Annotated in this window: 201 protein-coding genes and 2 pseudogenes (2 of these 203 running past the window's edge); 81 read left to right on the top strand and 122 right to left on the bottom strand. The window is 62.6% G+C overall.

Annotated elements, in window-relative coordinates; genetic code table 11:
• A protein-coding gene (locus ACP7DE_RS06360; protein ID WP_426071288.1) for a phytase crosses the window boundary here: on the bottom strand, window positions 1-1,826 show its 5' portion. Its footprint begins 34 nt before the window's first position; 1,826 of the gene's 1,860 nt are visible here — the first part of the coding sequence; it begins with the start codon at window positions 1,824-1,826; the stop codon falls past the left edge of the window.
• Between the two features lie 17 nt (window positions 1,827-1,843).
• Complete coding sequence (locus ACP7DE_RS06355) at window positions 1,844-4,372, bottom strand: TonB-dependent receptor (RefSeq protein ID WP_426071287.1); 2,529 nt, start codon at window positions 4,370-4,372, stop codon at window positions 1,844-1,846.
• 316 nt (window positions 4,373-4,688) lie between these two features.
• Here ACP7DE_RS06355 and ACP7DE_RS06350 point away from each other — a divergent pair, with 316 nt between their 5' ends.
• The 6 genes from ACP7DE_RS06350 (at window position 4,689) to ACP7DE_RS06325 (ending at window position 11,728) form a co-directional block, all read left to right on the top strand.
• Complete coding sequence (locus tag ACP7DE_RS06350) at window positions 4,689-5,597, top strand: GGDEF domain-containing protein (protein ID WP_426071286.1); 909 nt, start codon at window positions 4,689-4,691, stop codon at window positions 5,595-5,597.
• Window positions 5,597-6,622, top strand: a complete 1,026-nt coding sequence (locus ACP7DE_RS06345) for an AraC family transcriptional regulator (RefSeq protein WP_426071285.1) — start codon at window positions 5,597-5,599, stop codon at window positions 6,620-6,622. Before ACP7DE_RS06350 ends, ACP7DE_RS06345 begins: the two co-directional genes overlap by 1 nt.
• 263 nt (window positions 6,623-6,885) lie before the next feature.
• Window positions 6,886-8,280, top strand: coding sequence for a class I SAM-dependent methyltransferase (locus ACP7DE_RS06340; protein WP_426071284.1), 1,395 nt, complete (start codon window positions 6,886-6,888; stop codon window positions 8,278-8,280).
• Window positions 8,280-9,623, top strand: a complete 1,344-nt coding sequence (locus tag ACP7DE_RS06335) for a sensor histidine kinase (protein WP_426071283.1) — start codon at window positions 8,280-8,282, stop codon at window positions 9,621-9,623. The genes ACP7DE_RS06340 and ACP7DE_RS06335 overlap by 1 nt, the downstream gene beginning before the upstream one ends.
• Window position 9,624: 1 nt before the next feature.
• Complete coding sequence (locus ACP7DE_RS06330; protein WP_426071282.1) at window positions 9,625-10,722, top strand: hybrid sensor histidine kinase/response regulator; 1,098 nt, start codon at window positions 9,625-9,627, stop codon at window positions 10,720-10,722.
• The gene (locus tag ACP7DE_RS06325; RefSeq protein WP_426071281.1) at window positions 10,715-11,728 is read left to right on the top strand and encodes a response regulator; all 1,014 of its coding nucleotides are present in this window, start codon (window positions 10,715-10,717) and stop codon (window positions 11,726-11,728) included. Before ACP7DE_RS06330 ends, ACP7DE_RS06325 begins: the two co-directional genes overlap by 8 nt.
• Before the next feature lie 58 nt (window positions 11,729-11,786).
• On the opposite strand, the gene ACP7DE_RS06320 is transcribed toward ACP7DE_RS06325, so the two are convergent.
• On the bottom strand, window positions 11,787-12,314 hold the full coding sequence (locus ACP7DE_RS06320) for an SRPBCC family protein (RefSeq protein WP_426071280.1): 528 nt from the start codon (window positions 12,312-12,314) through the stop codon (window positions 11,787-11,789).
• A 237-nt stretch (window positions 12,315-12,551) separates the two neighbouring features.
• Here ACP7DE_RS06320 and ACP7DE_RS06315 point away from each other — a divergent pair, with 237 nt between their 5' ends.
• Both ACP7DE_RS06315 and ACP7DE_RS06310 read left to right on the top strand, forming a co-directional pair.
• Window positions 12,552-13,337 carry a DNA/RNA non-specific endonuclease gene (locus tag ACP7DE_RS06315; RefSeq protein ID WP_426071279.1) on the top strand — a complete coding sequence of 262 codons (786 nt, stop codon included), beginning with the start codon at window positions 12,552-12,554 and terminating at the stop codon, window positions 13,335-13,337.
• Between the two features lie 21 nt (window positions 13,338-13,358).
• The gene (locus ACP7DE_RS06310) at window positions 13,359-13,613 is read left to right on the top strand and encodes a hypothetical protein (protein WP_426071278.1); all 255 of its coding nucleotides are present in this window, start codon (window positions 13,359-13,361) and stop codon (window positions 13,611-13,613) included.
• Between the two features lie 31 nt (window positions 13,614-13,644).
• On the opposite strand, the gene ACP7DE_RS06305 is transcribed toward ACP7DE_RS06310, so the two are convergent.
• The 9 genes from ACP7DE_RS06305 to ACP7DE_RS06265 all read right to left on the bottom strand — a co-directional run bounded on the left by ACP7DE_RS06305 (window position 13,645) and on the right by ACP7DE_RS06265 (window position 20,740).
• On the bottom strand, window positions 13,645-14,043 hold the full coding sequence (locus ACP7DE_RS06305) for a hypothetical protein (RefSeq protein ID WP_426071277.1): 399 nt from the start codon (window positions 14,041-14,043) through the stop codon (window positions 13,645-13,647).
• An 81-nt stretch (window positions 14,044-14,124) separates the two neighbouring features.
• Entirely contained in the window at window positions 14,125-14,364 is a 240-nt protein-coding gene (locus ACP7DE_RS06300; protein ID WP_426071276.1) for a hypothetical protein, read from the bottom strand.
• Between the two features lie 11 nt (window positions 14,365-14,375).
• Window positions 14,376-14,786, bottom strand: a complete 411-nt coding sequence (locus tag ACP7DE_RS06295) for a hypothetical protein (protein ID WP_426071275.1) — start codon at window positions 14,784-14,786, stop codon at window positions 14,376-14,378.
• Between the two features lie 277 nt (window positions 14,787-15,063).
• Window positions 15,064-16,047, bottom strand: a complete 984-nt coding sequence (locus ACP7DE_RS06290) for a M16 family metallopeptidase (protein WP_426071274.1) — start codon at window positions 16,045-16,047, stop codon at window positions 15,064-15,066.
• A gap of 67 nt (window positions 16,048-16,114) precedes the next feature.
• Window positions 16,115-17,935: an insulinase family protein gene (locus ACP7DE_RS06285; RefSeq protein ID WP_426071273.1), complete on the bottom strand. Its 1,821-nt coding sequence runs from the start codon at window positions 17,933-17,935 to the stop codon at window positions 16,115-16,117.
• Between the two features lie 121 nt (window positions 17,936-18,056).
• On the bottom strand, window positions 18,057-18,389 hold the full coding sequence (locus ACP7DE_RS06280; RefSeq protein ID WP_426071272.1) for a type II toxin-antitoxin system RelE/ParE family toxin: 333 nt from the start codon (window positions 18,387-18,389) through the stop codon (window positions 18,057-18,059).
• Window position 18,390: 1 nt separating this feature from the next.
• Window positions 18,391-18,678, bottom strand: a complete 288-nt coding sequence (locus ACP7DE_RS06275) for a type II toxin-antitoxin system Phd/YefM family antitoxin (RefSeq protein WP_426071271.1) — start codon at window positions 18,676-18,678, stop codon at window positions 18,391-18,393.
• An 83-nt stretch (window positions 18,679-18,761) separates the two neighbouring features.
• A complete protein-coding gene (locus ACP7DE_RS06270; protein ID WP_426071270.1) occupies window positions 18,762-19,748 on the bottom strand; it encodes a sensor domain-containing diguanylate cyclase in 987 nt (328 codons plus the stop codon).
• Window positions 19,749-19,837: 89 nt separating this feature from the next.
• Entirely contained in the window at window positions 19,838-20,740 is a 903-nt protein-coding gene (locus ACP7DE_RS06265; protein ID WP_426071269.1) for a sensor histidine kinase, read from the bottom strand.
• Between the two features lie 289 nt (window positions 20,741-21,029).
• Between ACP7DE_RS06265 and queE the strand changes: the two genes are divergently transcribed.
• From queE to ACP7DE_RS06225, 8 genes are all read left to right on the top strand, one after another.
• Window positions 21,030-21,665, top strand: coding sequence for a 7-carboxy-7-deazaguanine synthase (gene queE, locus ACP7DE_RS06260; RefSeq protein ID WP_426071268.1), 636 nt, complete (start codon window positions 21,030-21,032; stop codon window positions 21,663-21,665).
• Between the two features lie 9 nt (window positions 21,666-21,674).
• Entirely contained in the window at window positions 21,675-22,121 is a 447-nt protein-coding gene (gene queD, locus ACP7DE_RS06255) for a 6-carboxytetrahydropterin synthase QueD (RefSeq protein WP_035819191.1), read from the top strand.
• A complete protein-coding gene (gene tadA / locus ACP7DE_RS06250; protein ID WP_426071267.1) occupies window positions 22,114-22,623 on the top strand; it encodes a tRNA adenosine(34) deaminase TadA in 510 nt (169 codons plus the stop codon). The genes queD and tadA overlap by 8 nt, the downstream gene beginning before the upstream one ends.
• A gap of 253 nt (window positions 22,624-22,876) precedes the next feature.
• Window positions 22,877-25,222: a TonB-dependent hemoglobin/transferrin/lactoferrin family receptor gene (locus ACP7DE_RS06245; RefSeq protein ID WP_426071266.1), complete on the top strand. Its 2,346-nt coding sequence runs from the start codon at window positions 22,877-22,879 to the stop codon at window positions 25,220-25,222.
• 61 nt (window positions 25,223-25,283) lie between these two features.
• Window positions 25,284-26,441, top strand: coding sequence for a hemin-degrading factor (locus ACP7DE_RS06240; RefSeq protein WP_426071265.1), 1,158 nt, complete (start codon window positions 25,284-25,286; stop codon window positions 26,439-26,441).
• A 153-nt stretch (window positions 26,442-26,594) separates the two neighbouring features.
• On the top strand, window positions 26,595-27,512 hold the full coding sequence (locus ACP7DE_RS06235) for an alpha/beta fold hydrolase (RefSeq protein WP_426071264.1): 918 nt from the start codon (window positions 26,595-26,597) through the stop codon (window positions 27,510-27,512).
• Between the two features lie 32 nt (window positions 27,513-27,544).
• A complete protein-coding gene (ldcA, locus tag ACP7DE_RS06230; protein ID WP_426071263.1) occupies window positions 27,545-28,462 on the top strand; it encodes a muramoyltetrapeptide carboxypeptidase in 918 nt (305 codons plus the stop codon).
• An 18-nt stretch (window positions 28,463-28,480) separates the two neighbouring features.
• Window positions 28,481-29,659 (top strand): DUF418 domain-containing protein, encoded by a 1,179-nt coding sequence (locus tag ACP7DE_RS06225; protein WP_426071262.1) that lies wholly within the window; start codon window positions 28,481-28,483, stop codon window positions 29,657-29,659.
• On the opposite strand, the gene ACP7DE_RS06220 is transcribed toward ACP7DE_RS06225, so the two are convergent.
• Window positions 29,656-30,372, bottom strand: a complete 717-nt coding sequence (locus ACP7DE_RS06220; RefSeq protein ID WP_426071261.1) for an SOS response-associated peptidase — start codon at window positions 30,370-30,372, stop codon at window positions 29,656-29,658. The two genes, ACP7DE_RS06225 and ACP7DE_RS06220, sit on opposite strands and share 4 nt — an antisense overlap.
• Window positions 30,373-30,517: 145 nt before the next feature.
• On the opposite strand from ACP7DE_RS06220, the gene ACP7DE_RS06215 reads away from it, so the two are divergent.
• Window positions 30,518-30,739, top strand: coding sequence for a hypothetical protein (locus tag ACP7DE_RS06215; RefSeq protein WP_426071260.1), 222 nt, complete (start codon window positions 30,518-30,520; stop codon window positions 30,737-30,739).
• Between the two features lie 20 nt (window positions 30,740-30,759).
• Here ACP7DE_RS06215 and ACP7DE_RS06210 read toward each other — a convergent pair whose 3' ends face one another.
• The 11 genes from ACP7DE_RS06210 to ACP7DE_RS06160 form a co-directional block, all read right to left on the bottom strand.
• On the bottom strand, window positions 30,760-31,005 hold the full coding sequence (locus ACP7DE_RS06210; protein ID WP_426071259.1) for a hypothetical protein: 246 nt from the start codon (window positions 31,003-31,005) through the stop codon (window positions 30,760-30,762).
• A gap of 184 nt (window positions 31,006-31,189) precedes the next feature.
• Complete coding sequence (locus ACP7DE_RS06205; protein ID WP_426071258.1) at window positions 31,190-31,390, bottom strand: hypothetical protein; 201 nt, start codon at window positions 31,388-31,390, stop codon at window positions 31,190-31,192.
• 165 nt (window positions 31,391-31,555) lie between these two features.
• Window positions 31,556-31,762, bottom strand: coding sequence for a hypothetical protein (locus tag ACP7DE_RS06200; RefSeq protein ID WP_426071257.1), 207 nt, complete (start codon window positions 31,760-31,762; stop codon window positions 31,556-31,558).
• Window positions 31,763-31,954: 192 nt separating this feature from the next.
• On the bottom strand, window positions 31,955-32,524 hold the full coding sequence (gene mntP / locus ACP7DE_RS06195; protein WP_426071256.1) for a manganese efflux pump MntP: 570 nt from the start codon (window positions 32,522-32,524) through the stop codon (window positions 31,955-31,957).
• Between the two features lie 57 nt (window positions 32,525-32,581).
• A complete protein-coding gene (locus ACP7DE_RS06190; RefSeq protein WP_426071255.1) occupies window positions 32,582-33,436 on the bottom strand; it encodes an undecaprenyl-diphosphate phosphatase in 855 nt (284 codons plus the stop codon).
• Window positions 33,437-33,531: 95 nt separating this feature from the next.
• Window positions 33,532-34,392: an alpha/beta hydrolase gene (locus ACP7DE_RS06185; RefSeq protein WP_426071254.1), complete on the bottom strand. Its 861-nt coding sequence runs from the start codon at window positions 34,390-34,392 to the stop codon at window positions 33,532-33,534.
• Window positions 34,393-34,495: 103 nt separating this feature from the next.
• Entirely contained in the window at window positions 34,496-35,137 is a 642-nt protein-coding gene (locus tag ACP7DE_RS06180) for a hypothetical protein (RefSeq protein ID WP_426071253.1), read from the bottom strand.
• 96 nt (window positions 35,138-35,233) lie between these two features.
• Window positions 35,234-35,560, bottom strand: a complete 327-nt coding sequence (locus tag ACP7DE_RS06175) for a hypothetical protein (protein WP_426071252.1) — start codon at window positions 35,558-35,560, stop codon at window positions 35,234-35,236.
• A 25-nt stretch (window positions 35,561-35,585) separates the two neighbouring features.
• Window positions 35,586-36,275 carry a hypothetical protein gene (locus tag ACP7DE_RS06170; RefSeq protein ID WP_426071251.1) on the bottom strand — a complete coding sequence of 230 codons (690 nt, stop codon included), beginning with the start codon at window positions 36,273-36,275 and terminating at the stop codon, window positions 35,586-35,588.
• A gap of 110 nt (window positions 36,276-36,385) precedes the next feature.
• Window positions 36,386-38,056: a DUF6138 family protein gene (locus tag ACP7DE_RS06165; RefSeq protein WP_426071250.1), complete on the bottom strand. Its 1,671-nt coding sequence runs from the start codon at window positions 38,054-38,056 to the stop codon at window positions 36,386-36,388.
• 112 nt (window positions 38,057-38,168) lie between these two features.
• The gene (locus ACP7DE_RS06160; protein ID WP_426071249.1) at window positions 38,169-38,486 is read right to left on the bottom strand and encodes a hypothetical protein; all 318 of its coding nucleotides are present in this window, start codon (window positions 38,484-38,486) and stop codon (window positions 38,169-38,171) included.
• A gap of 256 nt (window positions 38,487-38,742) precedes the next feature.
• Between ACP7DE_RS06160 and ACP7DE_RS06155 the strand changes: the two genes are divergently transcribed.
• The 3 genes from ACP7DE_RS06155 to ACP7DE_RS06145 all read left to right on the top strand — a co-directional run bounded on the left by ACP7DE_RS06155 (window position 38,743) and on the right by ACP7DE_RS06145 (window position 41,078).
• A complete protein-coding gene (locus ACP7DE_RS06155) occupies window positions 38,743-39,813 on the top strand; it encodes a sensor histidine kinase (protein ID WP_426071248.1) in 1,071 nt (356 codons plus the stop codon).
• A gap of 15 nt (window positions 39,814-39,828) precedes the next feature.
• Complete coding sequence (locus ACP7DE_RS06150) at window positions 39,829-40,086, top strand: DUF1488 family protein (RefSeq protein WP_426071247.1); 258 nt, start codon at window positions 39,829-39,831, stop codon at window positions 40,084-40,086.
• 305 nt (window positions 40,087-40,391) lie between these two features.
• Entirely contained in the window at window positions 40,392-41,078 is a 687-nt protein-coding gene (locus tag ACP7DE_RS06145; protein WP_426071246.1) for a DUF3334 family protein, read from the top strand.
• Window positions 41,079-41,269: 191 nt separating this feature from the next.
• Here the strand turns inward: ACP7DE_RS06145 and ACP7DE_RS06140 are convergent, their stop codons facing one another.
• Window positions 41,270-41,872, bottom strand: a complete 603-nt coding sequence (locus tag ACP7DE_RS06140; protein WP_426071245.1) for a hypothetical protein — start codon at window positions 41,870-41,872, stop codon at window positions 41,270-41,272.
• A 454-nt stretch (window positions 41,873-42,326) separates the two neighbouring features.
• Window positions 42,327-42,875 carry a DUF2939 domain-containing protein gene (locus tag ACP7DE_RS06135; protein WP_426071244.1) on the bottom strand — a complete coding sequence of 183 codons (549 nt, stop codon included), beginning with the start codon at window positions 42,873-42,875 and terminating at the stop codon, window positions 42,327-42,329.
• Window positions 42,876-43,085: 210 nt separating this feature from the next.
• Between ACP7DE_RS06135 and ACP7DE_RS06130 the strand changes: the two genes are divergently transcribed.
• The 4 genes from ACP7DE_RS06130 to ACP7DE_RS06115 all read left to right on the top strand — a co-directional run bounded on the left by ACP7DE_RS06130 (window position 43,086) and on the right by ACP7DE_RS06115 (window position 47,682).
• Window positions 43,086-44,684 (top strand): ABC-F family ATPase, encoded by a 1,599-nt coding sequence (locus tag ACP7DE_RS06130; RefSeq protein ID WP_426071243.1) that lies wholly within the window; start codon window positions 43,086-43,088, stop codon window positions 44,682-44,684.
• 237 nt (window positions 44,685-44,921) lie between these two features.
• Entirely contained in the window at window positions 44,922-46,055 is a 1,134-nt protein-coding gene (gene nadA / locus ACP7DE_RS06125; protein ID WP_426071242.1) for a quinolinate synthase NadA, read from the top strand.
• A complete protein-coding gene (nadC, locus tag ACP7DE_RS06120) occupies window positions 46,052-46,918 on the top strand; it encodes a carboxylating nicotinate-nucleotide diphosphorylase (RefSeq protein WP_426071241.1) in 867 nt (288 codons plus the stop codon). The genes nadA and nadC overlap by 4 nt, the downstream gene beginning before the upstream one ends.
• Window positions 46,918-47,682, top strand: a complete 765-nt coding sequence (locus tag ACP7DE_RS06115; RefSeq protein WP_426071240.1) for a substrate-binding periplasmic protein — start codon at window positions 46,918-46,920, stop codon at window positions 47,680-47,682. Before nadC ends, ACP7DE_RS06115 begins: the two co-directional genes overlap by 1 nt.
• A 42-nt stretch (window positions 47,683-47,724) precedes the next feature.
• Here the strand turns inward: ACP7DE_RS06115 and ypfJ are convergent, their stop codons facing one another.
• A complete protein-coding gene (ypfJ, locus tag ACP7DE_RS06110) occupies window positions 47,725-48,618 on the bottom strand; it encodes a KPN_02809 family neutral zinc metallopeptidase (protein WP_426071239.1) in 894 nt (297 codons plus the stop codon).
• A 177-nt stretch (window positions 48,619-48,795) separates the two neighbouring features.
• On the opposite strand from ypfJ, the gene ACP7DE_RS06105 reads away from it, so the two are divergent.
• Window positions 48,796-49,689, top strand: coding sequence for a GNAT family N-acetyltransferase (locus ACP7DE_RS06105; RefSeq protein WP_426071238.1), 894 nt, complete (start codon window positions 48,796-48,798; stop codon window positions 49,687-49,689).
• 9 nt (window positions 49,690-49,698) lie between these two features.
• Here the strand turns inward: ACP7DE_RS06105 and ACP7DE_RS06100 are convergent, their stop codons facing one another.
• Window positions 49,699-50,397, bottom strand: coding sequence for a DAPG hydrolase family protein (locus ACP7DE_RS06100; protein WP_426071237.1), 699 nt, complete (start codon window positions 50,395-50,397; stop codon window positions 49,699-49,701).
• Window positions 50,398-50,504: 107 nt separating this feature from the next.
• On the opposite strand from ACP7DE_RS06100, the gene ACP7DE_RS06095 reads away from it, so the two are divergent.
• On the top strand, window positions 50,505-51,188 hold the full coding sequence (locus ACP7DE_RS06095) for a TetR/AcrR family transcriptional regulator (RefSeq protein ID WP_426071236.1): 684 nt from the start codon (window positions 50,505-50,507) through the stop codon (window positions 51,186-51,188).
• Here ACP7DE_RS06095 and ACP7DE_RS06090 read toward each other — a convergent pair.
• The 7 genes from ACP7DE_RS06090 to ACP7DE_RS06060 form a co-directional block, all read right to left on the bottom strand.
• Window positions 51,151-51,831 carry a DNA alkylation repair protein gene (locus tag ACP7DE_RS06090; protein ID WP_426071235.1) on the bottom strand — a complete coding sequence of 227 codons (681 nt, stop codon included), beginning with the start codon at window positions 51,829-51,831 and terminating at the stop codon, window positions 51,151-51,153. The two genes, ACP7DE_RS06095 and ACP7DE_RS06090, sit on opposite strands and share 38 nt — an antisense overlap.
• A gap of 66 nt (window positions 51,832-51,897) precedes the next feature.
• On the bottom strand, window positions 51,898-52,674 hold the full coding sequence (locus tag ACP7DE_RS06085; protein WP_426071234.1) for a peptidylprolyl isomerase: 777 nt from the start codon (window positions 52,672-52,674) through the stop codon (window positions 51,898-51,900).
• 117 nt (window positions 52,675-52,791) lie between these two features.
• The gene (locus ACP7DE_RS06080; protein WP_426071233.1) at window positions 52,792-53,571 is read right to left on the bottom strand and encodes a peptidylprolyl isomerase; all 780 of its coding nucleotides are present in this window, start codon (window positions 53,569-53,571) and stop codon (window positions 52,792-52,794) included.
• A 112-nt stretch (window positions 53,572-53,683) separates the two neighbouring features.
• Window positions 53,684-53,986, bottom strand: a complete 303-nt coding sequence (locus ACP7DE_RS06075) for a BolA family protein (RefSeq protein ID WP_289947242.1) — start codon at window positions 53,984-53,986, stop codon at window positions 53,684-53,686.
• Window positions 53,983-54,612 (bottom strand): septation protein A, encoded by a 630-nt coding sequence (locus ACP7DE_RS06070; protein WP_046682773.1) that lies wholly within the window; start codon window positions 54,610-54,612, stop codon window positions 53,983-53,985. Before ACP7DE_RS06070 ends, ACP7DE_RS06075 begins: the two co-directional genes overlap by 4 nt.
• A gap of 83 nt (window positions 54,613-54,695) precedes the next feature.
• Window positions 54,696-55,097: a peptide-methionine (R)-S-oxide reductase MsrB gene (msrB, locus tag ACP7DE_RS06065; RefSeq protein ID WP_426071232.1), complete on the bottom strand. Its 402-nt coding sequence runs from the start codon at window positions 55,095-55,097 to the stop codon at window positions 54,696-54,698.
• 9 nt (window positions 55,098-55,106) lie between these two features.
• On the bottom strand, window positions 55,107-56,585 hold the full coding sequence (locus ACP7DE_RS06060; RefSeq protein ID WP_426071231.1) for a protein adenylyltransferase SelO: 1,479 nt from the start codon (window positions 56,583-56,585) through the stop codon (window positions 55,107-55,109).
• A gap of 213 nt (window positions 56,586-56,798) precedes the next feature.
• Between ACP7DE_RS06060 and ACP7DE_RS06055 the strand changes: the two genes are divergently transcribed.
• A complete protein-coding gene (locus ACP7DE_RS06055) occupies window positions 56,799-58,451 on the top strand; it encodes a 3-(methylthio)propionyl-CoA ligase (protein WP_426071230.1) in 1,653 nt (550 codons plus the stop codon).
• Window positions 58,452-58,464: 13 nt separating this feature from the next.
• On the opposite strand, the gene ACP7DE_RS06050 is transcribed toward ACP7DE_RS06055, so the two are convergent.
• Genes ACP7DE_RS06050 through ACP7DE_RS06035 form a run of 4 tightly spaced genes read right to left on the bottom strand, consistent with a single transcriptional unit; the run spans window position 58,465 to window position 63,423 of the window.
• Window positions 58,465-59,988: a chemotaxis protein CheW gene (locus tag ACP7DE_RS06050; protein WP_426071229.1), complete on the bottom strand. Its 1,524-nt coding sequence runs from the start codon at window positions 59,986-59,988 to the stop codon at window positions 58,465-58,467.
• The gene (locus ACP7DE_RS06045; RefSeq protein WP_426071228.1) at window positions 59,975-60,535 is read right to left on the bottom strand and encodes a chemotaxis protein CheD; all 561 of its coding nucleotides are present in this window, start codon (window positions 60,533-60,535) and stop codon (window positions 59,975-59,977) included. The genes ACP7DE_RS06050 and ACP7DE_RS06045 overlap by 14 nt, the downstream gene beginning before the upstream one ends.
• On the bottom strand, window positions 60,532-61,356 hold the full coding sequence (locus ACP7DE_RS06040) for a CheR family methyltransferase (protein WP_426071227.1): 825 nt from the start codon (window positions 61,354-61,356) through the stop codon (window positions 60,532-60,534). Before ACP7DE_RS06040 ends, ACP7DE_RS06045 begins: the two co-directional genes overlap by 4 nt.
• Before the next feature lie 3 nt (window positions 61,357-61,359).
• Window positions 61,360-63,423: a methyl-accepting chemotaxis protein gene (locus tag ACP7DE_RS06035; RefSeq protein ID WP_426071226.1), complete on the bottom strand. Its 2,064-nt coding sequence runs from the start codon at window positions 63,421-63,423 to the stop codon at window positions 61,360-61,362.
• Between the two features lie 505 nt (window positions 63,424-63,928).
• Here ACP7DE_RS06035 and ACP7DE_RS06030 point away from each other — a divergent pair.
• Window positions 63,929-66,016, top strand: a complete 2,088-nt coding sequence (locus ACP7DE_RS06030; protein WP_426071225.1) for a 3-hydroxyacyl-CoA dehydrogenase NAD-binding domain-containing protein — start codon at window positions 63,929-63,931, stop codon at window positions 66,014-66,016.
• A gap of 45 nt (window positions 66,017-66,061) precedes the next feature.
• Here ACP7DE_RS06030 and ACP7DE_RS06025 read toward each other — a convergent pair whose 3' ends face one another.
• The 3 genes from ACP7DE_RS06025 to ACP7DE_RS06015 all read right to left on the bottom strand — a co-directional run bounded on the left by ACP7DE_RS06025 (window position 66,062) and on the right by ACP7DE_RS06015 (window position 67,757).
• Window positions 66,062-66,910 (bottom strand): alpha/beta fold hydrolase, encoded by an 849-nt coding sequence (locus ACP7DE_RS06025; protein ID WP_426071224.1) that lies wholly within the window; start codon window positions 66,908-66,910, stop codon window positions 66,062-66,064.
• 107 nt (window positions 66,911-67,017) lie between these two features.
• Window positions 67,018-67,422 carry a VOC family protein gene (locus ACP7DE_RS06020; RefSeq protein ID WP_426071223.1) on the bottom strand — a complete coding sequence of 135 codons (405 nt, stop codon included), beginning with the start codon at window positions 67,420-67,422 and terminating at the stop codon, window positions 67,018-67,020.
• A 95-nt stretch (window positions 67,423-67,517) separates the two neighbouring features.
• Window positions 67,518-67,757, bottom strand: a complete 240-nt coding sequence (locus ACP7DE_RS06015) for a DUF2798 domain-containing protein (protein WP_426071222.1) — start codon at window positions 67,755-67,757, stop codon at window positions 67,518-67,520.
• A 153-nt stretch (window positions 67,758-67,910) separates the two neighbouring features.
• On the opposite strand from ACP7DE_RS06015, the gene ACP7DE_RS06010 reads away from it, so the two are divergent.
• Window positions 67,911-68,816, top strand: coding sequence for a LysR family transcriptional regulator (locus tag ACP7DE_RS06010; protein ID WP_426071221.1), 906 nt, complete (start codon window positions 67,911-67,913; stop codon window positions 68,814-68,816).
• On the opposite strand, the gene ACP7DE_RS06005 is transcribed toward ACP7DE_RS06010, so the two are convergent.
• Window positions 68,726-69,562 (bottom strand): nucleotidyltransferase domain-containing protein, encoded by an 837-nt coding sequence (locus ACP7DE_RS06005; protein ID WP_426071220.1) that lies wholly within the window; start codon window positions 69,560-69,562, stop codon window positions 68,726-68,728. The genes ACP7DE_RS06010 and ACP7DE_RS06005 overlap by 91 nt on opposite strands.
• 196 nt (window positions 69,563-69,758) lie before the next feature.
• Between ACP7DE_RS06005 and ACP7DE_RS06000 the strand changes: the two genes are divergently transcribed.
• On the top strand, window positions 69,759-69,962 hold the full coding sequence (locus tag ACP7DE_RS06000; RefSeq protein WP_426071219.1) for a hypothetical protein: 204 nt from the start codon (window positions 69,759-69,761) through the stop codon (window positions 69,960-69,962).
• Between the two features lie 108 nt (window positions 69,963-70,070).
• Here ACP7DE_RS06000 and ACP7DE_RS05995 read toward each other — a convergent pair whose 3' ends face one another.
• On the bottom strand, window positions 70,071-71,771 hold the full coding sequence (locus ACP7DE_RS05995; RefSeq protein WP_426071218.1) for an MFS transporter: 1,701 nt from the start codon (window positions 71,769-71,771) through the stop codon (window positions 70,071-70,073).
• 242 nt (window positions 71,772-72,013) lie between these two features.
• Here ACP7DE_RS05995 and ACP7DE_RS05990 point away from each other — a divergent pair, with 242 nt between their 5' ends.
• The 4 genes from ACP7DE_RS05990 to ACP7DE_RS05975 all read left to right on the top strand — a co-directional run bounded on the left by ACP7DE_RS05990 (window position 72,014) and on the right by ACP7DE_RS05975 (window position 75,178).
• On the top strand, window positions 72,014-73,192 hold the full coding sequence (locus tag ACP7DE_RS05990; protein WP_426071217.1) for an acetyl-CoA C-acyltransferase: 1,179 nt from the start codon (window positions 72,014-72,016) through the stop codon (window positions 73,190-73,192).
• A gap of 126 nt (window positions 73,193-73,318) precedes the next feature.
• Window positions 73,319-73,621, top strand: a complete 303-nt coding sequence (locus tag ACP7DE_RS05985) for a Dabb family protein (RefSeq protein ID WP_426071216.1) — start codon at window positions 73,319-73,321, stop codon at window positions 73,619-73,621.
• A 62-nt stretch (window positions 73,622-73,683) separates the two neighbouring features.
• Window positions 73,684-74,679 (top strand): NADP-dependent oxidoreductase, encoded by a 996-nt coding sequence (locus ACP7DE_RS05980; protein WP_426071215.1) that lies wholly within the window; start codon window positions 73,684-73,686, stop codon window positions 74,677-74,679.
• Between the two features lie 73 nt (window positions 74,680-74,752).
• Window positions 74,753-75,178, top strand: coding sequence for a GNAT family N-acetyltransferase (locus ACP7DE_RS05975; RefSeq protein WP_426071214.1), 426 nt, complete (start codon window positions 74,753-74,755; stop codon window positions 75,176-75,178).
• Between the two features lie 59 nt (window positions 75,179-75,237).
• Here the strand turns inward: ACP7DE_RS05975 and ACP7DE_RS05970 are convergent, their stop codons facing one another.
• From ACP7DE_RS05970 to ACP7DE_RS05930, 9 genes are all read right to left on the bottom strand, one after another.
• Window positions 75,238-76,248 carry an ABC transporter permease subunit gene (locus ACP7DE_RS05970; RefSeq protein WP_426071213.1) on the bottom strand — a complete coding sequence of 337 codons (1,011 nt, stop codon included), beginning with the start codon at window positions 76,246-76,248 and terminating at the stop codon, window positions 75,238-75,240.
• A gap of 36 nt (window positions 76,249-76,284) precedes the next feature.
• The gene (locus ACP7DE_RS05965; RefSeq protein WP_426071212.1) at window positions 76,285-77,784 is read right to left on the bottom strand and encodes a sugar ABC transporter ATP-binding protein; all 1,500 of its coding nucleotides are present in this window, start codon (window positions 77,782-77,784) and stop codon (window positions 76,285-76,287) included.
• A gap of 77 nt (window positions 77,785-77,861) precedes the next feature.
• Entirely contained in the window at window positions 77,862-78,797 is a 936-nt protein-coding gene (locus ACP7DE_RS05960) for an ABC transporter substrate-binding protein (RefSeq protein ID WP_083708248.1), read from the bottom strand.
• Between the two features lie 56 nt (window positions 78,798-78,853).
• Entirely contained in the window at window positions 78,854-79,813 is a 960-nt protein-coding gene (gene tal, locus ACP7DE_RS05955; protein WP_426071211.1) for a transaldolase, read from the bottom strand.
• Between the two features lie 6 nt (window positions 79,814-79,819).
• Window positions 79,820-81,301, bottom strand: a complete 1,482-nt coding sequence (xylB, locus tag ACP7DE_RS05950) for a xylulokinase (protein ID WP_426071372.1) — start codon at window positions 81,299-81,301, stop codon at window positions 79,820-79,822.
• 30 nt (window positions 81,302-81,331) lie between these two features.
• Window positions 81,332-82,339, bottom strand: a complete 1,008-nt coding sequence (locus ACP7DE_RS05945) for a LacI family DNA-binding transcriptional regulator (RefSeq protein WP_426071210.1) — start codon at window positions 82,337-82,339, stop codon at window positions 81,332-81,334.
• Window positions 82,340-82,549: 210 nt separating this feature from the next.
• Window positions 82,550-83,287: an NRDE family protein gene (locus ACP7DE_RS05940; protein WP_426071209.1), complete on the bottom strand. Its 738-nt coding sequence runs from the start codon at window positions 83,285-83,287 to the stop codon at window positions 82,550-82,552.
• Window positions 83,278-83,568 carry a DUF4936 family protein gene (locus ACP7DE_RS05935; protein ID WP_426071208.1) on the bottom strand — a complete coding sequence of 97 codons (291 nt, stop codon included), beginning with the start codon at window positions 83,566-83,568 and terminating at the stop codon, window positions 83,278-83,280. Before ACP7DE_RS05935 ends, ACP7DE_RS05940 begins: the two co-directional genes overlap by 10 nt.
• Window positions 83,569-83,575: 7 nt before the next feature.
• Window positions 83,576-84,691, bottom strand: a complete 1,116-nt coding sequence (locus ACP7DE_RS05930; protein WP_426071207.1) for a YgfZ/GcvT domain-containing protein — start codon at window positions 84,689-84,691, stop codon at window positions 83,576-83,578.
• A gap of 176 nt (window positions 84,692-84,867) precedes the next feature.
• On the opposite strand from ACP7DE_RS05930, the gene mltG reads away from it, so the two are divergent.
• From mltG to ACP7DE_RS05915, 3 genes are all read left to right on the top strand, one after another.
• Window positions 84,868-85,854: an endolytic transglycosylase MltG gene (gene mltG, locus ACP7DE_RS05925; protein ID WP_426071206.1), complete on the top strand. Its 987-nt coding sequence runs from the start codon at window positions 84,868-84,870 to the stop codon at window positions 85,852-85,854.
• Between the two features lie 71 nt (window positions 85,855-85,925).
• Window positions 85,926-86,567, top strand: a complete 642-nt coding sequence (gene tmk, locus ACP7DE_RS05920; RefSeq protein WP_426071205.1) for a dTMP kinase — start codon at window positions 85,926-85,928, stop codon at window positions 86,565-86,567.
• Window positions 86,568-86,582: 15 nt separating this feature from the next.
• The gene (locus ACP7DE_RS05915) at window positions 86,583-87,611 is read left to right on the top strand and encodes a DNA polymerase III subunit delta' (protein WP_426071204.1); all 1,029 of its coding nucleotides are present in this window, start codon (window positions 86,583-86,585) and stop codon (window positions 87,609-87,611) included.
• A 67-nt stretch (window positions 87,612-87,678) separates the two neighbouring features.
• Here the strand turns inward: ACP7DE_RS05915 and ACP7DE_RS05910 are convergent, their stop codons facing one another.
• Window positions 87,679-88,050, bottom strand: a complete 372-nt coding sequence (locus ACP7DE_RS05910; RefSeq protein ID WP_426071203.1) for a hypothetical protein — start codon at window positions 88,048-88,050, stop codon at window positions 87,679-87,681.
• Between the two features lie 317 nt (window positions 88,051-88,367).
• Here ACP7DE_RS05910 and ACP7DE_RS05905 point away from each other — a divergent pair, with 317 nt between their 5' ends.
• From ACP7DE_RS05905 to ACP7DE_RS05880, 6 genes are all read left to right on the top strand, one after another.
• Window positions 88,368-89,000, top strand: a complete 633-nt coding sequence (locus ACP7DE_RS05905; RefSeq protein WP_426071202.1) for a carbonic anhydrase — start codon at window positions 88,368-88,370, stop codon at window positions 88,998-89,000.
• An 88-nt stretch (window positions 89,001-89,088) separates the two neighbouring features.
• Entirely contained in the window at window positions 89,089-89,868 is a 780-nt protein-coding gene (locus ACP7DE_RS05900) for a TatD family hydrolase (RefSeq protein WP_426071201.1), read from the top strand.
• 16 nt (window positions 89,869-89,884) lie between these two features.
• Window positions 89,885-90,535 carry an ankyrin repeat domain-containing protein gene (locus tag ACP7DE_RS05895; protein WP_426071200.1) on the top strand — a complete coding sequence of 217 codons (651 nt, stop codon included), beginning with the start codon at window positions 89,885-89,887 and terminating at the stop codon, window positions 90,533-90,535.
• Window positions 90,536-90,804: 269 nt separating this feature from the next.
• A complete protein-coding gene (locus tag ACP7DE_RS05890; protein WP_426071199.1) occupies window positions 90,805-91,728 on the top strand; it encodes a methyltransferase domain-containing protein in 924 nt (307 codons plus the stop codon).
• A 111-nt stretch (window positions 91,729-91,839) separates the two neighbouring features.
• A complete protein-coding gene (locus tag ACP7DE_RS05885) occupies window positions 91,840-92,088 on the top strand; it encodes a hypothetical protein (protein ID WP_426071198.1) in 249 nt (82 codons plus the stop codon).
• A gap of 181 nt (window positions 92,089-92,269) precedes the next feature.
• On the top strand, window positions 92,270-92,467 hold the full coding sequence (locus ACP7DE_RS05880) for a hypothetical protein (RefSeq protein WP_096235523.1): 198 nt from the start codon (window positions 92,270-92,272) through the stop codon (window positions 92,465-92,467).
• A gap of 65 nt (window positions 92,468-92,532) precedes the next feature.
• On the opposite strand, the gene ACP7DE_RS05875 is transcribed toward ACP7DE_RS05880, so the two are convergent.
• Window positions 92,533-93,651 carry a phospholipase A gene (locus ACP7DE_RS05875; protein ID WP_426071197.1) on the bottom strand — a complete coding sequence of 373 codons (1,119 nt, stop codon included), beginning with the start codon at window positions 93,649-93,651 and terminating at the stop codon, window positions 92,533-92,535.
• Between the two features lie 274 nt (window positions 93,652-93,925).
• On the opposite strand from ACP7DE_RS05875, the gene fusA reads away from it, so the two are divergent.
• Together fusA and ACP7DE_RS05865 are read left to right on the top strand one after the other, a co-directional pair.
• Window positions 93,926-96,031, top strand: coding sequence for an elongation factor G (fusA, locus tag ACP7DE_RS05870; RefSeq protein WP_426071196.1), 2,106 nt, complete (start codon window positions 93,926-93,928; stop codon window positions 96,029-96,031).
• Window positions 96,032-96,135: 104 nt separating this feature from the next.
• Complete coding sequence (locus tag ACP7DE_RS05865) at window positions 96,136-96,666, top strand: SRPBCC family protein (protein ID WP_426071195.1); 531 nt, start codon at window positions 96,136-96,138, stop codon at window positions 96,664-96,666.
• Window positions 96,667-96,966: 300 nt separating this feature from the next.
• Here ACP7DE_RS05865 and ACP7DE_RS05860 read toward each other — a convergent pair whose 3' ends face one another.
• Entirely contained in the window at window positions 96,967-97,869 is a 903-nt protein-coding gene (locus ACP7DE_RS05860; protein ID WP_426071194.1) for an alpha/beta hydrolase, read from the bottom strand.
• A 139-nt stretch (window positions 97,870-98,008) separates the two neighbouring features.
• Here ACP7DE_RS05860 and ACP7DE_RS05855 point away from each other — a divergent pair, with 139 nt between their 5' ends.
• Window positions 98,009-101,209: a PAS domain-containing protein gene (locus ACP7DE_RS05855; protein ID WP_426071193.1), complete on the top strand. Its 3,201-nt coding sequence runs from the start codon at window positions 98,009-98,011 to the stop codon at window positions 101,207-101,209.
• Here ACP7DE_RS05855 and ACP7DE_RS05850 read toward each other — a convergent pair.
• The 5 genes from ACP7DE_RS05850 to ACP7DE_RS05830 all read right to left on the bottom strand — a co-directional run bounded on the left by ACP7DE_RS05850 (window position 101,206) and on the right by ACP7DE_RS05830 (window position 111,343).
• The gene (locus ACP7DE_RS05850; protein WP_426071192.1) at window positions 101,206-104,103 is read right to left on the bottom strand and encodes a response regulator; all 2,898 of its coding nucleotides are present in this window, start codon (window positions 104,101-104,103) and stop codon (window positions 101,206-101,208) included. The genes ACP7DE_RS05855 and ACP7DE_RS05850 overlap by 4 nt on opposite strands.
• 7 nt (window positions 104,104-104,110) lie before the next feature.
• The gene (locus ACP7DE_RS05845) at window positions 104,111-105,301 is read right to left on the bottom strand and encodes a hybrid sensor histidine kinase/response regulator (RefSeq protein WP_426071191.1); all 1,191 of its coding nucleotides are present in this window, start codon (window positions 105,299-105,301) and stop codon (window positions 104,111-104,113) included.
• The gene (locus ACP7DE_RS05840; protein WP_426071190.1) at window positions 105,291-106,172 is read right to left on the bottom strand and encodes a CheR family methyltransferase; all 882 of its coding nucleotides are present in this window, start codon (window positions 106,170-106,172) and stop codon (window positions 105,291-105,293) included. The genes ACP7DE_RS05845 and ACP7DE_RS05840 overlap by 11 nt, the downstream gene beginning before the upstream one ends.
• Entirely contained in the window at window positions 106,172-109,645 is a 3,474-nt protein-coding gene (locus ACP7DE_RS05835; RefSeq protein WP_426071371.1) for a response regulator, read from the bottom strand. Before ACP7DE_RS05835 ends, ACP7DE_RS05840 begins: the two co-directional genes overlap by 1 nt.
• Window positions 109,646-109,996: 351 nt before the next feature.
• Entirely contained in the window at window positions 109,997-111,343 is a 1,347-nt protein-coding gene (locus ACP7DE_RS05830; RefSeq protein WP_426071189.1) for an MFS transporter, read from the bottom strand.
• 217 nt (window positions 111,344-111,560) lie between these two features.
• Here ACP7DE_RS05830 and cyoA point away from each other — a divergent pair, with 217 nt between their 5' ends.
• From cyoA to ACP7DE_RS05795, 7 genes are all read left to right on the top strand, one after another.
• On the top strand, window positions 111,561-112,544 hold the full coding sequence (gene cyoA / locus ACP7DE_RS05825) for a ubiquinol oxidase subunit II (protein ID WP_426071188.1): 984 nt from the start codon (window positions 111,561-111,563) through the stop codon (window positions 112,542-112,544).
• Window positions 112,545-112,628: 84 nt separating this feature from the next.
• Window positions 112,629-114,632 carry a cytochrome o ubiquinol oxidase subunit I gene (gene cyoB, locus ACP7DE_RS05820; protein WP_426071187.1) on the top strand — a complete coding sequence of 668 codons (2,004 nt, stop codon included), beginning with the start codon at window positions 112,629-112,631 and terminating at the stop codon, window positions 114,630-114,632.
• Window positions 114,625-115,263 (top strand): cytochrome o ubiquinol oxidase subunit III, encoded by a 639-nt coding sequence (gene cyoC, locus ACP7DE_RS05815; protein WP_071077269.1) that lies wholly within the window; start codon window positions 114,625-114,627, stop codon window positions 115,261-115,263. Before cyoB ends, cyoC begins: the two co-directional genes overlap by 8 nt.
• On the top strand, window positions 115,260-115,646 hold the full coding sequence (gene cyoD / locus ACP7DE_RS05810) for a cytochrome o ubiquinol oxidase subunit IV (protein ID WP_219134397.1): 387 nt from the start codon (window positions 115,260-115,262) through the stop codon (window positions 115,644-115,646). Before cyoC ends, cyoD begins: the two co-directional genes overlap by 4 nt.
• A complete protein-coding gene (locus tag ACP7DE_RS05805; RefSeq protein WP_426071186.1) occupies window positions 115,643-116,476 on the top strand; it encodes an SURF1 family protein in 834 nt (277 codons plus the stop codon). Before cyoD ends, ACP7DE_RS05805 begins: the two co-directional genes overlap by 4 nt.
• Entirely contained in the window at window positions 116,460-117,809 is a 1,350-nt protein-coding gene (locus tag ACP7DE_RS05800) for an ATP-binding protein (protein WP_426071185.1), read from the top strand. Before ACP7DE_RS05805 ends, ACP7DE_RS05800 begins: the two co-directional genes overlap by 17 nt.
• Window positions 117,799-118,335 carry a response regulator transcription factor gene (locus ACP7DE_RS05795; RefSeq protein WP_426071184.1) on the top strand — a complete coding sequence of 179 codons (537 nt, stop codon included), beginning with the start codon at window positions 117,799-117,801 and terminating at the stop codon, window positions 118,333-118,335. The genes ACP7DE_RS05800 and ACP7DE_RS05795 overlap by 11 nt, the downstream gene beginning before the upstream one ends.
• 24 nt (window positions 118,336-118,359) lie before the next feature.
• Here the strand turns inward: ACP7DE_RS05795 and ACP7DE_RS05790 are convergent, their stop codons facing one another.
• Window positions 118,360-118,980: a hypothetical protein gene (locus ACP7DE_RS05790; protein ID WP_426071183.1), complete on the bottom strand. Its 621-nt coding sequence runs from the start codon at window positions 118,978-118,980 to the stop codon at window positions 118,360-118,362.
• Window positions 118,981-119,300: 320 nt separating this feature from the next.
• On the opposite strand from ACP7DE_RS05790, the gene ACP7DE_RS05785 reads away from it, so the two are divergent.
• Entirely contained in the window at window positions 119,301-119,603 is a 303-nt protein-coding gene (locus ACP7DE_RS05785; protein ID WP_426071182.1) for a hypothetical protein, read from the top strand.
• A gap of 226 nt (window positions 119,604-119,829) precedes the next feature.
• Here the strand turns inward: ACP7DE_RS05785 and ACP7DE_RS05780 are convergent, their stop codons facing one another.
• From ACP7DE_RS05780 to ACP7DE_RS05770, 3 genes are all read right to left on the bottom strand, one after another.
• The gene (locus tag ACP7DE_RS05780) at window positions 119,830-120,324 is read right to left on the bottom strand and encodes a GNAT family N-acetyltransferase (protein ID WP_426071181.1); all 495 of its coding nucleotides are present in this window, start codon (window positions 120,322-120,324) and stop codon (window positions 119,830-119,832) included.
• A 14-nt stretch (window positions 120,325-120,338) separates the two neighbouring features.
• On the bottom strand, window positions 120,339-120,689 hold the full coding sequence (locus ACP7DE_RS05775) for a hypothetical protein (RefSeq protein ID WP_426071180.1): 351 nt from the start codon (window positions 120,687-120,689) through the stop codon (window positions 120,339-120,341).
• A 160-nt stretch (window positions 120,690-120,849) separates the two neighbouring features.
• Window positions 120,850-121,566: an L-2-amino-thiazoline-4-carboxylic acid hydrolase gene (locus ACP7DE_RS05770; RefSeq protein ID WP_426071179.1), complete on the bottom strand. Its 717-nt coding sequence runs from the start codon at window positions 121,564-121,566 to the stop codon at window positions 120,850-120,852.
• Between ACP7DE_RS05770 and ACP7DE_RS05765 the strand changes: the two genes are divergently transcribed.
• The 3 genes from ACP7DE_RS05765 to ACP7DE_RS05755 all read left to right on the top strand — a co-directional run bounded on the left by ACP7DE_RS05765 (window position 121,565) and on the right by ACP7DE_RS05755 (window position 130,499).
• The gene (locus ACP7DE_RS05765; RefSeq protein ID WP_426071178.1) at window positions 121,565-121,837 is read left to right on the top strand and encodes a hypothetical protein; all 273 of its coding nucleotides are present in this window, start codon (window positions 121,565-121,567) and stop codon (window positions 121,835-121,837) included. The two genes, ACP7DE_RS05770 and ACP7DE_RS05765, sit on opposite strands and share 2 nt — an antisense overlap.
• A gap of 721 nt (window positions 121,838-122,558) precedes the next feature.
• Complete coding sequence (locus tag ACP7DE_RS05760; protein WP_426071177.1) at window positions 122,559-124,253, top strand: ShlB/FhaC/HecB family hemolysin secretion/activation protein; 1,695 nt, start codon at window positions 122,559-122,561, stop codon at window positions 124,251-124,253.
• Between the two features lie 54 nt (window positions 124,254-124,307).
• Entirely contained in the window at window positions 124,308-130,499 is a 6,192-nt protein-coding gene (locus tag ACP7DE_RS05755) for a YDG domain-containing protein (protein ID WP_426071176.1), read from the top strand.
• Between the two features lie 35 nt (window positions 130,500-130,534).
• Here ACP7DE_RS05755 and ACP7DE_RS05750 read toward each other — a convergent pair whose 3' ends face one another.
• The 9 genes from ACP7DE_RS05750 to ACP7DE_RS05710 form a co-directional block, all read right to left on the bottom strand.
• Window positions 130,535-130,900, bottom strand: a complete 366-nt coding sequence (locus tag ACP7DE_RS05750; RefSeq protein ID WP_426071175.1) for a hypothetical protein — start codon at window positions 130,898-130,900, stop codon at window positions 130,535-130,537.
• Window positions 130,901-130,930: 30 nt separating this feature from the next.
• Complete coding sequence (gene phnE / locus ACP7DE_RS05745; RefSeq protein WP_426071174.1) at window positions 130,931-131,731, bottom strand: phosphonate ABC transporter, permease protein PhnE; 801 nt, start codon at window positions 131,729-131,731, stop codon at window positions 130,931-130,933.
• Complete coding sequence (locus tag ACP7DE_RS05740) at window positions 131,728-132,540, bottom strand: PhnE/PtxC family ABC transporter permease (RefSeq protein WP_426071370.1); 813 nt, start codon at window positions 132,538-132,540, stop codon at window positions 131,728-131,730. The genes phnE and ACP7DE_RS05740 overlap by 4 nt, the downstream gene beginning before the upstream one ends.
• Before the next feature lie 17 nt (window positions 132,541-132,557).
• On the bottom strand, window positions 132,558-133,370 hold the full coding sequence (locus ACP7DE_RS05735) for a phosphonate ABC transporter ATP-binding protein (protein ID WP_426071173.1): 813 nt from the start codon (window positions 133,368-133,370) through the stop codon (window positions 132,558-132,560).
• A 55-nt stretch (window positions 133,371-133,425) separates the two neighbouring features.
• Window positions 133,426-134,304, bottom strand: coding sequence for a putative selenate ABC transporter substrate-binding protein (locus ACP7DE_RS05730; RefSeq protein WP_426071172.1), 879 nt, complete (start codon window positions 134,302-134,304; stop codon window positions 133,426-133,428).
• A gap of 26 nt (window positions 134,305-134,330) precedes the next feature.
• On the bottom strand, window positions 134,331-135,386 hold the full coding sequence (selD, locus tag ACP7DE_RS05725; RefSeq protein WP_426071171.1) for a selenide, water dikinase SelD: 1,056 nt from the start codon (window positions 135,384-135,386) through the stop codon (window positions 134,331-134,333).
• Between the two features lie 45 nt (window positions 135,387-135,431).
• Window positions 135,432-136,523 (bottom strand): tRNA 2-selenouridine(34) synthase MnmH, encoded by a 1,092-nt coding sequence (mnmH, locus tag ACP7DE_RS05720; RefSeq protein WP_426071170.1) that lies wholly within the window; start codon window positions 136,521-136,523, stop codon window positions 135,432-135,434.
• A gap of 64 nt (window positions 136,524-136,587) precedes the next feature.
• Complete coding sequence (locus ACP7DE_RS05715; protein ID WP_426071169.1) at window positions 136,588-137,277, bottom strand: LrgB family protein; 690 nt, start codon at window positions 137,275-137,277, stop codon at window positions 136,588-136,590.
• Window positions 137,274-137,747 (bottom strand): CidA/LrgA family protein, encoded by a 474-nt coding sequence (locus ACP7DE_RS05710; protein ID WP_426071168.1) that lies wholly within the window; start codon window positions 137,745-137,747, stop codon window positions 137,274-137,276. Before ACP7DE_RS05710 ends, ACP7DE_RS05715 begins: the two co-directional genes overlap by 4 nt.
• 104 nt (window positions 137,748-137,851) lie before the next feature.
• Between ACP7DE_RS05710 and ACP7DE_RS05705 the strand changes: the two genes are divergently transcribed.
• The 4 genes from ACP7DE_RS05705 (at window position 137,852) to ACP7DE_RS05690 (ending at window position 141,227) form a co-directional block, all read left to right on the top strand.
• A complete protein-coding gene (locus tag ACP7DE_RS05705; RefSeq protein WP_426071167.1) occupies window positions 137,852-138,760 on the top strand; it encodes a LysR substrate-binding domain-containing protein in 909 nt (302 codons plus the stop codon).
• A 26-nt stretch (window positions 138,761-138,786) separates the two neighbouring features.
• Window positions 138,787-139,623 (top strand): glutaminyl-peptide cyclotransferase, encoded by an 837-nt coding sequence (locus tag ACP7DE_RS05700; RefSeq protein WP_426071166.1) that lies wholly within the window; start codon window positions 138,787-138,789, stop codon window positions 139,621-139,623.
• A gap of 81 nt (window positions 139,624-139,704) precedes the next feature.
• Window positions 139,705-140,565, top strand: a complete 861-nt coding sequence (locus ACP7DE_RS05695) for a hypothetical protein (RefSeq protein ID WP_426071165.1) — start codon at window positions 139,705-139,707, stop codon at window positions 140,563-140,565.
• Entirely contained in the window at window positions 140,562-141,227 is a 666-nt protein-coding gene (locus ACP7DE_RS05690) for a hypothetical protein (RefSeq protein WP_426071164.1), read from the top strand. The genes ACP7DE_RS05695 and ACP7DE_RS05690 overlap by 4 nt, the downstream gene beginning before the upstream one ends.
• Window positions 141,228-141,306: 79 nt before the next feature.
• Here ACP7DE_RS05690 and ACP7DE_RS05685 read toward each other — a convergent pair whose 3' ends face one another.
• The 3 genes from ACP7DE_RS05685 to ACP7DE_RS05675 form a co-directional block, all read right to left on the bottom strand.
• Entirely contained in the window at window positions 141,307-141,555 is a 249-nt protein-coding gene (locus ACP7DE_RS05685) for a DUF3297 family protein (protein ID WP_010398340.1), read from the bottom strand.
• A gap of 181 nt (window positions 141,556-141,736) precedes the next feature.
• Window positions 141,737-142,063 carry a hypothetical protein gene (locus tag ACP7DE_RS05680; protein WP_426071163.1) on the bottom strand — a complete coding sequence of 109 codons (327 nt, stop codon included), beginning with the start codon at window positions 142,061-142,063 and terminating at the stop codon, window positions 141,737-141,739.
• A gap of 208 nt (window positions 142,064-142,271) precedes the next feature.
• Entirely contained in the window at window positions 142,272-142,673 is a 402-nt protein-coding gene (locus ACP7DE_RS05675; protein WP_426071162.1) for a GFA family protein, read from the bottom strand.
• Between the two features lie 133 nt (window positions 142,674-142,806).
• On the opposite strand from ACP7DE_RS05675, the gene ACP7DE_RS05670 reads away from it, so the two are divergent.
• From ACP7DE_RS05670 to ACP7DE_RS05660, 3 genes are all read left to right on the top strand, one after another.
• Complete coding sequence (locus ACP7DE_RS05670; RefSeq protein WP_426071161.1) at window positions 142,807-143,175, top strand: hypothetical protein; 369 nt, start codon at window positions 142,807-142,809, stop codon at window positions 143,173-143,175.
• Between the two features lie 7 nt (window positions 143,176-143,182).
• Window positions 143,183-143,512, top strand: a complete 330-nt coding sequence (locus ACP7DE_RS05665) for an immunity protein Imm33 domain-containing protein (RefSeq protein ID WP_426071160.1) — start codon at window positions 143,183-143,185, stop codon at window positions 143,510-143,512.
• Between the two features lie 85 nt (window positions 143,513-143,597).
• Complete coding sequence (locus ACP7DE_RS05660; RefSeq protein ID WP_426071159.1) at window positions 143,598-145,076, top strand: serine hydrolase; 1,479 nt, start codon at window positions 143,598-143,600, stop codon at window positions 145,074-145,076.
• Here ACP7DE_RS05660 and ACP7DE_RS05655 read toward each other — a convergent pair.
• Window positions 145,073-145,672: a type 1 glutamine amidotransferase family protein gene (locus tag ACP7DE_RS05655; protein ID WP_426071158.1), complete on the bottom strand. Its 600-nt coding sequence runs from the start codon at window positions 145,670-145,672 to the stop codon at window positions 145,073-145,075. The two genes, ACP7DE_RS05660 and ACP7DE_RS05655, sit on opposite strands and share 4 nt — an antisense overlap.
• A 200-nt stretch (window positions 145,673-145,872) precedes the next feature.
• Between ACP7DE_RS05655 and ACP7DE_RS05650 the strand changes: the two genes are divergently transcribed.
• Window positions 145,873-147,531 (top strand): phosphoethanolamine transferase, encoded by a 1,659-nt coding sequence (locus tag ACP7DE_RS05650; RefSeq protein WP_426071157.1) that lies wholly within the window; start codon window positions 145,873-145,875, stop codon window positions 147,529-147,531.
• Window positions 147,532-147,604: 73 nt separating this feature from the next.
• Here ACP7DE_RS05650 and ACP7DE_RS05645 read toward each other — a convergent pair whose 3' ends face one another.
• Window positions 147,605-148,378, bottom strand: a complete 774-nt coding sequence (locus tag ACP7DE_RS05645; RefSeq protein WP_426071156.1) for a ferredoxin--NADP reductase — start codon at window positions 148,376-148,378, stop codon at window positions 147,605-147,607.
• A 233-nt stretch (window positions 148,379-148,611) separates the two neighbouring features.
• Window positions 148,612-149,760: pseudogene (locus tag ACP7DE_RS05640) on the bottom strand (acyltransferase family protein).
• Between the two features lie 260 nt (window positions 149,761-150,020).
• Here ACP7DE_RS05640 and ACP7DE_RS05635 point away from each other — a divergent pair.
• Window positions 150,021-151,526, top strand: coding sequence for an anion permease (locus tag ACP7DE_RS05635; protein ID WP_426071155.1), 1,506 nt, complete (start codon window positions 150,021-150,023; stop codon window positions 151,524-151,526).
• A 19-nt stretch (window positions 151,527-151,545) separates the two neighbouring features.
• Here ACP7DE_RS05635 and ACP7DE_RS05630 read toward each other — a convergent pair whose 3' ends face one another.
• The gene (locus ACP7DE_RS05630) at window positions 151,546-152,385 is read right to left on the bottom strand and encodes a DUF2306 domain-containing protein (RefSeq protein ID WP_426071154.1); all 840 of its coding nucleotides are present in this window, start codon (window positions 152,383-152,385) and stop codon (window positions 151,546-151,548) included.
• Window positions 152,386-152,523: 138 nt separating this feature from the next.
• Here ACP7DE_RS05630 and ACP7DE_RS05625 point away from each other — a divergent pair, with 138 nt between their 5' ends.
• Window positions 152,524-153,597: a sensor histidine kinase gene (locus tag ACP7DE_RS05625; protein ID WP_426071153.1), complete on the top strand. Its 1,074-nt coding sequence runs from the start codon at window positions 152,524-152,526 to the stop codon at window positions 153,595-153,597.
• A 2-nt stretch (window positions 153,598-153,599) separates the two neighbouring features.
• Window positions 153,600-154,364 (top strand): LytR/AlgR family response regulator transcription factor, encoded by a 765-nt coding sequence (locus tag ACP7DE_RS05620; RefSeq protein ID WP_426071152.1) that lies wholly within the window; start codon window positions 153,600-153,602, stop codon window positions 154,362-154,364.
• 1 nt (window position 154,365) lies between these two features.
• On the opposite strand, the gene ACP7DE_RS05615 is transcribed toward ACP7DE_RS05620, so the two are convergent.
• The 3 genes and pseudogenes from ACP7DE_RS05615 to ACP7DE_RS05605 all read right to left on the bottom strand — a co-directional run bounded on the left by ACP7DE_RS05615 (window position 154,366) and on the right by ACP7DE_RS05605 (window position 156,630).
• The gene (locus ACP7DE_RS05615) at window positions 154,366-155,373 is read right to left on the bottom strand and encodes an NADP-dependent oxidoreductase (RefSeq protein WP_426071151.1); all 1,008 of its coding nucleotides are present in this window, start codon (window positions 155,371-155,373) and stop codon (window positions 154,366-154,368) included.
• Between the two features lie 128 nt (window positions 155,374-155,501).
• A pseudogene (locus tag ACP7DE_RS05610) lies at window positions 155,502-155,921 on the bottom strand (SDR family NAD(P)-dependent oxidoreductase); the annotation flags it as partial.
• A gap of 103 nt (window positions 155,922-156,024) precedes the next feature.
• Entirely contained in the window at window positions 156,025-156,630 is a 606-nt protein-coding gene (locus ACP7DE_RS05605) for a TetR/AcrR family transcriptional regulator (protein ID WP_426071150.1), read from the bottom strand.
• Between the two features lie 194 nt (window positions 156,631-156,824).
• Between ACP7DE_RS05605 and ACP7DE_RS05600 the strand changes: the two genes are divergently transcribed.
• Entirely contained in the window at window positions 156,825-157,196 is a 372-nt protein-coding gene (locus ACP7DE_RS05600) for a gamma-glutamylcyclotransferase family protein (protein ID WP_426071149.1), read from the top strand.
• A 39-nt stretch (window positions 157,197-157,235) separates the two neighbouring features.
• On the opposite strand, the gene ACP7DE_RS05595 is transcribed toward ACP7DE_RS05600, so the two are convergent.
• The 4 genes from ACP7DE_RS05595 to ACP7DE_RS05580 form a co-directional block, all read right to left on the bottom strand.
• A complete protein-coding gene (locus tag ACP7DE_RS05595; RefSeq protein WP_426071148.1) occupies window positions 157,236-157,640 on the bottom strand; it encodes a ribonuclease domain-containing protein in 405 nt (134 codons plus the stop codon).
• Window positions 157,641-158,271: 631 nt separating this feature from the next.
• The gene (locus ACP7DE_RS05590; RefSeq protein ID WP_426071147.1) at window positions 158,272-160,221 is read right to left on the bottom strand and encodes an FTR1 family protein; all 1,950 of its coding nucleotides are present in this window, start codon (window positions 160,219-160,221) and stop codon (window positions 158,272-158,274) included.
• A 158-nt stretch (window positions 160,222-160,379) separates the two neighbouring features.
• Window positions 160,380-161,108, bottom strand: a complete 729-nt coding sequence (locus ACP7DE_RS05585; protein ID WP_426071146.1) for a hypothetical protein — start codon at window positions 161,106-161,108, stop codon at window positions 160,380-160,382.
• Window positions 161,109-161,190: 82 nt separating this feature from the next.
• Window positions 161,191-162,228, bottom strand: coding sequence for a zinc-dependent alcohol dehydrogenase (locus tag ACP7DE_RS05580; protein ID WP_426071145.1), 1,038 nt, complete (start codon window positions 162,226-162,228; stop codon window positions 161,191-161,193).
• A gap of 541 nt (window positions 162,229-162,769) precedes the next feature.
• Here ACP7DE_RS05580 and ACP7DE_RS05575 point away from each other — a divergent pair.
• Window positions 162,770-163,159, top strand: a complete 390-nt coding sequence (locus tag ACP7DE_RS05575) for a hypothetical protein (protein ID WP_426071144.1) — start codon at window positions 162,770-162,772, stop codon at window positions 163,157-163,159.
• 39 nt (window positions 163,160-163,198) lie between these two features.
• Here ACP7DE_RS05575 and ACP7DE_RS05570 read toward each other — a convergent pair whose 3' ends face one another.
• The 12 genes from ACP7DE_RS05570 to ACP7DE_RS05515 are packed head-to-tail and all read right to left on the bottom strand — an operon-like array spanning window position 163,199 to window position 179,987.
• On the bottom strand, window positions 163,199-165,643 hold the full coding sequence (locus tag ACP7DE_RS05570; protein ID WP_426071143.1) for a glycosyltransferase: 2,445 nt from the start codon (window positions 165,641-165,643) through the stop codon (window positions 163,199-163,201).
• The gene (locus tag ACP7DE_RS05565; RefSeq protein WP_426071142.1) at window positions 165,640-166,863 is read right to left on the bottom strand and encodes a TIGR04063 family PEP-CTERM/XrtA system glycosyltransferase; all 1,224 of its coding nucleotides are present in this window, start codon (window positions 166,861-166,863) and stop codon (window positions 165,640-165,642) included. The genes ACP7DE_RS05570 and ACP7DE_RS05565 overlap by 4 nt, the downstream gene beginning before the upstream one ends.
• Before the next feature lie 4 nt (window positions 166,864-166,867).
• Window positions 166,868-168,820: an XrtA/PEP-CTERM system amidotransferase gene (locus ACP7DE_RS05560; RefSeq protein WP_426071141.1), complete on the bottom strand. Its 1,953-nt coding sequence runs from the start codon at window positions 168,818-168,820 to the stop codon at window positions 166,868-166,870.
• Window positions 168,821-168,830: 10 nt separating this feature from the next.
• Window positions 168,831-170,033, bottom strand: coding sequence for a TIGR03088 family PEP-CTERM/XrtA system glycosyltransferase (locus tag ACP7DE_RS05555; protein WP_426071140.1), 1,203 nt, complete (start codon window positions 170,031-170,033; stop codon window positions 168,831-168,833).
• A complete protein-coding gene (gene xrtA, locus ACP7DE_RS05550) occupies window positions 170,023-171,606 on the bottom strand; it encodes an exosortase A (protein ID WP_426071139.1) in 1,584 nt (527 codons plus the stop codon). The genes ACP7DE_RS05555 and xrtA overlap by 11 nt, the downstream gene beginning before the upstream one ends.
• Window positions 171,603-172,898, bottom strand: coding sequence for a TIGR03087 family PEP-CTERM/XrtA system glycosyltransferase (locus ACP7DE_RS05545; protein ID WP_426071138.1), 1,296 nt, complete (start codon window positions 172,896-172,898; stop codon window positions 171,603-171,605). The genes xrtA and ACP7DE_RS05545 overlap by 4 nt, the downstream gene beginning before the upstream one ends.
• 2 nt (window positions 172,899-172,900) lie before the next feature.
• Entirely contained in the window at window positions 172,901-174,016 is a 1,116-nt protein-coding gene (locus tag ACP7DE_RS05540) for a FemAB family XrtA/PEP-CTERM system-associated protein (RefSeq protein ID WP_426071369.1), read from the bottom strand.
• Window positions 174,016-174,867 (bottom strand): XrtA system polysaccharide deacetylase, encoded by an 852-nt coding sequence (locus ACP7DE_RS05535; protein ID WP_426071137.1) that lies wholly within the window; start codon window positions 174,865-174,867, stop codon window positions 174,016-174,018. The genes ACP7DE_RS05540 and ACP7DE_RS05535 overlap by 1 nt, the downstream gene beginning before the upstream one ends.
• Window positions 174,864-176,033: a non-hydrolyzing UDP-N-acetylglucosamine 2-epimerase gene (wecB, locus tag ACP7DE_RS05530; protein ID WP_426071136.1), complete on the bottom strand. Its 1,170-nt coding sequence runs from the start codon at window positions 176,031-176,033 to the stop codon at window positions 174,864-174,866. Before wecB ends, ACP7DE_RS05535 begins: the two co-directional genes overlap by 4 nt.
• 12 nt (window positions 176,034-176,045) lie before the next feature.
• Window positions 176,046-177,587, bottom strand: coding sequence for a TIGR03016 family PEP-CTERM system-associated outer membrane protein (locus ACP7DE_RS05525; RefSeq protein ID WP_426071135.1), 1,542 nt, complete (start codon window positions 177,585-177,587; stop codon window positions 176,046-176,048).
• On the bottom strand, window positions 177,571-178,437 hold the full coding sequence (locus tag ACP7DE_RS05520; protein WP_426071134.1) for an XrtA-associated tyrosine autokinase: 867 nt from the start codon (window positions 178,435-178,437) through the stop codon (window positions 177,571-177,573). The genes ACP7DE_RS05525 and ACP7DE_RS05520 overlap by 17 nt, the downstream gene beginning before the upstream one ends.
• A 20-nt stretch (window positions 178,438-178,457) precedes the next feature.
• Complete coding sequence (locus tag ACP7DE_RS05515) at window positions 178,458-179,987, bottom strand: XrtA system polysaccharide chain length determinant (protein ID WP_426071133.1); 1,530 nt, start codon at window positions 179,985-179,987, stop codon at window positions 178,458-178,460.
• A gap of 252 nt (window positions 179,988-180,239) precedes the next feature.
• Here ACP7DE_RS05515 and ACP7DE_RS05510 point away from each other — a divergent pair, with 252 nt between their 5' ends.
• Together ACP7DE_RS05510 and ACP7DE_RS05505 are read left to right on the top strand one after the other, a co-directional pair.
• On the top strand, window positions 180,240-180,863 hold the full coding sequence (locus ACP7DE_RS05510; protein ID WP_426071132.1) for an XrtA/PEP-CTERM system exopolysaccharide export protein: 624 nt from the start codon (window positions 180,240-180,242) through the stop codon (window positions 180,861-180,863).
• 200 nt (window positions 180,864-181,063) lie between these two features.
• The gene (locus ACP7DE_RS05505) at window positions 181,064-181,810 is read left to right on the top strand and encodes an N-acyl amino acid synthase FeeM domain-containing protein (protein ID WP_426071131.1); all 747 of its coding nucleotides are present in this window, start codon (window positions 181,064-181,066) and stop codon (window positions 181,808-181,810) included.
• On the opposite strand, the gene ACP7DE_RS05500 is transcribed toward ACP7DE_RS05505, so the two are convergent.
• Genes ACP7DE_RS05500 through prsT form a run of 3 tightly spaced genes read right to left on the bottom strand, consistent with a single transcriptional unit; the run spans window position 181,779 to window position 187,903 of the window.
• Window positions 181,779-182,594 (bottom strand): S1 family peptidase, encoded by an 816-nt coding sequence (locus ACP7DE_RS05500; RefSeq protein WP_426071130.1) that lies wholly within the window; start codon window positions 182,592-182,594, stop codon window positions 181,779-181,781. The two genes, ACP7DE_RS05505 and ACP7DE_RS05500, sit on opposite strands and share 32 nt — an antisense overlap.
• Entirely contained in the window at window positions 182,591-185,104 is a 2,514-nt protein-coding gene (locus tag ACP7DE_RS05495; RefSeq protein ID WP_426071129.1) for a hypothetical protein, read from the bottom strand. Before ACP7DE_RS05495 ends, ACP7DE_RS05500 begins: the two co-directional genes overlap by 4 nt.
• 3 nt (window positions 185,105-185,107) lie before the next feature.
• Window positions 185,108-187,903, bottom strand: a complete 2,796-nt coding sequence (gene prsT / locus ACP7DE_RS05490; RefSeq protein ID WP_426071128.1) for an XrtA/PEP-CTERM system TPR-repeat protein PrsT — start codon at window positions 187,901-187,903, stop codon at window positions 185,108-185,110.
• A 218-nt stretch (window positions 187,904-188,121) separates the two neighbouring features.
• Here prsT and ACP7DE_RS05485 point away from each other — a divergent pair, with 218 nt between their 5' ends.
• Both ACP7DE_RS05485 and ACP7DE_RS05480 read left to right on the top strand, forming a co-directional pair.
• Window positions 188,122-189,426, top strand: a complete 1,305-nt coding sequence (locus ACP7DE_RS05485) for a nucleotide sugar dehydrogenase (protein WP_426071127.1) — start codon at window positions 188,122-188,124, stop codon at window positions 189,424-189,426.
• Window positions 189,426-190,613, top strand: a complete 1,188-nt coding sequence (locus ACP7DE_RS05480) for an SDR family oxidoreductase (protein WP_426071126.1) — start codon at window positions 189,426-189,428, stop codon at window positions 190,611-190,613. Before ACP7DE_RS05485 ends, ACP7DE_RS05480 begins: the two co-directional genes overlap by 1 nt.
• Before the next feature lie 125 nt (window positions 190,614-190,738).
• Here the strand turns inward: ACP7DE_RS05480 and ACP7DE_RS05475 are convergent, their stop codons facing one another.
• Genes ACP7DE_RS05475 through ACP7DE_RS05465 form a run of 3 tightly spaced genes read right to left on the bottom strand, consistent with a single transcriptional unit; the run spans window position 190,739 to window position 195,449 of the window.
• Window positions 190,739-192,259, bottom strand: coding sequence for a SpoVR family protein (locus ACP7DE_RS05475; RefSeq protein ID WP_426071125.1), 1,521 nt, complete (start codon window positions 192,257-192,259; stop codon window positions 190,739-190,741).
• Window positions 192,256-193,440: a DUF444 family protein gene (locus ACP7DE_RS05470; RefSeq protein WP_426071124.1), complete on the bottom strand. Its 1,185-nt coding sequence runs from the start codon at window positions 193,438-193,440 to the stop codon at window positions 192,256-192,258. Before ACP7DE_RS05470 ends, ACP7DE_RS05475 begins: the two co-directional genes overlap by 4 nt.
• 2 nt (window positions 193,441-193,442) lie before the next feature.
• The gene (locus ACP7DE_RS05465; protein ID WP_426071123.1) at window positions 193,443-195,449 is read right to left on the bottom strand and encodes a serine protein kinase; all 2,007 of its coding nucleotides are present in this window, start codon (window positions 195,447-195,449) and stop codon (window positions 193,443-193,445) included.
• Window positions 195,450-195,724: 275 nt separating this feature from the next.
• Here ACP7DE_RS05465 and ACP7DE_RS05460 point away from each other — a divergent pair, with 275 nt between their 5' ends.
• Window positions 195,725-196,906 carry a hypothetical protein gene (locus ACP7DE_RS05460; RefSeq protein WP_426071122.1) on the top strand — a complete coding sequence of 394 codons (1,182 nt, stop codon included), beginning with the start codon at window positions 195,725-195,727 and terminating at the stop codon, window positions 196,904-196,906.
• Between the two features lie 183 nt (window positions 196,907-197,089).
• A complete protein-coding gene (locus tag ACP7DE_RS05455; protein ID WP_426071121.1) occupies window positions 197,090-197,407 on the top strand; it encodes a hypothetical protein in 318 nt (105 codons plus the stop codon).
• Between the two features lie 155 nt (window positions 197,408-197,562).
• On the opposite strand, the gene ACP7DE_RS05450 is transcribed toward ACP7DE_RS05455, so the two are convergent.
• From ACP7DE_RS05450 to ACP7DE_RS05435, 4 genes are all read right to left on the bottom strand, one after another.
• Complete coding sequence (locus ACP7DE_RS05450) at window positions 197,563-198,999, bottom strand: catalase (RefSeq protein ID WP_426071120.1); 1,437 nt, start codon at window positions 198,997-198,999, stop codon at window positions 197,563-197,565.
• 296 nt (window positions 199,000-199,295) lie between these two features.
• Window positions 199,296-199,988, bottom strand: a complete 693-nt coding sequence (locus ACP7DE_RS05445) for a tetratricopeptide repeat protein (RefSeq protein WP_426071119.1) — start codon at window positions 199,986-199,988, stop codon at window positions 199,296-199,298.
• A gap of 56 nt (window positions 199,989-200,044) precedes the next feature.
• Complete coding sequence (locus tag ACP7DE_RS05440; RefSeq protein WP_426071118.1) at window positions 200,045-202,141, bottom strand: bifunctional 2',3'-cyclic-nucleotide 2'-phosphodiesterase/3'-nucleotidase; 2,097 nt, start codon at window positions 202,139-202,141, stop codon at window positions 200,045-200,047.
• Between the two features lie 114 nt (window positions 202,142-202,255).
• Complete coding sequence (locus ACP7DE_RS05435; RefSeq protein ID WP_426071117.1) at window positions 202,256-203,302, bottom strand: hypothetical protein; 1,047 nt, start codon at window positions 203,300-203,302, stop codon at window positions 202,256-202,258.
• A gap of 292 nt (window positions 203,303-203,594) precedes the next feature.
• On the opposite strand from ACP7DE_RS05435, the gene zigA reads away from it, so the two are divergent.
• Genes zigA through ACP7DE_RS05420 form a run of 3 tightly spaced genes read left to right on the top strand, consistent with a single transcriptional unit; the run spans window position 203,595 to window position 206,708 of the window.
• Window positions 203,595-204,821, top strand: a complete 1,227-nt coding sequence (zigA, locus tag ACP7DE_RS05430; protein WP_426071116.1) for a zinc metallochaperone GTPase ZigA — start codon at window positions 203,595-203,597, stop codon at window positions 204,819-204,821.
• A gap of 19 nt (window positions 204,822-204,840) precedes the next feature.
• A complete protein-coding gene (locus ACP7DE_RS05425; RefSeq protein ID WP_426071115.1) occupies window positions 204,841-205,863 on the top strand; it encodes a CobW family GTP-binding protein in 1,023 nt (340 codons plus the stop codon).
• Window positions 205,860-206,708: a hypothetical protein gene (locus ACP7DE_RS05420; protein WP_426071114.1), complete on the top strand. Its 849-nt coding sequence runs from the start codon at window positions 205,860-205,862 to the stop codon at window positions 206,706-206,708. Before ACP7DE_RS05425 ends, ACP7DE_RS05420 begins: the two co-directional genes overlap by 4 nt.
• Before the next feature lie 87 nt (window positions 206,709-206,795).
• On the opposite strand, the gene ACP7DE_RS05415 is transcribed toward ACP7DE_RS05420, so the two are convergent.
• The 11 genes from ACP7DE_RS05415 to ACP7DE_RS05365 all read right to left on the bottom strand — a co-directional run bounded on the left by ACP7DE_RS05415 (window position 206,796) and on the right by ACP7DE_RS05365 (window position 219,131).
• The gene (locus tag ACP7DE_RS05415) at window positions 206,796-207,221 is read right to left on the bottom strand and encodes a Fur family transcriptional regulator (RefSeq protein WP_426071113.1); all 426 of its coding nucleotides are present in this window, start codon (window positions 207,219-207,221) and stop codon (window positions 206,796-206,798) included.
• A gap of 103 nt (window positions 207,222-207,324) precedes the next feature.
• Complete coding sequence (locus ACP7DE_RS05410) at window positions 207,325-208,665, bottom strand: alpha/beta hydrolase (RefSeq protein WP_426071112.1); 1,341 nt, start codon at window positions 208,663-208,665, stop codon at window positions 207,325-207,327.
• A gap of 108 nt (window positions 208,666-208,773) precedes the next feature.
• Window positions 208,774-209,652, bottom strand: a complete 879-nt coding sequence (locus ACP7DE_RS05405) for a peptidase (RefSeq protein WP_426071111.1) — start codon at window positions 209,650-209,652, stop codon at window positions 208,774-208,776.
• Between the two features lie 91 nt (window positions 209,653-209,743).
• The gene (locus ACP7DE_RS05400; RefSeq protein WP_426071110.1) at window positions 209,744-210,553 is read right to left on the bottom strand and encodes a transglutaminase family protein; all 810 of its coding nucleotides are present in this window, start codon (window positions 210,551-210,553) and stop codon (window positions 209,744-209,746) included.
• Window positions 210,553-211,506: an alpha-E domain-containing protein gene (locus ACP7DE_RS05395; protein WP_426071109.1), complete on the bottom strand. Its 954-nt coding sequence runs from the start codon at window positions 211,504-211,506 to the stop codon at window positions 210,553-210,555. Before ACP7DE_RS05395 ends, ACP7DE_RS05400 begins: the two co-directional genes overlap by 1 nt.
• Window positions 211,500-212,954 carry a circularly permuted type 2 ATP-grasp protein gene (locus tag ACP7DE_RS05390; RefSeq protein ID WP_426071108.1) on the bottom strand — a complete coding sequence of 485 codons (1,455 nt, stop codon included), beginning with the start codon at window positions 212,952-212,954 and terminating at the stop codon, window positions 211,500-211,502. The genes ACP7DE_RS05395 and ACP7DE_RS05390 overlap by 7 nt, the downstream gene beginning before the upstream one ends.
• A gap of 237 nt (window positions 212,955-213,191) precedes the next feature.
• Entirely contained in the window at window positions 213,192-214,343 is a 1,152-nt protein-coding gene (locus ACP7DE_RS05385; protein WP_426071107.1) for a sensor histidine kinase, read from the bottom strand.
• A 343-nt stretch (window positions 214,344-214,686) separates the two neighbouring features.
• On the bottom strand, window positions 214,687-215,196 hold the full coding sequence (locus ACP7DE_RS05380; protein ID WP_426071106.1) for a hemerythrin domain-containing protein: 510 nt from the start codon (window positions 215,194-215,196) through the stop codon (window positions 214,687-214,689).
• 53 nt (window positions 215,197-215,249) lie between these two features.
• Window positions 215,250-215,714, bottom strand: a complete 465-nt coding sequence (locus ACP7DE_RS05375) for a KGG domain-containing protein (protein WP_426071105.1) — start codon at window positions 215,712-215,714, stop codon at window positions 215,250-215,252.
• Between the two features lie 234 nt (window positions 215,715-215,948).
• A complete protein-coding gene (locus tag ACP7DE_RS05370) occupies window positions 215,949-216,821 on the bottom strand; it encodes a hypothetical protein (RefSeq protein ID WP_426071104.1) in 873 nt (290 codons plus the stop codon).
• 102 nt (window positions 216,822-216,923) lie between these two features.
• On the bottom strand, window positions 216,924-219,131 hold the full coding sequence (locus ACP7DE_RS05365; RefSeq protein ID WP_426071103.1) for a TonB-dependent receptor: 2,208 nt from the start codon (window positions 219,129-219,131) through the stop codon (window positions 216,924-216,926).
• 233 nt (window positions 219,132-219,364) lie between these two features.
• Between ACP7DE_RS05365 and ACP7DE_RS05360 the strand changes: the two genes are divergently transcribed.
• Complete coding sequence (locus tag ACP7DE_RS05360; RefSeq protein ID WP_426071102.1) at window positions 219,365-220,057, top strand: hypothetical protein; 693 nt, start codon at window positions 219,365-219,367, stop codon at window positions 220,055-220,057.
• A gap of 126 nt (window positions 220,058-220,183) precedes the next feature.
• Window positions 220,184-221,134 carry a 2-hydroxyacid dehydrogenase gene (locus ACP7DE_RS05355; protein ID WP_426071101.1) on the top strand — a complete coding sequence of 317 codons (951 nt, stop codon included), beginning with the start codon at window positions 220,184-220,186 and terminating at the stop codon, window positions 221,132-221,134.
• Window positions 221,135-221,149: 15 nt separating this feature from the next.
• On the opposite strand, the gene ACP7DE_RS05350 is transcribed toward ACP7DE_RS05355, so the two are convergent.
• Window positions 221,150-226,635, bottom strand: partial view of a LysM peptidoglycan-binding domain-containing protein gene (locus ACP7DE_RS05350; protein WP_426071100.1) — the 3' portion only. It continues 5,050 nt past the right edge of the window; 5,486 of the gene's 10,536 nt are visible here — the last part of the coding sequence; its start codon lies off the right edge, out of view; the stop codon is at window positions 221,150-221,152.

The raw sequence follows: 226,635 nt of genomic DNA, 5'->3' as shown, positions 1-226,635 counted from the left end.
CACGCCACATACTTGAAGTTCTGTGGCCCATCGGGCAGGCGTTTGTAGCCGTCCTGGATCACCAGCATGCCTTGCGCATACGCGCCGCCCAGGTTGGCGGAGGTGACGTCGAGGCCATCCGTTTCCGAGCTGCCGTCTATGCCGGCGGGTAAGTTGAAGCCCACCTTGAAGCGGCCGCGCACCTTGTACGGCGCTTGCGCGTCGAGCACCACGTAGCTGCTGTCACCCTGGCTGGAAACGATCAGGTAGCCGGTGTCGGGTACGCCGCCCGGCTTGCGGTAGATGGCCATGCCTTCCACGTCGGCCGTCAGGTTCGCTCCCACGGGCAAGACCACGGCGAGGGCATCCGGTTTGGAGGCGTCGGCCGAGGTGGTCCAGATGCCGCGCGTTTCCTCGCCAAGGAACAAGCGGGCGTTGGCGTCGTCGGTCACGCAGCCTTCCGGTTGTGTGGCGACCTTGAAGCTGCGCAAGAGGGTGGCGCTGAACATGTTTGCGCTCAAACCGATGCTGTACTGCTGGAAGGTGCCGTCCTTGTCGTTGATGAACGCTTCCACGCCGCCGCTGGCTGGCTGGTACAAGCACATGCCGTAGATGCTTTTCAGCCCGGTCGGAAAATGGCCCGCTTCCGCCACTTCGCCGCTGGCATTGATGGTGAACAACATCATGCTGTTGTCGTCGCGCCGGGTGGCCACGGCCAGGTCGACCTTGCTGCCGCCCAACTGGATGTTCTGCCGCACGTCGACATTGTTCAGGCGGCCCACTTCCAGCAGCTGCGTCTGCTTGCCTTGCAGATCGTAGACGAGCAGTCCTTGCTTCTTGTTGGTGCCGAGGATGCGCGCCTCGGCAGGGTTGCTGGACAGCCAGATGGCCGGATCATCTGCCGCGTCACCCTGGCGCGCCATCGGCGCCGTCTGTGCCTGCGGGGCGATGATGGCTACCGCAGGCGATGTTTCCGCCTTGCCACTCAATTTCAAGGGCCGCGCTTGCCAACCGTTCTTGCCGCGCAACATCAACGAATTTCCGTCGAGCGCCAGCTGGCTATCGCCCTTGCGCACGTTCAAGGCCACGGCTTGCGGCGGCAGGGCCGCCCACTGTCCGCCCTGATGGGCGAACAGATGCAGCTTGTCCGCTTTGCCGTCGAGCACGGCCACGCCGCCCGGCAGCACCGCCAGCGCGCTGGCGCCGCCGTCCAGTTGCCCGTACGGCTTGCGCAGGGCGACCACTTCGCGCTTGCCCATGCCTTCGGAGTCGGCGTCATAGGCCCACACACCCATGTTCGACTCGCTCACCAGCAGGCGCTGGGCACCATCATCGACGCGGCAATGTTTCGCGTGCGGCGGCAAAGCCAGTTTACGTACCAGCTGGCGCTGTTCGCCCTGCATCACCCATTGTTCCGCTTGCCCATCTTTGCCGATCAAGAACAAATGATCGAGCTGCTGGGCGTCGCGGTACAGGCAGGACGCTTCCACGGAGAAAGTGGGGACAGGGAAGGGCGCCAGTGTGCGTAGTTTCCCCGCCTGCACATCGACCGTCACGGGCAGCGGACGCTGCGTATCCGCTTCCAGGAACACGGCCAGCACGCGAGTACCATCGATGCGCGTGTCGAGCTGCTTGGCGCGCACGGCGATGCGGTCCTGTTCCTGGCCGCTTGCATTGAACAGGCGCAAGCCGTGCTTGTCCAGGGTCAGCCAACCGCCGCCGGGCAGGCGCGTCAGTTCTTCGGCCTCTTGCGTGAAGGATGGTAAAGCGTTGGCGGGGACCGCCAGCGCCGGGCTGCTGAAAGCAAAGGCGGCCAGCAAAGCGTTGCAAAGGACGGTTTTTTTCATGTTAGTTGACATCATCATCAGAAGGCGCTGGCTTTCAGGCTCACTTTAAAAGTGCGGCCATATTGTTCGTTTTGCACGTTGAACTGCTTCGTGCCTTGATACACATAGTATTTTTCGTTGTTCAGGTTGGCCGCCTCGAACATCAGCTGGAAGTGCTTGCTGATCTGGTACGACAGCGAGAAATCGAGCTGCTTCTGGCTGGCGACGATATGGTCCTGGCTTTGGTCGAGGATGTCGCCGCCCATTTCCAGCAGGTAGGGCGACTTGTAGTTGAGGGCCAGGCGGGCGCTCACAGGCCCTGTTTCATAGCCCAGCATCAAGTTCATCACCTGGTTTGACTGGCCCGGCAGGCGGATGTCGCGCTTGAGCTGCTTGTTCGTCGCCTTGTCGAAGCGGCCGATGTGCGCGCTCGAGGTGCTCAGGGTGCCATTCACGCCGACGAGGAACTTGTTGAACGGCGCCGGCAGCATGCGCAGCGGCTGCATGTAAGCCAGTTCGATGCCTTTTACTTTGGCCGCGTCGCCGTTCGCATACGAGGTGGCCGTCGTGTAGCCAGTCCATTGACCCGTGCCAGCCAGGTTGGTCGTGTACGTAAAATTCTTGATGTCCTTGTAGAATCCATACGCGGACATCACGCCGTCATTGCCCAGCACGCGCTCGATGCCCAGGTCGAGGTTGTTCGCCTTCAGCGGTTTCAAGTCCGGGTTGCCGATCACGGCTTCCGTATTGCTGGCCAGGCTGATGCCTGGTGCCAGCTGGCTGAAGTTGGCGCGCACCACGGCTTGCGTCCAGGCGGCCCGCACGCTGGTTTTTTGATCCAGGTCATAACGGGTTTGCAAGTTCGGCAGCCAGTTGGTGTACGAGCGTTCGCGCGTCAAGGGCGTGGCCAACCCTGCGCTGTCCACCTGCGAGCCGGCCGCTTCAAAGCTCGTGCGTTCGGCGCGCACACCGCCGAGGATGTGCCAGGCGCCGAAGTCATAGCTGTTCTGCACATACATGGCGTTGATGTCTTCATGCATGCGGTAGTCGTTGATGATGGACTCGGTGGCCAGGCGCGCCTTGGCGCGGTCCAGGCCCGCCACGCGGGCGCGGACCAGGGCCGGGTCCAGCGCCACGCCGATGTTGCCCAGGTCGTAGTCGAGGGTGTGACCTTGCACGAAGTTGCTCATCGACGTGGAACCGGCGCCCCAGTAATTGCCGCTCGACGCCTTGCTGCTGTTGTACGCCCATTGATCCGTGTCATTGGTTTTTTCGCGGCGGCTGACTTTTGCGCCGAATTTCAGGGTGGCGATGTCGAACTTGCGCGCCAGGTCGATGCGCGCGTGGTGTTCATTATCCTTCGAGTAACGCTTTTGCAGGGTGATGGCGTTGAGCGCGTAATTGGCCGGGTCGTACAGTGAGGCGGGGCCGCTCAATTTCGGCTCCTGCGTGTCCGTGAAACTGATGCCGGCGAAATTGCTGGTGCCACGGAAACGGCCATCGTTCAGCGATTCCGGCGTGTCCTCCGTGGCGCGGCTCATGCCGCCTTTCACGTCCAGGGTCCAGTCACCCGATTTCTGCTGCGTGCCCAGCACGAGCGAGCGTATTTGCTGCGTGTACTTGCGCTGGCGTATGCGGCGCTCGGCACGCGCGCTGGCCGTTGCTCCTTCGGCCAGGCTGCCGCCCGCGATATTGCTGATGGTCAGGCGGTCGCGTACTTCATTGTCGGAAAATTCGCTGACGAACGAACGCAAAAACCAGCTGTTGCCAGCTTCCGGGCGGTAATCGAGGTTGACGGCCAGGGCGCCGCGCTTGCGCACGGGCAGGTAGTCGCGCAATTCCAGGCCCGATAATTTGCCTTTGCTCCAGGCGCCGCCCGTTTCCACGTCATCGGAGCCGAACGAGCGCTTTTCCGCGCTCAGGCCGGCAGCCACGCCCAGCTTGCCGTCGAGGAAGCGCTGGGCCCACAGGGCGCCGCCGCTGGGGCTGGTCTTGCCCGTCTTTTCATCATGGCTGGCGCCCACGTTAGCCGACAGCAGCTTGCCCGGCAAGTCGAAGGCGGACAGCGATTTGACTTCGATGGTGGCGCCCAGCGAGTTGGCGTCCATTTCCGGAAGTAAAGTCTTCGACACTTCCAGCGTGCGGATCAGGCCCGCAGGCAGGATGTCCAGCGCTACAGCGCGGCGGCCCGCTTCCGGTGACGGCACCAGCGCGCCGTTGATGGTGACGGCGTTCAGGTCCGGGCCCAGGCCGCGCACCGTGATGTAGCGGCCTTCGCCCTGGTCGCGCTGCACGGACACGCCCGGCAAGCGGGCCAGCGCCTCGGCCGCGTTCTTGTCCGGCAAGCCGCCGATATCGTCGCTGCTGATGACGCTGATGATGTTGTCGGCTTTCTCTTGCGCGGCGATGGCGTTGCGCAGGCTGGCGCGCTGGCCGCTGACGATGACGGTGGCGGCCGGCTGGCCGTCCGCATCTTGCGCTTGCGCATGGCTTTGACCGCTGAAGACGGCCATGATGGCCAGGGCCAGCGCTGTCGGGCGCAGCGGGGAGGGGAAGGAAGTGTGCATGGTTTTCATGAAGAGCTCGGTTAGGGAGGAGGGAACCGGGCGGATTCTAGGCAGCAAATATGACGGTTGCGTGACAGGCAAGGGCTTGCCACCTTGAAAACAACGGCATGCGAACGCTTTCCGGCCAGAAATGAAGCGTGGTGAGCTGAAATGACCTGTCATCGCAGGGCGCATCGGGCACGGCATGCCGTATTTGCAGGATGGTCATTAGTAATGCTGAGCCGTTTGCACCTGCCGCAAGGGCGTGGGGCATGTCATCGTGGCGTCATGGGCGGGCGCTATCGTGGCGACAGCACCACTTTTAAAGGTTTCCCACATGCTGCCGTTGCACCGTAACAGCCTGATTGCCGCCGCGCTGGCTTTGCCCCTGTTCTTTTTCCTGTACGCCACACTGGGGCACGTTAAACCGTTCGCCATCTGGAAGTGGATGGATATCGTCTGCGAAGGCGGCACGGCCGTCATGGCGGGCATCTGGTTCTTGTTTACCCTTAGCAGCCGTCCGCGCGGACGGGTGACGAGTCTGATCGCCGGCGGTCTGTGCGCCATCATGCTGGGTTCCTGGGCAGATTGCCTCGATGAATTCTTTGCCATCGATAAAAGTGCTGTGTGGGATAACTGGCTGGAAGCCTTGATTCCATTTGGCATGCTGGTATTGACGATCGGCATGTATTACTGGCGCCAGGAACAGTTTCGGCTGAACGAGCACCTGCAAAAGCGCGAACGCCTGTTCCGCGACCACCGCGCCTTCGACCGCATCACGCAGCTGGCCGACGCCAGCTATCTGCGCACGCAGATGCGTCTGGAACAGGAACGCCGGCCCGGCCTCGACTGTGCGCTGGTCTTGCTCGACATCGACAGCTTTCACCTGATTAACCGCGAATACGGCCACCGCGAAGGCGACCGCGTGCTGCAAGCCGTGGGCCACATGCTGCTGTTGAACTTGCGCAATGACGATTTGCTGTGCCGCTATGCGGGCGACCGCTTCGCCGTGCTGATGCCGGGCGTGTCGCGCGAGAATGCGGCCGTGAAGGCGCGCCATCTGTGCACCATGGTGGGGCAGATGCGCCACCACGCCAACGACAACCGCGAAATCCGCCTGAGCCTGCGGCATGCCTGCTCGCTCACCGATGGCGTGCCGGAAGTGGTGCTGGCCGAGCTGAGCCGGGCCGTGGAGACACCGGGCCGGAGTGCCGGTCCCAGGGCCGGCACCGCCGCGCCTGCCTGATGCCATTGAACCAGCAAGGCGACCCCAGCATCGCGGCCCATCACCAGCCGGCGCTGGTGCTCGACTACGCGCGCAGCCGCGAGCTGGCTGTGGCGCCGCTGCTTAAGGGCACGGGCCTCGATGGCGGCGCGCTGCCATCCGCGGAAAGCCAGGTCAGCGCCGCGCAATACCTGCAATTGCTGGCCAATGTGGCGCGCGGCCTGGACAGCGCCGACACCAGCTTCATGCTGGGCCAGCAAATGTTGCCCGGCCATTACGGCGCCGCCAGCCATGCCTTGCTGCAGGCGCAGAATTTGCGCCAGGCCTTGACCATCCTGTGCGATTTTCATACCTTGCTGTGTCCGCTGTTGCAACCGCGTTTGCGCGAGGCGGGCGACATGTACGTGCTGTACTGGACGGACGCGTTCGGCGCGCCGAGCCAGCTGCCTTTTCTGGTGGAAATGCACATGACGGCGCTGGCCGCCATGTGTCGCTGGCTGGCCGGCGAAGCGCTGCCGTGGCGCTTCTGCTTCAACCGCGCGCGGCCCCGTCATGTCGAGCAGCATGAAGTGCACCTGGGCCAGGCGCTGCGTTTCGATTGCCAGGTCGACGCCATGCTCATCGATTCCAGCTGGCTCGACAAGCCCTGGCCGCGCGGCAATGCCACGGCGGCCGCGCTGGCCTTGCGGGCGGCGGCCCTGGCGCCCGTGCCCGCCGCCAGCCTGCTCGGTGCGCTGTACGACTATTTGCTGGCGAATATCCGCTGCGCCCCGACCCTGGAACGCACGGCGCAGGAGTTTGGCGTCAGTCCCGCCACGTTCAAGCGCCACCTGGCGCGCCATGGCACGCATTTCCAGGCCGAGCTGGACCAGGTGCGCGCGCACAAGGCCATCTACCTGTTCCAGGCGCATGGCTACGACAACGATGCCGTGGCCGCCTACCTCGGCTTTCATGATGCCACCAACTTTCGCCGCTCGTTCAAGCGCTGGACGGGGCAAACGCCGCAGCTGTTGCGTCACGCGTTGGCCCTGTTCGTGGCTGGATGAACGGCGGCGTTGCGCGCCAGCGCCACAGACAGTCGTTCCAGAGGGAACAATTGCCCGTTCTGCTACATCCATAGTACACTCGTCCAGAGAGCGAACAGATGCGCTTTGAGGCGCTCCGGCACGGCGTCGCGCGACGCCGCAATACCGCCATATCGATGGCGGGCCGGCGGCAGATGACTGGTATGCCGTGCCTTAACCCAGCCTGGAAACTGGCGTGCCCAGTGTGGTGCGCCGGAAACCGGGCAACTTGATAATGCTCAATCGTGTATTCACAATCGCAGATCGATCCAGTCGTCAGTTTCCGTAACACCCAAGGTGAGGCGGTGCGCGGCACGATTTTCAACTTGCAGCGCAATTCGCTGGTCATGGAAATCTACAATCCCTACTCGATTGTGCAGGTCAGCGAGGTGCTCAATGACTTGACGGTGCGCATGGGAACGAAGAACGCCTATGTGGGCAAGGCCGTCGTCATCAGCAGCGTCAACACGGGCCTGACCGCCATCGTTTCCGTGACCCTGATCGACGAGTGGCGCGAGCTGAGCGACGTGGTAGTGGTCAAGGGCGCCGTGGCGAAAGAGTCCAGCGCCTTTGTGGCCGGCTGGGGCGAGCGCTTCCGCATCCGCCGCGACTATCAGATTGTCGTCAACGAAATGCGCGCTTTTTTGTCGGAAGTGGCGCGCTGGGTCGAGCAGGTCGACTTGTCCGATTCGCTGCCCAAGGAAAACGGCCGCCTGCGCGCCGATATTTTCGACGAGCTGGCCTTGCCGCTGATGGAGCAAACCCAGCTGTACTTGCGCCAGCTCGAGGTGGAAGCGTCTCTTGTCGAGGAAGAGCGGGCGCCGGCCCACCGCGCATTTGCCCAGGCGGCGCTGCACCCGCTGATCCTGCGCGCGCCGTTCGTCTTCCGCACGTTTACCAAGCCGCTCGGCTATGCGGGCGATTACCAGATGGTCAACCAGTTGCTGGACGATCCGCGCCAGGGGCCGAGCACCTACTTTCAAATCGTCAATGCGGCTTTTTTGCAGGCGGCCGTGGCCACGGCGCACCGCAACCGTATCGATATCCTGACGGAATTCCTGGCGCAAAAGGCGGCCGCGGCGCGGGTTGCCGGGCGCGTCTTCAAGGTGCTCAATGTGGGCTGCGGCCCGGCCATCGAGGTGCAGCGTTTTCTCGAGACCTGCCTTGACGCGCAATGGCTGGCCTTCGAGCTGGTCGACTTCAGCGCCGAGACGCTGGACTGGACGCGCGCACGCCTGACCACCATCATGCAGCGCACGGGACGCGTGGTGGAAATCGATTATGTGCACGACTCCGTGCACAACCTGCTCAAGCGCCGCCACGGCTCTGGCACCGCGGGCTTGCCCGGCAGTTTTGACGCCGTGTATTGCGCCGGCCTGTTCGATTACCTGTCCGACAAGGTCTGCGCGCGCCTGTTGATGCACTTTGCCTCGCGCGTGGGGCCGGGCGGACGTTTGCTCGTCACCAATGTGCACGCCAACAATCCGGGCAAGTTCGGCATGGAGCATTTGCTGGAGTGGCATTTGATCTATCGCAATGAAGAGGGCTTGTCGGCCTTGCTGCCCGAGCACGCAATGGATCCCTTGATCTATGTCGACGCCACGGGCGTGAATGTGTTTGCGGAAGTGAGCATTCCTTGATGGATACTCCAGGCTTGCACGCCGGCTACTCGGCCGTTTTGCGCGACTTCCGCCTGGAATTCAGCCGCGGCGGTGCCTACACGGGCATCGTGCTGATCCTGCTGGGCATGGGTCTCGATTCGGCCCTGTATCCGGACAAGCAGTCGGCGTTTACCAGTGTGCGTATCCTTGTGTCGGCGCTGATCTTTTGCGTCGTGCTGGCCATGCGCACGCGCTGGGCGCAAGATCGCATCCAGGGCCTGACCTTTGTGTGGCTGATCCTGCCGCAAATCATGATCGCCTGGATGATCGCCGTCACGGAAGGCGCCACCTCGATCTATTATGTGGGCATGACCCTGGCCATCTACTCGTCGGGCATCGTGCTGGCCTTCGGCTTGTGGCAAAACATGGTCTTCGGCGCCATCTCCTGCCTGCTGTACGTGGCTGCCTGCGCCTGGCATGCGGGCGGCTTCGACTTGTCGGGCACGTTCGTCGTCAACTGCCTGTTCCTCATCATGTCGGCCAGCATCAGCGCCGTATTTACCTATTTCAACGAGCGCGCCCGCTTCATGCTGTTCCAGCTGAAGGCGGAAGTGGCGCAAAAGAACACGCAGCTGGAAGAAACCAACAAGAGCCTGGCCGATATCAAGGGGCAGATGCTGCAGCAAGAGAAAATGGCCGCCATCGGCACCCTGGCCGCCGGCATGCTGCATGAAGTGAACAATCCCGTGAATTTTTGCATGATGGCCATCGAGGTGGCCATCGAAGACCCGGCCGCCCAGCAAAGTGCGCTGGTGAGTGAATGCCTGGCCGACGCCAAGCAGGGCATGCTGCGGGTACAGCACATCGTGTCCGACTTGAAGACCTTTGCCTACCGCAAGAGCGGCAACCAGCTGGAAACGGGGCATTTCCAGTTCCGCAGCGCGCTCGATGCGGCCATCCGCCTGGTGGGGCATGAAACGAAGAATGTCAGCATCAGCCACGACTTGCCGGTCGACACCCTGGTGCGCGGCGACGAGGCGGCCATCGTGGGCGTGCTGATCAACTTGCTGGGCAATGCCGTGCTGTCCATGCGCAAGGCTAATGCGCCGCCGTTCGAGATCCGCATCACGGCCCGCTGGGATGAAAACCGCCTGCGCATCAGTGTGCGCGACAATGGCCCCGGCATCGCCCCGGAAAACCTGGCGCGCGTGTTCGAGCCGTTCTTCACCACGCGTGAAGTGGGGCAGGGGCTGGGCTTGGGCCTGAGTATCAGCTATGGCGTGATCGAGCGCCACGGCGGCACCCTGAGCGCGGAAAGCGAGCTGGGCGTGTGGGCCAGCATGAATTTCGACTTGCAGCGCTCCGACTGGGAGGGCCGTTAACATGGATAACGATAGCCGCGCCAGCGTGCTGTACGTGGATGACGAAGCGCTGGCCTGCAAGTATTTCGAGCGCGCCCTCGGCCAGCGCTACCGGGTGCTGACGGCGCAGAGCGTCGATGCGGCGCTCGCTGTGCTGGCAGACAATGGCGCCCAGGTCGACGTGCTCGTTACCGATTACCGCATGCCGGACCGCCTGGGCAGCGAGCTGCTGCAGGAAGTGGCGCAGCGCTATCCGCACATCGTCTGCATGCTGGTCACCGCGTATGCGGACAAGGACGTGCTGCTGGAACTGATCAACGGCGGTTCGCTGTTCCGTCTGCTGGAAAAGCCGCTCGACTTGCCCGCCATGCAAACGGCGCTGCAGCTGGCCGTGCAAACGGGACGCGAGCGCGCCGCGCGCCGCCAGGGCCTGGTGGCGATGGAAGAATCGCTGGCCTTCCTCGCGCATGAATTGAACACGCCGCTGGCGGCCATCGCCAATTTTGCGCGCGGCATCGCGCGGCGCGCGCAGGCGGACGCCGCAGCACAGGCCGAGATCGGCGAAGCGGCCACCTTGATGCACGACAATGCGCGTTATTGTTTGTCCGTGCTGGCCAGCTTTGTCGACACGGTGCGTCTGGCCAGTGCCGGGCCGGGCATGCAGCGCGGACGCAGCGCCGGCAGCGCGCGCCAATTGCTGGCCGCCTTGCTCGACAGCTACCCCTTGAGCACGGCACAGCGCGCCGCCATCACGCTCGAACAGGGCGAAGATTTCGCCATTGCCGAGTCGCCCAACTGTGTCGCGCTGATTTTGTCGTCCGTGCTGGCGAATGCCTTGCGCTCGGCCGGCGAGCAAGCCCATCCGGCGATCGGCATCCGCATCGATGCCGGCCGCATCACGGTGCGCGACAACGGCGCCGGCATCGCCCCCGAGATAGTCGAACAGTTGTTGATCGACCCCGTCAGTGCCAGCGGCAACGAAGGCAATGGCTGGGGCATGGTGTTTTGCCACCGCATGATGCAATCGTTTGGCGGCAACCTCGATATCGCCACCGAGTTTGGCAGTTCCACCACGGTAACCCTGAATTTTCCAGTACATATAAGGAACGAGCATGATTGACGCCAATCTGCGTTTGCCGGCTCAGCGTGAGCCGGCCCAAGGCTTGCCGACGATACTCTATGTCGATGACGAGGCCAACGCCCTCAAATATTTCCAGCGCGCCATCGCGCCGCTGGCCGACGTACTGACGGCTACCTCGGTCGAGGAGGGCAAGCGCATCCTCGACGAGCAGTCCGACCGCATCGCCGTGCTGGTGTCGGACCAGCGCATGCCCGGCGCCTACGGCAATGAGTTGCTGTCTTACGCCTGGGACCGCTATCCACACATCGTGCGCATCCTGACCACGGCGTATTCCGAACTGGAGCACACGGTGGAAGCCGTCAACCAGGGGCAGATTCATCGCTACATCCAGAAGCCGTGGGATATCGCGGCGCTGCGCATGGAATTGAAACAGGCACTGGAACTGGCGCGGCTGCGCAATGAACACGCCCAGTTGCTGCGCGAAAAGCTGATGGTGCGCCAGCGGCAAGCCGTCGCCAACCGCATCGGCACCCTGTACGCCTTGTGCGCCAGCCTGGCCGGTCCGGAACAGCAGTTGCCCGTGGAAGCGTATTTGTCGGCGGCCTTGACGGCCGGCGTCACGCCGCCCGAGCCGGACTGGCTGTTGATGGATTATGCCGACCTGGTCAGTTCGGAAGCCTTCCGCGGCACGGCCTTTGCGGCCGCCGTGCGCCAGCAACTCGACACGCTCGAGCGCGAACATCCGGGGCGTGGCGTGGAGCAAGCCATCGACATGCTGTTGCCCGTGTTTGGCGCGGCACTGCAAAACCAGGGCGGCACGGCGCTGTTCCTCGATGGCCGCCTGCTGACGGAATTCCTGGAAACGCCGACCACCACGCCTGTTTCCGCCATCCATTCGTTCTGGCTGGCCAGCCTGCTGTGGCTGGCGCGGCGCGGCTGGTCCTTGCAGCTGAGTAAGACAGAAATGGGCTTGCAGGGCAAGGTGGTGCAGGCTGAACCGGCGCTCACGCCGGACCACTTGGCCGCCTGGATCGAGCAGTTTTGACGGGGCACTCACTGAAACAGGGCCGCGCTGACCCTGTATGTGGTGGCGGTGAGCGGGCTTAGCGCTCCGCCGCCGCCTTCAGGTTGTTCAAGCCTTTTTCAAAATCCTTGCCGATCATCCTGTCCATGCTGACGAAGACCGTCATGACCTTGCTGACGTAAGGGCTGGGACCGGTCATGGTCCAGTTCACCTTGGTGCTGTCGCCTTCGGGAGTCATGCTGAAGGTGGTGGTGTTATGGCTTTCGAACGGTTTGAGGAAGTCCAGCTTGATGACGGTGCGCTCGGGCTGAGCCGCTTCCGTGATTTCCATGCGGCCGGCGCCCACCTTGTCATTGCCTTGCCACGCATACTGCGCGCCCAGGCCATGGTCCGGGCCCGCAAAGGTGCGGCGCATGGCCGGATCGAGCTTTTCCCACGGCGACCAGGCGGCCCAGTAATGGAAGTCGGTGATCAGGGCGGCGATTTTTTCGGGCGGCGCCTTGATGGTGATTTCGCGCTGGACACTGAAGGTGTCGGGCTTGGTGGTGGCATAGCCGAGGATGGCGGCGACGACGACAACGATCAGCAGCAGGGTTTTTTTGATCATATGCTCTCCAAATCTTGAATGGTCGATGCGAACAAATCAAGGCAATCTTAGCAGATATGAATGGCTGTGCGCAGCCTGTTGGCCTTTATTTGCGCCAGCTCTGCGCAGGGCCGCCTGCACGCCCGCCTGCACGCCAGTTCGCCATCGCGCACTGGCGCGCACGCCAGGTTTGTGCAGGTTTGTGGTGAGGGCCGGCGTCCGCTAGAATGCTGGCCTGCAAAGATTTCAGAGGGAAATATGATTCAACGATCGATCGCCAGGCTGACCCTGGCGTGCGGCCTGCTGGCTTCCGTCTTGGCCGCCAACCTGGCGCATGCCGATGCCTGTCCTGCCCATTACGTCGATGGCCGCAAGCCAGAAATCACCAACCCCAAGCTGGACGTGGCGACCAAAGAGCTGTGCTACAACGTTTTTGGCGTGATGCATTCGGGTATTACGCGTACGCCACTGTGGTCGGCGGAACATTTGACGGCGAACAACCTGGAAGCGGCGCAGGACTTGTCGCGCGAAAACTCCTTCCATGCCGAACGCAAGCTGCCCACCGCCCAGCGCGCCGAGCTGGCCGATTATGCGCGCAGCGGCTTCGACCGTGGCCATATGGCGCCCAACGGCGACATGCCGGACCGCCAGAGCCAGCGCGACAGCTTTACCCTGGCCAACATGGTGCCGCAGGATGCGCGCAACAACCGCTATGTGTGGGCCGGTATCGAAGGCGCCGTGCGCAAGATGGCCAAGAAAGAGGGCGACCTGTACGTGATCACGGGGCCGGCTTTCATAGGCGGCAACTTGCGCAAAGTGGGTCGGGTGATCGTGCCCAGCCACCTGTACAAGGCCGTGTACAGCCCGCGCCAGCGCGCCGGCGCCGCCTACTTCATTGAAAACGTCGATACCAAGACGTATGAAGTGCTGAGCATTGCGCAACTGGAAGACAGGATCGGCATCGATCTGTTACCGTCGCTGACGCGCCAGCAAAAACTGCGCATGCTGAGTTTGCCCAAGGTGAAGAGCAAGTCCAAGAAATAAGACCGTCAAAAAGGAAATCCCATGTGCGCAAAGAAATTCGTCCCGTATGCCAATGAAAGCGATGTGCTGGACATTGGCAATCTGAGCATCGAAAACAGGATCGACCGCATCAGCATCAGCGGCGACATCGACCTGACCCTGGACAAGCCGGGCCTGGCTCTGGCGAAACAGCTGCAAAAACTGCTGGGCGACGTGGTGGCGCAGTTGGAAAAGCAGGAACTGCCCGATCAGTTGCCGCCGCCCGAGGTGACGTCGGTGGCCAATCCCTTCGAGTGACGTTGGCCATGGCCTGGCCGCTTCAATATCGTCAGGCCAGGCCGGGGAGCCGCTTGAGTTCGGCCAGCAGCAAATCCCAATGCCAGATCTGCTCGGCAATGTACGATGCGCCGCCCGGCCCCGGGCGCAGCATGACTTCGGTTGCCACGCCTTTTGCCATGAGCTCGCGTTGCGCCCACTGCATTACGCGGCGCTGTCCCGTCAGCCGGCTGCGACGTTCAGGCGACAGCAGTGCCAGGGCGTGGGGCAAGCGACAAGCCAGAATTTGCCACAGCCGGATGACCGCTGCTTTGTCTGTCCGCTCAAAGGCGGGTTCAAGCACGTAGGCCTGGCCGGCCGCGTCGCGGATGTCATATTTATCCTGCAGATAGTTACTGACACGGTTTCCGCTCACAACGGTCTCGATCTTGCCCGACAGGACGTCAAGCAAGCATGCATTGACGCCGACGTAGCAATACTCGCTGCGGCCAGAACCGTCATATCATTGCTTGTGCAGTGTCAGCGCTGATCATCATTTTCGCTGGCCCCGTGACCATTGCAGATAATGTAGCGCAATCGCGATGCCGCTCATGCCGATGGCCCAGTTCCGCAGTTGCCGCAGCGACGGCCCCATTTGAACGGCGTACGGTGACATGTATTTATAGAAAAACATCTGCACCAGGTACAGGGCGAATGCGGTGGCCAGGATGCTGGCCCTGGCCAGGCGTCCCGGCGTCTTGCCCAGCCACTCCGCCATAAAAATGATCGGCAAGGCAATAGAGATCAGCTTGTTGCCGGATAGATCTCGGTAATGCCCAATACAATCGCATTCAGGCACCAGTAGGCATAGATGGCAGCGATGATGTACAGGTACGCGCCGATGCGCCGCCGGCCGCCAGGGCTGGGGCGGGGCAGTTTCGCTGATGCAAAGTAAAGCCGGGCATCCTCGCGGTACAGCAGGTAGACGATGGCTGCGAATGCCAGTACGGCAAACAGCAGTTGCTGGGCGTGGCTTCCCTGTGTCTGTGATTCGACGGCGATCATGTAGCCCATGCTTAGCGTGCCGACAATGACGTAGGCCAGGCGCGCCCAGCGCTGCGCGCAGAGCAGGCCTGCGGCAATGAAAAAGTCGGCATATCCGCCAGCTTCAAGCAGTTGCCATTGCACGCTTCCTGACAGGAAGGTGCCGGACAACGGGGCCTCGGCATGCGGCCAGACAGCAGGAGGTAAGTGATCGTGTTGCCCATGTTCATGAGCAGCATATAGGCGATCACGGTCACGCTTGCGGGACGCCGGCGCCGCATATTATTGTCCGCGGGCAAGATTGGCGGGAGTGTCTGCGGTCGTGGGGAGTTGAGTACTTCGGATGTCATGCGGATGGACTCGTTAAGAATCTGCTGCGGCAGGGCGCGCGCGTGGCGCGGAATCCCATCCGACCACCGGCATCGGATGGGGCTGATACAGCGCCGGCTTACTTGGCGAACGCCTGCGTCGCTGGCGTCACGGTGACGGCTTCCGGCTTGATGTGCAACTTCATCGCGCCGATGACCTTGTCTTCATCGAGCAGCGCCTGTGGCTTGTTGCCGTCGTACTTGATGGGCGAAAAGGCATCGCTGACGAGCTTATCCTTCAAGCCGGTCGCATCCTTGGCAACGATCACCACGGACAGATTCTTCGCCGACAAATGCTGTTTGATGGCACGGTTGACGTCGGCTACCGTCAGCTTGGCCAAGCCGTCGCGCATCAGCTTGGTGAACTCGGGTGTGCCATACCATTGCGAATCGAGCGCATAGCCCAGTTGCTGGTCTTGCGTCGAGGTCATGACGAAGACGTTTTTCATCAGATAGTCGCGCGTGGTGGCGAAATCGTCTTGCGTCAAGCCGTTGTCGATGAGCTTGCCCAATTCCGTCAGGGCCACGCGCAGGGCGAAGTGGGCGTTGTCCGGCGCCACGGGGCGTATCCAGATTTCGAACAGCTGCGCCTTGCGGCCCAGGTTCGGGTTCGGGAAGAACTGAACCATGCCGCGCGGGAAGGCTTCGATGTACGCGTAATCGCCATAGTTCATGCCGCGGATTTCACGGATGCGCTGGTACAGATAGGAATTCGAGGCGCGGTGCTCGCCCAGCCAGGTTTTCGCCAGCCACAGGGCGGGGAAGTCCGGATGCGTGCGCGTCACGTCGAGCGGCAGGCCGAAGGAAATCGCCGTGGCGCGCGTGTTTTTCTCAAGGATTTCCACTTCCAGTCCCTGCGCCTTGCGGCCCAAGGGTTTCACGGTGGCCGGCAAGCCGGGGCCGGCCGGCAAGCTTGCCAGCGCTTGCGTCAGCGAGACCGTCATGGCGTCGGACACATCGCCGGAAATGCCCACCTTGACGGCGCCTTGCGCATACGCGTTCTGCCAGAACTGTTTCACGTCATCCAGGGTGATGGCGTCGATGCCGGCCACCGTGCCCAGCACCGGGTGGCCGTACGACGTGCCCGCGTAGACATTGGTTTGCAGGCGTTCCTTGGCGAACTCTTCTTCGTTATTTCAGGTCCAGCAGCAGCGCGTTCTTTTGCGCATCCTTCAAGCGGCGGAAGTCGTCCTCGCGGAAGCCGGGCGAGAGCAGCAGGGGCAGGGCGATGGCGTTGAACTGGGTCCAGTTATCCCTGTGGATGGAAGCCGTAAACGTCGTCATTTCCTTGTCCGTCTGCTGGGAAAAGCTGCCGGCCAGCGGGAACAGTGCCTGGTTGACCTCGTCGATCTTGCGCTCGGACGAACCGCCCGAGGCCACCATGGCCGCCGTCAGTGCGGCCAGGCCTTCCTTGCCTTTGGGGTCGTGCGCGGAACCGGCCGTCAACAGCAGCTTGTAGCGGATTTGCGGCAGCGCGGATTTTTGCACCAGCACGTCGAACTTGGCGTTCGAAGCGGCCGGCAGCAGGCTGGCCAGCTTCGGCGTGGTGGCGATGGCGGCTGCCATCGGCTGGTGTGACAGGGTGGTCACCACCAGGCCGTCGTCCGTCAGATATTTGCGCGCGGCCGCCTGCAGGTCGGCCGGCGTGAGCGTATCGATCAGGCGGTAGTACTGGTTGATGGTGGCATACGAGCGGTCGAAATGCACGAAGGACGCCAGGGTGCCGGCGATCTGCTCTGTGTTATCCAGCGAGCGGATCAGGCCGTATTTTTCGGCCGATTTGGCGTCCGCCAAGTCTTTTTCGCTAACTAGCCTGTCGCGCAGCTGCGCCACGGTGGCCAGGATGGCGTCGCGCACGTAGACGGCATCATCGATGTTTTTCACGCGCGCGCCGAGCACGGCCAGGGTCGGGTCGACGCGGTCCGGCGTCATCTCGAACAATTGATCGACCTTTTGCTCGCTCTGCACCAAACGCTTGTACAGCGCCGAAGTGCGGCCGAACGACAGCGACAGCAAGGTCGCCAGCGCGGCTTGGTCTTTGTCTTTCACGGAAAACGCGGGCGCGTGGAAGCCCACGGCCACCCACGGCAGGGTCGGCGTAGGCCAGGCCACATGCTTGTAGACGGGGCCGCGCGGCGCGGGTTCCATGGGCACGGCCGCCTGCTGCTTGCCGCGCTGCCATTGACTCCAGTATTTTTCCACCAGCGCGATGGCTTGCTGCGGCTCCACGTCGCCGGCGATGATGATGGTGGTGCGCTCGGGACGGTACCAGCGGTCGAAGAAGATCTTCGAGTATGCGTACTGGTTCGGCATGTCTTCGATGTCCTGGATGAAACCCATCGTCGTGTGCTTGTAGGTATGCGTGGTGTAGGCGCTGTCGCGCATCACTTCGAACAGTTTCGAGACGGGATTGGCGCTGTTCTTGTTGTATTCACCCAGCACGGCCCGCGATTCCGTCTTGAACGCATCTTCCGCGTAATCGAGGTGCTGGAAGCGGTCCGCCTCCACTTTCAGCACGGTTTCCAGGTCTTGTTTGGCAAACGTGGTGTGGTAATTGGTCAAATCGTCGCTGGTATAGGCATTCTGGCGCGCGCCGGCCCGGGTGATGACTTCCTGGTATTTCTCGGGCGGATAGGTCTTGGTGCCACGAAACATCATGTGCTCGAAAAAGTGCGCGAAACCGGATTTGCCCGGCTCGACTTCATTGCGCGAGCCTGTCTGCACGGGAATTTGCAGCGAGACCAGGTTGGGGAAGCCGGTCGGCACGATGATGATTTTCAGACCGTTGGCCAGGGTCTTTTCCGTGGCCTTGAACGGCAGCAAATCGGCCTCGTTAGCGACGGCGCTGTGGGCGGCTAGCGGTTTGACGGGCGCGGCGGCCAGGTTCGACGACGCCATGGCCGACAGGGCGAGGGCGAGAGCGGGGATGAATGTGGGTAGTAATGCGGGCATGACTCTTGACACGAAGGCTCCTTCTTTTTTGGATGTTATGAAAGTGCAACGCCGCAGCATAGAATATTCGTGCCGCCCTGCATAGGGGCAGGAGGCTTTCGGGCAGGTGCTGCGGGGTGGATCAAAAGTCGGGCCGCAGGATGCGTGCCGTCAGGTGGGTCAGGAAGTCGCGCCGGGTGGGCAGGAACATGCGGATATACACGATGTCGTGCGCCCGCTCATGGTGGTAGACGATGCGGATCTCTTCACACAGGCGTTGCCGCACATCCATGCCGACTTCGCGGGCGGCCTCGACGGGCGTACCGCTGTCGGGGAAAGCTTTGAGAGCCGTCAATAGCTGCCGGAAAGCCGAGAGGAACTGCGCATGGGCGGCGGCCGTATGGTGCGCCTTGAAGTTGCTGCGTAATTCCTCGAAATCGGCTTGCGCGCTTTTCAGTACGATGATGCGCGCCATCTCAATCCTGGTCGAGGCTGGCCAGGAAATCTTCTTCGGACACCACGTCGCCGCGCGCGATTTCCTGGTTGCCCATGGCGATCAGCTTCATGAACGCATGCTGTTCCTGCATCTGCCGCGCTTGCTGCTTGCCTTCCTGATACGCGTGCATGGACAGCACCACCATCTTCGCTTCGCCATTTTGCGTGATGATGATGGGCTCGTCCTGGCCCGCGTCAAAGCTGTTGACGATCTCCGTCGTATTGGCCTTGAGATAGGAAATCGGCTTGATGCGTTCCTTGAGGTTCATGGCGGCTCCGAATGCGAAAAAACTGTGATAGGACTAAATATACACCAAATTTGGTCGTGTCGCGTGTAGCTGGCACTTGTTCATTACGTGAGCGTGGTTTCCGGCAGGCTGATGCGGTTGCGGCCCAGGTGCTTGGCGCGGTACAGGGCGCAGTCGGCCGTGTGGATCAGCTGCCCCGGTTCCGTGCCGGGGCCGGGCAGGGCCGTGGCGGCGCCGATGCTGACGGTGACGCAGGCACCGTCCGGGCGCTTGCGCGGCAATTGCAGCCGCTCTACGCGCTGGCGGATGCGTTCGGCCACGATGGCCGCGCCCTTGAGCGACTGGTTCGGCAAGATGACGGCAAACTCTTCGCCGCCATAGCGGGCCACCATGTCGTTCGCGCGCATTTCGCTGGCCACGGCGCCGGCCACCTTGCGCAGGCACAGGTCGCCGCCCTGGTGGCCGTGGCTGTCGTTGTATTCCTTGAAATTGTCGACATCGACCATCAGCAGCGACAGGGGCTGGCCCTGCCGCTGGGCGCGCTGCCACTCGGCCAGGAGGGTGTCGTCGAAGCAGCGCCGGTTCGCCAGGCCCGTCAGGCCATCGCGCGTGGCCAGGCGTTGCAGTTCCACTTGCGCACGCTTTTCATCGGTCATGTCGCGCAGGGTTTCGACCACGGCGATCAGTTCTTCGCCATTGCCGTAGATGGGACTGGCATCGACGGCCAGGTAGCGCCGCCGCCCAGTGCGCGGCATGTCGCACCAGTTTTCCGCGCACAGATTGCTGCCCGTGCTGCTACGGTATTGCTGCTGTGCATGCAAGGCGCGCATATCGCCGTCGCGTCCGGCCAGCAGCAGGTCGGCCAGGGTGGGGCGCTCGTCGTTGTAAAAGCAGCGGCCCGGCACCTGCGTGCCCAGTACTTCGGCCGCCGGCACGCCCGTCAGTTGCTCACAGGCGCGGTTCCAGATCATGACCCGGCCATGCACATCGAGGACAAAGGTGGGCACCACCAGCAACTCCATCATCTTGACGGCGAAGCCCTGGGCTGCATCGCAGGGCGATACGCTGGCATGTGCATGGCTATCCGGCATGTATGCATCCTTCTTGGGCGTGAATGGGGGCTGGCTCGTTGGTCATGATGCAGCGTGGAGTAGCGATGGTGTTGATATTGGGCAATATTTCAGCGATGGACCATCGCCTCCTCGCGGCAGCCTGGCAGGGGCAGCGACAGGTGCAAGGTGGTGCCGGCGCCGCTGTGGCTGTCGACGTGCAGGCTGCCGCCGGCGCCAGCCACGCGCTCGTGCATGCCGGACAGGCCGCAACCGAGACGTGGTGGCGAACCCGACAGCCCGACGCCGTCGTCGCTGATACGGCAAGTCAGGGTGGCGCCCACTTGCTGCAGGCACAGCTGGACATGCGTGGCGCGCGCATGGCGGGCGATATTGGCCAGCGCTTCCTGCAGCGCGTGGTACAGCAGAGAGCCGTGCGCTTGGCCGGCGGCGGCGTCGAGCCGGTAATCGCAGCGGCAGTCGATGCCCGTGCTGCGCTGGAAGTCCGCCAGCAAGCCGTCGCACGCCGCTTGCAGGCCGGCATCGAGGGCGGGTGGGCGCAGGTCGTGGATGACGCGGCGCAGCGCCGCGATGCTGAGGTCGACATTGCGCGTCATCACGGCCAGTTGCCGCGCCAGTTGGGGTGTCGCTCCAGGCGTGCTGGCCTGCAGCATGGACAGGTCGATTTTCAGGGTCAGCAAATGCTGGCCCAGGTCGTCGTGGATGTCGCGCCCGATGCGCAAGCGTTCCTGCTCGCGCGCCTTGCGCTGGCCGCTGGCCAGGCGCGTCTGCTCGGCGTCCACGCGCAGTTGATCCAGCGCCTGCAGGCGCGGCGCCAGCCGGTGCCGACGCCACATCAGCAGCAGCGCCAGCGCGCCCGGCAGGAGGGCGCAGGCCGTCATCAGGGACCAGGGCAGGCTGGCTTGCGCCAGTGGTCCGGCGGCATGAGCTGCATATAGGGTGGCGAGTGCGCCGGCTGCCAGGCAGGCCGGAATGCTCAGGCGGTACGGCAGGCGTATCCAGCGTTGCAGCATATCCTTGCTCCCTAAATGTTTTCCAACGGGCAATGTTCTTACAGAAAATATATTAACTTTGGCTTATTTATATTGTCTCAACGCAAAAGCTACGCAGTTATGTCTGCCGCTGTGGCTTTCTTGCCTGTTGACGCTGCGGCGCCAGGTGGCGGCCACGGCATTTGCACGGAAAGTGTCGCGGCGGCATATAATAGAGGGTTGTCAATCGGCTTTTGCGGTGCCGGCGCTGTGCGCCGGCACCGCTGCGTACGCCCTGCGCGAGGACGCCAGCCAGCTCTTAGGAAACACAGTGACTTATAGCATCAAAGAGATTTTTTACACCCTGCAGGGCGAAGGTGCGCACGCGGGCCGTCCGGCCGTGTTTTGCCGCTTTTCAGGCTGCAACCTGTGGACGGGCCGTGAAAGCGACCGCGCCACGGCCGTGTGCCAGTTCTGCGACACGGACTTCGTCGGCACGGACGGCGAACTGGGCGGCAAGTTCAAGACGCCCCAGGAACTGGCCGCGCTGATCGACAGCCTGTGGCCAGCCAGTTACGCACCCAGCAAATACGTGGTATTTACGGGTGGCGAGCCCTTGCTGCAACTGGACACGGCCTTGATAGCCGCCATGCATGCGGTGGGCTTTACCATCGCCATTGAAACCAACGGCACCTTGCCCGTGCCAGCCGGCGTGGACTGGATCTGCGTCAGCCCGAAGATGGGTTCCACGTTGGTCGTGCACAAAGGCAATGAAATCAAGGTCGTCATCCCCCAGTTCCAGCAAGACCTGGCCGCCTACGAAGGGCTCGATTTCGAGAACTTTTTCGTGCAGGCGATGGATGGCCCCCTGGCCGCACACAACATGCAGCTGGCTATCGAAACGTGCAAAAGCAACCCGAAGTGGAAGCTGAGCCTGCAAACCCATAAACTCTTGCAAATACCTTAATAAAATAATATGCTGACTATCACACGCAAGCTCGAATTCGACGCGGGCCACCGCATTCCCGACCATAAAAGCCAGTGCCGCAACTTGCACGGCCACCGCTACACGGTGGAAATTACCTTGGTCGGCAAGGTCATCGAAGCCGAAGGCAATTCCGACAATGGCATGATCATGGACTTTTCCGACGTGAAAACCCTGGCCAAGCAGCATCTGGTCGATGTGTGGGACCACGCCTTCCTCGTGTATGAAAAGGATACGGCCGTGCGCGACTTCCTGGCCAGTCTGCCCGACCATAAAACCGTGGTAATCGACCGCATCCCGACCGTGGAAAACCTGGCGCGCATCGCCTTCGAGATCTTGAAAGCGGCGTTTACCGACCATTTCGGCACCGGCTTGCACCTGCATAAGCTGGTGTTACATGAAACGCCGAATTGCTGGGCAGAAGTGACCGATGACTGAAGTGCACGATAGCGCGCGCGACGCGCGCTACATGCAACTGGCCCTGGAGCAGGCCCAGCACGCCTGGGACCTGGGCGAAGTGCCCGTCGGCGCCGTCGTCGTCAAGGATGGCGAAGTCATCGCCGTGGGCTACAACCAGCCCATCGGCCGCCGCGACCCCACGGCGCACGCGGAAGTGATGGCCTTGCGCGCGGCCGCCGAAAAGCTGGGCAACTACCGCTTGCCCGGCTGTGAGCTGTACGTGACGCTGGAACCGTGCGTGATGTGCTCGGGCGCCATGCTGCATGCGCGCCTGGCGCGCGTGGTGTACGGCGCGGGCGACCCGAAGACGGGCGCCTGCGGTTCCGTGCTGAATCTGTTCGAACAGCCGGCGCTGAACCACCAGACGGCGATCGCAGGGGGGGTGCTGGCCGACGAATGCGGCGCTTTCCTCAAGCGTTTCTTTGCCGAGCGACGCCGCGCGCAGGCGGAAACGCGCAAGCTGGCCAATCCGCAAGGTTGACACCAGTCCTGACACCAGTCCTGACAGAGAAGGGCCGCCATGGCCTTGCCCTGCATGCCAGCCATGCCATCCCTGCCAGCCATTCCGGCTGGCATTTTTGCAACTGTTGCGAAATAACATCTGTCTAGACTACTTTACATTCTCAAATGAGAATGATTCGTGTTACAGTATTGTTTTTCGCCAGCAATCTTCCCTGACGCATCGTCGTTGATCCGGGTTCAAGAGCCAGCCTTCACTCTTCCACCGGATCATCATGACTACAGTGCCTACGCAGCGCCTCGCTGCACCCGTCGTATCCCCGCGCCGTCATAACCTGGTGCTGCGCGCCGCTTTGCTGGGCCTGTTTGCCGCGCCGCTGTTGCCGCTGCATGCGCAAACCACCGCCATCAACGCGGGCATGGCCGCTCAGGAACCTGCCAAGCTGCCCGTCTTCCCTGAAATCGTCGTCAATGCCAAGCAGGATTACGAGCGCCGCGCCGGCACCAAGACCGTCATCGGCAGCGACGACCTGGAGCGCCGCAACGTGACGGACATGGGCGGCATCGTGCGCTACCAGAGCCTGATCAGCGCGCCGATGGCGGCCTCGGGCAGCGGCGGCGTGTGGGACGGCGCAGGCAATACGGGTTACAACATCCGTGGCCTGGAAGGCAACAGGGTCAGCCTGGAACTCGACGGCATTTCCCTGCCGGATGCGGCGCCGAAGCCGGATGGCACGACCCTCAATGCCTTCGGCACGGGCCGCGATTATTTCGATCCTGAAACTTTCCGCGAAGTGCGCATCGATTCGGGCACGACCTCCGTCAGCGGCGCCAATCCCGGCCTGGGCGGCGGCGTGGCCTTCATCACCAAGTCGCCCGAGGATTACCTGGGTGAAGGGCAGGACCATTACGTGGCCTATAAATACGGCCGCGCCACGGCCGACCGCAGCAATGCGCACACCCTGACAGGGGCCGCCAAGATCGGCGCCAGTCTGCAAGGGCTGGCCGTGTACGTGCACCGCGACGGCGAACAGACGGATACGCGCGGCAGCACCGCCGCCAATCCCGACGACTGGCATTCGAACGCCTTGCTGTCGAAGCTGGTATGGGCCTTGCCGGGCGAACAAAAGCTGGACTTGACGGTCGACATGTTCGAGCGCAAGAACAAGCGCGACCTCAACAATAAAGTCAACGCCATGTACCCGGACGGCGTGCAGCAGGATTCCACCACCAAGCGCACGCGCGTCAGCCTGGGCCATGATGTGGTGCTGAAGGATTTCGCCCTGTTCGACCGCCTGACCTCGAAAGTTTATCTGCAGAATGCAAAGACCGGGGACAAGACGAATGGCCGCTATGTGTATCGCGGCACTTTCTTGCGCGCCATCGATACCAGCTTTCAGAACGATAGCATCGGCCTGACGTCGGAAGCCTCCAAGCAGTTCAACGCGGATAACGCGCTGCTGTATGGCGTGCAGCTGGAACAGGGGAAATCGCGCCGTCCTTGGGTGGAGGACCGCATGGCGGTCGCCACGGGCGCGCACCAGATCACGCGCAAGAACCGCATGGCCGACATGGACAGCACCAAACTGGCGCTGTATGTGCGCGACGACTACAGTTTCAATATGGCCGGCAAGAAGGCGGTCCTGACGCCTGGCTTGCGCGCCGATTACCGCAAGAATGCGCCGAAAAACCTGCAAAACTATGTGATCGCCGTGCCGAATGCGGCCAAGGAAGTGCGCAAGGAAAGCGATAGCTATTTCACGCCTAGCCTGAGCCTGTCCGTGGAAGTACTGCCGCAAATCAATGCCTATGCCACTTTTACCCGCGGCACGCGCCTGCCGACGCCCGCCGAACGCACGGGCACCTACGATTCCTTCAGCTACACGAGCTCGAATGGCTATGCCATCCTGGGTAATGCCAATTTACGCAAGGAAACCAGCAAGGCCTACGAGCTGGGCTTGAGGGGCGATGTCGTCAAGGGCTTGAGCATGCATGCGTCCGTCTACCAGACGGAATACAGGGACATGATCGAGTATGTGATGCAGGAAGATGACCCGGTGAACTACCCCACCATCACCCAGGGCTTGTACCGTCCGGAAAATATCGGCAATGCGCGCACCTGGGGCGCCGAGCTGAGCCTGCACGCGGAACTGGGCACCTGGTTGCCCGCCATGCAGGGCTACCGCATCGACCTGGCCACCGGCGTGGCCAAAGGGCGTTCTTTCAATACCCTGACGGGCGAGAGCGGCGGACTGGCCTCGGTGGCGCCGGCCAAGACGGCGCTGACCTTCGGCTATGACCACAGCAACAAATTGTTCGGCCTGGAACTGACGGCCGTGCATGCCGGTGAAAAACAGGCGCCGAACGACTTGCTCATGGGCACGACCGCGCCGCGCTTCAAGGTGCCGTCCTACACCATCTTTGACTTGTCGACTTACTGGAACGTGCACAAGCACGCCAAGATCATCGTTGGCGTGTACAACTTGACGGATCGCAAGTACTGGGATTACGCCGCTGCGCGCAGCCTGGCCGCCGGCACCACGGTGGCCAGCCGCGCGGAGATCGAGCGCTACGCCAAGCCGGGCCGCAACGTCGCCGCCAGCCTCAGCGTCAACTATTGATTTTTACCGGGGAGGGGTGCTTGCCCCTCTTTTTTTCCATGTTTGATTGAATGGTCTTTCTATGAAGTTATCCAAACTCGTTCTATCCCTGCTAGGCAGCCTGCTGATTGCAAACGCAAGCGCGGCCCCAGCCACTTTGGCGGAACGCTGGTCCACCTTGCGCACGGAACAGCCGAAACTGCAGATCCGCGACGCGGCGCGCGCGCTGGGTGTGTCTGAAGCGCAATTGCTGGCAACCAATATCGGCAAGGGCGTGACGCGCCTGCAGGCGGACGGCAACCAGCCGCGCGAAATCATGCGCGCTGCGCTCGACCTGGGCCTGGTGCAAGCGATCACGCGCAATGAAAACGGCGTCATCGAGACGACGGGCACGGCCAGCAAATTCAAGCAGGCGGGCGACAAGTCGGAACAGGCCGACGCCAAACAGGATCCGGAAACGCAAGCGCGCCAGCGCAATATCGCGGGCGGCTACCTGGGCGGCCAGATCGACCTGCGTTTCCACTTTGAAAACTGGAAATACGCATTTGCCGTGGAACAGCCAGGCCGCGATGGCAAGCCGACGCGCAGCCTGCAATTTTTTGACGCCAACGGCACGGCCGTGCATAAGATCTACCTGCGCAACGAGCCGGGCGTGGCCGTCTACGACAAGCTGGTGGCGACCTTCCGCATGCCGCAGCAAAGCGCGGAATTGAACGTGCTGGCTGTGGCGCCGAAAGCGGCGGAAAAGCCGGATGCCGAGATCGACGTCAAGGAATTCCAGCTGGCCTGGAAAGACATGACGGACGTGCACCAGTTTGCGCAAATCATGCGTGAATTCCATTTGTCGCGCGAACAGGCGCTGCGCCTGGCGCCGGCCGGCGTGGTCGAGCGCGTGACGCCCGCAGCGCTGCGCACCTTGCTGGAAAACGCTGCAAAGGACAAGGTCGCCATCATGGTGTTCCTGGGCAATGACGGCTTGACGCAGATCTACAGCGGCAAGATCGAGAAAACCATGGCCGCTGGCGGCTTCTTCAATGTGCTTGATCCGGACTTCAACCTGCACATCCGCGACACGGCCCTGCGCAGCGGCTGGGTCGTCAAGCGCGGCGGCGTCACTTCGGTCGAATTCTTCGATAACGACGGCACGCAAGTGGTCTCCTTCTTCGGCGTGCGCGAGCGGGGCAAACCGCAACCGCAAGCGTGGGTCGATCTGGCTGATTCCTTGCCTAAGGCCAAGTAAGGTGCATCACCGTTGCCGCGCGCCGTACCGGCGCGGCAACACTTCAGGATGAGTGCCGCGTGCCGGCCTCATGTCTGAAGCACAATAGTGGTATGCTGATTCCAAGGCCGCAGCGATCATGCCTGCGTGCTGGTTCCTGGAAAAGAGGCAATCATGGCAACCATCATGGCGAACGGCCTCAACATAGCTTATGAAAGCCACGGCAACCCGGACGATCCGTGTGTGCTGCTGGTCATGGGCCTGGGCATGCAACTGATCGCCTGGCCGGCTGACTTCGTCGAAGGCATCGTCGAGCAAGGTTTTCGGGTGGTGCGTTTCGATAACCGCGACAGCGGCTTGTCGAGCAAGATGGCGTTGGCGGGTAAGCCGTATTTGCCGCTGGCCTACGTGAAAAACCTCGTCGGCTGGCCCTTGAAAACTTCCTATACCTTGAATGACATGGCGGACGATGCGCTGGGCTTGCTGGCGGCCCTGCGCATTGCCCAGGCGCACGTGATCGGCGTGTCGATGGGCGGCATGATCGCCCAAGTGATGGCGGCGCGCGCGCAGCAGCAGGTGCTGAGTCTGACCTCCATCATGTCGAGCAGCGGCCGGCGCGGTTTGCCCGGCCCCACGCGGGCGGCGCGCAATGCGTTATTGCAACGTCCGAAACGCAATGCCAGCCGCGCCGAACTGATGGCGCACATGGCCGCCACCGTGCGCGTCATCGGCAGCCCCGCCTATCCCGTCTCGGAAAAACTGCTGTACCAACGCATCGAGGCAGCGTTGCAGCGGGGCAGTTGCCCTGAAGGGGTGGCGCGGCAAATGGTGGCGATTGCCGCCTCGGGCGAGCGCACGACGTTGCTGCCGAGCATCAGCTGCCCTGCATTGGTGATCCATGGCGCAGCCGACCCCCTGATTCCCGTCGCCTGCGGCATCGATACGGCGGCGCTGATCCCGGGCGCCCGGCTGGAGGTGATCGAGGGCATGGGGCACGATATGCCGCCCCAGCTGATCGAGCGCCTGCTCGCCTTGATCGATGTGCATCTGCAAGGTAAGATGGCGCCCCAGATGCGCTCCCAGCCAGCCTAGGCGCGCCCACCATTTGACTAGCCGGGCATATTTTGAAGACACCTGAGATTGGCATCGCCATTGTGGCGCCGGGCGGTTGCGCGCCCGATGAAGCGGCCGTGGCGCGCGGCATCGCCCGCTTGCAGGCGCAAGGCGCCACCATCCACAATTACTACGACCCCGAGCACACATTCCAGCGCTTCGGCGGCACGGATGCGGGCCGCCTGGCGCAGCTTGATGCCGCAGCTGCCGACCCGGCCGTGCAGGTGGTGATCGCCTTGCGCGGCAGCTACGGCATCAGCCGCATCCTGCCCGAGATCGATTTCCAGGCCATGGCTGACAGCGGCAAGCTGTTTGTCGGCTACAGCGACTTCACGGCTTTCCACATGGGATTGATGGCGAAAACTGGCCGTGCCAGCTTTGCCGGCCCCATGATCTGCGACGATTTCACCCGCGACGAACCTGAGCAATTTACGCTCGATCAGCTGTGGTCGTGCCTGGCCGGCCCCACGCACACGGTGACGGGCACGGCAGAGGGCAATCCGCAGGTCGAGGTCACCGGTAAATTATGGGGCGGCAACCTGGCCATGCTGGTGCACTTGCTGGGTACGCCATATTTCCCGCAGATTGACGGCGGTATTTTGTTCCTGGAAGATGTCAACGAACATCCGTACCGGGTCGAGCGCATGTTGCTGCAATTGCTGCACGCGGGCGTCATTGGCAGCCAGCAAGCGGTGGTGCTCGGTGACTTTTCCGGCTACAAACTGAGTCCCATGGACAAGGGCTACGATGTCGACGCCATGCTGGCGTATGTGCGCCAGCGCTTGCCCGTGCCCGTGCTGACGGGGCTGGAGTTCGGCCATATCCGCCGCCGGGTTACCTTGCCGTTCGGCGGCCAGGCGCGGCTGCAATCGGATGCATCCGGCTTCACCCTGCAGGTGAGCGACTACCCCACCTTGTCGCACCCCTGAACGCCCGCCCTGAACTCCATGTCCGCCAAACCCCGCCGTTTGCTGCAGCTCGATGTGCTGCGCGGCATCGCTGTGTTTGGCATCTTGCTGGTGAATATCTGGTCGTTCGCCTGGGGCAGCCTGTCCTTGCGCTATGGCACCTTGCCCGCGCAACCGCCCGTACTGGATCAGCTCGTCATATTCGGCGTGGCCGCGCTGGCGCAATTCAAGTTTTACCCCATCTTCGCTTTTTTGTTCGGCGCCGGCTTTGCCCTGCAGACACGTTCCCTGAAACGCCAGCTGGGCAGCTGGGAGGCCGCGCAAGCCGCCTACCGGCGCCGTTTGCGCTGGCTGCTGGTGTTCGGCCTGCTGCACGGTTTCCTCATCTGGAGCGGCGACGTGCTGACCTCGTATGCCGTCGCCGGCATGCTGATCCTGCCGCTGGCAGCCGCCAGGCTGAGCCGCGTGCGCAACCGCACCTGGTTGGTGGCGGGCGGCTTTTTACTGTTCATGTGTTTGCTCATTCCAGTGGGCCAGCAGGGCGGCGCAGCGGACATCGCGCGCGACCTGCACAGTTTTGCGGAGCGCTATGCCATCTACACGCAAGGTAGCGCGTGGGCCGTGGCCCAGCTGCGCGCCAACGATTTCCTCGCGTCCTTGCTGTACGCCACCGTCATGCTGCCGCATATCATCGTGCTGTTCCTGCTCGGTATCTTGTCCGTGCGTTGTGGCTGGCTGACACAGCCGCAGCGCCACCAGCGCCTGTGGCGCCGCGTGCGTGCCGTGGGATTCGGCGTGGGCTTGCCGTTCAACCTGCTGGCGGCGGGCGCCGTCGCGTGGCAGGTGGCTGATCCCTATCAAACCGTGTTCGATACGGCCTTGTTCGAAGTGGGCCTGTTCGCCGGCGGCCCTGTGCTGGCGGCCGGCTACGTGGCGGCGCTGATGCTGGCCGGTCCCTTCATGTTGCGCTGGCTGGGCGCATGGCTGGCACCCGTGGGACGCATGGCGCTGAGCAATTATCTGCTGCAATCGTTGATCGGCACCTGGCTGCTGCAGGGGCCGGGCCTGGGCTGGGGCGCCAGGCTGCGTCCCGCCGAGATGCTGGGGCTGGCCGTAGCGATCATGGCGGGGCAGGTGATGCTCAGCCGCTACTGGCTGCGCTGCTTCCGCCAGGGACCGATGGAAGCGCTGTGGCGCCGCCTGGCGCGCTTGCCTTAATCGGTTCCCCAGTCAAACGCGCCTTGCGGCGATGCCGGCAGCGGCGCCTTGGCCTTGGCCGTGGGCACGAGGGGATTATCCACGGCATGCCATTCAAACAGTTCCACGTCGAGCATGCAGGTGCGCGCCAGGTGCAGCGCTTGCTCGGGCGACAAGGCGGGATCCAGCCAGCGGTGTGCGTCTTCCAGGCTGACGGCCACGGGGCGGCGGTCGTGGATGTCGACCATGCCGCCCAGGCTGTCGGCCGTCACCAGCACGAAGCCCGCTTCCTCGCGGTTGTGCTTGTAGGGACCAAACTGGGCCAGCACCAGCAGGAACAGGCGCGCACGGTCGCGGCGGTGGATGTGCCACGGCTGCTTGCTGCCTTTTTCACCCGTCCATTCATACCAGCCATTGGCGCAGACGATGCCGCGCGCCCCGCGCAGTAGCGGCTTCCAATACGCGCCGGCGAGTTTTTCCAGCCGTGCATTGATGGCGATGGGGATTTTTTTCTTGCCGGGCGCGGGCACGGCCTGCGCGGCCCAGGCGGGACGGTAGCCCCAGAAGACGTCGTCGACCCGGTGCACGCCGTCCTCGATATGCAGCACGGGCCGGTACGTGCCGGGCGAGACGTTCAGGTGTGGCTCGGCCTCGCTGTCGAACACCGCGTCGGTCCAGCCGAAGGATGACGCCAGCATGCGCGCCGTGTCATTTTGATCGAATCGTCCACACATGCTGAAATCATACCCGATCGCCACGGCGCACGCGGGCTGGCACGCGCTGGGCGCGGATGTGGGCCAACGTACAGACTGCGGCCCGCGTGTGGCGCAGAGTGGAGGCCTGTCAGATTCTTGGCGCTATTCTTGCACCGGAGGAAATATGTCTTTTGAAAATCCTACCATCCACAAAGGTTTTACCATCAGTGCCACGGCCAGCCAGCGCCGCGATGGCCGCTGGGTTGGTTCGTATGTCAGCCAGAACCAGGCGTGCGGCGCGTATGCCGATACCTGCGATTACGATGATTGCAGCAATGAAAAAGAGGCGCAGCAACTGGCGCTGTCCGTCGGCTGGCGCCTTGCCGATGGGGTGCCGGCACGTTAGCTGCGCGGCTGCGCGCTGCGTCAGCTTTTGCGCCGCAAGGCCAGCAGCAAGCCTGCCGCAGGGAAGAGCAGGCTGGCGGCCAAGCGTACGCCGGTCAAGGAAGCCGTCTCCACACCCAGCACGTGCGGCAGGGCCAGCAGTAACAGTGGCGCGGGCACGGCGATGGCAAAGAAAAACAGGTACCACGAGTAACCCTTCTTTTTGGCCAGCAAGGCAATCAGGGCGCAGCCGATCAGGAAGACCAGCGGTAAATTCACATATTCCATGGTGACGCACTCTAGGCAAGGGGAACGCGATTATACGCGCCATCCGCCTGGGCTGGGCCGCTCATGGCCTTGCGTAGTCTTAATTGCCAAGCAGGTCAGGCGGCTGTGGCGCCTGCTTGCAGCCAGCCGGCGCCTCGGCCGGCAGCAGCGCCTTGATGGCGCCGTTATAGATGAGTTCGTGGGCCTACGCCGATGCCTCGATCAATCCCGCATGCACGGACTTGAAGCTGCTGAGCGTTTCAATCAGTACGGGCTTGGCATACACCTGTTGCGTATCACCGCGCTTGCTGATTAAAATCTTCCCCCTGTAGCGCCCATCCTTCTCCAGCGTCCCCGCCACATGAAATTCATAGCCCCCGATCTGGTGTTTTTGTTGCTGATCCATGTCTCCCGCCTCCAGACCTGATTGTCGTGGCCCAGACCTGTCTCGATGTTTGCTGCAAGCGTAGCGAGCGGAGGGGATGTGTGGCTGAGAAGCACAACCGCACTGAAGTGCGGTGAGCATCGCCAGCCGCAAAGCCCCCCGCGCAGTTGCTTGCAACAAGCGTCCTCACCCCGCGCGAATGGCGCGGATTTGCTGGGCCGTTTCCTCGATCTCCCGATATGCTTCCTGGATATAGCCATTGATCGGGTGCTCGTCCATCCACTCGAAATAGGCGCGCTCGTCGTGTTTGATGGCAAAAGGGACGTGGTGGTCGCGTATCGACTCTGCCGTCTCACGCACCAGCGAGGCAAAAAGCAACTCCAGAGTTTCCATGATGGTCACCTTGCGAGGCAGGAATGCAGAGTTATGAATGTAGCACAAAGTGCGCGTTTGTCCACGCCGGTCGCCGTGGCGTGCGCGCCTGCCAGGTCTGCGTTGCGGCGATCATGACGCCAGGCGGAACGCTGTGTGTCCTCACGTCAACCTGGATTGTAAAGTTATCTTCATTTCGCGCCGGCCCAGGCCTCAGGCCGGATGGCCGAGATGCTCGTATAAAATCACGCAGCCGATGATGATCAGCACCAGACCGCCCACCAGTTCGGCGCGCCGACCCGCCACCGTGCCCAGCACGCGGCCCAGCATCACGCCCAGGGTGACCATGACGAAGGTGGAAAAGCCGATGGCGGCGGCCGTCACGACGATGTTGGCGCCCAGCAAAGCCAGGCCCGCACCCACCACCATGGCATCGATGCTGGTGGCCAGGCCGGTGACAGCCAGCACCCAGAACGAGTGCGACTGGGCCGGCGCTTCTTCCTCGTCGGCGTCGGAAAGGGCATTGCGTATCATCAACAGGCCGATGATGCCCAACAGGCTGAAGGCAATCCAGTGGTCCCATGCTTCCACGTAGGGCGCTGCCACGCTGCCCAGGGCCCAGCCGATGATGGGCGTGATGGCTTCGATGACGCCAAAAATCAGGCCCGTGCGCAGCGCCTCGCGCCATTGCGGCTTGTGCAGGGCGGCGCCCTTGCCCACGGCGGCCGCAAAGGCATCGGTGGACATGGCAAGGGAGAGGGCGGCGGTGGCGGCGAAATTCATCGTTGGCTTTCTGTAAAACCTGGCTGGGATGTGTATAAACTAAGAAACCCGGCGATTTTACCCTACGTACAACACGACCATGGAAGCGGCCAGGCAATACGCGCCAAAGAAATGCCAGCGCCCCTGTTCCAGCCAACGCGACAGCCAGCGCAGGGCCAGCAAGCCGGCCAGGAAGGATAGCAGCATACCCAGCAGGCTGGGGCCGAGCAGGTGCAGCAGGCTGTTGCCGTGCTCCAGATGGTCCAGGCTGCCATTTGCCACGGCCTGGTAAAAGCGCCAGCCTTCCTTGAGCAGCACGGCGGGCGTCAGCACCACGGCCAGGGCAAAGCTGAATTCCTCGGCGCGGCGCTGCGGCACGCCCATGGCGATGCCGGCCGAAATGGTGGCGCCCGAGCGGGAAAAGCCCCGGAAGGGCAGGCACAGGCCTTGCACGGCGCCGATCACCATCGCCTTGCCGATGGACAAGGTGCCGTGCTGGCGCGCTTGCAGGCGCGAGGAAACGATGATCAGCACGCCGGCGGCGGCCAGTGCGGCGGCCATCAGTTTGGCGTTGCCGAACAGGTGCTCGATTTCAAAGCCGGGCGCATCCTTGCTCATGATGTGCGTAATGCCCTTCAGCAAGCCAAAGCCGACGAGGCCTGTCAGGGCCGTGGCGGCCACGAGCAGCAGGACATTGCTGCGGAAGGCGGTGGCCGAACGGAAGTACGTGGCGCGCCAGGATGTCCAGAAATACACGATGACGGCAAACATGGTGCCCGTGTGCAGCATCACCAGCAGCATGGTCAGCTCCGGCGATGTGGGGTCCAGGCCCATCCATTTTTCCGCCATGATGACGTGGGCGGAGCTGGAAACGGGCAGCAGCTCGGCGAAGCCCTGGACGATGGAAAGAATAAATAGTTGCAAAAAGCTCATGGGACTCTGGACTCAGACGGGGCAAGATGGGCCGCCGATTTTACCCGCCCGCTACGGCGGGCGCGTCCTGCAGCAGATTACAGTTTGTCCATGTTTTATTGGCTGACCGGCAACGGCGGTTTGAATACGGCGCGGAACGCCTTCAAGGCAGCCGCGTGATAGATCGTGCCATGGCTTTCTTCCGGCATCTTTTTCTGATGCCACTGCAAGCCGGGCGGCGCCTGTTTTTCCAGCACTTCGGACAGGCGTTGCACTTCGACTGCGATGCCCGCCTCGCTGCTGGACGCCAGGTACAGGCTGTGCCTGCCTGGCTTACCCTTGGCCAGCAGGGTTGCCGCCTGGCGCGGCAGGGCGCCATGGTTCCACCACAGGCTGGGGTCGAACGCCAGGTAATGGTCGAACAGTTGCGGCTCCAGCAGGTACGTTTCCACCACGAACAGGCCCGCCAGCGATTCGCCGACGATGGCCGTTTCACCCGTCGTGCGGTAGCGCCGTTTGACTTCCGGCATCAGTTCATCGCGGATGAAAGCCCGGTAAGCGGACGCGCCGCCCACCAAGGGGGCGATCTTGCGGTCTTCGGCACTGTCCGTCGGCCCCGTCAAATCGCGCCGGCGCTGCGTGTTTTGCATGCCGACCAGCATGAAAGGGCGCATCGTGCCATTCGCCACCGACACTTGCAGCAAGCCGGCCACATGCAGGAAATCTTCCTGCACGCCGCCGTCCGGCATGTACAGCACAGGCAATGGGGCATCGGGCGGTGTATCCCAGGCGCGCGCCATGTACACATTGATGTGGCGCTTTTCCCGCAGCGCCTGCGAATCGATGCTGAAACTTTCGCCGATGACGAGCGGCTTGGCCGCGCCGGCGGTAGCGGTCGGTACGGCTTGGGCAAGGTGGAAGGGGCTGGACAGCAGCAGGGCGGCGGTAAGTTGCAGTGCAAGGCAAGAGCGGCGCATGTTTTCCTGGGACAAGTAGTTGGATTGATGGCGTGTATTTGTATAGACATGCCATCAGGCAATTCTATCTTATCCATTTTATCGTCGACGCGGCCTTACTTGATTACTTGATCGTCAAGAGTTCCCGTTCGAGCACGACGCCCGCCTTGTCCACCGTATAGGCGACCAGCAGCGCGCCATCGTCGGCGCAGGCATGGCAGCTCTTCAGGGGCGTGGAAAACAGCAGGCGCTGGCCGCCATCGCCAGTGGCCGTGCTACCGACGAAATCGGCGGGGGCAAAAGCCACGGCGTCCGGGTGGGCGGCGGCAAACGCACGCCAGGCGGGCGTGGCGCGGTCTTCCTCGCGCACGGAATCCTCGTCAACGTCGATGGCCGCGCCATCACTGCCGATCAGCAGGCTGCCTTCATTCGTGTTGGCGCGGAAAGGATAGGTGACGGTAGCCAAGGCCACTTTGCCCAGCGGGCGCCAGGCGGAGATGAAGCCCGCCTTGTTTGCCTTGACCAGCATCCTGGCGGCGGCGATGGCTTGTGGACGCGCGCCGGCGCGCTGCATGGTGCGCAGCAGGCAGACGTCGGGCGCGGTATGCGATTGCTCGCTGCGGCAGGCCGACAGCGAGCGTTCCGTCCACACGGCGCGCGCGTCGATGGGGCCCGTCTCCCGGGCATGGGCCGCCTGCATGGCGGTGAGGGCGGAGCAAGCAAGCATGGCGCAACCGAGTGCGTGGCGGGAAAAACGTGTGGACATGGAGTGGCCTTTCAATAGCGGAAACACGAGAGTCTCCGATTATAGGAGGGGGGCGGCGTGCTGGCGCGCACGGCTGGCTGGCCGCTTGCGCCTCGCTTAACGCTTCTTTGCCGCCGCCTGGCGCAGCGCCTTGGCTTCCTGCTTGTTGAGAATGTGCGGGCGTGTGGCCAGCTCAGCCTTGACGGCGGCGATGGCGGCGCCGAACTGCTGCTCGGCCTGCGCTGGGCTGGCGCCTGCATAATCGTGCTGGTTGGATTGGGCGGCGCGCAACCGGCGCAGCAGCGCCAGCAATTGCTTGCCGTGCAGGCTGGCGAGGTCCTGTGCCAGTACTTGCTTGACCAGCGCGCCTTCCACATGCTCGGGGTCAATCAGGCGCAGCAGGGCCAGGCCTGCGGGCTGTGGGGCCGGAGTAAATTTGTTCATCCGGCCATTCTAAACGACGCCAGGATTACAGGTAATCCCAGATTTCATCGAATGTTTCGCGCGCGAAATCGTTGCGCCAGGCTTCCGAGTTCTTTTCGCGGCTGACGGCAAACACGGCACGCCAGGTCTGCTTCAGCGCACTGGTGTAGGTTGCGGCGATTTTTTTCAGGCCGGCTGTACATTGCTCGACCTTGCAGCCGCTTTTGGCCAGTTGCTGGGCGGCAGCCGCCCATGCCACTGGCACTTTGACGACCTGGCATTCGAAGCTGACGGCGGCCGTCTGCATGCCGTTTTCCACCGTCACCGGGTCCGCCTTGGTGGCTTGGCACACGGCGCCATTCTTGGCGGCGATGACATTCGCGGCCAGAAGTTCGGCGGCCGGGGTCACGGCTGCTTGCATGGCGGCCGGGAACAGGTCGGCGATCAGCTTGCCGGTTTCCGTCGGGAACTTGGCGTCCGCTTCCTTCAAGCCGCTGTACGACGCATATTCGGCGCTCTGGTGGCCCGCCAGGCGGGTGGGGCGCAGGTAGGCGTTGAGCTTGGCGACGCTGGCTTCATCCTTGTTGATGATGGTTTTGATGTACAGATTGGCCACCTCGACCGGGGCCAGTGCGACGGCTGTTTCGGCGGCGATGGCGGGTTGGGCCAGCGCCACGGCAGCCGCAAAGCTTGCTGCCAGCAGGGCAGCGCGCGATGTTTCTTGTGTTTGATGCATGTATTTTCTCCACGATTCGATGTCAGGCGCCAAAAGATATCTTGCAGTAATTCTGGCGCGCGCATTGTATATGGTGAAAGTCATAACGTTGCGCACATAACGTAGTGACCTCAAGCGTCCGCCCTGCTCGCCGCTGCCAGCAAGGCCAGCAGCAGCTCCTTGCGCCGGCCATGCGCCTTGCGGGCCAGGGCCGCGAGTTTTTCCAGCTTGCCCCAGATCGGATACAGCATGTGCTCCACCAGATAACCTTCCAAGCCCTGCAGTTGCTGGCAGAACAGTTCCAGTTTCTCCACGTCTTCCAGTTCTGCCTGGATCTTGACTTTTGCGTTATCCGTGCATGCGCGCAGACACGCTGCCAGCACGGGAGCAGAGTCGTGCGTGACGCCATGTTGTTCGGCGAAGGCGGCCGTAAACTGATCCTGCACGGATTGATGCTCTTCGTCGACGTTGGCCATGTAGTGCTGCACCAGGGGGAAATAACGCGCGTCGAGCAAGCCCAGGCCAAACGTGGCATAGCTGCCGGGCATGCAATTTTTTTCACCTTCCGTGTCGGCATAGAATTCGAATTGCTCGATGGCCGCGCGCGCATATGCTTCCAGCTGCGGCTGCAGGGCAGGCCAGGCGAGGGCGTTGGCAAAGAAGCGGTGCGTATCGGATTTGGCCAGTCCTTTCAAGGGAAGATATTGCTTCACCTTCGATTTGAGCTTGATCTGGTAGCTTTTCGGGAAACCGTTGTTCAGCAGACGCGTGATGAACGCCAGCGCCTGCGCATACGCGTCTTCTTCTTCCCGGAAGATGCTGATGTTGATCGTGGCAAACACGTCGTTGGCGCGGCATTCCAGCAGTGCATTTTTTATATGGATGTCGGCATCGGGGAAGCTGCCGCTGCCTTCTGACAGCATGCGCACGGCCCGTTCGCTGCCCAGTTCGCGGGCAATTTCCAGGAACTTGAGGCCCTTTGATTTGGCGTAGCTCGGTTCGTGGCGCAATATCATCACGGCGCCATACAGCAGCAGATCGATCGGCTGCAGCGCTTGCGTATCGGGCGCCGCGCCCGTTTTCAAGGTGTATTTCGTGCTGCAATAGGCCGATTGCTGCACATCATAGAACTGCGGCAGAAATTGCTGCTCCGCCCAGGCCGACACGGCCTGGATGATATCGCTGCGATGTTCTGCCAGCGCCTGCGGCCGTGACTTGTTCAACTGCTCGATGCGTTCGAATTGCGCAATCGTCCAGGCGATATCGGGCTGCGGAAACAGGTAAGGATCGAGCAGGTGGCGCGTCAGGAAAAACGTTTCCAGCTTTTTTGTCGGCCTGCTGCCGCGCTCCAGTTTTTGCGTGATGTAAGTGTGTATGTGCTCGAGCAAGGTTTGGCGCTTGCCTTCGTTGACGTAGTCGATCAGCTTCAGGTGCAGCTTGCCCTGTGCCGTCTGGAATTTGCCGCGAAAGCTGAAGCGATAGTCGATCAGGGGCGTGTCGGCCAGTTTCTCCAGCTTCGCTAGTACCATGGCAGCCAGCTGGGGCGCGATGGTGTCGCGCACGACGGCTTCATCCAGGCGCGATGGCGTCCTTTGTGCGAACTCATCGGTATCAGTCAGCTGGAAATCGTCGGCCGTCGTGCGTCCGGGTTTGTAGTCGAGCAAAAAATCATTAAAGATACCCATCCGCAAGGTGGTCCGGTTCACGGCGGCTTCCAGGTCGGTACGCTTCAGGCGCTCGACAAACCACGCCTCCACGGCCGCCATCATTTCCGCCGTTGCCTGCGCTAAAAGTGTGTTCATTGACTTCCCTGCATCGTGCGTGACAGCGCCACCGGCTGCCGTCACGGTCATGTTTAATATAAAGCACTATTTTAGGTGCTCAAGCCTGGCCGCAACAAGGGCCGCACAGTTGTCAGGACGGGGCGGTGAGGAAGCGCGCGTCGATGTCGTCGGACTGCGGCCCCACGGTGATCGTGGTGTGCCAGCCGGAAGGCTTGTCTTTGCCATCAAACAAGGCGATGCGCGTGTGGACAAACAGGACCGAATACACGCCGGATTTCATGTCGCGGTTCAAGTCCCAATGCATCAGTTCGATGGCTTCGCCTATGCGCGGCAAATGGGCGCCCGGCGGTAGCAGAATGTTCTGGTTGATGAATTCCCTACTCGGCCCCGGTTCCTTCTGGCGCGGATCGATGTAGCGGAACGAAACGCTGGTAACGATGTTTTGCATGCGTAGCACCTGCTTGGTTATGTATCTGATGACAATAGCACAGGGAGACGGTCGGCGCGTGCGCTGCACGGCGCCAGGCGGGCTTGCGCGCGACTATGTTCGGTAGCAGACGGTACTTGCCAGCTCACCACGCTAGGCTTGTTTATTCTTAATCATTGAGATTGCTGGAAACGCCATGATGCATATATTCCTAGCTGAAAATCGCGCCGAGCTGGAGCGCCGTTGCCGAGATAAAGTTGCCAAGAGGCCGTTGCGATTGCCGACCGATCAACAGTTGCAACATGGCATACCCATCTTCCTGGATCAGCTGATCCGCACTCTGAAGGCGGAGGAGGAGGGCCAGATGGCGAAGAGCCTGGCCATTTCCGGCCCCGCCGATGGCAATGCGCTGGCGACATCGGAACTGGCCGACAGCGCCACCACGCATGGCGGGCAGTTGCTGGCGCTGGGCTATTCCGTCAGCCAGGTGGTGCACGATTATGGCGACCTGTGCCAGGCCGTCAGCGATCTTGCCGTAGCGCTGGACGAGCAATTTGCTGTTGAGGAATTCAGGACGCTTAACCGTTGCCTCGACAACGGCATTGCCGAAGCCGTTTCCGAATTTACCCAGCGGCGTGACGTGCTCATTGCGAATGAGCAGGCACTGGCATTGAGCCAGCGCATCGGCTATTTTGCCCATGAATTGCGCAATCACCTGGGCACAGCCAGCCTGGCCGTCGCCGCGCTGAAACAGGGCAGCATGGGCGTGGCGGGTGCGACTGGGGCTGTGCTCGACCGCAGCCTCGTGGGTTTGCGGACGCTGATCGACCGCTCGCTGGCGGAAGTGCGGGTGGAGGCGGGCCTGACCTTGCAGCGCTCGGTTTTCTTCTTGAGCAACCTCATCAGTGAATTGAGCCATTCGGCCAACCTGGAAGCGGAATTGCTACGTTGCACCTTGATTGTGGAAGAGGTCGCTCCCTTGCTGCAGCTCGATGCGGACAAGGATTTGCTGCTCTGTGCCGTGGGGAACCTGCTGCAGAATGCGTTCAAGTTTGCCGCGCCGAGTGGCACGGTGGTGCTGCGCGCGTATGCGAACGGCGAGCGGATCAGGATCGAAGTGGAAGACAATGGCGTCGGCCTGTCGCCGCAGGCCGCAGATGACTTGTTTTTGCCCTTTACGCAAGGCGGCGCCAACAAGACGGGCCTGGGCTTGGGGCTGTCGATTGCCCGGCGCAGTGTGGAAGCAAATGGCGGCAGCTTGAGCGTGGAAAGCGTGCCTGGTCATGGCTGTGTCTTCATCATCGACCTGCCCCTGCATGTCGGGGCTGTCGCCACGTTGGCCATATGAACGGGCGCGGCGGCCATGCCTTATGACATCCTGCGCGACAGCATCGCACTCGAGCCAGCGGGCGACGCTATCCGCTTCCATCTGGCTGTTTTTGGGGTTGAAAAGTCTTGCCGCATTACCGTGACCGCATTGCGCAGCCTGGACCAGAGTCAGGGCGGCGACTTGCTGGCCATCTTCGACCTCCACCGGCTGCGCATCGGCCAGCGCGCCTTCGCATATCTGAGCCGCGATCTGCTGGTCAGTAGCGTGGTCTTGCGGGCACTTGATTTTTAGTTACTATTTCCTGTGCCGATGCCCATGCTCAGCCCAGATATGGTATTTCCGCACAGATCGTCAAGTAAATGCAGGTATGGCTGGACGGAAATGTTACATCTGGGTATTCTGCGCATCTGATACTTATTTCTATACAGAAAAAGTAAGAGGGCGGTTCGTGTCAGCGGCAACGCGGCTCGCACGGCTAGGCAAGGTCAGGCATGCAAAGGTGACGTCGTCCGCTTGCTGAGCGAAACTATCGTGTTTCGGCTCGCGACGGGCGGGGAAACAGTGCTGTCATCTTAAAATAGTAGGAGAGGTTGCTCATGGATGCAGAAAAGGATGTTGTGTACGGTACAGAAGATTTGTTGATGAGTTTGTGCAACTCGGTGGTTCGGGTGCTCAACGTTGCAACGCAAAGCAGAGTCAATTATTCAGGCATGGTGCAGCGCATCACGAAGACCGGCCTGAAGCCGGACATCGGTTGCTTCGTGATGTTCGATGGCGGTTTCACGGGCCTGGTGGTGCTCAATTTTGCCGCCGATACGGCGATGGAAATCTACGAGCGCTACATGTTGCACATGGGCATGCCGAAGTCGGAACTGGCCAATTTCTACACGTCGGACGAAGTGTCGAACATCATGGGCGAGCTGATGAACCAGATCGTGGGCGACTTCACGGGCAAGGTGCGACGCGAACTGCAAACGAACATCACCCAGAGCCAGCCGAAGATGCTGGTGCTGAACAAGCAGGTGATGCTCAGCGTCGACACGCCGCTGGACCGCCCGGAAATGCGCCGCGTCACCTTCTACACGGAAAAGAACAATATTTTCTATCTGGAACTGGCGATCGACCGTACCGAGTTCATCAAGCTGCACGATTTCGATTCGCGCGAAGTCGATGCCGACTCGCTGATGGATACGGAATACGCGAACCGCGAACGCGACGCTGCGCCGGCAGTGGAACCGGAAGACGACGACAACGCCGACCTGCTCAAGTCCCTGGGCATGTAAACGGGCTTCGCCACTAGCGGCGGCATGCTTGCCGCCGCTAGCCGAGGATGTTTGCCTTGCGCAAGCTGTCCGGCAAAAATATACCCCCCCCCAGAATATCAAACACAACTAACAGCGGGCCACCGATCCACGCAAGGGCCGTGCCTGACGCCATGTCCAAAGAACATGTGGCACAGGGAGGCGATCATTGCTTATTTCATTTCCGGCCATGCCAACACCTCGTGCGCGCCGCCGCGAGGCTGGGCGCGGGGCAACGAAGATACTTTTTCCAGCCGCCGTTCTCCCGCGATGCCGGCCTGCTTGCCAGCATCGAGCGACCAGTACTCGAGCGCATACACATAGCTGCCATCGACGATGGTCAGCGATTCCTTCTGGCGTCCGTTGGGCGCCTTGTAATACAGACGCCGCGCGGGCCTGCCATCCACCGTCTGTTTGAACGCTTGCGGCGAAATCGTGACGCGCTTGCCCGTCTTGCCTGCCATCGACATCGCCGTGATCGTTACGTAGGCCCTGTCCGGGCAACGCGCCAACAGGTGCGCGCCGCTCAGCACAGTGGGGTGCGCTTGATCCTGCGGGAAGCCATACGGCTGCGTGCCGACGATATCGTGGCACTCCATCTGCTGTGCCAGGGCCGTCAGCGCTGCCGGGTCGAGCGCGCTGCTAAAGTGTTTTTCTTCGGCCTGCGCCTGTCCCAACGCCCAGCGGCGCTCCAGCTCGGCCAGCGAAATGTCGCTGGGCACGGGCAGCAGCGCGGGGGCATCCGGATCGGCGGCGCTGGACGTTTCCGCCTGCATGCGCGAGGCGACAGAATGGCTGCGCTCGGCGGTGGCTGCCCCATCGAAGGCATGGGTGCATGGTGTGACACAGGCAAGGCCAAGTGTAATAGTTGCTATAAAAGCATGTTTTGTGGGCATACAGCCTTATGGAGTTGAACTGGCGCGTCAATTAGTTCTGCACCGGAGTAGGGATTGAGATTTTATGCATTCTGGCATTGAGTGAAGTAAGTGGCGCGTACGATATGAATATATTGCCAGTATGTATTTTCATATTTTCAACAAAAGGTCAGTGCCGTTTTTGCTTATTCTCCGAATAAGCGCTTTCGGCGACAAGAAATTCATTGCCACTTATCACAGCTCATACCATGTGTCGACTAATCTGAGTCTGGCCGCACGTGGTGATCGGCAGATGAGTGGCATATTATTTTCCCATCTCCGTGCCAATCCACATCGGTGCTAATATCAAGGTTACCTACCTCCCGGCCATCGCCGACGCAATTTCAATCGAACTCAGTTTCCAGTCCCACACGCCATGGCGCAGCAGGACCAGTGCGCCTTCCTGTGCCTTGCCATCCTTCGCGCGCACGACGAAGGTGTTCACGCCGGCATAGCTCGCCGAATAGTCGGCCTTTTGCTGCGCGCCATCGGCCGGGGCATCCGCACTTGCATCCGCTCCCGCTTGCGGGCCGACGGCGCTTTTGTTGACCAGCGCAACGACGCCAGCGGGTGAGACCATGGTGTCGACCATCTTGCCCAGCATGGCGTTGGCGATCGACTGGCCCAGGGCGGCCAAGGGATTGTCGCTGCCGGCTGTTGCCTCGATGCTGCGGGCCATATTGCTTTCCAGCTGAGCCTTGACGCTGGCGCGCAAGGCGGGGAAGTCCACGTGTGTGGCCAGAGCCTCGGCGTTGCGTTCGGCCAGGGCGGTCTTGATCTGGTGCAAGGCGTAGTACGGCGAAGCGTAGGTGATGGCGGCGACGGCAATGACGGCCACGGCCGCGGCGATAGTGATTTTTTTCAAGTGAAGCCTGTGAGGTGGAGGGTAGAAAACGGATGTCACGCAGCGTATCCGCTAAATTAAAATACGGCAATCATATTTTCTTGCCATTATTTCTCCGCATACATTCCGGTCGCCCATGGCGGACCACTATAGAGTGATGAGGGTGGGTGCTGTATAATGGAAGGAAAGTACTTAACTAGCTGTTTTAACTGAATAAAGACCCAATATCACATGCTATCTACAGCAAATATTACGATGCAGTTTGGCGCCAAGCCATTGTTTGAGAATATCTCCGTCAAGTTCGGCGACGGCAACCGCTATGGCTTGATCGGCGCCAACGGCTGCGGCAAGTCGACGTTCATGAAGATCCTGGGCGGCGACCTGGACCCGTCGGGCGGCAACGTCATGCTCGACACCAACGAACGCCTGGGCAAGCTGCGCCAGGACCAATTCGCCTTTGAAGACATGCGCGTCCTCGACGTGGTCATGATGGGCCACACGGAAATGTGGGCCGCCATCCAGCAACGCGACGCGATCTACGCGAACCCGGAAGCGACGGATGACGATTACATGCAGGCGGCCGATCTGGAAGGCAAAGTCTCCGAATACGACGGCTACACGGCCGAATCGCGCGCCGGCGAACTGCTGCTGGGCGCCGGCGTCGCCATTGAGCTGCATCAAGGCCCGATGAGCAATGTCTCGCCAGGCTGGAAGCTGCGCGTGCTGCTGGCCCAGGCGCTGTTCTCGAACCCGGACATCCTGCTGCTCGACGAGCCGACGAATAACCTGGATATCAACACGATTCGCTGGCTGGAAGACGTGCTCAACGAGCGCAATTCCACCATGATCATCATTTCCCATGATCGCCACTTCCTGAACCAGGTTTGCACCCACGTAGCCGACATGGACTACGGCACCCTGAAGATTTATCCAGGCAACTACGACGAATACATGTTCGCTTCGACCCAGGCGCGCAACCAGCAACTGGCCAACAACGCGAAAGCGAAAGACAAGGTTGCCGAGCTGCAGGAATTCGTGCGCCGCTTCGCCGCCAACAAATCCAAGGCCCGCCAGGCAACGTCGCGCGCCAAGCAGATCGAAAAGATCAAGGTCGACGACATCAAGCCATCGTCGCGCGCCTATCCGTTCGTGCGTTTCGACGGCGAAAAGAAATTGCACCGCCTGGCTGTGGAAGTCGAGAACATCTCGAAAGGCTTCGACCGCCAGCTGTTCAAGAATTTCAGCATCATGGTCGAAGCGGGCGAGCGCATCGCCATCATCGGTGCCAACGGCGCCGGCAAGACCACCATGCTGCGTTGCATCGCAGGCGAGATCGCCGGCCTGCAGCCAGACCAGGGCCGCGTGAAGTGGGCGGAAAACGCCAACGTCGGCTACATGCCGCAAGACCCGACGGAAGATTTCGCCAAGGACACGAACCTGACCGACTGGATCGGCCAGTGGACGAAAGAGGGCGACGATGATCAGGCCGTGCGTTCCATCCTGGGCCGTTTGCTGTTCGGCGGCGACGATGTGAAAAAGGCTGTCAAGGTGTTGTCCGGTGGTGAAAAAGGCCGCATGATGTACGGCAAGCTGATGCTGGGCCGCCACAACGTGCTGATGCTCGATGAACCGACCAACCACATGGACATGGAATCGATCGAATCCTTGAACATTGCGCTGGAAAAATACGCGGGCACCCTGATCTTCGTCTCGCATGACCGCGAATTCGTGTCGTCGCTGGCCAACCGCATCATCGAGATCAAGGAAGATGAAGTGGTCGATTACCGTGGCAACTACGAGGATTACCTCAGAAGCCAAGGTATTGATTAAACACCTGATCAAACCTACTGCGCGTCGCGCTTTGCGGCCTGTGATGCTCACCGTACTTGTGTACGGTTGCGCTTCTCGGCCACAAATCGCTGCCGCTCGCTACGGTTTTATCAGGCGTTTGGAGAGCTGGTGGTGTACTCTGATATCACCCACACCGACGCGCCGCGGTCTATTCGTTCCGGCGCAGCAGCTTCATTGCGTTCGTGCCGGTCTATCCCGTTTTTGTTTGACACAGCCATGCAAACTTTAGCCATTAAATCCGTCGAATATGAACATCCACAAGACGGAACCAGCTGCACTGCCCACGCCTGGGCACGCACGCCAGCGACGCCGTCCCCGGCTGAAAAAGCCGAACTGATCACGCGCATCAAGCGCCTGCTGATCGAGCGCGAAGCCGTGCTCGTTGCCCACTACTACGTTGATGCTGACCTGCAAGACTTGGCCGAAGCCACGGGCGGCTGCGTCTCCGATTCCCTGGAAATGGCCCGCTTCGGGCGAGACCATCCGGCCAAAACCCTGCTCGTGGCCGGCGTGCGTTTCATGGGCGAAACGGCGAAGATCCTCAGTCCCGAGAAAACCGTGCTGATGCCCGACCTCGACGCGACCTGTTCGCTCGACCTCGGCTGCCCGGTGGACGAATTCACGGCTTTCTGCGATGCCCATCCGGACCGTACGGTCGTTGTCTATGCGAACACCAGCGCGGCTGTAAAAGCGCGCGCCGACTGGATGGTGACGTCGTCCATCGGTCTCGACATCGTCGCCCACCTGCATGCGCAGGGCAAGAAAATCCTCTGGGCGCCCGATAAACACCTGGGCTCGTATATCCAGAAGCAAACGGGCGCCGACATGCTGCTGTGGCAGGGTAGCTGCCTGGTGCACGACGAATTCAAGGGCATCGAACTCGATTTGCTCAAGGAAGAGTATCCGCAAGCGAAGGTGCTGGTACATCCGGAATCGCCCGCCAACGTGGTGGCGCTGGCCGACATGGTGGGCTCGACGTCGCAAATGATTGCGGCAGCGCAAACCATGGACACGGATACCTTCATCGTCGCCACCGACAACGGCATCCTGCACAAGATGCGCGCGGCCGCGCCGGGCAAACGCTTCATCGAAGCGCCCACGGCCGGCAACAGCGCCACGTGCAAGAGTTGCGCACATTGCCCGTGGATGGCCATGAATGGCTTGTTGAACCTGGCGCAAACACTGGAAAACATGCACAACGAAATCCACGTCGATCCCGCAGTCGGCCAGCTGGCCGTGCGCTCGATCAATCGCATGCTTGACTTCGCCGCCGCCAAGAAGGCGGGCCTCAAGCCGGGCGCGGACCTGGCAAAAGAAACCACATTGTTCCAAGGAATCGGTCCAGCATGAGTACCCTCGTTAATTCTTTCACCCCTTTCGATGCCGCCCTTGCGCGCGCATTCGAAGGCAATCTGCTGGCCGCCTTGCTGGAAGACGTGGGCCAGTGCGACCTGACGGGCGAGCTGGTGCCGCCCGACCACATCGTCACGGCCCGCGTCATCGTGCGCGAAGCAGCCGTGCTGTGCGGCGCACCGTGGTTCGAAGGCATCATGAAAAGCCTGGATCGCAGCATCGATATCGCTTGGCATTACGCCGAAGGCGACAGGATGACGGCCGACAGCGTCGTCTGCACGATTCAGGCGCCGGCGCGCGCCTTGCTCACGGCCGAGCGCAGCGCCCTCAATTTCCTGCAACTGCTGTCGGCGGTCGCCACGGCCACGCGCCAGTATGTCGATGTGATTGCCGGCACCAAGGCATCCATCCTGGACACGCGCAAAACCTTACCTGGCCTGCGCCTGGCGCAAAAGTATGCGGTGCGCGTCGGCGGCGGCAAGAACCAGCGCCTGGCGCTGTACGACGGCATCCTGATCAAGGAAAACCATATCGCGGCCGCTGGCGGCGTCAGCCAGGCCCTGGAAAACGCGCGCAACCTCGACGCGGGCGTGCCCGTGCAAATCGAGGTGGAAACCCTGGCGCAATTGCAGGAAGCGCTGGACGCGGGCGCCGTGTCTGTGCTGCTGGATAACTTCAGCAACGAGATGATGCGCGCCGCCGTGGCCCTGACGAAGGGCCGTGCCTTGCTGGAAGCGTCGGGCGGCATCAATGTCGATACCGTGCGCGCCATTGCCGAAACAGGTGTGGACCGCATCTCGATCGGCAGCCTGACCAAGGATGTGCGGGCCACCGATTACTCCTTGCGCATCGTCGGCTGATGGGTAGAGCGGGGCGGCGCCTGCTGGCCTTGGCGCTGCTGTGGCCGGCATTCGCCATGCCTTTGCCGGTGCAGGCGCGCGAGCTGCTGGCCGTGGGTGCGCAGTTCGAGCGCGTGTTCGAGTATCAGGAGAGCGGCGAATATGGCGGACTGGGCGCGGAATTGCTGCGCCTGATGGCGGCGCGCACGGGTCATACCGTGCGTTTTCGCATGGTGCCGTGGGCGCGCGCGCAAGCCATGCTGGTGCAGGGCCAGGCCGATATCTTGATCGGCCCCTACAAGACGCCCGAGCGCATTGCCAGCATGGGGTTTTCCGACAAGCCGTTTTACCAGGACCAGATGGTCTTTTATACGCGCCAGGACGCCAGTTTTGGCTGGGATGGCGATTACAGCGTGCTGAAGCAGCGCAGGGTGGTGCTGCTCAACGGCTGGGCCTACGGCGCGGACTGGGAGCGTGTGCGGCCCAGCTTGCAGGTCAGCGTGGCCAACAATGTGGAAAATGGCTTGAAGATGCTGGTGCACAATCACGTCGACGTGTTCGTCAGCAACCGCCGCAACACCGACCCCGTGATTGCCCGCCTCGGCTATGGGCGCCAGGTGAAACCCCTGCCCAAAGTCATCGAAATACAGAACGGCTATTTTGCGTTTCCCCGCTCGCCCGCCTTTGACAAGTTGCGCCTGCAGTTTGACCAGGAACTGAATAGCCTGATCGAGACAGGCGAACTAAAAAGACTGGGCAAGCGCTACGACGTCGGCATGCCCTGAGCGCATGCCGCCAGACCAGGCGGCATGCTTGCTTTGCCTGCATTACAGCTGGCGCGCCTCAAACGTATTGCACTGTGCAATCTGGCCGCTCTCGATGCCCTTGCTGAACCAGCGCACGCGCTGTTCCGAGGTGCCGTGCGTAAACGAGTCCGGCACGACATGGCCTTGCGACTGCCGCTGCAGCGCATCGTCGCCGATGGCCGTGGCCGCTTTCAGGGCCGCTTCCACGTCGCCCTGTTCCAGGATCTTGCGGTCCTGGTTCGCGTGATACGCCCACACGCCGGCAAAGCAGTCGGCCTGCAATTCCAGGCGCACGGACATGGCGTTGGCCTGGCGCTCCGATTGCGTGCGGCGCGCCTTGTCGACCTTCTCGGATAAGCCCAGCAGGTTCTGTACGTGGTGGCCCACTTCATGGGCGATCACATAGGCTTCGGCAAATTCGCCCGAGACCTTGAAGCGCTGCTGCATCAGCTTGAAGAATTCGAGGTCCAGGTAGACTTTCTGGTCGCCGGGGCAATAGAAAGGCCCGCTGGCGCTCTGGCCCGTGCCGCAGGCCGTCGGCGTGCTGCCGGAGAACAGCACCAGCTTCGGTTTCACATAGCTGCCGCCTTCGGCCTTGAACAGCGCGCCCCAGGTGTCTTCCGTATCGGCCAGCACGGTTTTCACGAAGCGGGCCATCTCGTCCGATTCGGGCGGCTGGCGCGCCGGCGCCTGGCTTTGCTGGGTGCTGACCTGGCCGCCACCGCCGCTGAGCAGGTTCAGCAAGGTCAGGGGATTGACGCCCAGCACATACGAGCCGACGAGGGCGATGACGATGGTGCCGATGCCGATCGAGCGGCCGCCAAAACCAAAGCCGCCACCGCCGCCGCCCCCACCACCGTCTTCGCCACGGCGGTCTTCCACATTGTCGCTTTCGCGATTGCCATCCCATTTCATAATATCTACTCCTGCTGCGATTTGCGATTGATTGGTGACGTTTGAAAATGCCTCTTGCGACGAATCTTATAACGAGTCTTATAACGACTCTTATAATTATCGCAGCAAACTGCGCCGCGACAGGGGCGACAGTGTTACGCTTTGCAACTTTCCAACCACACCACAACAGGTGCACGCATGGCGCTTGCCAACGATACACGCATTTCGCCCACGGCGGTGGTCCAGGCACAACTGGACGCGTATAACGCACACGACGTGCCGGCCCTGCTGGCCATCTACGCCGATGATGCGCAGCAATTCCAGCATCCCGCTACCTTGCTGGCCGCAGGCAGTGCGCAAATCGGTCCCCGTTTCACGGCCCGTTTCGCCGCCAGCAAGCCGCAAGCGCAGTTGCTCAACCGCATCGCCTGCGGCAAGCTGGTGATCGACCATGAAATCGTGCATGGCGACACGCCGGACGGTGTTTCCGCGCAGGAACTGGTGGCGAGCTATGAGGTGGAGCAGGGACGTATCGCGCGTGCCTGGTTCAGCTTTGGCGCCTTGACCAGCCTGCGCGTGGCGCTGCCGGCCGACGTGCCGCAAATGAACGCACTGATCGCCCGCTCCGGCGTGGCACTGAGCGCCGGGTTTTATAGTGAAGAGCAGGCCGAGGCCGTGACGCGCCATGTATTCGGCGTCGATACGCAACTGCTTGCCGACCGGACGTACTTCGTCATCGAACGCGATGGCGTCATGCTGGCCTGTGGTGGCTGGAGCCAGCGCGCCACCCTGTATGGCGCCGACCGCGCCAAGTGCTGGCCGGACCTGCTGCTCGATCCGGCCAGCCAGCCGGGCCGCATCCGCGCCTTCTTTGTGGAGCCCGCAGCCGCCCGCCAGGGCCTGGGCAGCATGCTGATGCGCCATTGCGAACGGCAGGCGCTGGGCGCCGGTTTCAGTGCGCTGGAACTGGCCGCCACCTTGCCCGGCGTGCCGCTATACCTGGCCAGCGGCTTCGCCGTTACTGAAGAGTTTCATCTGGACTTGCCCGATGACATCAAACTGCCGCTGGCGCGCATGCACAAGCGGCTGTGAGCCGCCGGCTTACCAGGGCAGCGGGGCCTTTTCCCCGTTGGCATGCTCGCCGTAATACAGCGAGGGCAGGAAGCGTGACAGATAGGTAAATTCGCTGTAGCAATGGCGCAGCAAATTCAGACCCAGCACGTCAGGCACATCGCGCACGGGATCGAGGCTGTTACGACCCAGCAGGAAGCGGCTGCGCAGCACGCAGCCCGTGGGCGTGTCGCGCGTCAGGTGCAGCATTTCGCCATCGAGCGGGTCGCCCTGCGGGTCCAGCTGCACATGCTCGCCAAAGCCGATGCGCGCGCAGATGGCGGCCGACAGGGCGCCGCTGTCCTTTGCCTGTTGCAGTTGCGCCGGATCAAACACGTCTTCCGGATCGTGGAACTTCAGCTTGGCTTTCACGGGCGGAATGTCGCCCAGGGATTCCACCGCTTCGATCGAGGCGCCGTAGTAACTCTCTCCCTTTTTCCACGCGCTGTTCCAGCCATGGTGCGCCACGTGGTCGTGCGGATGCCACCACTTGATGTGCTGCGTCGTCTCGAAAAACGTAAACCACCAGTCCAGCATGCGCCCGCTGCAGCCGTGCAGCTCCGTGCGCGCCGCCACCAGCAGGCAGCCATTATCCAGGCGAGTGATGCCCGTTTCCAGGTGCAGGGGAAACGGGTCGAGCAAGTCGCCCGTGCTGGTGATGCTCCATGGGAATTCAATATGCTTCGTCATGTCGTTCTCCTTTGTTAGGGTGCGACAATTATATATTAAAGAAACGATAAACGTTTCTTTAATATGTTTTAGTGTAGAATTGTTCAACGATCAAGACTGGAGCTGGCATGCAGCAAGAAGAAAGCAAGGCCTTGCGTGGACGGGGCCGTCCGGCGCGGCCGCCCGAGGAGGCACGCGTAGCGGCCGTGCAGGCGGCCACCTGGCTGCTGCTGCACGAGGGCTATGCGGCCACGACCATGGAAGCGGTGGCGCGCCATGCGGGCATGGCAAAGAAGTCGCTGTATCAGTACGCAGCCAACCGCGAGGACCTCGTCGCCCTGGTGGTGCGCGGCTGGACGGATGCTTTCCTGCCGGCCATGTCGCACGATGCGGCCGCGCCTGGCGAGGTCTTGCCGCTTTTGAAAGAGGTATTGCAGGCGATGGCGGCGCGCGTGCTGACGGCCGATGCTGTCGGCCTGTTCCGCCTGCTGTGCACGCAATTTCCCGCGCGCGCGGACTTGCTGGCCGTGTATCAACGCAACGGCATCGAGCGGGGCACGGCCTTGCTGGCCGAGTGGTTGCAGCGTCAGGCGGCGCGCGGCCATCTGCTGCTGCGGGATGGGCGGGATGGGTACGAACTGGCCGGCTTGCTGCTGGCCATGGTGATCGCCGAGCCTCTGCGGCAAATGGCGCTGGGCTTGCTGGCACCGGTGCCAGCCTGGGATGCCGCGCCGCGCATCGACGCCGCGCTGCGCCTGCTGGGCGGGTCGGGGTTCAGCGTAGCTGGTGCTTCAACGCTTCGCGGTAGCTGAGCGGCGATAACTGCTGGCGGTGCGCGTTGGCAAACGCCGTCACCGCTTCGGGGGCGTGGCGCGCGTAATCGCGCAAGGCCCAGCCGATGGCCTTGCGGATGAAAAACGCGTCTTCATGCGCTAGCGCCAGGGCCGCGTCAAATAGCCAAGCGGCATCCGTGTCAGCGCGCCAGCCCAGCTGGTGCAGCATGGCGATGCGGCGCAGCCAGAAGTCGTCGTGGCGCAAGGCCGCGTCCATGTGCGCATGGCCATCGCCGCCGCGCCGCAGTTCCGCCTGCAGCACGTCGCCGACGACGCCCGCCATGCCGTCGACGCTATCCCACCAGGCGCGCTGGCGCGCCAGTGCCAGCAGGGCGGGGAGATGATCGACGCTCAGCTGGCGCACGTGCACGGCCAGCATGTCGAGCGCCACGTGCTGGTACTCGCGCTGCGGCTGCTGCCACAGCAGTTGCGCGTGTTCCAGCAGCGTCCCCGGATCGATGCCCTTCAGGCTCGCCAGCAAGGCCTTGGCCGCCAGCCGGCGCTGTGGCGCATCCACGCCCAGGAACACGAACTGGTCGCGCATATACGCCTGCATGGGCGCGGCACGGGTGGGGTCGGCGGCCGTTTCGAGTGCGATTTTTAATTCCGCGTGCAAGTTCATGCTGTTTTCCCATGTCCAGGCGTAAAAAAGGCGCTCCGTGGAGCGCCTTTTCATCTTTATCCACTATTACTGGATTTTTGCCTTCTTCATCAGCTCGTCGCGGTAGGCGGCGAGTTTCTTTTGTTGCAGCGACTCGGCCACTTGACCCTTGACTTCTTCCAGTGACGGCAGCTTCGTCGGACGGGTTTCTTCCAGCTTGATCACGTGGAAGCCGAATTGCGATTGCACGGGCGTTTGCGTGACCTGGCCTGGTTTCAAGGCAACCATGGCGTCGGAGAATGGTTTGACGTACGAAGCAGGGCTAGCCCAGTCCAGGTCGCCGCCATTGGCTGCGGAACCGTCTTTCGATACTTTCGCCAGTTCTTCGAACTTGGCGCCGCCTTTCAGCTTGGCGATGATGTCTTTCGCTTCGGCTTCGGTAGCCACCAGGATGTGGCGTGCATGGTATTCCTTGTCGCCCGCCTGTGCCTTGAACTTGTCGTACTCGGCCTTGATTTCAGCGTCCTTGACAGGGCTTTTCTTGACGTAGTCGGCCAGCAGGGCGTTGATGATGATGCTTTGACGGGCATTGTCGATTTGCGACTTGATTTCCGGACGCGTGCCGTAACCTTGCTTGTCGGCTTCCTGGATCAGCACTTCACGGCCGATCAGGTCTTTTTTGATGGCTTCGCGCAATTGTGGCGAATCGGCTTGCTTGCCTTGGGCGACGACTTGCTTGACGACCTGGTCAACGCGCGACGATGGGATGGCCTTGCCATTCACGGTGGCTACGTTTTGCGCGAACGCAGGGATCGCCACAACGGCGACCAGGGCTAAGATCAGGCGGGCTGGCTTCAAAATCATGTTCATTCCTAATAAGTATACAAAAAACCGGTACAAAAGATCGCGACTGCCGTGCAGTGCGCATTCAGGCGCAGAATACACGACCGGCGCCGAAAAGGGCGCCGGGGAGGTCAGTTCTTACTGAACTTTTGCTTTTTTGATCATTTCTTCCTGATACGCTTGCAGTTTCTTTTGCTGCAGCGCTTCGGCGATCTGTGGCTTGACTTCTTCCAGGGTCGGCAGCTTGGCCGCGCGGGTGTCGTCCAGCTTGATCACGTGGAAACCGTTAGGCGTTTGCACCGGGGTATCGGTGACTTGGCCTTTTTGCAGTTTCACGAAGGCGTCGGAAAACACTTTCGGGAAGGACGATGGGGCTGCCCAGTCCAGGTCGCCGCCGTTGTCGGCCGAGCCGGCATCTTTCGATTGCTTGGCCAGCTCTTCGAACTTGGCGCCGCCTTTCAGCTTGGCGATGATGTCTTTCGCTTCGGCTTCGGTGGCCACCAGGATGTGGCGCACGTGGTATTCCTTGTCGCCGGTCTGCGCCACGAAGCGGTCGTATTCAGCCTTGATTTCAGCGTCGTTGACAGGGTTCTTTTTCAGGTAGTCGCCGACCAGGGCGTTGATGACGATGGCCTGGCGCGCGTTCTCGATTTGCTGCTTGACGGCTGCATCTTTACCGAAACCTTTGTTTTCCGCTTCTTGCATCAGCACTTCACGGCCGATCAAGTCTTTCTTGATCATTTCGCGCAATTGCGGCGAATCCGGTTGCTGGCCTTGGGCGACGACTTGCTTGACGACTGCATCAACGCGCGACGATGGGATAGGCTTGCCATTAACAACGGCAACATTTTGCGCAAAAACAGGTACCGCGACAACGGCGAGTAGTGCGATCAGCAAGCGGGCTGGCTTAAAAGTCATTATTAAATCCTGTTAGGGAAAGTTTCGTAAAAAACGCATGGAAAGAAAACGCGTGCATGACACTTGCGGCAAGCGGCGTACCAAGTTGCCCCGATACGCCAAAACGCCATCCTTACACTACTTCGGACGGCGCCAAGGCCACAATCGCCAATGCATGTATCTCATTATGCATCATATCGTGCACGGAATCATACACCAGTCGATGGCGCATGACGAGCCTGAGCCCCTCAAATTGACTAGAAATAATGCGTAGATTGTAATGACCTCCGCCCGAGGCGGCGCCCGCGTGGCCCCGGTGGCGCGCCGAGTCGTCTTCCAGTACGCATTCCAGAGGAGAAAGTGCCGTTTCCAGGCGGGTACGAATGCGCTGCATGCGCGTTTCCGGCGAAGTATTCTCTGTGGTGGTGTTCATCATGCGTCTTCCTTGATATGTTTGGCCAGGAACAGCGTTTGCGCCACGATGAAAGCAAAGAAAATGCCCGTCGCGCCAAACGCCTTGAAGCTGACCCAGGCAGCCATATCGCCCTTATACAGCACGAAGGCGACGAACAGATTCAGTGCGCCGATGGCGCCGAAGAAGATGATCCACGCGGCCAGCAATTGGTTCCAGACGGCATCCGGCAATTGCACTTGCGCTTCCATGGTCTTGCGGATCAGGTTTTTCTTGAAGCCAACATGGGCGATCAAGAGGGCCAGGCCGGATAGCCAGTAGATCAGGGTCGGCTTCCATTTCAGGAAGAAATCGTCATGCAGGTAAATGCTGGCGCCGCCGAACACGACAAAGATGAACAGCGACAGCCACAGCATGCCGTCGACCTTGCGGCCGCGCAGCAGCAGATAGCTGACTTGGCAGGCGGTGGCGACGATGCCGACCAGGGTGGCGAGTATCCACGGCGCCTGGTCAGCCTTGATCAGGCCGCCTGACACGAAGCCGGACAAATATTGCTGCACGAAATCGTGCGTGGCCGCTTCATACATGCCGCCCAGCTTGAAGGCGGCGAAGAAGGCGATCAGGGGGAATAGGTCGAATAGAAATTTCATGGCGAGACTTTACACTGGTCTTATTAAATTCATCTTAGGAATGGCTTAGGAGCAACTGAGGTGCTCCCAGGCGTTCCGGTGTCTCAAGGCTGCGGATCGAAGCGCAACGATGCCGAATTGATGCAATAGCGCAAGCCGGTTGGCGGCGGGCCGTCCGGGAAGACGTGCCCGAGGTGTGCGTCGCAGACGGCACAGACGATTTCCGTGCGCACCATGCCGTGGGTACGGTCGACGATTTCTGTCACGTTGGCCGGGTCGAGGGCCTGGAAATAGCTGGGCCAGCCGCAGCCCGAGTCGAACTTGGTATCGGAGGCGAACAGGGGCGTATTGCAGCAGACGCAGGTGTAGATGCCGTGTGCATGGTGGTCCCAGAACTTGCCCGTGAAGGCCCGTTCCGTGGCCGCGTGGCGGGTGACTTCGTATTGCATCGAATCGAGCATGGCGCGCCATTCGGCGTCGGTTTTTTTGACTTTATTCGTGGTCATAATGACTCCTCAGGATGAGCAACTGACTTCAAGGTGACTGGCCCAGTCGGGCGGCAGGGCCGCATAGTGCTGGTGTTCGGGCTGTTCGTCAAATGGCTTTTGCAAAACTTCCAGCAATGTCGCCACTTCCGTGTAGTCCTGCTGCCGGGATTTTTCGATAGCCACTTGTGCCAGGTAGTTGCGCAGCACGTATTTCGGGTTGACGCTGTTCATCGCCGCTTGGCGCTCGGCATCGACGCTGTGTTCCTGCCGCAGACGCGCGCGGTAAGTGGCTGCCCACGTATCGAAGGCGGGGCGGTCGATGAACATGTTGCGCAGCGCCGTGTCGTGCTCGGGGGCGGCCAACTGCAGAGTCGCCAGGGCACGGAAAAAGTTCGTGAAATCCACGTGATTGGCTTGCATCAGAGCAAACATGCTGTCGAACAGCGCCGTATCGTCGTCCCCGAGGGTTTGCAAGCCCAGCTTGGCGCGCAGCAAGGCATTCATCTTGTCTGCAAAGGCGGGCTGGTAAGTGTCCAGCGCTGCCTGCGCCTCGCTGACCTCGCCAATCAAGGGTAGCAGCGCCTGGCCCAGCGCGTAGCAATTCCAGTGGCCCACCTGCGGCTGGTTGGCGTAGGAATAGCGACCCTGCTGGTCCGTATGGTTGCAGATGTGGTCGGCGTCAAACGCTTCCATGAAGCCGAAGGGGCCGTAATCGAGCGTCAAACCCAAAATCGACATATTGTCCGTGTTCATCACGCCATGCATGAAGCCCACGGCTTGCCATTGCGCAATCATGTGCGCCGTGCGCACGCACACTTCGGCCAGCAAGGCTTGATAGGGATTTGATGCGGCGCGCAAATGGGGGTAAAAACCGTCGATGACGTAATCGGCCAGGATTTTCAGCTCGTCCGGCTGCTTGCGGTAAAACCAGTGTTCGAACGAGCCAAAGCGAACAAAACTAGGCGCCATGCGCGTGACGACGGCCGCCGTTTCCACCGTTTCGCGCAGGATGCCTTGCTGCGAACCCATGATGGACAGCGCGCGCGAGGTGGGAATGCCCAGCGCCGCCATGGCTTCGGAACAGAGGAATTCACGGATGGATGAGCGCAGCACGGCGCGGCCGTCGCCCATGCGTGAATACGGCGTGGCGCCGGCGCCTTTCAGCTGCAGCTCCATTGGACCGTCTGCGGTGGCGATATCGCCCAGCAAGATGGCGCGGCCATCGCCCAGCTGACCGGCCCAGACGCCGAACTGGTGGCCCGAGTACACGGCCGACAGAGGCAGCGAGCGCTCGGCCACCGCATTGCCGCTCAGCAATTCCACGTAATCAGGTTGCGCCAGGCGCGCCGCATCGAGGCCGATGAGGGCTGCGGCTGGCGCGCTGGCGGCCACGAAATACGGGGCGGGCAGGGGCGTGGGCATCAAGCGTGTATAGAACGCAGGCGGCAAGGCCGCAAAGGCGTTATCCAGTGGTAAGGTGGGAGCGGTGATGGCAATTCCATTCAAGTAGATACGCCGGCAAGTAGCGCCAGCCTGGAACCCGATTTTACCGCACGGCGCGAAGGTCCGTACCGGACGCCAGCACTGCAAAAAACGGAATCAAAAATTCCATGCTGCAATGCAATATCGAAATGCGTTGACGATTTCCGCACGACCGTACGAGACTAGGGAAAGTCTTTAATTTCCAACAATAACCGGGTATCCACCCCAGGAGACACGATGTCGGCATTCCCCTTGAGCCCAGTGATGGGCCAGATGATGAATCAGCCCCTGCTGATTTCCAGCATTATCGCGTTTGCAGCGCGTCATTATGGGGGCAGCGAAATCATTTCGCGGCGGGTGGAAGGCGATATGCACCGCTACACCTACCGCGATTGCCACCAGCGCGCGCGCCGACTGGCCAATGCCCTGCATGGCCTCGGTGTCGGCATGGGCGACCGGGTCGCCGCCCTGGCCTGGAATGGCTATCGCCACCTGGAAGCTTACTATGCCGTGTCCGGCTCGGGTGCCGTGCTGCATACCATCAATCCGCGCCTGTTTCCCGACCAGATCGCCTATATCTCGAACCATGCGCAAGACCAGGTGCTGCTGTTCGACCTGACGTTCTTGCCCGTAGTGGAAAAGATCGCCGCCGACTGCACCTTTGTGCGCCACTTCGTGCTGATGTGCGACCGCGAGCGCATGCCCGCCAGCAGCACCATCCCCGACCTGCTGTGCTATGAAGACTTGATCGCCACGCATTCCGACGAGTACACGTGGCCCTTGTTCGACGAGAACGCGGCCGCGACCCTGTGCTACACGTCCGGCACGACGGGCAATCCCAAGGGCGCCCTGTATTCGCACCGCTCGACCGTGCTGCACGCGTACGCCTCGGCCATGCCCAGCGCCCTGAACGTGCGCGCCTCCGACACGGTGCTGCCCGTTGTGCCCATGTTCCACGTGAATGCCTGGGGCTTGCCGTATTCCGTGCCCCTGTCGGGTGCGCGCATGGTGTTTCCCGGTGCGGCGCTGGACGGCAAGTCGCTGTACGAGCTGTTCGAGGCGGAAAAAGTGACGTTTTCGGCCGGCGTTCCCACCGTCTGGCTGGGGCTGTTGAACCATGCCTTGCAGAATGACTTGACATTTTCCACCTTCCGCCGCACGGTGATCGGCGGCGCGGCCTGCCCTCCGGCCATGATGGATACCCTGATCGACAAGTTCGACGTGGAAGTCATCCATGCCTGGGGCATGACGGAAATGTCGCCGCTGGGCACGGCGGGCGGCTTGCAGACCAAGCACCTGGACTTGCCGAAGGACGAGCAGCGCAAGATCCTGCAAAAACAGGGCCATGCCATCTACGGCGTGGACATGAAGATCGTCGACGACGATGGCAAGGAATTGCCGTGGGATGGCGTTGCCTACGGCCATTTGCTGGTGAAAGGGCCGTGGATCATTTCCGCGTATTACAAGAACGAGGGCGGTGATGTGCTGCAAGATGGCTGGTTCCCCACGGGCGACGTGGCCACCATCGATGCGGATGGCTATATGCAGATCACGGACCGCAGCAAGGATGTGATCAAGTCGGGTGGCGAGTGGATCGGCACCATCGACCTGGAAAACCTGGCCATGGCGCATCCGGCCGTGCTGCAGGCGGCCTGCATCGGCGTGTTCCACCCGAAATGGGATGAGCGGCCCGTGCTGGTGGTGGTGCTGCGCCCGGGCATGGCGGTCACGCGCGAGGTTTTGTTGCAGTTCTTCGAGGGCAAGATCGCCAAGTGGTGGACGCCCGACGACGTGCTGTTCATCGACGCCTTGCCCATGGGCGCGACGGGCAAGATCCAGAAGAACAAGCTGCGCGAGCAGTTCAAGGGGCACCAGTTGCCCGGCATGTAGCGCGACGCCGCGCTTATGCCGCTTGCGGCAGCGCCGAGCCCAGCTTTTCCAGCAAGTGATCGCACTGGAAGACGGACAGGGTCAGGCGCTGCGCCTCTGTGCCGATATCGATCATTTCATCCATTTCGCTGCGCAAGTCGTCGTGCGTGCCCGTGCGGATGATTTGCGGCGCCGCAAAGCGCTGGCTGTCGGAAATGGTCATGATATTGTCGACGTGGTCGACGAGGAAGCCGTAGCGCTCGCTACCACGTTCCACGATGAGGATCTTGCCGGCGCTCGCGTCCGGCAGGGCCGGCATGGCGTACAGCTGGCGCAGGTCGATGATACTGATCATTTGCTGGCGCAAGTTCAGCATCCCGCGCATGCAGGCCGGCATGCCCGGTGGCGTGGTGATGGCGCCGCTGAAATCGATGATTTCGCGCACCTGCCCGATTTCCACGGCGAAGCGGGTTTCCACGGTAAACGTGATGTAGACGCGGCGCTGCGCCTTGCGCGTGACGGTGGTGGCCGTTTCTGCGTCGGCCGGGTACAGGCGCGCGTGGCCGTCGCGCATTTCGACGATCTCCGCCTGCGACAGGATGCCCTTGTGGTCGAGGAAAATGATGTCGCCCAGGCCCTCTTTCGTGATGCAGCCGGAGAACATGGCCGCGCGCGCCTTGCTCAGCAAGGGAATCGGCAGCACTTCGTCGCCAAAGAAATGCACGATGCTGTCGACGGAATCGACGAGAAAGCCCACGGTCGTGTCATCGAGGCGCACGACGATGATGCGCTGGTCACTGGTCGCCGCCTTGGCCGCCTTGCCGGACCCAGCCGCTTGCAGCAGGGTGGCGAAATCGACGACGGCCACCTGGCTGCCGCGAAAATGCATGCGGCCCAGGCACAGCTCGTTATTCAGCAGGGAGCTGTGCAGTTCCGGCACCCGGATGATTTCCTGGATGGCCAGCATTTCAAAGCCAAACGTGGCGCCGGCCGCATGGAAACTGACGCACTGCCGGCGTTCGCTTTGCGCATGGTAGCGGGCCGTGCTGAGTTTGGCGCCCGTCGCCTGCAGGGCCAGCACATGGGGCACGTTTTCGATGCGTAGCAGGGCGTGCGGGTCGAGGATTTGCAGCAGGCGGGCGCCGCCGTCGAGCAATATTGTGCCGGCGATGACGTGGTGCGCGTCGTCGGCCGCGTACTGCAGGGCGCTGCGGGCGCTGGCCGGCACGCGCAGGATCTCGCCCGTATCCTGGAAGACGATGCCGATCAGCACTTGCTGAAAGTCGAGGATGGCGATCTTGTCGGTGGCCACGGCGCGCGGCGCATCGGCGCGGAACAAGCGGCCCAGGTTGACCACCGGAATGACACTGCCGCGCAAGGTGAACATGCCTTCCAGATACGCGGGCGACAGGGGCAGGGCGGTGACTTTCGCGGGGTAGTTGACCACTTCGCGGATGCAACTGGCGGGCAGGGCGAATTCATCCTCGCCCAGATGGAAGGAACCGAACAGTTCGGTGGCGCCGTTGCGCTCACCCGTGTGCCCTTCATGCATATCCATATGCGCCTTCCTTGCGTGGAATCAATTCGGGTTGCGCCACCACATCGGTGACGGCGTAGCTGTGGCGGGCACAATCGATCAGCAACTGGCGCCCGTGGCGTCCGCCCAGCGCGCAAAAACTGACGTGCAAGCCGCACTGGTCCAGGTATTTTTGCGCCGCTGCCGCGTTTTGCCGTCCCACCTGCAGGCGGCCATGACCATTATCGGGGCCGAACATGCTGGCGCCGCCCGCCAGCACCACGTCGATGTCGGCGTAATCGGCCTCGCGCACGCCCATCAGGCGCAGCAGCGAGGGCACGGCCTGGCTCACATAGCGTGCATTTAGGGCGCGTGCATTCGGTGCCCCCAGGTCTTGCTCGGCAGCGGGCGCTTCCGGCAGCAAACAGTGGGCCAGGCCGCAGCAAGGGCCGTTCTTCCAGATGAAACCGATGCCGATGCAGGAACCCAGCAGCGCCTGCAGCTGTTCGCCCTGCGTGCCCACGCTAAGTTGCCCCATGCCAACCAGGTGCAGCGGCGGCGCGTTCGCCGCAATGTGCGTGTGCATCATGCCAGCCCCGCCCTATAAATCATGGGAAACTCGAATTGATAGCCGGTACCCAGGCGGGCGATGGTTTCCGACTCGCCCAGGATCAGCCGTCCCTCGTCCTTCAGGCTCAGGCGCGCCTGGCGCAGCACGGTTTCCTGGTGCCCGGCATCGAAATAAATCAGCACATTGCGCAGGAACAGCAGGTCGAACTGCCGGGCCGGGCGCAACGCTTCCAGCAGATTGTGCTGCGCAAAACTGACGTGTTGCCGCAGCTCTTCGTTGACCTTGACGCCATACGGCGAAGGGGTGAAATATTTGCGCAGCAAATCCGGGTGCGACAGGCGGATGCGCTCGACGGAGCGCCCGCTGTATTGGCCGGCCCTGGCTGCGCCCAGGATTTGTTGCGAAATGTCGCTGGCCAGGATGTGGTAGCGGAAAGCGGGCGTTTGCAGCTTGAATTGCTCGCATAGCATGGCGATCGAATACAGCTCTTCGCCGCTGGCCGCCGCCGCCGACCAGATTTCCAGGCAGCCGCCCGGATGGACGCCGGCCCAGGCGGGCAGGTAGTGGTCGCGGAAGTAATCCCAGATTGATGGCGTGCGGAAAAACAGGGTGTCGTTGGTGGTCACCAGGTCGATGAAATGGGCCACCTCGTCGCGGTCGCTGCTGACGCGCTCCAGGTAAGCCTGGTAGCTGAGCAGGGACAGCGCCTGCAGCCGTGGCTGCAAGCGCCGCTCCAGCAAGGCGCTCTTGCGCGCGGTCATGGCGATGCCCGTATGCTGGCGCACCAGCGCGATCAGGTTCGTCAGCACCTCGGGCGTCAAGGTGGCCGCGTGGCTCATGGCTTACACCACGAAGCCGGAAACAGTCTGGTTCAGGCTGCCCGCGCGCTCGTTCAGCCCATCCGTGGAGCGGGCGATGCTGTCGCAGTTGGCGGCCGACTTTTCCGTTTCCTCGGCGATGTACTGGATCGCCGTCGATACTTCGCGCGCCGTCAGCAGTTGTTCGTTGGCCGCCTTCGAGATGTCCGAGATGGCCAGCGTGGTCTTCGCCACGCCCGAGACGATCTTGTCGAAGGCATCGCTGGCCTGGCGCGAAATCTCGCTGCCGGTCGAGACGCGCTTGACGGATTCGTTGATCAGCTTGGAAATCTCTTTGGTTGCCTGCGAGGAGCGCTCGGCCAGCTTGCGCACTTCGTCGGCGACGACGGAAAAGCCCAGGCCGTGCTCGCCCGCGCGCGCCGCCTCGATGGCCGCATTAAACGCCAGCATATTCGTCTGGTTGGCGATCTCGCTGATGACCTTGACGATTTCGCCGATGTCTTCCGACGAGCGGTTGATGAGGTCCATCGCCTCGATCGACTTGGCGACGGCGCGTGCGCCCGCTTCCGCTTCCTGCTGCGTGGCTTTGGCCAGGTAATCGGCGTTCGAGGTGTTTTCCGCGATGGAATTGATGGAAAACGTCAGGCCGTCGATGGAGGCGTTCATTTCTTCCACCGTGGCGCCCAGCGCCTGCGTGCCCACGGCCACGCCCGTGGCCCGCTCGGCGATGGTGTGCGAGGCGTCGGCAAAGCCGTTGGCCGCCGACACCACGTTGCCGATCACGCCGCGCAAATCGACGATCATCTTGCTGATGCCGCCGGCCAGCAAGTCGATCGGCTCTTCGCCTTCGGGCACGATATTGCAGGTCAAGTCGCCTTGCGCCGCGCGCGCCACCGATTCAAGCAGGGCATTGACCTTGCGGCTGTCGTTGGCGGCCTTGGCCTGGATGCTGTTTTCCAGATTGACCTGTTCGCTGATGTCGATGGCGAACTTGACCACTTTATACGGCTTGCCGTTCAAGTCCAGGATGGGGTTGTAGGTGGCCTGTATCCACACCACCTTGCCATGATTGCCCAGGCGCTTGTAGCGGCCCGCGTCGAATTCGCCGCGGTTGAGCTTTTGCCAGAATTTCTTGTACTCGGCGCTGCTGGCATACTCGGGCTCGCAGAACATGCGGTGGTGCTCGCCCTGGATATCGCTCAAGTCATAGTCCATGACGGCGAGGAAATTGTCGTTCGCGTCCAGCACATTGCCCTGCATGTCGAATTCGATGACCGCTTGCGCCTTGCCGATGGCGCTGACCTTGCCTTCGTATTCGGCGTTGCGCTTCTTCAGGGCCGTGATGTCGTTGGCGAACTTGACCACCTTGAAAGGCCGGCCTTCAGTATCGAAAATGGGATTGTAGGTAGCGTTAAGCCAGATTTCGCGGCCGTCCTTGGTAACGCGCTTGTATTCGCCCGCGTCGAACGCACCCTTGCCCAGCTTTTGCCAGAACTGCGCGTATTCCTCGCTGCTGGCGTATTCCGCTTCGCAAAACAGGCGATGGTGCTTACCTTCGATTTCTGCCAGCGTGTAGCCGACGGAGGTGAGGAAATTGTCGTTGGCGCGGATGATGGTGCCGTCGAGCCGGAACTCGATCACGGCCTGGGCCTTGCTGATGGCGTCGATCTTGCCTTCGTAATCAGCATTGCGGCGCTTGCTGGCCGTGATGTCGGTGGCAAACTTGATGACTTTATATGGCTTGCCATCGGCGTCGAGGATGGGGTTGTAGGAAGCGTTGATCCACACTTCGCGGCCATCTCTGGCGCGGCGCTTGTATTCGCCCTGGTCGAACTCGCCGCGACCCAGCTTTGCCCAGAAGTCGCCATATTCGGCCGTTTTCACATACTCGGGGTCGCAAAAGATGGCATGGTGCTTGCCTTGCACTTCCGCCAAGGTATACCCGATGACGCGCAGGAAATTGTCATTCGCATGCAGGATGGTGCCGTCGAGTTCGAATTCGATCACGGCCTGGACACGGTTTAATGCAGTATTTATCGCTTGTAAGTCCAGATCCTGCGAGTGGCTGACATGGCTGGCTGCGTCCATAATATTTCCTTCAGTGTGGGAAGAGGAATGGGTGGCGCTAATACTGACAGGTAATGACGATATAAAATGATTCCATACTGCGCCGTACATGAGTTGGCGAATGCAGGCGATAATCGGCGCTATTGGCACATAATATTAAATGAGTTTCAGGGTATTGATTTGAATCAACAATTTTATTATTCCTCAGCGCCTGGCGAAAAACAAGGGGCATGCATAAATAATGTCCAAAGTGTCGTTGTTGGCCCGCGCCAGCATATGGCAGAGCATTTACCACATAATAAAACGGCGTTTTTCTCGTTATGTTTTAGTTATTAAAATGAATATGTTATTGATAGTTGCTGGCGCCTGCCGAAGGCGGCGATGTTGTACCATGATGGCCAGCACCGGAGCCCCGCGCGCCGCGACAAAAATAATACGAGCGTTCTTTTATGCGGTATAGTGAAGCTTCATCCCTTGCAACGACCTCATCGCTAAGCAAAAACCAATAAACCCACAAGGAAGAGACATGAGTGCTGAATATCAAGTGAACGGCACCGTCGCCGTGATTACCCTGGCCAATCCACCTGTCAACGGCCTGGGCTTGGCCACGCGCACGGCCGCCGTGGCGGGCATCCGCCAGGCGCTGGCGGATGAGGCCGTGAAAGCCATCGTCATCACGGGTGCCGGCAAGGCATTTTCCGGCGGCGCCGATATCAAGGAATTCAATTCGCCCAAGGCGCTCACGGAACCGACCCTGCATACCCTGATCAACGTCGTCGAGCAATCCACCAAGCCGGTGGTGGCGGCCATCCACAGCGTCTGCATGGGCGGCGGCCTGGAGCTGGCGCTGGGCTGCAACTACCGCGTGGCCGCACCGGGAGCGCAGATGGCCTTGCCTGAAGTCAAACTCGGCATCTTGCCGGGCGCGGGCGGCACGCAGCGCCTGCCGCGCGTGCTGGGCCTGGAAATGGCCCTCAACATGATCGTCTCGGGCACGCCCGTGGCGTCCGAAAAACTGGCTGGCACGGCCCTGTTCGACGAAGTCATCGCGCCCGGCGCCGACTTGCTGAAAGCCGCCGTAGCCTTTGCCACCAAGGTGGCCGATGTGCGTCCGCAGCCGAAAGTGCGCGAGCGTAAGGTGGACTATCCGAACCACGAAGCCTTTTTGCAATTTTCGCGCAATACCGTCAAGGCCATGTCCGGCCCGTTCCCCGCACCGCTGAAATGCGTGGATGCCGTGGCCGCTGCCGTGACGATGAAGTTCGACGAGGGCTTGACGTACGAGCGCGAACTGTTCATGCAACTGGTGCAGTCGCCTGTATCGAAAGCCTTGCGCCACGCCTTCTTTGCCGAGCGCATCGCCAGCAAGGTGCCTGACGTGCCGGCCGATACGCCCGTGCGCAGCATTGCCAGCGCGGCGATCGTGGGCGCCGGCACCATGGGCGGCGGCATCGCCATGAACTTCGCCAACGCGGGCATTCCCGTGATGCTGCTGGAAACAAAACAGGAAGCGCTGGACAAGGGCCTGGCCACCATCCGCAAGAATTATGAAAACACGGTCAAAAAGGGCAAGCTGACGCAGGACAAGGCCGAGCAGCGCATCGCGCTCGTTTCCGGCACGCTGGAATATGCCGATATCGCCCAGGCCGACATCGTCATCGAAGCCGTCTTCGAAGAGCTGGGCGTCAAGGAAAACGTCTTCAAGCAACTCGATGCCGTCATGAAGCCGGGCGCCATCCTCGCCTCGAACACGTCCACCCTGGACCTGGACAAGATCGCCGCGTTCACCAAACGCCCGCAAGACGTGGTCGGCACGCATTTCTTCAGCCCGGCAAACGTCATGAAGCTGCTGGAAATCGTCCGTGGCAAGGAAACGGGCAAGGACGTGCTGGCCACGGCGCTGGCGCTGTCGAAAAAACTGAAAAAGACGGGCGTGGTCTCGGGCGTGTGCGACGGTTTTATCGGTAACCGCATGATCGAACAGTACAGCCGGCAAGCCGGTTTCCTGCTGGAAGAGGGCTGCTTGCCGGAACAGGTGGACAAGGCGGTGGAGAAATTCGGCTTCGCCATGGGCCCTTTTCGCATGGGCGACCTGGCCGGCAACGACATCGGCTGGGCCATCCGCAAGCGCCGCTATGTAGAAAAGCCGGACGTCACGTATTCGAAGACGGCCGACCTGTTGTGCGAATTGAAACGCTACGGCCAGAAGACGGGCGCCGGCTGGTATGACTACAAGGCGGGCGACCGCAAGGCGTATCCGTCGGAGCAAGTCAATGCCATGATAGCTCAGCATTCCACCGACATCGGTGTGGCGCGGCGCAAGATCAGCGACCAGGAAATCGTCGAACGGCTCGTGTACGCGCTGGTCAATGAAGGCGCGCGCATCCTGGAAGAGGGCATCGCCCTGCGCGCCTCGGACATCGATATGGTGTATCTGACGGGCTACGGCTTCCCCTTGTTCCGCGGCGGCCCGATGTTCTACGCGGACACGGTCGGCTTGCCGAACGTGCAGGACACGATTGCCAGCTATGCCAAAGGCCGCCACGGCGAAGCGTGGACGCCGGCGCCGCTGCTGGTGAAACTGGCAGGCGAAGGCAAGGGTTTCAATAGCTGATGCTGTGCTGTCGAATGGCGAAGGGCAGATTTCTCTGCCCTTTTTTTATTTCTTCTTCGCCAGCATCTTGATCGCCTCGTTGACGATGACGGGGTTGTCTTTCTGGATGTAATAGCCGGCGCCCGTGATGCGCTCGATGGCCGGCGCGCCGGACAGGCGCTGCCAATCCTTTTCCTGGGCCCGCACCACGTTTTCAAACGAGCCCATTTCCTCAATGCCGAACTTGTCACGCACCAGCAGCATGGCGGGCACGCGCAGCGGGCTGCTCATGTCGACATGCTGCAGGCACTGCGCCTGGGCATCGAACTCGGCCGATTCCGTACTGTTGAACATCAGCTTGCGCCGCGTCTTCACGAGCATGGCGTAGGTGGACGCGTCCGTTTGCATCCGGCTCCACTGCTGCGGGTGCGTGGGATCGAGCAAGACTAGGCCGGCCACATCCTGCGGGTACAGCCTGGCATACACATACTGGTACAGCCCGCCCAAGCCTTGGCCGACCAGCACATACGGCGGCTTCAAGCCCGCTTGCGCCAGCAGGGCGCGCTGCTGGGCGGCGATGGTGCAAGGATCGCGCGGCGTGGTGGTTTTTTTGCTGTCGCCGTAGCCGGGGCGGTCGTACACGAGCACGCGGTGCTGCCTGGCCACTTCGGGCACGACCTTGGCCCACACATCCTTGCCGTCGCCCATGGCCGACTGGAAGATGACGGGCAAGCCGCTCTGGCCACTCAGGGCGTAGGCGATGCTGGCGTCGGGCAGGGCCGCGGTGGCCGGCACGCCCGGCGTGGTTGGCGAGGACGGCAGCAGGGAGCAGCCGGAAAAACAGGCTGCCAGCAGCAAGCCGGCGCTGGAGAGGAGCATGGTGCGCGCGGGGCGGTCGACGAATAGATGATGCATGAATCTCCTTCTTGGTTCACGGACCGGGGACCGGTATGGCGTCGCAGCCATTATAGGCAAAACATATAGAAGTGGAAATGCCGAACAGAGGCGGATTTACCGTCTTGTCAGCCGGCGTCGGCGCGATGGCAGACGGCTTCGATGCGGTTGCCGTCCGGATCGAACAAAAAGGCCGCGTAATAACTGGCGTGATAGTGGCGCAGGCCGGGCGCGCCCAGGTCGATGCCGCCCTGCGCCAGCCCCGCGTGCCAAAACGCTTCCACGGCCGCGCGCGAGGCGGCCTTGAAGCAGCAATGGCGGCGTGGCGCGTCGTCGGGTTTCGGACCCAGGCGCACGGAAAAATAGCTGCGTTCCGGATGTTCCGCATCGCTGCGCTCACCATAGCCTACCCACGCGTTGGCATGGTCGCTACCCACCTTGGGCACGTCCAGCGCGGCAAAGATGGCGTCGTAGAAGCGCTCGGCGCGTTCCAGGTCGCTAACGGTGAGGGAAACGTGATCGAGCATGGGCATTCCACTGTAAAAACAAGGACGACCATAGCATAGCCCGGATCAGGACGGTCGTGGGCCGAAGTGACCGAGTGACACTGCCGGCGGCCAACTGGCGGTTAAGGGCGCCTGGCGAGCCGGGCCACGATACTGCGGCTCATCAGTTGCACGCGGGGTGCGAACAGCATCACGGCGCAGAAGGCCACAGGCCAGGCGGCAAAAAACGCATGGCGCCAGCGGGGCAAAAAGTCCGCTTGCAGGCCGATATTGAGCCAGGTGACCCAGGCGCTCATCAGCAGGGTCATTAGCAGCGACATCAGGAAGGCAAACATACAGCGCAGGCGCAGGGCTTCGGACATGGGGCACTTTCAACATGATGAGGACAGGGTAGCCTAACAACTTGCGACAATCTATACTAGAGTCATATTTTTAATTTCAAATTCCATAAATGCAATCATGTTTGACGAATTATGCTTGATAAGTCATGCTTGATACATAATGCTTGATACATCATGCTCGATGACCTAGCCCTGTTTGTCGCCATCGTGGAGGCGGGCAGCCTGCATGCGGCGGCTGTCAAAGAAGACTTGCCCGCCGCCACGGTCACGCGCCGGCTGCAAAAGCTGGAAAGCCAGCTCGGCTACCGCTTGCTCAACCGCAGCGCGCGCCGCTTGCAGCCGACGGCGGAAGGCTGGCAATACTACGAGCAGTGCCGCCCCCTCGTGCATGCGCTGCGGCAAGCGACGCAGCAGCTCGACGCCAGCCTGTCGGCCGTCTCGGGCAGCATCCGCGTGCTGGCGCCCGTCAACTTCGCCAGCGGCTTGCTGACGCCGGCCTGGGTCAGCTTCATGCAGCAGTATCCGGACATCCGCCTGGAGCTGGAACTGTCGAACCTGCTGCAAGACTTGGTGGGCAGCGGCGCCGACCTGGCCATCCGCGTGGGCGCGCTCGACGATTCCTCGCTGATGCAGCGGCGCCTGGGCAGCGCCGCGCTGGTGATGGTGGCCGCGCCCGCCTACCTGGCGCGCGCCGGCGTGCCGCGCGACCTGCAGGAACTGGCACGGCATGAATTGATCGTGGCCGAGCCGCTGCGCAGCTGGCGCTTGCGGCGGCCCGGCGACGGCGCCGAAATGCTGATCGAACCGCAGGCGCGTCTGCGCGTCAATGAAATGCGCCTGGCCGTGGAGATGGCCGACGCGGGCATCGGCATCCTGTTGTGTCCGCTTTTACAGTGCCGCGATGAAGTGGCCCGGGGCAGCCTCGTGCGCGTCTTGCCGGACTGGATGCCGCAGCCGCGCCACGTGTATGCCGTGTGGACGCAGCGGCGCTACCTGCCGGCCCGCGTGCGCGTATTGCTCGAGCACCTGGCGGCGTTTGCGGCCGGCAATCCGCTGCTGAACGAGGAGTTGGAGGTGTAAAGCGCCTGTTGCCGCGCCAGCCACTGCGTGAACCGGCGCAGCGCTGGCGTAAAACCGCTGGCTGGCGCGGCGCCGGGCTTGGTTTGGGCAAGAAAATACGCCATGTGCGCCTGCATGGCCGGGTAGTGCCGCAGCAATAGCGCCGCGTGCTCGTCCAGGCTGGTAGGCCAGCAGGGATCGCCATCCTGGCGCAGGATGTTGCAGGAGCGGATCAACTTGCGCGACGCTTCGCGCTGCAGGCGGACGACGGTGGCGGGCTCGCGCGCCTCGTCGAGGCGCCGCGCATACGCGTCCAGCACGTGGGCATAGTCGCCATTCACGGCCAGGGCGATGGCGCGCGAGGGGGCGAACGGCGCAAAGTGCAAGGCCAGGTCCTCGCCCCACAGGCAGCGGCATTGGTGCTTGAGCCAGTAGCCCCAGCTGTACAGGTGCTCGGGCGCCAACACCTGTGCCCGGTAACCGATATCGAAATCGATCTTGATCACCTCCGGGTGGCGCGCCTGCAAGGCATGGCGCAGCGTTTCCAGCGCGTCGCCCTGCGGCGGCGTGGGCGGCTGGCGCAGTATCAGGGTCAGGTCGAGGTCGGATACGCCGGGCGTGGCGTCGCCACGGGCAATGCTGCCGTACAAGTAAATGCCGTCCAGCAAGTGACCGGCGTGTGTGGTCAGGCTGGCACAGACGTCTTCCAGCAAGGCGTCGAAATGGTGCTGCAGAGGGCCGCAGGGGGCGGGCAGAATGGTCGGCATGCCTGGCACGAGTCCGGTCATAGAAACTAGCACCATAGCATGTGGCGGGTGGGGCATGCTGGGGAATCCCTTCCACTCAGTAATACCGAGCGCTTGTACTTTCCGTCAAGATCGCGTTAATATAAAGCTGCCCGCTTATCCAGTGGGCAATCTGGTGTTTTTTTCGCGCAATCCGTCCCTATCCATGAGAGTAGCAATGAAATATCTGATCGTTCCGTTCTTGCTGGCCATGACTGGCTGTGAAGTTTTGTATGATGCGAACCGGGACAAGATCGGCGAGTATTGCAACAGCCTCAATAATTTTGACGACCGCAATGCCTGCCGCAAGCGCAACCAGACCAGCTACCAGGAATACGTGCAGCAGCGCGACCAGCAGAAAAAGAGGCAGAGCGACAAGTAAGCTTGCCACCGCATACCTCGCATAAAAAAACAAACGCCGCTGACAAGTCAGCGGCGTTTTGCTTTGCGGACCCCGGCATTGCGGCCGGGGCTTGCATCGGATATCAGATCAATCGTCGGCGTAGATATTGTTATCCTTGGTTTCCTTGACGAACAGGGTGCCGATCACGACAGTCGCCAGGGCAACGACGATCGGATACCACAGGCCATAATAGATATCGCCCTTGAAGGCCACCAGCGCGAAGGCCGTGGTCGGCAGCAGGCCGCCGAACCAGCCGTTACCGATATGGTAGGGCAGGGACATCGACGTGTAGCGTATGCGCGTCGGGAACATTTCCACCAGCATGGCGGCGATCGGGCCATACACCATGGTCACGTACAGCACTAGGATGAACAGCAGCAAGACGACCATCGGCTTGTTGATCTGGTCCGGATTGGCTTTCGCAGGGTAGCCCGCTTCCTTGATGCCGGCGCCCAGTTCCTTCTTGAGTGCCGCTTCGTGGGCCTTGCTTTCCGCATCGAAGTTCAGGCCATCGGCCGTCATGACGGCGTTAAACGAGGAAAATTCCTTCGTACCGATGCGCACCTTGGCGATGCTGCCGGCCGGCGCGTCTTCCTTCGTGTAGTTCACCGAGCTGTTCGACAGGAAGCCTGTAGCGATGTCGCACGACGATGGGAACTTTTTGGTGCCAGTCATGTTGAACTGGAAGTGGCAGGACGCAGGATCGGCCACTACCACCACTGGCGAGTTCTTCAGTGCCGCTTCCAGCTGCGGATTGGCGAAGTGGGTCAGGCCGTTGAAGATCGGGAAGTAGGTCAGGGCGGCGATCAGGCAGCCGCCGAGGATGATGTACTTGCGGCCGATGCGGTCGGACAGGCTGCCGAAGAACAGGAAGAATGGCGTGGCCAGCAGCAGGGCGATCGCAATGAGCACGTTGGCCGTTGCCAGATCCACTTTCAGGGTCTGGATCATGAAGAACAGGGCATAGAACTGGCCCGTGTACCACACGACGGCCTGGCCGGCGGTCAGGCCGATCAGGGCCAGAATAACGATCTTCAGGTTTTTCCACTGGCCGAACGCTTCCGTCAGCGGGGCTTTCGAGGTTTTGCCCTCGGCCTTCATCTTGGCAAACGCAGGCGATTCATTCATGGCCAGGCGGATCCACACGGAAATGCCCAGCAGGATGACGGAGACCAGGAAGGGAATGCGCCAGCCCCACGCCTCGAAATCCTTCTCGCCGGTCGCCAGGCGGGTGCCCAGGATGACCATCAGCGACAGGAAAAAGCCCAGGGTTGCCGTGGTTTGTATCCACGCCGTGAACGCGCCGCGCTTGCCTTCAGGCGCGTGTTCGGCCACATAGGTGGCTGCGCCACCGTACTCGCCGCCCAGCGCCAAGCCTTGCAGGATGCGCAGGAAGACGAGGATGATCGGTGCGGCGATGCCGATGGAGGCATAGCCGGGCAGGAGGCCGACGATGAAGGTGGAGCCGCCCATGATCAGGATGGTGATCAGGAAGGTGTACTTGCGGCCGATCATGTCGCCCAGGCGGCCGAAGACCAGCGCGCCGAACGGACGCACGATGAAGCCGGCGGCAAAGGCCAGCAGCGCAAAGATGAAGGTGGTGGTGGGGTCGCCGATGAAAAATTGCTTGGCGATGATGGATGCCAGCGAACCGTACAGGTAAAAATCGTACCATTCAAAGACGGTGCCGAGTGAGGACGCAAAAATGACCTTGCGTTCTTCGGGCGTAATCGGCGTTCCCTTGGTGGAAAATTTCCGTACGTCGGCCGAGCCGGATGGTGTTGCCATGGTTTGTCTCCCTATGTTTTATAGTGAACCATTGCCGCGGTCTTTTTGACCATTCTTGCAACAGCTGGAGGCGAGTGTGTTCTCCGAACCTTACGTCATGCTTGCTTGAAACTTACACGAAGCTTACAAATGAAGTCAGCCAGAACTTTGCGAACGACCGTACTTAAATGTGCTATTCTGCTTACGAGGCACCATCATTGACCACATGACCACCATATACTATTCCCACAAGGAGACACAGCATGAATGAAGCCGTCATCGTATCGACCGCCCGCACGGGTTTGGCCAAGTCTTGGAAGGGCGCGTTCAACATGACGCACGGCGCCACCTTGGGCGGCCATGTGCTGGCGGCCGCCGTCGAGCGCGCGCGCATCGAGGCGGAAGAAGTGGAAGACGTGCTGGTCGGCTGTGCCTTTCCCGAAGGCGCCACGGGCGGCAATATCGCGCGCCAGGTCGCCTTGCGCGGCGGCTGTCCCGTCACGACCGCCGGCATGACCGTCAACCGTTTCTGTTCTTCTGGTCTGCAAGCCATCGCCCTGGCCGCGCAGCGCATCATCGCCGGCGAAGGCGATATCTATGCGGCGGGCGGCGTGGAATCGATTTCCTGCGTGCAAAATGAAATGAATACGCATATGCTCCGTGACGTCTGGCTGCAGCAGCACAAGCCGGAAGTGTACTGGCCCATGTTGCAGACGGCCGAAACCGTGGCCAAGCGCTATCAGATTTCGCGCGAGCGCCAGGATGTGTATGGCGCGCAAAGCCAGCAGCGCGCCGCTGCCGCCCTGGCTGCCGGCCTGTTCGACGCGGAAATTGTGCCGATGACCACCATCATGGGCGTGGCAGACAAGGCCAGCGGTATGCTGGTGTCGCGTGAAGTGACGATCTCTGCCGATGAAGGCATCCGTGCCGATACGACTTACGATGGCGTGGCGAAGATTCGTTCCGCCATGCCGGGCGGCGTCATCAGCGCCGGCAATGCCAGCCAGTTTTCCGATGGCGCGGCGATGGCCATCGTGATGAATGCGAAAGTGGCAGAAGCGAAAGGCTTGCAGCCGCTGGGCATCTTCCGCGGCTTTGCCGTGGCCGGCTGCGAACCTGATGAAATGGGCATCGGCCCCGTCTACGCGATTCCGAAACTGCTGAAAAAGGCGGGCTTGACGGTGGCCGACATCGGCTTATGGGAACTCAATGAAGCGTTCGCCGTGCAAGTGCTGTATTGCGCCGACACCCTGGGCATCCCCATGGACCGCCTGAACGTGAATGGCGGGGCGATTGCCGTCGGCCATCCGTACGGCGTGTCGGGCGCGCGCCTGACGGGCCACGCCTTGATCGAAGGCAAGCGCCGTGGCGTCAAATACGTGGTGGTGACCATGTGCATCGGCGGCGGGCAGGGCGCGGCAGGCCTGTTCGAAGTGTTGTGATGTAGATTCAACCCAGTCTGTGGGCGGCTTCCAGGGCCGCCCGTTTGCATTCCGTGCTCTGTTCCTGCAAGGCGCGCCGATAGCGGTTACAGTAATGCTTCATTTATAAACAACTAGCCTGCCACCATGATCAAGCACATCGTTTTCTGGAAACTGTTAGACCACGCGGAAGGCGCCGACCGCGCCACGAATGCCTTGAAACTGAAAGCCTTGCTCGATTCCTGTGCCGACCTGGTGCCCGGTATCTTGACATTCGAGGCGGCCGTGGCCCAGCCGGGCCTGGAAGCCACCTACGACATCGTCTTGTACAGCGAGTTCGCCAGCCGCGAGGCGCTCGATGCCTACCAGAACCATCCCGAGCACGTGAAAATCAAGCCATTCTTTGGCGCAGTACGGGAAGCCAGGCAATGCATGGACTATGAGATTTAATGATTGAGTTACCCCAACCCTTCGCTTTAGGGTTCAGCTTGTTTGTCCAATAAGGAGCATTCATGACCACCTACCAACGCATCGTTCTCGCCTCGCGCCCCACGGCCGAGGTGCAGCCAGATAACTTCCGCCTGGAAACGGCTGAAATCCCCGCCATCACCGAGGGCCAGTTGCTGGTGCGTAACCAATACCTGTCGCTCGACCCTTACATGCGCGGGCGCATGAGCGCCAATAAAAGCTATGCGGCGCCGCAGGCGCTCGATGAAACCATGATAGGCGGCACGGTGGGCGTGGTGCTCGAATCGAAGCATCCGAAGTTTGCCGTGGGCGACACCGTCGTGGGCACTTTGGGCTGGACGGAAGTGGCCGTGTCGGACGGCACGATGCTGCGCAAGGTCGACACGACGCACATCCCTGCCTCGGCCTTTCTGGGCGCCGTCGGCATGCCGGGCATGACGGCGTGGTATGGCTTGAACCAGATCATGGCGCCGAAAGCGGGCGAAACGGTGGTCGTGTCGGCCGCCAGCGGCGCCGTGGGCAGCGTCGTGGGGCAACTGGCGAAATTGAAAGGCTGCACGGTGGTGGGCATTGCCGGCGGTGCCGACAAGTGCGCGTATGTCGTCAAGGAACTGGGTTTCGATGCCTGCGTCGACTACAAGGCGGGCAATCTGGCGGCCGACCTGGCAGCGGCCACGCCGGACGGTATCGACGCCATCTATGAAAACGTGGGCGGCGCCATCTTTGATGCGGCCTTGGCGCGCACCAATGCCTTTGGCCGCGTGGCCGTGTGCGGCTGGATTGCCGGCTACAACGGCGAACCGACGCCGCTCGACAATGCGCGCCTGATCCTCATCAACCGGCTGACCATGCGCGGCTTCATCGTCTCGGAGCAGCCGGAATTCTGGCCGCAAGGACTGGCGGAACTGGGTACCTTGGTGGCGACGGGCAAGCTGAAATTCCGCGAATCCGTGGCCGACGGCCTGGCCAGCGCGCCCGAGGCCTTCATCGGTCTGTTGAAAGGGCGTAACTTCGGCAAGCAATTGGTGAAGCTGGGTTAGCCCCCTATGAAAGGTGGGCCGTGCGACAATTGTGGCCCGTCTCTCCGTCTCTTATGACCACTTATCACTTACCATGACCAAGCACACCATCCGCCTCGGCGACTGGGCCACACTGGGCCTTGACGCCACCGCCATCCGTTTTGAAGTTTTTGTCGATGAACAGAAAGTGCCGGCCGAGATTGAACTCGACGACATGGACGCTGTCTGCCTGCACGCCGTTGCCTATGACGATGCCGGCAACGCCATCGGCACGGGCCGTTTATTGCCAGATGGTCATATCGGCCGCATGGCCGTGCGCCAGCCGGGCCGCGGCACGGGCATGGGCGGCGCCATCCTGCAATTGCTGATGGAGAAGGCACGCGAACGGGGCGATGCCGCAGTGGTGCTGAACGCGCAAACCGTGGCTGCGCCATTCTATGCGCGTCACGGTTTCGTGCAGCAGGGGCAGGTATTTGAAGAGGCGGGGATTGCGCATGTGGAAATGCGCCTGGAGTTTTAAACGTTGTTTTGGATCTTGTCGGGTTAGCGCACAGCGCATCACCCGACACGTCAGTACTATCAATTCTGCGCGTGCGACTGGCGCCATTTATCCAGAATCACCGCCAGCACGATCACGACACCTTTCGCCACATACTGCCAGAACGACGACAGTCCCAAGATCGTCAAGCCATTGTTCATCACGCCGATGATCAGGGCGCCGATGACGGTGCCCCAGACAGAGCCCACGCCGCCCATCAGACTGGTGCCGCCCAGCACGACGGCCGCGATGGCGTCCAGTTCATAGCCCGTGCCCCAGTTGCCGTTGGCCGCATACAAACGGCTGGCCGACATGGCGCCGCCCAGACCAGCGAACAGACCGCTGATCGTATAGACAAACATCAACACGAGGCCGACCTTGATGCCCGTCAAACGTGCCGCCTGGATATTGCCGCCGACAGCGTAGATATGCAGACCCAGGGTCGTCTTGCGCAAAATAAACCAGGTCAGCACGACGACGGCCGCAGCCAGCCAGATCAGCCAGGGAATGGCCAGGAAGCTGCCGTTGCCCATCCATTCGAAGCTGGGGATTTCCGTGTTCAGCACGCTGGTGCCATCGGCCAGCAAATAAGCGGCGCCGCGCAGGGCCGTCATGGTGCCAAGCGTCACGACGAAGGGATTGAGCCCGACGAGGGCTACCAGCACGCCGTTCAGCGCGCCCAGCAGCAGGCCGACGATGAGGAAGGTGGGAATCGAAAAGCCGGCGAACTGGGCCGACAGCGACATCAGCATGCCTGCCACGGCCGAGACGGCCAGCACGGAGCCGACGGACAAATCGATGCCGCTGGTGAGAATGACGAAGGTCATGCCGGAGGCCAGCACGATGTTGATCGACACCTGGCGGAAGATATTCATGGTGTTATTGCTGGTCATGAAGGTCGACGTGCCGTCGGCCGAGAAATACACGGTCAAGCCGTACATGGCCAGGTAGAGCACCACCAGCACGGGCAGCATGCCCAGGCGGCGCATCAGGTTCGAGGCATTGAAGGGTTCGCCGGCGCGCGCGGCGCCGCTGGGGGTACTCGTTGTCATGGTCAATCTCCTGAATGATTATGCTAATGCGTATTCTTATGCTGCTTCCAGCTGGGTGGCATAGGCGAGGATGTTTTCCTGCGTGATATCGTCGCCTGTCACTTCGCCCGTCAGCCGTCCCTCACACATCACCATCACGCGGTCGCAAATGCCGACCAGCTCGGCCAGTTCGCTGGAAATGCACAGCACAGCCGTGCCCGCGTCCGCCAACTGATGGATGATCTTGTAAATTTCGCTCTTTGCGCCCACGTCCACGCCCCGTGTCGGTTCGTCGAGTATCAGCACTTTCGGCGCGATGGCCAGCCAGCGCGCCAGCAAGACTTTCTGCTGGTTGCCGCCAGACAATCCCCCCACGATGCCTTCCGGGCCAGATACCTTGACGTTGAGGTTGGCAATCGCTTCGCGCGTCAGCTGCGTCAGGGCGCCACGGTTGACCACGCCCGCCGTCGAATGCTTAGCAAGAATGTTCATCGACATGTTTTCCATGGCCGACAATTGCATGAACAAGCCCAGGCTCTTGCGGTCTTCCGGCAGGTAGCCGATGCCGTGGCGGATCGCCGTCAGCGGCCGGTGAATGTGCACTTCCTGGCCGTCGAGCCAGACTTGCCCCGATTGCTTCTTGTCGGCGCCAAAGATCAGCCGCGCCAGTTCCGTGCGGCCCGCGCCGACCAGGCCGGCCAGGCCCGTCACTTCGCCCGCATGCAGGGCAAACGAGGCGGGCTTGACCTTGCCGCCGCCCACGTTTTCCACGCGCAGTCGCTCGGCACCCCGCGTGGTGCGGCGCTGGTGCGCATAAAAGTCGTCGGCGGGGCGGCCCACCATCATTTGCACGACTTTCTTTTGATCCAGCTCATCCTTGCCCAGTTCGCCCACATAGGCGCCGTCGCGCAGCACCGTGATGCGGCGCGCCAGGCGTTCCACTTCGGCCATGCGGTGGCTGATGTAGAGCACGGCCAGGCCCTTGTCGCGCTGCTCTTCGATGATGCGGAACAATTGTTCGGTTTCCCGGTCGGACAGGGCGGCAGTGGGCTCGTCCATGATGAGGATGCGGCTTTCGTGCACGAGGGCGCGGGCGATTTCCACCTGCTGCTGCTCGGCAATCGACAGGCTGGCTACCATGGTATCGGCATCGAAACGGGAGCCGAGATCGGCCAGGATGGCATTCGTGCGTGCGCGCATTTCGCCGCCCTTGACGGTCCAGAACGGTCCTTGCGGCTCGCTACCCATGAAGACGTTCTGCGCCACCGTCATGTTCTTGGCCACGCTGAGTTCCTGGTAAATCAGGTTGATGCCCAGGGCGCGGGCTTCGCCCGGGTTGCGGATCTTGATCGTCTTGCCGTCGAGAATGATTTCACCCGCGTCCGGCGTGTACACGCCCGAGAGGATTTTCATCAGGGTGCTCTTGCCGGCGCCGTTTTCGCCCATCACGGCATGGATTTCGCCGCTGCGCACCGTCAGGTGCACGCCGCGCAGCGCGCGCGTGGCACCGAAGCGCTTCTCGATGCCGCGCATTTCAAAAATAATATCGTCGCTCATGACTGTCCTTCCTTGCTGGTGAAACTGGCGCCGCCGGCCTGTGGGCAGGCGACGCCACGTGGTTCAGGTCAGGCAGATCAGTTCTTTACCCAGCCCGTGTAGGTGGCGACGTTTTCCTTGGTGATGGCCGGGGTCGGCAACAGCACCATGGTCTGTTTCGGCGTACGGCCGTTCATGATGTCGTAGCCCATCTGCACGGCGTCGGTGGCCATGCGGTAGGGGTTTTGCGCCGAGGTGGCGGCAAACAGGCCGGCCTTGTTTTTCAGGGCATTCTGGCCATCCGGCGCGCCATCGACGGCCGTGATCAGTTTCACGTCCGTGCGTTTCGACTGCTTGATCGCCAGTTCGGCGCCGATGCCCGTCGGATCATTGATGGCAAACACGGCGTCGATCTTCGGATGGGCCGTCAGCAAATTCGACATCACGGTCATGCCGCCATCGCGGCTGCCGCCCGCGTTCTGGTTGTCGGACAGAATCTTGATATCCTTGAACGCGGCCAGGGTTTTCTTGCAGCCGTTGACGCGGTCGATGACGGACGTGACCGGCGGGCCGTTGAGGATCACCACATTGCCCTTGCCGCCGATCTGCTTGGCCAGGTAGGCGCACGACACGTCGCCCGCCATGGTGTTGTCGGACATCACGGTGGCCGAGGCGCCCACGGCGCCCACGTCGACAGCGATCACGACCACGCCCGCATTGCGCGCTTTCTTGATGGCCGGTGCGATACCCTTGGAATCGACGGCGTTCAGGATGATGATGTCGGTTTTATTGGCGATGAAGTTTTCGATCTGGTCCACCTGGGTGTTCAGGTCATACTTGCTGGACACCGTGGTGACTTTCACGCCAGGGCCGCCCAGCTTTTTCGCGCTTTCTTCCGCGCCGCGACCAATCGCCACGAAGAAGGGGTTGGCCAGGTCGCCCACGCTCACGCCGATCGATTTCAATGGCTTGTCGGCAGCAAAGGCGCCGCAGGCGGCGGACAGCAGCAGGGTGGCGGTAATGACTTTTTTCATGAGGATCTCCAAGGGTTTTTATTGTAAAAACAAACGGTGCTACGGGTGAAAAACTATTAAGTTCTTAACTTTTCAATCATGGCGTCCAGCTTGCCCGCATCGACGGCAAAGCCGCGGATGCCTTCGGCCAGCTTTTCGGTTGCCATCGCATCGTCGTTCAAGGCGTAGCGGAAAGCCGCTTCGTCATACGTGATGGCAGCCTGTGGCGCACCCAAGTCGCCGCCCAGGGCGCGCTCGAACGGTACGCTTGACGCTTCCAGCTTGGCCAGCAAGTCCGGGCTGATGGTCAGCAAGTCGCAGCCGGACAGGGCCGTGATCTGCCCCACGTTGCGGAAGCTGGCGCCCATCACTTGCGTGGCGATGCCATGTTGTTTGTAGTAATTGAAGATGCGCGTGACTGACTGTACACCTGGATCGTTGGACAAGCTGCGTGCCGCTTCGTCCCATGCCGTGCCCTGCGACTTCTTGTGCCAGTCGTAGATGCGGCCCACGAACGGTGAAATCAGGCGCACTTTCGCGTCGGCGCAGGCGACGGCCTGGCAAAACGCAAACAGCAGGGTCAGGTTGCAAAAGATGCCATCTTTTTCAAGTTCACGCGCTGCCTGGATGCCTTCCCAGGTGGCGGCGACCTTGATCAGCACGCGCTCGCGTTTGACGCCTGCTTGCTCGTACAGGGCGATCAGGCGGCGTCCACGGGCGACGGTGGCGGCGCGGTCAAAGCTCAAACGGGCATCGACTTCCGTCGACACGCGGCCCGGCACGACCTTTAAAATTTCCAGGCCGAAGCGCACCAGCACCTGGTCGACGATATCGTCGAGTGTAGCGGATTGATGCTCCGCAACCGTGCTTTCCAGCAAGGGCGCGTAGTCTGGCTGCAGCACGGCCTTTAAGATTAGCGACGGGTTGGTGGTGGCGTCTTGCGGGGCGAAACGCGCCAGTTGCAAGAAGTCGCCCGTGTCGGCGACGACGGTGCTGTATTGCTTCAGTTGTTGCAATTGATGTTGTAACTGAGTCATTGCTGCTTATCCTTTGCTGAGTTGGTGCAAAGCTTGCACGGCGGGAAACAGGCTACGGTAGCGACCGTAACGGATGCTCAAGGCTGCGCTATGCGCGGCATTGGGCAGGAAAGTGTTTTTGATGGGCAAGCCCTGCGTCAGCAGGCTGGTGTCGCCGATGGCGGCAAAGCCCAGCTTGGCCGCGCCCAGGCTGGCCGACAGCTCGCTGTTGTGCAGGGTGCGCATTTCGCGTCCCAGCACATTGGCCAGCAGCTGCGCCCAGTACTGGCTGCGCGCGCCGCCGCCTACCAGCATGCAGTGGGGAACGACGGCTCCGGTCGAGGTGACGGCCGCCATGGCGTCGCGCAAGGCAAAGGCCACGCCTTCGAGCACGGCATAGCCGAGCTGCGCCGGCGTGCTGTCGTGGCCCAGTTGCAAGAAGGCGCCGCGCACTTGCGGATCGTTATGCGGCGTGCGCTCGCCCGACAGGTAGGGCAGGAAGAGGGGCGCGGAGGGGGCAATTGGCGCTTCGAGCGGCAAGCCCGCTTCCACCAATGCCAGCAGGGCGGCTTCGTCGGGCTGGCCCAGCACGCTCGTCGCCCAGCGCAAACAGCTGGCGCCCGACAAAATCGCGCCCATCGCATACCAGCGCCCGGGCAGGGCGTGGCAAAAGCTGTGCACGCCACCGGCCGGGTTGCCCAGCGGCGCTTCGGTGACGGAAACGATGGCGGCGCTGGTGCCCAGTGAAATAAAACTGTCGCCGCCGTTGACGGCGCCGATGCCCACGGCCGAGACGGGATTGTCGCCGCCGCCGCCGGCCACCACCACGTCCATGGGCAAACCCAGCTGGTCGGCGATGGCGGCCTGCACGGTGCCCGTGGCCGCATCGCCTTCGGCAAGTGCCGGCATTTGTTCCCACGTCAAGCCGCAGGCGGCCAGCATGGGGGCGAACCAGGCGCGCTTGGCCTCGTCCAGCCACAGGGTGCCGGCCGCGTCGGACATGTCCGTCAGTTTGATCCCCGTCAAGCGCAGGCGCAGATAGTCTTTCGGCGACAGCAGGCAGGCGATGGCCGCAAACGCCTCGGGCTCGTGGGCTTGCAGCCACAGCAATTTCGGCGCCGTCAATCCCGCCATGGGCAGGCTGCCCGTCACGTCCGCATACGCGGGATAATCGCGCGCCAGGGCGGCCGCTTCGGCTTCGGCGCGTGCATCGTTCCACAGGATGGCGGGCCGGATCACAGTATCGTTGGCGTCGAGGAGCACGGCGCCATGCATCTGGCCCGACAGGCCGATGCAGGCGATCCGCGCGTAGTCCTGCGGCCAGCCGGCGCGCAGCTGGCCCAGCGCGTTGACGCAGGCGGCCCACCAGTCTTGCGGCGCTTGTTCGGACCAGCCCGGCTGCGGGCGGCTGACGTCCAGGCGCACGGAAGCCTGGCCGCGCACCTTGCCCGCGCTGTCCATCAGCACGGTTTTCAGTTCGGAGGTACCGAGATCGATACCGAGGGAAATCGCTGGATGCATATTGTTTACAGTAAAAGGTCAGGGGCAGCCGCAGGAATTGCGTACGCGCAGGGTCGGCGACAAGCGCTGCACATGCTGGGCGCGGCCCGGATTGGCGATGCGGTCGATCAGCAGGTCGACAGCCATGGCACCCAGCTCTTCGAGCGGCTGCGCCATCACGGTCAGGCGCGGGCTGAAATAGTCGGCCCAGTCGAAATCATCGAAGCCGGCCAGCGCCACGTCTTGCGGTACCGCAATGTGGGCATCGCGCAAGGCGTGCATGGTGCCGATGGTCATCAGGTTATTGCCGGCCACGATGGCCGTCGGACGTTGCCCGGGCGCCAGCGCCAGCAGTTCGCGCGTGGCCGCGCCGCTGCGTTCCAGCTGGGAGTCACCCGAGCGCAGCAGTGCGGGGTCAAAAACGATATTGGCGCGCTGCAAGGCCAGGCGGTAGCCTGCGATGCGCTCGTCCGTCGTGGACAGGCCGGGCGCGCCGGCGATGAAACCGATGCGGCGGTGGCCGTGGGCGGTGATCAAATGGTTGACCAGCTGCGCCGTCGCCTCGATGTTTTCCACGCCCACCTGGTCGAACGGTTGCCGCGACATGCGGTCGACCAACACGGAAGCGATCTTGTTACTGGTCAAATAGTCGAGGGCACGGTTGTGCGGATCGCCCGAGGGCGCCAGCACGATGCCGTCGACCCGGCGCTGGTGCAAGTTCTGCACCACTTTGAGTTCTTGCGCGGGATCGTCATGTGTATCGGAAAACAGCATCATCAAGCCGTGGCGCGTGCAGGCCGCCTCGATGGCGCGCACGGTTTCGCTGAAGTAATGATTGGTGAAGGCTGAAATGGCCACGCCGATGGTGCCCGACGACGAGCCGGCCAGCGCGCGCGCCAGCATGTTCGGCACATAGCCGATCTGCTGCATGGCCGCGTTGACGGCGGCGACGGTTTTCGGGCTGACCTTGCGGGTGCCGTTGAGTACGTGCGAAACGGTCGACAGCGATACATCGGCCGCGCGCGCTACATCTTCCATGGTGGCCATGGTGTCTCCTGATGATTTTTTATTATTATGTGCTGCGATTGGTTGCGGCTGTGTCGCCGCGTTTGAATCTATCGTAAACAAAAGAAAGCGCTTGCGCAAGCGCTTTCTTTTTTCGCGCGAACGATATCGGGGCAGGGCATGGAAGTAAAACTGGAGGGAAAGGCGAGAGAAAAACAGGACGGAGCCGGGCGTTGCCGGCTCCGTTAGCAATTACTGAATCACCAGCTCATGCAGTTCGCCGGGCGAGTCCGGGAACAGTTTCACGACGGTGGAAGTGCGCGTGCCGTAGCCCGGCGTTTCGATGCAGACGGCGGACAGCACGCGCTCAAGGTCGAGCGGCACGCCCGTGTCGGGCAAGCGGAAGTCGGGTGCGCGCGTGGTGTCGGCCAGCATGTCGAAGTACGCGTCGTCCGGTGCGCCCTGGCACAGCAGGCTGGCGAACTGGGCCTTGGTCTTCAAGACTTTCGGCCACGGCGCGTCCAGCAGGGCGTTCGACAAGCCGTAGATGCCCGGTTCCAGAGGCTGGCCATTGCGCGCATCGCCATCGCCCCGGTTGGAAAACCAGATCAGCGTATGCGCGTCGCCCAGCACCAGATTAAAACCGTTGTAGGCTTTGCATCCGGGGCGGATTTGCGCGATGTAGTCTTGCGGCGACATATTGCCGGCCAGGTAGTCGGCCGCCAGGGCGCCGCGCGAAGGGGCGTCCGGGTTGCGGTCTTGCGGGCTGCGGAAGTTGGTGATGGCGGCGAAGCGCGAGCTGCCGCTGCCGGCCTGGGTGATGCCCATCCAGCTGCCGCCCGCCTGCAAGTCGCGGCCCGCATATACTTGCGGGTGCTCTGGCCAGGCGCCGGCGGGGGCGCTGGCGCGTTCATAGAATTCGTCGCGGTTGGCGGCGGCAATCAGCGGGATGTGCGGATTGACTTTCCAGGCAAAAACGATCAGGCACATGGAGGCAAATCCATGAACACTTCCGTATGGCGCGCGTCGGCCGTCAGGGCCAGCAAGCCCGCCTCGTCGGCGGCAGCGTCCAGCAGTTCGGCAAAGCCTTCACCGACGACGGGATAGATTTCCATCCACGTCTGCAAGCCATCCTTCACTTCCGGGCGGCGCTTCAGTTGCGGCGCCACGCCAGAGGCCGCCGCCAGTTTCGCTTGCATGGCGCGCACGCGCGCTTCCAGCGCCTGGGCGTGCTCTTCCTTCACCTGATAGTAAATGTATACATCTTTCATGGCATTCTCACAAATCGAGTGCGTCGAGCACGTAAGGCATGGGCAGGAAATGCACGTGGGCACCCTGGGCCGAGCCGTAGCGCACGGCGCCGGCGGCGCTTGAACCTTCTGCTATCGCCCCCAACTTCATTTCAACGAGGGCGTCGATGCCACCGCTGCCGTTCGGCGCGGCGTTGACGACCATGCCGCAAGGCTGGTCCGGGTCGCTGACGGCAAACAGTTCGCCGCCGCCCACGACGGAGGCGTCAGCGATGCTGACGAGGGTGGTACGGCGCTTGAGCTTGCCAAGGTACTGGCTGCGCGCGACGATTTCCTGGCCCGGGTAGCAGCCTTTCTTGAAATTGACGCCGCCCAGCAGCTCAAAGTTGACCATTTGCGGCACGAATTGCTCTTGCGTGGCGGCCGTGATCTGCGGGATGCCCGCATGGATTTCCGACAGGCGCCAGCAATCATTGCCGCCTTTCGTCAGCTGTTGCGCCAGTTGCGGCCACACGTCGCGCGCCGTGGCGGCGGAGGTCAGCCATTCATAGCGGGCGCTGCCGAAGGCATCGGCCACGCGCAACAGGGTGCCCAGCGCATGCTCGACTTTGCTGAACGGCACGGCGGGCAGCACAGGGAACAAGGCGGAAAGTGCCACGCTGGCCCTTAGTCCCCCGAGGCCCAGGATGACCTGATTCGCTGCATCAAAGGACGCATCGTGCAGCTTGGCCTTGGCCCGCAGCACGAACATCTGCAGGCGCTTCTGGATGCCAGGCTGCAGGGTACGCGGCAATTGCAGATAAATGGTGGTGGCATTGCGCCACATCAGGAAACTGGCCAGCAGCCGGCCTTTCGGCGTGCAGTAGCCGGCCAGGCGCACTTGCTCCTGGCTCAGGTGTTCCACATCGTTGGTCAGCTGGCCATGCAGGAAACTGGCAGCCTCGTCGCCGTTCAAGCCGATCAAGCCCTGGTCCGTGATGGCGGCGACAAAACCTTCTTGCAGCTGGGACACTGTCAGGGCTTGGCCGAAATCGTGGATAGTGGCGGCGGCGATGGGGGCTGTGCTGTCAGGCGCGCCATCGGAGACAACGGGGCGAGCGCCTTGTGCGGTTAAAAATTGATTCCAGTTATTCATAATTTCCATTAGATCAGCAATTAAGCATTATCATTACGGGTTCATTATAGTGATGTCGCGCCGATTGCGTCGGCAGCGGCAAGATTGTCAGTGCTGGCGCCGCTTTGCGCGCACTTTCTTCACAAATGAACGATCATAACAAGCGGACGTTGGCCATCAGCGCCCGCATCACAAGAATCGGAACAATGGCTTTCTTTAAAAAACTTGTAGTCAGCTCAGTCATCGCCGCCATCGGCGTCGGTGGCACTTTTGTGTACTGGGCGCAGCAGCCCGTCACCACGGAAGGCGAAGCGATTCCGTTTACGATCGCGCCCGGTAGTGGCGCGCATGCGGCCGGCCAGCAGATCGCGGATGCGGGCGTGCCCATCGTGCCCATCCTGTTCAACATGCTGGCGCGCATCGAAGGCAAGACCTCGAAGATCAAGGCCGGTTCTTACGAGTTGAAGCCGGGCACCACGCCACAGCGTTTGATCACGCAACTGACACGCGGTGAATTCGCGCAAGAGTCCTTGACCATCATCGAAGGCTGGACTTTCAAACAGATGCGCCTGGCGATGGCCAACCATGCTGGTCTCAAGCACGATACGGCAGGTTTCTCCGACAAGGAACTGATGGCGAAAATCAGCCCTGAGTATGGGCATCCGGAAGGCCTGTTCTTCCCGGATACCTATCTGTTCGCCAAGGGCGCCAGCGAAATGCAGATTTTCAAGCAGGCGCACACGGCCATGATAGGCCGCCTGTCGGAAGCGTGGGACAAGCGCGATCCGGCCCTGCCATATAAAAACCCGTACGAGGCGTTGATCATGGCTTCCATCGTGGAAAAGGAAACGGGACAAAAGTCCGAGCGTGCCATGATCGCCGGCGTCTTCGTCAACCGCCTGAAAACAGGCATGCTGCTGCAGACGGACCCGACCGTGATCTATGGCATGGGCGACAACTACCAGGGCAAGATCCGCAAACGCGACCTGGAAGCGGACACCCCGTACAATACCTACACGCGCGGCGGCTTGCCGCCCACGCCGATCGCACTGGCTGGCGCACAATCGCTGACGGCGGCGCTGGCGCCGGCCCGCACGCAAGCGCTGTATTTCGTGGCGCGCGGCGACGGCACCAGCCAGTTCTCGGCCAACTTGCCCGACCATAACCGCGCCGTGAACCAGTATCAGCGGTAATTGCCAGCATTTTTGCCAGCAATTTTGCCAACATTCTTGCCAGCATTCATCATCACCAGATTAAGAGTTTCATGACACAACACTATCAACCCCGCTTCATCACCTTCGAAGGCATCGATGGCGCGGGCAAGTCGACGCATATCGGCTTTGTCACCGACTACCTGCAGCAGCGGGGCGTGACCCTCGTGTCGTCGCGCGAACCGGGCGGCACCAGCCTGGGCGAAAAGCTGCGCGAACTACTGCTGCATGAAAAAATGCACCTGGAAACGGAAGCCTTGCTGATGTTCGCCAGCCGCCGCGAGCACATCGCGCAAGTCATCGCGCCCGCCCTGGAGCGGGAAGAGTGGGTCATTTCCGACCGTTTTACCGATGCCAGCTTCGCCTACCAGGGCGGCGGACGGGGCATGGATTTGCGCAAGATGGAAGCGCTGGAAGCGTGGGTGCACCCGCATCTGCAGCCGGACCTGACGTTGCTGTTCGACGTGCCGCTGGCCGTGGCCCGCGCCCGCCTGGACGCCACGCGCGCGCTCGACAAGTTCGAGCAGGAGCAAGCGGACTTCTTTGCCGCCACGCGCAACGAGTATCTGCGCCGCGCGGCGCAGTTCCCTGAACGCTTCCGCATCATCGATTCCACGCAAAGCATTGCCGATATTCAGGTACAGCTGGCGCAAATACTTGATGTATTGCTTGAGAAAAGCGCCGCAAGCCACTGATTTACAAGGAATAAAATGAACAGTCCTCTCTATCCTTGGCAACAGGACGCCTGGCAGCAATTGCAAGCCTTGCGTCCGCGCATGCCGCACGCCATCCTGTTCCATGGCGCGCAGGGCATCGGCAAGGCCGACTTCATCGAGCATTTCGCGCAGGCCTTGCTGTGCGAAGACGTGCGCGCCGACGGCCATGCCTGCGGCACGTGCGCCTCGTGCGGCTGGTTTAGCCAGGGCAACCATCCCGATTACCGCAGGGTCCGTCCGGAAGCGCTGGAAGACGAGGTGGTCGACGATGGCGAAGAGGGTGACGGCACGAAGAAAAGCGCCAAGACCAAGACGCCGTCGAAAGACATCAAGATCGAACAAATCCGCAACCTGGCCGACTTCATGAACATTTCCACGCACCGGCAAGGCTTGCGCGTGGTGGTGCTGTACCCGGCCGAAGCACTCAACACGCCCGCCTCGAACGCTCTGCTGAAAACCCTGGAAGAGCCGCCGCCGGGCACGGTGTTCCTGCTGGCATCGAACAGCCTGGACCGATTGCTGCCGACGATATTGTCCCGTTGCCGCAAGTTCGCCTTGCCCATGCCCAGCCACGAGCAGGCGTTGACCTGGCTCAAGGCGCAAGGCTTGAACGATGCGGACAGCTGGCTGCGCGAGCAGGGCGGCGCACCGCTGGCTGCGCTGGCCCAGTCCGAGTCGGGCGGCCGCGAAGAAACGGAACAATTGCTGCAGGTGCTGGCCAACCCTGGCGTGGAAGCGGCCCTGAAGGCGGCGGATAAATTGCAGAAGGCGCCGCTGGCGCCGCTGGTGGCATCACTGCAGCGCTGGCTGTACGACGTGTTTTCCGTTAAATTGTCGGGCACCATCCGCTACTACCCGCGCCATCGGCGCGAGCTGGAAGCACTGGCCGGACGCATCAACATCAGCCGCCTGATGGCCGCCATCAGGGCCGCCAACGAGCGCCGGGCAATTGCCGAGCACCCCTTGTCGCCCAAGCTGTTCCTGGAAGACATGCTGCTCGATTACTCTTCTAGTTGCCAATAAAATCAATCACTTGCCTTGCAAAGTTAATCCAGATAATTTCTTGCGCAGCCAGTGTTGACAGGCCTTCTTAGCCGCAGGCGCGCGTGCAACTGCGGTAGTGCACCTCGCAAGCTTGCTGGCGTTCGGCGCGCCGGGCGCGGAAGGCCTGGGCTTGCGTCGGTTGCAGCTGCTGCGACTGGGCCCCCGTTTCCCGGCTTGCGGCAACGTAGGGATTGCTGCTGGGCTTCATCGACAAGATGGGGCTGGTGTCGTCTTCCGTGGCGCTTTGCACTTGCGCACGGCAATCCTGGCGTGCCGATGCGCACACGGGCGCGCACAGGCCCGCCTCGGGGATGGCCTTGGGCGCGTCGCGCTTGTTCTGCACCTGTACTTGCGCCTGCGCAGGCGCTGCCAGGGCCAGGCAGGCCAGCAGTATCAAAGGGCCGGCAATTTTCAGCATGAACACTCTCCACGTTTCCGTGCGCAACCCCATGGCTGCACACCGGCGCTCCACTATACATCTTGATAATATTTATGCCTAGCGCGCCATGGCCGTTTGCCACGCTTGGCCCCCGGTGTTACAGTCAAGGCACGGGACAGCGAGCAATTCGCGCCCGGCAAGGCTGCCTTCATGATCAATTACCGGGTCGATGACCTCGATGCGCTGCTGCAAACCCTGCGCGACGAAGGCTGCACGGTGCTGGACAAGGAGGGCAATAGGCACGACAGGCGCCAGATCAGCGATAATATCGGCTCAGCTAACCATTCTATTTATTTATGCGCGATATTATTGCTGGATTTCTACGCTTCCAAAAAGAGGTTTTTCCCGCCCGCCGCGAGTTGTTCAAGACCTTGGCCACGGGACAAACCCCCAAGGCCCTGTTCATTTCCTGTTCGGACAGCCGCATGGTGCCGGAACTGGTGACGCAGCGCGAACCAGGCGAGCTCTTCGTGATTCGCAACGCGGGCAATATCGTGCCTTCGTATGGTCCCGAACCGGGCGGCGTGAGTGCCACGGTCGAATTTGCCGTGTCCGCCTTGAACGTGAGCGACATCGTCATTTGCGGCCATTCCGATTGCGGTGCGATGAAGGCGATTGCCACCTGCGCCTGCCTGGATCACATGCCGGCCGTGCGCAGTTGGCTGCACCATGCCGATGCGGCGCGCATGATCAACGAGTCGGTCGAGCATCCGACGGAACAGTCGCGCATCGACGGCATGGTGCGCGCCAACGTGGTGGCGCAACTCAATAACTTGCGCACCCATCCGTCGGTGGCGCTGGCCATGGCGCAAAACCGGCTGACCCTGCATGGCTGGGTGTATGACATCGAGAACGGCTCCCTCGACGCGCTCGACGAGTCGACCGGCCACTTCGTTCCGCTCGCCGACCACCCGGCCTCGCAGCTGTAATCGGCTGCAAGCATCCGTACCGAGGCAGCAGGGGGGCGCCCGGCGCTTCCCCTGCCAGTTTTTGCTCCCTCCGGTACAATCTCGCCTTATGTATATCGATTCCCATTGCCATATCAATTTCCCCGAGCTGGCTGCTCGCATGCCCGAGATCCTCGCCAAGATGGCCGAGAACAAGGTGACGCACGCCCTGTGCGTGTCCGTCGACTTGCCGGACTTCCCCCAGGTGCTGGCCCTGGCCGAGCAGTATCCGCATATTTTTGCTTCCGTCGGCGTGCATCCCGATTACGAGGACACGCCTGAACCGTCCGTGGAAGACCTGGTGCGCTTGGCCGACCACCCGAAGATCATCGCCATCGGCGAGACGGGCCTCGACTATTTCCGCCTGACGGGCGACCTGGAGTGGCAGCGCGAGCGTTTCAGGACCCACATCAAAGCATCAAGAATCACCCGTAAGCCTTTGATTATTCACACACGGGCAGCCAGTGTAGACACCATCCGCATCATGCGCGAAGAGGGCGCCGGCGTGGCGGACGGCGGCGTGGCCGGCGTCATGCATTGCTTTACGGAATCGCTCGAAGTGGCGCGCGCCGCCATAGCCATGGGTTTCTATATTTCGTTTTCCGGCATCGTCACGTTCAAGAGCGCGAAAGACTTGCAAGCCGTGGCGCTGGAAGTGCCGCTCGAGCGCATCCTGATCGAGACGGATTCGCCCTACCTGGCGCCCGTACCCTTCCGCGGCCGCATGAACGAGCCCGGCTACGTGGCCCACGTGGCGGAATACCTGTCGGCCCTGAAAGGCATTCCTTTAGCCCAGGTGGCGCGTCAGACGACGGACAATTTCTTCAAATTATTCAATCAGTTGCCATAACTTCTTAAGGTCAGACATGATGAAAAAACTCGCCCTGGTGATGCTGCTGTGCTGTGCCGCCGCCAGCCACGCGGCGCCGGAACCGGATGCCTTCTTCCGCGCCGTGTCCGTCAACAACGCCAGCGGCGTGCGCAGCATGCTGGCTGACGGCATGAATCCGAACCAGGCTGACGCGCAGCGGGGCGATATTCCCCTCGTGCTGGCCCTGCGCGACGATGCGGACAAAGTGTTCAAGCTGCTGCTCGACGCGCCCGGCATCGATATCGAAGCGCGCTCTGCCAATGGCAACACGGCATTGATGATGGCGGCCTACAAGCACAAGCAGGATGCCGTGGAAGCCTTGCTGGCCAAGGGCGCCAAGGTCAACCAGAGCGGCTGGACGGCGCTGCACTATGCGGCCTCGGCGGGCGACTTGCCTATCATGAAGATTTTTCTCGACCGCGATGCCGTGGTCGATGCGCGCGCGCCCGCCAACGTCACGCCGCTGATGTTTGCCGCCCGCGAAGGGCAGGAAGGCGCCGTCAAGCTGCTGCTGTCCTGGGGGGCAGACGCCAGCCTGAAAAGCGACCATGGCTGGACGGCCGTGCAGTTCGCGCAAGCCGGCGACAAGCCGGGCGTGGCGGCCATCATCGACACTGCCCAGAAGGCGCGTGCCGCCCGCAAGTAATGTTTTCAAGTAATGTTTTAATTTCAATACTTTCCATGCCAGCGCTGAAACTGGCATGGAATTGCCTCTCACCTCAGCCCTTTGTTCTCCCTCGTGATTAACGATAATGATCGTGTCGCATTAATCAGGAGATCTTTCGCATGGGCAATCAAACCACCGTCAAGCGCCGGCTGTACTGTCGCCGCCCCGCGCGCAGCCCGTGCGACATCACTGCTTTCTGGAATGACAAAACCGATCGGCCATCGGAGCCAGACTCCAAGAGGACAGACATGCTGAATGAACGAGAAATCGAGAGTTGTTACCTGGGGCAATTTATCCCCGTCCATTACCACCACAATATGTTGATGGACCAGAACCGCATGCACGGGTTCAAGTCGGCGATCGATTACGCGGTGAAACCCGGCATGAAGGTGCTGGAACTGGGTGGCGGCACGGGCGTGCTGTCGTGGTTTGCGGCCGCGCGCGCCGACAAGGTGTGGTGCGTGGAGTTCAACCCGGACATGGTCAAGGAAGCGCGCAAGATGCTGGCGCTTAATCCCAACGGTGAAAAAGTCGAAGTCGTTCACGCGGACGCCTTCGAATACCTGCCGCCGGAGCCCGTCGATGTGGTCATTTGCGAAATGATCCATGTCGGCATGTTGCGCGAAAAGCAGGTGGAAGTGATCGAATCGTTCAAGCGTCGCTACCTGGCCCGTTTTGGCGGCGCGCTGCCCATTTTCCTGCCCGAAGCCGTCATCATGGCCGTGCAGCCGATGCAGCAGGAATACGATTTCGAGGGTTTTTATGCGCCCATCGTGCAATTCCAGGAAACCACGGCCATCCACCCGGGCGTGCAGGAGCTGGCGCCGCCGTCCGTCTACAGCATCATCGACTTCAGCCAGCCGACGGACAGCGTGTTCGGCTTTGACGGCAAGTTTGTCGTCGAGCGCAGCGGCACCCTGAACGCCTTGCGTTTCGTCACCAAGAACATCCTGGCCGTGGTGCCCGAGCGCTCGAGCACCATCGACTGGTTGAATCACTACATGTGTTTGCCGTTGGCAACACCGGTGGCCGTGAAGGCGGGCGACGTGCTGCAAGTGAGCTTCCAGTACCGCGCTGGCGGCTCGATTCCCTCGCTGGAAGCGTCGATCCGCGCGCAAGTGATTTATGACGTGAGTCTTCAGCCCGTCGTGCAGAACGCCGTGTACGCCTGAACCTCAGCCTGATTATCATTAATTGAAAGGCAACGCCGCAGCGATTTCGTCCTGCGGCGTTTGTCCATTCAGGGTATATTTCGTCCTTTACCACTGAACAGCTTTATTATCATGGAACAGATCAATCAGCGTTACCTCGTGCAACAGAACAAAATCAGCGATGGCGAGACCAGGCCGCCCGTGTTTGCCAAGGTAATGCGCAGCAAGGAAGGCGCGTTTGAAGGCGTGTCCTTCATCAAGTCGAAGGAAAAGGCCAGCATCCTGACCATCGAAGATGCCAACCAGGCCATCAAATGGGCCACCAACAAGAAGCCGAACGCGCATGAGTACATCACGAAAGTGATTTGCGTCGGCCAGTAAGCCTAGTAAGCCTAGTAAGCCGCTCGCCAGCGACCGTTCATCCCCGTTTTTACTCCGTTTATCCCTGTATTGTGCAGTTCATCGCATGGCCGTTGCCGCCCCGGTAGCGCTTTTATATAGTGCTGTCACGGTAGCGGGGCAAGCACGGCTTGCTCCGCACATTTCATTCGAGGGGAACGTGATGCTGGGATTTGTGCTGTGGCTGCTGCTCTTGCTGGTGTGCTGGCCGCTGGCCTTGCTGGCACTCGTGCTATATCCGCTGGCCTGGCTGCTGTTGCTGCCATTGCGCTTGATCGGCATTGGCGTGGAAGGCGTGTTCGAATTGCTGCGCGCCATCGTCATGCTGCCGGCGCGCGTGCTGGGCGGTGGCCGGCGTTGAGATTTTCTTTTCTGCAATAAAAAATGGCGCTCTTGGCGCCATTTTCATTTCTGTCACTGTGTTGCTTACAGGTCGACCATGAAACCGGCGCCGATCGATTTCTGCGAATAGTTGTAGTCGATCAAGCTCTGGCCATAGCCGGAGAACAGTTGCAGATAGCCTTTCAAGTTGGCCTTCAATGGGAAAGCCCAGCTTGCCTGCATGGAGCCATGCTTCTTGCTGAAATTGCGGCGCGCCGTCACGGCGTATTCATGGCCCTTGTTGCGGTAGCTGACGCGCAAGTCGCCATGCCCCATGTAATCGGTGATGTCGATATTGTCATTGTCGGTCTTGCCATTGTCGAGGCGGTGCCAGACGCGCGTCGTCACGGCCAAGTTGTCTTTTTCCACGCCCAGTTCGGCATACACGCGGTTCCAGCTGCGCGACAGGGTCGACGTCTGGCCGTTCGACTGGTGTACCAGGCCGAAGTTCAGGTAATTGAATTCGACGCCCGCGAAATTCTTGTTGATCGGTAAGACCAGCATCAGTTCCGGCTGATAGTTGGTCTCGCGGAACGGGCTCGATGCCTTGCGGTTATATGCTTGCCAGAAACTTTGCTGCGTGTAGCCGAACCACATGTCGATGGGTGTGCCGGCTATGTCTTCCAGCAACTTCATTTTGAAGCTCAGCTGGAAGGTCAATTCCACATGCTGGCTCTTGATGCCGCCTGGCGTGAAATCCTGGAATGGTTCGTCGTTGGACGCGTCGCTGTAATTGGCCAGCAGCAGATAGGTATCGCGGTGCGGGCGGAAGTTGAACAGGCCGCGCTTCGAGGCATCGTTGAGTTCCCAGGATTGCTGCGTGCGCGAAATCGGCGCTTCCGGTGGCGCCGCGCCAGCTTGCGCAATGGCGGGAATGGCGGCGTTGACGGCGTCGGGCGTGGCCACGCCAGGCGGACTGACGGGGGTGAGGGGAGCGCCCTCGGCGGCCGCTGCCAGGGTGACGGCCGCGGTGGCGGGATCACCGCCGGCGGCGATGGTGGCCTTTTCCGCCGCTTTGGCCAGGGTATCGAAGCAGCCCAGGCGGGCGCTGGCATCGCCAAGCACGGCGCAACGCTGCATTTGTTGTTCCAGTTCGCCGGCCATGGCCAGCGCCGGGGACGCCAGCAGGGAGGAGAGGATTATTTTTCTTAGTTGGATAGTCATAGGCTGAGTGGGGCATGTCATTCGGTGCACACCTGGGCAGGCATGCCGGCGGCGTCGCCTTGCACGATACATTACCGTGCGTCTTGAGTCTGATTCATCTTTGTTGGATTAACAGAGTTGAAAGTATAGCCGAAACTCTTGTTTGTCCTGTGCTACGCGCGTGCGCGTTAATATTAGTGTTGCGCGCACGGTAAAAACTGCTCACTGGTCGCCCGTCAATTCGATGTCTGCTACACTGAAAAACCGGGTGCCGGGGCTAGCCGTGGAGATTGTGATGACCCGCAAAACACCTATCGAGCGCTACCGCAACATCGGCATCAGCGCCCATATCGACGCCGGCAAGACCACCACTACCGAGCGCATCCTGTTTTATACGGGGGTCAATCACAAGATCGGCGAGGTGCACAATGGCGCCGCCACCATGGACTGGATGGAGCAGGAGCAGGAACGGGGCATCACCATCACCTCGGCCGCCACCACGGCCTTCTGGAAAGGCATGGCCGGCAACTTTCCGGAACACCGCATCAACATCATCGACACGCCCGGGCACGTGGATTTCACGATTGAAGTGGAGCGCTCGATGCGCGTGCTCGACGGCGCCGTCATGGTCTACGATGCCGTCGGCGGCGTGCAGCCTCAGTCCGAGACCGTCTGGCGCCAGGCCAACAAATACCACGTGCCGCGCATCGCCTTCATCAACAAGATGGACCGGGTGGGTGCGGATTTCTTGCGCGTGCGCAAGCAGATCGCCGCCCGCCTGAAAGGCGTGGCCGTGCCCATCCAACTGCCCATCGGCGCCGAAGAGCATTTTACGGGCGTCATCGACTTGCTGAAAATGCGCGCCATCACCTGGGACGACGCCAGCCAGGGCGTGCAGTTCAGTTATGGCGAGATTCCCGCCGAACTGCTGGAACAGGCGCAGCAGTGGCATGAGCACATGGTCGAGCACGCTGCCGAAGCCAGCCTCGACATGACGGAACGCTACCTGAATGGCGACACGTTCACGGAAGCGGAACTCAAGCAGGCCTTGCGCGCGCGCACCATCCGCAATGAAATCGTGCCCATGCTGTGCGGCAGCGCCTTCAAGAACAAGGGCGTGCAGGCGATGCTGGACGCCGTCATCGAGTACTTGCCGTCGCCCATGGAAGTGCCGCCCATCATGGGCCACGACGAGCATGACAACGAGGTAGAGCGCCACCCCACGGACGAGGAGCACTTTGCCGCGCTGGCCTTCAAGATCATGACGGACCCGTTCGTGGGGCAGCTGACCTTCTTTCGCGTGTATTCGGGCGTGGTGAACTCGGGCGACATGGTCTACAACCCCACCAAGAGTGCGCGCGAACGGCTGGGGCGCATCCTGCAGATGCATGCCAACGAACGCAAGGAAATCAAGGAAGTGTATGCGGGCGACATCGCCGCCGCCGTGGGCCTGAAAGCCGTGACCACGGGCGACACCCTGTGCGCCATCGACCACATCATCGTGCTGGAAAAGATGATTTTCCCGGAACCCGTGATTTCCCAGGCGGTCGAACCGAAGACCAAGCCCGACCAGGAAAAGATGGGTATCGCCCTGAACCGCCTGGCGCAGGAAGACCCGTCGTTCAAGGTACACACGGACGAGGAATCTGGCCAGACCATCATGTCGGGCATGGGTGAATTGCACCTGGAAATCTTAGTCGACCGCATGCGACGTGAATTTGGCGTGGAAGCGAACGTGGGCAAGCCGCAAGTGGCGTACCGCGAAACCATCACGCGCACGGTGGAAGATATCGAGGGCAAGTTCGTTAAGCAGTCGGGCGGACGGGGCCAGTACGGCCACGTGGTGTTGAAACTGGAACCCTTGCCACCAGGCACGGGCTACCAGTTCGTCGACGCCGTCAAGGGCGGCGTGGTGCCGCGCGAATTCATCCCCGCCGTCGACAAGGGCATCGTCGAAACCTTGAAGGCTGGCGTGCTGGCCGGCTACCCGGTGGTGGACGTGAAGGCCACCCTGACGTTTGGTTCTTACCACGACGTCGATTCGAATGAAAACGCGTTTCGCATGGCCGGTTCCATCGCCTTCAAGGATGGCATGCGCAAGGCGCATCCGGTGCTGCTCGAACCGATGATGCAGGTGGAGGCGGAAACACCGGAAGAGTTCATGGGCAACGTCATGGGCGACCTGACGGCGCGGCGCGGCATGGTGCAGGGCATTGACGACATCCCCGGCGGCGCGGGGCGCATCGTCAAGGCCCTGGTGCCGCTGGCCGAAATGTTCGGCTATTCCACCACCCTGCGTTCGCTGACCCAGGGCAGGGCCACCTATACGATGGAATTCAAGCACTATGCGGCCGTGCCCAAGCATATTCTGGACCTGGTGGCGGCGGGGAAGGCGAAATAGGCTCAAAGGAGCAAATTGGGGCTGCCGCCAGTTGCCGCTGCAATTTGACCAGATATCGGCGCCGCTGTTACATTAACGACCAGTCCACCAACGCAGGAGAGAGCATGGCCACCGCAGAACAGAAGCAGGAAGGACAGCACCGCGACAGCAGCGACTTTGTCATCACGCAAACCTTCGACGCGCCGCGCGAACTGGTGTTCCAATCGTGGGTGGAGCCGGAGCGCCTGGCCCAGTGGTGGGGGCCTGTCGGCTTTGAATTGAGCGTGTTGGCGCTGGACTTGCAACCGGACGGCATCTTCCACTACGGCATGCGCGCCGACAATGGCTACGAGATGTGGGGCAAGTTCACCTACCAGCAGATCGAAGCGCCGGAAAAGATCGTCTCCATCCTGTCATTCGCCGACAAACAGGGCAACCCCGTGCAGCACCCCGTCAGCGCCACCTGGCCGCTCGAATCGTTCAATACCATGACCCTCACCGAGGAAAACGGCAAGACGACGATGACCTTGCGCTCCACGCCGCACAAGGCGACGGATGCGCAGCATGAGACTTTCAAGCAGGGGTTTGAGTCGATGAAGCAGGGGTTCAAGGCGACGTTCGGCCAGCTGGCACAGTACCTGGCGCGTGTTCAATAAAGAACAGCGGGCCTGAGTCGCGGGCCTGAGAAAATGTCCATGGCCGCGTTGCTTGGGCTTGCCGTACATGCGTACTGTCTTCGCCCGCGCGCCTTGCCCTGGCCATTTTTCAGGCTCGCTTGGCCCGGGGAGCCTTAGTTTGAGGCGCGGGGGTGTTCTTGCTATCGTTGCCAGTTTGCGGTTGAGGAACGTCTGCTTGCGCCCGGAAGTAGGGTTTATCTCATGAGGAAGTAATGTAACCAATACGCCAACCCATACCGGATGAAGTCCGAGGCAGACGCTGCCTCTCTATTGCACCTTTTAGCTCTCCATCCCCAGCATCTTCCGAACCACCGGCAATATCATCCGCCAAGCATTCGACGTGGCCGCAATCTCGTCGTAGTGGCTGGCGCCGGGCAAAATCAGCACTTCCGCATGGTCGCCGGCTTTGAGCGCCCTGGCCGCATAGTCGTGCGCGACGCGGGGCGGGGAGATGGTGTCCAGTTCTCCCGTGGCCAGCACGCTGCGGCTGCCGTTGGGGAGCAGGTCGGCCGCGTTGGTATCGCTGTAGATGTCGGGGCGCTCGGTGCTGGCGCTGCCTGCCAGTTGCGCGATGTCGCGCTCGCAGCTGGTCTTGATCAACTCCTTTTCGTGGCGCAGATCGGCCAGGCCGCCCAGGCTGAGGATATTCTTGATCGGCAAATACTGCTCACGGTACAAGGGGCTGCTCTTCGGCAGTTTTTCTCGCCCGGCGATCCATTGCACCAGCTGGCCACCGGCGGAGTGGCCCATGGCGAGGATGCGGCTGGTGTCGAGCTGGTATTGGGGCGCGTGCTGCCGCAGGCTGTCGAGCGCCGCATGCATGTCTTCATACGTACCGGGATAGCCGCCGCCCGGCTCGTCGACCCGCCGGTACTCGACATTCCACACGGCAATGCCTTGTGCCACCAGGGCGCCAGCCACGTTGCGCATCTGCTTGATGCCGCCAAAGGCCACCGTCCAGCAGCCACCATGCACCAGCACGACTACCGGGAACGGTCCGCTGCCTTCGGGCCGGAACAGCTGCGCGTATTGCGACGGCGCGGTGCCGTACGCGATCTGTGCGGTGGGCGGAGGGCCGTTCAGGGCCAGGTAGTCGTCCAGGCTCATGGGGGCGGCAACGGCGCCGTTGACGAAGGCGAGCAGGGCGGTGGCGATCAGGGAGGACGGCAAGGAGGTAGGCATGCTGGGGTTCGCTTGAGAAGAGAGCAATACTTTAGCATAGCGCCGCGTTGCCGCTGAGATCAAGCGGTGCGCTGTTTTCCCCTAGAAGAGGGTTGCCCCATGGTATATTTCGGGCATCAGTTTTCCCCTTATCGACACGGTGCACGCAAACAACATTCTTTCATTGCTGGACGCCGAGCATAGTGCGCTGGGCAGCATCGCGGCAGGCGCCGACCTGGCCCATGCATTAGAGCATTTGTTGCTGGCGCTGCAAGACCTGGCCGAGGGCGGCGCGCATGCCTGCCTGGTGCTGATTGACGAGACCGACCGTTTTTGCGGCTTGTCCGCGCCCAGCCTGCCACAAGACCTGTGCCTGGCCTTGCGCCACGGCGGCGACCAGCCATCGCCGTTCGGCACGGCCGCCTTTTCCGGCGCGCCCGTGTATTGCGGCGACATCACGCGCGACATACACTGGAGCGCGGGACGCAAGGAAGCCCTGCTGCAAGGCTACCGCGCCTGCTGGGTGGCTCCCGTCTTTGGCGCCAAGGGGCATATCCTGGGCGTGCTGGGCCTGTTTTTCCAGGCGCCATGCCATCCTACGCAACCGGAGATCGAACTGCTGGCGCTGGCCGCGCGCGTGGCCGCGCATGTCATCGAGCGGGGCCTGCTGGAAAAAGCCCTGCACGACAGCCGCGAACACTTTCATTACGCCATCGAACTCAACACGCAAGTGCTGTGGACGGCCGACGTCGACGGCCAGCTCGATTACGTGGCGCAGCGCTGGCGCGAATGGACGGGAGGCAGCGGCCTGGGTACCAGTTGGCTGGAAGCCATCCACCCCGACGACGTGCCCCATTCCTTAGCGGCCTGGAGCGAATCCGTCGGTAGCGGTCAGCCTTTCGATGCGGAAATGCGCGTGCGCCGTCAGAACGGCCTGTACCGCTGGGTACATTCGCGCGCGTATTGCCGGCAAGACGAGCGCGGCCAGCCCGTAAAATGGTATGGCTCGTGCGAGGATATCGACGAGCACTGGCAGGCGCGCAATGCCTTGCTCGACAGCGAAGCGCAGTTCCGTTCGCTGGCCTCGACCATGCCCAACCAGGCCTGGCTGGCGCATGGCAGCGGCGCCACCTACTGGGTCAACGAACAGGTGTGCGAATACACGGGGCAATCGATGAAGTCCCTGGTGTCCAGCGGTTTTCGCCATTGCGTGCATCCGGACGACGTGCAAGCCACGCAGAAAAGCTGGGAACGGGCCGTCGCCACGGCCAGCGCCTACGAATACGAGTTCCGCATGCGCCGCGCCAGTGACGGCGCTTACCGCTGGTTCCTGGCGCGCGCCTTGCCCCTGTTCGACGAGGCAGGCAAGGTGCTGCGCTGGGTAGGCACGAATACGGACGTGCAGGAGCAGAAGAACGTGCTGGAAAAGATGGCCTACCTGAATTCCTCGCTGGAAGTGGAAATGGCCAACCGCACAGCTGACCGCGACCGCATGTGGCGGCTGTCGACCGACATCATGCTGGTGGCGGACCTGGCTGGCATGATCATCGCCGTCAATCCCGCCTGGAGCAAGATCCTGGGCCGGCCAGAAATCGAGTCGCTGGGTATGGATTTCATCAGCCTTGTGCATCCCGACGACCGCATGGCGGCCCTGAAGGACTTGTCGCGCCTGGCCCACGGCGCGCCTACCTTGCGCATGGAAAACCGCTACCGGCGCCGCGATGGCGGCTACCGCTGGATTTCCTGGACGGCCGTGCCGGCGCAAAAGCTGATCCACGCCATCGGCCGCGACGTCACGGATGAAAAAGAGGCGCGGCTGGCGCTGGTACGCAGCGAGCAAGCTTTATTGCAGGCGCAAAAGCTGGAATCGATCGGCAAGCTGACGGGCGGCGTGGCCCATGATTTCAATAACGTCCTGCAAATTATCTCGGGCAATTTGCAGTTGTTGAAGTTGACGGTGGCCGACAATCCACAGGCGGCCAGGCGTCTCGCTTCGGCAGCTTCGGCTGTCGAGCGGGGCGCCAAGCTGTCGTCGCAACTGCTGGCCTTTGCGCGGCGTCAACCTTTGAGGCCGCTGGTGACGGACCTGGGGCGTTTGCTACGCCGCATGCATGAGCTGATCCGCCGCGCCCTGGGCGAAGCTATTTCCGAGGAAACCTTCATCAGCGACGGCTTGTGGCATACCCTGGTCGACCCGAACCAGATGGAAAACGTGTTGCTGAACATGGCCATCAACGCGCGCGACGCAATGGACAAGGGCGGGCGCCTCACTTTTACCTTGAGCAACGTCACGCTCGATGCCGCCTACGCCAGTCTGCATGCCGATGTGCTGGAGGGGCAGTATGTGTTGCTGACCATCACCGACACGGGCCATGGCATGGAGCGCGACGTGATCGACCAGATATTCGAGCCGTTCTTCACCACCAAGCGCGAAGGCGAGGGAACTGGCCTGGGCCTGTCCATGGCCTACGGCTTCATCCGCCAGAGCGCGGGCCACATCAAGGTGCACAGTGCGCCGGGCGCCGGCACGACTTTCAAGATTTATTTGCCGCGCTCGCTGGAAAAGCTGGCCGAGCCACCGCCGGGCCTGACGGGCCCCGTGCTGGGCGGCGGCGAAACCATCCTCGTGGTGGAAGATGATGCTCCTGTTCAGCACACGGTGGTCGATATGTTGCGCGGCCTGGGCTACGACGTGCTGCATGCGGACGATGGTGCCTCGGCGCTGGCCCTGCTGGGCACGGGCGTGGCCATCGATCTGCTGTTTACGGACGTGGTCATGCCGGGTCCCGTCAGCAGCAAGGAGCTGGCGCAGCAGGCCCGGCTGCTGCTGCCGGAGCTGGCCGTGTTGTTTACCTCGGGCTATACGCACAATGCCATCATGCAGGGCGGGCGCCTGGACCCGGGCGTGGAGCTGTTGAGCAAGCCCTACCAGCGCGAAGACCTGGCGCGGCGCATTCGCCACCTGCTGGCCGACCGCCGCCTGGTGGGCGCGCCCGACCCGTCGGGGCGGCGCATCCTGCTGGTGGAAGACAATGACGATGCGCGGGAAATGACGACGGAAATGCTGAATATGCTGGGCCATACCGTGCATGGCGTGGCCAGCGCCGAGGCAGCCTTGCCCTTGCTGGCCATGCCGGGTCTGGACATACTGGTGACGGACATCAGCCTGCCCACCATGTCCGGCCTGGAACTGGCGCGCCATGCGCGCGCGCACTGGCCGCAGCTGGAGGTGGTGTTTGCTTCCGGGCACGACTGGGGCGCCAGTCTGATGCAGGACGCCAGCGCGCGCTTCCTGCGCAAACCGTTTGGCCTGGAAGAGCTGGCCAACGCACTGAAGGCGCGCCGGCTTGACGTTTACTAAGTTGGCGGCAACAAGGCTTGCTGCAATTGCTCGACGGTAAATGGCTTGACAAGGAAGCGCGCGGCCGGGTCCAGCACACCGGAATTGGCCGGTGCATGGCCGGTGGAAAATACCACTTCCAGCTGTGGCTGCTCGCGTGCCACCAGTTCGGCCAGCTCGACGCCTGACATGGACGGCAGGCTGATATCGGTCAGCAGCAGTTCCAGTCCCGGCGTGTCCAGCAGCGGCAAGGCTTCCTCGGCTGTGCCCACGGCCAGCACCGTGTGTCCCAGCATGGTCAGCAGTTCGCTCGTCATGGCGCGCGCGTCGGCATTGTCTTCCACCAACAAGATGTGACGCATCCCCGGACGCATCCCGGGCCGCGCCGGCGCGGGCGGCTGCGGCGCCAGCTGCGCGCGGTACTGGTGCAGCGCCGTCACGTGGCGCCCGTTGGCCAGCAAGTGGCGGATGCGCCGTGCCAGGTCTTCTCGCCGGTACGGCTTGCTCAACAACTCGACGCCCGGCTCCAATCGGCCGCCCTGCATGATGGCGTCTTGCGTGTAGCCCGAGGTAAACAACACGGCCAGCTGCGGCAGCAGCATGCGGGCCTGGCGCGCCAGTGCCGTGCTGGCGACCTTGCCTGGCATCACCACATCCGTAAACAGCAGGTCGATGGGGACGCCGCTGCCGATGATGGCCAGCGCGCTTTCGCCATCGCTGGCGCGCAGCACGTCATAGCCGAGGCCGCGCAGCATGTCCACCACCGTCGTTTGCACCTGCACGTCGTCTTCCACGACGAGGATGGTTTCCTTGCCGCCCAGCACGGGGCCGCTCAACTGCAGCGGCAGTTCCGTTTCCGCTTCGAGCGAGCGCGGCAGGTAGATGCGGAAAGTGCTGCCATGGCCGGGCAGGCTGTCCACCGTCAGGTGGCCGCCGCTCTGGCGCAGGAAGCCGTACGCCATGGACAGGCCCAGGCCCGTGCCTTCGCCTTCCTTCTTCGTCGTGAAGAACGGTTCGAAAATCTTGTCCAGCAGTTCCGCGGGAATGCCCGTGCCCGTGTCGGAGACGGCCAGTTGCACATAGTCGCCGGGCGTCACGTCCGCATGGTGCGCCGCATAGTCGCTGCCCAGCACGCTGTTGCTCAGTTCAATGGTCAGCTGGCCCTGGCCAGCCATGGCGTCGCGCGCGTTGATGGCCAGGTTGAGGATGACGTTTTCCAGCTGGTGCGGGTCGACCAGGGCGCGCCAGCAGTCGTCGGCCAGCAGCAAACGCGTCTCGATGCTTTCGCCCGTGGCGCGCCGCAGCAGCTCTTCCGTTGAGCGCAGCAGGTGCGCCAGGTCCGTCACCAGCGGTTTCAATGGTTGACGCCGCGCAAAGGCCAGCAGCTGGGCCGACAGCTTGGCGCCCCGTTCCACGGCGGCCGAGGCGCTGGCGATGCGCTTGGCGGCCAGCGGGTCGTCGTCCAGGGTCAGCTGCAGCAATTGCAGATTGCCGGAGATAATTTGCAGGACGTTATTGAAATCATGGGCCACGCCGCCCGTCAGCTTGCCCAGCGCTTCCAGCTTTTGCGATTGCAACAGGGCCATCTCGCTGTGGCGCAGCGATTCCTGCATGTTGCGCAAGGTGCTTTGCGCCTCTTTTTCCAGCGTGACATGGCGCCCGGTGGCAAAAATCAGGTCGCCTTCGGGCGCCGCCGACCAGGATAGCCAGCGGTGGCCACCCTCGCGGTGCCGGTAGCGGTTTTCAAAGCTGGGCATGGCCTCGTGCGTCACTTGTGCCAGCGCCTGGCGCGTGGCGACGGCATCCTCGGGCAGCACGAAGTCGAAGAGGCTGCGGCCCAGCATTTCCTCGGGCAGCCAGCCCAGGATGGCGCTGGCGGCCGGATTGACGGCGGCAAAGCAGCCCTCGGCATCGATGGCCACCATCAGGTCTTGCGCGCTGCGCCACAGGCGCTCGCGCTCGCTGTTGCGCGCGGCCAGGTCCGCTTCCAGCTTCTTTTCCACGGTGATGTCGCGTGCGCTGCAATACACCTTCTCGCCCTCGGGCACGGCGACCCAGGACAGCCAGTGCCAGCCGCCCAGCTTGTGGCGGTAGCGATTTTCGAAACGCAGCGCCGGCTGGCCTTGGTTGGCAGCCTCCCAAGCTGCATGGGTGCGTAGCAAGTCTTCCGGGTGGATCAGTTCCAGGAATTTTGTCGTGCGAATTTCCTCTGCCGACCAGCCCAGGGTGGCTTGCCAGGCGGGGTTCGAGTGCTCGAAATAGCCGTCGAGGTTGAGCACGCCCAGCAAATCGGGGCTGACGTTCCAGGTGCGGCCGAATTCGCGCGTGCGTTCGGCCACTTGCGTTTCCATGTTGGCACTGAGGGCGCGCAAGCGTGATTCCGCTTGGGCTCGCAGGATGGTCGACCAGACCCGTTCCGACACTTGCACAGCCAAGTCGATCTCGTCCGCGTGCCACAGGCGCGCCGCGCGGCTGTGCACGACGAACAGGGCGCCCAACCGGCCATCCTTGGCAATCGGAATGTTCAGGAAGGCACGGATGCCCAAACGCGCAAACGTGGCCAGCGCGTCCGGCGTGGCCGTGCGCGGGTCGCTCGCCACATCGCTGACGGCCAGCGTCTGGCCGGCGGCTAGCGCATCGGTCAAGCGGGCCGCATAATCGCCCAGGAAATATTCGCCGGCGGCGCCCGGTGCCAGGCCGTCGCTCCACGCATGCTGCAGGGTGGGGCACTGCAGGGTCTGGTCGATATCGAAACAGGCCACTTGCTGGGCGCCCAGGCGCTGTCCCAGCAGCTGCGCCGACACGCAGAGAATCTCGCCCGTGTCGTGCAGCAGGCGCAGACGGCGTTCCAGTTGCAGCAGAAAAGCCACGCCGCTGGTGCCGGCCTGGCTGCGGGGGGCAAGGGGGCTGCTCATGCCGGCCTTAGCTTCCGGCCAGCGGCAGGGTGACGCTGAACAGGGCTCCATTGCCGGGCTGGCTTTGCAGGGTGATGGCGCCGCGATGCGCATCGACCAGCTGCTTGGTGATGAACAGGCCCAGGCCCAGGCCGCCCGTGCGGTCCTGGTGCATGACGCGCTCGAAGGCGTCGAAGATGCGTTCCTGGTCGCGTGCATTAATGCCGATGCCATGGTCGCGCACTTCGATGACGGCGCTGTTCTGCGTGTGCGCCAGGCTGATTTCCACGGGCTGGCCCTGACCGTAGCGCACGGCATTGCTGATCAGGTTGACAACAATCTGCTCGATGCGGAAGGCATCCCAGAAACCCTGGATCGGTTCGAAGGCCAGCACTTCCAGCACGCTGCCCGTGGCGGCCGCATATGGGCCCAGGTCGTCGGCCACCCTGCGCACCAGGCTGGTCAGGTCGACGGCTTCGCGGCGGATCGACAGCTTGCCGCTAGTGATGCGCGAGACGTCGAGCATGTCGTCGATCAGGCGCACCATGCTGCGGATTTGCCGCCCGTCGCGCGCCACCATCTTGTTCAGCTTATCCGGCTCGAAGGCGGCCAGGTTGCCCCGTTCGAGGTTGACGGTGCGCATCTGCGTTTCCAGGAACAGCGTGTTCAGGGGGGTGCGCAGTTCGTGCGCCACCATGGACATGAATTCGTCGCGCAGGCGCAGCGAGCGCTGCAGCTCAGCCTGCGTGGCGCGCAGTTCTTTTAATAATGCGTCCTGCTGCTGGCGGCTGTGTTCCAGCGCCTGCACCTGGCGCCGCGTCTCGCTGCGCTGCTGGTGCAGGGCGACGAAGACGTTGACCTTGCTTTGCACGGCATTGATGTCGAGCGGCTTGTGCAGGAAATCGACGGCGCCGCTTTCATAGCCCTGGAAGGCGAAATTCATTTCCTTGCCGGCCGCTGTGACGAAGACGATGGGGATGTGGCGCGTCTTTTCCGTGCCGCGCATCAGTTGCGCCAGCTCAAAGCCATCCATTTCCGGCATTTGCACGTCGAGGATGGCCAGCGCAAAATCGTGTTCCAGCAGCAGTGCCAGCGCTTCTTCGCCCGACGACGCTTGATAGACGCTGCGGTCGCTCTCGCGGATCAGTGCATTGAGTGCGCGCAAGTTCTCCGGCAAGTCGTCGACGATCAGCAATTTGGTGCTTGTTTCATTCATCATGTTTCATTTCTGGCATCTGCCGTCCAGCGTAGTGGGAAGCGGCGTGCGAGGGTGCACGCTTGCGGTAGAGCTTTTCGGGTCCCGGCAATGGCTCGAAGTCGGCGGCAAAGCGCGTGAAATGCGTGCTTTCCTTGCTGCCTAGTCCCAGGAAACCCCGGTGGCACAGCGAGTCGTGGAACAGGCTCAGGGCCCGCTCCTGCAAGGTTTTATTGAAGTAAATCAACACGTTACGGCAGAAAATCAATTGCGTCTCAATGAAAACGCTGTCCGTGGACAGGCTGTGGTCGGCAAAGTTGATCCTGTCGCGCAAGCGCTGCTGGAAATGCACCGTGGCATGCTCGACCGTGTAGTAGTCGGCCAGCTGACCCAGGCCGCCCGCAGCCAGGTAGTTGTCGCCGTAGTCGGCCATGCGGTGCAGCGGATACACGCCGCGCGCGGCCGTGGCCAGCGCTTGCGGATTGATGTCGGTGGCGTAAATCGTGCTGCGCTCGAGCAAGCCTTCCTCGTGCAGCACGATGGCCAGCGACAGCGCTTCCTCGCCCGTGCAGCAGCCGGCGACCCAGATCGTTGGCGACGGGTAGGTTTTCAGCACGGGCACCACGTGTTCGCGCAAGGCGAGGAAAAAAGCCGGGTCGCGGAACATTTGCGTGACCGGCACGGTCAAAATCTGCAGCAGCTTGCCAAAGGCCCCAGCGTCGTCCAGTACCAGTTGCTGCAAGGCGGGCAAGTCGGCGCAGTGGAGGCGCTCGAGTGCCTGATTCAGGCGGCGCCGCTGCGAGGGCAGGGAATAGTCGCGAAAATCGTAGCTGTAGCGCTGACAGATCGCATCCATCAGCGCATGCAGTTGCGCGTCCGTGGTGCTCAGGGACATCACATGCGTTCCATCTTCGGCATCCACACGCGCAGCAGCGAATACAAACGGTCCAGGTCGATCGGCTTGGCCAGGTAGTCGGACGCGCCCGCCTGCAGGCATTCTTCCTGGTCATTCTTCATGGCCTTGGCGGTAATCGCAATGATGGGCAGCTTGTTGTAGCGGCCATCGGCGCGAATCAGACGCGTCGCTTCCAGGCCATCCATGCCAGGCATCATGACATCCATCAATACGAGGTCGATATCGTCCATGCTGTTGAGCTTGCTGATGGCTTCGAAGCCGTTGCGGCCGATTTCCACCACCACGCCTTTTTGTTCCAGCGCATTCGTCAGGGCAAAGATATTGCGCACGTCGTCATCCACCAGCAAAATCTTGCGGCCTTCGAAGACGCGTTCGCGGCTGCGCACCTGCTGCAGCATGCCCTGGCGCTCGCTCGACAGTTCCGATTCCACCTTGTGCAGGAACAAAGTCACTTCGTCGAGCAGGCGCTCGGGCGAGCGGGCGCCCTTGATGATGATGGAGCGCGAATACTTCATCAGATCCGCCTCTTCCTCGCGGCTCAGGTTGCGGCCCGTGTAGACGATGACGGGCGGGAACGAACATAGTTCTTCATGCTCCATGCGTTCGAGCAATTCGTTGCCCTGGATGTCGGGCAGCTTCAAGTCGATGATCATGCAGTCGAAAATCTGCGTCTTGAGCAATTCCAGCGCCTGCTCGCCCAGCGCCACGGCCGTGATTTCCACATCGTCGTCGCTGATCAGGTGGACCACGCTTTCTCGCTGGCGTGCGTCGTCCTCCACCAGCAGGATGCGCTTCATCTTTTGCGTGAATTTCGATTCGAGCTTGCGGAACACTTCCTTCAGCTGCTCGCGCGTGCGCGGCTTGGTGGCGTAGCCGATGGCGCCCAGCTGCATTGCTTCCTGCATCTGGTCATTGCCGGACACGATGTGCACGGGAATGTGGCGCGTCAGCGGGTTTTCCTTCAACTGCTGCAAGACCAGCAAGCCCGGGCGGTCCGGCAAGCCCATGTCAAGCAGGATGGCGTCGGGCAGGAATTCTTCCGCCAGGCGCAAGCCTTCATCGGCGCCGTGCGCCACCAGGCAGCGGTATTGCATTTCATGCGCGAGGTCGAACAGGATGCCGGCAAACGAGGGTTCATCCTCAATCACCAGCACGGAACGCTGGCCGGTCTTGCCTGCCGGCACGCTGTTTCTGTCATCCTGGAAGGTGGGCAGCGGCACGGGCTTGGCGGCGGGCGCCGACTTGGGCGCGGCGGCGGCGGGCGGCTGCGGCGCTGCAGCTAGCGTTGTCACCGCTTCCACCACGCGTGCGGGCATGACCGCCGGCAGCACCAGCGTAAAGGTGCTGCCCTGGCCTGGCGTGCTGGCCAGGTCGATGCTGCCGCCCAGCAAGGCTGCCAGGTCGCGCGAAATCGACAGGCCCAGGCCCGTGCCGCCATAGCGGCGGCTGGTGGTGCCGTCGGCCTGGTGGAAGGCATCGAACACCTTTTGCTGCTGGTCGTCAGCAATGCCGATGCCCGAATCTTGCACCTGGAAGCGTACCTGGCCGGCTGCATCGGTGCTCACGTGCAGGGACACCGTGCCCGTATCGGTAAACTTGAGGGCGTTCGACAGCAGGTTTTTCAGGATTTGCTCCAGGCGCTGGCGGTCGCTGACGAAGGACAGCGGGGCATCGGGCGCCAGCTTGACGTCAAAAATCAGTTTCTTTTGCTGCGCCTGGGCACCAAACAGCATCTTCATGCTGCTGAGCAGTTCGTCGAAGGGCACGGCGTCCGGCGTCAATTCCAGCTTGCCTGCCTCGACCTTGGAAATGTCGAGGATATCGTTGATGAGGGTCAATAAATCGTTGCCGGCCGAATAAATGGTTTGCGCAAACGTCACCTGTTCCGGCGTCAGGTTGCCACTGGTGTTGTCCGACAACAGCTTGGACAGAATCAGCGAGCTGTTTAGCGGCGTGCGCAGCTCGTGCGACATATTCGCCAGGAATTCGGACTTGTAGCGGCTGGCCCGCTGCAGCTCTTCCGCGCGGGCTTCCAGCTGCGCGTGCGCGTGGCCGATCGCCATGTTTTTCTGATCCAACGACAGGGCTTGCACGGCGAGCTGCTCGTTCGATTGCTCCAGCGCCGCCTTTTGCTCTTCCAGGTGGGCTTGCGACTGTTCCAGTACGCGCGATTGTTCGCCCAGCTCCTCATTGGCCGTGCGCAATTCTTCCTGCTGCACTTCCAGCTCTTCATTCAATTGCTGGGTTTCTTCCAGCACATTTTGCAGGCGCTGGCGGTACAGGGCCGCTTCCAGCGAGGTGCCGACATTCGCTGCAATCAAGTTCAGCCATTCCTTGGCGCGGGCGCTGACGGGATGCGTAAAGCCCAGTTCGATGACGCCGTTGACGACGCCTTCATTATTGACAGGCGTTAAGATCAGTTCCAGCGGCGCGCCGCGGCCCAGGCTCGACGTCACTGTCAGATAATTGTCGGGCACTTGGCGCACATGTTTAAGTTTTTTCTCGCGCGCCGTCTCGCCCACCAAGCCTTCGCCCAGCTTGAAAACTTGCTTATCCTTCACACCTTGTTCGTTGAAACCGTACACGGCCGTGCGGCGCAGGCTGCCATCCTCGTCGATGACGTACAGGGTGGCCACGGCCACTTCCAGCCGGTGGGCGAGGAAGTCCAGCACGTGCCGTCCCAGCTGCGGCAGGCCCAGCTGGCCGCTGGTGTGGGCCGCCAGCTCCGTCTGCCCCGTGCGCAACCAGGCTTGCTCCTGCAGCATATCGTTGTCCTTGCCGCGTTGCTCGAGCGCATCGTTGTAGATATCGGACAGGCGCAGCAGCTCACGCCGTCCCAAGTAGGCCAGCAGGCCCGATGAGCCCAGGCTGAGGATCAGGAACACCACCACGGCCAGGATGGTGCGGCTCTCGGCCGTATCGGCCCGTTCCTGGCGCAGCCGCTGTTCCATGGACAGGAAGGTGAGAAATTCGCGGCGGATTTCGTCAAATTCCAGCTTGCCTTCGCCCTGGCGCACGCGGGCGAGGAATTCCTGGTTGTTGCGGCGCTGGGCGATCACGCTTTCCGCATAGGCCATCCACTGGTTTTGCAGTGCGCGGATGCGGCGCAAACGGTCCGTCTGGATGGCGCTGGCGGACACCAGGTCTTGCAGGGTAGTCATTTCCACGGCGATTTTGGCCTTGCCCGATTTATACGGCGCCAAAAACGTCTCATCGCCCGTCAGCAAGTAGCCACGCATGCCTGTTTCCATGTCGACCGACAATTTCATGACCTCGTTCGCATTGCCGATCACCCGTTCGGAGTGTTCGACCGAGCGCAGGGCCGAGAGCAGGTAGGCGATCAGGCCGACGAATACGAGGGCTGTGGCGACCCCGATGACCAGCGGCAAGGTCACGTTGCGGGCGAGGATGCTGCGAAAGCTGAAAGAGTCGATCGGGGTCTTGGTATTCATCATGTCCGTGTAAGGCTGTCGCGAAAAAACAATTTTAATTGAAATGCAAGTTTCTGGTGCTCAAGCAAAGCGTGCGCTAGCATAACAGCCTTGCGGACAATTGCCGATCTGCAAGGTCATGCAATGCGCGGCAGCGCACAGATGAAAGCAAAGGGGAATCGAGCTGACGACGATGGCGGAAGAGCAAAGAGATTGGCCGTTCGCATCTTGAGAAGCAAGTGGTGGCGGCTTCCTTACGGGCGGCAGCTGGCGTGACAGTGAGCGTGGCGTCAGGCAGCAGCGGCGGTATAAAAAAACGCCGGACGGTGCCGGCGTTGTCGAGTGCGTTGCGCGCTACACTGCATATATATGTCAGTCGCGGATTTCCAGTGCCCGGTTCAGGCTCAGGGCGGCCAGCGAGGCGACGGCGCCTGACAGCAGGTAAAAGCTGACATAGGCGAGGCCGAAGTTGGCCGACAGGCCCAGCGCCACCAGCGGGGCGAAGCCGGCACCCACCAGCCAGGCCAAGTCGGATGTCAGGGCCGCACCCGTGTAGCGGAAGCGGGCAGGGAAGTTGGCCGTCACGGCGCCTGCTGCCTGGCCGTAGGACAGGCCCAGCAGGCTGAAGCCCACGAGGATGAACACGTCCTGGCCCGTATTGCCGCCACCCATCAGGGTCGGCACGAAGGCGCTGAAGATGGCGATCAGTACGGCCAACACGCCCAGGGTGGTGCGGCGGCCCACTTTGTCGGCCAGCAAGCCGGAAATCACCACGCCGATGGCGGCCAGCACGGCGCCCACCATCTGCACTTGCAGGAAGTCCGATGCCGAACGCGTCTGGTAGACGGAAATCCACGACAGCGGGAATACCGTGACCAGATGGAACAGGGCGTAGCTGGCCAGCGCGGCGAGGGCGCCGATCAGCACGTTGCGGCCCTGGCCACGGCTCATTTCAAATACGCTCACGGGCTGCAGTTCGCGTTCGTCCAGCAGACGCGCATATTCATTCGTCGACACCAGGCGCAGGCGGGCAAACAGGGCCACCACGTTGATGGCGAAAGCGACATAGAAAGGATAGCGCCAGCCCCAATCGAGGAAGTCTTCATCCGTCAGGTTGACCAGCATAAAGCAGAACAGGCCGGCGGCGATCAGGAAGCCGACGGGCGCGCCCAGCTGGCCCAGCATGGCGTACCAGCCGCGCTTGTTTTCCGGCGCGTTCAGAGCCAGCAACGATGGCAAGCCATCCCACGAACCGCCCAGCGCCACGCCCTGGCCGATGCGCAGCACGGACAGCCAGATGATGGCGGCAAAGCCCAGGTGCGAATAGGTCGGCAGGAAGGCGATGCCGGCCGTCGACACGCCCAGCAGGAAGAGGGCGATCGTCAGCTTGGCGCTGCGCCCCATGCGGCGCTGGATCTCCATGAAGAGCACGGTGCCGAACGGACGGGCGATGAAGGCAAACGAGAAAATCAGGAAGGCATATAATGTGCCTTCCAGGCGTTCTTCAAACGGAAAGAAGACGCGCGGAAACACCAACACCGAGGCGATGGCGTAGACAAAGAAGTCAAAATATTCGGAAGCGCGGCCGATGATCACGCCGACGGCGATCTCACCAGGGTCGATATGCGATTCAACCGTGCCGGCCCCGCTTGCGTCACGCAGGGAATGGGGGGAAAAGTCGGCGGGTACATCCCCGCTGTGTATGCGTGTGCTGGACATGATGATCGTCTCCAATATAGTTTCGAGTTCGGCCAACGCGTAACATACCCCGGGTGTCTCACGCCCGGAGTAGGACTATTCATCAGGTAGCCGTAGGAAAACTGCGCGCATACCTGTTGAAAATCCGAGCAAGGGGGTGGACAAAACGTCCAATTGCCAACGCGCTCCAGTGAGAATACAGTACCATATCTTCATCCCCTGTACTGGACTTTCCTGTATGTTTTCATTAAAAGTTCGTCGCGGACTGCTTCTTTTACCTCTCGCATTGTTGGCTGGTTGCAATACGGTGGTACTGAATGCGTCCGGTGACATCGCAGTTCAGCAAGGCAATCTGATTGTCATTTCCACATTGCTGATGCTGTTGATTATCGTTCCGGTAATCGCCCTGACCCTGCTTTTCGCATGGCGCTATAGAAAAAACAATACCGCGGCCAAATACGAGCCGGACTGGGACCACTCGACTCGCCTCGAGCTGATTATCTGGGGCGCGCCCCTGTTGATCATCATCGTGCTGGGCCTGCTGACCTGGATCAGCACCCACACCCTCGATCCTTATCGTCCGCTGAGCCGTATCGACGCCAACCGCCCGATTCCTGCCAGCCACAAGCCGATGATTGTCGAGGTCGTGGCGCTGGACTGGAAATGGCTGTTCATTTACCCCGAGCAAGGTATCGCTTCCGTGAATGAACTGTACGCGCCCGTCGATCGTCCGATCCGCTTCAAGATCACCGCCTCGTCCGTCATGAACTCGTTCTTCATCCCCGCACTGGCAGGTCAGATCTACGCCATGCCGGGCATGGAAACGCAGTTGAATGCCGTCATCAACAAGCCTGGCGTCTACAAGGGCTTCTCGGCGAACTACAGCGGTGCAGGTTTCTCGGGCATGCGCTTCAAGTTCCACGGTGTGAATGATGCGGACTTCGATCAGTGGGTGGCATCGGCACGTGCCGGTGGCGGCGCGTTGAACCGCGACGACTACCTGTCGCTGGCCGAGCCGAGCGAACGCGATCCGGTGCGCCGCTACAGCGCCGTACCTAACGATCTGTACAAGGCAATCCTGAACCGCACCATCGTTTCCGACGCCCTGTGCGTGACGCCGGTCGAGCCATACAAATTGTCGATGGCAAATAGCCCGGTAGCGTTTGTCACGCCAGTAGTCGCTAGCGATGCAGTGGTTGAAAAGGGTGTTCAAGCCAAGTAATGACTGCATGAATCCTGCAGCGCATTGCGCTGCAGATACTGGCGCCGCTTGCCTGGCGCCTCCCTTTTTTCTCTGAGAGTAACAATGCTAGACCATATTGATCTGACGAAGCTTATCTTCGGCCGTCTGAATTGGAGTGCAATTCCACTTCACGAGCCTATCCTGCTGGCGACCTTTGCCATGGTCGCCCTGGGCGGTATCGCACTCGTTGCGGCACTGACGTATTTCCGCGTCTGGGGTACCCTGTGGCGCGACTGGATCACCAGTATCGACCATAAAAAAATCGGTATCATGTACATGATTCTGGGTCTGGTCATGTTGCTGCGCGGCTTTGCCGATGCGCTCATGATGCGTACCCAGCAGGCGATCGCCTTTGGCGACAATGCCGGCTTCCTGCCACCGCATCACTACGACCAGATCTTCACCGCCCACGGCGTGATCATGATCTTCTTCGTCGCTATGCCTTTCGTGACGGGTCTGATGAACTACGTGGTGCCGCTGCAAATCGGCGCGCGCGACGTGGCTTTCCCTTTCCTCAACAACTTCAGCTTCTGGATGACCACCATGGGCGCCGTCCTGGTGATGGCGTCGCTGTTCGTCGGCGAATTTGCCCGCACGGGCTGGCTGGCGTATCCACCGCTGTCGGGCATCGTCGGCAGTCCGGACGTGGGGGTAGACTATTACATCTGGTCCTTGCAGATTGCCGGGGTCGGGACGCTACTGTCCGGTGTCAACCTGATTGCCACCATCGTCAAGATGCGCGCGCCAGGCATGACCTGGATGAAAATGCCCGTCTTCACCTGGACCGCGCTGTGCACCAACATCCTGATCGTCGCCGCTTTCCCGGTACTAACGGCTGTATTGGCCATGCTGTCGCTGGACCGCGTTGCCGGCTTTAACTTCTTCACGACGGAACTGGGCGGCAACGCCATGATGTACGTCAACCTGATCTGGATTTGGGGTCACCCAGAGGTCTACATCCTGATCTTGCCGCTGTTCGGCGTGTTCTCGGAAGTCGTCGCCACGTTCAGCAGCAAGCGTTTGTTCGGCTACGCCTCGATGGTGTACGCCACCTGCGTCATCATGATCCTGTCGTACCTGGTATGGCTGCATCACTTCTTCACCATGGGTTCGGGCGCCAGCGTCAACTCCTTCTTCGGCATCACGACGATGATCATCTCGATCCCGACGGGCGCGAAGATCTTCAACTGGCTGTTTACCATGTACCGCGGCCGTATCCGCTTTGAACTGCCTATGCTGTGGACGATTGGCTTCATGGTCACCTTTACCATCGGCGGCATGACCGGGGTGCTGCTGGCCGTACCGCCAGCTGACTTCGTGCTGCACAACAGCCTGTTCCTGATTGCCCACTTCCATAACGTGATTATCGGCGGCGTGGTCTTCGGTGTGTTTGCTGCGATCAACTACTGGTACCCGAAAGCTTTCGGTTACAAGCTCGACGCGTTCTGGGGCAAGTGCTCGTTCTGGTTCTGGTTCGTCGGCTTCTACCTGGCCTTCATGCCGCTGTACGTGCTTGGCCTGATGGGCGTGACCCGTCGTGTCAACCACTTTGAAGATCCATCGCTGCAAATCTGGACCATCATCGCCTGGTTTGGCGCCGTCTCGATCGCACTGGGCATCGCCTCCATGCTGATCCAGTTCGTCGTCAGCTACCGTAACCGTCACGCCCTGCGCGACGTGACCGGTGACCCATGGGGTGGCCGTACGCTGGAATGGTCGACGTCGTCGCCTCCGCCAGACTATAATTTCGCCTTCACGCCACAAGTGCACGAACTCGATGCATGGACTGACATGAAGAAACACGCTTACCAGCGTCCGACGTCCGGTTTCACGAAGATCCACATGCCGAAGAACACCTGGGCTGGTTTTGTGATTGCCGCACTCTCCGCACTGGTCGGTTTTTGCTTGATCTGGCAAATGTGGCTCGTCGCCAGTATTGGCTTCGTGATCATGATGGTCACCATCATCGTCCATACCTTTAACTACAAGCGCGATTACTACATTCCTGCGGAAGAAGTGGTCCGTACCGAAGACGCTTATACTAAATTGCTGAGCAGCCATGTCTGATACCATCGCCCATAATACCGGCGCCGCTGGCGCCGCACCAAGCACGCGCAGCTACTTTGTGCGCGAGCACCACCCGGAAAACGGCAGCTTGCTGGGTTTCTGGCTCTACCTGATGAGCGATTGCCTGATCTTCGCCTGTCTGTTCGCCACGTACGCCGTGGTGGGCCGCAACTACGCGGACGGCCCGACGGGCGCCGCGCTGTTCGACCTGCCGCTGGTGGCCGTCAACACGGCCATGCTGCTGCTGTCGTCGATCACCTACGGCTTCGCCATGCTGGCCATGCAGCGCAAGCAGTTGCGCAGCACTCTGGTCTGGCTGGGCATCACGGGCCTGTTCGGCCTGGCCTTCCTGTCGCTGGAAATGTATGAATTCATACATCTGATCCACGAAGGCGCCGGCCCGCAGCGCAGCGCGTTCCTGTCGTCGTTCTTCGCCCTGGTCGGTACCCACGGCTTGCACGTGACATTCGGCGTGATCTGGCTCGTGACCTTGATGTTCCAGTTGAACAAGCATGGCCTGACACCGGAGAACGGCCGTCGCATGATGTGTTTGTCGCTGTTCTGGCATTTCCTGGACGTCATCTGGATCGGCGTCTTCACCTTTGTCTACCTGATGGGAGTGCTGCCATGAGCGACCACCACACACACGGCGATAGCCACCACCATGACCAACACGATCATGGCAGCTTGAAAAGCTACACTATCGGCTTCATCCTGTCGGTGATCCTGACGGCCATTCCGTTCTGGTTGGTGATGACGAAAGTCATCACCAACTCGGGCACCATGGGCCTGGTCCTGCTGGCGTTCGCGGCTGTTCAAGTGGTGGTGCACATGGTGTACTTCCTGCACATGAACACCAAGTCTGAAGGCGGCTGGAACATGATGGCGCTGATCTTCACGATCATGATCGTGGGCATTGCCATGGCCGGTTCCCTGTGGGTCATGTACCACATGAACCACAACATGATGCCGGATCTGATGCCTGAGTACATGCATACGAAAACGGCTCCATGATGAGTCAACCGCGCCCAAGCAACACCGGGCGCGCCCCTGGCGCCGCATCGCAAGATGCCGCGCCAGGCCCACGCGGCATGGCTGTGCATTATTCAAAAATTGCATTAGCTTTGCTGGCGGGGATCTTGTTTGCCGGTTTCTGTGCCCTGGGCACCTGGCAAGTCAAGCGCCTGTTCTGGAAGCTTGACCTGATCGAGCGCGTCGAACAACGCGTACATGCGCCCGCAACGGACGCACCTGGGCCTGCAGCCTGGGCCAGCATTACGCCACAAACGGATGAATACCGCCATGTGCGACTCTCCGGTACGTATCTCCCCATTTTCAATACCCTGGTGCAGGCAACGACGGCACTGGGCAGCGGTTACTGGCTGTTGACGCCCTTGCGCCTGGCCGATGGCAGCACCGTGCTGGTCAACCGCGGCTTCGTGCCGAAACGCGAGGGCATCGCCGCCAGCACGCCGGCCGGCATCGTCCACGTCGACGGCTTGCTGCGCGTCAGCGAGACGGGCGGCGGTTTCTTGCGTGAAAACAGTCCTGCCACCCAGCATTGGTATTCGCGCGACGTGGCCGCCATCGGCGCTTCGCACATGCTGACCAAGGTGGCACCGTATTTTGTCGATGCGAAGGAAAAATCGGAAACGGCCAGCGATGCACCCGTCGGCGGCTTGACCGTGATTTCCTTCCACAACAACCACCTCGTGTACGCCTTGACGTGGTTTGCCCTGGCCTTGATGGTAGCCGGCATCAGCTGGTGGATCGTGCGCGAAAGCCGGCGGCGCCGCGCCCGTGGCGCCCAGCGCCAGGAAAGCGACCATGCCGGGCAGGATTGAAATCCTGCCCAACCGCGAGGTACTAGAACGCGGTGCGGTGGCGGCCGAGATGGAACATCCGGCCGGCCACCAGAACATGAAGCTGCTGATCCAGTTGCGCTGGCTGGCCGTGATCGGCCAGATCAGCACGATCTTCGGCGTGGGCGTGGGGCTGGGCATCGCCTTGCCCGTGCCTTACATGCTCGAAGTGCTGTCCTGCCTCATCGCCTTCAATCTGGCCAGTCTCTTGCGCTGGCACGAACGTCAGCCCGTCTCCAACACGGCCCTGTTCCTCGCTTTGCTGGTCGACGTCACCGTGCTGACGGCCCAGCTCTACTTGAGCGGCGGCATCAGCAATCCGTTTGCCTTCCTGTACTTATTGCAAGTCATCCTCAGTGCCGTGCTGCTGGAAGTGTGGTCGACCTGGATCATGGTGGCCATCACCAGCCTGTGCCTGGGCGGCCTGGCCTTGTTGCCCGGCCCCCTGATCTTGCCGATCGACCCCGAGCGGGGCTTTTCCAGCCTGTACGTGCAAGGTTTGCTGATCTGTTTCATCTTGAACGCCGCCTTGCTGGTGTTGTTCATCACGCGCATCAACCGCAACCAGCGCGCCGGCGACGCCAAGGTGGCCGACTTGCGCCAGCGCGCGGCGGAAGAAGAGCACATCATCCGCATGGGCTTGCTGGCCTCGGGCGCCGCGCACGAGTTGGGCACGCCGCTGGCGACCCTGTCCGTCATCCTCGGCGACTGGCGCCGCATGCCGGAATTGAGCAAGAACAGCGAATTGCTGGAAGAAATCACGGAAATGCAGGCGCAGTTGCGGCGCTGCAAGAGCATCGTCAGCGGCATCCTGCTGTCGGCGGGCGAGGCGCGCGGCGAATCGTCCGTCAAGACGACGATCAATACTTTCTTGAACGAATTGGTGGAAGAATGGCGCAGCAGCCGCCCGATCCAGGATTTCGAGTACGATAACCGCATCGAGCATGACGTCCCTGTCGTCTTCGATTCGACTCTGAAACAAACCATTTGCAATGTGCTCGACAATGCGCTGGAAGCGTCGCCAGACTGGCTGCGCTTCGAAGCCACGCGCGAAGCGGACGCCTTGCACCTGGTGATTACCGATGCGGGCCCCGGCTTCGAGCCGTCGATGCTGACGCACTTGGGCAAACCATATCAGAGCAGCAAGGGTAAACCCGGCGGTGGCCTCGGTCTGTTCCTAGTGGTGAATGTCGCGCGTACCCTGGGCGGCACGGTGACGGCGCGCAACAGGGTGCAGGGCGGGGCGGTGGTGCACCTGGCCTTGCCGCTGGCGGCCATCAAACTGGAAAGAGAAAGCGACAACCATGCAGGATGACCGTCTGTTACTGATCGTGGAAGACGACGCCGCGTTTGCCCGCACCCTGGGCCGCTCGTTCGAGCGGCGTGGCTACCAAGTCATCCTGGCCACCAATTTCGACGAAGCAAGCGCCTTGCTGGAACTGCATTGCCCCGACTACGCCGTGGTCGATCTGAAACTCAATGGCAACACTTCCGGCCTGGCTTGCGTGCAAATGCTGCACCAGCACGACCCGGACATGCTGATCGTCGTGCTGACCGGTTACGCCAGCATCGGCACGGCCGTCGAAGCGATCAAGCTGGGCGCCTGCCAGTACCTGGCAAAACCGTCGAACACCGACGACATCGAAGCGGCGTTCGGCCACGTGGCCGGCAACGCCGACATCGAACTGAGCAACCGCGCCACCAATATCAAGACCCTGGAATGGGAACGCATCCACGAAATGCTGGCCGAGACGGATTTCAATATCTCGGAAACGGCACGCCGGCTGGGCATGCACCGGCGCACCCTGGCGCGCAAGCTGGAAAAGCAGCGGGTGAGGTAGACACTGCGGTAGCCCCAGCGCGGTCTAATCGTTATCGAACGTCAGTTCGAGCACGCTGTCATCGCTCCAGTCCTGCTCCCGTAACGGTGGCGTGAACGACGAGCCGCTGAAGGGCACGGGCGCACTTTTGCCGTTGAAGCTGATCGTCGCAGTCGTGATGCGCCGCGCTTCGGAAAAGCTGTAGGTTCCCTTTTGCGACACGAAATTGCACGGCCCGCCCAGTGCGCTCATCGTGGTGCGCATGGCGAAAGGCAAGGTGTCCTTGTCGATGGCCCAATGGACTTCGCAGGCCAGCCGCAGGTCGCCCAGGCGGCGCGTCGTGTCGCTGGTCGCCGCACTGCGGATGTAGGGAATCCACCTGACCGACCCCGCCTTGCGATTCACGGTCAGCTCGGACTTTTCATACAGAGGACCCTGCTCGACGGGCAAGATGAAGATATTGCGCTCTCCCAGCGGTATTACCATGCCCGCCTCATCGCTTTCCAGCCGGAGCGCGATGGCGTGCATGTCGACATCGGGACGGCGCGGTTCCAGAATGAAGCGCAGCTGCGCGCCTGGCGCCAGCGCATGTTTTTCCTCAAACCGCTTGACGCCCTTGAGCATGGCACTGTAGGGCTTCCAGTCCGGATCCCGGATACCTTTCACATTGACTGACGCTGCCGCATCCTGCCCGGCTTGCACTACGGCTTGATCCGTATCAGCGCAAGCCTGCGCCGCAGCGCCGCAAAAAACCAGCAGAAGCCCCGCTTTTTTGCTTGCATGCATATTCATCATATTCATTTTGAAGTCATTGTTTATCATGTCAAAACCACTATCGCATCCGTTTGCCTGCTTCCGCAACAGTATTGCTGGCCCATAAAAAAATCACTCCATATTTCTATTCATTAATGGAAACGTGAATGTAGAAAAAACGGTGGTGACAGGCGGTTTTTAAGACAGAGTGTCAATTGGGATGAATGGAATGCTTGAAATCGCTGTTGTGCCGTATTATCCGCTTCAAAACGGAAAGCGCTCTTTTCGAAAGTTCTCGAGCGAATGCCTTTCCGCTTGCTGTCAGGGGCAGTTTACTGATTGCCCAGGAAAGTGCACATGTTAGTCACGGCGTGTTGCGTTGGATGAAATTGCAAGAGCCAGGCTGTCCTGAAAATATATGGGACATTCAATGTTTTTGGCCATTTATCAATAGTAACCGTATTTACGTCAATGCCATAAGCAAGCCGGAAGCAACGATTACCGCAGCAAATAGAGCTACAGCAAAGCGATTGTGAGGGAGCCCTCTCGCCGGCGGATAATGGCCCAGAGTGAGTAGTCGCAGCATTGCCCAGCCCGGCCAATAGAACAGCTTTTCAATGACTGTTCCTAACAGACCATAGAGCAATAGGCGAACCATCCAGACGATGGCGTCGAAAATCCAATCAAACACAGTTTATCCTCAGGGTGTGCAGGCAGCGGCACGGATGGCTGCAAAATGGTCGTCACGTGTACTGATTGAGTTCACGCCGCCGCCAGCCATTCCATCTTTTGCACCTGGATATGCGGATGGCTTTCCAGCGGCTCCCATTCCGGTAAAAAGACAAAGCCCTGTTTCTGGTAAAACGCGGCTGCGCGGGCATTCTCCGGCGCCACGTCCAGCACCAGCCGCGCGTGGCCGTTGCCGATGGCGCGCTGTTTGACGGCGTCGACCAGGCCTTGCGCCACGGCCATGCCCCGATATTCGGACTGTACCCACATGGCGATCAGGTGGCACTCGTTATTGGCGGCCACCACTTGCGCGGCAAGGCCGATGGGGTGTTCTCCGTCAAAGGCGAGGAAAAACGTGCGCTGCGGCGTGCTGACGGCGCGCTGCTGCCATTCGGCACCGGAAAACCGGGCTGCGCTGGCGTGGCTGGCGCCGAAGGCGGTGGGTGCATCGAGCAGGGCGGCCAGGCGCGTGGCTTTCAGCGCCTGCCAGTCGGCGGCGCTGGTGGGGCGGATAATAATGTTCTTCAAATCTGTGAGTTTCTTTAACTGGTCGGCGTGGCCGTGGAGGACGAAATCTTTTTGTACGCTTCCGCCAGCATCGTGAGGGTCGCCACGTCGTTGACGCTGCGCGCCTCGATGATCGTCTCGCCCGCGGCAATGGTGACATCGCCGTTCACATAGCTGGCGGGAAAGCGCCGCTCGGTGATCTTGTTGGTGAGCACATTGCGCGTATAGCGCAGCGCCACGAGCCGGTCGCCTTCCTGTTTGATGACGACATAATTCGGCACGCTGGTGCGTTCCAGTTTCCATGTGCCGATAAAATCTTCGACAGGGGCTGCGCTGGCGTGCAGGGCACAGCAAGCGGCGAGGGCGCCCAGGAACAATTTTTTCATGGTATTAACAGTCTATGCAAGAGTGGCCTGCGGTGCAGGAAAATACGTCCGTCATGCTTGAATGGCATGGCGCTTATCCATGGGATAGCGCCAGTAATTTAAGTATTTGGCAATATTAACAGGATCACTGGCTTATTTGTCACCGTTCCCACCATGTTGCTCACGCCTTGTTGGGGGAACGGGGTGAGAGAGGGGCCGAGAGGCGGGAGAATCGGAAATTGCAGTGGCTCGCGCCGCCAGCCAAGGTTTGAGTTCTTTCCAAGTGGATATCCCGCGCTGCATAGGCGACGAAATCAAGCCCGCAAATGTTCGGCAAGATTTCTTTGTCGTCATGGCGCTGTGCGAATTTGCAAAAACCGCATGCCCGGTAGTTGATGCCGAATTCAAAGTTGTCATCTGCCCCCGGCTCAACGAAATCGTAGATGAAATCTTCTGGAAACTCTATCTGATGGCTTTCTGTCGTGCTTTTTATCGCCTGCTCGCGCAGCAAAGCCTGATTCTCTGGCGACATGAACTGGCGTCCCGCCTCGTGCCGTTCCGCCTCGGGCATGGTGAGCAATTGCGCCTTGTAGGTTTCCCGCTCGATTTCGCCGATCACGGACACCTGCACGCCGTGCCGCCGCAGTACCCGGCTGATGGCCATAAAGCCCATGAGACGCATGAAAAAATCACTCATGCGACTTGCCGAGCCGCCGACATAGGGCATGTGGGCAAGAACGATGCCGAATTCAGCCATCACCTCCTGCCTGATTCCATCCATATTGAATAGATGCGCGCGCTCGCATAACATCGATTCAGCAAGGTCGAGGCGATGGCGCATGGCGGCCTCCATTGCAGCGCGATGCGACGCGTAAAAGGGATGGATGATATCAGCCATGCAACACCTCCTTGATATACAGTCTATTGACAATCCAGCGCACAGGTCCGCTTTTGGCCTCGGCTGTGTAAAAACGCGGGCCTATGTAAATGAAATTGATTCGGTAGACCTTGAGTCAGTATCTCATCAAGATGGCGAGGGTTTGCGGGTTTTTTTACAAGTTTTATTTTTTGGCATTAAAAACATCATACTGTGCCACATAGGCCTGCTTTTCAGCGGCAGTCCCACGGCGGCAATATATGACGCGTCAGGGGGAAAATGGGTATTGTAAATTGAACATGCTTAATTATTGCTTTGCATGTCCGGCCTTCCGAGACTACAGCAAAAGGGGCTTGCAATCTAATTTCCACATGGAAACAATATAAAAAAATTTAAAATGTGCACGGATACATCGAACTTTGAAAATACCATTAATTACGATAGCGCTTGCCAACGTTTCTCCGTATTCTTGCTTCAGCACTTACGACCATACCCCCGTCGTCCAGCACCAGATCCGCATTGCCGTTCACGAAATTGCAGGCTTTGCCATTTGGTTTTTCACTGAATGCTGATCGACGCGATTCTCGCCTCCCTCCTCGCACCGACTCCGTTTATATAATAGCTTAAATGGCTGGGTTATCTCATGGTTAAGGAAGTTGGTCGTATAGCGTAAAACTTTTTTTCTCGCGTGAAATTTATGAAAAAAACAATGTGCAAAAAAGCGACTAAGCCGCATTTTAATTTCAATATCTCTTGCGCATAAGATTTCCACGCGTATTCTCAATGAATGCACGAAAATTTTATAGTGGAAACCAAGCTCTACATTTAGCTGGAGGTCGAATGCGGAAATTCCTCTATTGAATGAAAACGCCCCTGTTTTCAAGTTTTCGAGAGAAAACTAAAGAGCTCGCCTAAATCCCGCATGCCGCAATGATCGGCTGCCGGCACCTCACCACCCCTGTTGATGATTTTCATCGTCAAGGAAGTCACTCGCACCAGAAGGGATTCAACTCATGCTGCCACATCGCTCGCCGCTGTACATCCTGACAGTTTTGTCGATCTCCGTTTCATCCGCTTTCGCGCAAACCGTTCCGGATGCGGGTTCGCTATTGCAGCAAATTGAAAAAGGGCGCTTGCCGCCGCCGTCAAGCAAGCAGGTGCCGCTTCTGGCGGCACCGCCGCAGCCCATGAAAGAATTGTCGGGAATGTCGGTCACGGTATCGCGGTTTCAATTCGCCGGCAATACCTTGCTTACGGAAGCGCAACTGGCGCCTGCCGTGGCGCGCTACCTGAACCGGCCACTCTCGTTCAATGACCTTCAAAACGCCGCCGCAGCAGTGGCCGAAACCTACCGCAAGGCCGGCTGGATCGTGCGCGTCTATCTGCCACTGCAGGAGATCAAGGACGGTGTCGTGACGCTGCAGGTCGTCGAAGCGGTGTTTGGACAAGTGCGCATGGAAGGCACGCCGCCGACCCGCTTGCCATTCGACAGGCTGGTGCCGATCGTGGGTGCCGCCCAGCCACATGGCGCCGCGCTGAAAGCGGAGGCGATGGACCGCGCCCTGCTGTTGCTGGACGACATGCCTGGCATCAGCACGGCCGGCAGCCTGGCACCCGGGGAGCAGGCCAATGAAGTCGACCTGGTCTTGAAGATAGAGGATGAAAAACGCATCAACGGGCAGGTCGGCGTCGACAATGCCAGCGCCCGTTCCACCGGCAGCGCGCGCCTGACAGCCGACCTGTACATCAATAGTCCCCTGCGCCTTGGCGACCAGGCGGTCGTCAATCTGATGCATACGGAAGGCAGCGATTATGCCCGCCTGGCCTACACTGTGCCGCTGGGGGCGGCCGGATGGCGGGTCGGCGCCAACGCGTCGCACCTGCGCTACCGCCTGGTGGACGATGCACTGGCCGCGCTTGACGCATCCGGGACGTCGACCACGAGCGGGCTCGAAGCGAGCTACCCGTTGATCCGCGCGCGCCTGAAAAATCTCTATCTGGCCCTCAATTACGACAACAAGCGCTTCGACAATCGTGCGGTGGCGAGCACGATCACCCATTACAAGATCGACACCTTGACTGTCGGCCTGAGCGGCAATGTGCTGGATCAATATGGTGGCGGCGGCAGCAACAGCGCCAGCCTCGCGCTGGTACACGGCAATGTCGACCTTGACGGCTCGCCCAACGCCAGGGCCGACGCCATGACCACGCGCACAGGCGGCAGTTTCACCAAACTGCGCTATGCCGTCAGCCGCCAGCAGGTACTCACCGAGACGCTGGCCGTGTACGCCGCGTTCTCGGGCCAGACTGCAGGAAAGAACCTCGATTCGGCCGAGAAATTCTATCTCGGCGGCGCGTATGGCGTGCGCGCCTATCCGTCCAACGAAGGCGGTGGCTCGGAAGGGCAGCTGTTCAATCTGGAGTTGCGCGCGCGCCTGCCCAACAACGTGAACGTCACCGGCTTCTACGACTGGGGCCACGTGAAGGTCAACCACGACAATGCTTTTCCCGGCGCGCCGGCGCTGGGCAGCTATAGCCTCAAGGGCGCGGGACTGTCCGTCGGCTGGCTGGCCAGCTTCGGCCTGAACCTCAAAGCGACCTGGGCCAGGCGCATTGGTGACAATCCGAACCCGACACTGGCGGGAACGGACCAGGATGGTTCATTCAGAAAGAATCGCTTTTGGCTCCAGGCCTCGATGCCGTTTTAGCTTTCGCCGCATGCCCCCCCATTTCGTTTTCCTCTGCTTTGAAGGAGTACCACCATGCACGCGTCCATGAACCGTATTTACCGATTGATCTGGAGCGAGATTCTTGGCGCCTGGGTCGCCGTGGCGGAAAACGCCAGAGGCAAAGGTAAGCGCAGCGGCCGCACCTTGCTCGCTCCGGCGTTCGCGGCGCTCGGTCTTGGCGCCAGCATGGGCGCCTTCGCGGCGCCGCCCGCGCCGACCGCGCTGCCTGCCGGCGCGACAGTCGTTGGCGGCCAGGTCGTGATCACCCGGAATGGCGCGGCGATGAACATCCAGCAGAGCACGGCGCGCGCGGCAATCGATTGGCAGACGTTCAATCTCGGCGCCAAGGCCAGCGTCAATTTCGCCCAGCCTTCGGCCAGCGCCGTCACCTTGAACCGGGTTCTCGATGCGCAACCGAGCCAGATTTTCGGTCGCATCACCTCGAACGGCCAGGTGTTCCTGAGCAACCCGAATGGCGTCTATTTCAGTCCCTCCGCGTCGGTCAATGTGGGCGGGCTGGTGGCCACCACCCACAATATGTCGAGCGCCGATTTCATGGCGGGCGTGAACACGTTTTCACGCGGGGGCGCGACGGGCAGCGTCATCAATGAGGGCAGCCTGCACGCGACGCTCGGCGGCTATATCGCCTTGCTGGCGCCGGAAGTGCGCAACAACGGCCTGATCATGGCCCACGCCGGTACCGTGGCGTTGGCATCGGGCGAACAGATCAAGCTGCAGTTCGGCGACAGCAATACCCTGGCCGGCGTGATCGTCACGCCATCCGCGATCGCCGCCCTGGTCGAGAACCGGCAAGCGGTGCTGGCTCCCGGCGGCACGATTATCATGTCGGCCCAGGCGGCCAATCGCCTGATGGGGGGCGTGATCAACAACAGCGGCGCGCTGGAGGCAAACGGCTTGACGAATGATGGCGGGCGCATCATGCTGGCCGCGTCTGACCAGATCAGTGCCGGCGGCACCATCAGCGCTAACGCGGCTGCCGGCAGCGCGGGGCGGGGTGGCACGGTGACCTTGATCGCGGACCTCGCCAATGCGGCCAGCCGGACCGATGTCAGCGGCAGCTTCAGTGCGCGCGGCGGCGACAGCGGCGGCGACGGCGGCTTCATCGAAACCTCCGCCAGCCACCTGACCATCCGCGACGCCACCCGCGTCGACGCGCGCGCCGCGCACGGCAAGTCGGGGCGGTGGCTGCTCGATCCGGACGGCTTTACGATTGCCGCCAGCGGCGGTGATATCAGCGGCGCGACCCTGAGCAGCAACCTGGCTACCGCCGATGTTGCCATTGCCAGCACCAACGGCGGCGGCAGCGACGGCAATGTCACCGTCAATGATGCCGTCACCTGGAGCGCCAACAAGCTGACCCTGACCGCCACCAATGACGTCAATATCAATGCGGTGATGACGGCGAGCGGCACGGCCAGCCTCGATCTCGAGCCGACGGCAGGCAAGGTCAACACGTCATTCGGCGCCGGCAACACCTTCAAAGGCAAAGTCAATTTCGCCGGCAGCGGTACGTTGACGATCAAGAATCAGGTCTATACAGTCATCAACAGCCTGGGCGCCGACCGCAACGATATGACGCCGGGCACCTTGCAGGGCGTGCAAGCAAGTCAGAACGCCTTCTACGCGCTGGGCAGCGACATCGACGCCACGTCGACTGCCTCCTGGAATGCCGGTGGCGCCATCGGCATGCAGCAGTTTTCAATCTCATGGGGCGCATTCGACGGTCTCGGTCACGTCATCGTCGCGCCAACCATCAACAACCAGTCATCCTTGTTCGCCAGCCTGTATGGCGACAATACGGTTCAGCTGCGCAATCTTGGCATCGTCGGCGGTACTGTCAACGGAGCCCAGTACGCGTCCGGCATGGTGGGCCGGAGCTGGGGCAGCATTAGCAATAGTTTCTCGACCATGAACGTGACCGGATTCAATAATACCGGTGGCCTGGTCGGCGAAAGCCAGGCCGGGATCATCACCAACAGCTATGCCGGCGGCAACATTTCCGGCACCACGAACGTGGGTGGATTGGTCGGGAGAATGTTCGGCGGACAAACGACAAACAGCTACGCCAGCGGGAATGTCACGGGCACCACGGCATTCATTGGCGGGCTGGCCGGCATCAACTATTTCGGCACCATCAGCAGCAGCTACGCCAGCGGCAACGTCACGGGCAACCAGACCGTCGGCGGCCTGGTTGGCCTGAACCAGGCGGCGGGCGGGACGGGCAGCAATATTATCAATACCTACGCCACGGGCGCGGTCAACGGCAACACCAATGTCGGCGGCCTGGTGGGAGAGAACGGGTCGAACATCAGCAACAGCTATGCCGTCGGCGCCGTGACTATCAATAATGGCAACACCAGTGTGGGCGGCCTGGTCGGCACGCTGTCGGTCGATGGCGGAAACTCGCCGTCCGTCATTAGCAATAGCTTCTGGGATACCCAGACCAGCGGCCAGGCGGCCAGCCCTGGCGGCACGGGCAAGACCAGCGCCGAAATGAAAAGCATGGGCACCTTCACCGGCGCCGGCTGGAATTTTTCTTCGGCGCCCGTGTGGCAAATCAAGGCCAGCGTCAACAACGGTTACCCTTGCCTGACCGCATTCGCCAACTGCCCGGTTTCCAAGCCGCTGAGCGTGCATGTCAACAGCAGCCAGAGCAGCAACATCTACGGCGACCTCGTCGGTACCTTTACTTATAGCCTGTTCAATGGCGCGACACTGCTGGATGCGAATGGCATGGCCGCCCTTGGATTGAACGTCAGCGGCAGCGCCTTGTTTGGCGGCGCGCCCAGCGTCGGATCGAATGCGGGGAATTATCAAATTATCTACAGCTCGGGCCTGGTGCTGGGCGGCGCCAACGCGGGCGACTACGCCTTCCTCCCCGACGCTGGCCTGAGCTATACGGTGCTGAAACGGCCGCTGGGCCTGGTCGCCACGCGTGCTTACAACGGCTGCACCGTGATGTCCAACAACGTGATGCAAGCCAGCAATCTGGTCGGTTCAGATTGCACTGCCGGCCTGAGCGCATGCGGCTTGACCGGCAGTGCCTCGGTCGCGAGCAAGAATGTCAGTGCGGGAGCCCAGGCGCTTGCGCTGGGGGGCCTGACCTTGAGCGGCAGCAGCGCGATCAATACCAATTACACGCTCACGGGTGCCAGCGGCACAGGCACCATCACGCCGCGCTCACTGGCCGTCTTTGCCAGCGGGACCAATCGCAGCTACAACGGCGGCACGAACGATATTGCCAACCTGATCCCGGACGACAGCGTCGTGTTCGGTGACGCGCTGACGTATTCTTATACGTCGGCCAACTTTCTCGACAAGAACGTCGGCAATGGCAAGACCGTCAACGTCACCGGCATCAGCATCGGCGGCCTCGATGCCGGCAACTATAGCGTGGCCAGTACGAGCGCCGTCACGACAGCCAACATCACCAGGCGCGCGCTCGACGTGTTCGCCAGCGGTACCAACCGCGTGTATAACGGCGGCACCGGCGATGCCGTGACTTTGATACCGGACGATAGCGTCGTGTCCGCAGATCAGCTGACCTATTCTTACGGCGCCGCCAACTTCCTGGATAAAAATGTCGGCACCGGCAAGACCGTCAACGTGACGGGAATCAGCCTGAGCGGCGCCGACGCCGACAACTACGCCATCGGCAGCACGAGCGCAACGACGCAGGCGAATATCACGGCGCGGCCGTTGTCCGTCTTTGCCAATGCCAACAACCGTGTTTACAATGGCGCCACCACCGCGGTAGCCACCCTGACTCCCGATGACAGCGTGGTCGGCGGCGATGTACTCAGCTATTCCTACGGCGCCGCCAATTTCCTGGACAAGAACGTGGGCAATGGCAAAACGGTCAATGTGAGCGGGATCAGCATTGGCGGTGGCGATGCGGGCAATTACATACTCACGAGTAGCCTGGCGACGGCGTATGCCAACATCACGCCGCGCTCCCTGGCGGTGTTCGCCAGCGGCAGCAATCGCGTGTATGACGGCAGCACTGTGGATGCGGCGGTGCTGACGCCGGACGACAGCGTCGTGTTGGGTGACGCGCTGACGTATTCGTATACGTCGGCCAACTTTCTCGACAAGAACGTCGGCAATGGCAAGACCGTCAACGTCACCGGCATCAGCATCGGCGGCCTGGATGCCGGCAACTATAGCGTGGCCAGTACGAGCGCCACCACGACAGCCAACATCACCAGGCGCGCGCTCGACGTGTTCGCCAGCGGTACCAACCGCGTGTATAACGGCGGCACCGGCGATGCCGTGACCTTGATGCCGGACGATAGCGTCGTGTCCGCAGATCAGCTGACCTATTCTTACGGCGCCGCCAACTTCCTGGATAAAAATGTCGGCACCGGCAAGACCGTCAACGTGACGGGAATCAGCCTGGGCGGCGCCGACGCCGGCAACTACGCCATCGGCAGCACGAGCGCAACGACGCAGGCGAATATCACGGCGCGGCCGCTGAGCGTGTTCGCCAATGCCAGCAACCGTGTGTACAACGGGGGCACCGCCGCGCTGGCGACCCTGATTCCCGATGACAGCGTAGTCGGCGGCGACATTCTCAGCTACGCTTACACCGCCGCCAATTTCCTCGACAAGAACGTGGGCGTTGGCAAAACGGTCAATGTTACCGGCATCAGTCTGGGCGGCGCGGACGCGGGCAATTACAGTCTCGACAGCTCCACGGCGACGGCGTATGCCAACATCACGCCGCGTTCCCTGGCGGTGTTCGCCAGCGGCAGCAATCGCGTGTATGACGGCAGCAGCGTGGATGTGGTGCTTGTGACGCCGGATGACAGAGTCGTCACGGGTGACGTGCTGAGCTTTAGCTATGCATCGGCCAATTTCCTGGACAAGAATGTCGGCATCGGCAAAACGGTCAATGTGAGCGGCATCAGCATCGGCGGTAGCGACGGCGGGAATTATGCTCTGGAAAATACCACGGCCCTTACCCATGCCGATATTACGCCGCGCATGCTCAACGTCAGTGCCAGCGGCGTCAATCGCGTGTATGACGGCAGCCGCAATGCGACGGTCGCCCTGGCCGATGACCGGGTTGCCGGCGACGCGCTGAGCGTCACTGACGAAGCGGCGACATTTTCCGACAAGAACGTCGGCACAGCAAAGGCTGTCGGCGTGACGGGCATCCAGGTCGCCGGTACCGATGCGGCCAACTATGAGTACAACACCTCGGCCGCGACCACGGCCGACATCACGGTGCGGACCTTGACGGTTAGCGCTAGCGGCGTAAACCGTATCTACGACGGCAGCACTGGCAGCAGCGCGATACTGGCGGACAACCGGGTGGAGGGGGATCTGCTGACGCTGACCGGCAATGCCAGTTTCGCGGACAAGAACGCCGGCGTGGGCAAGATGGTGAGCGTCAGCAATATCTCGGCCAGTGGCGCCGATGCCGCTAACTATGTCTTGGGCGCGGGGCTCACCACCACCACGGCCAATATCACACCGCGCGCGCTCACCGTGGGCGCCACGGGGATCGATCGGCAGTTCGATGGTACGACCGCCGCGCTGGTCGTGCTTGCGGACAACCGCATTGCCGGCGATGCGCTGACGCTCGCCGATGCCGGGGCAAGCTTCGCCAATGCCGATGTCGGGAGCGACAAACCGGTCACGGTAACGGGGATCAATATCGCGGGTAGCGATGCCGCCAACTACAGCTTGCAAAACAGCAGCGCCAGCACCAGCGCCAGCATCCTGGCCGCAGGCGTCGAGCCTACCCGGGTGCCGCAACTGCCGGTCACCGTGCCTGTCGTTCCGGCACCGACCACGGTGGCATCGCCTTTGGCGCTGACGCTGCAAGTACCCGTTGCGGGTGGCCGTATCGTCGACGGCCAGCGCAATAGCGCTATCACGGTGTCGCTGGTGCGACCGTCGTCGGATGGCCAGCCGGGCATGGTGAGCGTGTCGATTCCCAAAGATATGGTGAGCAAGGGTGACGGTTTCAGCTTTGCTTTGCCGGCGCCGTTGACCGCAGCCCTGTCAGACACGCGCGCATCGGTGCGCATCAGCAGAACCGATGACACGCCTTTGCCGGCATGGTTGCGCTACGTTGCGCAGACGCACAGTTTCGACGTCTCGGCCGCGCCTGCCGGCGCACTGCCGTTCGAGGTGAAAATCATGGTCAATGGGAAACGGTGGATCCTGGTCCTGGCGGAGGGAGCGGATAAATAGCGCCTGAACGCGGCTGGCTGGCTCAGGTTTTCCGCTCAGGACTGGTCCCACACCTCGACCGTCAATACCTGCCCAGGCTGACAAGCGGCGATGCGCTCTTGGTGCAGCGTGATGCTGCCGGGCCAGCCGGCGGGGCGGTCTTCCTGGAAAACGCCTTCCTGCGCCTCGGCGATGCCGGTGAACAGGAGGGGCGTCAGATCGGATGCCAGCGCCGTGTAGCGGTTTGGAAAGCCGTTGCAGGTCAGCTGGGTCGCCTTGCCTTGCTGGCACCGTTGCGTGATCCAGCCCAGGCCGCCCAAGCCCGCTTCCCAGGTGGCCAGGATGGCGTCTTTATTGACCTTGGCCAGGTCGGCCATCTGTTCCGGTGTTTCTGTCGAGATAATAGTCCACCAGCCTGCCATGCGTGAATTCCTTGATAAAAGTTAGCCAGCTTATTTGGTCATGGCGCGGCGCAGCACATAGCTGAGCGCATCGACGGCGGCCACCATCAGCAGCATGGCGATGATGACGGTGGCGGCGGCCTGCATCTGGAATAGCGACAGATGGTATTTCAGCATCTGCCCCAGGCCGCCCGCACCCACTACGCCGAGGATGGCGGCGGCGCGGATATTGTTTTCCCAGCGGTACAACGTGTAGGACATCATTTGCGGGCTGCACTGCGGCAAGGTGGCGTACAGGAAAGCCACGGCGGGGTGCGCGCCATTGATGCGCAAGGTGGCGGCAGGCAAGGGCGGGCAATTCTCGAAGGCATCGGCAAACAATCGGCCCAGCACGCCCACCGTATGCAGCGCCAGCGCCAGGGTGCCCGCAAACGGACCCAGGCCGGCGGCGATCAGCAAAATCGAGGCCCACACCAGCTCGGGAATCGAGCGCAGCACGTTCAGGATTGCGCGTGTGGCATTGCGCGCCAAGGTGCCAAAACGGCCGCTGGCGGGCAGGGCCAGCAGCGCACCCAGGAGAGCGGCAATCAGCGTGCCGATGGCCGACATGGCCAGCGTCTCGAAGGTGGCCACGCCGACTCGCATGAGGAAGGGGCTGGCCAGTTCCGGCGGCGCGAAGCCGTGCAGGAAATCGGCGCTGGTGCGCACGGCGTCGGCACTGAAGAACTCGCCCCATTTCAAGGGCAGGGTGGCAAAGCTGGCGATGACCAGCAGCAATAAACCAGCTAGCAAGGCCCAGGTCGACCAACGCACCGGGGCAGGCATGGGCAGCAAAGTTGATTCTTGCTTCATGCCAGCCTCCTGCGCAGCATGGCCGAGACCGCATCGGCGCCCGCCACCAGCAGCACGAAGACCATCAGCATGGTGGCCAGCTCATTGCCTGCCATCATTTTCATCGATTCATCCATGCGCTGGCCCAAACCGCCCGCGCCTACAAAACCCATGACGACGGAGCCGCGGATCGCGCATTCCCAGCGGTAAATCGTGTACGACACCAGTTCGGCAGCCGATTCGGGCAGGGCGCCATACAGCAAGGCTTTCAAGCGGCCGCTGCCATTGTGGAGCAGGGCGTTGCAGGCGGCAGCGTCCGATGATTCGAGGATTTCCGCATACACCTTGCCCAGCATGCCGCAATACGTGAGGGCGATGGCGATCACACCCGCCGTCGGTCCCAGGCCGACTATGCGCACCAGCAATAATGCCCAGACCAGTTCCGGCACGCTGCGCAGCAGCACCAGCACGGCACGCACGGCGTGGCGCACGGCGGCGGCCAGGGGCGACACTGTGCCGCTGCCGATGCGCGAAATCGACAGTCGCTCCGTCACCAGCAGGGTCAGGGGAATGGCGCCCAGCATGGCCAGCGCCATGCCGGCCGTGGCCATGGCGATGGTTTCCCAGCTGGAAATTACCACCAGTTGCAGGAATTCCAGCGAGTGAGCGGGTGGCACGAAGCTGGCAAGGAATTGCCAGGTGGCGGCCAGGCTTTGCGCATCGAATAAAATCCACGGCTTGAATTCGGCTTGCACCAGCATCGGCCACAGCACGAGCAGCACGATGGCAGCGATGGTCAGGCGGCCGCGCCAGGCGGGATCACGCGGCATGGCGGCATCGGCACTCTTCAACAAAGGGGCCTCGCGGCGTCCAGGTTCATTTCCACGGCCTCGAATTGCGGCGCCGGATCGGCCTTGTTGCGGTACAGTTGCTCTATCATGGCGTCGCTGACCTCGGCGCCAGGCAAGTCGAAGACGATCTTGCCATCGCGCAAGGCGACGATGCGCGTAAAGCAGGCGCGGGCGATTTCCACCTGGTGCAGGCTGCAGATCAGGGTGGCGTTGCGCGCTGTGGCTTCGGCCTGCAGCACATTGATCGTCTGCAAAGCGAGTGTGGGGTCGAGCGCGGACAGCGGTTCGTCGACGAGGAACAATTCCGCATTCGACACCAGCGCACGGGCCATGCCGCAGCGCTGGCGTTCGCCGCCGGACAGGCGGTCGACCCTGGCATACAATTTGTCTTGCAGCTTGAATTTGCCCAGGGCTTCCCACGCGGCGCGCGGGTCGACGGGCGCCAGCAGCGAACGGATGGCCGTCCACAAACTCCATTGCGGCAAGCGGCCCGCCAGCACGGCGTTGACGACCCGCTGGCGCGGCGGCAGCGGCGGCGTTTGCGGCGCCAGGAACAGGCGCGCGCGCAAGGCGTGGCGCCCGGTGCTGCCGATCCGCCACGGAGAAGTGCCAAGGATGCTCAAGGTGCCGGACTCGGGGCGCAGCGCGCAGGCCAGCGTGTGCAGCAAGCTGGTCTTGCCGGCGCCGGAAGGGCCGATCACGGCGATTTGTTCACCTTGGGCCACGTTCAGGTCGAGGTCGCGCAGGGCCAGCGCATTGCTGGCGGCGCCCGCGTGGTGGACGCTGACCTTGTGAAGTTGAAATGTCATGCGAGAATGGGGAATGTGCTGGCCAGCGTGCCGCCGGCCAGCGGATTGGTTGGCTTTACTTCAGCAAACCGGCATCGCGCGCGGCCGCTTCGATATCCTTGTAGTTCTCGGCCTTGGTCGGGATGAATCTGGTGGCGCGTTGCAGCTCGAGGATTTCCTTGCCTTCCGGCGTGGCAGGATCCAGCGCCAGGAAAGCGTCTATCAGCTTCTTGCGCACGACGGGATTCATGTCGGCGCGCACGCTCCAGTTGTAATCGTAGTAGCCGGGCGTCGTGTAGAACACGCGTACCTTGCTTGGATCGACCTTTTTCGCTTCGAGCAGTTTTTCCCACACGGAAATGTTCAGGGTGCCCGCATCGACTTTGCCGCCGGCCACGGCCGCCACAGTGGCGTCATGCGCGCCGGAAAACGCGATGCGCTTCATGTCCGTGTCCGGGTTGATCTTGGCGGCCAGCAAGTAGTAGCGCGGCATCAAATGGCCGGACGTCGACGATTCCGAACCGAAGGTGAAATTCTTGCCTTTCAGGTCGGATAGCTGATTGATGTCCTTGCTGGTGGTCACGAACACGGAACGGAATTTCGTGTCTTCTTCGCGCTGCACCAGGGGCACGATCTTGCCGCCGCTGCGCACGTTGGCTTGCACGAAAGTAAAACCGCCGAACCAGACCATGTCGAGCTTGTTATTGATCAAGCCTTCCACGGAGGCGGCGTAATCGGTGACGGGCGTAAATTCCACCTTCATGCCCAGCTTTTTCTCCAGGTAACTGCCCAGCGGCTTGAACTTGCGCTGCAATTCCGTCGGCGCTTCGTCGGGGATGGCGGATACGCGCAACACTTGCTGCGCCTGCGCCAGGCCGCTGTGGATGGCCAGGGTGGCGGCGACGGTGGCCAGGATGGCGGGGAACTTGTTCAATGAGTTGGAGAACGTGGTCATGGGACTACCTTTAAAAAAATTGTTCATTAATATACGGAAACCCCGGTACTGCCATCCTGCATCTCGCCGATGACGACGGCGTCGCCAAAGCCTTCGGCACGGAAAATCGCCAGCACTTGCTCGACGGCTTCCGGCGCGCAAGCCACCAGCAGGGGGCCGGCCGTCTGCGGGTCCGTCAAGATCGCCTTGTCGATGGCGCTCAGGCTCTCGTCCAGCGCCACTTGCGCGCCGTAACCTTGCCAGTTGCGGCCGGAGGCGCCCGTGATGTTGCCGTTCTGCGCCAGTTGCTGCACTTGCGGCAGCAGCGGCACGGCACCCATGGCGATGCGCGCCTGCAACTTGGCGCCGCGCGCCAGTTCCAGGGTGTGACCCAGCAAGCCGAAGCCCGTCACATCCGTCAGCGCATGCACGCCGTCCAGCAGGGCCAGTTTCTTGCCCGGGGTATTCAATTTGGTGGTGTTATCGATCAGCGAAGCGTAGCCAGCCGCGTCCAGCGCATTTTTCTTCAGCGCGGCCGACAAGATGCCGACTCCGATAGGCTTACCCAATACCAGTTTATCGCCGGCGCGCGCGCCAGCGTTGCGCTTCACCTGCGAGGGGTGGACCAGGCCCAGCACGACCAAGCCGTAGATTGGCTCGACGGAATCGATGGTGTGGCCGCCCGCGATGGGGATGCCGGCCTGGGCGCAGATGGTTTCGCCGCCCTTTAATATGAGGCCGATGGTTTCCACCGGCAGCTTGTTGATCGGCATGCCCACCAGTGCCAGGGCCATGATGGGCGTGCCGCCCATGGCGTACACGTCGGAAATGGCGTTGGTGGCGGCGATGCGGCCAAAGTCGAACGGATCGTCAACGATGGGCATGAAGAAGTCCGTGGTGGCGATCAGCGCCTGCTCGTCGTTGAGCTGGTAGACGGCCGCGTCATCGGAGGTTTCTATGCCGACCAGCAACTCCTTCGGCAGGGGAAAGCCGCCGCTGCCTTTTAATATGTCGGCCAGCACGCCGGGCGCAATTTTGCAGCCGCAGCCGCCGCCATGGGCAAATTCGGTCAATCGGATGGGGGGTGCAACGCTATCGGACATGGTCGTCATCCTGCTCAAAAAGGTCATTGGAAGCTGCGCCAGCGTTCACGCGGCGCTTGCGGTACGGGGTTCGCCGACGATAGCACATAATGCGCGCGCGGCTTGCTCAAAGGCATGTTCTGAAATATCGGGCAAGACCAGCGGCGTCGCCTGCGCGTAGCGGCTGAAGTTGCGGGCGATCGATTGCCGGTAGACGGGGTCGTAATGCTGCACCAGCAACGCTTCCACCAGCTCGTGCATGCGGCCCGAGGTGGCCAACTGCTGCCAGTGGGCAATTTTCTCGCGGCCATGCAGCTGCGTCAGCAGAGCCAACTGCACGTTCAGGCGCGCCGCATCGCCCACGTAATGGGCGTAATCGTCCATCAGCAATTGCACGCGCTGCTCCGTGGCCAGCTGCACGTCTGTGCAAGCGGCTGCGCGCATCTTTTCCATCAGCGCATCGGGCACGCGCAAACGGCCCACTTTCTTGCTTTCGGACTCGATGAATACGGGCAGCTGCGGGTCGAAATGGCGCAATTGCTGCCACAGCGCGCTTTCAAACGCCTTTTGCGAGGGCTGGTCCGCGTCCGGCAAGCCGCCCAGCACGGAGCCGCGGTGCGCCGCCAAGTCTTCCAGGTCGATCACTTGCGCGCCTTGGCGGTCCAGCACTTGCAGCAAGCGGCTCTTGCCGCTGCCCGTGGGGCCGCACAGCACGTTGATGAAGTCGAAGCGTTCGGGCAGGGTGGCCAGTTCGGCGTTCACATGGCGCCGGTAATCCTTGTAGCCGCCGTCGAGTTGCGTGACGGGCCAGCCGATGCGCGCCAGGATGTGCGCCATGGCGCCGCTGCGGTTGCCGCCGCGCCAGCAGTAGACGAGCGGGGACCAGGAATGCGGATGAGCGAGCAAACCCTCTTCGATATGCCGCGCGATATTTTTCGCCACCAGCGCCGCGCCCAGTTTTTTCGCCTCGAAGGCGCTGGTCTGCTTGTATAAAGTACCCACGCGCACGCGCTGCTCGTCGTCCAGCACGGGCAGGTTGATGGCGCCCGGCAAGTGGTCTTCCGCGAACTCGGACGGGCTGCGCACGTCGATGATGGCATCGAACTCGTGCAAGCGGGGCAGGATGTCGCTGAAAGGCAGGACTGCAGGGTATTTCATCGTGGCGCGGCTGCTTGGAATGGGGAAAGACGTATTATCCCCGATAAAGGCTCGTGCCGTGGGACTAGCCTAACAGCTTGCCCAGCAGCGGCGCCAGCAGGACCGTCACGATGCCCGAGAAAATCATCGTCAGGCTGGCTACGGCACCTTCTTCCGTGCCGACCCGGCGCGCGACGGACAGGCCAAAGCCGTGTGCGGCCGCGCCATACGGTGCGCCACGGGCGATGCGCATGCGCAAGGGCAGCAGTTTCAGCAGTGGCTTGCCCAGCATCAAGCCGAACAAGCCCGTCATGACAACGAAGATGCCCGTCAGCTGGGCCGAGCCGCCCATATGGCGCGACGCTTCCAGCGCGAACGGTGTCGATACCGAACGGGCCAGCAGGCTGCGCGCCATGTCGCCGTGCACGCCCAGCAGCCGGTCCAGCAGCAGGGTGGCGGCGACCGATGCCACGATGCCGGCGCAGCTGCCCAGCGACAAGGCCAGCCAGTGTTTGCGGATCAGTTTGCGTTCCTGGAAGATGGGCAGCGCGAAGGCGATGGTAGCCGGCCCCAGCAGCCACGGCAGCCAGCGCGTTTCGCCGAAGTACGTGGCGAACGGCGTCGAGGTCGCCTGCACGATGACGATCAATATCGCCGAGGTGCAGATGGCGGGCGTGAGCAGAAAATGCGGATGGCGGCGGTGCACGGCCTGGTTGGCATAGAACAGCACCAGGGTCAGCAGCAGGAACAGCAGGGACAGGACCAGGGTGCTCATGCTGCCGCCCTGGCTGTACGCTGGCGCACGAGTTTTTGCAGGCGCAACCAGCGTTCATAACGGCACACCCATTCCACGGTGAAGGCCGTGGCCAGCATCACGCTGGCAAAGCCCAGGCCGATATTCACGAACAGCATCACACCCTGCGCCTTCAACAGTTGCGTAAATTGCACCACGGACACGACCAGCGGAATAAAGAACAGCAGCATGTTGGCTAGCAGCCAGTTCGCGCCCAATTCGATGGCGGACGGTCGCACCCCGCCGGACAGCAGCAGGGCCACCAGCACGAACAGTCCCACCACGCCGCCGGAAAACGGCAAGTGCAGAGCGGAAGCGGCCGCATCGGCCAGCCACCAGGCGGCAATCAGTACGCCCACTTGCCACGCGGTCTGCGCGGGCTGGCGCCAGACGGGGGCGGATGGCAGGGCGGCGGCGGGATGGAGGGAATGCTGTAAGGCTGGTGCTTTCACGGCGGGCTTTCAAACGGCTGGGGGGAAGTTTTCATTGTAGTGACCCCACATCAAAAGATAAAATGACTTAAAATTATGATTATCATTCGATATTGGAATGCATTATGGATATCCGCTCCTTGCGCTACTTCGTCGAAGTGGTCGAGCAAAACAGTTTTACGCGCGCGGCCGCCAAGCTGCATGTGACGCAACCCACCGTCAGCAAGATGGTCCAACAGCTGGAACAGTCTCTGGACCTGGCCTTGCTGGACCGCGCCGGCAAGCGCTTTACCCTCACGGATGCGGGCAAGGTGGTGCTGTCGCGCGCGCATGAGCTGCTGGCCCTGCACGCGGAACTGAAGGTGGAATTGCGCGACCTGCAAGAGCTGGAACGGGGTGAGCTGCGCGTGGGTGTATCGCCGCAGACGCATTCCACGCTGGCGCCATGGCTGGCCGACTACCACCAGCGCTATCCGGGCATCGAGCTGAAGATGTACGAAAGCGGCACGCAAGCCATCGAACGCGACCTGCGCACCGGCACGGTGGAACTGGGCACCATGCTCGACTATCCGGGCAATGCGGCCACCTGGCAGGATTTCGAGGCTTTGCCTCTCGTGCGTTCGCCGCTGTGCCTGCTGGCCGCGCCCGGCTCGCCGTGGCAGGGACGCTCTTCGGTGGCCCTGGCCGAGCTGGCCGACAGCCCCTTCATTTTCTATGGCGCCGCGTTTGCCCTGAATGACATCGTGCAGGATGCCTGCCAGCGGGCCGGTTTTGCGCCGCGCATCACGGGCCGCAGCGGCCAGTGGGATTTCATTGCCTCGCTGGTGCGGCTGGGCGTGGGCATCTGCCTGCTGCCGAAGATGTATTGCGACACGCTCGATTCAGCGCAGTTTGCCGTCATTCCCCTCGCCGGTCCGCCCGTGGAATGGAATCTGATGCTGGCCTGGCGCCGCGGCGGGCGGTTGTCCTTCGCCGCGCGCGCCTGGCTGGACCTTGTCAGGGCGCGCATGGCGGACGCGGCACGTTTACAATAGGCGTACACCAACTTCCGCCCGAGCAGATGAACATCAACGCCAACGCCAACGCCAACGCCAATGCCAGACTCAAGCACACCGCCGGCTCGCTGCTGCTGGGATTGTTATGCAGCGTGGGCCTGATGAGCGAAATGGGCTACGCCCAGGCCGCGCTACCCGTATATGGCTATTTCGTCAAGAATGCATATCCGCACGATCCGCAGGCTTTTACCCAGGGCTTGCTGTTCAAGGATGGCCATTTATATGAAAGCACGGGCCAGAACGGCCAGTCCTCGCTGCGCAAGGTGGAATTGACGACGGGCAAGATACTGCAGAAAAGCATGCTCGATAAAAAGGTCTTCGGCGAAGGTATCACGGACGTGGGCGATGAGATCCTGGGCCTGACGTGGATTTCGCAGACCGGCTATGTGTTCGACCAGAAAACCTTCAAATTGAAACGCACCTTCAGCTACCAGGGCGAAGGCTGGGGCCTGGCCAGCGATGGTAAATTCGTCTACATGAGCGATGGCACTTCCGCCATCCGCGTGCTGCATCCGAAAACCCTGGCCGAGGTGCGCCGCGTCGAGGTGAAGGCGGAAGGCCGTCCCATCGAGCGCCTGAATGAACTGGAAATGGTCGATGGCGAGCTGTATGCCAATGTGTGGGGTGCGGACGTGATCGCCCGCATCGATCCGGCCAGCGGCAAGGTCGTGGGCTGGATCGACCTGACGGGCTTGCTGCCACCGGGGCAGCGGGGCACGGCCAATCCCGACGCTGTGCTCAACGGCATCGCCTGGGATGCGCGCGGCAAGCGTTTGTTTGTCACGGGCAAGCTGTGGCCGAAGCTGTTCGAGATCGAGCTGATCGAAATCCAGCGCCATTGATGCATCCTACCGGACAGTGTTGCTGACAATGAATCGTCTATGATGCTAGTCCTTCGCCCAATGCGACCTTTACAGGATGCCATGCTGTCCCTTTCTTTTTCCCCGCGTCGTCTGGCGGCGGCTGCCAGCCTGGCTGCCGCCATCGTGCCCGCCGCGCAGGCGCAAACGCCGTATGTGCCGGTAAGCAAACAGTATGGCGACTTCGTCGTCACGAACGACCGTCACGACCCGCTCGTCACCTTGTCTTTCCGCCAGCACGGCTATTGGCCCGGCGGCGCGCGCGAAGTGGTGGAAGTGCGCCCCATCAAGGCCACGCGCGAAGGCCAGCCCATGTTGCTGGCGTTCACCAAGGGCTATACGGGCCAGGGCACCATCCTCATCGGCGTGCAAAATGGCGAACCGCTGATGCGTCCCATCAGTCCCATGCAGCGCGACAGCATGGTACGCACGGAGCGCGACCCCGAATGGGGCGTGCCGCTGCCGGGCCGCAGCGAGGTACTGCTGTTTGCCCGCGACGGCCGCGCGCTCGACACGGGCACGGGCGAACTGCTGTGGTTTGACGTGCCGGGTACCGTCACGGGCGATTACGCGCCCGCCATGCTGGTCTCCGTCTCGCCCGACCGCCAGCGCGGCGCCTATCTCGCCAGGAAGCTGACCACGCTGCAAGTCATCGTTGCCACGCGCGACGACGGCGTGGCCGGCGTGCTGGCTTTGCCGCCCGACAGCTATCAACGCTGGCTGAAACCCCTCTCGGCCTTGGCTTCCGAGCAGGCGCGCGTCGCCATCAAGGCGGGCCAGGGCCGCACGGATTCGAACCGCATCCAGCGCGAGCTGGAACTGGCCTGGTTTGGCCAGCAATTTCAATGGAAACAAGGCAAGAACGGCTGGCAGGTGACGGGGCTGGGCCTCGCTTCCGCGCCGCCGGAGGTGAAACAGCCATGAAACAACACTACACCATCATCGGCGCCTGCCTTGCTGCAGCCGTCCTGGCCGGCTGCGTGCATGGCGAAATATTCCCCAAGGATTATCTGGCGCAAGACATCGACAAGAGCCAGGCCCTGCTGGAACTGGATGTGGTCTTTGCACAAACGCCCGATGACAAGCTGACGTCGCGCATGACGTCCCACAATAGCGTGGAATATTCGGGCGCGCCGCATATCGTCGTGCCGTTTTACCAGAAAGGGCTCGGTTTCGACCAGGGTTTCGCCGGCACTTACATGTTTGCAGTGGTGTATCCGGTTGCCAAGGTCGAGACGGCCACGGCCAGCAGCCGCGTCTTCGGCCAGCAAGTTGATGCTCGCCAAGTTGGTGGCCAGCAGCCGGGCAGCCCACGCTACCGCTTCCGCGTGCCGGGCAAGGCGCAGTGGAATAGCAATGAAACCTTCATGCTGAGCTTTGAGCGCAAGGGCCGGCGCGAAGAGATCACTTTCCGTTTCAGCAACGAAAAAAGCTGTCCCTCCGCTTTCAATGCCATTACGCCCAAATACGGCTTTCCCATCCAGGTCAGCGCCGCCTTCAACGATAATAAAGGCTGCCTGAAAGTGTGTGACAGCCGCGACCAGTGGCCGGGCTTTTGCGCCTTCCAGCCGCCGCCGGCCGCTTGATCGGTACGCGGCTGAGCAATACCTGCAGACCTAAAAAAGGCCGATGGAAATCGGCCTCGATGCCAGCTGTAGGTGTTGCTTAGCGGTAAAACGCTTCGACTTTGCCCTTCAGCTTGATCTGCAGCGGACGACCGCGGCGGTCAAGTGACTTGGTGGAAGCGACCTTGATCCAGCGTTCGCTGATGCAATATTCTTCCACGTCAAGACGTTCCTTGTCGTTGAAGCGGATGCCGACGTCGTTCTCGAACACGGCTGCAACGTGGTAAGGGCTGCTAGGGTCGATCGACAAGCGATCGGGCAATGGGGGTAAGGTGGTGGTATCGTTCATGGGCGTAATTATCGCCCAGAATGCGGATCCAGACAACGGCCTTTCGCACGTCAGCCGTCGGGCCGTTCATGCAATGGCGGGCCTGGCCCTAGGATATCCATGGGCCGGCACGGCACTGCCGCAGCGGCCCATGCTGTAGCGGAGTCCCGGCAGATTTGCCGGCAATCACACGACCCGGCAATCAGGATTTGTCATCATTCTTGTGGCTTTGACGTCCTGTTTCCACATGCTGCTCATGCGCGCCGCCACGCGAACCGGCACCGGAACCCGCTTGTTCGCTGGCAGTCCTGCCTAGCCCCATTTGTTGCGAAGCGGATTGCTTGTCGCCGTCATTCTTGTGGCTTTGGCGGCCCGCCTCGACATGCTGCTCCTGTTTGCCGCCCTGGCTGCCAGCGGATGATTGGCGGGTGCCGGACGACTTGTCCGACTGTTGTTTGTCCGACTGTTGGTTGCCCGATTGCTGTTTGTTCGACTGCTTAGCGCTTTTGTCGTTGCTGTTGGAAGTCATGATCGTTACTCCTATGGTTAGTCTGCGCCATCATCCGCACCACGGATGGCGTGAGGATGGATGAAGGATGCTCTTGCCAGGACTCTGGCGAGGTGCAGCAGCGTGGAGGCCATTTTCGCTGCCGGATGTTGGCTTAACCATAGGGACACTCCCTGTCGCCACGTAGGAAAACTCCGTGGTGCGTAACAACCATTTCTACAATGCATTTTTACAGATGCCGTGTTTCCTGCGGCGGCGTGTCCCACTCGTCATGCCAGCCATCGATAAAGGTGACTGGTACCTGGGCCAGTTCAGCCACCGACGCATCATCGAGGCAACTGACGCTGATGCCGATAAACGGACCGCTACGTGCAGAATCACCGTGGCCAAACGGGCGCACGCCGCAATGGCGGCAAAAATAGTGGCGTTCGCGGCCGGCGCCGAAACGGTATTCGCTCAAGTCCCCCTTGCCAAGCAGCAGGCGGAAGTCCGAGGGGGACACCAGACTGGCCCAGCAGCGCACTTTCAGACAGAACGAACAGTTGCAGCGCAGGCTGGGGGCCGCCAGGTCGATCTCGGCTGCGAAGCGCACGGCACCGCAGTGGCAACTGCCATGGTAGGTTTTTTTCATCGTGACCCACTTTACAGGGTTGCCGGACTGTCATGCAACTGTCGGCATGGCGAGAGTGTGGCATCCACCAGGTCACGCCCTATAATGACGGCTGTTGAATGGACGGGACAGGAGTTGTAGTATGGAAATGAGCATGACTGACAGCTTGCGGCAACAGGCGTATGCGCAGGCGGCAGCCTTCGTGCACACGCTCGACCGGCGCGATCCTGTTGCGCTGCAACGCGACTGGTCCCTGTCGCCGGACGTGGCCGAGGAGATCGTCGAGATGCTCGACAGCTATTTTTCGGCAGACCAGGCGCTGTCGCTGGCGCCGCTGGCGCAGGCCTTTGTGCCGGGCAAGGGTGGCCGTCCTGCCGTCGATGTGTATGCGACCGACGCCGGACCGCTGGGCATGGAATGCCTGTTGCTGGCCGATGGCAAGCCGGGCGAAGCGACCTTGCACCTGGAAATGTCCGGCCACGATGGCGCGCTGCGCCTGCATTACCAATACATCGGATCCTGAGAGCAGCATGACTGAACCGATCAGCGAAACACAACAGCGCATCTGCGACAAATTCGGCTTGCCGGCGCAGGCGCCCGAGCCCATGGTGGCCCTGGCCATCGGCAGCCTCGACCAATCGCCCATCTACGGCACGCGCATCGTGCTGCCGGAAAACGGCAGCATCAGCTGGTTCATCCACTGCGGCGAGCACGACGATGCCAGCGGCTTTTACCAGCCCCTGCATGCGGAGCACCTGCACGAGATGCTGCCGCAAGTGGTCGATTACCTGGCCTTGCCCAGCGGCGCCAAATTTATTCTCGACCGGGAAGGATATGAAGACGTGTGGCTGGAAGAGTAACTTTCTAACCGGCAAGATTATCGTTGACGTTGATAAATAGGTATGGGATGCTGCTGTTCCGTTTTCTTGTGTCGAAAGCCGCATCTTGAAGCCACACCTCCCGTCTGTCCTGCTGGTCATGGCGCTTGCCGCCGTTGCCTCTTCCGTTACCGCCGCCACCACTGCCGCTCCCGCCAGCGGGCCGCAGGCATTGCTCGCGGAACAGGACATCGCCGCCTTTGTGCGCAGCGAAATGCAGGAGCGCCAGATTCCAGGATTGCAGCTGGCGGTGATACAGCGTGGCAAGGTTGTGCTGGCGCGCAATTTCGGCCTGGCCAGCCTGCAATACCAGGTGCCGGTGACGGACGCCAGCCTGTTCTCCATCAATTCGGCGACGAAAGCGTTTACGGGCGTGGCCGTGATGCAACTGGTGCAACAGGGCAAGATCGATCTGGCGGCGCCCATCGGCCAGTATCTGACGGGCTTGCCTTCAGCCTGGCAAGCCGTGACGGTGACCCAGCTGCTCAACCATACTTCGGGCTTGCCCGATGTGCTGGACCAGCGCAGCGGCAAGCTGGTGGGGCCGCAGCCGGACGACGCCGATGCGGCGTGGAAAGCCGTGCAGGCGCTGGCGGTGGAAGCCCGGCCAGGCCAGCGCTTCCGCTACAACCAGACCAATTACGTGTTGCTGGCGCAATTGATCGAGCGGCAAAGCGGCCAGCCCTTTGTCTCCTTCATCCAGCGTCAGCAGTTTGACGTGACGGGCATGCGACACAGCGGCTTTGGCGATGCGAAGGACGTGGTGGTGGGCAAGGCTAGTTCCTACGTGCTGAACAGGGGCGGCAACGGTTACGGCAACGTGATCGAGGATTTCCCCGTATTCATGCGCGCCGGGGCCGGCATCAATAGCAATGCGGGTGAACTGGCGAACTGGCTCATCGCGCTGCAGTCGGGACGCTTGCTGGCGCCCGCCAGCGTGGCACGGCTGTGGCAGCCGAGCAGCTTGAACGACGGCAAGCCGGCGCCGTGGGCGCTGGGCTGGCCCACCATCGGCCGTGATGGTCACCGCGCCGTGGCCGGCATCGGCGGCGCCCGCTCAGCCTTCTATGTGTATCCGGACGATGGCCTGGCCGTCATTATCCTCAGCAACCTGGCCGGCGGCCAGCCGGAACAGCTGATCGATACCGTCGCCGGCTTTTACATTCCCGCCCTGCGCCAGCAGCGCGGCGGCGCGTATGCCGCGCACCTGCTGCGCAACGCCGCGGCCAGCGCGGGCTATGACGGGCTGGACAAGAAACTGGCGGCCATCCGGCGCCAGCATGGGCTGTCTGAGCCGACCGAAGACGACTTGAATGCCTGGGGCTACCGCCTGCTGCGCCGGCAGCAGCCGAAGCAGGCGGTCGCCGTTTTCCAGCTAGGCGTGCAACTCTACCCGCAAGGGGCGAATGGCCACGACAGCCTGGCCGAAGCGTATGAGGCGGATGGTGACACGGCGCTGGCCGTCATGCATTACCGCCGTTCGCTGCAACTGGACCCGGGCAACACGCACGCCGTGGCGCGCTTGCGCGTGCTGGCCGCCGACTAACGGGCTGCCTGGGCTGCCTGGGCTGCCGCAGCCTTGCCGTGCTCGGCCCCATGCAAGGCCAGGTAAGCGGCCAGATTCTCGTCGTGTATGCCCAGGGCGCGCAAGACTTCTTGCGTGAAGGTGACGGGCGCGGTGCCTGGCGCCGTGATGATGCGCTGGTCGGCCACGGCCCAGGGCACATCCTGGTACAGGGCGGCGCCCGCATAGCCGACATCCGTCAGGTTATCGGCGGCATTGGAGGTGTGGCGCACGTTGTCGAGCACGCCCGCCTGCGCCAGCACGCGGGTGCCATCGCAAATGCCGGCCAGCACCACGCCCTTGTCGCGGGCGGCGCGCAGCAGGGGCCCCAGGTCGGGCGCCTTGCCGCTTTGCCAGTGGCTGCCGCCACACACCATGAGCAAGTCGAGTTCATCGAGTGAAATGGCTTCCAGCGCCAGTTGCGGCGTGACCTGCATGCCGCCCGACGAGGTGACGGGCAGGCCGCCCGGCGTGGCGAACTGCGTATAAAAACCGTAATACAGGCGCGCCGTGGAGTTGATCAGGGCGGTTTCCCAATCGGCAAAGTTCTCGGTCAATATGGTGATGGCACGTGTCATGGAAAAGTCCTGTCGCAGGTGGAGATATCGATAGTACAGGCTGGTTCGCCTGCTGGTGCCGAAAGCATAATAAAAAGGACTGACAATTTCTGTCAGGAGCGCACGAGAAATGATGGTACAAGTTGCAACAGGCTGCGCTACAATCGCTGGCCCGTCCGCACGGGCCTGTCCCCCTTGATAGCCTTTTACCTGTCGCCTCCATGCTGATTCTGTTTTGCCGTGTCCTGTTCAGCATTGCTGGCCTGCTGCTTTTCTTCCTCTTCGATCAATTAAGCGCGAACGAATGCCTGAAATTGTGCGTCTTGCTGGCGGCGTTCCTGCTGGGCGTTGGCGGCGTGCTGCACGCCTGGGGCCGCAACGCCAGCGCCGTCACTGTGCTGCTGCGCGTGGTGGTGCCCGTGTTTTACCTCGACGCCGCCATCAAAGGGTTTTTGCGTGGCTATTTTGGCATGCGGCCGAATCCGAATGCGGTTTTACAGGCCATGTTTGCGACAGATCAAGCCGAAACGGGAGAGTTTTTCCTGCACAACAGCATTGCCCTGGCGCAATCGGCGGGCTGGTTTGTACTCGTGACGGCGGCGCTGCTGCTGGCCGACCGCCAGTTGCTGCGCTGGCAAGCGGCGCGCGACAGTGCGGCGCCGGGCCTGCTGCAAAAAAGCTTTGCCGCCACCATGGCCGTCTTTCTCGTGCTGCTGCACGTCAATACCACCATGCGGCGCGAAAATCCGGCCCTGTTCTGGCCGCTGCGCTACCAGCAGTACAGTGCGCAGCTGGAAGCGATGAAATCCATGCAACATGCGTTGACGGCGGCCATGGCCGCGCCGCGCGAGTGGCATGTTCGCTATGCGGGCGAGGATGCCCGCACCGTCATCTTGGTGATCGGCGAGAGTACCAACCGCGCCTCCATGTCGCTGTATGGTTACCCGCGCGCCACCACGCCCCGGCTCGATGCCATGCGTTCCAAGCTGCTGGTGTTCAATGATGTGATTTCGCCCGCGTCCAGCACGGTGGAATCGATGATGACCATGCTCACGCCGGCCGATATCGGCAACCCCGATGCGTGGATGGCCAAGCCCAACCTGCTGATGCTGGCCGAGGCGGCCGGCTACAAGACGTTCTGGGTCTCGAACCAGACGCGCAACGACGGCTGGATAGGACTGTTGGCGGGCGAGGCGGATGAAAGCGATTTCATCAACTACGGTACGGGACGTGGCGAAAATAATTTTGACGGCAATCTGTTGCCGCCGTTCGCCCGTGCACTGGCCGATAGCGCACCGAAAAAGCTGATCGTGGTGCACCTGCTGGGCGCCCATCCAAGCTATGACATGCGCTATCCCAGCCATTTTGCGCATTTCGACCAGACGCAGGACGCTGTCAGCGCGCACATGGCCAGCCAGGGCAGGTCAAGCTGGATACGCAACCGGCGCGATGAATACGATAACGCCATCCGCTATGGCGATTATGTGCTGGGCACCTTGATCGGCATGGCCGACCAAGCCAAGGGCGGGCGCGCCGCCTCGCTGCTGTTTGTCTCCGACCATGGGCAGGAAGTCGGTTACAGCCGCAATCACGCGGGCCATTCCGCGTCGGACAAGAGCGGCTATGAAATTCCCATGTTGATCTGGAACAAGCAGCAAGCGCCGCAATCGACAGCCGCGCGCGCTGCGCTGGAAAGCCGGCCGTATCAGACGGACAAGCTTGATGCGACCGTGCTGGGCTTGCTGAAGATCGAGACGCGTTATTACGCGGCGCATGACGATATCCTCAGTAGCGCCTTTCAGCCCGTGCAACGCTTCATGAATGGCTTGCAATACCAGCGCGGCACGCCCGTGCTGGTCCGCGCACCTGGCGCCAGCTGACATGCAAGAGGCCCGGCGCCGCCGCGGAAAGCGGCGGGGCCGGGCCCCTGTTGTGTTGCGGATGACTTGCCGATTACTTCTCGGCGAACGCGCGCTCGACAACGAAGTCGCCAGGCGTCGAGGTATTGCCTTCCTTGAAGCCACGCTCTTCGAGCATGTCTTTCAGGTCGCGCAGCATGTCCGAGCTGCCGCAGATCATGACGCGGTCTTCGGCCGGGTTCAGCGCCGGCAAGCCCAGGTCTTCGGCCAGCTTGCCGCTTTCGATCAGTGCCGTGATGCGGCCCATGTTGCGGAAGTCTTCGCGCGTGACGGTCGGGTAGTAGCGCAGCTTGTCGCTGACCATTTCGCCCAGGAATTCATGCTTCGGCAGGTGCTCTTCCAGCAGCTCGCGGTAGGCCAGTTCATCGACCTGGCGCACGCCATGCACGAGGATCAGCTGGTCGAAGCGCTCGTAGATGTCCGGATCGCGCACGATGCTGAGGAACGGCGCCAGGCCCGTGCCCGTCGACAGCATGTACAGGCGCTTGCCTGGCAGCAGGTAGTCGGACACCAGGGTGCCCGTCGGCTTGCGGCCGACGATGACGGTGTCGCCCACTTGCAAGTGTTGCAAACGCGATGTCAGGGGGCCACCCGGTACCTTGATGCTGAAAAATTCCAGGTGCTCTTCGTAATTGGCGCTGGCGATACTGTAGGCGCGCAGCAAGGGCTTGCCATCGACGCGCAGGCCGATCATGGTGAAATGGCCATTCGAGAAACGCAGCGACGGGTCGCGCGTGGTGGTAAAGGAGAACAGGGTATCCGTCCAGTGGTGCACGCTTAATACGCGCTCTTCATTCATCGAACTCATAGTGTTTGTTGGCTGGTCAAAAAAATGGTTAGTTGCTGGCAACTGCTGGCAAAAGTGAAACCCTGTGTAGGCCCAGACGCTATTGTACTGGCGTCCACACGAAATTGTTACCGTCTATCGCCGCCATCGCTGCCGCATGCGGTGCCGACATTATAGTGCGGATGGCAAGTTAGGGCTGGTATTTGCCCGGAAACGGGCTGTGGGCATGCGCTCTCTTGACCTGGCTCACTTTTTCAAGGCGCCGCTCCAGGGCTGTCGCCAGTGCGTGCAGGCGCGGCCGCAACGACGCCCCGGAAGCGCCGGCGCAGGGCGGTATTCGCCGGTTCGGACACGGTGCGGGCGACGAGGGTGGCCGCCAGCGCCGTTGCGGCCAGGAAAAGCGCCAGCCACGGCAGGCGCTCCGCGTAACCCAGGCCCGCCTTGTCGACCACATTGCGCATGGCGGCCAGCACGATGATATGGAACAAGTACAGCTCATAGCTGTGCCGTCCCAGCCATTGCAGCGGACCGGGGCGGCTCTGGCCGGCTGCCTGGCCCGCCGTGGCGCCCACGATGAAGGCGGCGCTGGCCAGCGCGATCGCGCTGAAGCCGAAGACTTCATGGCCGCCGATGCCGCGCACATACAGGGCCGCCAGGGCCAAGCCCGCTACCCAGCGCAAGCGTTGCCCGGCACGCGTGCCCGGCTGCCAATGTTGTGTCAGCAGGGCCGTCAGGCAGCCGATGGCGATGGCGTCGAAACAGGCGACATAGCCATACATGAAATAGATTTCGTTGTCCGCGTGCAGGCTGCGATAGACGGGGCCGGCCACGATGGCAGTGCCACACAGCAGCATGATCGCCTGGCGCTGGCGCAGGAAGCGGCACGACAGCGGCAGCAGCAGATAAAACATTTCCTCGACCGATAGCGACCAGTACACGTTCAGGCAGTAATTGAAATAGCCGGCGCTTTACATCAGCACGTTGTGCCAGAAGGTCAGTATGGAAGCGATGGCGATGAAGAAATAGCTGGCTGGCAAGTCCTTGCCGCCGTCCGAATTGGCAAAGAAGGGCACGTCAAGCACGCCCAGCAGTACGATGAGGGACAGGGCCAGCAGCAGAGACGGTAGCAGGCGGGCGATGCGGTATGCATAAAACGCCGCCAGGTCGATGCGCGCCAGGTCGCCCCACCGGCGTAGCGAGGTCGAGGTGATCAGGTAGCCGGAAATAACGAAGAACATGGTCACGCCGTAATTGCCCTGATAGGCGGCGCCCAGAAGCCATCCCGGCAAGGCCGAGAGCGGGCTGTTCTTCAAGCCATAGGCCAGCGCGAAGTGCAGCACCAGCACGCACAGGATGGCCGCGCCGCGCAGGGCGTCGATATGGCGGTTGCGGGTATTATTCACTGTGGTTCCTTGTCATTTATGGCAACTTATAGGGGCAGGATGCGACATGTGTCGCTTGCCGGTCAACGATTATGCAGATAGTCGGTGTCGAAAGCGGCAACAGGGCGAGGACAGGGAAGTCTTGCGTGTATGATATTGCCGAACAGAATGGTTGGGCATCTATCATCTTGCGGGCGCGCTACTTGTGCCTTCCGGCCCATGAATCGGCGTGCACGATTCCGACCGCCAGGATGCCTGACCTACAGCGAAAGGTAATAAAGATGTATAAAACAGTGCGCGACATGTTCCTGCATTTCAAGGAAGCCGTCCCATTCCGCCTCGTCCCCGCCCTGATTTGCACGGCCTTGCTGGTGAGCATGCTATTGCTGCCGGCGCCGGACGGCTTGACGCCCAAGGCCTGGGGCCTGGTGGCGATTTTCCTCACCACCATCCTGGCGATCATCTTAAAAGTCATGCCGATCGGCGTGATGGCCATGATGGCCATCGTCATCGTATCATTGTCGCAAGTGACGTCGACCTCGTCCAAGGGCGCCATCACGGATGCGCTCAGCAGTTTCTCGAATCCTTTGATCTGGCTGATCGTCGTGGCGATCCTGATTTCGCGGGGCCTGAAAAAGACGGGGCTGGGCAGCCGCATCGGCCTGCTGTTCATTTCCCTGCTGGGCAAACGCACCATGGGCATCGGCTACGGCCTGGCGATTTGCGAACTGGTGCTGGCGCCATTTACGCCGAGTAACACAGCACGTGGTGGCGGCATCGTCCATCCCGTCATGAAATCGATCGCCAACGCCTTCGATTCGGACCCTGCCAAGGGCACGGAAGGGAAGGTGGGCACGTATCTGGCCCTCGTCAATTACCACGCCAACCCCATCACCTCGGCCATGTTCCTGACGGCCACGGCGCCCAATCCGCTGGTGGTCGATTTCGTGGCCAAGGCCAGCGGCCAGAGTTTCCACCTGACATGGACCACCTGGGCCCTGTGCATGCTGCTGCCGGGCCTGGTCTGCCTGCTGGTGATGCCTTTGATCATCTACTGGCTGTCGCCGCCGGAATTGAAAGCCACGCCGGACGCCGTCACCTACGCCAAGGCGGAATTGAAAAGCATGGGCCCGCTGTCACCATCGGAAAAAGTCATGCTGGGCACCTTTGCCTTGCTGCTGTTGCTGTGGGCGAACGTACCCGCCATGCTGTTCGGTCCCACGTTTTCGCTCGATGCGACGGTGGTGGCCTTTGTCGGCTTGTTCGTGTTGATTATCACGGGCACCATCGATTGGGACGACGTGCTGTCGGAAAAGAGCGCCTGGGACACCCTCGTGTGGTTCGGCGCGCTGGTCATGATGGCCGAGCAGTTGAACAAGACGGGCGTGATCGCCTGGTTCTCGGGCGGCATGAAAGCCGCCATCGTCGCCAGCGGCATGGACTGGCTGCCGATAGCCGCCGTCCTGGTGCTGGTGTTCGTCTTCTCGCATTACTTCTTTGCCAGCACGACGGCCCACATCAGCGCCATGTTGCTGGCCTTCCTGACGGTGGGCCTGCACCTGATCCCGGCCGAATACCACGTGCCATTCATGTTGATGATGACAGCCGGCTCGGCCATCATGATGACCCTGACGCACTACGCGACAGGCACCTCGCCCATCATCTTTGGCAGCGGCTTCGTGACGATGGGCAACTGGTGGCGCGTCGGCTTCATCATGTGCGTGGTGGAATTGCTGATCTTTGCCGTTGTCGGCACGACCTGGTGGAAATTGCTCGGTTACTGGTAAGGCTGTGCGTCAGCTCGTCTCAGCCATGCATGCGCGGCAACCACATGCCCATGCTGGCGACGGCGATGCCCACGCCCATTGCCACTGTCAGTAGCGACAGCAGCGCCGCCATCGTCCAGCGGGCCGGCGCGCTGCCGCTATCGCGGCTGCGCAAATAGCCCTCCAGCACGGCCAGCGGCAACAGATACTGCGCGTAGGCAAGAAAACTCAGGAAAGCTCCCGTGAAGCTGCCTGGGTCGAAACCGGCCGGGCCGCCATTGACGGCCAGCCAGAACATCAGGCCGACACGAAAGAACCATACGCCGCTGACGGCCAGGAACAGCCGCAGCGCCCAGCGCCGGTGCGCGGCAATATCGCGCTGCAAGGCGCGGCGCAGAGTCATGCCCGCGAACAGCAGCACCAGCACGGCATTGAGGCTGATGCCGATGTGCTGCACCACGTCGCCGACGGCGCCGCGCCACCACAACATGTAGATGCCTGACAACGCGGCCAGCACGGCGCCGGCCAGGTACACGCGCCCGTTCCAGCGGTGCGCGCGCGGAGCGATGCGGCGCAGCTGGGGCAGCAGTTGCAGGGCGCCGCCCAGCATGATGACGGCCGCCAGCAGCAGGTGGATGCCGGTGGCCAGGTTGCCCACGCCATCGCCGGGCACGTGGCCGTGCGACATGACCGCGTTCCAGCCCTGGAAGTTGCCGCGTATGCCATGCCCGCCGTACAGGGCCACGATGTAGGCGGCAAACACCAGCTGGCCGATGACGGTGGCCGCGAACCAGAAGGTCGCGGCGGCGGACAGCGCCGTGGCGGCGCCGATGTGTGATGGCGCCAGGCGCTGGCCGGCGGCGGATTGTGCGGATGGCATGGCGTGTCTCCTGACAGTGTTGTGCAGCCATCAAGATAGGCGCGTGCTTCCCAAGTGGGCGCGAACAGGCGCCGCCGGTGCGACGAACGGCGGTTTTCAGGGCTTGAACGGCGGGCGTATCGCGGGTATCGTGATGCCATGACATCTGCGCCCGCCACCACCCGCCGCTACGTCGCGCTTCTGCCCAGCGCGCGGCAGGCGCTCGTCGTGACGGTCTTCACCTTGTCGCTGTCGTGGCTGCTACACCTGCTCAGCGGGACTTCTTACCTGGGCGTGTTCGGGCGTATCGGTTTTATCGGTGCCGCCTTGCTGCTGGCGTATTCGGCGGCAGGTGCCCTGCGTCCGCGCTGGCTGCCCCTGGCGGCGGCAAGAGTGGGCGCCGTGGTGCTGATGGCGCCCGTGGCCGCCTTCGTGACGGCACTGGCCACGCAGCGCAGCCAGTTCTTTAGCTACCTTGCGCAAACGCAAACCCTCGTCGGCCACTTCCTGATGGTGTTTCTGGCCATCGTCTTTGGCGTGTCGTTTTCCCTGCTGGCCATGCGCAGCGAACGGCGCGAGCGCGAACGGGCCGACCGCCTGCAGGCTGAGCTGGTCAACAGTTCTTTGGAGCGCGAATTGCTGGACGCGCGCCTGCGCCTGTTGCAGGCGCGGATCGAGCCGCATTTCCTGTTCAACACCCTGGCCAATGTGGAAGCGCTGGTGGCGACCGGCGCGCCGCAGGCGGGGCCCGTGCTGCGCCAGCTGATCGCCTATCTGCGCGCCGCCATGCCGCGCCTGAACGACGGGGCCGCCACCCTGGAGCAGGAACTGCAACTGGTGCGCGCCTACCTTGCGCTGATGCAGATGCGCATGCCGGACCGCCTGCAATTTTCCGTCGCCGGCTGCGTGCAGGCGGCCACCTTGCGCTTTCCGCCGATGGCGCTGCTGACACTGGTGGAAAACGCCGTACGCCATGGCATCGATCCCGGCGTGGCAGGCGGGCGCATCGACGTGGGCACCGAAGTGGAGCCTGCCAGCGGCAAGGTGCGCGTCTGGGTCAGCGACACGGGCGTGGGCATGGCGGAGACGGCGCAGCCGGGCACCGGCCTGAACAATGTGCGCAGCCGCCTGCTGGCCATGTATGGCCGCAGCGCCCGCCTCGAACTGCATGCCGTCGCGCCGCAGGGCGTGCGCGCCGAGCTGCATTTCATCCTTCCTGGAGACACGCATTGACCATGACGACCGCCCTGATCGCCGACGACGAACCGCTGCTGCGCGAGCGCCTGCGCAGCCATCTGGCCAGCTTGTGGCCCCGGTTGCGCGTCATCGGCGATGCGCGCAATGGCGTCGAAGCGCTGGAACTGTTTGAGCTGCATCAACCCGAGATTGTCTTTCTCGATATTCGCATGCCGGGCATGGACGGCATCGCCACGGCGCGCGCGCTGGCCCGCCGCGCGCACCTGGTGTTCGTCACCGCGTATGATCAGTACGCATTACAGGCGTTCGAGCAGGGCGCCATCGATTACCTGGTGAAACCCGTCGACCCGCTCCGCCTGGCCGATACGGTGCAGCGATTGCAAGAGCGGCTCGCCAGTCCGCTGGCGGCCGGCAACGGGCTGGACGCCGTGCTCGAGCAACTGGCCAGCAGGCTGGGACTACGCGCCGCGCCGCCTGTCTGGCTGCAATGGATCAAGGCGTCTGTCGGCAGCAGCGTGCGTCTGATTCCCGTCGAGCAAGTGCGCTATCTGCGTGCTGAAGAGAAATACACACTGGTGGCATGGGAAGAGGGCGAGGCCCTGATACGCACCAGCATCAAGGAACTCGGCGAGCAACTGGACCCCGGCCGCTTCGTGCAGACACACCGTTCCGTCATCGTCAACCTGGCGTATGTCAGTGCCGTCACGCGGGGCGTGAATGAAACGGCGCGACTGCACTTGCGCGGCAGCAGCGACACCTTGCCCGTCAGCCGCAGCTATCTGCAGCATTTCCGGCAGATGTGAATCAATTTTCGGGCAATTGCACCACCACCTTGCCGCGCGCGCGCCCCTGCGCCAGATAAGCGAGCGCCTGTTTTGCCTCAAGAAAAGGAAATACTCGGTCGATCACAGGGCGGATGCTTCCCGCTTCCAGCAGGCCGGCGATTTGCGCCAGCTGGCCGCCGTCGGGGCGCACGAAGTGGAAGGCATAGCCGGCGCCGCGCCGCTTCGCCAGGCCGATGATTTTTCGGCTGAGCAAAGCAAACACCAGCTTCAGCACCAGGTTCATGCCGCGCGCGCGGGCGAAAGCGACGTCCGGCGGCCCGACCAGCGAGACGACCTGGCTGCCAGGCTTGACGATGCACAAGGCCTTTTCCAGCCCGTCGCCACGCACCGTGCCCAACACGGCGTCGTAATCGCGCAATACCTGTTCGAACGGCTGTTGTTTGTAGTCGACCACTTCATCGGCGCCCAGGCCGCGCACCACTTCGACATTTGCCGTGCTGGTGGTGGTGCCCACGCGGGCGCCCAGGTGTCTGGCCAGCTGGATGGCAAACGTGCCGATGCCGCCGGAACCTGCCGGAATGAACACTTTCTGGCCAGCCTTGAGCTGCATGCGCTCATGCATGGCTTGCCACGCCGTCAAACCCACCATGGGAATCGACGCGGCTTGCACGAAATCGAGGTTGACCGGCTTGAGGGCGGCCGCAGGCTCGGGCACGACGGCAAATTCGGCCAGGCTGCCATATGGCGTGTCGAAAACATTCGCATACACGGCATCGCCCACTTGAAAGCGCGTGACGGCGCTGCCCACGGCCACGACGACGCCGGCCAAGTCGCTGCCCAGCGTGGCCGGCAGCCGCAGTTTCAATATCGGCTTGAAGTCGCCCCTGGGAATCAGGTAATCGATGGGGTTCAGTCCCACGGCATGCACCTGCACCAGCAATTCGCCGGGGCCGGGCGCGGGGCGGGGCAGTTCGGCAAACGCGATGTGATCGAGGCCGCCGTATTGTTTGAGTTGCAATGCTTGCATGATGTTCTCGTTGAAGGCTGGAAAAAATGCTGGCGTTCAGGCCAGTCGCAGGTCCTTGCGCAAGCCGGCGTCCAGCAGCGCGGCGGGCATGAAACGGCGCATCAAGCGCAAACGTGCGGCCAGCGGGCCGGCATGGGCAGGAAGCCCACCACGGAGCCGATGTTGAGGATGCGCCCGCCGCCCTGGGCCCGCATGTGCGGCAGCACGGCCAGCGTCATGCGCACGACGCCGAAGAAATTCGTATCGAAGATGGCTTGCGCCTGGGCAATGCTGCTTTCCTCGGCGCCTGCCGGGGCCACGCCGAAACCGGCGTTATTCACCAGCAAGTCGATGCTGCCTTCCGCCTGCATGACGGCAGCGACGGCCGCCGCCACCGAGGCATCGCTGGTGACGTCGAGCGCCAGCATCGCATAGCCGAGCCCGGCCGCTTGGTCACCGCGGCGGCTGGTGCCGTACACCGTATAGCCGGCTTGCACCAGGCGCTGGGCCGTGGCGGCACCGATGCCGGACGAGGCGCCGGTGACCAGGGCAATCTTGTGGTTTTTCATGGCAGTTCCTTCAGTGATTGACAGCATGGAATATGGTATATGATGATCGTCATATCCTTGTTTGAAAAAAACCCGGGACGGATCAAGGTCACGGGCGGTGCGGCTAGCCGGGCGTTTGAAACTGCGCCAGGGTGGCTGCACACAGCGCATCCGACAGGGCTGGCTCATCGACGGCGCGCGCCAGGATGGTGGTGCCGATCATGGCGCACACCATGGCCATGGCTTGCGCGTGCGCTTCGGGCTGGCCCCAGTTCGGCAACTGGCGCGCGAACAGGTCGATCATTTCCTTGATGTGCAGGGTGGCGGCGCGCCGCACCTCGGGCGCCTGACGCGGCATTTCCGAACCCAGTGCCGACACGGGACAGCCCACCTCGATGGCGGCGATGTGTTCGGGCGACAGATACGCCGCCAGCATGGCTTGCAGCGCCTGGCCCGGCGGGGCGGCGGCCGCCACCCTGGCCGCCAGCGCCACCGATTCGGCGCCCGCGCGGTCGCCCGCTTCGGCCAGCAGCGCGTCGCGCGAGGCGAAGTGCGCATAAAAGCCGCCGTGCGTCAGGCCCGCTTCCTTCATGATGTCGGCCACGCCCGTGCCTGCATAACCGCTGCGGCGGATGGCGCGCGTGGCCACCTCGACGATGCGTTCGTGGGTGGCTTCCTTGCGGCTTTGGATTGTTTGCTTGGTAGATGAGTTCTGCATGACGGTCATCATATCGCAATTTTCAGCATGGTGCATGCGGTGCGCCGCCACACGATTGACCTGCCCCACGGTGCAGGTGAATAATGTGATGGCCCGATTTCAGCGCCATCGCGTTAGCCATGGACTGGTTTCATGACTGGCTGGGGAGCTGGAATAAGGAACGACAAGGAACGATAACGAACTACAAGGAACGACAAGGAGCGGCAATGAGATCTTTTATAGCGGAAACGCCAGAACAGCTGTTTTCTTACGGCACTTTACAGCAGGCCGATGTGCAGCTGGCCACCTTCGGGCGCCTGCTGGACGGCCGGCCCGACCAATTGCCCGGCTACCGCCTGGCGCTGCTGGCCATCGATGATGCGCAGGTGGTGACGACCAGCGGCAAGACGCACCATCCGATCGCCTCGCGCAGCGGCGAGCCAACGGCTTGCGTGCCGGGCGCCGTGCTGGCCATCTCGCTTGCGGAATTGCGCCAGGCGGATGGCTACGAGGTAGCCGCTTACCGGCGCGAGCGCGTCACCTTGAAGTCAGGCATGCAGGCCTGGGCGTATGTGGATGCGCGCGATGCGGCGCCGTGACCGCTGGTTCCGGCGCCGCTTGAATTGGAAAAAGAAGGGCTAGCTTTTCAGGCTGCAGAAGGACGTATAGTGGTCCTGCGTATAGTAGCGTTCCACCAACTTGCGTTTGCCCGCCGGAGTCTGCACAAGCAATACCGCACGATGCGAACCCGCGCCGCCGTCGCCGCCGATACCCAAATAGTATTCATAATAAACTTCGTCCTTGCCGACAGGCGGGAGGCGCTTTTCATTATTATTGAATACGGTATTGCCCGCACCACCCGCCACCGCGCTCGCCTTGGCGTTGCGGTAGGCGTCATATTCGCTATTTTTCGGGGTAGGCAGGGTTTTGCTCGGTTCCCTTTTGCCGCAGTCAGGGATCTTCGCCGCATAGGCATGGGAAGAAAACAGGGCGCCTGCGATAACAAGACCCAGCGACCATATTGTTGCGCGTTGAACTTTCATCGATCAGCTTTCGTTGGCGGTGCGTTTAACGGATAGGCTTCTGTTGATACGGTATGCGGCCGGTGTTCGGGTGACCGGTGCAATCTCTGCAATGCTGAATATAGTTAAATTTTTGAAAATATAACTATCCAATTGTCACGTGCCGATAAATAATTTTATGTCTTCTTCGGAGAAATGGGCGGGATGTCGACCAAATGGTGCGCATATGGATGGTGTCATGCTGCGCGAAATAAATGCAGGGCAAGGCGCGCAGAGAAATCACATAGTCAAGCACATTAACGTGACAATGTTAGAGTTTTCGTGATTGGCAATTCGTCAGGCCATGTCGCAGTTATGGGCAACAAGCGAGCCAGTTTGTGCCTATCGCTTTCCCGATATTCTTTTGTCGAGTATATGAAATCCTGAATGATGAATGTATTCATCGTCAATCATTAACTTCTGACACCAGTTGCTACGCGACATGCTGGTGGGGAAACCTGGCTGCAGGATTGAAAGTACACAAGCACATTAAATCGACAGCCGAAATGTCGCGCTAGGCCGCCCCAATGCAACAGCCCCCAATGGCTGTCTGCAGCGATCGGGGGCTGGCGGAAACGCCCGTACCGGCCGTTTCAAGGGGCCAGTATCAGGCTCAGGCCGGCTTGCGCTTGCCTGCGGAAACGCGGTTCCAGCCATAGCCGGCGGCGATGATGGCCAGGATGGCCGCCTGCGCCAGCAAGGTTTCTGCCGTGGGCAGGATGCCCAAGAGATCAATGCGCATGAAATCGACGGGAGTCACACCCACCCAGCCCGCTTCTTGCAGCGCGGCCACGCCTTTACCCATCAGTATCACGGCCAGCAAGGCCACGAAAGCGGAGGTCAGCGAGAAGAATTTTCCGATCGGCATGCGGGCGCTGGTGCGCAGCAAGGCCCAGGCGATCACCACCAGCAGCACGATGGCCACCAAGAAGCCGCCCAGCAAGGCGCCGCCATTGCCGTCCGCCGCCAGGGCGGAATAGAACAGCACGGTTTCAAAGACTTCGCGGTAGACGGCGATGAAGGCCAGGGCAAACAAGCCCCAGGCGGAGCGGCGCGACATCGCTGCCGTGAGTTTCTCGTGCAGATATTCCTGCCAGCGTCCGGCGCTGCTCTTCTGGTGCATCCACAAGCCCACGCTGAGCAGGACCAGCGCCGCAAACACGGAACCGAGCCCTTCGCTCACTTCCCGGCTGGCGCCGCTGATAGTCACCAGATACGTTGCTGCCACCCACGTCAGGCCGCCCGCCACCAGCGCGCTGGCCCAGCCAGCATGTACGTAGGGCAATACGTCGTTGCGCTTGGCCTTGCGCAGGAAGGCGATGATGCCGATCACGATCAGCAGCGCTTCCACGCCTTCGCGCAGCAAGATCGTCAGGGCGCCGATAAAGGTCGTCATCGGTTCGGCCTTGGCGTCGCCCAGCTCCGCTTCCACATGGCTAAACAGTTGCTGCAGTTTTTCTCCCGCCGCCTCGGCGTCGGCTACCGTGCCTTTGGCAACGGCGGAACGGTAAGCCAGCATGGCGTTTTCCAAGGCCAGCAGCAGCGATTTGTTGCGCGCGCCGACCATCGGCTCGATCGGCTCGAAGCCGTCCAGGTAGGCCGACAGACCCAGGCGCGTAGCGGCCGCGCGGTCGCCCGCGTGCACGGCGGCCAGGCTTTCCGCCAGGCGCAAACGCGACAGGGCCAGGCCCGCCGGCTTGTGCGCCTCGGCCTTGTCCGGATGGCTGCGCAAGTACGCCGTCAAGGCTTGCGCCTCGTCCGCGCCCAGCTTGGCTGCCGCCGCTTCCTGTGTCAGGGTCGTCACGGCAGCCAGGTCCGCGTACAGCTTCTTGGCCCGTGCATCGTCTTGCCACAGCTTTTCACCGTGCGCGCGCGCCGCCGCGTCGTGCGACATGCCGCCCACAAAAAAGGCCAGGTCCCAGCGTTCGTTTTCGGACAGCTGGCCAAAACTGGCCATCGAGGTGCCGGCCACGCCTTGCGAAATGACTTGGTACAGCGCCATCACGCTGCGCGACTGCGCCCGATCACCATCCGTGAAGGCGATTGGTTTCGGTTCCAGGCTGGCCGCCAGCGGACCGTCGCCGCCACCGGTCACGCCATGGCAAGAAGCGCACTGGGCCGCATACAGGGCCGCACCGCGCGCCAGCTTGGGTAATACTTTGGGCGCCACGGGAATCGGATACGCGGCAATCAGCAAGCCGTTCGCGTGGTGCGCCAGGCGCTTGACTTCCATGCCGTCCGCCTTGACGACGACGGCCGCGCGCAATTCGGCGATGGCGGCGGCAATCGCCGCCTTCGAAGCGTGGGCGGGCAGGGCGGCGATCTGCGTCGTCGCGTTGTCGGTAAAATCGAGCATTTCCGCGTATTCGGCCGCGCTGACCACCTTGCCGTGCTCGACGGCGCCGCTGTAATCGACGGCAACGTAGTCAATCAATTGCCACAGCTGCTTGGCGCCAGCGCCCTGGTCGGCCACTTGCGCTTGCGCGCCGCCGGCCAGTAACAGGCTGAGGCTGGCGGCCACGAGCGGATAGCACACTAGCCATTTCTTCATAGAGTTGAACATGATTCTCATTCTCATTTATCGTTAACCCGGCGACTATAGGACAGACGGTGCAGGGTGTCAACGGCGCACGGGTGCGCATGGGCGCAAACAGCGTTGCCCTGGCCAATCTTCTTGACCAGGGCAGCGTACCTGCAAAATGGAACGAGGAGGGAGGAAGGCTACTGCTTCGATGCCGGTTTCGCGTACAGGCCTCTGGCCAATCCGCTGTCCGTGTCGTCCACTTGCAAGCCACCCTTGACAACGCGCAAGACCAGCTTCTGGAACGCCTGACCCCGCAGCCACTGGCTGTCGGTGACGGCGAACGCGGCGATGCGTTCCTGCGCGCGCGCGGGTGGCACGGCCAGCCATTGATAGTCGGCCTTCGCGCCCTGGCGGCGCAAGCCGGCGCGTACCCAGCGTTCCGATGCCGGCATGGAGACGATGGCGTCGCCATTCGCCACGCTCACAGCCGTGGCTGTCTTGCCGCTTTGCGCCTCGAACTTCACTTCCACGCCAGCCATCGGCCCCAGCCGGGGGAAGCCGACGATGGCCACCCACAGGCCCGCTTCGGCGGCTTTCTGGATGCGCATTTCCTCTTCCTCGAACACGCGAAACTGCGGCTCCTTGCCGTCGTTGCCCGTCACCAGGGTCACCGTGTCGCCGGCAACGCGCCACGCGCCGCTGGCTTGCTCGTCAGTATTGCCGTAACTGAGCATCCATTCGAAAGTGCCGTCCTTTTTCAACAGCAGTTCGGAGCCCGTTTCCATGACGCCTTGCAGGTAATAGTGTCCGGGCAGGGAGGACGCGGCCTGGTCGGCCGCGCTGGCAGCAAGCGGCCAGGCCAGGGCGGCGCAGGCCAGCAGGCAAGAGAGGGAAGAAAAGCGGGAGGAAAAATGGGAGGTTTTCATCAGTGTGTCCTTTATGATATGCCATCATAGCAACGGCAATTCCTTGCCGTCGCACGGATACACCGCCTGGCCTGAGTACTGATCAGTTACTGCTGAAATCGAGCACGACGCGCGAGGCAACCTTGCCTTGCTCCAGGCGGCTGAAGATCTCATTGATGGCCGACAGCGGCTGCAATTCCACGCCGGCCTTGACCTTGCCGTTGGCGGCAAAGGCAAGCGCCTCGGCCATGTCCTGGCGCGTGCCGACGAAGGAGCCGCGTATCGTCACGCAATTGGCGACCACGTCGAACAGCGGCGTCGGGAAGTCACCCGGCGGCAAACCCACCAGCACGCAGGTGCCGCGCTTGCGCGTCATCGCCACGCCTTGCTGGAAGGCGTCGAGCGACGGCGCCGTGATCAGCACGCCGTGCGCCCCGCCACCGGTCGCTACACGCAGGGCCGCAACGGGATCGCCCTGGCGGGCATTGATGGTCACTTCGGCGCCCAGGGCACGTGCGTGTTCCAGCTTGCCTTCATCGATGTCGACAGCCGCCACGCGCAAGCCCATGGCCAGCGCATATTCGACGGCCAGGTGGCCCAGTCCGCCGATGCCGGAGACGACCAGCCACTGGCCCGGCCGCGCCCCCGTTTCCTTGATGCCCTTGTAACTGGTCACGCCGGCGCAGATGATGGGCGCCGCCTGCACGGCGGACAGCCCGGCCGGAATGTGCGCGACGTAGCGCGGGTCGGCCAGGATGTATTCGGCGAAACCGCCATTCTTGGTGTAGCCGCCGAACTGCGCCTCGGCGCACACGGTTTCCCAGGCTGCCAGGCAATGTTCGCAATGGCCGCAAGCCGAGTAGAGCCAGGGTACGCCGACGCGGTCGCCCAGTTGCACCTCGGTCACGCCCGTGCCCATGGCCACCACCAGTCCGATGCCCTCGTGGCCGGGAATGAACGGCGGCGTCGGCTTGACAGGCCAGTCCCCGCGCGCCGCATGCAAGTCAGTGTGACATACGCCGCACGCTTCGGTCTTGACCAGGATCTGGCCAGGGCCGGGAACCGGCATGGGAACCTCGCGCAGCACCAGGGGCTGCCCCAGTTGCTCGACAACTGCGGCTTTCATTGTAGTGGGTGTCATGTTATTCCTTATGAAGTGGGTCATGCGTAGTGCAGGGTGCCGGGCTGATGGCAAGGCATGCGCCAGCCAGGCGCTCTACCATAGTCTGGTCAACAGAGACTTGCGAATGATCACATTCTGCTGCATGCGATTCGAAAATTGATTGATCTATATCAATGTATGAGCGCACGTTACCTAAATATCCGAACTTCAAGAACAGCCTCCTTCGCCACTATCCCCCCCGGATGACGTTTTAAATAAATGTGCCCTATTTAATACTAAGCAAATTGGAACGCCTGAAAGATAATGAAATGTCTCTGTATTCATCCTGGCGAGAAAAATAAATCAGACGAACACGCTGAAAAAAACTTAATGCCGTTTCTACTCGTCGGCATGCAGTTTTATTCACGAAAATACAAGATAAAGAAAGAGATCATGTCAGAAAATTTTGATGTTTTTCAGCAGACGTTTGCCCTGTCATTATTGTCGAATCTGGATTCTAACTGTCAAGACCCGCGTAGTCCCCATGGCATCGACTGAATAAGGCCTTGAAGGAATCAACATGCCACCAATACGTTTTGTCGTCTTTATTGCGGTTTCATTGGTCGTATTCATCGGCATCCTGCGCTGGACTTTACGCGCCAGGCCGGTTACGCCGAAAGCCAGCCTCACTGGCAGCATTGCTTTCGTCATCGTCGTTGTCGGCATGTGCTTTGCCAAATTCGGCGCGATCGTCGGGTTTCCATGGCCGCTCTACTATGGCGTCCCGGCTGTCGTGACACTTGAGCTTCCTCCGCTGGCGTTGCGCATGCAAGGCAGTGAGTTCGCCTGGTATGTGTTGTTAGCCTTTGCCTCATCGCCGGCAATCCATGCTGTCTTCTCATTCTTCGTAGGTCGGCACGAGTACCTGCCAGTTTGGCATATACCCTCCCTCTTGGACATGGGCACTTAAGCCCCCGGTCGGGCGGATTTTATTCATTGTGCTGCCCGCCTACGCCACCTCACTCACCACATAGCGGTATTTGCCCGACGCCTCCGCCGCGATCTCGTCGACTTCCTCGATGGCGATGTCGACCTGCGCGCCCAGCCTGGCCTGAAAGCCGGTCACGATGGCGCTGCGGGTGACATCGTCCAGACGCGGCAGGCAGACCAGCTGCACGCGGGTGCGCAGCAGGCTTTCCTGGATGATCTTGAAGCTGCGCACCTGCGGCAATTCGCGCACGATGTAGACGAGCGCCAGGCCGTGCATGACGGTGCCATCGACGGCCGTGAGGAAATCCGTGCTGCGCCCTTCGATCTTATGCAGCAGGGGCAAACCGCGTCCGCAGGAGCACGCTTGCGTGCCCAGCGCGCCCACGTCGCCCGTGGCGTAGCGGATGAACGGATAGTCCCGCGTGGCCAAATGGGTAACGACGATCTCTCCTGTGGCACCAAAGGGCAGCGGCTGGCCTTGACCATCGACGATTTCCACAATGACGTCTTCGGCCGTGATGTGCATGCCGCCGTCCGGGCATTCGTGGGCGATGAAGCCCGCGTCGCGCCCGCCGTAGCCGTTGGCCACGGGGCAGCCGAAGGCGGCGGCGATCTGCGCGCGCTGCTCGTCGTACAGGCGTTCGGCCGTGACGAACGCCACTTTCACGCCCAGGCCGTCGAGCGGCAGGTCGCGCGCGCTGGCATGGCTGGCGATGCGGCACAGGGCCGACGGATAGCCGAACAGCATGCGCGGACGCCAGCGGCGCAACTGCCTGACATAGCCATCGAGGCGCGCCGGCGACATGGCAAAGGCGGGCAGCAGGGTGCTGCGCAGCAGCGCATCGCGCAGGCGGCGCAGGAGGTCTTGCGCCTGCAGCTCGATGGGCGAACCCCATAGCACGGCTTCGCGGTCGCCGATGTCGACGCCCCACCAGCGCGTGGCGCGCCACTTGGCGGCGATGTCGTGGCTGACGCGCCGCCGGCCGAGGAAAAACTGCAGCGGCTCGCCGCTGGAGCCGCCCGTGGCGAACGGGCGCAAGCCCACGGCGCGGGCGGACTTGAAACTGTCGCGCGCACTTGCAATATCGCGCTTGCGCAGCAGCGGCAGGCGGGACAAATCGGCCAGTTGCCGTACTTGTCCCGGGTCGAAACCGCTGCGGGCGAACAGCGCGCGGTAATGCGGTACGTGCTCGCCCGCGTGGCGCAGCAGCGCGCGCAGGCGCGCCAACTGCCACTGCTGCAACTGCGGCGCGCTCCACCACTGCGAGCGTTCCAGCCGGCGCAGCAGGCGCGCGCTGTGGTGGCCCTTGAACCATTCATGCAGAGGAAACAGCCAGCGGGCGACGCAGCGCGTGTAGGCGCCGGGGCGCGGCGCGGCGCGGATGCGCCGGTAATGCGCGGCCAGGCTGGGCGCAATGCCGGGCCAGCCGAAAGTGGCGGCGTGCGCCAGGCCCGCGTCTACCAGTGCTTGTGCGCGCGGCGGGTCGCGCAGCAGCGCCAGGATGGCCTGCGCCATGGAGGCCGGCTCGCCGGGCGGCACCAGCAGCGCCGTCACGCCGTCTTGCAGCAGGGTTGGGATGCCGCCCACGTTGGTGCTGACGACCGGCACGCCGCAGGCCAGCGCTTCGAGCACGGAAATGGGCATGTTGTCGGCCAGGCTGGGATTGAGGACGATGTCGCTGGCCTGGTACAGCGCCGGCATGGCGGCGTTGTCGACAGGGCCGGCGAAGCGCATGCCATCCATCACGCCGAGCGACCTGGCCAGGCGCGTCAGCGCCGCGCGCTGCGGTCCGCCGCCGGCCAGCACCAGGCGCGCCGTGGGAAAGGCCTGGCGCACGAGGGCAAAGGCGCGCACGGCGCTGGCGTTGTCGTACAGGCTTTCCAGGTGGCGCGCCACGAGAATGCACGGACCATTGGCGGATCGCGCGCGCGGTATGGCAGGTGTGGACGGCCTAAAGCGCTGCAAGTCCACCACGTTCGGCACGATGTGGGCCGTATGGCCATATTGCTCGAAGATGCCGGCCAGGTAGGCCGAAGGCACGACGATGGCGCTGGCGCGGCGCAGGCTGAACGCCACCAGGCGCGGCGCGCGGGCGAAAAAAACGGCCGCTTCGCCGCCCCGGTAATTGAGCAGGGTCGGCTTGCCTTTCAGGCTGGCGATCCACAATGCCGGTGCCGCGTGCAGATGCCAGGACCAGCCGGAATTGGCCATGATGTGGAACAGGTCGACCGTATCGGCCGTGCGCCACAGGCGCCACAGGTACACGGGCAGGCGCAGCGCCGCGCGCAGGTAGCGGATGCGCGCCAGCCAGGGCGGCGGCACGGGGCCGTTGACGGCCAGCAGCTGCACTTGCGCGCCATCGTCGCGCAGCTTGCGCGCCAGTTGCTGCGTCTGATTGGCCATGCCGCCGGCCGGCGGCGGCAGCGGGCCGACCAGCGCGATGCGCAGGCCCGAGAAGATCATGGCGCCGCTCCCGCCGCCCTGCGTGCCGCCGCCACGCGCGCATACACGGGCGCGTAGCGGCCCACGCTGGCGCTCCAGCTGCGCTCCGTCTCGACAAACGCGCGCGCCTGGCGCCGCAGCGCCGGCCAGCTGGCGGGCGCCAGCAGCAGGGCCAGTATCGTTTGCGCCAGCGCATCGGCGTCGCCGGCGCGAAACAGCATGCCCGTCTTGCCATGGTCGACCAGTTCGCGGTGTCCGCCCACGTCGGACGCCACCACGAGGCGGCCCTGCGCCATCGCTTCGAGCGGTTTCAAGGGCGTCACCAGTTCCGTCAGGCGCATGGGCAGGCGCGGATACACGCAGATGTCGACCAGCTGATAATAGGCTGCCACCTGCGCATGCGGCACTCTGCCCGTGAAGACTACGGCGGACTCGATACCCAATTGCGCCGCCAGCGCGCGCAGCGCCGTTTCCTGCGGGCCGCCGCCGGCCAGCAGCAGCCGCAGCGCCGGCTGCGTCGCCAGCAGGCGCGGCATGGCGCGCAGCAGCAGGGCCAGTCCCTCGTAGGCATAGAAGGAGCCGATGAAGCCGATGACAGGACGGCCATCCAGACCCAGGCTGTGCGCCAGCGCGGGATCGGGAACGGCATCGAAGGCCCCGGCGTCGACGGCGTTCGGGATCACCGTGATTTTATGCGCGGGCACGCCGCGCGCGCACAGCTCGCGCCGCAAGCCGTCGCAGATGGTAGTGACGGCGTCGGCGCGGCGCAGCGCATAGCTTTCCAGCGCACGCGTGAGCCGGTAGCGCAAGCCGCCGGGGCGGCTGCTGCCATGGTCGGCGGCCGCGTCTTCCCAGAAGGCGCGCACTTCATACACGACGGGGATGCCCAGCGCGCGTCCTGCGTTGAGGGCGGCGATGGCGTTCAGGGCGGGCGAATGCGCATGCAGGATGTCCGGTTCGAGCCGCTGCGCCAGCCGGCGCAGGCGCACGGCCAGGCCGATGATGACGGCCACCTGCCGCAGCACGGGCAGGCGCGCCCACCAGCGTGCATTGGGCGCCGTGCGGTAGAAATGCCAGCCGTCGACCAGCTGCTGCGCGCCATCGGCCGGCCCCTGCTTGGCACTGGTGAGCTGCATGGTGTGCCAGCCCAGCGCGCGCTGTTGCCGCAGGATGGCCAGGGTGCGAAAGGTGTAGCCGCTGTGCAGGGGCAGCGAATGGTCGAGGATGTGCAGGATGCGCATGGCCTTACTCCACTGCCATGGCCGGCACTTGCGCCGGCGCCGTGCGGCCATCAACGGGCAGCACCTGGCGCAGGAAGGCCTCGAACATCAGCAGCGACCACAGCGGCGCGCTGTAGTCGCGTCGTCCGCTCGCATGTTGATCGAGCAGCAGGCGCACGTAGTCCATGTCGAACAGGCCGCACTGCGCCAGGGTAGGACCCAGCAGACGCTGTTGCAGCCGCTGGCGCAGCGGGCCGCGCAGCCAGTCGGCCAGCGGCACCGAAAAGCCCATCTTCTGGCGGTACAGCAGCGTGTCCGGCAGCAGCGGGCGCAGGGCTTTTTTCAGCAGGTACTTGCCTTCCCCGCGCCGCAGCTTGAATTGCGGCGGCAGGCCGGACATCCACGCCACCAGTTCATGGTCGAGCAGGGGTGAACGCACTTCCAGCGCATGCGCCATGCTGGCCCGGTCCACCTTGGTCAGGATGTCGCCGGGCAGGTAGGTTTTCAAGTCGAGGTACTGCACTTGCGACAGCGGGTCTTGCGCGGGGCTGGCCAGCGCGTGCCGGCGCAGCACTTCCACGGCGCGGTAGCCGTGCAGGCTGCGCCGCAGCTCGGGGCTGAACAAACGCGCGCGCATGGCGTCGCCCAGCAGGCTGACGCCGTGAAAATACGCGTCCGTCGTGTCGCGCGCCAGGCCCTCGAAGGTGGTCTTGGCGCGGAGGAAGCGGGGTGCCCAATCGGCCTTCGGGTACAGCCGCCCCAGGGTGCCGAACAGCGACTGGCGCAGGCCGGCCGGCAGCAATGGGTCCATCGCCTTGCGCACTTTTTCTTCGCGCATGTGCAGGCGGTAGCGCCGGTAGCCGGCCAGGCTTTCATCGCCGCCGTCGCCCGACAGGGCCACCGTGACGCGCTGGCGCGCCAGTTGGCAGACGCGGTAGGTGGGCATGGCGGAACTGTCGGCGAACGGTTCGTCGTACAGATTGGCCAGCAGGTCGATCAGCTCGAAGTCGTCCTGCTCCACCTGGCGCGCGTGGTGCGCCGTGGCGTAACGGCGCGCCACCAGGTCGGCGTAGTGCGCTTCGTTGTACGCCGGGTCGCCGAACGAGATGGAGCAGGTGTTGACGGGCGTGGCGCTGGCTCCTGCCATCAGCGCCACGACGGCGCTGGAATCGACGCCGCCCGACAAAAAGGCGCCCAGCGGCACTTCGGCCACCATGCGGATGCGCACCGCTTCACGCAGGCGCGCCAGCAGTTCGTCGGCCGCCTGCACCTCGCTGGCGGGCCGATTCGGCGTGAACGGAATATCCCAGTACGATTGCGGCGCAGGCAGCGGCTGGCCCGCGCGGATGCAGAGGGTATGCCCGGGCGGCAGCTTGCGCGCGTGCTGGAAGATGCTGCGCGGCTCGGGCACGTAGCCGTAGGCGAAATACTCTTCCACGGCCAGCGGGTCGAGCGCGCGCGGCATGGCCGGATGCGCGAGCAGGGCTTTCAATTCGGAGCCGAACAGCAGGGTGCCGTCCTGCGCCTCGCCGTAGTACAGCGGTTTCACGCCGAGGCGGTCGCGTGCCAGGAACAGCAGATGGCGGCGACGGTCCCACAGGGCGAAGGCGAACATGCCGCGCAGGCGCTGCACGCAGTGTTCTCCCCATTGTTCCCAGGCGTGGACAATGACTTCCGTGTCGCTGCTGGTGCGGAACTGATGGCCGAACTGGCGCAGTTCGGCCATCAGGCTGCGGTAATTGTAGATTTCGCCATTGAAGACGATGGCGATGCTGCGGTCGGCGTTGAACAACGGCTGCTGGCCGCTGGCCAGGTCGATCACGGACAGGCGCCGGTGCGCCAGCCCCAGTCCCGGTTCGCGGTGCACCCCCCCTTCGTCCGGTCCCCGGTGGCGCAGGCTGTGGTTCATGCGCGCCAGCAGCAGCACGTCGATGTCGCGCTGGCCCTGCAAATCAAAGATGCCGCTGATGCCGCACATGGGAGGCCTTTCAGGGAGTGGTGGACAGGGGAGAGGGCTGGCGCGCGCCCGTCAGGCGGTCGTACACGGCCAGGTAGGCGCCGGCCATGGCGGGCAGGCTGTGCTCGGCCAGCACCTGGCGCCGCCCGCGCGCGCCGTGGCGGGGACCCAGTTCGGGCATGCTGTAGTAATCGAGCATGGCGTCGGCCAGCATCTCGGGCGAACCGGACGGCACCAGGGTGCCGCTCCAGCCCGACTGCACCAGTTCCGCGTTGCCGCCCACCTGCGTGGCCACGATGGGCAGCCCCGTCGCCATCGCTTCGAGGATGGTGTTCGAGCTGCCTTCGGCCAGCGAGGGCAGCACGAACAGGTCCATGGCGCGCAGCAGCTGCGCCACGTCGTCGCGTGCGCCGGGCAGCCAGGCAAGATGGGCCACGCCAGCCTGCTGCAGCAAGGTCAGGCATGTTTGGCGGCACGGTCCGTCGCCCACGATGATCAGGCGCAGGCGCGCGCGGGCGCCTGGCTGCGCCAGCAGCAGCAGGAACGCTTGCACCAGCGAGATATGGTCCTTGACGGCCGCCATGCGGCCCACGCTGCCGATGACGAAGGTGCCGTTGCACAGGAAGCCGGACGGCCCCACGGCAGCCGGCGGGCCCAGACGCGGATGGAATTGCACGCTGTCGACGCCATTGCCGATGTGCGACACCTGCGCGGGCGCCGCGCCGATGGCGTTCACCAGCCATTCTCCCAGGTCGGCGCTGACGGCGATGAAGTGCTGCACCAGGGGCAGCATGCATTTGCGCAGCAGCCGGTATTTACGGCGGGTGCCGTGCAAGTCGCTCATGTCGCGCCCGTGTTCGCCATGCACGCGCAGGCGCACGCCGGCCAGGCAGGCCAGCAGTTGCGCTTCGAGGCAGCCCAGGTTGCGCGTATGCACGAGTGCCGGGCGCAGCTGTTTCAGTACGCGGTACAGGCGCAGATAGTGGCGCCAGTCCTTGCCTTCGCGCTTGTCCAGGCTGATGACATCGACACCCGGCGTGGTCAGGCGCTGGCGAAACGCGGTGGCGTTCTTCAGGCAGACGATGGTGTGCCGGTAACGCTCCGGCGGCAAATGGTTGATCAGGTTCACCAGGCCGTTTTCCAGCCCGCCCACGTCGAGCTGGTGGATCACGTGCACGATCAGCGGGGCGCTGCTGGCCTCCCGTGTGCTGCCAGTATCGGTGTCAAGGGCCATGCGGCAACTCCTGCAAGCGTCGTTCGATGACGGGCATTGCTGCCCGCAGGAAGGCTTGCAGGCGCGCGCGCGGTGGCGGCGCCAGCTCGTCGTAGGCGGCAAAGACGATGATGTCGGCGCCATCCTGGCGCATGCCCAGCAGCTTGGCTTGCGCCAGCAGCAGTTTCACCAGCACGGGCCGGGCCGTGACGATGCCGCCTTGGCGGTAGACGCGCCACACCAGCAAGCGTTCGCTGCCGTGTCCCAGCACGCTTTCGCGCACGTCCGGGGCGCCGCTGGCCAGGCTGACATGCTGCACGCGATGCGCCAGCGGCATCCAGCGCGCGCCATACGGCAAGGTCTGGTGCGTCAGCAGTTCGGCATCGCGCGCTTGGCGCGCATACCAGTGCAGCTGCAAGCCCACGGGGGCGCCATCGCCGTCCTGGCGCGCATACGTGGCGGCAAACCGCGCGGGCGCGCCCGCATATGGCGCCTGCCAGATCTGCCCGCCCGGCGCCGCCTCGTGCAGACGCCGCCAGGCGGGCGGATCGGGCAAGGCCAGCACGGTCGCTGGCATCGCGGCGCCGTCGTGCCGGTGACTGGCCAGCGCCAGCGCCGGCCACAGCGATGCCATTAGGAGGCAGGCCACGCTGGCGCGGATGGCGGCGCGCATGCCGGCCATGCTGGCGCCAGGGGACACGGGCGGTAAGGCGGCGCGCGCCAGCGGCAATTCGCGCCAGCGCGCTGCCAGCCAGAACAGTAGCAGCACCACCACGCCGAAGAACAGCCAGCCATAGATCAGGTGGTCAACGCCCACGGCCAGGCGCATATTGCTCAAGTGCCCCAGCATCACGATCAAGTAGGCGCGCACGCCATTGGCCAGGATGGGCACCAGCAGGGCGGCGACCATGACGGCCAGGCGCCGCCGTGTGCTGTGGAAGTTGACGTGGGCGAACAGGGCGCCCAGGGCCAGCGCGGCAATCAGGTAGCGCAAGCCGCTGCACGCTTCCACCACCGACCAATTCCCCGTCGGCAGCGAAAAATGGCTACCATCGCGAAACACGGGCACGCCCGTCCATTGCAGCGCGGTCACCGTGAATGCGGCCGTAAAGTCGATCAGGGGTTCCAGGAAGACTTCGCCAAACGGCACGGCGAGAAACAGATACGCCAGTGGAAAGGCCAGCAGGCGCACGGCCGGCCAGCCGAAGATGGCCAGCACGCAGGCGGGCAGCATGGCCGTGGCTGCATATTGTTCCACCACCGGCACATGGGCGGCGTCGGCCAGCAACCAGGCCAGGCCCAGCGCCCCCAGCAGCAGCAAGCCTTGGCGCGATGGCTGGGGCGCCAGCGCGGTCAGGCGCGCGCGCTGACGCCAGGCCAGCCAGCAACTGATGGGAACGATCAGGAAACCATGCGCGAACGTCTGCGAGCGGGCCCACAATTCCACCATCGACCAGAAAGTGGCGTGGTACAGCAGCACGATGGCGGCCAGGACCAGCAGCAGGGCCGCCATGGCGGCCTGGCGCCGCTGTGCGCCAGGCGGCAGGACGGCTGCGTCCTGCAAGCGTGCCGCCGGGTCGAGCAATAGGCTCATGTGGATATCTCCCCTACGGGCTGTGTCGGCGCGGCGGCGGCGCTGCCGCTGCCAGCCGCATCCGCCTCGGCAGGCAGGCCCAGCATGGTGCCCAGGCTGCGCAGATTGCGTTCCCAGTCGTAATCCTGCAAGACCAGCTGACGCGCCGCCGCGCCGATGGCAGCGCCACTCCCTTCGGCCGCACCGCTCTGCGCGTTGCGCAGCACGCGCGCGGCATGGTGGATGAATTCGGCGTCGTCGCGCGCCAGCAGCAGTTCCAGGCCCGGCTGGGCGGTGATGCCTTCCAGCGCCTGCGGCGTGGCCAGCACGATCTTGCCCATCGCCATCGCTTCAAGCACCTTGTTTTGCACCCCGCGGGCGATGCGCAGGGGCGCCACGGCCAGCGTCGCGCCGGCCAGGTAGGGCCGGATGTCAGGCACCTTGCCCGTCACCACCACGCCGGCTACCCTGGCCAGCGCCGTCACGGCGGACACGGGCGCGCTACCGACGATATAGAACTGCAACTGGGGAAATTGGCGCCGCAGCGCGGGCCAGACGTGGCGCACGAACCATTGCACGGCGTCGATATTTGGCCAGTAATCCATGGCGCCCGTAAACACCAGCGCCTGCACGCCCGGTGGATACACGCCGGGCTGGCCCGGCATGGGCGAGAAATACGCCGTGTCGACGCCATTATTGACATGGCCCGTCTTGCGCCGCGCCATCGGCGCGCACTGGCGGAACAGGGCCGCTTCGGCCGGCGAGACGAAGCTGGCGGCCGTGAACTGCTGGGCGATATGGCGCTCATACTGCAGCAGCAGCTGCGCTTCGCGCCGGTACAGCAGCGACATGGGCCAGGGCTTGCTGTCGCCGTACTGGCGCCATTTGTCGGAATCGACATCGACGAAATCGATCACGCGGTGCAAAGCGCGGCCTGCGCTGCCGTCGATGTATTGCGCCATGGGCCCGGAAAAGGCCAGCGCGTGGCGCACCCTGCCGCCTGATAGCAGGCCATCGACCCATTGCAGCAGGCGTGCATCGCGGTAGTAATGCACGCTCATGGCTTGCCGCGATAGCAGCGCCTGCATGGCGCGCCAGCGGGCCGCGCCGCGCCGCAAGTCGATGAAGCGCGTGCTGGCGCACAGGGCGGCCACGGTTTTCGCATGTTGCCAGTCGTCGTCATCGTCGATGAAGCAACCGAGGTGCACGCGGAAATGCCGGCTCAGGTACTGCAGCATGTGCCACGAGCGTATCTTGTCGCCCTTGTTGGGCGGATACGGCAGGCGGTGGGTGAGGAATAAAAGTTCACGCATGCTCAGCCCAGTTGCCGCACGATATGCGGCCCCAGCAGGTTGGCCAGCGGTAGCGGCAGGCGGCGCCAGGCGCGGATGAACAGCGCGTACTTGGGATTGAGCGGGTTGACTTCCGGCAAGGCCGTGGCGCGCACCAGTTGGTAGGCATACGGCAGCGGCTGCGGCGTAAAACCCCAGTTCTTCTTGAAGTCGAAGGCGCCCGTGCCCAGCTTGCTGCGGCCGAAATCGAACAGGCGGTAACCGCGTTCGCAGGCGCGGCGCATCGCTTCCCAGTACATGAAGTCGTTGGCACCCGTGCTGCGCGCCAGCGGCGTGCCGCCGCCGTAATACGGCAGCACTTCATCGCGGAAATAGAATAGCAGCACGCTGGCCTGCGCCTGCTGGCCGTAATACACGGTGAGGATCTCGCAATCGGTGCCGAAGACCGTGCGCAGCAGGGCAAAATGGCGGCGCGCGAAGACGGGCGTGCCCAGCCGGCGCACGCTGGCCGCGTAGATCGGATAAAAGCGTTCGAGGCCATGCTCGATGGCGCTGTGCAGGCCGGCCGCCATGGCCTTGCGCACGACGGCGCGCTGCTTGCGGGGTATCGCCAGCAGATTCTGTTCGGCATCGGGGTGGAGGGGGCGGCGGAAGGTTGCGTACAGGGGGTTTTTCAGCCAGGACGTATCCGCGCTTTCCGGCGCATTTAGCGACGCATTTAGCGACGCATTTTCGTCCATTTCGCGCCAGCGGTACTCCAGGTGTCCCACGCCGAGGCGCCGCGCCAGGGCCTGTGCGGCGCCGTCGAGGGCCAGCCGGACGGCCGCACTGCCGCCGGCGATGCCGCCGTACACGCAAAACGGCAGCGAGACGAGGGACGAGCCGAACAAACGGCTGCGCACATGCGCCAGCGGCAGCACGCCGGCGATGCGCCCGTCCTGTTCCGCGTACAGGAAATGGCTGTCGTGGCGGAAACCTTGTTCCATGATGGTTTGCCAGCCGGCGCGGTGAAAGAAGGTGGCCTCGGGACAGGCCTCGACAAAGGCATTCCAGCGCGCATGCTCGCGCGCCTGCAGCGAGCGCACGGCAATGGTGGCGCTGGACGACGCCGGGTCGGGAGGAAGGCTGGCCTCGTGCATCATGTGCTTTCCAGAAAAATACGGTCCATGCGGTCCCAGGTGAAGTCGCGCGTCAGGCGCGCCAGCCGCGCTTCCATGCGCCCCAGGTTCAGGTAGTGGCGAAAGCGCGTCTTCGCGCTCAGGCCGGGCGGGCGCGGCTGGCCGGGATCGAGTTCCCAAGGATGAAAATAGAATATGCCAGCTTGCCCGTCGCGCGAATTGATGCGTCGCAAAAGCCAGCGCGACAGTCCATATGGCATCAAGCGAAAATAGCCGCCGCCGCCGGCCGGCACGTTGCGTCCGCGCAGGCGCACGGTGCTGACGGGCAGTTCCAGCACGCCGTGCGGCCCCCGTGGACGCCAGGCGAAGCGGGGAGCATCCGGCATGCCATAATGGTCGTGGCGGATCGGGTAGATGCTGGAACTGTAGCGGTAGCCCGCCTCCTGCAGCACGTCGAAGGCCCACAGATTGGCCGCGCCGATGGAAAAGCTGGGCGCCCGGTAGCCGTGCACGGCCAGCCCCGTCAATTGCTCCAGGATGGTCTTGCTGCGGCGCACATCGTCGGCGAACTGCGCCACCGACTGGTCGCAGGCGCGCAGGTGCGCATAGCCGTGGCTGGCCACTTCATGCCCGGCGCCGACCACGCGGCGCAGCATGGCAGGATAGCGCTCGGCGATCCAGCCTAAGGTAAAAAAGGTGGCGTGGATGCGGCGCTCTTCCAGCAGCAGCAGGATGCGCTCGATGTTCGCCTCGATGCGGCATTCCAGGCGCGGCCAGTCGGCGCGCGCGATGTGCGGCGCGAAGGCGGACACCTGGAAATAGTCTTCCACGTCGATGGTCAGGGCATTGCGTAGCATTGCCGGCGGCGTCATGGCGTGCCCCGGCACGCCGCCAGCCAGGGCGCAATGACGGCGGCGATGCGCGTAGCTGCGTGGCCATCCCAGAGTGGTGGAATGCGGCCCCGCTTGCCGCCCGTCTCCAGGGTGGCGCGCGCCAGCGCCAGAATGGCGGCCGGGTCCGTGCCGGCCAGGGTATTCGTGCCCTCGCTGATGGTGACGGGCCGCTCCGTATTGTCGCGCAGGGTCAAGCAGGGCACGCCCAGGGCCGTGCTTTCTTCCTGGATGCCGCCCGAATCGGTCAGCACCAGCCGCGCCCCCTGCATCAGGCCCAGCATTTCCAAGTAGCCCAGCGGCGGCAGGCAGATGATGGCATGCCGCGCCAGCAATGGTTCCAGGCCCGCCAGGCGCAGGCCGGCCAAGGTACGCGGATGGATGGGAAACAGCAGCGGCAGCTGGCATGACAGTTGCCCCAGCGCCTGCAGCAGCGCTTCCAGCTGCACCGCGTCATCCACGTTCGATGGCCGGTGCAGGGTCACGAGGCCATACACGGCCGGGCAGGCGTGGCCGTGGGCGCGCAGGGTGGTGGCGGGCTTTACTGCGCGCGGCAGCTGCTGCCGCAGGCTGTCGATCATGACGTTGCCGGTGAAGTGGATGCGCTCGGCGGCGATGCCTTCGCGCAACAGGTTGGCGCGCGCGCCTTCCTCGCTCGTCAGCAGCAGGCTAGCCAAATGATCCGTCAGCACGCGGTTGATTTCCTCGGGCATGTGCCGGTCGCCGCTGCGCAAGCCCGCTTCGACATGGATCACGGGGATGGCCCGCTTGGCCGCCGCCAGTGCGCAAGCCAGCGTGGAATTGACGTCGCCCACCACCAGCACGGCGTCGGGCGCCAGCGGCGGATGGGCGTCGAGCACGGCATCGAAGCGGCGCATGATTTCGGCCGTCTGCTGCGCGTGATTGCCGGAGCCGACGTCGAGGGCGATGTCGGGCGCGCGCAGGTCCAGGTCGGCAAACAGCTGGCCATTCATGGCCATGTCGTAATGCTGGCCGGTATGCAGCAAGGTCACGCGCACGGCAGGCACTTGGCGGGCCAGGGCGGCCAGGATGGGGGCCATTTTCATGAGGTTGGGGCGCGCGGCTACCACGCACAGCAGGTGTGCCGGCGCGCCGGACGGAAGCGAACGATGGGACAGGCTGGACATGCTGCGGCCTCCTTAGAATTGCATGGTGAGCGTGGCGCTGACGCCGTTTTCGCGGTAGTCGCCGCCCCGGTTGCTGGTGTGCCGCACGTGCCGCACGTCGATGCTGGCCGTCATGTTCGGCTGCAAGATGCGCGTGTAGCCGGCCGTCACGGTGATATTGTTGTCGCGCCGCGGCACGCTCAGCGAGCGCACGCTGGCGTAGCCGGCATCGACATGCATGCTGGTGCGCGCACTGGCTTGCCAGCTCCAGCCCAGGTTGCTGCCGATCTGGCGCGTGCGGTCTTCGCTGCCGAACTCCATGCCGGGCAGCAGGGCGCTCTCGATGCCGCTGGCCGTTTGCGCCGTGCGGTCGACGGCCGTGACGCCGACGACCATCGTGCTTTTTTCCGTGGCGCGCGCCATCGTCAGCTGCAGCTGTTTTTGCAGGAAATAGCGGTGGCTGAAGTAATTGATGGCGCCCTGTTCCGGCCCCAGCCTGTTGGCGTAACGCAGGAAAGCAGCAATGCGCAAGCGTCTGTCGCGCGCATTGGGAAACATGCCGCGCCATAACTGATCGAGCAACTGGCCCGCGTCGCGGTCGCTCAGGCGCGAAAACTGCGTGGGCAGGGTAGTGATGTTTTCGCTGTAGCTCAGTTGCCAGTTGGTATGGCGCTGCAGGAATGTGGCATCCAGGCTGTAGGTGTTGCCAAAAAAACGCTTGCCCGTGCTGAAGGCCACGCTGGTGCGCGGCGACGGCGTCCACACGCCGCCCAACGACCAGAAACGGCCTGCCGGCGCTTTGCCGGTGCTCGACATATAGCCTTCCTTTTCCATGCCGCCGCTGGCCGTGGCCGCCCATTTTCTGCCGAACGGATAGCGCAGGCCCACGCTGCTGCGCTGCATGCGCACGGGCGCCAGCTTGCTGTCCTGCGTGCGGCGCAGGTCGTGACTGGCGTTCCAGGTCCAGCCGCTGCCGCGCGGCTCGCCGCTGAGCAGCAATTCCATTTCATCGCTGTGGACGGACAGCAATTCGCCGCTGTCGACCGTATTGCGCGTGTAGCGCAGCTCGGCCGTGGCCAGGCCGCGGAAGCGGTGCCGCAAGTAGGGGCTGATGCCGGTGGTGCGCACCGTGCTGGCATTGTCCGTGTCAGGCAGCTCGGCTATCAGTTGCGGGCCGAACGGCGAGATATTGCGCCGGCTCACGCTGGTGTTCGCATCGATGAAGCACCAGTCCTGCACCAGTTCGGCGTCGGCTGCGGCGCGCAAGTCGTGGTTATCGCTATTGCCGCGCTGCCCCGAGAGGAATTTGTGCCAGCTGTAATCGAGGTGCACGCGCAGGCGCGGCCCCGTGCCGATGAGGGCGATGGCGGGCGCGATTTCCGTGATGAAGTCCGATTGCGCCTTGCCGGGCGGCGCGCGCAGCGCATTGTCCGTATAGCTTACACGCTGGCGCAGCGAGGGTTTCACCAGCCAGTCGACAGCAAAGGCCGGCATGGGCAGCAGCAAAGATAGCAACGGCAGCAACGGCGGCAGCGCCAGCGGTAGCGAAACCCGGCGGCTAGTCGTAATAGCCATAGCCGTAGTAGTCGTTGCCGGGGAACGATTTGGTCTTGTTGTAGATCAAATGTATGTGTTCGCATGAGTCGATCTGGCGCAGCGCTTCCTTGACCGCGTGCTGGGTCGTCGTTTCCGCCTCGACCACCATCACCACTTGGCCCATCTGTCCCACCAGCGCGTGCGCTTCGCTGGTGATCAGCAGGGGCGGCGAGTCGAAGACGACGACGCGGTCAGCGTAGCGGTTGGCGATCTCGGCCAGCAGCCGGCTCATGGCCCGGCTGGCCAGCAATTCCGTCGCATGCTTGTTGCTGCGCCCGGCGGGCAGGATGCGCAGGTTGGCCACGTTGGTTTTCAAGATCACGTCCGCCATGGCCAACTGCGGGTCAAGCAGCACGTCCATCAGCCCCGGCTCGGGCGACAGGCCCAGCACTTTCAGCACGGACGGGCGCGCCACGTCGGCGTCGACCAGCAGCACCGTGATGTCCATTTCCATGGCGATGCTCATGGCCAGGTTGACGGCGCAATACGTCTTGCCTTCGCCGGGCATGGCGCTGGTGACGACGATCAAATTGCCGTGGCGGATGGCCTCGGCGCCGCTGGCGCGCGCCTGGCGTAGCAGCGGGCGCTTGATGATGCGGAAATCTTCGGCCACCGAACTGCGCCCGCCTTCCTGCGTGAGCATGCCTTGCTCCGCCAGCCGGGCCAGGTTCAGGGCGCGGTACTGGGGGTTGCTGGCCGCCGCCAGGGTGTCCGCGCCGTCTGCGCCATCGGCGCTGTCAACTGCGTACGGCACGGGGGCTTCGGCGACGCCCAGGATGAGGGCTTCCTGCCTGCCGCTGTCCTTGCTGCTGCGCTCCTTGCTGGTCATCGTCGCTCCCGTGGCATAGTCTAAAATTTGAGCAGCGCAGCCGTCATGACCCCGCCGTACAGCAGGAACAGGCTGCCAAGGCAGCCGGTAAAGCCATAGCGGGCGCGGCGGCGGCGCACCTGCTGCAGCGGCGTCCAGTTCATGGATACCGTGCCCAGCACGTTCAAGCCCGTGGCATCGCGCAGTTCGGCGGGGCTGAGGAAGGTGGGACGCACCTGGCTGATCAGCAGGGCCGTGGCGATGCCGGCTACCAGGGCCGCGCCCAGCGCCGCGCTGAACAGCAGCGGACGGTTCGGGCCGACGGGCGCATATTGCACCGTAGGCGGGTCGATGATCTTGAAGGCCATCATCTCGGTGGTGGAGCTGAGTTCGCCCGACAGCTTGGCCGCTTCGCGCCGGCCGATCAGCTTTTCATAGTTTTCCTTGTTGATGATGTAGTCGCGGTTCAGTTGCGCCAGCTGCGATTCCACCTCAGGCACGGCATTGCTTTGCGCCAGCAGGCGCTCATTGCGCGCGTTGTATTCCTGCACGCGCGCGCGGATGGCGGCCACCTTGGCGTCCGCGTCCGTCAGCGCCACCTTCAGCTGCTGCAGCATGGGGCTGTAGTTCTTGCCAGGGTCGCCGGACGCCGTTTTCAGCTTGCTTTCCTCGATCTTGCGCTCTTCCAGTTGGGCAATGAGGCGCTTCGAGGCGATGATGTCGGGATGCAACTCCGTAAATTGCATGCGCAGACTGTCGAGGTTCTTGTTGAGTGAGGCGATGCGCTCGTCGAGTTCCGGATTCGTGATGGCCGACGCGTTCGGCTCCAGGTCGAGCACCGGCTCGTCGCCCTCGATCTGGCTCAGGATGGCCTTGCGCGATTGTTCCGCCTCGACCAGTTCCAGCTTGGCATTGTTCAGGCTATCGGATGACATCAGCAACTGGCTGCCATAGTCGATGCCCTGGCGCGGCAGCAGCAGGTTGTTGCGGATCTTGAATTCCTTCACCAGGTTTTCCGCCGTGCTCAGCTTGTCCTCGTAATTCTTGATCTGCTCGTCGATAAATTGCACGGCTTTCTGCGAATCGCCCTTTTTACCCTGGAAACTGCCTTCGACAAAGATGGTCAGCAGGCTTTGCACTACGTCGCGCACCAGCTTCGGGTCGCGCCCGCTATAGCTGATGGTGTAGATGTCGTAGGCGTTGGTGCCGGTGATCTTGATGCGGCTCATCAGCTCATCGAGCCGGGCTTCGTGTTCGCGCACGGTCTTCGAATCCAGGTCGAGGTCGACCATGCGCATGACGCGCTCCACGTTCGGGCGGCTGAGCAGGGTGCGGCTCATGATGGCTACCTGCTGTTCCGTGTTCGGCACGCTGGTCATTCCGGCCAACAGCGGCTTGAGGATGGTTTGCGTATCGACAAACACGCGCGCCGACGTCTGGAAGTCGTCGGGCAGGGTGATCACCTTGATGAAGCCGCCGATCGCCACCAGCCACGCCACCAGCACCGCATGCCAGCGGTACTTCCAGATGCCTTTCAGGCTGGAAAGCAGTTGCTGTATCAATTCCTCCATGTCGCTTCCTTCTGGTGACGGTGCTGCACGGTCGATGGCTGGGCGGCGCGGACAACGGCGTCTTGCAAGAAATGCTTGCCTGTTGAGTAAGCAAAGTATAGGGCCCCTGTCGAGCAAGATTTCCCAAGATGATTGCTTCTTGATACGCCTCAAGGTTCACTTGCCGGGTTTTAATAATCATAGGAAGTTCGCGGCCCAGGCTGGTTCTGCGGGGCCGGCCATGGACGCGCCATCGACTCGAAGAGGCCCCGCATGAATCCGTTTCGCCGTGCATTTGTATGCCACACACTGGTACTGGCAGGTGGCGCCAGCTTGCTGGGGGGCTGCCGTACACGCTATCCGCTGGCTCCCGCCGACGACAGCGCGCCCATGCACGACTACCTGATCGGCCCGGGCGACTCCGTCAACATCATTGTCTGGCGCAATCCGGAAGTGTCGCTGACGGTGGCCGTACGGCCGGACGGCAAGATCACCACGCCGCTGGTGGAGGATTTGGCCGCCAGCGGCAAGACCTCGACCCAGCTGGCGCGCGACATCGAGCAAGCCTTGGGCAAGTTTATCCAGCAACCGGTGGTGACGGTCATCGTCACCAATTTCTCGGGTCCGTACGGCGAGCAGATCCGGGTCATCGGCGAGGCGGCCAAGCCGCAGGCGCTGCCGTACCGGCTGGGCATGTCGCTGATGGACGTGCTCATCGCCGTAGGCGGCATCACTGACTTTGCCGCTGGCAACAAGGCCAGCATCATCCGCATGCGCGAAGGTAGCCAGCAGCAGCTGGGCGTGCGCCTGGATGACCTGCTCAAGCATGGCGATATTTCCGCCAACGTCATGATGCGGCCGGGCGACGTGCTGTTGATACCGGAGAGTTTCTTTTAGTAGCGATCCCAGCAATATCTAAACAGTATTTATATTTGTTCTTTTGTACTTTTCGGCAAATTTCAGCGTGCTTTTTTGCTATCTAAAAGCACTATCTTCAGTTTTTTTTAGCTGACGGTGGGAACTTTTTTGGCTTTTTTCTTGTCACAAGGCATTGGCTTCAGTCCGTCTCGACGGCGGCCGATGAATGTGAGGACAAGATGAGCTTTCAAGATGAACCCATTATTTCCTTCGACACGCCAGGCATCTTCAGTGACCTGGTGGTGGGCGAGGGGCAGATCGACCCGGCCATGGAGCACGAGCTCGACCTGCAGCGCTTTCATATCCGCATGGCCAATTCGCGTGGCCGGCGCGAAGCAGCCAGTTTGCTGATCCGCAAGATGTACGGCTGGCGCGGCTATGCCGTCGATCCCGCCATCGCGCATGCGCTGAATAAAATCACCCTGTTTGCAGAAACGGCAGGCTCCACCGTCGGTACGATGACCTTGTGCCTGGATAATGCCGAGACGGGCTTGCCCGCCGATGAAAACTTCCGTGACAAGCTCGACGTGCTGCGCGAAGAAGGCCGGCGCCTGTGCGAACCGTCGCGCCTGGCCATCGACAAGGGCGTCAGCAAGCGCGTGTTTGCGGCGCTGATTCATATTTCGTATATCTATGCCCACAATATTCACGGCTTTACGGATTACGTGATTGAAGTCAATCCACGGCATGTGGTGTTTTACAAGCGCATGCTCGGTTTCAAGGATTTTGGCGGCGAGCGAGAGTGCACGCGCGTGGGCGCGCCGGCCGTGCTGCTGCGTTTGGATCTCGACTATATGGGGGCCCAGATCCGCAAGTACGGCGGCATGATGGAACAGCATGGGGGTGAACGATCGTTTTACCCCTTTTTTTTCCCGACATGGGATGAACCTGGCATCACCGATCGGCTGCGGCAGGGGCGCAACTGATGCATGTATTTTTCAACATGATCGCCTGCATATGGCTGCCCGGAATCGCATATGTGATGCCGCTGGGTGCGCTGATGGCGGCCTCTTTCAAGCCTTTGACATACACCATGTTGACGATGCCGTAGACGAGGCCGGTCTCGGGATCGAACAGGGGGCTGCCGCTGCTGCCCGGATATGCCGTCGCGTCCAGCTGGAACACGATGTACGGTGTTTTTTTCAGTTGTGCCAGGCGCCGTGGGTCGAGGCGCTGCGCATTATCGCTGGGCGTGACCACCGGCGTCAGCGACGACACGGTGGCGCGGTGCGTGACGTGACGTAAGCCCAGCAAGGTACCTAAAGGAAAGCCCGTAAAGGCCATGGCCTGGCCTTCGCGCACCGTGGCCGCGTCGCCCAGCGCCAGGGCAGGCAGCGGCGCGCCCGCCAGGCGCAACAGGGCCAGGTCGTGTTCCATGTCCATCGCCTGCACTTTGGCGTGGCGAAATTGCGCCGCCTCGCCCTGACCCGTGAGAATGCCGATGACTTCGTCCGGATTGGCGTCGAGCAGTTTCTGGATCACATGGGCGCAAGTCAGCACGCTCAAGCCATCGCCCGCCACGAAGCCCGTGCCAATGAAATTCATGGGCGGCGTGCGCGTCTTTTGCAGGCTGCCCACGCCAACGACGGACGGTTTGATACGCGCAATGACTTGCGCCAGGGCTTCGTCGGCACGGCTGGGCGCGCTGGCCAGGGCCAAGGCAAGGCAAGACATCAGGGCGGAGGAGAAGGTAAACGGCAGGGCTTTCATGGCGGCGCACTTTCAGCAGGACGAGGTAGCGAGGGTGGCGAGGGTGGCGAGGGCTGCAGCAGCGCGCACAGCAGCATCAGGTAGCACAGCAGGGCAATGCGCGGCACGTCCAGCAGGCTGTCGAACAGGCCGACGACGAGAAAACCCAGCAGGGCGGCGGCGCAGGCCAGCGCGCCCAGGTCGCCTCGCGTGGCCTGGCGCAGCAGGCGCAGGCCGGCCAGGGCCAGCAGGCCCAGCATGGACAGTGCGCCGCACCAGCCCGTTTCCACCAGCAATTGCAGCGGCAGGCTCTTGATATGCCACGGCAGGTGATGGTGGTCGCTGCTGAAAAACCAGTAATTGTTTGCCTGCGTAAAGCATCCGTTAAGTATCAATTCCTCGCCGTCGGGCGCGCGCAGGCTCAGATTGTCGACCTCGATCAAGGATGAGGTGGCCGTACCGCTGGCCGCCAGTTCCAGTTGCACGGGCGGGCGCAGCAGCCAGGCGCCCGCGCCCAGCCATCCGCTGTCGAACGGTACTTCATAATGCAGCCACACACTGGCCGGCGCGCCTGGTTGCGGGAGGCGCAGGCGCAGGGGAACATTCACGCAGTTTTGTGCGTACAGCAATTGTCTCTGGCACAGGCGCACCAGCAGCACCGGCATCGGGCCGCTTCTACGCGCGTCGAGCGCCAGCGTGTAGCGCGTGGCCGGTTGCACCGGCAAACGTTGCAGGAGCCGCAGCAGTTCGCCGTAGCCGGCGCTGTAGCCGGGACTGGCCAGGCGGACAAAAGTGTTGCCGGCCTTATCAGGCGCGCCGCCTTCCTCCGCATACGCGATGCTGGCCGGCACCTCGCGCCCGCGATTGTGCCAGTAATAGGTGGCGGGAAAGCTGCCCATGCCCATGCCGAACAGCTGATTGCCCCAGTCGGATGGCTGCATGGCCAGCACTTGACGCCAATGGCGCAAGCGGCCTTGCATGTCGAAGGCGGTGGTGGCGAAACGTTCGGTGGCGTAATAGCTGGCCGAGACGGGTATGGCCAGCAGCAACAGGATGCCGGCCGCGCCCGCCATGCTCAGGCTGGCGCGGTCCAGCTGCCACAATGGTGGGCGCAAGCGTCCATTGCACAGCATCAGCGTGGCCAGCAGCACGACCAGGCAGGCCGGCGGCAGGGCCGCTGGTCCCGCCCAGTGCCAGCCTATCCAGACGAGATTGCACGCCAGCATGCTCCACGCCATCATCGCCAGGCTCAGCCTGGCTGGGCCTTTGCTGGCAGCGCCGCCCGGCCGGAGGGGGCCGGGCAGTAGCACGGCCGCCAGCAGCGCGGCCGCCAGCAGGAACAGGAAATACGGGCCTTTCAGCCAGCCGGCAGCCTGCTGGCCAGACCCTTCCGGCCACCAGCTGGCCAGCAGCCCCTGCAGGCACAGCGCGCACAGCAGGCTGGCCGGCGCCAGGCGCCACGGCAAGGGGCGCGCCGCCAGCACGAAGCTGGCCGCGAGCAAGACCACGGCGGCCAGCAAACCCCGGTAGCCGGCCACGCTGAACATGGTCACGAGCAGGACGGTGCCCAGCACGGCCAGCAGCAGGCTCAGCAAGAGTTTCCCCATTGGTCGCCGGCCCGTCGGGCGCGGCGCCGCGCCGTGGCCGGTGCGCAGGATCTGCCACAAGGCCAGCAGCATGGCCGCTGCCACGGCCGCGTACAGGCCCCGTGAAAAAGTGCTGCATGCCGCGTGCAGGGCCAGTGCCAGCAGCAGCATGGCCAGCGCCGCTTGCCAGCGGGTGCGCGCGCGCGCCAGCCACAGTCCCGCAAATGGCAGGCTCAGGGCCAGATAGCCGTCCAGCGCGGCGCCGCCCGTGTGCATGGCGGAAAACGGCGCGGTGATGCGGTAGTCGCTGGACAGGTTCATCAAACCGGGAAACACGGCCCGCTCCCACAGCGCGATCAGGGACACCGTGGCCAACCCGCCCAGCATGCCCGGCAGCGCGTAGCGGCGCAGGGCGGACGCGTCGCCGTCACGCAGCAGCATCGGCAGCAGCAGCATGCTCCAGGCCCAGGCCTTGCCCAGCCGCACGCTGTTGTAAGGGCTCAGATAATTATCCCAGGCATACACGTCGAGGGGCACCAATGGCAGGACGCCGCGCAGCAGCGCCGCCAGCCAGGCCAGGCTGCACAGCAGTAGGCAGGCGCGGGCGGCGGGCGCAAGCCGCGCCGCTGCAGGCTTGGCGGACCCGCCCAGGCGCCAATAGCCGCAAGCCACCGTCAGCAACAGCAGCACGTCGATTTCTTCGAACAAGAACCAGCCCGTCCACGGTGCCAGGTCCAGCACGGGCAGCAAGGCAGGCAGGCAGAACAGCCAGCAGGCGGGACGCCAGCACAGCAGCAGGAAATAGGCGGGCAGCAGGGCGGCAAACAGCAGGCTGGGCCAGCCGTGGCCCAGCGGGTAATGGCGTAAGGCCAGCATGCAGAGCGCGCCCGCCAGCAAGGCCAGCAGCCGCAACGCCAGGCCGGGCAGGGCCGCGTGTGCCACCATGGCCTAGAGCTGGGTCAACAAAGCCTGCGCTTCGGCCCGCTGCGGGAAATCCTTGTTGGCGGCCAACAGCTGTTCCAGTTGCTGGCGCGCCCCCGGTTTGTCGCCCGATTTCGCCAGCGCCGCGCCCAGGTGGTACTGGATGTCGGGAGACTTCGGCGCCAGGCCGGCTGCCTTGCGCAGCAGGGTGGTCGCGCGCTTGACGTCGCCCTGTTCCAGCACGATCCAGCCCAGGGTGTCGAGCACGATGGGGTTGTCCGGCACCAGCTTCAGCGCCTGCTCGGCCGTCGCCTGCGCGCGCGGATCTTTTTCCTGCTGATACGCCCAAGCCAGGTCGTTCAGCGCCGCCAGATTGGCCGTGTCCTTGGCAACGATGTACTGCAGCTGTTCGATGGCTGCGCGGTATTGCTTTGCCGCCAGTTTGGCGCCGGCCAGGTAGGTGCGCACTCCCAAGTCATCGGGCTTGTCCTTCAGCCAGGCCGCCATGCGCGCATCCGCCTCGCGCACCTGGCCCGAGGCCAGTAAAGCGCGGTACAGCTGCACCTGCATGGGGCCGATCTTGCTGATCTGGAGGGCGTGTTGGTACAGCTTGACGGCTTCCTGCGGCAGTTTCTGCGCCATCAGCACGTCGCCTTCGAGTTTGTAGCCGGCCGCCAGCTTCGGCTGCTGCTGCTGCACCTGGCGCGCCACGGCCAGCGCATCGCGCTGGCGGTTCAGCGACAGCAGCAGGGTCACTTCGACCACGCGCGCTTCGAGCAGCGTCGGATCGAGCGCCTGCGCCCGCTTGACGGCTTGCAGCGCATGGTGGCCGTCGCCCAGTGTCAGGTGCAGGCTGGCGATGCGCATCTGCAGCGGCGCCGACGTCGTCTGTAGGCTGGCCAGCTTGCTGTAGCTGCCGAGCGCCGCCTGCGCCTGGCCGGCGCTGTATTCGACCTGCGCGCGCATGGCCAGCGCATCGGCGTCGTCCGGGTGGCCCGACTGCAGCGTGCGCGCCAGTTCCAGCGCCTTCTCGGGCGCGCCCGTCTGCAGGTAAAAGTTACTCAGCAGCAGGGCCGGCGCGACGGCGTCGGGGTTGTCGCGGTGGGCCCGCTCCAGCCAGCGCCGCGCCTCGTCCGTTTTGCCTTGCGAGGCGGCCAGCTTGGCCAGCGCCGCGCACAGGTCGGTATTTTTCGGCGCTTTCGCCAGCGCCCGCTCGAAGCGCTGTTTCGCTTGTTCTGGCTTTTTCTCGGCCAGGTCGATCTGCGCCAGGTTGTTCAGTGCGGGTAAATAGACAGGGTCCATCCCCAGGGCCTGCTCGAAACCGGCGCGCGCAGCGGGCACGTTGCGCAAGGCCATGTAGACGCCGCCTTTCAGGTTCAGCAGCAGGGGATTCGTGCCTTTCTGCTGCTGTTCCAGCATCTTGACGGTGGCCAGGGCCTTGTCGTTCTGTTTATTGCGCAGCAAGGTCATCACCAGCATGGTGCCCACCTGAGGCGTGCTCTTGTCGAGCATGCTGGCGCGTTCCAGTTCGTCGATGGCACGGCTGTACTCGCCCATGCCCAGGCGGGTGATGCCCAGCGCCGCATGCAGCCTGGCCGTGTCCGGCGCCAGAGTATTCGCCTTTTCGAAATACGCCGTCGCCTTGTCGTACTGGCGCGCACGCAAGTGGGCTTCGCCAGCCATAGACAGCAGTTCCACGTCGTCGGGCAAGGCGGACAGCACGGGCAGCAGCAGGTCGAGGGCGGCATCCGTCTTGCCGCGCATCAGTTCGATCGACGCCATCATCTTGAGCGCGTACACATGTTTGGGATGGACGGCCAGGAAGCGTTGCAGATAGCTTTCCGCCAGTTGAGGCGAACCCAACTTCAGCTGCACGGCGCCGGCCAGCAGGATGGACGGCATGTGCTCGGGCGCCACCTTGAGCACCAGTTGCAACGATTGCAGGGCCGCCTTGTTCTTGCCCTGGCGGAAATCGAGCAGCGCCTGGGTCTGCAACAGGCCCAGGCTGTTGGGCGCCGTCTTGCGCGCCGTGGCCAGCTGGGCCGTCGCTTCCAGGTAGCGGTTTTCCACGATATCGAGGTTGGCCAGGTCGATATGCGCCAGGGTATTGTCCGGCTTGAGCTTGAGGATTTGCATGTAGGCGCGCCGCGCCGCGTTGTTCTTGCCTTGCAGGCGCAGCAGGTCGCCCTGCAGGCGCAAGGCGTCGAGGTTGGCGGGTTCGCTTTTCAAGGCTTGCGCCAGCAGCAGCTCGGCCGCCGTCACCTGTTGTTCCAGTGCCGCCAGCCGCGCCAGACCCAGCAGGGCCTCGACCTGGCCCGGATGGACTTCTTGCAGGCGCGCAAACACGGCGCGCGCTTCGTCCTGGCGGCCCAGGGCCAGCAGCGCATCGCCGCGCAGGGCCAGCACGGCTGGCGGCTGCGCCGCATCGTCGGCGATCTCGGCCAGTACCTTGTCGAACTGGCCCAGCATCAGCCAGGCCTTGCCCAGCAATGGCATCACTCGCTGCGATGCCAGCCCCAGCGACTTTGCCTTGCGCAATTCTTTCTCGGCAGACAGCGCTTCGCCCGTGTCGATATAGATGCTGCCCAGCAGCAAGCGTGCCGTCGCGTTGTCCGGCTCCTTTTGCAGCAGGTTCTTCAACTGGATGATGGCGGCGCGCGCCTCGCCTTTCTGGCGGTACTGCTGCGCGTCGGCCAGCAGGGACTCGCTGCTCTGCGTGCCGTGGCACCCCGTCAGCAAGGGCAGCAGCAGGCTGCAGCACAGCGCGGCGGCCGGCAGGCAGGCAAAGGGAAGGGGCAGGGAGCGGGGCAAGGAGCGGGGCATGGAAATCTCCGGTAGCGGCGTGCATGAGGGATGGGCATGGCCTAGCTTAAAAAGATGGCCGCCGGTCTCCTTGATTGTGCTCAACAAGCCGCCGATTGTCCGCGCGCGGGCTTGCCGCTGCTCCTGGTTCCTTGTTCCCGCTCAAGAATGGCCGGGCAGGCAACCGTAGAATTTCCCGGACGGCGATGCTCAGGCCGCAACCATTTGGAGCAATGCATATGGATAGCAGCGTGAATGGCAAGGGGGACGTGGTGGCGGTGGTGGGGCTCGGTTATGTCGGCTTGCAGCTCGCCGTCGCGTTTGGCATGCGCCAGCGCACCATCGGCTTTGACTTGTCCGCACGCAAGGTGGAAAGTTACCGCAGCCATGTCGACCCCACCGGCGAAGTGAGCACGGAACAGCTGCGCGCGGCGCAGTGGCTGAGCGTGGGCTGCGATCCGGCCGAGCTGCAACTGGCCGATTTCATCGTCGTGGCCGTGCCCACGCCTGTCGACAGTGCGCATAATCCCGATTTTTCCGCCCTTGCCGGCGCCAGCGCGGCCGTCGGACGCCACATGCGGCGCGGCGCCATCGTCATCTACGAGTCGACCGTGTATCCGGGCGCCACCGAGGAAATCTGCATCCCCATCCTGGAGCAGCATTCGGGCCTGCGCTGGAAGGAAGACTTTCATGTGGGCTTTTCGCCGGAGCGCATCAACCCCGGCGACAAGGCGCACACCTTGCACAGCATCCGCAAGGTGGTCTCGGGCGACGACGCCGTCACTCTGGACAAGGTGGCTGCCCTGTACGAAGGCGTGGTCGAGGCGGGCGTGCACCGGGCATCGAGCATCCGCGTGGCCGAAGCGGCCAAGGTCATCGAAAACACGCAGCGCGACCTGAACATCGCGCTGATGAACGAGCTGGCCATTATCTTTGACCGCATCGGCATCGACACCCTGGAAGTGCTGCAGGCGGCAGGCACGAAATGGAATTTTCTGCCATTTCGCCCAGGGCTGGTGGGCGGCCATTGCATCGGCGTCGACCCCTACTATTTGACGCACAAGGCGGAAATGCTGGGTTACCATCCGCATGTGATTCTGGCCGGGCGCCGCATCAATGACGGCATGGCCAAGTTCGTGGCGGAAAAAACCATCAAGGAAATGGTGCGCGCCGGTTTTAAACTGAAGGGCGCGCACGTGAATGTGCTGGGCCTGACCTTCAAGGAAAATTGCCCGGACTTGCGCAACTCAAAAGTGGTCGACATGATCCACGAACTGCAATCGTACGGCGTGCAGGTGCACGTGCACGACCCCGTCGCCGATGGCCGCGAAGCGCTGGAAGAATACGGCTTGGCGCTGGAAAGCTGGGACCAGCTGCCGCGGGCCGAGGCCATCATCAGCGCCGTCTCACACCAGGCCCTGCTGGCCCGCCCGCTGGCCGACTTCCAGGCCAAGGTGCTGGAGAACGGCTGCTTCATCGACATCAAGTCGCATTTCGACCCCCGCCCGCTGCAAGACAGCGGCCTGCACGTGTGGCGGCTGTGATGGCGGCCGACGCTGTCGATTCTGCAACCGACACGGCGCATGGTGCGGCAGGCACGGCTGCCGGCGCGTACGCGCAAGCCTGCGCGCAGCTGGCCAGGGAACCGCGCCGCTGGCTAGTGACGGGCGTGGCCGGCTTCATCGGCTCGCACCTGCTGGAAACCTTGCTGCAACTGGGGCAGGAAGTGCGCGGCCTGGACAATTTTCTGACGGGCCACCGCCACAATTTGCAACAGGTGCGCGTCAGCGTGGGCGAAGCGGCGTGGCGGCGCTTCACCTTCGTCGAAGGCGATATTCGCGACCCGCAGGCGTGCGCGCGCGCGTGCGGCGCACCGGCGCAGGCCGCCAGCAGTGGCGACGGTGAGGCAGATGCTGGCGACAGCGGCAGTCTGGCCGGGAACGGCCGTGTCGAGACTGGCGAGCCGGTCGACTATGTGCTGCACCAGGCCGCGCTCGGTTCCGTCTCGCGTTCGCTGGAAGACCCGCTGCTATGCCATGCCGTCAATGTCAGCGGTTTTCTGAACATGCTGGCCGCCGCGCGCGACGCGGGCGTGCAACGTTTCGTGTACGCCGCGTCCAGCGCCACCTATGGCGACCACCCGGCCTTGCCGAAGGTGGAGCAGCACATCGGCGCGCCCCTGTCACCGTATGCCTTGAGTAAATATGTCAATGAGTTGTATGCGCAGGTGTACGCGCGCTGCTACGCCATGCAAACGGTGGGGCTGCGCTACTTCAATGTCTTCGGTCCGCGGCAAGATCCGCTGGGCGCCTACGCCGCCGTCATTCCCCGCTGGATTGCCGCCATGCTGGACAAGCAGGCCGTGTACATCCATGGCGACGGCGCCACCAGCCGCGACTTCTGCTTTGTGCATAATGCCGTGCAAGCCAACATTCTGGCCGCCACGCATGTCGATCCGGCAGCCGTGAACCAGATCTACAACGTGGCCGTCAACGCCCGCACCAGCCTGACGCAGCTGCACGCCACCATGCAGCAGATCTTGCTGGTCACCCGCCCGCAGCACGTGCCGCTGGCGCCGCACTACGGCGAATTTCGCGCCGGCGACGTGCGCCATTCGCAAGCGGACATCGCCAAGGCGGCCCGCTTGCTGGGTTACGTACCCACGCACGACCTGGCGCAAGGATTGCATCAGACCATAGCTTGGTATGTGGCGCAGGCCGACCGGGCATGAGGTAAAAGCTGGTCGCACATCCGCTACGAGCTGGCCGCACCTGACGTACGCCCGCAGGCGGCCCGCATTGTGGCCCGCATAATCTATGTCCAATACTATTTCACACCGCCGCGATTGCCTGTCGCCTAGCGCTGCACGGACGGTGCTGGCGGTGTTGGCGGCTCGGGCGGCTCGGGCACGCCGTCGGTCTTGCTGAGGAGAACACGGGGTGTGCCCCGGAAATCGGCCGTGTGCAGGGTGACGGGGCGGCGCCAGACGCGGCCGATATACGCCAGCACCTGTTCCGCGCGCTCCAGGTCGAGGCCGCGTCCATCACGCTGGTGATCGTGCTGCAGCACCAGGCTGCCGTCGTCGTTGAGCAGGGTGACGGCGATGCACGGCGCGCCATAATTGTATTTGGGCACCAGGATGGCTTCGCGAATGGCCCGCAAGTCGCGGCTGACCAGGCGCGTTTCGCCGTCGCGGCGGCTTTCATGCACGAACAGGCCCAGGCGGTCAGCCAGTTCCCCGTCCAGATAGTTGCGAATGAAACTGTAATCGTCGTCGTCGCGGCAAATCTGGCGCGCCCGCGCCAGTCCTTCGCGCTCGATGATGTGTTCCCACATGCAAAAGCCCAGGTGATAGGGATTGACGGCCAGCGCCTGCTGGTGCTCGCCCGCGTAAGGGCGCACCACGTCCGAATGCGACTTGATGGCGGACAGATACAGTGCCGGGGGCAGGAAGTCGGCTTCGCGCAGCAGCCGCGCATGCCAGTACGAGGCCCAGCCTTCATTCATGATCTGGCAGGCGTACACGGGATAGAAGTAAAACGACTCTTCGCGCACGGCCAAAAAGATGTCGCGTTCCCAGTCGGCCAGCTCCGGCCCGTGTTGTGCGATGAACCACAGCAAGTCATACTCGGCTTGCGGCGGCACGAGCGGGCGCTGCGCCATGCGCTCCCTGGCCGCCTCGCGCGCCGCGAGCGTGGCCGCCTCACCGGGCAAGCGCCGATAGCGTTGTGTAAAGGGATCGTCTGCGGCGGCTTGCTTGCCCGCCACGCCGGCTGGCCCCGATGCTGCGGCATAGGGTGGGCGGTGCAGCTCGGCGTGGACATCCACATGCTGTTCCAGCGCAAGTGCGGCGTCGAGCACGGCTTCCACCTGCTCCTGCCCGTGCTGTTGCAGTGCCGTTTCGAGACGCCGCGCCCGCGCCGCGCTTTGTTCCAGGATGTGCTGGCCCGCCATGGCGCCGAAACGCAGGAACAGAGCATTGCGGCTGGCAAAGTCGGCGTGGCCCAGTACATGCGCCGTGACGAGTGTGTTTTCGGCCACGGAATTGTGTTCTGCCATGTAGGCATGGCAAGGGTTGCCGGGAAACATGACTTCGAAAATGTGCGAATTGCCCATCTTTTGATGCACGAGCTGATGGATGTAGCGCACGCCGAACGACCAGTGGCGCATGCGCACGGGCAAGCCATAGATGGCGATCTCGGCCATGAAACTGTCCGGCACCAGTTCGAACTCGACAGGGGGAAATGCCAGGCCCAGTTCCCGTGCCAATGCTTCGATGCGCGCCGCGTAGCCGTCCAGGCCCAATGTTTCTGCCTTGTCTATCTTGTCTACCTTGTCTGTCGCGTTGCCGTGCAACGGTGCATCTGGCTGCATCATGGCGCCTCCTGCGTGTCGGCCGCCTCGTGCTGGAAAAAGGTGCGGATGGCCGCCCACACATCGTCGGTCCTGCTGAGGATGCTGCTGTGCAAGGGCAAGCCCCGCCGTTCGTGCTCGGCGCACAGGCTGTGCATTTCCGTTTCCAGGCTGCGCGGCACGCCGGGCAAGGTTTCCACATAGCCCATATAGCTGAGCAAGGCGGCCAGGTCGCCCAGAGCCAGGCTGGCCGCCCCCCGGTCTTCGCTGAAATTTTCGCCATCTGAGGCATAGAACAGGTAGGCGTTATAGCGCCCCGGTGCATAGTGCTCTTGCAGCAGCTCGCGGCTCAGGCGAAGGGCGCTGGACGCCATGGTGCCGCCTATGCCATTGACCTGGAAAAATTCGGCTTCGGAAAATTCCCAGGCGCGCGTCGTATGGGCGATGAAGCGCGTTTCCACGCGCGCATACCTGCGCCGCAAGCCCTGCAAGGCAAAGAAAAAGAAGGATTTGGCCAACTTGCGCTCGGCTTGCGCCATGCTGGCCGACACGTCCAGCACGAAAAAAACGACGGCATTCGTGCTGGGCCGGGGCTGTGGCAGCACCTGGCGGTAACGCAAGTCATCATTGGTGAAGGGCACGGGCTGCGTTTGCACCGCGCGCCGCTTGATCGCTTCCTTGACGGTGCGGCGTCGGTCCAGGCGCGAACGGGCGCCATGCCGATCCAGGCCGCTGCGTACCAGCCGCACGTCGTCGATCACGCCCAGGTGACGCGGCTTCAGGTGTGGCAAGTCGAAGGCTTCCCATAGCCAGTCGATTATGTCGTCGATGGGAAACTCCAGCAGCAGGCGCACCGCCCCCTCGCCATCGCCGCCTGGCGCCCCGGCCTCGCCCGTGGCGGCGGGGCGCGCCGCGCGCAGAAGATCTCCGGGCCGGCCTTCACCCTGGCCTGCCCCCACGCTGTTGCGCGCGGGCGCCAGGCGAAAACGTGCATGTTCGAGCAGGTGCATGGGGACGCGCACCGTGCGCTGCTGGGGGCCGCCGATCAGGTCAGGCATGGCGATCAGCTCGGGTAAGTGCGCCTGTACGGCTTCGCGCACTATCTGGTTGTGGCGCAGCCAGTCGCGCGCGCCGCGCGAGAACAGCGCGTACCAGGGCTGGGCCAGGGCAGACGCGGAGGAAGCCGGCGAGGTTGTGGCGGACATGGCTATTCCTGCGCCAGCAAGGTGGTGACGTAATTGAGCGCTTCGCGCGCGCTATGGACGTCATAGCCATATTCGTCGACCAGGCGCTGCTCGACGGCGGAAATCCTGGCCCGCACGTCGTCGTCGGGGCGCTTGGCCGAGTCAACCAGGCGCAGCACGTCGCGCCGCTGCTCGAACAGATATTGCTGGACGGCATCATGCAATTGCGCATGGCTGGCCAGGCCAAAGGCCTCGCCCCGCTTGAACGCGCTCATGGCCTTGCGCACCACTTCTTGCCGGAAGGACTGCTTGCCAGAGTCGCTGATGTGGATTTTTTCTTCCACGGCGCGCAGGAAGCGTTCGTCGGGGCGGCGTTCTTCGCTGGTGATGGGATCGCGGATCTGGCGGTTGTCCAGCATGGCTTCGACTTCATCGAGATATTTGCTTAGCAAGTCCTGTGCTTCTTGCTCGAACGACACGAACAGGGCCTTGTGCACGTCGGCTTTGACCCAGCGGTTATAGAAATCCTTGCGCGTGAGCACCAGGTAATCGACCCACTGACGCTTGCGCCGCGGTTCGATGCGCGCATCGTTTTCGATGCCATCCTTCAGGGCCAGCAGCACGTCCATGGTGGAGAGGCTGTTGCGCTGGGCGGAAATGATGGCGTGCGACAGGGCATTGATGACGAAACGGGGCGACACGCCCGACAAGCCTTCGTCGGGCGACTTGTCGCGCTCGCGCAAGCGGCGGATGTCGGCATGCTGCAAGTCGCCGACGTCTTCGTCTGCAACCACGCGCAGTTTCTTGACCAGCTCGGCTTCCTTGTCCTCGCCCTCGGGCAAGCGGCTGAGGATGGCGAACACGGCCGCCGCATGCAGCACGTGCGGATCGAGATGCACGTCGCGAAAGGCGGGCGCGGCAGCCAGGATCAGCTTGCGGTAGATGCGCGCTTCTTCGCGGTAATTGAGCGTATACGGCACTTGTACGATGACCATGCGGTCGAGCAGCGCCTCGTTCTCGCTTTCTTGCAGGAATTTGCGAAATTCGGCCAGATTCGTGTGCGCGAGGATGGTTTCATCGAGGTAGATCAAGGGAAAACGTGACACCTTGACATTTTTTTCCTGCGTTAACGTCAGCAGCAGGTACAGGAATTCACGCTTGACCTTGAGGATCTCAATCATTTCCAGCATGCCGCGGCTGGCCGCATACACGGCGCCGGACCACGACCACGCGCGCGGATCGCCTTCATCACCGTACTGCGCCACTTTCGACAGGTCGACGGAACCCACAAGATCGGCCAGGTCGGCCGTGGTAGGGTCGTGCGGCGCATACGTGCCGATGCCGCAGCGGCCCGCCTCGGACAGGTGGATGCGCTCGACGGGCATGCGCAGGAAGTCGCCCGCGTACTGTTCTTCCAGGCGGGCGCGACAATGAGGGCACAGTTCGCCATGCAGCTCGGCATCATAGCTGGCGCGAAAGTCGGCGCGCATGCTGTGCGGCACCAGGTGCAGCGGCGATTCGTGCACGGGACAGCCGGCGATGCCGTACAGCGCGCCTTCGCTGCTGTGGCTGTATTCCTCCAGCCCACGCTTGAGCAGGATCACCAGGGTCGATTTGCCGCCCGATGGCGGGCCCAGCAACAGCAACATGCGCCGGCCCACCTCGGAGCCAGCGGCGGCCGCCTTGAAGTAGGCGGCGACCCGGTCGATCGCCTCGTCGATGCCGAACAGCTCGTCGTCGAACAGGCGGCAGCGGAAGCGTCCGCTGTCATCGGTCCGGCCGTTCCCGCGCATCATGTCCCACAGGTACTGGTGCGCGCTGCGCGTCAGCAGGGCCGCGCGGCCGGGCAGGATTTGTTCGATGAAGTCGGCAAAACTGCCGCGCCAGGGGCTGATGCGGTGTTTTTCCGCCCAGGCCGCCATGCCGTGCATAAAACCGGCATGCTGGCCCGCGGCGCTACCGGCGTCTCTTGTGTTGTCGCCCGCTGACGCCGCTGCCGCAGGCGCGTCGTCGTCGGATTGGCGTGTCATACCAGGGCTCGTCATTGTTTCCCCATCCATACCGTTGCTGGCGTTGCTAACCGTGCTGCCGTGGAACAGGCCTAGTTCCAGCCTGTTGGCCCAGTATACGGCGGCGCCTCTGCCCGCACGCCTGATCTCGCTCAACCTTGACGAGGGAACTATTTTTGCCCCCGTTGGCGCCCGTTGGCGCAGGGCGGCCACGCACCTGCGCAGTTCAATCCAGATCAATACCGGCCGGCGCGGCCCGTCCACACTGATGGTTCGCAACGACCCACGAGGAGAACATGATGATAGGCAACGAGAACGGTTTCAGCGCCCCACCGGGCAGCAACGGCAGGGGACAAAGCGCGGATGATGAAGAGGCCATCGGCCAATTTTCCGTCCCCGGCGAAGACGACACTACGATCGAGAGCGCATCCGTCTCGGACGTGCCCGATGCCTTGAGCGGCGTCAGCATGGAATTGCTGGAAATCAAGCGCAGCATCGAAGACGGCATGCGCCAGTCCATTTCCCAGGCGGGCGGCGTGCGCGCCACCGATGCCTTCAGCGACGGCGGCAATATCCAGGGCGTGTCCATCGGCCTGGGCGAGGGCGCCAGCGACAGCTCGTCTGGCGAGCCGGGCTTGCCAGCGCTGACCCTGTATGTGGCCGAACCCACTTCCGTCGACCGCGCCAAGGCCGCCATCGTGGGGGCCATGGGCGTGCGCGCCGTGGCCAGCGACAGGGTGCCCGTCAACATCGTCGTTACGGGCGTGATCGACGCGCAGCCGCACCGTTTCCGCTTGCGTCCGGCGCCGGGCGGCGTCTCGGTCGGACATTTCCGCATCACGGCCGGCACCATCGGCTGCCTGGCCGTGGGACGCAGCGCACCGCGCAACGGCCGCTTGATGATTCTTAGCAATAATCACGTGCTGGCCAATTCCAACGGCGGCGTGTTCAACGACTGCATCGTGCAGCCGGGCCCCATCGACGGTGGCCGCTGCCCGCAAGACCAGGTGGCCGTGCTCGAGCGTTTTGTGCCCATCAATTTCAGCGGCGGCGTCAATTTTGTCGATTGCGCCACTGGCTGGGCCTGGCCAGACCGCGTGCGTCCCGAACTCGTCTACCTGAGCGGCGGCGTGCCGGCCTATTTCCGCATCAGCAATGCGCTGGTGGCGCCCGCGCTGGGCATGATGGTCGGCAAATCCGGACGCACGACGCAATTGACGCAGGGCCGCATCACGGGGCTGGGCGCCACCATCAACGTCAATTATGGCGGCGGCAGGATCGCGCTGTTCCAGGACCAGATCGCCATTACGGGCGTCAGCGGGGCATTCAGCGCGGGCGGCGACTCCGGCTCATCCATCTGGACCTGGAACCAGCAGCGCAATCCCGTCGGTCTGCTGTTTGCCGGCGGCGGCAATATCACCTTTGCCAACCAGATGCGGCGCGTGGTGGTGGCGCTCGACATCAATTTGTACACCTGAGTGCTGACGTAGCCAACGGCCGCAGAAAACGGCGCGGCGGCGTGATGCTTCCTTGCACTGCGCCGCCTTTTGCACGATGATGATAGGGTCAGGCGTGGCTGCCATGCATGGCTTGGCGGGCAAGAGGCGCTGCCGTGTCTCCTTGTTCCACGCGTGCCATGGGCAGCATCAGGAGGATGTGTCATGTCAAACAGTAAATTTGTATCAGCGCCATACGCCGTCTTCGAGGATGCGGCCATGCCGTATTTGCCAGACGAGACCGTTGGCTACGCTCATGCCGCACCGCCGCCTGGCCGGCTGGAAGCGGCAAAGCGGCGCAACGAGCGGGCCCTGATGGCGATCGATGGGGTCGAAGGCGTCAGCCTGGGGCAGACTGCCATTGGCGGGGAAGCCCTCGTCGTGTATCTGCGCGATGCGTCCGTCAAGCGGCGCGTGCCGTCGCAGGTCGATGGCTATCCGGTGGAAACGAGCATCACGGGCCAGATCGATATCCAGCGCTGATAGGCAAGCGGGCCTGGCGCCCAGTCCTGCCTGCCGCAGAGTGCTGCGGCGGCAAGCCTGTTGCCAGGCCTTCCGGTCGTCTATCCGCCAGCTTTTTTCAGCCGGCCCAACTTCCGGCCCAACTTCCGGCCTTCCTTCCGCCCCAACTTCCAGCCTTACTTGCTCAGACGTCCAATCGCTTCGGCCACGCCCGCGCCGTAGGCGGGCTCGCACAGGGTGCAGTTGCCAATGTGGCGTTGCTTGACTTGCTCCGAGGCGCCCGAAATGGCGCGCGCCGTGTTGTCGAATAATACTTGCTGCTGTGCCGAGGTCATCAGGCGGAACAAGGCGCGCGGCTGCGAATAGTAATCTTCGTCAACGCGATGGTTCCAGTGGTCGGCTGCGCCTTCCAGGCTCAGCGGCGGTTCGCGGAAATCGGGCTGCTCGGCCCATTCCTGCTCGCTGTTCGGTTCATAGCCCAGGGTACCGCCCTGGTTGCCGTCGACGCGCATCTGGCCATCGCGGTGGTAGCTGTGGAACGGACATTTCGGCGCGTTGACGGGGATATGGCTGTGGTTGACACCGAGGCGGTAGCGCTGCGCGTCGCCATACGAGAATAAGCGGCCTTGCAGCATCTTGTCCGGTGAAAAGCTGATGCCGGGCACCACATTGGCCGGATTGAAGGCCGCTTGCTCCACTTCCGCGAAGTGGTTGTCGGCATTGCGGTTCAGTTCCAGCACGCCCACCTCGATCAGCGGATAGTCGCCGTGCGGCCACACTTTCGACAGGTCGAAGGGGTTGAGGTGATACGTGCCTGCCTCTTTTTCCGGCATGATCTGCACGTACAGGGTCCAGCGGGGGAAATCTTTGTTTTCAATGCTTTCGTACAGGTCGCGGTGCGAACTTTCGCGGTCCTTGCCCACCAGCGCCTCGGCTTCGGCATCCGTCAGGTTTTGTATCCCTTGCTGGGTTTTAAAGGTGAACTTGACCCAGAAACGCTCGTTTTGCGCATTCAGGAAGCTGAAGGTATGGCTGCCAAAACCGTGCATGTGGCGGAAACTGCGCGGCAAGCCGCGGTCGCTCATCACCACCGTCACCTGGTGCAGCGCTTCGGGCAGCGAGGTCCAGAAATCCCAGTTGCTGTTGGCGCTGCGCAAGCCCGTGCGCGGGTCGCGCTTGATGGCGTGATTTAAATCGGGGAATTTCAACGGGTCGCGCATGAAAAAGACGGGCGTATTGTTGCCGACCAAATCCCAATTGCCTTCTTCCGTGTAGAACTTCAGGGCAAAGCCGCGGATATCGCGTTCCGCATCCGCCGCGCCCCGTTCGCCAGCCACCGTGGAAAAGCGCGCGAACATGGGTGTTTGCTTGCCCACGGCGCCAAAAATCTTCGCCCGCGTGTAGCGCGTGATGTCGTGCGTGACGGTAAACGTGCCATGCGCACCGGAACCCTTGGCATGCATGCGGCGCTCGGGGATGACTTCTCGGTCGAAGTGGGCCAGTTTTTCCAGGAACCACACATCTTGCAGCAGGGCAGGGCCGCGAGGGCCGGCCGTCTGGATGTTCTGGTTGTCGACAACAGGCGCGCCAAAGGCGGTGGTCAGCTTTTTCATTGGACTCTTTCTTTCATGGCTAGGCAGAGCAATGGACGCACCGGCGCTACTCAAACACTGGCTGGGTTGAATGAATACTCACCGGGGCTGGTCCAGAGTAAAATTTCTAAAATGCAAACCAGTGTAAACCTTTTCCTGCTGGACAGCAGGCCACGCTGCCTGCGCAAGCTCAAGCGGTGCGCTTGCATCATAACTGCTGAGTCACTGCCGGCCTCACACGCTTGCAAGTTGCACGTATATAAAGGCTGGCTTCGATCGCGCCACTGGCCTTTTGTCCAGGTTATACAACCCAGTTTTTAAAACTTGTTCCAGTTATTATGCCGGTGTTCCGTCGCTTCCTTCATCAAGTGGCCCGCGCGCAGGGCGTCGTCGGCTTGCACCGTCATGGCCAGCTCCTGGATGGCGGGCGGGTAGTCGTGGTGCGCCGCTTCTTCCAGCAATGCATGGGCCTTGACCTGGTCACGTGGCACGCCGCGGCCTTCGCGGTAGGCGTTGTACAGCAGGAACATGGCGTGTGGATTGCCCAGTTCGCTCGATGTTTCCAGCCAACGCGCCGCTATCACGGGATCTTGCGGCACGCCTTCGCCGTTGGCTGCCAGCAGGCCCAGCATCAATGCCGACTTTGCATGGCCTTGCTGCGCCGCTTGCCGGTACCACAGCCAGGCTTGGGCTGGCGTGGCCGCGCGCAACATCTGGCCAAGCTCGAAGGCCGCTTCCGTGTCACCGGCGCGGGCCGCCTGTTCGAATAGGCTCAGCGCCTCGGCGCGGCGTGCCGGACGAAGCTGGTAAATCAACGCCAGTTCGCGCTCGGCGACGGGCATGTCCTTGCCTGCCCAGCTGCGCACGCGGCGCTCGGCTTGGTGGTCGCCCGCCTGGCGCGCCTGCATGGCGACGGCTTCGATTTCGGCCGGCGTGGGCGGTGGCGACGACTGGCAGGCGGCCAGGGCAGCGGCCAGCACGACGGCGGGCAGGGAGAGTGCGTGTTTCATCGGGATCACCTTGCTAAATGAGGGGCCGGAACAGCAGCAGTTCCGGCCCATGGGCTTTATTTGCTCAGGTCGATGCGGTACTTGGCGAAACCGCTGGCGTCGAGGCCGCCTTCGGCCGCCACGTTGGCGATGCCGCTGCCTTGCGCCAGCGCCAGGTGACCGGGCGCCGAGCGCAGGATCACGGGACCGGCCGTGGCCGTCTTGACGAAGCTCCAGCTGCGCGCGCTGCCATTGGCCGCCAGGGTCACCTTGCCGCCCTTGGTGCTGAGCGACGCCAGGTAATTGCTGACCACGGCCTGGTTCGCGTCTGGCGACTTGATGATGGTCTTGCTGCCATCGATGCCAGGCACGGCGCCGCCGCCACCGGCGCGGTAATCGTTGGTGGCAACGATGAAATCATCGCCATCGGCCACGGGCGCGCCCTTGTACGTGAGATTGACGATGCGGCTGCCCGGCTTTTTCGTCACGTCGATCTGGTACGTGAGGGCATTGTTTTCCGCATAGAACACGTCATAGTTATAGATCGTGCCATACGACGGCACCAGGTCCTGCTCGGCAGTACTGGCTGGGTCGATCTGGTTGAACTGCTTGGCCGACGTTTCCAGCCAGGCTTTCAAGTCCGAACCCTTGATCTTCACGGCTTGCAGGTTGTTATTGCTATATAAATACAAATCGCCCGGATTGCGCACTTGCAAGCCGATTGGCGCGGCCGGTGTCGCGCCCGCAGCCACGTCCGTGAAGTCGGACGGCCCGTTGCGGCCCGCCTTGAACGGCGCGCTGCAGGAAATGACGGGGATGTTCTTGTAGCTGGACAAGGTGGCATCCGTGCTGGTGGCGATGAAGTTCTTCACGTAGTCCAGCTGCGCCTGGTTCACCAGCTGGATGGCGCTCACGTCGCCCACCAGCGCGAAGTAGGCCGACATCTCGAAATCCGTGCTGATACCCAGCGGCTGCTTGGCGTAGGCGATGGTGGCTGCGTGCTCGGTGGCCACCAGCGGCGCGATGGCCGGGTCGGCTTTCACCAGGGTCTTGCCATCCGTGTACTTGAAGCCGCGCGACTCCACCGTCGTCTTGGCCGGCTGTACTACCCATCGCCCGCCCTGATACACCATCGTCAGCTTGATGATGCCCAGGCGGCGGCCCCAGCTTTGCGCCATGACGGTCGGCACGCCATTCACGAAGCCCTTTTCGGCGTCGATCTTCGCGCTGGCGGGGAATGCGGCAAACGAGGCGTCCAGCGCGGCCGCGCCGTCTTCCTTGCCTTTCGGGAAGATCAGGTGCGAATGGCCGATCATCAACGCATCGATGCCCGTGCTGGTCAGGTGATAGCTGCCATTTTCCATCTTCGGGCTATAGGCGCTCGTGTCCAGGCCGCCATGCGACAGGGCCACGACGAGGTCGGCACCTTTGTTGCGCAATTCCGGCACATATTGTTTCGCCGCTTCCTGTACGCCCGTCACGCTGACCTTGCCAGCGAGCACTTTCTGATCCCATTCGAGGATTTGCGGCGGCACAAAGCTCAGCACGCCGACATTGATCTTCACGGTCAGCTTGCTGCCATCGGGCGCCGTGGCGGCGAAATCGCGGGGCAGCAGGGTGTAGGGCTGGAAGATAGGCTTGCCGCTGGACACGCCGACGACATTGCTCAGCACGGAAGGGAAGGCGGGCGCGCCGCAGGTACCCGTCGGCTTGGCCACGCCGGGAATGCCGAAATCCGTGTTGGTGATCTGGCTCAGGTAGGCCAGTCCATAGTTGAACTCATGGTTGCCCATGCCGCCCGCATCGTATTTCAGCGCGTTCATGGCCTTGTGCACGGCCAGGGTGCCGGAGCAGGGCACGGGCGCGGCCACGGCTTGCAGGTCGGCCAGCAGGGTGCCCTGGATGACGTCGCCATCGTCGAGCAAGACGTTGTTCGGATTTTCCGCGCGCGCCGCCTGGATCAGCGTGGAGGTGCGCTCCAGGCCCAGGCTGGTGTCTTCGGCCAGCGCGTAATAGTTGTAACTGAGGACGTTCGAGTGGATATCGGTAGTTTCCAGCAAGGCCACGCTAACTGTCGTGCCCTCGGGAATGGCCGGTGCCGTGTTTGAACTGCCGTTGCAACCGACGAGACCCGCACTTGCCAGCGCCGCCAGCATGACCCAATTTGTTTTCATTACCGCCCTCGGAGAGATTCAAAGGACGCGACTGTAACGCCGCCATATGACGCGGCGATGACAGCCGTGCAAGGCGCATGGATTCACGCTGCCGCGCCATGGGGCGACTGCGCATCAATGCGCCGGCAGCTTTTTCAGCACTTCATTGCTAAAGTAAGGCTCGTCTTCTACCCAGAAAATATAGTCCAGGCCCAAATAATTGCGGGCGAAATCGAGCACATCTTCGACTGAATTTTTTTTCTTGGTATGGGGATTGATCTGGCGCAAGTTGCCATCTTGTACAGCCATGCCTTTGACCAGGTTAGCCGGGTAGTCCTTGATAAAGCCGTAGCTCTGTCCCATATGGCTTTTCCGATACGGCATCAGGTCAGGACCGCCCACGCCCATATGCAACGTTTGCGCTTGCGCAAACAGGCTGCGCATATAGCCCTTGTCGGTCCACGGCAGCCATTCGCCCGGCAGAAAGTTTAAATACACCATGGTGGTGGTGTGGGGAAAGGCGCCGGCCAGCACCCGCATGTTTTCCTTGATGGCATCGACATACTGTTGCGGCTTAAAATCATCGGGGAAAATCGTATTTCCCTTGCTATCCTCGACGCCGATGTCGATCGAGCTTTCGCTGAAATTAATGCCCTCGATTTTCCCGTCGAATTCCTTGCCAAGAGCCCGTATCAAGCGTTGATAGCGCTCGCGTACCGGCGCTTCCCACATCTTTGGCGACCAGCCGTATTCATCATCCGTCACCGGCTTATTCGGGTCGCGTTCCGGCGCCGAAAGCATGCTTTGCTTGAGGATGCCTCCCTGGTAACGGGGATCACTGAGCAAATAGGCCGGCACATTATGGCGTGGCGTGAATGATTTTTCCTGCAGTTGTATCCACAGCTTTTTCCCGATTGAATCGAGATAGGCGATGTCGTGGTGGATCGCCGCAAAATCATAACGGTCCTGTTCCGGCTCCAGGCTGCGCCATGTGTACACGATTTGCGCGCCGCTGAAGCGCGGATCGCTTAACGCTTTATCCGAGGTGATGTTTTCCCCGTTCAGTTCGCGGTGATTAAAGTAAATATAATGCTTGATCGGGTTTTTTATTTCCGCGGCAATGGCACTGCCCATCATCAAAATAAGTAATGCAAGAAACATTGTATGGCTGCGTAAGATCATCGATTCCTTGGTACCTGTGAGAATTTAACTGTTCAGCCGCCAGGCGCTTGCTTCGATAGCGTGGCCGGCGCAATCCCACTGTAGCACGTCAGGCATGCGCTGCCCAACGCCTGCGCGGCGTACCGCCATAGGCGAGCAAAGCGAGGTGGAGCATGGATTTTTCTTTTTAAGATGGGGCGTAAAGATTGCCAAGATTGCCGAGCAAATGCAAGTGAGTTGCATTATAATTTAAAAATGCAATCGACTTGCATTGAAGTCGACTATACGAACTCATCAACCCCAAGGATTATCCATGACCCAGCGCAAACTCCCCGTCACCGTCCTGTCCGGCTTTCTTGGCGCCGGCAAGACCACCTTGCTCAACCACATATTGCGCAACCGCGAAGGCAAGCGCGTGGCCGTCATCGTCAATGACATGAGCGAAGTCAATATCGATGCCTCGCTGGTCAAGGACAGCGCCGAGGCGGCTGGCGCGGCCCTGTCGCGCACGGAAGAAAAACTCGTGGAAATGTCGAATGGCTGCATCTGCTGCACCTTGCGCGACGATTTGCTGCTGGAAGTGCGGCGCCTGGCCTTTGAGGACCGCTTCGATTACTTGCTGATCGAATCGACGGGCGTGGGCGAGCCGATGCCCGTGGCCGCCACCTTCGACTTCGAGGATGAGCACGGCGACAGCCTGAACGACGTAGCGCGCATCGACTGCATGGTCACCGTGGTCGACTGCGCCAACTTGCTGGCGGATTTTCATAGCGAAGACAGCCTGGAACAGCGCGGTGAAATCGCGGGCGAGGGCGACGACCGCCAACTGGCCAACTTACTGACGGAACAGATCGAGTTTGCCAATGTCATCGTCCTCAACAAGGTCGACATGGTCGATGCGGCTGAGCGCCTGCGCGTGCTGGCCATCCTCAAGGCCTTGAATCCAGGCGCGCGCATCATCGAAACCAACCAGTCCGTCGTGCCGCTCGACGCCATCCTGGGCACGAACTTGTTCGACCTGGAGCAGGCGGCCAGTATGCCGGGCTGGGCGCAAGAACTGGCCGGAAGCCACACGCCGGAGACGGAAACGTATGGCATCGCCAGCTTCGTTTACCGGGCGAAAGAGCCATTCCACGCACAGCGCTTGCACGATTACATTGCACAGCCGATCAAGGGTGTGGTGCGCAGCAAGGGCTATTTCTGGTTGGCCAGCCGCCCCGAATGGGTGGCCAGCCTGTCCGGCGCGGGCAAGCTGATGAATATCGAACCCGTGGGCCTGTGGTGGGCGTCCGTGCCGAAGGAGCGCTGGCCCACGGATGCGGCCTCGCTGGCGGAAGTAAAAGCGGGCTGGAGTGAACCGTACGGCGACCGCTATCAGGAGCTCGTCTTCATCGGCCAGGACATGGACCAGGCCGCGATCGAAGCGGACTTGAAAAAATGTCAACTCAACTATACGGAAACGCGCCAGGGCATGGCCGCCTGGCGCAAGCTGCCCGACCCGTTTCCCCAGTGGCAGCGCATGGAAGAACTGGAAGACTAACCTTGAACAGGAACACACTATGACAGAACTGATCCCCGTCACCATCATTACGGGTTTTCTCGGCAGCGGGAAAACCACCTTGCTCAAGCGCATATTGCAGGGCGATCACGGCGTGCGCATCGCCGTGATCGAAAATGAATTCGCCGCCGAGAGCATCGACCATGGCTTGCTGGTGCAGGACAGTGACGAGCAGATTGTGGAAATGAACAATGGTTGCATCTGCTGCAGCGTGCGCGGCGACCTGATCCGCATCCTCGGCGAGCTGCACGCCAAACGCGCAGCGGGGACGATCGCCTTCGACCACGTGATCATCGAAACGACAGGCCTGGCCGCGCCTGGTCCCGTGGCGCAAACCTTCTTTGCGGAGCCGTCAATCAGCGAGCGCTACATGCTCGACGCCATCCTGACGGTGGTCGATGCGCGCCATGCGCAGCAGCAACTGACACTGCACCGGGAAGCGCAGGAGCAGGTGGGCTTTGCCGACCGCATCCTGTTGTCGAAGACGGATCTGGTCAGCAAGGACGAGCTGGCCGCGCTGCGCCAGCGGCTGGTCGCCATCAATCGCCGCGCCAGCCTACAGAAAGTGCGTTTTGGCAATGTACCACTGCGCGACATTTTGAACATTCGCGGCTTCAACTTGAACGCCATTGTCGAGCTGGAGCCAGATTTCCTGGGAGAACTGGGCCACCGCCACGGCGACGGCGTGCAATCGTTCGTGTACCACCAGTCCCAGCCGCTCGATTTGCTGCAGGTGGAAAACTTTCTTGATGCCGTGGTGCAGCTGTTTGGCACCCAGCTGATGCGCTACAAGGGCATTTTGTATGTTGCCGACTTGCCATGCCGCGCCGTCTTCCAGGGTGTGCACATGTTGATGGGTTCGGAACTGGGCGCGCCGTGGCGCGACGGCGAGACGCGCGCCAGCAAGATCATTTTCATCGGCCGCGACTTGCCGCAGGAGATGCTGACGCGGGGCCTGGACCGCTGCGTGACTACGGTGACCCCGCTGGCCAAGGTGGACAGTCTGGCCGAGGTGGCCGCATGAGTGTGGAAGCGGGCTTGCCCGCCCTGGCGCTGATTTTTCTGCTCGGCATGCGGCATGGTTTGGAGCCGGACCACCTGGCCGCCGTCGATGGCCTGACCCTGCGTAGCCAATCCGCCCATCCGCGCTGGGAGCCGTGGATGGGCGCGCTGTTTGCACTGGGGCATGGCATCTGCGTGCTGGCGATCGTGGCCGTGGCCGCGCTAGCTTCGCGGCAATTCACACCCTCGGAAGCCCTGTTTGGCTGGCTGGAGTGGCTGCCCATCGCCTTGCTGCTGCTCATCGCCGGCATGAATGCGCGCAGCTTGCTGGCCGGCGCGCAGCTGGCCGAGGTACGCGGCCGGCTGCTGCCAAGGTGGCTGCGCGGTGCGTCCGGTCCGCTGGGCGCCGTCCTTGTCGGCATGCTGTTCGCGCTGGTCTTCGACACGGCCCTGCAGGCGGCCGCCTGGGGCTATGCGGCCGTCGCGCTGGGCGGCATGGGGCCGGCCTTGCTGACTGGTACGGTGTTTGCCGTGGGCATGGGCGTGACGGATACCTTCGATGGCTGGGTCACGGCAAAGGTCATGCGCACCGGCAAGATGGATATCGTGCGCGCCTTCCGGCGCCGCCTGGGCTGGCCCATCGTCGCCATCTGCTTGGCCATGGCCGTCTACATGGCAGCTGGCAAGCTGCAGCCCGCCTGGTCGCTGCCGGAAAGCTGGACGACGGCGCTGGGCGCGGCCATGGTGCTGCTGATGGCGGCCCTGTACGGCTGGACTTTACATGGCTTGCGCCGCATGCGTGCGTGCGGGAAGGGCGTGGATATCATGAAAAAAACTGCCGAGTCCTCCCATGCCCGCATCCGCTAAGCTCGATGCGTGTCGGCGACTTGTTTTATGACGAGCATCACCTGGCCTTGCTGCTCAGCTGATGTTTTCAGCTGAAGTTTCGGAAAGTTATTTGCAGTGCGGGCACAGGCCCTTGATCAGATAATCGACTTCGCCGCCGCTGAAGCCTTCCGGCAAGAGCACGGGCGGGGGCAGCTTGACTTCATTGAAACAGGTGACGTTCGCGCACTTGGTGCACTGGAAGTGCGCGTGCTCGTGCGCCTGGTGGCCGGCGCCCGCGCTGAAGCGCCATACCTGGTCGGCGCCCGCGATGCGGTGCACCAGTGCATTTTCCGTCAGCCATTCCAGCACCCGGTACAGCGTGACGGAATCGATATCGCTGTCCTGCGACAGCACCTGCTGGATTTCATGGTGGGTCAGCGAACGGCTTTGCGCCATTAAAAAGTCGAGCACTTTCACGCGCGTCTTGGTGACGCGGGCGTTGGTGTTGCGGATCAGCGATTCGGCTTGCGGTGTAGAAGATGATGTCAACATGATAGGCCTGCTTGCGGGGGATCGGCTGGCGGCGTCATCGCCGTGCCTGTTGCCACCCTATGGGGCGTATCTTAGCATGCGTGCTCACAAGCATGAAGCCGTGTCATGCTTTGAACGTCCAATAGCGGCCGGCGAGCGTATCGACGGGGTCGAGAAAGCGCTGGTCCGCGCGCGCCTGGTTGCGTATCAAATAGAACATGTCGGACAGGGCCGAGCGCTTTTCCGCGAAATACGCGTGTTTCATGAAGCTGGTGTCCACCCCGGTGGCGTCGATGGTTTCCACGCCCGCCACGATCAGCATGCCGGCGCCGCTGTCGCCCGCGCGCGGGTAGCCGTGCACGGCTTTCGAGGCGGCCAGCGCCAGGTCTTGCGACGAAGCATACAGGGTCACGGGGTTACGCGCGCCGGCCAGTTTCGGCGCGATATCGTGTTGGAAGACGGCCGCGTCAATGTCGGGCGCGGACAGGATGATTTCCGTGATCTTTTGCGCCAGCTGCGGCTGCGTGGCCAGCAAGTCGGCCACGGCGCGCGCCAGCCCGCGGCTACCCATGCTGTGTCCCACCAGATACAGTTGCGCCGCCTCGGTGCTGGCGAGAAAGTCGGCCAGGAAGGCCGTGATATGGGGTGTGCTCCACTCGATATTGTTTTCATCGACGGTGTAGCCGACCAGGTCGCCCAGTGATGGCCAGCTGTAAAAGACGGGCGCGCCGTCAAAGCCCAGGTCGTAGGCCATTTGTCCCGTGCGCCGCGCCGCATCCTCGAAACTCACGTTATACCCATGCACAAAGACAAAGGCGCTCTTGGCGGCCGAGGCGCGTACTTGCGTCTTTAATGCCGCAAAAAAATGCTCGCGGTCTTGTACCTCGGCATCGAGCAGCACCACGTGCTTGGCCGGGTCGTCGCGAAATTCCAGGCGCCACAGCGACGGTGATTCCAGCTGGCCCATGCGGTGGTCGCGGGGGATGCTGATGTCGCAACTGCCATAGCTGAGCGGGCCATCGCCACCCAGGATATTGCGTTCGCTGCTGAAGCGCTGCGCCGGCGGCTTGCCCACGTCGCGCTGGCGGTCCGTGGCGAAATACACTTTCACGACGGCATAGTTCGAGACGATTACGCTTTTATCGGTCGGGGCGGGCACGCTTTCCACTTCGGGGAGCTGGGGCAAAGGCCGCTGCAGCGCGCCGAGCAAGCCTTGCGCGACAAACAGGGTTTCCATGTCGTCCGACACCTTTGCCGTGGACAGGGCGGCCGACAGGGCCAGTTGCAGCTGAGGCTGGTCAGGCTCGGCTTCCAGCGCGGCGATGGCGGCCAGGATGGCGGCGGCACTGTCGAACTTGGCGATGGCCAGCTTGAGCCTTTGAAAATGGCTGGCGACGGCCTCGGGCGCATGGCCGCGCGCGCCATGTCCGATGGCCGCCACGACGGCGGAAGTGATCAAGTCCATGCGCCACCTGCCTTTCAAGTCAATCTGGATTAAATGTCAACCCATATTGCCATAAAAGTACGCGCAAAGCGACTTGTCCAGCACCGCGCGCAGGCGGTGCGCGGCAGATCAATGTTGCTTGTCGTCGCTGAACTGCTGCGCCAGCGATTGCAATGGCGCCACCGTCAGGCCGCCGCGACTCACGTGTTCGGGGATGGCCACGCGCACGGGCTTGCTGTGCATATTGCTTGAGGACAGCACGTTCGTGGTGGTTTCCGGCGCCGCATTCCACACGGGATCGACGATGCCTTCGAACACATGTTTCAATTGCTCGCCCCAGGTGTCGCGGATCATGCGGAAATACTGGTTCTTTTCATCGATGGTGACGAAGCGCGTGACGGCCAGGCTACCTGTCTCGTAGACGAGCAAATCGAGCGGCAAGCCGACGGAAATGTTCGAGCGCAGGGTTGAATCCATGGAAATGAGCGCGCACTTGGCCGCTTCGTCCAGCCGCGTCGTCGGGTTGATGACCCGGTCGATGATGGGCTTGCCATATTTTGCTTCGCCGATTTGGAAGTACGTGTTTTCATCGTGCGATTCGATGAAATTACCGGCCGAATACACCTGGAACAATCGGCAGCGCTCGGCGCCTATCTGGCCACCGAGGATGATGCTGACATTGAAATCAATGCCGCACTCGGCCAGGGCCTTCGCTTCGCGCTGGTGCACGGTGCGCACGGCGTCACCCACGATACACGCCGCGTCGTACATGCTGGCCACGTTCCAGATGCTGCGGCCATCCGCATCCACGTGTTCGGAGACGATCTGGCGGATCGCCTGCGAGATTGACAGGTTGCCGGCCGTCATCAGGACCAGCATGCGGTCGCCCGGGTTCTCAAACACGCTCATCTTGCGGAAGGTGCCCACCTGGTCCACGCCGGCGTTGGTGCGGGAGTCGGACAGGAAGACCAGGCCTTCGTTGAGGCGCATGCCTATGCAATAAGTCATCGTCGTAAATCAAGTCAAAAGGGGAAGCATTCTACACCAGCCGGGCCATGCCACCTGCTGGCAAGGCCCGGCCAGCCTCATTTCTGCCGGCTTACACTGGCACGATCTGCACATCGACTCTCAATGTTTCCGTGCCGCCACCCTGGCGCACGCCGCGCACGGGCGCGGCCGAATCGTAGTCGCGCCCGATGGCCAGGCGGCAATACGCATCCGTCATCAGCCGCGCGTGCGTCACGTCGATGCTGACCCAGCCCGCGAAATCCGTGTCTTCCGTCCAGGCGTCGACCCAGGCGTGGCTGGCCGCGTGGCCCGTCGTGCCCGGATCGATGTAGCCGGACACATAACGGGCCGGGATGCCCCAGGCGTGGCAGCAGGCCAGGAACAGATGCGCATGGTCCTGGCACACGCCGCGCCCCAGGGCCAGGGCGTCGCCGGCCGTGGTGGTGACCATGGTGGCGCCGCTTTCATAGGCCACCTTGCCGACGATGTGCTCGGCCAGGCGCAGCAAATACCCGGTGCCCGCCGTCACGCGCCGATCCGGCAAGCTGGCGGCCGCCAGTTCCAGGATGGCCGGGTTGGCCTGCGTCAGGGACGTTGGCATGGTAAACAACAGCGGCGACAAGGTATCGATCAAGTTCAGCCGTCCCTTGTGCGGATAAATGGTTTCCACCACGCCATGCGCCACCAGGCTTAGCGATTGATGGCTGCCGTTAATCGTCAGCATGTGCGACAAATTGCCGTAAGCATCCGTGTAGGCATGGCACCGGCCCGGCGTGGTGATTTGCCAGGACAGGGCGCGCTGCTGCGGCTCGATACGCGGCGTCAGGTGCAGTTGCTGGATGGTGTAGGCCAGCGGCGCGCTGTAGGCGTAATGGGTTTCGTGGCGGATAGTAAGTTGCATCAGGCCGCCAAGGGAACGAGGAAGTCGCGGCTGACCCGGTTGCCCAGGTCATAAATGTTTTCCAGAAACTCGGTCAGGGTCAGGTGCAAGCCCGCCTTCATGATGTCGTCGATATGGCCAAATTTTAGCTCCGCATGCAGCTTGCCGGCAAACCTTTCCGTATCGGCCGAGACATCGTTGCGGACGTGTTTCAGGTTTTCCACCACGTCATCCATGCAGGCCAGCAAGGACCGTGGCATGTCGCCGCGCAGCATCAGCAATTCCGCCACCCGTGCCGGGGTGATCACGTCGCGGTAGACTTTGCGGTAGATTTCAAAGCCGGAAACGGAGCGCAGCAAGGCCGCCCAGTAGTAAAAGTCGCGCTGGGTGATGTCTTTCGACGTATCGCGCGCGCCGTGGAACTTCACGTCGAGGATGCGTGCCGTGTTGTCGGCCCGCTCCAGGAAGGTGCCGAGGCGGATGAAATGGATGGCTTCATCCTTGAGCATGGTGCCTAAAGTGACGCCGCGCGACAGATGCGAGCGGTACTTGACCCACTCGAAGAACTGGCTGGGGTCCGTTTCCAGTAAATTGCTTTTCAAACGCTTCTGCATGTCGAGCCAGGTGGCGTTCTGGATTTCCCACACTTCGGTCGTCAAAGTACCGCGCACGGCGCGGGCGTTTTCGCGCGCGCCCGTCAGGCAGGCGAAGATGGACGAGGGGTTGTTCGGGTCGCGCACCATGAAGTCGAGCACGTCGCGCGTGTGAAATTGACCATCGCGGCCATATTTGTGGTCGTACGCGCTTTGCAGCTCGGAAATGCCCAGGGTGGCGCGCCAGCCCTGCTCGGCGTCTTGCTCGGACTGGGGCAGCATCGACGTTTGCATGTTGACGTCGAGCATGCGCGCCGTGTTTTCCGCCCGCTCCGTGTAGCGGGCCATCCAGAACAAATGATCGGCGGTGCGGCTCAGCATGTTTTCTCTCCTGCAAAAGCGGATGTGGCTTCGAGTACCCAGGTATCCTTGGTGCCGCCGCCTTGCGAGGAATTGACCACCAGCGAGCCTTCGCCCAGAGCCACGCGGGTCAGGCCGCCCGGGACCATGGAAATCGTCTTGCCGGACAGCACAAACGGACGCAAATCGATGTGGCGCGGCGCGATGCCGGCCTCGACATACGTGGGGCAGGCGGACAGGGCGAGTGTCGGCTGGGCGATGTAGCCGGCGGGATTGGCCAGCAGGCGCTGGCGGAAATCCTCGATCTGCGCCCGGCTGGACGCCGGCCCCACCAGCATGCCATAGCCGCCCGCGCCATGCACTTCCTTGACCACCAGTTTCCCCAGGTTCGCCAGCACGTAGGACAAATCGGCCCCTTTGCGGCACTGATAGGTCGGCACGTTGTTGAGTATCGGCTCTTGCGACAGGTAGAATTTGATCATGTCGGGCACGAACGGGTAGATCGACTTGTCGTCGGCCACGCCCGTGCCGATGGCGTTCGCCAACGTCACCCGGCCGGCGCGATACACGGACAGCAGGCCCGGCACGCCCAGCGAGGAGTCGGAGCGGAAGGCCAGCGGGTCGAGGAAATCGTCATCGACCCGGCGGTAAATCACGTCAACGCGCTTGGGTCCGCGCGTGGTGCGCATGTAGACGGAATTGTCGTTGACAAACAAATCCTTGCCTTCGACCAGTTCCACGCCCATTTGTTGGGCTAAAAAGGCGTGTTCGAAGTAGGCGGAGTTGTACATGCCGGGCGTCATGACGACGACTGTCGGGTCATCCACGCCCATGGGCGCGACGGAGCGCAGGTTGTCGAGCAGCATGTCCGGATAATGGTCGACGGGCGCGATGCGGTTGCGGGCGAACAGTTCCGGGAACAGCCGCATCATCATCTTGCGGTCTTCCAGCATGTAGGACACGCCGGAAGGCACGCGCAGATTGTCTTCCAGCACATAGAATTCGCCCTGGCCCGCGCGCACGATATCGACACCGGCGATGTGCGCGTAAATGTCGGAGGCGACGGCAATGCCCTGCATTTCCGGGCGATACTGGGTATTCTTGTAGATTTGCTCGGCAGGGATGATGCCCGCCTTGATGATGTTTTGCTCATGATAAATATCATGGATGAACATGTTCAAGGCTTGCACGCGCTGCACCAGGCCCGTCTGCATCTGCGCCCATTCGGCGGCGGGGATGATGCGCGGGATGGTGTCGAACGGTATCAGACGTTCCGTGCCGGCATCGTCGCCGTAGACGGCAAACGTGATGCCGACGCGGCGAAACGTCAGATCGGCTTCGGCCCGCTTGCGGGCGATGGTCTCGGGGGATTGCTGCGCCAGCCAGTTGTCAAATTCACGATAGTGTTCACGTACCTTGCTGTCCGTACCCACTTCATCCGCAGTCATTTCATTGAAAAAATTTGCCATGTTGTGATTTCCCTTGAGCCGTGTCTACGTATAGCTCAGCAGGAAGCGTGCCAATGAGGTGCCAGCGAAAGTGTGTAAAAAACGACCATTTTTGTAGCGTCAATCCATCATCCGCACCGTTATGGTGCATTCGGTGTCAGTTCTTGGGGAGTTGGGCGCGAGGCGGCAAGAACGGCCGGCAATCGACGGCTTGACCTCAGCGGCGTCCAGCGTGCGTATCGAGACTGAAGAGTGGCATCACGGCGCGACAGTGCGCGGGAACGTCACTGTGAATACGGTGCCGACGGATTCGGATGAACTCACCGTGATCGTCGCGTCATGCACCCAAGCAGCTTCTTGGGCGATAAACAGGCCCAGACCCAGACTGGTGTTCGGTCGTGCATCCAGTTCAGCATCCAGGTTCAGTTGAACGAGCGGTTGGAAAATTGTTTTCAGTGCCTCCGGCGCGATGACCGGCCCGATGTTGCTTACCCTGACGACGATCGTCTCGGCAAGTCCCTCGGCTTCCAGCACCACCTCCTTGCCCTTGGTCGAATATTGCGCTGCATTGATCAAAAGATTGGTCGTCAACTGGTGCAGCCGCAGGCCGTCAAAGGCGCCGACCAGGCTACCGCTGGGCCGATAAATGATGGCGCTCGCAGGGTACATCGCGCGCGCGTCGGTCGCTGCTGCCTGAAATACCTCGTCCGCATCGATGCGCGTGCGCGAGGCTGGCAAGGTCGCTCCCATTTGCAGGCGCGTAAATCCGAGCAGGTCGGTCACCATCGCGCCCATCAGCATCGCGCTACGTTTGGCTTTTGTGGCAAGGCTGATCGCGTGTTCCGACATGCTCGCCTGCCGAGCCAACAAGTCCACCGCAGTTGTGATATTGGCTAAGGGCGCGCGCAGGTCATGGCTCAGTACGGCGACAAACAGATCTTTGGTGCGGTCTGCGCGTGCCGAATAGGTCACGATGGACTCGGCCAGCGCCTGGTCGATCGCTTCGTTAAACCGCACCATTTCATACGTACTCGTTGCCGACATCTGACTCACTTCCGGCAACCACAGACGCAAGACGGTTGCCCGCAGCGCTCGGAACTCCGAGCTAAGCTGCAGCAGCGAAAAATTGCTTGCGTGGCGCAGGCGACCGTGGATGGCGGCAGCGGTTTCTTCCTCGGCCGCAGGCATTGTGCTGCCCTGAGACTTATCGAATTGCTGCTGCTTGCTTTGGTTCGTTTCGATATCGAGTGCCACGGTACGCAGAATCGCCTCGGCGTGATCCCGGAGCGCCAGTTCGGACATCTGAGCGGAGTTCGGTTCGATTGTCCTCGCGAAGGCAGTCCACTCTGCAAGAATTTGCGGCATTTTGGCGTCAATAAATGCGGCGAGTTTCATTTGTTGTACTTTCATGTTGATTAAAGCCTGTGCTGGTCGCCACCAGACGGATGCAGCGCGATCTCCGCCGCGTAATGAGGGGGCTGCATAGGCTGGCGTTACTATTTTACGTCACTGTTATATCTCCCGTCGCGCCGACTTCAGCCATCGGCGCGCGTGGGGTCAGGCAGGTAGGGGACGAGAAGTACTGTGGCGCGTCCGCAGTCGATGCACGAGACGGCGCGTACCAGATGTGATGGGAACGGGCGTTATCTCGCGCGCATCAACGATGCGCGCGCCTTGCCTGGACAGGGGGGCGGAAGCGAGGGTTGCCTACGCAAAAAGCGGCGCGTGAGGACGCGCCGCCGTATCACGACTGTTACTGTAATAGCGGAAGTTCGATTTCGGCTTTCCGCGCTGCGATTGCCGCGCCCAAACCGTCTAGGTCAAGATTAGCTTTGCGTGCCTTGGGAAACATTTCGCCTTCCTCTTCACCTACGTGGTGCTCAATCTGCTCGGACAGTACCTTGACTTTGGCATCGTAGAGATCCTCGTCGGCATTCATCGAGAGTATCTGCGCAATCAGATCTTTCGCCGAGGCATGCTCGACCGTTGCTTCATCCATCAGATCGTCGTCGCCAGTCGCTTCGCGCACGGCCGGATAGAAAATTTCCTCTTCTGCCGTGGCGTGCTTGGTTAATTCCAGGCAGATTTGCGTCGCCAGCTTTTTCTTGCTCGCGCGTGAGCGGTCGCTGAGTCCTGCGTATTGCTCGAACAAGGCTTTGACGTTTTTGTGATCCTGTTCCAGAAGATCAATGGCGTCTACTTGTGTTGTGTTAGGGCTACGGCCTGTGGCGGCTGCTTCAGTTGATTTCGATGTCGTAGGCATGATGTCGATTCCTCGTAGTAATTTGGGCGCGCCGTGGCGCGCCCATGCAGGTCTTATTTCGAACGCGAACCCGAACCGGATTTATCCTTGTCTGCGGACGACGCGGATGAGCCAGAGCCAGAGCCAGAACGCGACGAGCCACCCTGGTTGCCAGCGCCCGACTGGCCGCCATCGGATTTTCCGCGCGAACCGCTGTCGCTTTGCTGATTACCATCGTTCTTGTGGCTCATCGCGCCGGCTTCGCGGGCTTCCTTGCTGGTAAATTCATGCGCGTTACCGGAAGCATGTGCGGCACGGCCGCCCTCGGCAGCGATTTCGCGCTGCTTTTCCGGGTCCATCGAGGCAAAGCCGCGGTTGCTCGTATCGCCGCTTTGCGACGAGTCCGATTTGCTGCCGCCTTGGTTCCCACTGCCGCCTTGCGACTGTTTGCTGGCGCTGGAACTGGCTTGCGATCCTTTGGAATTGCTGTCCGACTTGCTATTGCCGCCTCGATTGCCGCCTTGGTTTGATGCAGTCATAATGATCTCCAATGTGATTGAAAAATCTGGCTAAGGTTTCATCAGCCGATGATGCCGTTGCCTGAAACCATGGTAGGGCGTCTATGGTGCAATATCGTCAGGGTTTCGCCTACGCTTGCGTAGGAATGCCACTCGCCGATGAGTGGGAGAATGCAGTGGCGCGACTAGTATTGCTGAGGTAACTCGTCAATACTTGCTCTTGAAACATGCTCCACGCTCTCGCCTGTTGGCAGCTTATGGCGCGACGAGCAACATGCTATTGCTGGTCAGACGGGCGATCGCCTGCGACCATGCAGTCAGGGAAAAATTCTGTGGATCATCATGACCGTTCGCATAGCCCGTATCGAGCACGGCGTGGAAGGCAGGGATCAGCCACGTACCCTTGCGCACGCTGGCGGCGATGTACAGCAGGGCCAACCGCTCGTATTGCGCGGGCGTAAAGCCCGGATCTGGCGCCAGGCCGTCGTTGCCCTTGCCGCCGCCCGGTACGGAGTTGCGTGGCTGCACCAGCTCCACGTGCAGGAACAGGCCCGTCAGCGAAGGCTTATCCTTTTCCAGCTTGCTGGCGTAGCCGGGCGTGCCAAAGTCCCGCACTTGCAGCGAGCCGCCCAGGCGGTTCACATACACATGGCCTTTCGGACCGCCGCCCAGCGCCGGATTGCGCAGCGTAAAGTCATTGAAGTCCCAGCCGGCATCATTGATGTGCGCGGGAATGGAGTCCGCCAGGAAATTCGGGTAGCTGGTGTCGTGGATGACGAAATACCGCGCCATGGGCGCCGCCAGCCGGCCCACGGCGCGCGACAGCGGAGCGTCGACGGCGCCACCCACGTCGGCTTCGCTGATCGATTGCTCGGCCAGCCAGGCGCGCAGGCGGGCCGGGGCGATGCCCGTGCGCTGGCCGATGTGGGCGGCAAGAAAATCCGGCAGAGGCGCGCTGTCGCCCAAGCGCGCATACAGCTTGACGGGACGCAATAAACACGTGGCTTGTGCCCGCGCATCGCCCTTGAAGCCGCTTTTCCAGGCGGCATACGGGCAGGCGGCTTGCTTTTGGGCAGCAGCCGGCAGGGATAGGCTGAGCAAGAGCAGCAGGGCAGGGAGTCGTTTCATGCGGGCATTGTCGCCGAATCGGGCGTGCCGGCACAGGCGCGCACGAAAAAAAAAGCTGCCCCGTTCATGGGACAGCTTTGGCACAGGCTGGCGGAGGCTGAGTTAGAACGCCACGCTGCCCGACACGACGAAGGTGCGCGGCGCGGCCAGTACGAGGCTGCCGGCGTCGAACGAGGAGACAGCCGATGCCCAGTAGCTGCGGTCGGCCACGTTGTCGATGCGGGCGCGCAAGGTCACGTCATGGCCCGCCACTTGTGTCAGGTAGCGCGCGCCGACGTCGAGGCGCGTCCACGATGGCAATTGCTTGCTGTTGGCCAGGTCCGCATATTGCGTCGAGGTGTAGACGGTGCGGGCGTTCAGCGACAGACCAGTCGCGCCGGGCACATCCCATTCGCCGCCCACGCTGAGCTGTGTTTTTGGTGCGCCGATGGGGCGCTTGCCATTGTTGGCGGCCACGTTGGTCTTGCTTTGCTGCGCATCGAGCCAGGTCAAGCCGCCCAGCAGGCGCACGCCCTGCATCGGCGTGCCGAAAATCGACAATTCCAGGCCACGGTTGCGCTGCTCGCCAGCAAGTTCGGCCCGCGTGCCGACCACGGCTTGCAAGGGTTTGGCCGTCGTGAACAGGGCGGCGCTCATGCCTAGCTTGCCACCGTCATACTTGATGCCGATTTCTTTTTGCTTGGATTTGTATGGCGAGAATACCTCGCCCTTGTTGCTCAACGGCACGTAGTTCTTGCCATCAAAGTAGGTATCGCTGACAACCGGGCCCTTGACCAGCGCCTCGATGTAGTTGGCGTACAGCGACACGTTCTTGCTGGCCTTGAAGACGATGCCAGCCACGGGCGTCGTGGCGCTCTTGTCATAAGCCTTTCCTTGCAGCACCGAGGTGTTGTAGTCGTAGCCGGCATCCTTGATCTGCTGGCGGCGCAGGCCCACGGTCAGCAACAGCTGGTCGTCGAGGAAGGCCATGGTATCGGCCACGGCGTAGCTGCTGAGGATGGTTTTCTGGGTGATGCGCGGGTCGCTCATGATGCCGCCCGTATAGGGGGTTGCCGGCGCGGCCACATTGACGGGCGCGTAAATATTGGTGGCAAACGCGTCGCCGATGGCATACGCGTTCTTCGCTTCATTCCAGTGCCCGGACCAGCTGGCCACCAGGGTATGCCGGACGGCGCCCGTAGTGAGCTTGCCGCGAATGCCCAGTTCGCCCGTGCGGATTTCCTGCTTGCGCGCATTGTCGAAGCGCGACACATTGGAGTCGCCATTAACCGAGGTCAATGACGGCTCGGCCAGACTGTTGGCTTCCTTCGTCGAGCGGCTGCCGAACGCGGCCCAGGCCACCACATCCTTGGCGAGGTCCACTTCTGCGCGCGCCGTGCCGAACACATCGTGTTCCTTCGAATAGCTCCACGGCTGCGCGAAGTTCTTCGAGGCATCGGGCGCGCCAGGCAACACGGCTACGCTGCCAATGCCGACGGATGGACGGGGCGACGTCAGGTCGAAATTCTGGTAGCCGGCATCGGCCGACAAACGATAGCCGCGGCCGCGATAGTCGAGGCCCACCGAAAACATGCCCACGTCATGGTCTTCATGCTTGATGCCCGTCTCGCCCTGACGCTTGGCGGCATTCACGCGCACGCCAAATTCCTGGTTCTCGCCGAAGCGCCGCGCCACGTCGATGGCCGCGTAGGCGTGACCGCCCGATTCCACGCCCAGCGTCAGTTCCGTCAGCGGCGTGTTGCCGGCGCGCTTGGGCATCAGGTTGATGGCGCCGCCGATGCCGCTGCCGCCAGGCGCCGCGCCGTTCAGGAAGGCGCTGGCGCCGCGGAACACTTCCACGCGCTCGAGCAATTCCGGCGATACATATTGACGGGGCAGCACGCCGTACAGGCCGTTATACGCCACGTCATCGGAATCGAGGGCGAAGCCGCGGATCACATACACTTCTTGGAAATTGCCATAGCCGCGCGACATGCGCACGGCCGGATCGCTTTGCAGCAAGTCGCCCACGCTGCGTGCTTGCTGGTCGGCAATGAATTGCTGCGTGTAACTGGTGCTGCCGAATGGCGAGTCCATCATGTCCACGGAACCGAGAATGCCCATGCGTCCGCCGCGCGCCACCTGGCCACCCGCATAGGCTTTCGACAAGCCTTCCGCCGACGCATCGGCCGACGCATTCACGACTACCGTGGGCATGGTCTGCGCGTCGCCGGGCAACGCCGCAGCGGTGGTTTGGGCGTGGGCGGTGGTGCTGGCCAGCAGGAAGGCGGCCAGGGCGAAGGGGGTAGGGGCGAGGCGGAAGGTGCGCATGGTGTTGTTGGGATATTAATGAGAATGATTATCATTATATTCCAGCGCGGCGCTATGCGTGGGAAAGTGTGAGAATGTCATAAGAAAAGTCGCCATTTGTACAACAACTGGCGCGCCAGGCACTGGAATCCGGCGAAAAAAGGAGCGCCAGACGATACCTTGTGGATTTATTAATGCCTATCATCAAGTTTCGCTAGAATAGGCCATCGCGCCCGGCGCTCACAGGAAACCGCATGCCATTGCATTGCCATTTACAGTACGTACAGTCTGCCTCCACGCGCATGCGGCGGGGCTTGAGCTTGAAAGGCGCGGCCGTCGCGCTGATCCTGGCCATGCACGCGCTGGGCCTGTATTTCCTGCTGCTGCCGGCGCGGCAATTCAAGCAATACACGGAAGTCGCTTTCATGACCTTGCTGCCGCCCCGGCCAACGCCGCAGGCGCCGCCGATGGCCTTGCCGATGCCGATGCCGGCTCCCATGCCGCGCGCGCGGGCTACTGCGCCTTACGCCACGTATTCCGCCACACTCGCGCCACTTGCCATTGCGGTGGAAACCATCACCGTACCGGCCGAAGAATTGCCCGAAGCACCCGCCAGCGCACCGTCTGGCGCAGACTTGCGCACGCGCGCCCGGCTGGCCGCGGGCGCCGCCGATAAAGCCCTGCGTGGCGAGCTGAAGCAAGACCAGCCATGGCTGGCCGCTGCCGACCTGAAGAGCGAAAGCGCCTTCCAGAAACTGCTCACTTCCGCCTGGCGCGGCGGCCCCGTCATCCGCGTGGAGGAATACCTGACGGCCGATGGCCGGCCCGCCACGCGCGTCGTCAGTGCCGGCGGCGCCACGTGCTACGGCATGGATGCAAACCCGGGCGCGGGCGCCGACCCGTTCAAGACCGGCGGCAAGGTAAAGCGCGTGCCTTGCCCAGGCTAAATACCGTATCGACGGCAGGGTTTTAACGGCGATTCCGGAGCAGTCACCCCCGGCCGGGCACCAAATATGCTAAGTTGCGTCTGCGTTTGTTTCCCATTCCTTATGTCGACATGACCCAGGACGCCCATGCCCCCCGAACTCCTCATCCTCGCTCCCAGCCCTTCGGCTGCCGTCAATGCGCAGCTGGAACAGCAATATACCTGCCACCACGCCTGGCAAGTGCCGGCGGACGCGCGCCATGCCTGGCTGGCTGAACGCGCGCCCGCCATCCGCGCCGTCGTCACGACGGGTGCGCTGGGCTTGAACGCCACCGACATGGCCTTGCTGCCCGCGCTGGAAATCATCGCCGTGAATGGCGTCGGCCTCGATGGCGTGGCGCTCGACGAGGCGCGCGCGCGCGGCATCGCCGTCACTACCACGCCGAACGTGCTGACGGATGACGTGGCTGACGTGGCGTTGGCCTTGCTGCTGGCCAGCGCGCGACATATCGTGGCACTCGACCGTTTCGTGCGCGATGGCGGCTGGGAACGCCGCGAAGCCATCGCCCCCGCATCAAGCCTGCGCGGCAAGACGGCCGGCATCTTCGGCTTCGGCCAGATCGGACAAGCCATCGCGCTGCGCCTGGCCGTTTTCGGCGTCCAGGTGCGCTACTTCCAGCCCCGCGCCATCACGGGCACATCCGTGCCGCGCGCCGAATCCCTGCTGGCTCTGGCGCAGGAAAGCGATTATCTGATCGTCTGCGCGCCGGGCACGCCAGCCACGCGCAAGATCATCGACCTCAGCGTGCTCGACGCGCTTGGCCCGCAAGGCACCCTGATCAATATCGCCCGTGGCGCACTCATCGATGAAGACGCCATGATCGCCGCCTTGCAGGATGGTCACCTGGGCGCGGCCGGCCTCGACGTATTTGCGGACGAACCGCGCGTGCCGGCTGCCTTGCGCGCCTTGCCGAACGTGGTGCTGACGCCGCACGTGGGCAGCCTGACCGTGGAAACGCGGCACGCCATGGGCCAGCTGGTGCTGGATAATCTGCAAGCCCACTTTGCCGGCTTGCCGCTGCGCACGCCCGTGTCCTGACACTACGCCGCCGCGTCAGGGCCGCACCATCCAGCGCACGTCTTCGAGCGACAGCAGCAGTTGCTCGGGCGCGCTGTCGGTAAAGAAGTTCAGGCGGAAATCCATGGCGGCGCCGCCACCCGTGGTCGGCTGCTGCGTGTCATACCATTGCTGCACCCGGGCCACCAGCGCCATGGGCGCGGCGGGAGGCTGGGCTGCATCGATGGACACGAGCACGGCCGGCAGCAGGCTGACCGGCAGCGAGGTGCGGGGAAAGCCCGCCACGGCCGGCATCACGCTGTAGGAATAGCTGCCATCCATGGCGATGCGCACGCTGCCCGAGGCGCCCGTGAAGAGGGCGTTGAAGAAGCCTCTCATGTAGGCCGCCACGTCGCTGCCGCCCACCGGTGTGACTTGCCGCAAATCATAGCCTTGCCAGCTCAGGCGCGGCAGGATGGGGTCGCTGAACTTGACGACCGGCGTCTGGTACAGGAAGGCGTGCATGGTCGACACCTGCGTCTGGCTGGGCGGGCACAGGTAACGGTTGCGCTGCACGTACATCGAGGCCTGGGCGTTCTTGTACACCATCACGTTCAGCCCCGGCATGCGCACCTCGCGGCCGGTATTGGCCAGCGCGGCGGCAAACGACAGGTCGGGCGCGTCGGCGGCGATGGCCGCGTAGCGGTAGGCCAGCAGCGCATCGGGCGGCGTGGGCGTGGCTGGCGTGGCCCGGTACTGCTGCGCATCGATATCGAGCACGGGCACGGGCACGCTGACGGCGCCGTTGCTCAGGGTGCCGGCCAGCGGGTCGTAGGTGGCTGGCGCGCCGCCTACGGTGACATTGAGCAGCGCATACCAGGCGTCGCCGCCATGGTCTTCCAGGCGAGCGTCGAATTCCACGGCCACGCTGGCTTCGCCTTGCGCCGCCGCCAGCCGCGCCGCGCCGAAATGCTCGCCATAGCTGGCCGCCACCTGGGTCACCAGCTGCTGGAAGGCGGTGGTGGCCAGTGTTGCCTTGGCGATACTATCGGCCGTGTCCTGCTTGCCATCGAGGGGCGCGAGGAACTCGTCGAGGTCAGCCGAGATGAGCGGATAGTTGCTGACGAAGGCGGCCAGCGCCGTGAACAGGTCGGGACCGGCCGCCGCGGACAGTCTGGCCACCTGCGGCGGCACGTTGAGCACCACGCTGACGTGCACGGCATCCTGCGCCGCCTGGCGATAGGTATAGCTGAAGCTGTAATCCCACTGTGCCAGCTGGGCCGGCTGCAAGCCATCGGCGGCCAGGCGCATGCGGCCGGCCTGCGGCGCGGCGGACGCAGTGGCGGTCTGCCGGTTGACCGTGGGCGGCACGGGCAGGGCGCGGTTCAGCACGGGGATATATTGCGTGCCATTGCCCAGCGGTACCTCGAACGGACCGGTGATGAACAGCAGCCACTGGCTTTGCGCGTAGTTTTCGATGCCGGGCACGAATTGCTGGTCGAATTCCATGTGCGTGATCTGATAGCGCAAGTCCAGCGGCACATAGGCCTGGCCTTCGACATTCTTCGAGATGAAGTTGAAAGACAGCCGGCTCTGGTCTGGCGCGGCCGTGCCTTGCAGCGGCAGCCGGGTCGGGAACAATGTGTAGTTCTGGTTGCCGTCGCCGGCCGCGCCGTCTGCAGTGCCCGCGCCGGCGGGCTGACCGTACAGCGCGGGCGGCCCGGCCGCGTAGATGCCGTCCATGCCCGTGACCTGGTCCACGCCGTACACCACCACGGCGCCGGCGGCAAAGGCCGGCCCCAGCGTGGTCAACAGCTGCTGTCGCATGGTGGCGGCCGCGCTGACGCGCGTGGCTTCGTCCGCGGCGCTGCTGCTGAGTACGGGGCTGACCGTGGCGCTGATGGCGTCGGCCAGCGTCTGTTTCGCCTTGAGTACGAAGCCCAGCTGACCGCTCTGCAGCGGATCGGCGATGCCGTTGAGGCGATCAACGATGTAGGCGGGCGGCGCATAGGTGGCCGAGAGGAACTTGTCGATGGCGTCGAGACAGCTTTGTAGCCACAGGTTCAGGTCGACGCTATTGAACGTCAGCGCATGCGGCGTATTGGTCGGATAGGTGTCGATGCTGACCATGCGGCTTTCCAGCGAATTGGCGACGGGCAGCGGCGCGTAGTAGCTGGCCTGCTGGCCCAGGCGGAAATGGATGCCCGGGCCGGGCGTGTCGCTGAAGCGCACGGCGAACAACTGCTGCGTCTGCTGGCCGGCGCTGCCCACGCGCGTCAGCCCCGCGCCCGCGCGCATCGACCATTGCGGCGTCTTCAGGCACGCTTCGAGCGCCTTGGCAAACGTGGTGTAGCTGGACGCGCCGCCATTCGTGTCGGCCTGCGGCAGCACGGCGCTGACCACGCTGGCACCGTCCGGCAGGGCCGCCAGCACGGGATCGAGCAAGATGGCCTGGCGCGTCAGCACCAGTGCCACGTCGAGCGCGATGCGGTTGGCGCTGGCCAATTGCGCCAGCGGCACCGGCACCGACAGCGTGGCGGCGGGCGCCGTGGCGCTGCCGCCGCCGGCCAGGGCCTGCAAGTAGATGGCGCAGGCGGCGACGAAGTCGCGCACCTGCCGCGACTGGGCCTCGTCCAGCGGCTGCAGCGGCGTGGCCAGCAGGGAGTTGCTTAGGGAGATGCTCACCGCATTTCCGCTCAGTCCGGGCACGCCCAGGCCCGTATAGTCCTGGTGCAGCTGGAAGTACAGGCGCTGGTAGACGGGCAAGTCTTGCGCCGCGTCGGCTGGCGTGGGGTAGGCCAGGCCATCCATGCGCAAGGTCAGCAGCAGCGCGGGCGCGCCACCCGCATCCGTGTCATACAGGTAGCTGGCCTGGACTTTCGGCCAGGCGGACAGGCCCAGCAGGCGATCCGTGTAGCGCAGCGCGGCGGGGGCCTGATCCAACGCACCCGTGTAGCCGGCTGGCGGCGCCTCGAACGGCGTGACGGTGGTGTTGCCGAACAGGTCTTGCCAGCGCAGGGCCAGCGACGCATGGCTGCCCACGCCCCGGTAGGGATTGTCGGCGGCGGGCGGCAGGCCGGGCGGCGGATTGGCCGGCGCCGCATTGAGCGTCGCGAATGGCCATCCCTGGCTGTTGTTGCCCAGGTAGCCCAATGCCTGGCGGTAATCGTAGTCGGCCAGGGCTGCGGCCGCATAGCGCCGGCGGTGGGCTTCGCCATCGTCCCCGCCGTCGCCGTCGCTGTCGTTCACATGGTCCTGCGGTCCGAAGGGCAGGCTGTAGGGACTGGGCAGGAAATACGGGTTGGTGCCCAGGCCGGCCGACAGCGTGTTGTACAGCGCAGACAGGGTCGCCTGCGCATATTGCTGCTGTTGATGCGGCGTGGGATCGGGCGGCAGCACGGGCACGCCGTCGTTGCTTCGCTTGAGCTGGAACGACAGATTGCCCGGCGCCAAGGTCGCTTGCGCATCGAGGGCCAGGCTGTCGACGTCGAGCACGGCGCCATCGACGTACAGGCCTTCGGTGGCGGCCGCGCCCAGGGCCAAGGCGTCCACCGACAAGCCATAGTAGGCGGCCAGGGCGGCGAAGGTATTGCCGGGACCGTCAAAAGTGGCTGGCACGCGATAGACGAGTGGCGGAATGCGCATGGTCGCGCCCAGCACCACCGTCACGCCGGGATTGTAGGCGGCGATCTGCGCCGCGCTGAGCGGGGTGGCCCCGGCCGAGTAATACGCGGCCAGCTGCTCCAGCGCTTGCGCGGGCGCGGCCATGTCTTGTAGGTTCAGCTGGTGCAGGATGCCGGCCACGGGCACGCTGGCGCCGGCGCGCAGCGGCCGCACGGCGTTTTGCCGCGCCAGCTGTCCCACGCCCATGCCATAGGTGGCGGCCAGGGCGGTCAGGGTGCTCGTGGCGGCCCGGGCCAAAGGCTGGGTCTTGGCCGGCTTGCTCAGCGATTCGAACACCAGCACGTCCTGCTGCGGATCGATCGCTTGCGTCGTCAGCAGGGCGTTGACGAAGTTCGGCACGGTGTTGGCGGCGCCCGCCGCCTGGCGCGCCAGCGGAACCACCAGGGTCAGCGTGGCCGTGCCCGTGGCGTCGAAGACGGATGGAGGCAGGCCGGCGCCCGACACCATGTCCTCGAAATACAGATAGTAGCCGCCGCCGCGCACCACCGATTGCTCCCACAGCAGCTTGATGAATTGCGAGGGGCTGTTGGCTATGCCGCGCGGCATAGCCGTCCCCGCCGCGTCCAGCAGCATGCGGCTGGCCGGCGGATGGCTTTCCGTGGACAGATTGGTTTGCGTCAGGAAGCACAGGTAGTCGGCATCGGCCTGGCCCGTCAGCGCCACCTGGTCGCTTCCGCCTTCGTTATACAGCAGGAACAGGCCGGCCACCAGGGTTTCGCCCACGGCGGCCATGCCGCTCAGCAGGTATTCCAGGCGCTGGGCATCGGCGGCCGACGGTCCCACAAGCTCGTAGACGTGGGCCAGGGTGGCGGCGCTGGCCAGCGCGGTGCCGCTGGCGTCGTTGGTGGCCACGGTGGCGGCCGGCATGCGCGTGATCTGGAAGTCCACGCGCGTGGCGTAGGCATAGCCGCTCAAGTCCTGGAACACCGTGCTGCTGCTGTTGGGCGGCGTGTTGCCGATGCGGGGACGATAGGCTGGCATCAGGGCCAGCATGTCCGCGTATTGCGCCTGGGTGTACAGTGCCTGCAGCGTATCCTGGCGCTGGGTGATGCTGGCCAGCATGGCGTCGGGCAATTGCCACAGATACGGCGCGGGTGTGGCCTGGCTGGCGGTGGCGCGCGCCGCTGAAGCGGCGCCTGACGTCACGGCCGTCAGGCGCGCCAGGTCGGCGGTGATCCAGGCGGCGTAGCCTGCCGCAGGAAACTGCCGCGGCTGCAAGGAAGCCAGCGGCAGGATGTGCAGCGTTGGCGACGGCACGAAGCTGCCCGCCTGCGCATACGCCAGCACGCCCGACAGCAAGCCGTACGCGGCGCCCAGGTCGATGGGCAGGCTGGTGCCGGGCGCGCCGGCGAAGGTGATGAAATCGAGGGCGACGCCATGCGAAATGGCATTGCGTCCCAGGCCGATGCGGTAGCCGCCGGCGGCGCTGTCGGGCGTGGGGAATTGCTGGCCCGTCAACTGGTACAGCGCGTAGTCGGTCTGCGTCTTGCTATACAGAAAGGACGGCGACAGGCTCAGGCCCGACGCCACCGGCAGGCGCAAACCATAGGTGATGAAGCGCGCGACCTGGCCGGCGGCCTGGGCCACGGCGCCGCTCGCCTGCACGCCGCACCACAGCTGCTCCAGCGGCAAGGCGTCGAGGCGGGCGATGGCCAGCCGGCCCGGGGCCGCAGCGAACAGATTGGCGATGCCGGCATTGTCGCGCCCCAGCGCGGCGGCCGTGGCGGCGAAGCGGCTGGCGATGCCGGCCAGGGTATCGCCGGCGGCCGATGCATAGGCCAGCGGCGGCACGGTAAGGATGGCCGTCGGCAGCAGCAGGTCGGCGCGCACATATAGCGATGCCTGCTGCGCCAAGGCGG

Origin of the sequence: Janthinobacterium sp. DSP2-3-3 (genome assembly GCF_049897325.1) — a bacterium.
Lineage (GTDB): Bacteria > Pseudomonadota > Gammaproteobacteria > Burkholderiales > Burkholderiaceae_D > Janthinobacterium.
The sequence above is the reverse complement of the archived record's forward strand: the minus strand, read 5'-3'. Positions and strand labels throughout refer to the sequence as shown.

Coding starts and splice junctions, on each gene's coding strand:
- ACP7DE_RS06355 (WP_426071287.1), bottom strand. CDS start 4,372: ATGCACACTTCCTTCCCCTCCCCGCTGCGCCCGACAGCGCTGGCCCTG.
- ACP7DE_RS06350 (WP_426071286.1), top strand. CDS start 4,689: ATGCTGCCGTTGCACCGTAACAGCCTGATTGCCGCCGCGCTGGCTTTG.
- ACP7DE_RS06345 (WP_426071285.1), top strand. CDS start 5,597: ATGCCATTGAACCAGCAAGGCGACCCCAGCATCGCGGCCCATCACCAG.
- ACP7DE_RS06335 (WP_426071283.1), top strand. CDS start 8,280: ATGGATACTCCAGGCTTGCACGCCGGCTACTCGGCCGTTTTGCGCGAC.
- ACP7DE_RS06330 (WP_426071282.1), top strand. CDS start 9,625: ATGGATAACGATAGCCGCGCCAGCGTGCTGTACGTGGATGACGAAGCG.
- ACP7DE_RS06325 (WP_426071281.1), top strand. CDS start 10,715: ATGATTGACGCCAATCTGCGTTTGCCGGCTCAGCGTGAGCCGGCCCAA.
- ACP7DE_RS06320 (WP_426071280.1), bottom strand. CDS start 12,314: ATGATCAAAAAAACCCTGCTGCTGATCGTTGTCGTCGTCGCCGCCATC.
- ACP7DE_RS06315 (WP_426071279.1), top strand. CDS start 12,552: ATGATTCAACGATCGATCGCCAGGCTGACCCTGGCGTGCGGCCTGCTG.
- ACP7DE_RS06310 (WP_426071278.1), top strand. CDS start 13,359: ATGTGCGCAAAGAAATTCGTCCCGTATGCCAATGAAAGCGATGTGCTG.
- ACP7DE_RS06285 (WP_426071273.1), bottom strand. CDS start 17,935: ATGCCCGCATTACTACCCACATTCATCCCCGCTCTCGCCCTCGCCCTG.
- ACP7DE_RS06280 (WP_426071272.1), bottom strand. CDS start 18,389: ATGGCGCGCATCATCGTACTGAAAAGCGCGCAAGCCGATTTCGAGGAA.
- ACP7DE_RS06275 (WP_426071271.1), bottom strand. CDS start 18,678: ATGAACCTCAAGGAACGCATCAAGCCGATTTCCTATCTCAAGGCCAAT.
- ACP7DE_RS06270 (WP_426071270.1), bottom strand. CDS start 19,748: ATGCCGGATAGCCATGCACATGCCAGCGTATCGCCCTGCGATGCAGCC.
- ACP7DE_RS06265 (WP_426071269.1), bottom strand. CDS start 20,740: ATGCTGCAACGCTGGATACGCCTGCCGTACCGCCTGAGCATTCCGGCC.
- queD (WP_035819191.1), top strand. CDS start 21,675: ATGCTGACTATCACACGCAAGCTCGAATTCGACGCGGGCCACCGCATT.
- tadA (WP_426071267.1), top strand. CDS start 22,114: ATGACTGAAGTGCACGATAGCGCGCGCGACGCGCGCTACATGCAACTG.
- ACP7DE_RS06245 (WP_426071266.1), top strand. CDS start 22,877: ATGACTACAGTGCCTACGCAGCGCCTCGCTGCACCCGTCGTATCCCCG.
- ACP7DE_RS06240 (WP_426071265.1), top strand. CDS start 25,284: ATGAAGTTATCCAAACTCGTTCTATCCCTGCTAGGCAGCCTGCTGATT.
- ACP7DE_RS06235 (WP_426071264.1), top strand. CDS start 26,595: ATGGCAACCATCATGGCGAACGGCCTCAACATAGCTTATGAAAGCCAC.
- ACP7DE_RS06225 (WP_426071262.1), top strand. CDS start 28,481: ATGTCCGCCAAACCCCGCCGTTTGCTGCAGCTCGATGTGCTGCGCGGC.
- ACP7DE_RS06220 (WP_426071261.1), bottom strand. CDS start 30,372: ATGTGTGGACGATTCGATCAAAATGACACGGCGCGCATGCTGGCGTCA.
- ACP7DE_RS06215 (WP_426071260.1), top strand. CDS start 30,518: ATGTCTTTTGAAAATCCTACCATCCACAAAGGTTTTACCATCAGTGCC.
- ACP7DE_RS06210 (WP_426071259.1), bottom strand. CDS start 31,005: ATGGAATATGTGAATTTACCGCTGGTCTTCCTGATCGGCTGCGCCCTG.
- ACP7DE_RS06205 (WP_426071258.1), bottom strand. CDS start 31,390: ATGGATCAGCAACAAAAACACCAGATCGGGGGCTATGAATTTCATGTG.
- ACP7DE_RS06200 (WP_426071257.1), bottom strand. CDS start 31,762: ATGGAAACTCTGGAGTTGCTTTTTGCCTCGCTGGTGCGTGAGACGGCA.
- mntP (WP_426071256.1), bottom strand. CDS start 32,524: ATGAATTTCGCCGCCACCGCCGCCCTCTCCCTTGCCATGTCCACCGAT.
- ACP7DE_RS06190 (WP_426071255.1), bottom strand. CDS start 33,436: ATGAGCTTTTTGCAACTATTTATTCTTTCCATCGTCCAGGGCTTCGCC.
- ACP7DE_RS06185 (WP_426071254.1), bottom strand. CDS start 34,392: ATGCGCCGCTCTTGCCTTGCACTGCAACTTACCGCCGCCCTGCTGCTG.
- ACP7DE_RS06180 (WP_426071253.1), bottom strand. CDS start 35,137: ATGTCCACACGTTTTTCCCGCCACGCACTCGGTTGCGCCATGCTTGCT.
- ACP7DE_RS06175 (WP_426071252.1), bottom strand. CDS start 35,560: ATGAACAAATTTACTCCGGCCCCACAGCCCGCAGGCCTGGCCCTGCTG.
- ACP7DE_RS06170 (WP_426071251.1), bottom strand. CDS start 36,275: ATGCATCAAACACAAGAAACATCGCGCGCTGCCCTGCTGGCAGCAAGC.
- ACP7DE_RS06165 (WP_426071250.1), bottom strand. CDS start 38,056: ATGAACACACTTTTAGCGCAGGCAACGGCGGAAATGATGGCGGCCGTG.
- ACP7DE_RS06160 (WP_426071249.1), bottom strand. CDS start 38,486: ATGCAAAACATCGTTACCAGCGTTTCGTTCCGCTACATCGATCCGCGC.
- ACP7DE_RS06150 (WP_426071247.1), top strand. CDS start 39,829: ATGCCTTATGACATCCTGCGCGACAGCATCGCACTCGAGCCAGCGGGC.
- ACP7DE_RS06145 (WP_426071246.1), top strand. CDS start 40,392: ATGGATGCAGAAAAGGATGTTGTGTACGGTACAGAAGATTTGTTGATG.
- ACP7DE_RS06140 (WP_426071245.1), bottom strand. CDS start 41,872: ATGCAGGCGGAAACGTCCAGCGCCGCCGATCCGGATGCCCCCGCGCTG.
- ACP7DE_RS06130 (WP_426071243.1), top strand. CDS start 43,086: ATGCTATCTACAGCAAATATTACGATGCAGTTTGGCGCCAAGCCATTG.
- nadA (WP_426071242.1), top strand. CDS start 44,922: ATGCAAACTTTAGCCATTAAATCCGTCGAATATGAACATCCACAAGAC.
- nadC (WP_426071241.1), top strand. CDS start 46,052: ATGAGTACCCTCGTTAATTCTTTCACCCCTTTCGATGCCGCCCTTGCG.
- ACP7DE_RS06115 (WP_426071240.1), top strand. CDS start 46,918: ATGGGTAGAGCGGGGCGGCGCCTGCTGGCCTTGGCGCTGCTGTGGCCG.
- ypfJ (WP_426071239.1), bottom strand. CDS start 48,618: ATGAAATGGGATGGCAATCGCGAAAGCGACAATGTGGAAGACCGCCGT.
- ACP7DE_RS06105 (WP_426071238.1), top strand. CDS start 48,796: ATGGCGCTTGCCAACGATACACGCATTTCGCCCACGGCGGTGGTCCAG.
- ACP7DE_RS06100 (WP_426071237.1), bottom strand. CDS start 50,397: ATGACGAAGCATATTGAATTCCCATGGAGCATCACCAGCACGGGCGAC.
- ACP7DE_RS06095 (WP_426071236.1), top strand. CDS start 50,505: ATGCAGCAAGAAGAAAGCAAGGCCTTGCGTGGACGGGGCCGTCCGGCG.
- ACP7DE_RS06090 (WP_426071235.1), bottom strand. CDS start 51,831: ATGAACTTGCACGCGGAATTAAAAATCGCACTCGAAACGGCCGCCGAC.
- ACP7DE_RS06085 (WP_426071234.1), bottom strand. CDS start 52,674: ATGATTTTGAAGCCAGCCCGCCTGATCTTAGCCCTGGTCGCCGTTGTG.
- ACP7DE_RS06080 (WP_426071233.1), bottom strand. CDS start 53,571: ATGACTTTTAAGCCAGCCCGCTTGCTGATCGCACTACTCGCCGTTGTC.
- ACP7DE_RS06075 (WP_289947242.1), bottom strand. CDS start 53,986: ATGATGAACACCACCACAGAGAATACTTCGCCGGAAACGCGCATGCAG.
- ACP7DE_RS06070 (WP_046682773.1), bottom strand. CDS start 54,612: ATGAAATTTCTATTCGACCTATTCCCCCTGATCGCCTTCTTCGCCGCC.
- msrB (WP_426071232.1), bottom strand. CDS start 55,097: ATGACCACGAATAAAGTCAAAAAAACCGACGCCGAATGGCGCGCCATG.
- ACP7DE_RS06055 (WP_426071230.1), top strand. CDS start 56,799: ATGTCGGCATTCCCCTTGAGCCCAGTGATGGGCCAGATGATGAATCAG.
- ACP7DE_RS06050 (WP_426071229.1), bottom strand. CDS start 59,988: ATGGATATGCATGAAGGGCACACGGGTGAGCGCAACGGCGCCACCGAA.
- ACP7DE_RS06045 (WP_426071228.1), bottom strand. CDS start 60,535: ATGATGCACACGCACATTGCGGCGAACGCGCCGCCGCTGCACCTGGTT.
- ACP7DE_RS06040 (WP_426071227.1), bottom strand. CDS start 61,356: ATGAGCCACGCGGCCACCTTGACGCCCGAGGTGCTGACGAACCTGATC.
- ACP7DE_RS06035 (WP_426071226.1), bottom strand. CDS start 63,423: ATGGACGCAGCCAGCCATGTCAGCCACTCGCAGGATCTGGACTTACAA.
- ACP7DE_RS06030 (WP_426071225.1), top strand. CDS start 63,929: ATGAGTGCTGAATATCAAGTGAACGGCACCGTCGCCGTGATTACCCTG.
- ACP7DE_RS06025 (WP_426071224.1), bottom strand. CDS start 66,910: ATGCATCATCTATTCGTCGACCGCCCCGCGCGCACCATGCTCCTCTCC.
- ACP7DE_RS06020 (WP_426071223.1), bottom strand. CDS start 67,422: ATGCCCATGCTCGATCACGTTTCCCTCACCGTTAGCGACCTGGAACGC.
- ACP7DE_RS06015 (WP_426071222.1), bottom strand. CDS start 67,757: ATGTCCGAAGCCCTGCGCCTGCGCTGTATGTTTGCCTTCCTGATGTCG.
- ACP7DE_RS06010 (WP_426071221.1), top strand. CDS start 67,911: ATGCTCGATGACCTAGCCCTGTTTGTCGCCATCGTGGAGGCGGGCAGC.
- ACP7DE_RS06005 (WP_426071220.1), bottom strand. CDS start 69,562: ATGCCGACCATTCTGCCCGCCCCCTGCGGCCCTCTGCAGCACCATTTC.
- ACP7DE_RS06000 (WP_426071219.1), top strand. CDS start 69,759: ATGAAATATCTGATCGTTCCGTTCTTGCTGGCCATGACTGGCTGTGAA.
- ACP7DE_RS05995 (WP_426071218.1), bottom strand. CDS start 71,771: ATGGCAACACCATCCGGCTCGGCCGACGTACGGAAATTTTCCACCAAG.
- ACP7DE_RS05990 (WP_426071217.1), top strand. CDS start 72,014: ATGAATGAAGCCGTCATCGTATCGACCGCCCGCACGGGTTTGGCCAAG.
- ACP7DE_RS05985 (WP_426071216.1), top strand. CDS start 73,319: ATGATCAAGCACATCGTTTTCTGGAAACTGTTAGACCACGCGGAAGGC.
- ACP7DE_RS05980 (WP_426071215.1), top strand. CDS start 73,684: ATGACCACCTACCAACGCATCGTTCTCGCCTCGCGCCCCACGGCCGAG.
- ACP7DE_RS05975 (WP_426071214.1), top strand. CDS start 74,753: ATGACCAAGCACACCATCCGCCTCGGCGACTGGGCCACACTGGGCCTT.
- ACP7DE_RS05970 (WP_426071213.1), bottom strand. CDS start 76,248: ATGACAACGAGTACCCCCAGCGGCGCCGCGCGCGCCGGCGAACCCTTC.
- ACP7DE_RS05965 (WP_426071212.1), bottom strand. CDS start 77,784: ATGAGCGACGATATTATTTTTGAAATGCGCGGCATCGAGAAGCGCTTC.
- ACP7DE_RS05960 (WP_083708248.1), bottom strand. CDS start 78,797: ATGAAAAAAGTCATTACCGCCACCCTGCTGCTGTCCGCCGCCTGCGGC.
- tal (WP_426071211.1), bottom strand. CDS start 79,813: ATGACTCAGTTACAACATCAATTGCAACAACTGAAGCAATACAGCACC.
- ACP7DE_RS05945 (WP_426071210.1), bottom strand. CDS start 82,339: ATGGCCACCATGGAAGATGTAGCGCGCGCGGCCGATGTATCGCTGTCG.
- ACP7DE_RS05940 (WP_426071209.1), bottom strand. CDS start 83,287: ATGTGCCTGATCGTTTTTGCCTGGAAAGTCAATCCGCACATCCCGCTG.
- ACP7DE_RS05935 (WP_426071208.1), bottom strand. CDS start 83,568: ATGAAAGATGTATACATTTACTATCAGGTGAAGGAAGAGCACGCCCAG.
- ACP7DE_RS05930 (WP_426071207.1), bottom strand. CDS start 84,691: ATGGAAATTATGAATAACTGGAATCAATTTTTAACCGCACAAGGCGCT.
- mltG (WP_426071206.1), top strand. CDS start 84,868: ATGGCTTTCTTTAAAAAACTTGTAGTCAGCTCAGTCATCGCCGCCATC.
- tmk (WP_426071205.1), top strand. CDS start 85,926: ATGACACAACACTATCAACCCCGCTTCATCACCTTCGAAGGCATCGAT.
- ACP7DE_RS05915 (WP_426071204.1), top strand. CDS start 86,583: ATGAACAGTCCTCTCTATCCTTGGCAACAGGACGCCTGGCAGCAATTG.
- ACP7DE_RS05910 (WP_426071203.1), bottom strand. CDS start 88,050: ATGCTGAAAATTGCCGGCCCTTTGATACTGCTGGCCTGCCTGGCCCTG.
- ACP7DE_RS05905 (WP_426071202.1), top strand. CDS start 88,368: ATGCGCGATATTATTGCTGGATTTCTACGCTTCCAAAAAGAGGTTTTT.
- ACP7DE_RS05900 (WP_426071201.1), top strand. CDS start 89,089: ATGTATATCGATTCCCATTGCCATATCAATTTCCCCGAGCTGGCTGCT.
- ACP7DE_RS05895 (WP_426071200.1), top strand. CDS start 89,885: ATGATGAAAAAACTCGCCCTGGTGATGCTGCTGTGCTGTGCCGCCGCC.
- ACP7DE_RS05890 (WP_426071199.1), top strand. CDS start 90,805: ATGCTGAATGAACGAGAAATCGAGAGTTGTTACCTGGGGCAATTTATC.
- ACP7DE_RS05885 (WP_426071198.1), top strand. CDS start 91,840: ATGGAACAGATCAATCAGCGTTACCTCGTGCAACAGAACAAAATCAGC.
- ACP7DE_RS05880 (WP_096235523.1), top strand. CDS start 92,270: ATGCTGGGATTTGTGCTGTGGCTGCTGCTCTTGCTGGTGTGCTGGCCG.
- ACP7DE_RS05875 (WP_426071197.1), bottom strand. CDS start 93,651: ATGACTATCCAACTAAGAAAAATAATCCTCTCCTCCCTGCTGGCGTCC.
- fusA (WP_426071196.1), top strand. CDS start 93,926: ATGACCCGCAAAACACCTATCGAGCGCTACCGCAACATCGGCATCAGC.
- ACP7DE_RS05865 (WP_426071195.1), top strand. CDS start 96,136: ATGGCCACCGCAGAACAGAAGCAGGAAGGACAGCACCGCGACAGCAGC.
- ACP7DE_RS05860 (WP_426071194.1), bottom strand. CDS start 97,869: ATGCCTACCTCCTTGCCGTCCTCCCTGATCGCCACCGCCCTGCTCGCC.
- ACP7DE_RS05850 (WP_426071192.1), bottom strand. CDS start 104,103: ATGAGCAGCCCCCTTGCCCCCCGCAGCCAGGCCGGCACCAGCGGCGTG.
- ACP7DE_RS05845 (WP_426071191.1), bottom strand. CDS start 105,301: ATGATGAATGAAACAAGCACCAAATTGCTGATCGTCGACGACTTGCCG.
- ACP7DE_RS05840 (WP_426071190.1), bottom strand. CDS start 106,172: ATGTCCCTGAGCACCACGGACGCGCAACTGCATGCGCTGATGGATGCG.
- ACP7DE_RS05835 (WP_426071371.1), bottom strand. CDS start 109,645: ATGAATACCAAGACCCCGATCGACTCTTTCAGCTTTCGCAGCATCCTC.
- ACP7DE_RS05830 (WP_426071189.1), bottom strand. CDS start 111,343: ATGTCCAGCACACGCATACACAGCGGGGATGTACCCGCCGACTTTTCC.
- cyoA (WP_426071188.1), top strand. CDS start 111,561: ATGTTTTCATTAAAAGTTCGTCGCGGACTGCTTCTTTTACCTCTCGCA.
- cyoB (WP_426071187.1), top strand. CDS start 112,629: ATGCTAGACCATATTGATCTGACGAAGCTTATCTTCGGCCGTCTGAAT.
- cyoC (WP_071077269.1), top strand. CDS start 114,625: ATGTCTGATACCATCGCCCATAATACCGGCGCCGCTGGCGCCGCACCA.
- cyoD (WP_219134397.1), top strand. CDS start 115,260: ATGAGCGACCACCACACACACGGCGATAGCCACCACCATGACCAACAC.
- ACP7DE_RS05805 (WP_426071186.1), top strand. CDS start 115,643: ATGATGAGTCAACCGCGCCCAAGCAACACCGGGCGCGCCCCTGGCGCC.
- ACP7DE_RS05800 (WP_426071185.1), top strand. CDS start 116,460: ATGCCGGGCAGGATTGAAATCCTGCCCAACCGCGAGGTACTAGAACGC.
- ACP7DE_RS05795 (WP_426071184.1), top strand. CDS start 117,799: ATGCAGGATGACCGTCTGTTACTGATCGTGGAAGACGACGCCGCGTTT.
- ACP7DE_RS05775 (WP_426071180.1), bottom strand. CDS start 120,689: ATGAAAAAATTGTTCCTGGGCGCCCTCGCCGCTTGCTGTGCCCTGCAC.
- ACP7DE_RS05765 (WP_426071178.1), top strand. CDS start 121,565: ATGCAACACCTCCTTGATATACAGTCTATTGACAATCCAGCGCACAGG.
- ACP7DE_RS05770 (WP_426071179.1), bottom strand. CDS start 121,566: ATGGCTGATATCATCCATCCCTTTTACGCGTCGCATCGCGCTGCAATG.
- ACP7DE_RS05760 (WP_426071177.1), top strand. CDS start 122,559: ATGCTGCCACATCGCTCGCCGCTGTACATCCTGACAGTTTTGTCGATC.
- ACP7DE_RS05755 (WP_426071176.1), top strand. CDS start 124,308: ATGCACGCGTCCATGAACCGTATTTACCGATTGATCTGGAGCGAGATT.
- ACP7DE_RS05750 (WP_426071175.1), bottom strand. CDS start 130,900: ATGGCAGGCTGGTGGACTATTATCTCGACAGAAACACCGGAACAGATG.
- phnE (WP_426071174.1), bottom strand. CDS start 131,731: ATGAAGCAAGAATCAACTTTGCTGCCCATGCCTGCCCCGGTGCGTTGG.
- ACP7DE_RS05740 (WP_426071370.1), bottom strand. CDS start 132,540: ATGCCGCGTGATCCCGCCTGGCGCGGCCGCCTGACCATCGCTGCCATC.
- ACP7DE_RS05735 (WP_426071173.1), bottom strand. CDS start 133,370: ATGACATTTCAACTTCACAAGGTCAGCGTCCACCACGCGGGCGCCGCC.
- ACP7DE_RS05730 (WP_426071172.1), bottom strand. CDS start 134,304: ATGACCACGTTCTCCAACTCATTGAACAAGTTCCCCGCCATCCTGGCC.
- selD (WP_426071171.1), bottom strand. CDS start 135,386: ATGTCCGATAGCGTTGCACCCCCCATCCGATTGACCGAATTTGCCCAT.
- mnmH (WP_426071170.1), bottom strand. CDS start 136,523: ATGAAATACCCTGCAGTCCTGCCTTTCAGCGACATCCTGCCCCGCTTG.
- ACP7DE_RS05715 (WP_426071169.1), bottom strand. CDS start 137,277: ATGAGCACCCTGGTCCTGTCCCTGCTGTTCCTGCTGCTGACCCTGGTG.
- ACP7DE_RS05705 (WP_426071167.1), top strand. CDS start 137,852: ATGGATATCCGCTCCTTGCGCTACTTCGTCGAAGTGGTCGAGCAAAAC.
- ACP7DE_RS05700 (WP_426071166.1), top strand. CDS start 138,787: ATGAACATCAACGCCAACGCCAACGCCAACGCCAATGCCAGACTCAAG.
- ACP7DE_RS05695 (WP_426071165.1), top strand. CDS start 139,705: ATGCTGTCCCTTTCTTTTTCCCCGCGTCGTCTGGCGGCGGCTGCCAGC.
- ACP7DE_RS05690 (WP_426071164.1), top strand. CDS start 140,562: ATGAAACAACACTACACCATCATCGGCGCCTGCCTTGCTGCAGCCGTC.
- ACP7DE_RS05685 (WP_010398340.1), bottom strand. CDS start 141,555: ATGAACGATACCACCACCTTACCCCCATTGCCCGATCGCTTGTCGATC.
- ACP7DE_RS05680 (WP_426071163.1), bottom strand. CDS start 142,063: ATGACTTCCAACAGCAACGACAAAAGCGCTAAGCAGTCGAACAAACAG.
- ACP7DE_RS05675 (WP_426071162.1), bottom strand. CDS start 142,673: ATGAAAAAAACCTACCATGGCAGTTGCCACTGCGGTGCCGTGCGCTTC.
- ACP7DE_RS05670 (WP_426071161.1), top strand. CDS start 142,807: ATGACTGACAGCTTGCGGCAACAGGCGTATGCGCAGGCGGCAGCCTTC.
- ACP7DE_RS05665 (WP_426071160.1), top strand. CDS start 143,183: ATGACTGAACCGATCAGCGAAACACAACAGCGCATCTGCGACAAATTC.
- ACP7DE_RS05655 (WP_426071158.1), bottom strand. CDS start 145,672: ATGACACGTGCCATCACCATATTGACCGAGAACTTTGCCGATTGGGAA.
- ACP7DE_RS05650 (WP_426071157.1), top strand. CDS start 145,873: ATGCTGATTCTGTTTTGCCGTGTCCTGTTCAGCATTGCTGGCCTGCTG.
- ACP7DE_RS05645 (WP_426071156.1), bottom strand. CDS start 148,378: ATGAGTTCGATGAATGAAGAGCGCGTATTAAGCGTGCACCACTGGACG.
- ACP7DE_RS05635 (WP_426071155.1), top strand. CDS start 150,021: ATGTATAAAACAGTGCGCGACATGTTCCTGCATTTCAAGGAAGCCGTC.
- ACP7DE_RS05630 (WP_426071154.1), bottom strand. CDS start 152,385: ATGCCATCCGCACAATCCGCCGCCGGCCAGCGCCTGGCGCCATCACAC.
- ACP7DE_RS05625 (WP_426071153.1), top strand. CDS start 152,524: ATGACATCTGCGCCCGCCACCACCCGCCGCTACGTCGCGCTTCTGCCC.
- ACP7DE_RS05620 (WP_426071152.1), top strand. CDS start 153,600: ATGACGACCGCCCTGATCGCCGACGACGAACCGCTGCTGCGCGAGCGC.
- ACP7DE_RS05615 (WP_426071151.1), bottom strand. CDS start 155,373: ATGCAAGCATTGCAACTCAAACAATACGGCGGCCTCGATCACATCGCG.
- ACP7DE_RS05605 (WP_426071150.1), bottom strand. CDS start 156,630: ATGATGACCGTCATGCAGAACTCATCTACCAAGCAAACAATCCAAAGC.
- ACP7DE_RS05600 (WP_426071149.1), top strand. CDS start 156,825: ATGAGATCTTTTATAGCGGAAACGCCAGAACAGCTGTTTTCTTACGGC.
- ACP7DE_RS05595 (WP_426071148.1), bottom strand. CDS start 157,640: ATGAAAGTTCAACGCGCAACAATATGGTCGCTGGGTCTTGTTATCGCA.
- ACP7DE_RS05590 (WP_426071147.1), bottom strand. CDS start 160,221: ATGTTCAACTCTATGAAGAAATGGCTAGTGTGCTATCCGCTCGTGGCC.
- ACP7DE_RS05585 (WP_426071146.1), bottom strand. CDS start 161,108: ATGAAAACCTCCCATTTTTCCTCCCGCTTTTCTTCCCTCTCTTGCCTG.
- ACP7DE_RS05580 (WP_426071145.1), bottom strand. CDS start 162,228: ATGACACCCACTACAATGAAAGCCGCAGTTGTCGAGCAACTGGGGCAG.
- ACP7DE_RS05575 (WP_426071144.1), top strand. CDS start 162,770: ATGCCACCAATACGTTTTGTCGTCTTTATTGCGGTTTCATTGGTCGTA.
- ACP7DE_RS05570 (WP_426071143.1), bottom strand. CDS start 165,643: ATGATCTTCTCGGGCCTGCGCATCGCGCTGGTCGGCCCGCTGCCGCCG.
- ACP7DE_RS05565 (WP_426071142.1), bottom strand. CDS start 166,863: ATGCGCATCCTGCACATCCTCGACCATTCGCTGCCCCTGCACAGCGGC.
- ACP7DE_RS05560 (WP_426071141.1), bottom strand. CDS start 168,820: ATGTGCGGCATCAGCGGCATCTTTGATTTGCAGGGCCAGCGCGACATC.
- ACP7DE_RS05555 (WP_426071140.1), bottom strand. CDS start 170,033: ATGGCCCTTGACACCGATACTGGCAGCACACGGGAGGCCAGCAGCGCC.
- xrtA (WP_426071139.1), bottom strand. CDS start 171,606: ATGAGCCTATTGCTCGACCCGGCGGCACGCTTGCAGGACGCAGCCGTC.
- ACP7DE_RS05545 (WP_426071138.1), bottom strand. CDS start 172,898: ATGCGTGAACTTTTATTCCTCACCCACCGCCTGCCGTATCCGCCCAAC.
- ACP7DE_RS05540 (WP_426071369.1), bottom strand. CDS start 174,016: ATGCACGAGGCCAGCCTTCCTCCCGACCCGGCGTCGTCCAGCGCCACC.
- ACP7DE_RS05535 (WP_426071137.1), bottom strand. CDS start 174,867: ATGACGCCGCCGGCAATGCTACGCAATGCCCTGACCATCGACGTGGAA.
- wecB (WP_426071136.1), bottom strand. CDS start 176,033: ATGTCCAGCCTGTCCCATCGTTCGCTTCCGTCCGGCGCGCCGGCACAC.
- ACP7DE_RS05525 (WP_426071135.1), bottom strand. CDS start 177,587: ATGGCTATTACGACTAGCCGCCGGGTTTCGCTACCGCTGGCGCTGCCG.
- ACP7DE_RS05520 (WP_426071134.1), bottom strand. CDS start 178,437: ATGACCAGCAAGGAGCGCAGCAGCAAGGACAGCGGCAGGCAGGAAGCC.
- ACP7DE_RS05515 (WP_426071133.1), bottom strand. CDS start 179,987: ATGGAGGAATTGATACAGCAACTGCTTTCCAGCCTGAAAGGCATCTGG.
- ACP7DE_RS05510 (WP_426071132.1), top strand. CDS start 180,240: ATGAATCCGTTTCGCCGTGCATTTGTATGCCACACACTGGTACTGGCA.
- ACP7DE_RS05505 (WP_426071131.1), top strand. CDS start 181,064: ATGAGCTTTCAAGATGAACCCATTATTTCCTTCGACACGCCAGGCATC.
- ACP7DE_RS05500 (WP_426071130.1), bottom strand. CDS start 182,594: ATGAAAGCCCTGCCGTTTACCTTCTCCTCCGCCCTGATGTCTTGCCTT.
- ACP7DE_RS05495 (WP_426071129.1), bottom strand. CDS start 185,104: ATGGTGGCACACGCGGCCCTGCCCGGCCTGGCGTTGCGGCTGCTGGCC.
- prsT (WP_426071128.1), bottom strand. CDS start 187,903: ATGCCCCGCTCCTTGCCCCGCTCCCTGCCCCTTCCCTTTGCCTGCCTG.
- ACP7DE_RS05485 (WP_426071127.1), top strand. CDS start 188,122: ATGGATAGCAGCGTGAATGGCAAGGGGGACGTGGTGGCGGTGGTGGGG.
- ACP7DE_RS05480 (WP_426071126.1), top strand. CDS start 189,426: ATGGCGGCCGACGCTGTCGATTCTGCAACCGACACGGCGCATGGTGCG.
- ACP7DE_RS05475 (WP_426071125.1), bottom strand. CDS start 192,259: ATGATGCAGCCAGATGCACCGTTGCACGGCAACGCGACAGACAAGGTA.
- ACP7DE_RS05470 (WP_426071124.1), bottom strand. CDS start 193,440: ATGTCCGCCACAACCTCGCCGGCTTCCTCCGCGTCTGCCCTGGCCCAG.
- ACP7DE_RS05465 (WP_426071123.1), bottom strand. CDS start 195,449: ATGACACGCCAATCCGACGACGACGCGCCTGCGGCAGCGGCGTCAGCG.
- ACP7DE_RS05460 (WP_426071122.1), top strand. CDS start 195,725: ATGATGATAGGCAACGAGAACGGTTTCAGCGCCCCACCGGGCAGCAAC.
- ACP7DE_RS05455 (WP_426071121.1), top strand. CDS start 197,090: ATGTCAAACAGTAAATTTGTATCAGCGCCATACGCCGTCTTCGAGGAT.
- ACP7DE_RS05450 (WP_426071120.1), bottom strand. CDS start 198,999: ATGAAAAAGCTGACCACCGCCTTTGGCGCGCCTGTTGTCGACAACCAG.
- ACP7DE_RS05445 (WP_426071119.1), bottom strand. CDS start 199,988: ATGAAACACGCACTCTCCCTGCCCGCCGTCGTGCTGGCCGCTGCCCTG.
- ACP7DE_RS05440 (WP_426071118.1), bottom strand. CDS start 202,141: ATGAAAACAAATTGGGTCATGCTGGCGGCGCTGGCAAGTGCGGGTCTC.
- ACP7DE_RS05435 (WP_426071117.1), bottom strand. CDS start 203,302: ATGATCTTACGCAGCCATACAATGTTTCTTGCATTACTTATTTTGATG.
- zigA (WP_426071116.1), top strand. CDS start 203,595: ATGACCCAGCGCAAACTCCCCGTCACCGTCCTGTCCGGCTTTCTTGGC.
- ACP7DE_RS05425 (WP_426071115.1), top strand. CDS start 204,841: ATGACAGAACTGATCCCCGTCACCATCATTACGGGTTTTCTCGGCAGC.
- ACP7DE_RS05420 (WP_426071114.1), top strand. CDS start 205,860: ATGAGTGTGGAAGCGGGCTTGCCCGCCCTGGCGCTGATTTTTCTGCTC.
- ACP7DE_RS05415 (WP_426071113.1), bottom strand. CDS start 207,221: ATGTTGACATCATCTTCTACACCGCAAGCCGAATCGCTGATCCGCAAC.
- ACP7DE_RS05410 (WP_426071112.1), bottom strand. CDS start 208,665: ATGGACTTGATCACTTCCGCCGTCGTGGCGGCCATCGGACATGGCGCG.
- ACP7DE_RS05405 (WP_426071111.1), bottom strand. CDS start 209,652: ATGACTTATTGCATAGGCATGCGCCTCAACGAAGGCCTGGTCTTCCTG.
- ACP7DE_RS05400 (WP_426071110.1), bottom strand. CDS start 210,553: ATGCAACTTACTATCCGCCACGAAACCCATTACGCCTACAGCGCGCCG.
- ACP7DE_RS05395 (WP_426071109.1), bottom strand. CDS start 211,506: ATGCTGAGCCGCACCGCCGATCATTTGTTCTGGATGGCCCGCTACACG.
- ACP7DE_RS05390 (WP_426071108.1), bottom strand. CDS start 212,954: ATGGCAAATTTTTTCAATGAAATGACTGCGGATGAAGTGGGTACGGAC.
- ACP7DE_RS05385 (WP_426071107.1), bottom strand. CDS start 214,343: ATGAAAGTACAACAAATGAAACTCGCCGCATTTATTGACGCCAAAATG.
- ACP7DE_RS05380 (WP_426071106.1), bottom strand. CDS start 215,196: ATGCCTACGACATCGAAATCAACTGAAGCAGCCGCCACAGGCCGTAGC.
- ACP7DE_RS05375 (WP_426071105.1), bottom strand. CDS start 215,714: ATGACTGCATCAAACCAAGGCGGCAATCGAGGCGGCAATAGCAAGTCG.
- ACP7DE_RS05370 (WP_426071104.1), bottom strand. CDS start 216,821: ATGAAACGACTCCCTGCCCTGCTGCTCTTGCTCAGCCTATCCCTGCCG.
- ACP7DE_RS05365 (WP_426071103.1), bottom strand. CDS start 219,131: ATGCGCACCTTCCGCCTCGCCCCTACCCCCTTCGCCCTGGCCGCCTTC.
- ACP7DE_RS05360 (WP_426071102.1), top strand. CDS start 219,365: ATGCCATTGCATTGCCATTTACAGTACGTACAGTCTGCCTCCACGCGC.
- ACP7DE_RS05355 (WP_426071101.1), top strand. CDS start 220,184: ATGCCCCCCGAACTCCTCATCCTCGCTCCCAGCCCTTCGGCTGCCGTC.